Here is a 171,404-nt window from a genome sequence, read left to right on the forward strand (position 1 = left end):
CACTGTGGGTTTGCCGTGGTCCTCGGGTCTGCTCAGGGAAAGTTCCAGGTTCAGACCTTTCGGGGATGTGGTGGTGATCTCCATGACCATGGCATCATCGGGTTGGGAAGCAAATACTTTTTGGGTGTAATGATTGCCGTTACGGGTATAGAAGGTAGAGGCCAACGCTTGGTCAAGGTCGAGTTCCCTTCGGTAGTTGGTGATTTCCCCCGACTCTTTAAAATCAATGAAAAGGTCGCCCATGGTTTGATGGGAGCGGAGGATGGTCTTGTTGGAGAATTTTTCAACAATCAGGCTATCTACCTCCGTAGTTTTACCCTCACGCAGCAATCGTCGCAACTCTTCGAGGTCTTCCGGGTTTCCTTGTGCGTCTTCCCAATCCGGTCCTCCGGCCCACATGGAGTCTTCGTTCAGTTGAAGGTGTTCCTTGAATGGATTTCCAAAGACCATGGCCCCCAAACGACCGTTGCCAATGGGAAGGGCCTGCATCCATTCTTCGGCTGGGGCGGAATACCATAAAACTTTCTCGGAATCCTGTGCCTTCAAGCTGGAAAAGATAGTGGCCAAAACGAAGACCAGCACCCATGTCGATTTTGGCACAAGGTGGTTGGTTGAGAGTGAAACATTTAATTTGGCGATCATATCCTATAAAATTTTTCGGCGTTCAATCCCATGACCTGTTCTTGGATTTCCTTCGGATATTTGGTCAGATACTGGGTCAAAATATCTTTTACTTGTTTGTATTCGGCAGAGAGCAGACAAACGGGCCAATCCGAACCGAACATGATTCGCTCAGCACCAAAGGAATCGAACACTACATCCAGATAGGGGATGAAATCACTTTTGGACCATTTTCCCCAAGCAGCTTCTGTGACCATCCCAGAAGCCTTGCAATACACATTCTTCCGTTTGCCAAGTTCACCAAGGTAGTGTTCCCAGTTAGGATCTATTTTTCCATTGATATTGGGCTTGGCGATGTGGTCCAAGACAAAAGATTGGTCAGGGAACAGTTTTACCAGTTCCAATACAGGGGACAAATGCTTCGGGTAGATGAGAATGTCGTAAGTGAGGCCATATTTTTCCAACAGGGATAGCCCTCTTTTGAATTCGGGGCGGAGCATAAAATAGTCGTCCGGTTCATCTTGGACAACATGCCGCAACCCTTTCAACAATGGATTTTTTGCATACTCCTGTAGCTTTTTCCCGATATCCTCGGCACATAGGTCCAACCAGCCCACCACGCCTTTTATAAACGGGTGCTGCTTTGCAAGGTCCAGCAAAAACAAGGTTTCAGTCTCGGATTGCTGTGCCTGGATGGCGACACAGCCATCCATATCGTTTTGTTGGAGCAAGGGATATAGATCCGCAGGTAAAAAATCTTTTTTAATGACCTCCATGGGAGGACCGATCCATTCATGTGTGCTTGGATGGTATTTCCAAAAATGCTGGTGACTGTCGATTTTTACGTTGCTCATAAATTTTCTGTCTTCAAGGTTGACAGCAGTTCCGTTTGGTTGGTGTCGGTTGCACCAACTGATCAGGGCAATACCGTGAAATGGGTTCGGATCAGATCCATACTGTTTCCTCCGATCATCACTTCAAACTTGCCCGGTTCGACCACATATTCCATTTCCTTGTTCCAAACAGCAAGTTCTTCAGGTGTAAGGGTGAAGGTGACTTTTTGGGTCTCTCCCTTCTTGAGAAAGATCCGTCTAAAGCCCTTCAATGTTTTTTCGGGGGTGGTCACACTGCTATATACATCATTGATGTAAAGTTGTACCACCTCTTCTCCATCTAAATCCCCTATATTTTTTACGGATACGGAGACCGTGACATTTTCATCTTTTTGTATTTCTGGAGTTTCCACTTTGATATCGGAATATTCAAAAGTGGTATAGCTCAGACCATGTCCAAAGACATATAATGGGTTTTCGCTCTCGCTCACATATCTATGGATGGCAGAGGGTTTTTGGTTGTAATAGATGGGCAGTTGCCCCACAGATTTTGGGAAGGTGACAGGTAACTTCCCGCCAGGATTATAGTCCCCAAAAAGCACTTGTGCAACCGCTTTTCCCCCAAGCTCCCCGGGAAACCATGTTTCCACTATGGCCGGAACATTGTTCTGGACCCAGTTGATGGATAGGGGGCGTCCGTTGAGCAAGACGCATACAACCGGTTTTCCGGTCTGTTGTACCGCCTGTATGAGTTCGTTTTGCATGCCGTGGAGATCCAAAGTGGCAACATCCCTGTTTTCTTCCACTAATTCCTTGGATTCTCCCAAGACAACGATGGCCACATCGGACTTTTTTACCAGATCCAAGGCAGGTTGAAAATTGACCTTTTCCCTGTTCCAGCGCAAATGTGCCCTGGCTCCCCAGCCTCCTTCCCACATTTCAATGCGGACTTTATAGGTTTTGCCGGCCTCTATTTTTTGGGGTACTGTGACAATGTTTGTGCTTCCCTTCCTCCAATTGTCAATGACCAACTGGTCGTCCAGCCACATCCGGATGCCATCATCCGAGCTCAATCCCAGCCAGCCATCAAAAGCCTGGTCACTTTTTATATAACCCGTCCACCGAATGGAAAAGTTATCATCTTCCACACCAATACCGGGCGACCAGGGCCAATCAAATTCCAACTCCTTATCGATCCTCACCAAGGCTGGTTCGCCCTGCAAGTTTCTATTGTTGAAGTACTCGCCCTTCAGGCCGTTCTGTGAACCATCGGGCACGAACAAATATTCGGAGGGAATGGCCTGCCCTTTTACAATCAAGGGAACGCCCTCTTCATACTGCACTAGGGTATTGGGGCCAACGGTCTGTTTGATTCCTTCAAGAACGGTTGTTGCCACTTTGTTCCTCACGGCATACCCTCCCAATCTCGACTGGTCCGCATTGGGACCTATTACAGCTATTGATTTGATATTCTTGTCCAAAGGCAATAGGTTGTCTTGGTTTTTGAGCAACACAATCGACTTGAGGGCAGCTTCCAAGGCAATTTTTTGATGTTCTTCTGAGTGGAACCTTTCCTGGATCAATTTTTCACTGGTGTAGGGGTTTTCAAAAAGCCCCAGCATAAATTTGAGTCGCAGCACGCCCCCGACAGCCCTGTCAATCTCTTTCATGTTCAATTGGCCTTCGTTTACCAATTCGATCAATGTCTCTTGCCAAAACTCATTGCTGAAATCGTAAAATTGCATATCCACTCCTGCAGATACCGCTTGTCGAATGCTCTCTTTTGGGGAATCGGAAACGTTATGTGTGGTCTGGAGGTATTTGATGGCCCCTAGATCGGAAACCACGATGCCCTTAAAGCTATATTCATTTCTCAGGACCTCTGTCAACAACCAATGGTTCGAGGCGCAAGGAATGCCATCCAACTCGGAATAGGCACACATGGTACCCAACGCACCCCCTTTCATGAAGGCTTTCTGAAAGGATGGCAGGAAACTTTCCCGCGCCGTACGTTCGCCGACGAGGGCAGGAGAGGAGTTTCCACCAGCCTGCGGTATGCCGTGCACGGCAAAATGTTTTGGTTCGGCAATAATGGAGCGATCGGAGGCCAAACTTTCACCTTGAAGCCCTTGGACCATGGCGGTCCCCAATTCACCGGCTAAATAAACATCTTCCCCAAAGGTTTCGGCAATCCTTCCCCAGCGGGGTTCCAGACCAATATCCAAGTTCGGGCCAAGACCAAAGTGGACACCATGTGCCCTTGCTTCGGTGCCGATCACTTCCCCGACCTTCTTCAGGAGTTCCGTGTCCCATGTGGCCCCTAAGCCGATGTTCATGGGAAAGGCGGTACTTCCCTCCGCCATATAGCCATGGAGCATTTCTTCCATGATAAGGGCCGGTATGCCCCATCTGTTGCTTTCGATCACAAATTTTTGGAGGTCGTTGATCGTTTGTGCGGATTCTGGATAAAGGTCATGGATGGCACCCACGCCCAAACCGCCTATTTTACTTTTGGCCTTATCCACGGAAAAACTCTTACCGTCCACGAAAAATTCCCCCTTGTACATATCCATTTGGCGGACTTTTTCTTCAAGACTCATTTTGGACAACAGATCGGTTACGCGCTCTTCCACAGAAAGTTGGGGGTTTTTGTAGCTGTTCCCTTTCTGCCCGAACAGGTTTTGGGACAGAACAGAGGTCAATAAGCAAATGGCGACGATTGTTTTCCTAATGTTGGCCTTATCCATAATTGAATTGATCACTATTGATTTTTTATGGGACATTTTCAAAAGGTGTGTTGGATAACTCTTGAGATGTCCAAGTTCCTATTTTTTATATGCAATACAGGTTTGTTTTGATTTTCCCAGACCTTCAATCCCCAGTTCCATACAATCTCCCGGTTTGAGATATCGGGGTGGGTCAAAACCAAGACCAACACCAAAAGGCGTTCCAGTGGAAATAACATCCCCTGGCAATAGGGTCATATATTGGCTAATATAGGAAACCACTTCTTGAACATTGAAAACAAAATCTGATGTGGATGAATGTTGCAATCGCTCCCCATTGACGTCCAGCCACAGTTCCAAATTGTTCGGGTCCTTGATCTCATCGGCGGTGGCAATGTAGGGACCAAGTGGCGCGAACGTGTCACAGCCCTTTCCTTTGCACCATTGTCCCCCCTTCTCGATTTGGAAGGCTCTTTCACTGATATCGTTGTGAAGCACGTAACCTGCAATATGGTCAAAGGCTTCCGATTCTTCGATATAGGAAGCTTTTTTGCCCATTACGATGGCCAACTCCACTTCCCAATCGGTCTTTATACTGTTTTTGGGGATGATGACCTCGTCATAGGGACCGCATATGGCGGTGGTCGATTTAAAAAAAAGTACAGGTTCCTTCGGAACGGCCATCCCTGACTCTTCGGCATGTTTTGCATAGTTCAAGCCCACACATACCAGTTTCGAGGGTCTGGCCAATGGCGGTCCCAATCGGGTTTCCTTTGGGATTTCGCGACAATGGGCGGCATTTTTGCCGAGCCATTCCTTCAAATGGGCAATGCCGTCACTCCCAAAAAAAGCTTCATCATAATCTTGGACAAAGGCCGAGACATCCAGCCATTTCCCATCTTCGGTCTGTATTCCCGGTTTTTCTTTTCCTGTGTCTCCAAATCGTATCAGTTTCATATATCTTGTCTGGCTTTGATTACTATTTCCTTTTTTTGTCTAGTTCAACTTGATGGTAAATGCCACGGTTCCCTTCAGGCTGTTCTTAGCCGATGAAGGAATCGTGAAAACTGTGGTGTCGCCTTCTTTTTCCCATTTGACTTTCCCAGAGCTTCCCAAGAGGGTGGCCTTTCGGATATTGTCCTTGGGTAGGCCCACAAATTCAATGGTATCGGGAAGTGTCTCTTCTTTCTCATCCATCAAATAGATCAGATAAAGGGTACCGTCCGGTTTGGAAGTTAGGCATACCTTTTCATATTTATAGGGAGCAATGGCCTCGGTGCCGTAAATCGCCTCGCTATTGGTGCCCATCCAATCCCCAATGCCCTGAAGGAGGTTATAGGCCCCTTGGTCCCATTCACCTTCCGGACTGGGGGCAATGTTCAACAGCAGGTTGCCCCCTTTGGCCACAATATCGACCAAGGTGTGAACGGCCTTTTTGGTGCTCATATAATTGGCATTGAAGGCATACGACCAACCGCCACCGGCAATGATGCACGATTCCCAAGGGTAGGGAAGGGCCTTTTCGGGTACGCGGTTCTCTGGGGTCAGGTAGTTTTGGTTTTTTCCATGGACGGCCCTGTCCACTACAATCAGACCGGGCTGTTTTTCACGGGCCTTTTCCACCAACTCGTCCATACGGATGTCTTGGTTCACTATACGGTGTTTGAGATACCCATTGTCATTGTTTACAAGTTGTTGGTCGTACCAGCTGGTAATCTCGGATTTGGGTGTTTTGGCCACCCAACCCCCGTCGAGCCACAAAATGTCCACTTTACCGTAATCCGTGAGCAGTTCCAAAATCTGGTTGTGGGTAAATTCCACAAATTTGTTCCATTTTTCGGGATTGGCCTCGGGTTCGTAATTCACGTTCCGGTCCCTTGGCGGATAGTAGGGATCCCAATAATTGGGGTGGTGCCAATCAGGTTTTGAAAAATAGGCACCTGCCCAGAGCCCCTCTCCCCGAAAGGCATCAAAAACCTCCTTGGTGATGTTGGCCCTTGGATTTTTACCGAAAGGAGTTTTGGGGTCGGTGATTTTATAATCCGTGTACTTCGAATCGAACATGCTGAAGCCATCGTGGTGCTTGGTGGTAAAGACCACGTATTTCATGCCGGCGTTCTTGGCGGCCTTGGCCCATTTTTCGGGATTGAGCTTGATCGGGTTGAAAGTGGTCTGCAACCCTTCATACTCTTTTTTGTACGCAAAGTAATTGTCGGGATTGGAACCTTTTTTTCGTTCACACCAACCATATTCTTCTGGACAGATGGACCAAGATTCCACAATGCCCCACTGACTGTAAGGCCCCCAGTGCATGAGCAATCCAAATTTCAGGTCCTGCCATTCCTCCAGTTTTTTGAGGACCAAAGGATCCGTCTCGGGAACATAGCGTTCGTCCTCGTAAACGGCTTGGGCCGAAAGTTGCCCAAAAATCATCAAAAGAAGTAGGATCAAAGAGCTGTTGAGTTTGGTTCTGTTATGGGTCATATCGTACCTGTGTTATCCATTCAATTTGATGAACCCTCCGTCTATCGGAAAGTCGGTGCCTGTTATGAACGAAGCTTCGTCCGAACAAAGGTAAAGGGCCAGATTGGCCACTTCCTCTGGTTTCCCCATACGGCCAATGGGTTGGGTCTTGGAGAGTTTTTCAAACATCTCCTGTTCCTTGCCCGGATAGTTTTTGGAAATGAAACCATCCACAAAAGGGGTGTGCACCCGAGCAGGGGAAATGCTGTTGCAACGGATGCCATATCCCACATAGTCCTTGGCCACGGAATAGGTCATCGTCAAAACAGCACCCTTGGTCATGGAGTAGGCAAACCTATCTGCAATACCCACAGAGGAAGCAATCGATGCCATATTGAGGATCACGCCATAACCTTGTTCTTTCATTTTGCCAATAGCGGCATAGATACAATTATAGACCCCTTTGATGTTGACTTGGTACAATCGGTCGAGGTCAGATTCCGAGGTTTCTTCAATATTGCCCACATGGGCAATGCCTGCATTGTTGATGAGCACATCCAATGGATGGTCAGCCACAATGTCGTCGATAATCTTTTTGACCTGACCCTGATCGGAAACATCGCATAGGTGCGCTTGGGCCTTATGGCCCAAATTGGTGAGTTCTTCAACGACCTGTTGAGCTTTTTCCCATTGAAAGTCCAAAATATATACGTTGGCCCCATTGATGGCAAACTGTTTGGAGAGGGCTTCGCCTATTCCGCTGCCGCCCCCCGTGATCAATACATTTTTATTGTTATAGTTGAAGGTTGCCATTATTATTTCAAGGTGATTTCTATGATAGTGTCCAAGGGATCTAACTTGTCTTTTGGGATCTGGATCAGCAATCCAAATCCGTTCTTTTGATGTGTCAAACTACTTTTGTCCTTGAAGAGCTTGACACTTTTTATATTGAGATCGAAGTCTTTTACGAACACTTTGTCATTTTGATCAAGTATATGCAAGTATATGGTTTTCCCCTTTTGGGTGGATGCCATTCTTTCGGTGGGTGGAACGGGCCCCGCCGATGTGCCATAAATGGTCTCCCCGTTTTCACGCATCCATTGGCCCATTTGATGGAGGGATTCCTTGTGCTCTTGCTGGATTTCTCCATTGGGCATGGGCCCTACGTTGAGCAATAAATTGCTTCCATAGCCAGCGGCCTTCACCATATAGTGTACGAGTTCTTTTTCTGATTTATGGCTTCTGTCCTGAAGGTTGAACCCCCATGATCCATTGATGGTCTCGCAGACTTCCAAGGGCAATTGACCAATATCCGATGCGGATGTGCCCCAACCCGTAGTGTTCTTTCCGGGCAGATCTTTTTCGAACATCTGGAAATCCTCTCCTTCAATAGGGGCCAAGTGGTGGTTGTTTCCGATAAGGCATTGGGGCTGAAGGTCGTGGATCAATTTGTAGATTTCGTCATAATGCCAATCCACCTGGAGTTTTCCAAATCTTTTGCCGTCCCATTGTTTTTGATCCCAATGCCCATCGAACCAAATGCCTGCAATGTCCCCATAATTGGTCAAAAGTTCTGTGAGCTGGGCCTTCATAAAGCTGATGTATTTGTCCCAATCGCCCGTACCCCTGCCGGGAATATTGGTCCCTGTCCTTCCCCTTGGATAGTAATCATCTTCGTGCCAGTCCAGCAGGGAATAGTAAAAGAACAGTTTGATCCCCTCTTTATGGCAAGCATCGGCCAATTGCTTCAAAACATCCTTTCCATAAGGGGTGCTGTCCACAATATCGTAAGAACTGGCCTTGGTGTCGAACATGGAGAAGCCATCGTGGTGCCTACTGGTGATGGTAATGTATTTCATGCCAGCATCCTTGGCCATTTTTACCCATTCCTCAGCATTGAAGGCTATCGGATTGAAGAAGGTAGGCAGTTTTTCATAGGCATCGATGGGAATGTTCTGGTTGTTCATGACCCACTCGCCATCACCCAAAATACTGTACACGCCCCAGTGGACGAACAGCCCGAACCTGGCCTCTTGGAACCATTGTCTGGCTTCCCTATTTTCTGGTGAGGGTTGATAGTTTTCCTGTCCTTGGCCATGTGCCAGTGTACTGAGAAAAAGTAACAGGACTGCGGATTTTTTCATTAAATGCTTCATAAGGTTGCAGTTTGATGGGGGTTCCACACTTTTCCCTGGGGGAAGGTGTGGTCCTTCAAGGATTCTTGTTTCATTTGGATGCTATAACCTGGCATATTAGGAGGCATGTACGCACCATTCTTGATGGTCACAGGATCCAAAAAATGTTCGTGTAGGTGGTCCACATACTCGATGACACGGCCTTCCAGACTGCCACTGATGCAGATATAATCCACCATGGACAGGTGCTGGACGTATTCGCAGAGACCAACACCTCCGGCATGCGGACATACGGGGATATTGAACTTTGCGGCCATGAGCATAATGGCCAGGTTTTCGTTCACACCGCCCACCCTACAACTGTCTATCTGGCAGATTTCAAAGGATTTTGCCTGCATCAGTTGTTTGAAGATGACACGGTTTTGGCAATGCTCACCTGTGGCCACTTTAATCGGAGCGATGGCCTCGGCTATCCTGGCATGGCCCAGCACATCGTCCGGGCTTGTGGGTTCCTCGATCCACCAGGGATTGAATTTTTTCAATTGGGCAAGATTGTCAATGGCCTCCTGGACATCCCATTTTTGGTTGGCATCCATCATCAATTTGATGTCATTGCCAATTTCTTCGCGAATTAGGGCAGCCCGGCGCATATCGTCCTCAAGGTTGGAGCCCACTTTCATTTTAAGGTGTTTGAAGCCTTCTTCCTTGGCCTCTCGGCACAATCGCCTCACTTTCTCGTCCGAATACCCCAACCAGCCAGCAGAAGTGGTGTAGGCAGGATACCCGTGTGCCATGAGAAGGTCGATACGTTCCTGCTTGGTCACCTCAATTTTTTTGAGGAGCTCCAAAGCCTCATCGGGAGTGATGGCATCGGTGATGTAAGTGAAATCCACGCAGGAAACCAATTCTTCAGGTGTCATATCGGCCAAAAGTCTCCAAAGGGGTTTCCCTTCGATTTTGGCATAGAGGTCCCAAACGGCATTCACCACAGCCCCGGTCGCCAGATGGATGACCCCTTTTTCCGGTCCAAGCCATCTCAATTGGCTATCGCTGGTCATCATTTTCCAAAAGGCACCCATGTCCGAGGTGAAACTTTCGAGACTTTTTCCCACGACCAAATGTGACATCGCCTTGATGGCGGCCACACATACTTCATTGCCACGGCCTATGGTAAAGGTGAGTCCGTGACCTTCAATCTGTTGGGGATGGTCAGTTTGTAGGATAACGTAGGCGGCGGAATAATCCGGATCGGGGTTTGTCGCATCCGACCCATCCAGTGTCAGGCTAGTGGGAAAACGGATGTCTTTTACTTTAATGTCTGTAATTTTGGTCATAGTGTTGGTTTGGGAAAATTCCCGCATAAAATTAGAAGTGCATTCCATGATGGGCTACCAAAAAAAGCACCCAAAGCGGTACTTTTTTTGCCTTTTCATCATTTATTCTGATTTTTTGTAAGATTTAATATAGTCTTTTGGGGACATCTTCTTTATGGCCCTGAACTGTCGGTTGAAATTTGAAATATTGTTAAAGCCTGATTCATAAGCTGTTCCCGTAATATTGTTTTCGTTTTCCAGCAATAATTTGCAGGCATATCCTATCCTGACCTCATTAAGGTACCGGCTGAAGGTCTTTCGGTGGGTCCTTTTAAAAAAGCGGCTGAAAGCGGATGGGTTCATTCCCACAAGTTGGGCCACCTCACTTAAATTGACCTCATTTTTAAAATTATCAAATATATATCCATAGACCTTGCGGAGTTTTTTGTTTTCATTTTGTTCAAAATTGTCCATGTATCCTATACTGGACAGGAATTCATGGTCTTTATGCTTGGTCAATTTGTTCAATAGTTCGATCAAGGCAATGGTCTTTGAAAAGGAATCCATGGTAGGCATGTTTTCAAAGTATTTTTGGATATCCGTACCCGTTGACTGGAACTTTATGCCCCTTGTGGCCGTCTCCAGCATGAGGCCAATGTGGGAGAGTTCAGCAGACTTGAAAAAGGCATCCCCCAAAAAGTCTTCTGTAAAATGGATGGCCACGGCTTCGGCGGCAGTGGGGTCCTCGGCCTCAAAATAGTAGTCATCGTTCAGCCACATATGGGGCAGGTTCTTGCCCAAGAGCACCACTTCCCCTGGTTGGAACTTTTGGATACTGTCGCCAATGAACCTTGTTCCCGTACTCTTTTGGATAAAGACCAGTTCCAGTTCAGGATGGTAATGCCAAACCTTTAAAAAGTAGGGGTAACTATTTTGGGTAACGGAAAACGATGAACTGGCATCACTTTTACGGTTCAATAAATGAAGTTTCATACCACTCTGCCTTTAAGCCAATTTACAAACATATTCAATAGCTGCTTTTTCTGTTTCCATGCCCCTATGTAACCTTTTTAAAAACCAGGGACATGACATCGCATTTGGAGCCTTTTCCAAAGTCTTGATTCAAAACTTTTTAAGAGTCCCTTACATGCTGTATTTCCAAAAATAACGGCAATAGGACACAATGGGCAAAAAAAGTATCATTTTATGTCAAATAAGAGGTGGTGAATGTTTTTTTTTAACAATTCATTTGCATTAATCATCAGAAGAACATAAGAATTCTGATACGCTCAATCATCAAAATATACGATGAAATTTCACTAACAACTCAAAATTTTAACCAGTACACTAAACAACTCGCAATCTTATGAAAAAAAAGCTAATCTTGATTTTAATGCTTGCGCTAAGCTCAGGGTATGTGTTTGGCCAGAGCATTACGGTTACGGGATCGATAGTCGATGCCGAGACGAACGAACCCGTATTAGGGGTCACCGTTCTGGAATTAGGGACCACTAACGGAGTTTCTTCCGATTTTGATGGGAACTATTCCATAAAAGTACCTTCAAACGCCACGTTGAGGTTCACCGCCATTGGGTACGAACCCCAGGAAGTTTCGGTCAATGGAAGGACCACTATCAATGTGGTGATGGCCGTGGGTATGGAACAATTGGATGAAGTAGTGGTCGGTTTGGGCATTACCAGAGAGAAGAAATCACTGGGGTATGCAACGGCAACCGTAGAGGCTGAGGCCCTGACGGAAGTGGCCACTCCCAACATTGCCGCGGCGCTTTATGGTAGGGCCCCAGGGGTGCAGATCTCGGCAACGCCGGGTGGTGCCACCAGTGCCGTCAATATCACGATCCGCGGGGCACAATCCATTACAGGGACCAGTACTCCATTGATCATAAAGGATGGTATCCCGATCAGGAATGGTGACGTGAACAATGGTAACTATTGGGACGACCAACGGATACGTGGAAACGGACTGAACGACATCAACCCAGAGGACATTGAAAACATTTCCATTCTAAAAGGTGCTTCGGCAGCGGCACTTTACGGATCGGAAGCCACCAATGGGGTAGTGCTTATTACCACAAAGAAAGGAAGGGGAAGAGGTTGGAGTGCTGATTTCAACACGGCCTACAATTTTGACAGGGTGGCATATCTGCCAGAATTTCAAGATGAAAGAGGTCCGGGCTATCCCATAAGCATTTCAGATGCAGGCCAGGACGAGAACCTGTTCCTGTACTACGATCTGGACGGAGATGATGTGAACGAGACCAGGGGACTCATAGGTACTACGTTGAACTTTGGTCCTCGATTCGATGGACAACCCACTCTGGCATGGGATGGAAAAATACGTCCCTATTTGCCCCAGGACAGTTACTCTGGATTGTTCAATACGGCACACACCACAAGGTACAATACATCGGTATCGAACGTCACGGAAAATTCGAATACACGTTTTTCCTTCACACGCTCGGACAATGGTTCCATTGTTCCCAATTCAAGCAGCTACAAGAACATATTCAACTTGAACACCACGATCAATTGGACTGACAATTTTAGATCTACCTTGATTGTTGATTATATCAATGGTAGAGTGAACAACCGTCCCTACAAGATCGATCGGATCATGAACAATTTTGGTGGGATGATGAGCCGTTTTGACAGTGCCGAATGGTACAAGGACAGATACCAGACGAGTTTGGGATATCGTTGGGTCACAGGGGCCAACCAAAGTCTTACACCAGACGAAAACCTGATCTATGGAGGCTATAAGGAGCCTGTGCTGGAATACTTGTACAGAGCGAACAGGTTCCAATCCGAGGAAAGGAGCGATAGGGTGATCGGTAATTTGACCCTGGAATGGGACGTGGCCGAAAATCTTACCCTAAGGGGAAGGGTCTCCAATGATTTTACTACGGAATATATAGAGAACAGAAATCCAAACGAGCTACCCATCGCTTTTGGCAACTCGGGCTATTTTAGCATGTCCACCAGAACCAATTCCATCAAATATGGGGAACTTTTGTTGAGCTATACTGCCCAAATCAACGATGACTTTTCGCTTTTGGCACGCTTGGGCTATAATGCGACAGAACAAAAAATGAGATATACCAGCGCCTTCACGGATGGAGGGTTGAGTGTGGAAAATTGGTTCGATGTTGCTTCCAGTGTCAACCAAGCCAGACAGGACAATGACAGGGAAAACCTGATCAAGGATGCCATGATTGGTCTGCTCAATCTGGACTATAAAGGTATTTTTTATGTTGAAGGAACGATAAGACGGGACAGGACCTCCACCATGTCGCCCCAAAACAACAGCTTTATCTATCCGTCGGTGAACAGTAGTTTCATCCTTTCTGACGCCTTCGCAATGCCCAAAGCAATCAATCTGTTGAAAATACGCGGTTCTTGGGGTATTGTGGGTAACTACCCCAGTATTTATAGTGCCAATATTGCCTATAATCAAGATAACCTTGGCGTACAGGGAGGTGGTTCCTCCATACTCTATACCACTTTGCCCACCAATTTTGGGAATGATAACATAAAGCCCGAGGAAAAGCACGAATATGAGTTTGGAGTGGAAGCCAATTTGTTCGACAATAGGATCATTTTTGAAACAACCTATTACAATGCACAGATCCAAGACCAGATTTTGGGCCTCACCATTCCCATAACTTCCGGGGGGTCTTCAGTCCTATCAAATGTGGGAACCTTGCGAAACTCGGGTGTTGAAGTCGGATTGACCTATTTTCCCATACGCAGCCAAAACGTGAACTGGGAATTGGGGATCACAGGTTCCAGACAATGGAACAAAGTAGAAAAATTGGCACCCGGGCTCGAGGAGATCATCCATGCGGATTATGATGGAAATGCGGCCCAATTGGTTTCAAGGGTCGGGCAGCCCATGGGAGACCTGTTGGCCCACCCGGTAGCCACTGACGACCAAGGTAGAAAGATCGTTGACCCCAACGGGATGTATAGAGTAGATCCTGATACCCTTGTGACGGTTGGAAATGCCCAGCCCAAAGTAATCGGGGGTATCCGTTCTGGATTGACCATCAAGAATTTCAGCCTGAATATTTTGGCCGATTATAGGATCGGGGGCCATGTGATGCCCACGGCCCTGAATTGGATGACATCACGCGGTCTCACCGAAGAAAGTTTGAATTACAGTACATCCGAAAGAGGGGGGCTCAGCTATTATGAAACCAACGATGGCACCCGTGTCCAGATAGCGGCCAATTCCACTTCTGGGCCCAATGGGGAGCAGGTCTTCCATGATGGTATCCTTTTGGAAGGGGTACAGGCCGATGGCTCTGAGAACGATGTGATCGTTTCGAATCCGGAGTACTATTTTACAGTCTATAATTGGGGAGGACCACAGTATAGCCCCAATACGCGCTACGAACTGTACATACAAGAGAACAATTATCTGAAACTAAGGGAGATATCATTGGGGTATTCGCTGCCAAGGAAAGTGGTGGATAAAATAGGGTTGAAGTCCCTTGATCTTTCCCTATTTGGCAGAAACCTCTTTTACATCTACAGGAGTATAAAGAATATGGATGCCGAGCAGACCACCGCCGGTTCAAATTGGTTCCAGAACGTGAACAATGTGGGGAACGGTTTTTCCACCCGTTCATTTGGACTCCAGGTAAGGGCGAGATTATAATATAAAGTTGAACAACTGAATTATGAAAAATTTTATGAAACAGATATCAAAAACAATCGTTTCGATGGTGGTGTTGGTTGTGCTTGTCTCTTGTACCGAGGACAAATTTGCAAACTACTACCCAGATCCGTCAAAATTATCACAGGGAACTGTGGACAAGCAGTTCACAGGATTTCTTCAGACCAATAGGGAATATGTGTTGCCCGCTTATTGGAACTATTTTGTTGTGCTGCGCAATACCTTACAATACTACAACCAAGCCGTAGGGTGGATAAACGCCAATAACCAATATGTGCCCGGGGCCGCTTCGATCAGTGACCGATGGAGCAACTATTATCAATTGTTGTCCCAGTACAGGGAACTGGAGAAGATATACAACAATCTTTCGCCGGAAGAACAGGCGCTGAACGAAATCTATATGATTACGGCAACGATTTACCTGTATGACTTCACCCAAGTGACCATCGATCTCCATGGGGATATCCCTTTCACGGAAGCGGGCAAACTGAGCCAGAACGGTGGCGATTATATTGCCTCCTTGGCCCCTTACGATAGTGCGGAGGACCTTTATACCATGATGCTGGACGATTTGAGCGATTTTTCCCAAAAGTTGGGAACCATCAATGTCAACCCAGGCATCTCGGTGGGTTTCGGGGCGCAGGACTATATCAACAAAGGAGACATTGAAAAGTGGCAAAAATTCTGCAATTCGTTACGGTTGCGGATGTTGACAAGGGTCTCCGGAGCTGGGGAGTTTTCAAGCAGGGCGCAGGCAGAGATCAATGAGATCCTGAGCGACCCCACTACGTATCCAATCGTGGAGACGAATGATGAAAACATCCAGATCACCGTCTATGATCTAAGTACCCCATTGGATTCCGAAGGCTTCCAGACCGGTTTGGAGGATTGGAACGGAAACATTGCAGGAAAGGCAATGATTGACCATATGCTGGCCAATGACGATCCAAGGCTACGTGCCATGTTCGAGCCGGGCGAGAACAATGCCGATAAGGAATACATCGGATTGGACCCCTTGCTGAACCCTGGCACCCAGGAAACCTTGATCAACTCTGGTGAATTGACCATTTACAACAGGTCCACCCTCAGCAGGAACGATTATTTCCCTGGCCTGATCATCACGGCATGGGAAGTGAACTTCTTGAAGGCCGAAGCCTATGTGGGCGTGAACGATGCCATGGCCAAAGAGGCCTATGAAAGAGGCATCACGGAATCCATCAATTTTTATTATCAGGTAAGGGAGCTGAGCAATGATGCGACATCGCCAGAACTGGTGGCCTTGGGAGATACCGAAATATCGGATTACCTCGGGTCCGCAGCGGTCAGTTGGGACAATGCCACAAGTGAAGCGGAAAAAATGAGTCTTATCGCAACGCAAAAATGGCTCAGTTTCAATGTGATACAACCCTATGAAAACTGGGCAGAGCTTAGAAGGCTGAACGCCCCTGAACTCGATTTTTGGGAGGACCCGGCCAATGCCCAATCCCTTCCACCCAATCGTTGGATCTATCCGAACAGCGAATTGGTGTACAACACTGAAAATTACAATGCGGTCAAGAGCAACGATAACCTATCCACCAAAATATTTTGGGACATAGATTGATTAGTTTAGTTTTTTTGATTTAGTTTTTTTTAATTCATGCCCGGTGGTAAACCTCCCTTACTGCCGGGCATTTTTAATAAGCTGGCTACTATGGTCGGTACAGTCCAATCGATATTTGAAAATGCTGGGTTTTATGATTCGATATGGGGAGATGATTTTTGTGAAAATCCAGAAATGTAGCGCCTAAGTCAGATGAAGGTTGTAATATAGATGTAAATAAAGACCAAAGACCATCCAAATATGAAACGAAGAGACTTTGTAAAGAACAAGATGATTGCTTCCACAGCTTTGGGTCTGGGAGGAGTCGGCGTACTGTCCGCTTTTAAGGAGGGTCCCGAACAGGTGAAGACCGGGTTCAAGCTCAAGTATGCCCCGCACCTTGGCATGTTCAAGGAATCGGCAGGGGACGACCCTATTGACCAGTTGAATTTCATGGCCGATATGGGCTTTACCGCCTTTGAGGACAATGGCATGAAGGGCAGGTCCCAAGACCTGCAGGAAAAAATGGCCGCTACCATGGCCAAGCGGGGCATCTCAATGGGGGTGTTTGTGGCACATACAATTTCTTGGGACAAGCCCAATCTTGCCAATGGCGATGCTTCACTTCGTGAAAAGTTTCTTGCGGAAATAAAGGAATCCATTGAGGTTGCCAAAAGAGTGAATGCCACATGGATGACCGTGGTCCCAGGCCATGTGGACCTAAGGTTGAGAAAAGAGTTTCAAACTGCCCATGTGGTGGAATCCCTAAAACAGGCCAGTGCCCTTTTGGAACCCCATGGTTTGATAATGGTGCTGGAACCGTTGAATTTCCGTGACCATCCCGGCCTGTTTTTAACGGATAGTCCACAGGCATATGAAGTATGCAAAGCTGTGGACAGCCCTTCATGCAAGATCCTTTTCGATATTTATCATCAACAGATCCAAGAAGGAAACCTCATTCCCAATATCGATGCATGCTGGGACGAAATCGCCTACTTTCAGGTGGGGGACAATCCAGGAAGAAATGAGCCTACCACAGGGGAGATCAATTACAGGAATGTATTCAAACATATCCATTCCAAAGGGTTTGAGGGCATCGTGGGCATGGAGCATGGCAATTCCAGAAAAGGCAAGGAAGGGGAACAGGCCGTGATCGAGGCCTATAAAAGCAGTGATACATTTTGATTTGTTTTAGATGAAGCAATTGATCATTACACCCCTATTTTGGTTATTGTGCGCCATTGGGACCCTATATTCCCAGAGCGAATCAAATTATACCCAGAGCATTCCTGGTGTGGACATTGGTCTGGAAATGGTGGCCATACCATCGGGCACATTTGAAATGGGCAGTGCCTTGGATGAGGAGGGAAGAAAAAGTGATGAAGGCCCCGTCCGCGAAATTGAGATGAACGGTTTTTGGATTTCCCAATATGAAATCACATGGGAACAGTACAATCTTTTCATCGAACGGGCCATCGACCAACTCGAAAATGAACACAAAGCCTCGGATGTTGATCTGGACGTTGACGCAGTGTCTGGGGCTACCACACCCTATGTGGATATGAGCCTTGGTATGGGAAGGGAAGAAGGTTTTCCAGTGGTGAACATCACCCAAAAAGCAGCTTCTACCTTCTGTGAATGGCTTTCGGCCTTAACCGGCCATTTTTACCGTCTTCCCACGGAGGCGGAATGGGAATATGCCGCACGGGCAGGAAGTGAAGGACCGTACTATTTTGGGGAAGATCCTTCGAAATTGGAAGACCACGCCTGGTTTAAGGAGAACAGTGATGGAAAGTATCATCAGGTTGGCCTCAAAAAACCAAATCCATGGGGATTGTACGATATTTACGGAAACGTTGCGGAATGGACACTGGACCAATATAGTGAGGAAGGTTATGCGGAAGCTGGTTTACCCTTTGAACCGACAGTGAGCGAGTATCCTGTGGCTGTTAGGGGCGGTTCCTTCACAAGTACACCCGATGAATTGCGCAGTGCTTCCAGAATGGCATCGGATCCCGTATGGAAAGAGCGCGACCCACAATTCCCCCGTAGTAAATGGTGGTTTACCGATGCCGGATTTGTAGGGTTTAGGGTAGTAAGGCCAATGGAGACCCCTTCCCCTGACGAATATTCCCGTTATTGGGGAAAACAATAAATGAGTATCCTAATAAATAGACAGATGAAACCAAAAAAGCAATCCAAGACCAAAGCAAGACGAGAGTTCATAAAAAAAGCCTCATTGGCATCAGGAGCCATAGTTCTTCCCTCACTGGGCACAAGTGCCATGGCGAATGTGTTCAACGTAAAGAAATTGAAGATTGCCCTTGTGGGTTGTGGAGGCCGGGGCACCGGTGCGGCCAACCAGGCGTTGGAGGCCGATGACCATGTAGAACTGGTTGCCATGGCAGACCTGTTTGAAGACCAATTGAATTCCAGCTATGGACACCTTTATGAAAAATATAAGGACACTGGCAAGATGCAGGTAAAGCAGGAGCACAAATTTGTCGGTTTCGATGGTTTCAAGAAGGCCATAGATCTTGCAGATGTCGTCATCCTTACCACCCCACCTGGATTCAGGCCCTATCATTTTGCCTATGCCATTGAAAACGACAAGCACGTGTTCATGGAAAAACCAGTGGCGACGGATGTTCCTGGCATAAGAAAAGTGCTTGAGACCGCCAAATTGGCCGATCAAAAAAGGTTGAACGTAGTGGTCGGCCTTCAGCGCCATTACCAAGAAAATTACATAAAGACCCATGAACTCATCAAGAATGGAAGTTTGGGCAAAATAGTGGCGGGTCAGGTATATTGGAACAGTGAAGGGGTATGGGTACGTCCCAGAAAACCTGGACAATCGGAGCTGGAATACCAAATGAGGAACTGGTACTATTTTAACTGGATATGTGGAGACCATATTCTCGAGCAGCATATACACAATATTGATGTTGCCAATTGGTTTATCGGGGAATACCCGCTATCGGCACAGGGTATGGGAGGAAGAATGGTGAGGAAAGGACCGGACCATGGCGAAATCTTTGACCATCATTTTGTTGAATTCACCTATCCAAGTGGGGCGGTCATATCAAGTCAGTGCCGACACCAGCCCAATACCATGTACAAGGTCGGTGAAGCTTTTCAGTTGACCAATGGTACCGTGATCACCAGCGATGCCGGTGCGGCCAAGATATATGACCTATCTGGAAAGGAAATGGAATCCATCAGCAATTCGCAAGGACACAATCCATACCAAGAAGAGCACAACAGAATGTTTGCCTCCATTCGAGAGAAAGGTGTCATCAATGATGCGGAAAATGGGGCAAAAAGTACCATGAGTGCCATTTTGGGAAGAATGGCCACCTACAGCGGAAAAGTAATCGGTTGGGAGGAAGCCATGAACTCCAATCTTCAGCTTATGCCCGAGGAACTGACATGGGATTCTGCCACGCCAACTAAGCCGGATCATGAGGGGAGATATCCCATACCCATACCAGGCAAGGCCATTGTACTTTGAGAAAACCTGTCCTAAAGATTGTGGTATCTACAATTGAACAACCAAAAGTTGTGTTTTCAAAATAGGTATAAAGATGTTTATGGTGTTTAAATGAAACCAAATAAAATAAAAAAAAACCTGTAAATCAGTAATTTACAGGTTTAATGTGTTGTTTTGATGGTGTTTTGGTGGAGCCGGAGGGATTCGAACCCTCGTCCAAACAAGCAATAACGATGCTTTCTACATGCTTAGTCTTCGTTTGATTGTCGACGCACGACCGACCGAAAACCGCCTATCGTACGCTTAGCTTCTTTAATTTTACGATCTCATCGAAGCTATAAGATCGCTATGTTGACTTTTATGGTACCCCAATAAAGGTCGCCATCAACAAGGGCTACCAAGGGACATTCAGCTTTCCCGCCTTGCGGGACTAGGCCATGACTTACTGTGATTCAGTCAATTAGGCAGCCAAAGCGTAGTTAGACTCGCCATGTAAAAGGTTGGAACGGAGATTAACGAGCATCAATTCCATAGCTCGGCATGCTTACATGGCCATTGGTCTTGCTGTCAAAACCGGTCGGCCCCGTAATGAGATGTCATTCCTGCGAAGACAGGAATCTCCCACTTTTTTATCAAAGAACTTGGCCTGCACTTAACGCAGTCAAAGTGTGGGCGTTTCCCCCGAATGTTCGGGGGTCGGGCTATCGGCTTTATCTTTTTCTGCTTCTCGACTTCGCTCGGAATGACAGAAAAAGGATATCACCTCTATCCCTAACGCGGTCGGCAAAGGTAACTCATATCCATCAAACCATAAAAAGTTTGCTTACCCTGCCTTTTCCCCTTATTTTGGTCAACAATTATACCAGACCCATTTATGAAGTTCGGAATCATACGAGAGCGCAAAAATCCGCCAGACCGTAGGGTGGTGCTGTCCCCAGAAGCATGTCAAAATGTCCTTTCCCAGTTCCCAAAAGCCGAAATTTTGGTCGAATCATCGCCCATTCGCGTGTTCTCGGACCAAGAATATGTCGATAAAGGCCTACAAGTGGTTACCAATATGGACGAATGCGATGTCCTTCTCGGCGTAAAGGAAGTCCCCATCGATGCATTGATCCCCAACAAAAAGTATTTCTTTTTTTCCCATACTATTAAAAAGCAGCCCTACAACCGCGATTTACTACGGGCCGTTTTGGAAAAGGACATCGAACTGTATGATCATGAGGTCATTACCAATCCCAAAGGACAGCGATTGGTCGCTTTTGGCCGATATGCAGGCATTGTGGGGGCGTACAACGGAATCCGGACATTTGGATTGAAGTATGACCAGTTCCACCTGCCAAAGGCAGAAACGCTCAAGGACCAACAGGCATTGATCGCGGAACTCCAAAAAATCAACCTTCCCAACATCAAGATCCTGCTCACCGGAAGGGGTAGGGTAGGCAATGGGGCCAAGGAAATGCTCGATGCCATGGGCCTGAAGAAAGTGGGCGTGGAGGATTATCTGAAAAAAACGTTCCAAGAACCCGTTTACTGCCAAATAGATGCTTCGGAATACAACAAACGTAAGGACGGTGTTCGGGGTAACAAGATAGATTTCTTTAAAAATCCGCAGGAGTACAGATCCAGTTTCTTTCGTTTTGCCAAGGTCACCGATTTTTATATTGCCGGACATTTTTATGGGGACGGGGCCCCCTATCTCTATACTCGGGAGGATGCCAAACAACCTGACTTCAAGATAAAAGTCGTGGCCGATATCAGTTGTGATATTGATGGCCCGGTGGCCACGACCCTAAGGGCGTCCACCATTGCAGATCCCATATATGGATACAATCCCTGGACCGAAACCGAGACCGACTTCAAAAAAGAGGGCGCCATTGCGGTGATGGCCGTGGACAACCTTCCCTGCGAATTGCCCCGTGATGCCAGCAATGGCTTTGGCGAGGCATTTTCCAAATACGTCATCCCTGCTTTCTTCAATGGGGATGTGGACGGGATACTCCAAAGGGCACGGATGACACAAAATGGAAAGCTCACAGAACGGTATGCCTATTTGCAAGATTATGTGAATGAAAAAGAATGATCGACCATTGGTCGATTTCGGTTCTTTTTTGTTAATGATATGTTATTTATCTGTATCTTGTTTTCCCTATTGTTTGAAACAGTGAATTTCAACTGGTTATATTCAGGAAATGCCAATCCGGCCATGAAAAGGGCCTGCATCGATTTGGAATACAGCCTTAGGCCAAGGATCACCAAGTTTTTGCTTACCCGGGTCGATGGTGAATGTTGCGGCGACTTCTCCTGCTACCATTTTGATGTGGATGTAAAACGGAACTGGGTCTGGATCTCGGAAAAGACCCCTAAGGAATGCATCAAAAAAATACTGCCCGATTTTGATATCGAGATCAATGGGGCCAATGTTCCTTCCGTAGCCTGATCACTCCGCTACTTTGATTTCCCATTCAACAATGGGTTGCACCTTTGGTGCCACATAAGCGCCCAACGCCTTTAGTGTTAAGGTCAAGCCATCTTTTCTTTCCAAGGTTTTGATGTTGATGGTCTTTGTTTCGCCAGCAGGAACGGTAAACACAGGGGAGCTGGAATAAAAAGTAAAGGGCATCTGGTTCTCGAAAATGAGGTCACTACTGGAAACGTTCTTCATGGTCACTTCCAGAATAGAGGTCTTGTTGATGTATTGCGCCTTTTCAACTTGGATGCAAGCCTGTAACAGCGGAACCAAATTTTCCTTCTTTCCCACCAAAAGTGAATTGAAAACGGCCACCGTTCTCCCGGCAAACAATGCTTCTTTTAGGGATTCCTTTGTTTTTTCCTTGGCAAAGACCAAGGTGACCGGGCGGTCATGCCCTTTCTCCGCATAGTCCCAATCAATAAGACCATGGATGTCACTGTTGCCCATGATGGCCAGATTGTGCTCCAGGGCCAACGCCAACGATTCTTCTGCATAATCTCCCATATTGATGACCTCGATACCGTGCAGTTCGCCATTTTGGATACGTTCTTTTTGAAAATCACTCAAAATAGGGTTGCCCGTGGGAGATTGGGGGTGCCATGCTGGGTGGTTCCAAAACACAAAGGCATTTTGGCGTTTTGCTTCGGCAAAGGAGTCTTCGGCCTCGTCGTTCAACAATTTGTTCGCATCCTGTATAAAAATGGCATTACTGTGCCCCATCGGTGCCTGCCGCGTGATTTCCGAACCATGCACGACCAATAGGTCGTGGTCCTTGGCTTCTTGCAGGGCAATTTCATAGGACCTGTTCCGATCGGGGTGGGGAATATCTTCCTTGTGTGGCTGATATTCAATATGTTCCGTGAGTGAAATAACGTCCAGATTGTCCCGCAGCGCCTCCATGACCCGAATGGTGGGCCACACATTACCATCGGAAAAGACGGTATGCTGGTGCAGGTCGGTCTTTAAGGTTTTAAATCCCGGTACATCAGGAAAAGCAAGGGGTCTGGCACTTTGGTGGGTATGCTTTTGCGCAAATATCGGGGAAATGGTCAGTAAGCAGATCAATAGGGGTAGAGGTTGGAACTTCATGGCAGTGGTTTTGTTAAAATTAGTGAACTGCGGGCAATGTTTCAACTTCCTTTGGTGGATTTTACAAACTGATAACCTAAAAATAGGATACACTTAGTCTTCTGACCGTTCTTCCGTGTGCATCACAATTAATAAATATTTAAGGTTTTCAAAAGTGCAGATAAACAAATTCCTCACTAGGTTTGTCGGTTGAAAAAAACGGTATCTCGTGCACAAAGATTTGATCATAGCGGCACTTTGGAGCCTGTCCCCTTTTGGAGAGGCCAAAGTGGGCATACCCTACGGCATCTACCAGGGCGTGAACGAATATCTGGTGTTCATTGCCTGCTTTTTGGCCAATGTGCTCGTATTTCCGATCATGATGATCTTTTTGGAGCACATCAACAAGTATTTGGTCAAGTGGAGGTTCTATAAAAGATCGGCGGTCTATGTGGGGCAGCGGGCCAAAAAAGGCTCAGGCGGCAAGGTCCAGAAGTACGGATTTCTAGGTATAGTACTCTTCGTAATGGTCCCTTTGCCTGGAACGGGAGTGTATGCGGGAAGTATTGCTGCCTATCTTTTCAAGATGAAAAAAAGGCAGGCCTTCGCAGCCAATACAATCGGGATTTTCCTTTCTTCGGTAATTGTTTGGGTGACCACCTTGTTATCCATGGAAGGTGTCCAATAGCAAATCACCCGATTCATTTTTATTTTTTTTAATGCCTCGTTACACTTGGATTTGTTTATTTTGCTTTCGATCAATGAAAGTTTCTCAACGCTAAAACACACCTATGGCTTCTGGTTTTTTTGCAGTATTGGACGATATTTCTGCCCTAATGGACGATGTGGCGTCCATGAGCAAGATTGCAACCAAAAAAACAGCGGGAATATTGGGCGATGATTTGGCAGTGAATGCCGAGAAAGCGACCGGTTTTGTGTCCAACCGGGAAATACCTGTACTATGGGCCATTACCAAAGGTTCCTTTTTGAACAAATTGATCATTCTCCCCATTGCATTTTTATTGAGTGCCTATCTTCCTACCGCGATAACCATCATTCTTTTGTTGGGAGGGGTGTATCTTGCCTATGAAGGTGCAGAAAAGGTCTATGAGTTCTTTTTTCCCCATAAGGAAGAATATGCAGAGCAAACTGCTACTGTTCCTGAAGAAGATTTGCCCGCATTGGAGAAGACCAAGGTGAAGCAGGCCATTATCACGGATTTTATCCTTTCCATAGAAATTGTCATCATCGCATTGAGCACCGTGGTCAACGAACCTTTGGCTACACGCATAGTTGTGGTGTCGGTAGTGGCCCTCTTGGCCACTGTAGGCGTATATGGCATTGTGGCTTTGATCGTTCGGATGGACGATTATGGGTACAAACTGATCCGACTGAACGATAGGGACGATAGCTTCTCGGACAAGGTGGGCATGGTATTGGTCAATGCACTGCCCAAAATCATCAAGGCCCTCTCTATTGTGGGTACCTTGGCCCTTCTATTGGTATCTGGCGGCATATTCAACCATAACATTGAATACCTCCATCATTTATTTCCTCAATTTCCATCCATGCTGAAGGATTTTTTGGTAGGCTTGGTAGTGGGCCTTCTGGCCCTTTTGCTGATGAAGTTGGTGAAAAAGATTTTCAAGGGGAAATAAGTCAATTTTAAAGGCAACCTTTTTAGATAATGCACACTGCTCCGGAAAACCAGAGCAGTGTACGTTCCTTAATCTTCCAACTGTCCCGACCAATCAATTTTTCTCGAAGTGTACATGATGGTGGCCAGAATCACAAACAGTCCTATGCTGCCTACCAAAAGGGCGTAATCTTCCAGTTGTATGATCACAAAGATGAAGGAGTAGAGCCCCAACATGGACCCCAAAACCAGTAAAGTGAATTTCCGGTTCTTGAGAATGGACCTGGAATAAATGGTGATCAAAGACACAATGGCACCACCGGAAACTACATAGGCAAAAAGGTAGTTTTTGTGCTCTGAAATGGATATCAACAGGGTGTAAAAAAGGACCAAGGCCAAACCTATCATCAAATATTGAAAGGGATGAATGGAAATCTTGCTGCTAATTTGGATCAGAAGGAAAACCAATAGTGTGAGGCCAATGATCATAAACCCATATTTACTGGTGCGCGAGGTTTTCTGGTAATCGTCCACAGGAACCAAGAACTCGGTGCCAAAGGCAAACTCCGTTAAATCGGGAAGGTGGTCAAAAAAGGATTGTCCAAACCTTCTATTGGTTTCCAAAACCTTCCACCGGGCCTCAAATCCGTTCTTTGAAATTTTCTTTCCTTCCGTGTCAGGTAAAAAATTTCCATTAAAACTAGGGGAGTGCCAGTTGGACTTCATCGCCACTATGGTCTCCTTACCAATGGGGACATATTGCAAACGATTACTGCCATTTATGGTAATATTGGATTCAAAATCCAATGTGCTGTTTTGAATTTCTTCCAGATCGAGAATAAAATCGGATTCAAGTGTGTTCATGTAGGCATTATCGAACTTCGGTTTTAGATCGTACCGTTGATTGTTGAGGTTGATGGCCACCGTATTTCGGATGCCCTTCAAGTTGCTTACCTGATACACGATTGTCGCCTTGTCCCAAAGTATATCCTCTTCCCCAACCTCCATTTCTTTAAAACTGGGATTGGAGAAAGTTCCCTTTAGTTCCGAATTTGAAGTGTATACCACAGATTTGTATATGCCACGTTCCAAAGGTTGTGTGGTGACATTGGAATTTATATGTAGTTCATCAGGGAAGAAATACGCCTCATGCCTTACCGCTTTTTCTGTTTTGAGAAAGGTCTTGGTCTTTTCATCAAATACCTTTTCTTCTACATATTGATGATAGGGAACCTTCAAAATGGGGCCATTGATGATGACTTCCTCGCCCCATTTGCTGTTGATTTCCGAGATCACTTCCTGCTGCCGATGTCCGCGTTCGCGTATAAGGTCGTCCACAAAGCCCAAGGGGACCAATAAAATAAGGATCAGGAATCCTACCGTGATCATTTTTGCGGAGATGGAGTTTTTTAGCCAATTGCCGATGCGTTTTTGTAGTGTCATAAATATAAAATTAAAGTACTTTGAAAAACAAAGTGAATTGATAAAAAAATTATTTAGGGTTTCTGATCAGATCTTCCAAGGCATCAATATGTTTTTTAAAGGCTTGTTTGCCCAAAGGGGTAATGAAGTATTTGGTATTGGGTTTTTTGCCAATAAAAGCTTTTTCAACTTTGATGTATTCCGCATTTTCCAAGGTCTTGGTATGGCTTGCCAAATTACCGTCCGTAACATCCAAGAGTTCCTTGAGCCGATTGAAATCAACATCGTCATTGACCATCAAGATGGACATAATGCCCAACCGGATGCGGTGATCAAAAAGTTTGTTGATATTATCAATGAGCCCCATACTACTTCCTATCTTCCTTAAAATGCATTATTGTTCCATAAACAATGTGCAAGACACCAAATCCAAGTACCCAAAACCAAAATCCATAGCCGGGAAATGCTGCACATATCAGTCCTAAAACAATTTGGCTGTAGCCAAGGTACTGGACGGTGCCAATGGTGTATTTTGAAGCGTTGACGAGTGCCAGACCGTAGAAGATGAGCATCAGGGAGGCTGTGAGACCATAATGCCTGCTATGCAGTTTTATCAAGATATAGATGCCGCCCGTCACCATGGGTACAAAAAAGTTGATCAGCAGCCTTTTGGTGGTTTCATCCCAAATTTTCTCATTGTTCCGTTTGGCCTTTCTGGTGGTCAATAAATAGGCTGTCACAAAACTGAGCACCGCGACCAAGATCAAGATTCCGATGATTGATTTGAACTTTAGACTATCAACGGTCAGTACTTCATAGTCATTGGGCAAAAGAAACATGTAAGCTACCGTAGCCCCAGTAATGGCGTAGATTCCTGCCAGAATACCCGATAGCCCTGTGAGCGATATGAAACGAGACGAACGACTCATCATGTCTTTGATCTGGGAAATGTCGTCCAAGTATTTTTTTGAATCCATCGTAAAGTACTTTGAAATTCAAAGTTAAAATAAAAATTGAATAAAAATAATTTTTTTGGATAATGGGCTATTTTTATCCCATGAACCCGGCCGAAGAATATATCTTACATCAGAAAGAACCTTTTAGGAGCATTTTGATGCACTTAAAGGCTGTCATCGAAGCCGTTGTGCCCAAGGTGGATATGAAATACAAATGGGGTATCCCTTGCTTTTATGTGGACAAACAGCCCATTTGCTATTTGAATGTTTCCCAAAAGAAGAGATATGTGGATATCGCCTTTTGGAGTTCGGCCCACTTGACCCTTCATTTGGATAAGATGGCCACGGAGAACAGAAAAGTGGTCAAATCGCTACGTTACCTTACCTTGGAGGAAATCGACGATGCCGTTCTTGTTGATGTGTTGAAGGAAGCCTACTCACTTCGGGACAAAGGGTTTTATAAAAACTAACCTTTGCTCGGCACAAATTCACCCTTTTTGGGTTTCAACTTAAAAAAAGCGATCCAAAGAGTGGTCAGGCCAAGGAACAACCAGAGTAGGTCCACCAAGAGTATATGGTACTGATCGTTGGAAATGGAGGACCATATCCAATTCCCGGAAGCCACACCGTTGGCAATGGGTATCAAAAGCCCCAGCATACCACCTGTGATCAAAGTCCATTTGTTGGTAAAGGCGATGTTCTTTTTGAAGATAAAAAAGAGGGAGGCTACCAACCAGATAGGGAAATAGGTACGGTACATGAAGGCCATGTCCACATGACTGGCAAACTTCACAATGATAAATTCCAGGGCGGTCACGGGGTACATGGAAAGGCAGATCGCCATATAGATGTTGGCCACTTGATGGTTGAACTTTCGTCGTTTTTCAGGGATGTTCTTTTTGTCCCGTGCCACCAACCAGATCATGATCCCGGATAGGATCACAAAGCAGGAAACCAATCCAAGCACAAAGGATATGACCCGTAAACCATAGCCTCCATAATCGCCAAAGTGCAAACGGAACATCATGTTCTTGACGCCGTCCAGATAAGAATTGTTGGTCAGGGGCACCTTTTCTTCCACTATGGAACCATCTGCAACTTTGTATATCCGATGGCCCAGACCATTCAATTTGGTGCCACGGCCCAAATACCCACTGATGGCAGCATGCATGTTTTGGTCTCCATAGTTGAAGATGTGGGCTTCCGTGACCCTAAAATCGGGCCATTCCTCCTTAAGGTCCGCAACAAGGGGGTCTATGCTGATGGGGCCTTCAAGCCTTTCGTTGTAAAAAGCATATTCGGGATGGTTGTACTCCAAATCTTCATACAGTTTATTCTGGTCACCATCGTAGAATCCCATTACCACAGGAAGTATCAAGATGCCTTTCAATAGGAAGAAGGCCCCTGTTACGGCATACACAAACTGAAAAGGGAAGCCTATCACACCAAGTGCTGTGTGGGCATCTGTCCAAATTGTCTTGATCTTCGCCCATGGCCTAAAGGTGTAAAAATTGGAAATGATCTTGTCCCAATGCACCAAAATCCCCGTGATGATGGCGAAAAGGAAAAAGAAGGCCACAAAACCGGACAAGTATCTACCATAAGGGTAGGGAATTTGGTCCAGAAAGTGCAGGCGATAGAGAAATTCGCCCAAGTGGTACGAACCGCGGTAATCCCCGGTGCTCTTATCTTCCGTGTCCACGTAGAAGAACACACGTGCCTTGTCCTCCTCTTTGGCCAGGGAATCCTTTGAGGCGGTCAGGCTGACGGATATGTTCCGTTCGTTGAAATAGTGGTAGAGCTCCACATCCCTGCCATACAGGTTGTGGTCTTTGGAAAGGTCGTTCAAATAGCCATCAACACTACCGGGAATCTCATCGGCCAAGGAAACATTGTGCCCCCGTTGCCAGTTGGTGATCTCATCCCGGAAAAAGGAAAACGAGCCTGCAAAGAAAATCACATATAGGCCCACACTGATCACGATACCGCTGACCGTGTGCGTATGGAACAAAATATTATAGATTCGGTTTCCCATAAGGTCAGATGATTGGATTGGTTTGGTTGCCAATATAAAAAATGACCCCAAGCAACAGTGAGGTCAACAAATAAATGCCCCAGGTTTTCCAGCCGTTTTTGCCCAGAAATCCCACGACCATCAAAATGGCCCATAAGATAAAGGCAGAAAAGGTACTTGTAATGATCACGGTCACATGGTTGACCCAACTGGCCAAGGCCATGTGGAAGAGGACAGAGACCATTAATCCCCCGAAAATGGCAGCAGTGATCTTGGCAAACCGTTGCCAGGGCGATGGGGTCAGGTATTTTTTATTGGCAGGCATAGGTTAGAAGAGAGCAATTTCGCAGATGATGGATATAATCAGGGTCAAGGTCAAAAACCAAGGGTTCAGTATTCGCAAAGGGGCCAGTAGGATGACCAGACTGGCAATGGTCATCAGGATGACGAAATAAGTGAACGTTCCAGAAGCAGCACCCCAATAAATACAGCTCAGCCCCAATGAAACGATCAAAAGGGCCGAGCCGGAATATTTGGAAATCTTCGCATGTCCACCGATCCATTTTTCAAGACCAAGACTACCAGTCATGGCCATCTTTTGGGATGTACCGTACAAAAGGTAAAAACCGATAAAAATGAGCAAAGTGATTCCAGTGGACATATCGGGTATCCGTTTATTTTATGCAAAAGGTGGCACAGTGCCAGATAAATTGGTAATCTTCACCATTGTAGGTTCCGGGCACCTCTTCCTTGGTCGTGGTCTCCACAATGTATTTGGTCTCCCAAGGCAAGCCAAAAGTAACTTGGCCATTATCATCGGTGTAGAGGGTCTTTGACCAAAGATCGGCCACATAGACCTGAAGCTCATTTTTGGCCAAAGGTTGTCCTTTGTACAGGACTTGAAGTTTGATTTCTTTTCCGTCGTGGGCCAATTGTTTTACCACAATGCCATCTGGATTGGCTGCCTGGGTATCGGCATCGGTGTTTCCGACCTGTACCTTGGCCGTGGAGTGGTAATGTGTTTTGAAGATGCCAAAATCATATTGGGTATAATCGATCACATTGATCTCATTGTTGTTTAGGGCTGCGGTATAAACACCATCTTGGGAAGGCGTAAAATAGGCCACGTAATGGTCCTCTTTGGCTTCGGTGCTGAGTTCTGTTTTAGATCCATCAGGAGCAATGAGCCATAGCTTGAATTTGGAGACCAAGGGAAATGCTTCTCCCTGCACTTGTTCAATCACACCATAGGTGTATTCTCCGTAATGGACGCGGATTTCATGCTTTTCGCCCAGCTTGCCGCTGCCTTTGGTCTCCAACCAGAGGTAGTGTGCTTGTGCGGTCATGGCCCCAAAAAGGCCGATAAAAAGGAATAAAAGTTTGTTTTTCATGATGTTGATGTTTTAAGGCCCATGTCATCGCATGGGCCTTTGGTGAAATTGTCTAGGTTAAAAGGTATAGGCTACGGTGATTCTTCCGTTGATGCCCGGTTCCGACTGCCAGTACAGGTAAGACCCATAATTGGCCCCGGAGTACAGATATTCGTCCAAAATGTTGTTGATGTTGAATTGTACCCTGAAGTTGCTGTTCCTCCATGATAGTGCACCGTCCAACCTGAAATAATCAGGAAGATCGGATTGGTTGTCGGCAGCCCACGCCCAAGTGGAACGGTCTACTTGGTATTGGTAGCCCAATGAGGCCCCAAATCCTTTCAAAGCAGAGGTTTGTGCAAAATTATAGTTCAACCATCCGTTGGTCACATGCTTGGCGTGTCCGGCCACCCGTGTGCCTACCCTGTCAGGATTGGTGTCCTTTGTCACCTCGACCTTGGTGTTTGCATAGTTCAACACCACATTGAGTTCTGGTGTCACCTGTCCTTGAAGGTCAAACTCGATACCTTTTGACTGGACCTCGCCCAAATAGATGGAATAGTTGGGGTTTTCAGGGTCTCCGGTCAATATGTTCTCTTTGGTGATCTGGAAAGCACCTAAGGAAGTCCTTAGTCTACCATCAAAGAATGTCTTTTTGATACCTCCCTCGATGTCGTTGGCATCCACAGGATCGTTCAAAGGCTCCAAATCAGCACTGATACCTGCCTGTGGCAAGAAGGATTGGTCGTAAAGTCCATAAATGGCCAAGTCGGGCAATATGTCCACACTAAGGCCCACACGGGGTGTGACCACATTATCGTGCTCGGTTTTGCCTTGGGTATAAAGATTGGTGTAACGTCCGGCGAGGGTCAGACGGATCTTGTCTTCCAAGAAACCGATTTCATCTTGAAGGTAGTAGCCTCGAACGGTATTGGCACTATATGGACGTCCACCATTGCGATATTGTACGTTCACGGATCGGTCAAACTCCGGGATAGCTACCCCATAGACCGGATTGTAAATATTGAAGGGTGTAGCGGTATCCACGGGAAGGGTGACCGAGAAATCTGCCCAATAGGCCTTTTCACTGAAATCCAAACCACCTAGGATCTTGTGGGAAACATTCCCCGTTTGGAAGGCTCCATTGATATACAATTGTGCATATTTGCCCACCGACAATGCATCCCATTGTGATATTGTTCTTACTACATCTCCCGTATCACTATCCAGTCCTGCAATCCATGCAGAGTTTCCAACTTGATCATATCGCAGATAGGCCAATTGTCCCTCTACGCTCCAGTTATCCGAAAACTCGTGTTTGGCGTTCAGGAAGAAGGTAACTTCCTGGATATCGGTCTTGGGGTAGTTGGTGTCCACAAAATTGAAATCGCGGGGCAGGCTGCCATAACCATCTGCTACCGGGGCAAAAATGTAGGCCGATCCCAAAAAGGATTCCGCATCCTGAAGGTTCATTTCGGCGGTGATGGAGGTCTTGTCGCTAAATTTGTAGGTTAGGGCAGGGGCGAATCCAAATCGGTCCGTCTGCTCATTGCCACGGTGACTGTCAGTGGTTTGATACATGGCATTGAAGCGATAAAGTAGTTTTCCGTTACTTGATGCTTTTCCGCCCACATCCACCGTACCGCGGTAAAAGTCAAAACTTCCTGCTGAAAAGGAGGCGTTGGCAATAAACTGCTCTGTCGGTTTTTTGGTGACCACATTATAGAAACCACCAGGTTCCCCAGCAGACATCATAAAACCGGCAGGACCTTTCACGAACTCGATGCGCTCCACGGTGTTCATATCTTCGGCCAATGGTCCCCAGCTGTCCTGAACGTTCACTCCGTTCCGGAATGCCGGTAGGCGGAAACCACGCATGTTGATCCGGGCAAATTGACCCCAGTGCTCCAGCATGGTGACCCCACTGACGTTACGGGTAAGTCCATCCATAATGGTCGTGACCTGTTGGTCCTGCAGAAGTTCACTGCTGATCACCTGTATGTTTTGGGGAAGCTTTACCAGTTCCGTTTTTAGCCTTAAGGAGGTTGAAGGCTGTTTTTCGATATACTTGTTTTGATGCCCCTCAACAATCACTTCGTTGAGTTGTTCCTGTCTTTCGGCAAGTACGACCAAGGGAACATTTGTGTTGCTATTGGCCCTGGCCGTTACTGAAGCGGTCTGTGTAGTGTAACCGATCATGGAAAAAGTAAGGGTGTACGATCCTGGGGCAAGGTCTTCAATTTGGTAATTTCCTGAGTTGTCGGAGGTTGTTCCAAGACTGGTGTTGGAAAGGGCAATGTTCACATTGACCAAAGGATTGTTTCGTTGGTCGGTCACCTTGCCAGAAATACTGCCGGTTTGGGCAAGCGAAGTGTAGAATGTGACAAAGCTGAGGATGAGTAGTATATTCTTCATTTTATTATTTATAATAGGTCTAAATAAATTTTCGAATGCAAATGTAAATCCCAACACTTGTCTGTGCAAAAAATATTTAGACTAATTATAAATAAAACGTGAAAAATTATGTAAAACCCTGTTGATTAGGTTTTTGCAATATGGATTTTATTTAAAAATCACCGTTTATAGTGAGTTGATGGTAGTTCTGATCGCTGTCAGATCGGTCAGTAATTTTTCCAACAAACTTAAATCCAGCATATTGGCGCCATCACTTTTGGCATTGGCTGGATCAAAATGGGTTTCCATGAAGAGTCCGTCAACACCAGCAGCAATACCGGCCCTGGACATGGTGCCTATCAAAGCGGGTCTTCCACCCGTTACACCCGAGGATTGGTTGGGCTGTTGCAAAGAATGGGTCACATCCAGCACCACAGGGGCATATTGCTTCATGGTCGGGATACCCCGAAAATCCACGATCATGTCCTGATAACCGAACATGGTACCGCGATCGGTGATGATGGCTTGTTCGTTCCCGGTTTCGGTGACCTTGGTCACGGCATGTTTCATGCTTTCCGGGCTCATGAACTGTCCTTTTTTCAGGTTGACGACCTTGCCCGTTTCTGCTGCGGCCACCACCAAATCGGTCTGGCGCACCAAAAAAGCAGGAATTTGGAGTACGTCCACATATTCGGCGGCCATGGCCGCATCCGAAATTTCATGGATGTCCGTTACAGTAGGCACCCCAAAAGTATCGGAGACTTTTTTGAGGATTTTCAACGCCTTTTCATCCCCAATGCCCGTAAACGAATCGATACGGCTACGGTTCGCCTTTTTAAAACTTCCTTTGAACACATAGGGAATCTGCAACTTGTCTGTAATGGAGACCACGGTTTCGGCAATTCGCATCGCCATGTCTTCCCCTTCAATGGCGCAAGGTCCTGCCAAAAGGAAAAAATTGTTGCTGTCCGTATGTTTTATCTGGGGTATTTTGGTGATGTCCATTTCTTAAAGTTTGCACAAATATACTACATAAGCTTGGTAACCTTTTTAGATTTATTGCCAACAAAACCATCTACCATGTTTCGAAAACTACTCTTTTTTTCCATACTGATCTTAAGTTTTTTTGGAGCTTTTGCCCAGTTTCAAGAGCGGGGCAGAACCTTTGACCTCGTCAATTTGGAACGACATCAGGTTAGGTTCGATCTGCTCAGTCCGGGTTTCAGCTATGAATTGGGATTGTTCAGGAACCAAAGTATCTCAACAGGATTGGGTTTGGCGACCGCCACCTATGAGGAAGGCTATGCATTTGGGTTGACCATGAACAACCGATATCGCTATTACCATAATTTCCAAAGACGGATTGACATGGATAAGAACGTTTCGAGGAATTCGGGGAATTATATCGCTGCGGCGCAGGCCATTTTCTTTTCCCAACTGCGGGTGTCCACCAACATTGAGGGACCGAAGGATTTCAACCTTGGTTTTTATGGGATGGTCTATGGCATCCAACGGACGTATAAGAATGGCTTCAATTTCAATGCGGAACTGGGAGCTGGATTCTACAAAGGCGATGGCGTTCCCGATGGGTATGGCCCGTTGATCCATTTTACCTTCGGATGGGTCGCCACTAAACGAAAATCGCGGGAACCCGTATTCGATTAGCGGTTGATCCTGTCCAAGATATCTTTCACTTCAGATACTATTTTGAAAAAGTAGCTGTTATAAGATGACCAAATTGACCTACTATGCGCCGTTTGCTTTCTTTGGTGATGCTGTTCTCAGGAATGTTGGGCCATGCCCAATATGGCAAAAACTGTGAGATACGCCAGATAAAACTCAACATCTTCAACCCAGGCCTTGAATATGAAATGGGAGTGGGGGTGAATAGCACCTTGGACTTCAGGGTGGCATGGCAGGTGGCGTTGGAACCTGCACATACCGAACCCTTCGACCCTGAGAACCTGGATTTCTTCCCGGCCATTACGGCCCAATACCGCTATTACCACAATTTTGATGGACGCTACCACCGTAGAAGGTCCATTTATGGAAACTCTGGGAATTATATTGCTCCCACCGTGGCCCTTTTTTCACCGGGCGAACGTACAGTGGAAGGAAAACTGGTCGATGGAGTACACGGGTATGGGGGTCTAGTTTATGGCATCCAGCGTAGCTATAATTCTGGGCTAAGCTTTTCCATAGATGCAGGTGCGGGCTACTATACAGGGCCGTTCAAAGGCGGTATTTTCCCCGTCGTAAACCTCAGTATTGGTTTCATCATCAGCGAAAAGCGATGGTGCGTGGGACTTTAAAACCCAAACCCGCACAAAATCAATAAGATAAAAATAACATTTGGATATGCGGACAAGCCGAAAATAGCAGTATCTTTGCGCGCTTAAAAATCAGGTTATGTCCAAAATCAAGAATATTGCAATCATTGCCCACGTTGACCACGGTAAGACTACCTTGGTGGATAAAATCATGTACCATTGCCAATTGTTCCGAGACAACGAGAACAAGGGCGATCTGATATTGGACAACAACGACCTGGAACGGGAACGCGGGATCACCATTGTCTCCAAGAACGTTTCCGTGGTGTACAAGGATACCAAAATCAACATTATAGACACCCCTGGGCACGCCGATTTCGGTGGTGAAGTGGAGCGTGTACTCAATATGGCCGATGGGGTCCTGTTGTTGGTGGATGCCTTCGAAGGTCCCATGCCGCAGACCCGTTTCGTGCTACAAAAAGCCATCGACCTTGGTTTGAAGCCCTGTGTGGTCATCAACAAGGTGGACAAAGAAAACTGTACGCCCGAAGAGGTCCACGAAAAAGTGTTCGATCTCATGTTCGAGCTTGGCGCAGAGGAGTGGCAGTTGGATTTCCCAACCGTTTATGGTTCCGCCAAGAACAACTGGATGGGCGAGGATTGGAAAGTGCCGACCCAAAATATCGAACCTCTTTTGGACATGGTCATTGCGCATGTGCCCGAGTTCAAGCCAGAACAAGGTACCACACAAATGTTGATCACTTCTTTGGATTACTCTTCCTTTACGGGCCGTATCGCCATTGGAAGATTGCAAAGGGGCACACTTAAGGAAGGACAGAACATTTCCTTGGTAAAAAGGGATGGGAAAATCATCAAGACCAAAGTGAAGGAACTCTTCACATTTGAAGGTCTGGGACGCCAAAAAGTGCAAGAGGTGGTAGCAGGTGATATCTGTGCCATAGTGGGGATGGAAGGTTTTGAAATTGGTGATACCGTGGCCGATTTTGAAAACCCGGAGCAATTGAAGACCATCGCCATTGACGAGCCTACCATGAGTATGCTCTTTACCATCAACGACAGTCCATTTTTTGGAAAGGATGGAAAATTTGTGACCTCAAGGCACATCAAGGAGCGTTTGGAAAAAGAACTGGAAAAGAACTTGGCCCTCAGGGTACAGGAAACCGGTAGTGCCGATAAATTTATGGTTTTTGGCCGTGGAGTATTGCACCTTTCGGTATTGATAGAGACCATGAGAAGGGAAGGCTACGAGCTGCAAATCGGTCAGCCGCAGGTGATTATCAAAGAGATTGATGGTGTAAAATGTGAGCCGGTGGAGCATTTGACCATTGACCTGCCCGAAGAGGTGTCAGGAAAGGCCGTGGAAATGGTATCGATGCGAAAAGGAGAGATGACCAGCATGGAAGCCAAAGGTTCCCGAATGCTGTGTGAGTTCCTTATCCCGTCCCGAGGCATCATCGGTCTACGAAACCAACTGTTGACCGCCACGGCAGGTGAGGCCATCATGGCGCACCGCTTTTTGGAATACCAACCCTTGAAAGGGGACATTCCCCAGAGATTGAACGGTTCGTTGGTGTCCATGGAAAATGGTACCGCCATTCCTTACTCGATTGACAAGCTTCAAGAAAGGGGCAAGTTTTTCATTGATCCGGGAGAGGATATCTACGAAGGCCAGGTAATCGGGGAAAATTCCCGTGGTGATGATATGACGGTGAACGTGACCAAGACCAAAAAACTGTCCAACGTCCGTTCTTCAGGAGCGGATGAAAAGGCAAAGATTGTACCTGCCATCAAGTTTTCCTTGGAAGAGGCACTCGAATACATCCAGAAGGACGAATATGTCGAAGTGACCCCAAAACATCTTAGGATCCGAAAAATTTACCTAAAAGAGGTTGATAGAAAGCGAAACAAGGTAGTTTAACCCTTGGTCAGATGCCCGTGGTGCTGCTCCCTAAGGCAGGCCACGGCCGCACCTATGATTCCGGCGTGGTTCATCAGTTCCGCTTTTACCACCGGGGTCTCTATCTTGATGAGATGACTGAACTCGTCCCAGTTTTTTGAGGTACCGCCACCCACGATGATAAAGTCCGGGCATACGATCAGCTCGACGAAGTTCAAGAACTTGTTGAAGCGTTTGCCCCATTTTTCAAAGTTCAGGTCTTCCCTGTCCTTGGCCGAGGCTGCGGCCCAACTTTCAATTTTTTTGTGTTTTTTGTAAGGTATTTGTCCTAGTTCAAAATTCGGGATGAGCACCCCGTTGAAGAAGGCACCACTTCCAAGTCCAGTACCAATGGTGATCATGATCACCAATCCGTTTTTTCCTTTTCCCACGCCATAGTTCATGGAAGCGTAACCAGCGGCATCGGCATCGTTCAGCACTGTAAACTCCTGTCCAGTGGCTTCGGTGAAAAGCTCATCGATGTTCACCCCCACCCAACTTTTGTGAAGGTTTCCCGGGGACATGCATACCCCATTTTTTACGATGGAAGGAAAACCACACCCCACTGGACCATTATAGTTGAAATGTTCCACAATCTGGGCCACCACCTTGGCCATGGCCTGGGGCTTTTTGGATTTTGGTGTGGGGATACGGAACCGTTCGGTCAACATTTCTCCAGTTTCAGCATTGACAAGAGCACCTTTGATGCCGCTTCCTCCGATATCGATACCAAGAATTTCCATAAATGGAATTGTGTTTTGTTTGGACAAAGAAACAAAAACTTTTTGGGAACGGGGATTTAGTCGGTATCTATTCCTAAAATCAGGGTCATACTGCTTTTTGGACCACTTCAAAAACCTTGCTTCCGTCGCATTTCAAGGTTTTGTGTGGGTATTTTAGGATCAGCGCATAGTCGTGGGTGGCCATGATGATGGTGCGCCCATTTTGGTTGATGTCCTGGAGCACTTTCATGACCTCCACACTGGTCTGTGGGTCCAAATTTCCCGTAGGCTCGTCGGCAAGGATGAGTTCCGGGTCGTTCAATAGGGCACGGGCTATGGCAATCCGTTGCTGTTCCCCGCCCGAAAGTTCGTGAGGAAATTTAAAACCTTTGGTTTTCATGCCGACCTTGTTCAAAACCTCTTCAATTTTTTCGTCCATTTTGGAGGCATCCGTCCATCCGGTCGCTTTGAGTACAAAGCGGAGGTTGTTGTTCACGTTGCGGTCCGGCAGCAGTTTGAAATCCTGAAAAACAATGCCCAGTTTTCTCCGTAGGTAGGGAATGTCCTTTTCTTTAAGGGTTTTAAGGTCAAAGTCCACCACTTGTCCGACACCTTGCCTGAGGGGGAGGTCGGCATAGAGGGTCTTCATAAAACTACTTTTGCCGCTGCCGGTTTTTCCTATCACATATACAAACTCCCCTTTTTTGACTTCAAGGTCGATATGGTTCAGTACTAGGTTCTCATCTTGGAATACGGCAACATCCTCTAATTTTACGACGGTCTCGGGCATAATTTGAATTCAAAAGCAATACAAAAGTATTTGAAAATAAACGATCGGAACCAAAATTTAAGGAGAAAGGCCATTTTTTTCAAGAAATCGGGGAAATCACACTTTCCAGATTTTAGTGTCCAGATTCAGGTCTTCCACAATCCCGATGGCATTGGAAATGTTCTCAACAAACAGTTCAAACGCATTCGAGGTGATGAGGTTCTTGTGCTGTGGAAGACAGAAAAAACCATTGGGGTGTTGGATGGCCATGTACAGTTTGTTATTGTTGAACGATAGCATGATGGGTCTTTCCATTTTTCTTTTCAGGGCCACGATGCGTTCCATGAAAGCCGTTGAAAGAATGTATCGAGCCTCGACCTGATCGGTGCCATATACGACAAACTCTTTTTCGAACTCGGTATGTTCAAGGTTGATGAGCTGTTTTCGATGGAGTTTAAGGGATTGTATGATCTTTGCGAAATACCCTGCCCTTTTTTCGAGTTTGTCTGGCAAGACTATGGTGTTTCCCCTGATTTTTTTATTGAAATCAATGATGACGAACATGCCAAAAAAACTGTATCCCATGTGATCAACCGAGTGATCCTTGGAAAACCAGGGCCGAATGTAGTTATAGGCAAAATATAGATGGGTAAGGAATGGGATGTACATGAAATAGGACCCAAAAAAGCTTTGGTTGATGATTTTTACATCCCCCATGACGATGGAAGTATCACCAACCTTACCAGATGCAAAGCCTGAACCCATATTATATACTTTTTGTTGCTTGTCCTTATTGCCCGACACTTGGGAATAGCTGGGGATCAATAGGCTTTCAGTGATCTGTGCTGGTGTGATCTGTTTTATGGGACTGTACTTTAAGCCTGGTATCAATCGGTCCAACACAGGTTGTAGGATCTCACCTTCAACTTTCCTGTATTTGACTCCAATACGGTTCGCTTTGATCATAAAAACGAAATAGAGCACCCAATAGAAAACCAAAAGGATTTGGAAGATCACTCCTGAACTGTTCCGGGATACTTCGGTAATCCACTGATTGTTGAAATAGGTGATCATGGGCAGGAAAAAGATGCCCAACACGAATGTGAGTATGAACAAATTGCCGCCCGTTTTATAAAAACGATACTTCTTTCTCAATTTTTCTGCCTGATGCAGCAATGGAAGAAGTGCTTTCTTACTACTATTGCTATTTTCCATATCCTATTGTTGGAAATAGACTTCCGGAGCCTTTTTTTCTTCAGCCTCAATGGTGAACAACGTTTTCTGGGAATACCCCATCATTTTGCCCATGATATTGGAAGGGAACATTTCCAAGGCATTGTTGTGGGCATTCACGGCTGCATTGTATGCCCTTCGTGCAGCAGAAAGTTGTTCTTCCACCTCATTGAGACTGGCCTGTAGCATTAGGAAGTTTTCACTCGACTTGAGTTCAGGATAGGCTTCTGCCCTTATTTGTAGATTTCCAAGGAGCATACCCAACTGGCTTTCCCATTTGAATCGGTCATTGGTCCGCCCTTTTTCGGAAATGATCTTTTCCCGCAGTTGGGTGATTTCCGTCAGGGTTGCCCGTTCGTGCTCCATGTATCCTTTAACGGTGTTTACAAGACGGGGAATCAAGTCTGTCCTTTTTTTGAGCATCACATCAATACTGCTGTAGGCTTCGTGTACCTTGTTCTTTTTTGAGATAAGGTTGTTGAACAGAAAAATGGCAAAGAGCAACAGGGCTCCAAAAATGATGATGGCGTAGGTCATGGTTCCTTGTTTTAGGATTAAGATTCAGATGTAAAAAACGTATCGGTCAAAGGCTGAAGAGGTCGCTGCCCAAAATCGGTACGGTGAGGTCATGGAATTGTCGGGCCAAAAATAATGGTTGACCCCATAGGGGTTTCATGTCAACAACATTGCTATTTTTGATAACCAAAAGCTCTAGAGGTCATTGAGCTTTTCGGAATAAAAGTAATCATAATTGTAAATACTTGGAACCTTACCCATTGAAAATTGGACATATTGCACAGCAAACATACTTTGGCCTTAATTTTGACGTTATGACTAAAGTCAGTCGAGAACAGCGTAGAACACTATGAATCGAAAAAACCTCTTTGTGTTCCCCATTTTTTTGGGGACCTTTTTTGTGCTCACCGCACAGGAAACCGAAATCCATACCCACGACAACAAAGCTTATCAAGATGCTCTGGCCCTGTACAATAATCAACAGTATCAGGCCGCGCAGACCATTTTCCAGACGGTAAAGACCAGCACCAAGGATGGCGAGACAGAAGCCAACAGTGCCTACTATGCCGCCAATGCCGCCATACGGTTGAACCAACGCGGAGCGGACAAAATGATGGAGGACTTTGTGGAACGGTATCCCACGTCGACCAAGCGGAATTCCGCTTTTTTGGACGTGGCAGATTATTATTTTGAGACGGGAAAATACCCTTTTGCCCTCAAATGGTACAAAAAAGTGGATGAGTCTTCCATGTCCTATGCGGATAGGGAGCGGTTCAACTTCAATAATGGTTATGCCCTTTATGCCTCCAACAGGCCCGGTGAGGCAGAACGGTACCTGAGCAAGGTGACCACCTCACAAAAATATGGCTCGCAGGCCAAGTATTATCTGGGGTATATTGCCTATGAACAGGATGACTACAATGAGGCCAGTGCCCGTTTTGACCAGATCACGGACCCAGAGTTGCTCAATGAGAAGCTGTCCTATTACCAGGCCGATCTTAATTTTAAACTGGGCAAGTTCGAGGAGGCCATCGCCATGGCAGAAAAGCAGTTGCCCAAATCGGACCGGCAGGAAGTTTCCGAGCTCAACAAGATCATTGGTGAGAGCTACTTCAATTTGGAACAATATGGAAAGGCCATTCCCTATTTGGAAGGCTATAAGGGAAAAAGAGGCAAGTTCAACAACACCGATTACTATTTACTGGGGTACAGCCACTACAAGCAAGGGGACTACCAAAATGCCATCCAACAGTTCAACAAGATTATTGGGGGATCCAACAATGTGTCGCAGAACGCATACTATCACTTGGCGGAATGCTATTTGAAGCTGGACAAGAAATCCGAAGCGCTCAATGCTTTCCGAAATGCCTCACAGATGGATTTCAGTCCAGGGATACAGAAAGATGCGATGCTCAACTACGCCAGGCTGAGTTACGAAATAGGCAATGCGTACGAACCTGTCCCACAAGTCTTGACCAACTATCTGGAGAAATATCCAAAGGATGAAAACCAAATGGAGATCCAAGAACTTTTGGTGGATTCGTACATCACTTCCCGAAATTTTGAAGGCGCCATGCAACTTTTGGAGAAGAACAAGAACTACGCGAGTAAGGAAACCTATCAGAAAGTAGCCTACTATCGAGGGATTGAACTCTTTATTGATGGGGATTATGAAGCGGCCTTGGAAAGTTTTTCCAAATCGCTGAAAAGTGCCGAAAACGCAACTTTTGAGGCCAGGACTCTATATTGGAAAGCAGAATCAGCCTATCGTCTGAACCGTTTTGAGGAGGCCTTGGTCGATTTTGTGAAATTCCAGCAACTTCCCGCATCCAAAGCATTGCCCGAATATGAAGAGCTGGACTATAATCTGGGCTATTGTTACTTCAAGCTGAAGGATTACAACAATGCAATTGCCTATTTCAAGAACGTGGTCAATTCCAACGCCATTGATGAGGACCGAAAGAACGATGGGTACCTCCGTTTGGGGGACAGCTACTTCGTGACCAGCAAATATCAGTTGGCCATGAACGCTTACGACGCATCTTCCAAGTTGAACGGACCGGAAAGGGACTATGCTGCGTTTCAAAAAACATTGAGCAACGGATTTTTGGGCAACAACTCGGCCAAGATTGATGGACTGAACGAATTTTTGGAGCGTTATCCCAACTCTTCCCTGCGCGATGATGCCCTTTTTGAACTCGGCAATTCCTATATCAAAGACAATCAGGAGAATTTGGGACTACGGACCTATGACCGTCTTGTGGCCGAATATGCAAAGAGCAAGTTTGCCCCCCAAGGCATGTTGCGCCAAGGTTTGGTGCACTACAATGCCAGTAGAAATCAACAGGCTTTGGACAAGTTGAAGGAAGTGGTGCAGAAATATCCGAACACCCAAGAGGCCAAACAGGCGGTGGCCACGGCCAAATTGGTCTATGTGGACGAAGGCAGGGTAAGCGAATATGCCGCATGGGCCAGAAACCTGGATTTTGTGGAGGTGACCGACTCCGAACTGGACAATGCCAGTTTTGAATCGGCGGAAAGGAAACAGATAGAGGGCAAGACCGATGTGGCTATCAAGGGCTACGAGGACTATTTGAAACAGTTCCCGAATGGTCTCCATTCCGGAAGTGCCAATTTTGCACTGGCCCAACTCTATTTTGGTAAAGGGCAAAAAGACAAAGCCCTGCCAAGGTACAAAGTCGTGGCCGATGGCGGGAACGGCGAATATACCGAGCAGGCATTGACCCGTGTCTGTGAGATCTATGTGGAAAAACAGGATTATCAAAGTGCCATTCCCTATCTGAAACGATTGGAAAGCTCGGCCGATATTTCCGAGAACAGGACCTTTGCCCAATCCAATTTGATGAAGGGATATTATGGACAGAAGGATTATGGGCAAACCATAGCCTATGCCGAAAAGGTATTGAAGGCCCCCAAGATCGATGATAGGATCAAGAGTGATGCGCAGATCATGATTGCACGATCGGCCATCGCCACGGAAAATGAATCACTGGCCAAGACTGCCTATCAGGATGTGAAGAAAATCGCTACGGGGGAACTCGCTGCCGAAGCGTGGTACTACGATGCCTATTTCAAGAACAAGGAAGGTGATTTTGAAGCCTCCAACACATCGGTACAAAAACTGGCAAAAGATTATGCAGCCTACAAAATATGGGCCGGAAAGGGGTTGGTGATCATGGCCAAAAATTTCTACAAATTGGGTGATGCCTTCCAGGCCACGTACATTTTGGAAAGCGTGATTTCCAATTTTTCGGATTATGATGAGATTGTCACCGAGGCCAAGAGCGAACTGGCCATTATCAAGACTAAGGAAGCTGAGAGCAATTCATCCGTAGATCCCAACGAAAACTAAACGAGACACAGCATGCAAAAGAGAACCTATATATTTCCATTACTTTTTTTGAGCCTTTTTGGAACCCTTTTCGGTCAGGAGACCGATGACATCGGCACGGAGACGGTAACGGTGGTGAAACCGTATTCCCCGACCGTTTCAGATGCTTTCAAGATCAAATCGGCACCCAACCTGAACGATTCCATCGTACTTCAAAAAAAGAAGATAGATTACAGTATTTTTTCCGTTCCGGTGGCCTCCACCTTTACCCCGGCCAAGGGAAAGGCATCGGGAGTGAAGAAGACCCCGCCACCCACGCTGTACAATTCGTATGCTTCGGTAGGGCTGGGCAACTATAACAATGCCTTGGTGGATTTTTATACCAGCAGGGAGTTCAACAGGGGAGAGGATTTGTTGGATTTTGGCCTGACCCACAATTCATCAAGGGGTGATTTGGATTCCACTCCCTTGGACACGGATTTTTACGATACAAAACTTGATGCGTCCTATGCCAAAAGGGACAGATATATGGATTGGGGCGCCAGTGTGGGGCTCCAACACCAACTGTACAACTGGTACGGGATAGAGAACGACGTGTATAGCGATGATCTTGTTGCCTCCATGGACGAACAACAAAATTATTTCAATGCCGAGGCAAAGGCCCATTTGAACATGGAGGATTCCTTTTTCAAGCAAGGGAACATCCTCTTGAGGCGTTTTTGGGATGCCACGGAATCCGCGGAAAATCGCTTGGTACTTAACCCGACCTTGGAACTGCCCGTTACCGAGGAACTGATCACCATTTCCGCCAAGTTGGATTATGTGGGCGGAAATTTCAAAAACGCATCATTGAACAATACGACCAATACAGGGGAGATCAATTATAGCCATCTTCAGGCCGGGGTGACCCCAAGTCTACTCATCCTGCGTGATGATCTTACCCTCAATCTGGGAGCGAACATTGTGTATGGTCTTGACACCGAAAACAGTGACAGCAATTTTTATATCTATCCGGCCGTGACCGCTTCCTACCGTCTTTTGGATGAAAATGTGATTGCCTATGGGGGAATAGAGGGGGAATTGAAGCAAAACTCGTATCACGATTTTGTGGATGATAATCCTTACGTGTCACCGACCTTGGATATTCTCCCCACCGATCAGCAATATGAAGGCTATTTAGGTTTAAAAGGCCAGTTGATGTCCAATGTTGGGTACAATATCAAGGGCTCCTATACTGCAGAGAACAGAAGACCCTTGTTTTTGTTGAACCCGATCAATATCAGGGATGATGATAAAAGCTATTATTATGGCAATTCCTTTCAGGTGTTTTATGACGATATGAAGACCTTGGGTGTGTTCGGGGAAATCAATATCGATATCAACCGCAACTTTACCTTGGGAGTGAATGCGGAATTTTATGACTATGATACCGAAACGGACAATCCTGCGTGGAACCTACCTTCCATTAAAGGGTCATTGTTCATGGATTACCAGATTACCGATCAATGGTACATGGGGGCAAATCTGTTCTATGTGGGTGAAAGGGACGACTTGATATCACAGGCCATTGATGGTGCATCACCTTCTGAATTTCCATCGACCATCGTGACCTTGGACGGTTTTTTTGATGTCAACGCACATGTTGGGTATCGGTTGAACGAACAACTTTCCATTTTTGTGAAGGCTTCCAATATCGCCAATAACAATTACCAAAACTGGGCCAATTTCAGGGTGCAGGGCTTTCAGGCTTTGGCAGGGGTGTCCTATAAATTTGATTTTTAAGCTAATAATCTCCCCTTTGTGCCTAAAGACTTCTTTTGGTGCCGTCAATCGGATTGCAATGCAGAGGATTTTCATGTTGTGAATTAAAGATTTGAGCTAGCCTCCGGTTTTAGGCTTCAAATTCTGGTTTTCGATATAGCTTATCATTCAAAAACTGCCTGAATTGACAAATTTTAGACAAGAACTGCAACGGCTTATTCCACTGACAAAATAAAAAACCCGTGGGGAAGCCCACGGGTTTTTAAATTTATTTAAGGGGTTGGGATTACCAACCTGGGTTTTGTTGTTCTGCCAGAGTTGGATTGGCATTCACCTCCACTTGGGGTATTGGCCAAATAAACTTGAAATCAGCATAAGGAACAGCAGGTACACCGTAAGGACCATCGTATGCAGTTCCCAGCGTGTACAAGTCGGCTGCAGGTGTTCCATTGGCTACCTTTTGAGGTATTCCGGCAATAGGATGCATATCATCACCTTGAAGTCTATGGATGTCCGACCATCTTCTGCCTTCCATCACGAACTCGATCCTTCTTTCTTTCAAAATGGCACCTACCAATTCGGTGGCATTGGCAAAGTCGGCAAGGACATAGGATTGAGTGGCAGGATCTGCCAAAGCCCTATCCCTTACCTGGTTCAAAAGGCCCAATGAAGCAGGAAGGTCTGGAGCAGCCTTTCTGGCTTGCGCCTCGGCCATGTTCAACACTACTTCAGCATAACGGATTACAGGAGAAGCGTCGGTGTAGTTGACCCCGTCTTTGTATTTCAAGGTAAATTTGGCACCACCAGCGGTGAACACCATACCTGTGCCTACATCTGTTGGAGTTGAATTGTCCTCACGGCGCAAATCGTCTGCCAACCAGCTAGGATCTCTCCAGATGATGGGGCTAATGGCCACCAATCTTCTTCGGTTGTACTGCGAAGCCAAAGCGGCATTCACACCAGGGTTCAACGTAGCGGCCTGGGTCAATGAGAATATGGATTCAGAATTGTCATAGCTGTTGATGAAAGGACCATTTGGAGAATCCTCCATTTCATAGCTGCCATTGAGTTTGTTTCCTTCCGTGATTACATTGTCCCAATCGCGCATGTGTAGGTAAACCCTTGTTTTGAAAGCAATGGCTGCATTTGCGGAAGCTTTGGTCAAACTAGTGTTGGTAATCAAGCTTTCGGCATCGTCCAAATCCTGCAATACCTTTTCGTAAACTTCGGCAACGGTGTTTCTTCCCTTGACGATTTCAGAGTCGATTTCAGCCTGTGTATCGATTCCCACTTCCCTGTAGGGAATTCCAGGATGTGAAGCTCCAGCGGAAAAGTTATAAGGTCTTGCAAAGTGGACCAATAACTCGAAATGGGTAATGGCACGCAAAAACTTGGCCTGACCAATGTAATCATTGGCCACATCTTGGGTGATGATACCGGCTTCGGCAGCAGTGGTAACTCCTTCGATGACCAAGTTGGCCCTGTTGATCAAACGATAACCATCGATCCAATAGTAAACGTTGTTCGCTGTTGTTGGGTCGTATGTGGCCGTATAGGTCAATTGGTAGAAGGTGGCAGTGTTCACCACATCTTCTCCCCTGTTGTCACCTTGTTGTACGAAAGCAGCCCCCCAAATATATCCACGACCACCGTTGGGGTTGGTCGAGTTGTACTGGCCAATGGCCGCGGCATTGTACATCCCGTTCACTGAACTTTCGATCAAAGAGGGGGATGAGAAGGCATCGTTCAACGAGATGTTATTGATAGGACTCAGGTCCAGAACAGTTTCGTCAGAACATGAAATCACGCTAATCCCAAAAACGGAAAGGGTGATGTATTTGAATATCTTTTTCATTTTTTAGAATTATAGATTAACATTTAGACCTACGGAAAGTACTTTTGATCTTGGTGTACCGTTGATGTCTACACCACTGGATTCCATTTCAGGGTTTAGGCCCTTGTAGTCTGTAATGGTCAAAAGATTCTGTCCTTGGATGAAGAACCTCACCATGTTCAGTTTCAACTTTTCGGTCACATTTGTGGGCAGTTTATAACCCAAAGTGATGTTGTCCAAGCTGATGAAATCACCTTTTTCCAAGAACCTAGTGGTAGCATGTCCGGTTAGGTTGGTAAAGGTGTTGCTACTAGCATAGAGCATAGGTGTCATTCCATCTCCAGGCTCTGAAGGACTTTGCCATCTTCCCAAAATCTCTGTAGAGTTGTTGTTGAAGTTCTGGGTCACCAAATCCCTTCGGGTGGCATTGAACACATGGTTGCCACCACTGTAACGGAACATGAAACTAAAATCGAAGCCTTTATAGGTGAACCTGTTGATTACAGAACCATAGTAGGTAGGCAATGAGGTTCCAAGGATGAACTTATCATCGGCAGCACTCAAACTCGAAGCTTCTGATAGATCTTCAGGATTGTTGGGGTCGAACACAAAATAGGTCTGTGTAGGTATGTTACCTTGTACCAAAGAACCATCAGCTTTGTAGTAAACCGGGTTTCCATTGGCTGGGTTGACGCCCCAATACCTATGTCCGTAGATAGAGTTGATGGATTCCCCTTCCCTGATGATCAAGTTGGGAGCGATATTGGTGTTGGTAGAAGTACCTCCAATGATATCCTGTCCATCAGGAATACTGGTCACGGTATTTTTATCCAGAGTCAAGTTGGCTGAAACATTCCAGCTGAAGTTCTCCGTATTGAAGGGAGTATAGTTGACAGAGAATTCAAGACCTTCGTTCTTCATGGATCCAATGTTCTTCTTGATCCTGTTGTCAGGAACCCCAAGTGAGTGTGGTACTGGGACATCAAGGATCAGACCGTCAATATCGTTTTTGTAGTAATCGAAACTGAAGGTCAACTTGTCGTTAAAGAAGCCTAAGTCAGCACCAAAATCAGTCTTTTTACTGGTCTCCCACAACAATTGGTCGTTACCGAACTGTGTAAATGCGATACCGTTCAAAGTACCGTATTGGGAAGCCGAGGTCAATCCCAAGTAGGGATAGCTGCCGATGTCGGTGTTTCCTACTTCAGAGTAAGATCCCCTAAGTTTGAAAAGGGAAATGGTGGGGTTCAAGCCACTGAAAAATTCCTCGTTGGCAATGTTCCAACCAGCAGAATACCCGGTAAAGTTGTTCCAACGGGTGGCCTTGCTCAATTTGGAGATACCATCCCTACGTATAGATCCTTGCAAAAAATACCTTTCCTTGAAATTGTAGCTGATCCTACCTACATAGGAGCTGATACCGTTTTCGGTAACGCTACCACCTGATGTTTGGGTACCATAGGCCCCAGTTACCAAGTTTTTGTTGTAGAACTCATCCAACAAATCGGTACCGGTTCCAAAAAAGCTTTGTACCCTATCCTTTTGGAATTCCATGACCGCAGTCAAGGCAATGTTATGTGCATCGGCGATACTGGTATTGTAATTGATTATGTTTTGGGTGTTCCAGCGTAGAAAATCTGTATTGTTGTTCTGTAACCTACCATTGGATCCACGACCGTCGCCATGGATTGGGCTGTAGTACAAAAACCCTGAGGTAAGAGTATTATTGGCACTGGCCTGGAACCTATAGGTAAGGCCCTCCAGCAATTTTACATCTCCAAAGACGCTGACCAAGGTATTGTTCTCTTTGGATTGGAATTTATTGTTGGCCAATACATAGCCAATGTTGGAGATGTTATCTCCCACAGGATCGGTGTTGTCCCATTGGCCCACTACGCTTCCATCTGGAGAAAGGTTGAACCCGGTGGGGTTGTTCGGATCGTAGATGGGAATGTTCGGGAGCTGCCTTGTGGCATTGAAGATGTTACCTGAAAGTGAGTTTCCTCCTGTATTCAATCCGTTGAACTCATTTCTGGTGACCGCAACGTTTCCTCCAACAGTCAACCAATTGAAGACATCATGTTCGAGGTTGGTTCTGATACTGTGTCGCTTTAAATTGTTGGGCAGAGCCACACCGTCTTGGTCGGTAAAACCAAGGGACAAGAAATATTTGGTTTTGTCTGTTCCACCATTTACGGATAGGTTATGGTCCATTTGGAGCGCACTTGATCTGAGTACCGCTTTTTGCCAATCGGTATCATAGTCACTTCCAATGGCCCAAGGAGCTTGGCCCCTGTTGGTCCGCTTTTCGTTTGCTATTTCCAAGAACTGGGAAGTGTTCAACAGGTCAAAGGTTTTGATCGGAGATGCAAAACCGGTCACCACATTATAGCTAACTTGAGCAGTGCCTTTCTTCCCTTTTTTGGTGGTGATCAAGATGACCCCATTGGCAGCCCGCGAACCGTAGATGGCTGTTGCGGCACCGTCTTTCAAAATCTCAAAAGATTCAATGTCATTGGGGTTGATACTGCTTAGTGCGTTGGTTGAGGCATAACCACCCGTATCCCCAGTAATGACAGGAATACCGTCCACAACAACCAAAGGATATGTTCCTGAACCTATGGAGCCCAGACCCCTGATCCTGATTCTTGGGGCCTCCCCAATGATACCAGTGTTGGTGGTTATCTGGACACCAGCGGCCCTACCGGCCAACTGGCTTTCGAAACTGGGCGTCACCAAACCTTGGATATCGCCTCCAGAGACACTCGCAATGGCCCCTGTAATTTCCTTTCTTTTCTGTACACCATAACCAACCACAACGACTTCTTCCAAAGCTTGGGCATCTTCTTCCATCTGTACGTTTATGGTACTTTGGGCTCCTACAGTTATCCTGACCTCTTTTTGGCCCAAATAGGAGAAGACAAGTGTTTGTCCAACTTCTGCCTGCAAGGTGTAGTTACCATCAAAATCGGTTTGGGTACCACTGGTGGTCCCCCTTACTACTACGTTCACGCCTGGCAGTGGTGATCCGTTCTCATCTGTAACCGTACCGCGAATCGCTTTTTCCTGCGCGGACGATAGATGCACCACAAATGCCATCAAAAGTGCTAATAATACTTTTGTTTTTGTTCTCATTTAATTTGAGTGTTAGTTAATAGAATCATTTTGAATTAGTTTTTGATCAAGAAAAGCCGGCCAATTTTTTATAGGGTGACTAATCCAAAAAAACAAATGAGACTAAGCCCATAATGTTTTGAAAAATGACCGAGCTAATCTTAATCGGGCGTAAAATAATGGAGTGGTGATGGCAAGAGGTTTGTATCCGACCTAGATTTATGGTTTACCGACGGATATTAACATTTACTTAAATATAAAAAATTGAATATCAATAAATTATAGAAATTAAATGCTAAACTTTAACATTGGAAGACGGAGTGTTCATGGCGCGATATCACTCATTTAAACTCTTGATGTATTGTGCTGGAGTGACCTTTTTTCGCTTCTTGAAAGCCTTGTAGAAGGAGACCTTATTGTTGAAGCCAGACTCGTAGATGATGTCGGTAATGGATTCTGTTTGTGATGGGTTTTGATCAATATATGCAATGCATTCCTCAATGCGATAATCATTTATGAATTCATAGAAATTTTTATTGAACTCTTGGTTGATGACCTGGGATAGACTGTAACGGTCTGTATTGAGCTTTTTGGCCAAAGTTTCCAGGGATAGGGTATGGTCCAAAAAGAGTTTATCGTCCATGGCATCGATGAGCTGCCCTTTTAAGGTTTGGGCCATGGCAATGGTGAGTCCTGAGTTGTGGTATTTTTCCCTTATTTGGTTTTTATCAATGCGAACTGCCAGCGGCTCAGTAATAATTGTTGGTAAAAGGTATAACAGGAACGAAATCATGATGATGAACACTGAAAAGAAATAGGCAATAATGTAACGTGTGATGTGTTCGAATGAAAGTTCATGTTCGAACAAGGCCCTTGTAGCTGATATGATAAATATGGCGGAAAAAAATGAAATCAGCATTTTTGCCCAGTTCCGGTCCATTTTTTCAAGACGTTTTCTGTAATGTACATATTGTCTGATAATCAAGAACAGAAAAAAAGCAAAATATAGACTCTTGACATAGGCATTGTTAAGCAATTGTTCTCCCAGTTTTTTGAATCCATGACTTGGAGTAATGTCATTGGTGTTTGTCAAAATCAGCAATAACAGCATACTCATCAAGAAGGGGCCAAAGTAAAGTGCTGCTTTTCGGGCTTTGATTTTTTTGAGGGGATAAACTTTTCCTTCCATATATAAGAAAAGGGAAGGTCCCAATAAGAACAAAATACTGGAATAAAATGGAATTTTTGGGATATGCATTACCCCGTCCCACCACAACAGTGTAAGCTCAAGGAGAATCGCAGAGATGGCAATCATGAAAATGCCCATGTGTACATTATGTCCTTTCTTAAGAGCGATAAGGTAACTTCCTGTGCATGCCCCTAAAAGTGAAATACTGATAAATATATAGTGGAGTAGGTTCAGCTCGCTAGGAACAGCGGTCTGAAGTATGAACTCACCAATAGGCTCAACTCCTCCCAATAGGGAGAAATAGGAAGAAACTGACATGTTTGAATTAGCTATATAATATGTCCTGAAAAATAATAATAATAACGAAGTGAAATTCTTAAAAAAGCAAGAAATCGTATATTGTTCTGACATCTCTTGGACTTTCCAGGGAGAAATAGTGAATAGCCTAAAAATCCATCCTTTTCTTTTTTCATATTTTCTATTTTTGAAGAAACCATCAAGAATGAAAAAAATCCTTTCAATTATAGTACTCCCTCTTTTGCTGGCCTGCAATTCCAAGGAAGAAGTGGACATGATCGTTAACAATGCCAATATCCATACGGTGGATGAAGAATTCTCCACGGCAAGTGCCGTGGCCATCAAGGACGGGAAGTTTCTGGAAGTGGGAGAAAGCGAGGCCCTCCAGAAAAAATACCAGGCCAAGGAATTGCTGGATGCTCAAGGGAAGACAGTGGTACCGGGACTCATCGACGCCCATTGCCATTTTTATGGACTTGGACTGAACCAGCAAGTAGTGGATTTGGTGGGCACTTCAAGTTTTGATGAAATTCTGGACAAAGTGGACGCTTTCCAAAAAGAACGCCCCTCTAGTTACATCCGAGGTAGGGGCTGGGATCAAAATGATTGGGAAGAAAAGGAATTTCCGACCAAGGACAAACTTGATGAACTGTTTCCGGACATCCCCGTGGTTTTGGAACGAATTGATGGGCATGCCTATCTGGTGAACCAAAAGGCACTGGACCTGGCAGGGATAACCATGGAAACCCAAATGGATGGAGGCGAAATAGTGAAGAAGAATGGGGCGATCACTGGTGTTTTAGTGGACAATCCCATGGGACTCGTGGATGCCGTTATCCCGCAACCCACCAAGGAACAACAGATCCAAGCCCTGAAAGATGCGGAACAAATATGTTTGGATTATGGTCTCACCACGGTCAATGATGCAGGTTTGGGCAGGGGCACCATCGAACTGATCGATAGCTTACAGCAAGCCGGGGATTTGTCCATAAGGATATACGCTATGGTTTCCAACACTCCGGACAATCTGGACCATTTTTTGAAGAAAGGAATCATCAAAACGGATAAATTGAACGTCCGCTCCATAAAAGTATATGGGGATGGGGCCTTGGGATCTAGGGGAGCTGCATTAAAAGCTCCTTATACCGATCAAGATGGACATTATGGGGCCATGGTCACCCCTGTGGCAGAAATCGGTGCCTTGGCCGAACGTATTGCCGCCTCTGACTATCAAATGAACACCCATGCCATTGGCGATTCTGCCAACGTGGTCGTGCTCAGGGCCTATCAAAAGGCATTGCAGGGCAAGGAAGACCGTCGGTGGAAAGTGGAACATGCCCAAGTGGTGTCGCCACAGGATTTCGATTATTTTGAAGACGGGATCATTCCATCGGTGCAACCCACGCATGCTACCAGCGATATGTATTGGGCAGGGGACAGGTTGGGCCCCGATCGGGTCAAGGGCGCCTATGCCTACAAAACATTGTTGGAAAAAGCAGGGATCGTGGCCTTGGGAACCGATTTTCCCGTGGAACAGGTAAGTCCTTTCCTGACATTTTATGCCGCAGTGGCCAGACAGGACCAAGAACAGTATCCGGAAGGAGGATTCCAAATGAAGGATGCCCTCTCCAGGGAAGAGACCCTGAGGGGAATGACCCTTTGGGCGGCCTATTCCAACTTTGAGGAAAACGAGAAAGGAAGCATTGAGCCGGGCAAGCTTGCAGATTTTGTTATCCTGAGCGATGATATCATGACCGTTCCTATGGAAAATATCCCAAGTTTAAAGGCGGAGCAGGTTTTTTTGAATGGTATTAGGGTAAAATAAAAAAGCGGGGAATTCCCCGCTTTTTCATATCAAATAATCTTTATTAGAAGCTGATCGGAAGTGAAACCCGTGTAGTGCTCCATCCCATGACCATTTTTCCATCATCTTCAAAAGCAATGGAAAAAGCCTCAAGCTCCTCGTCATCAGTGCTGGCCGTAGCAGGAATCCTAGCTACGTCACCTTCACTGTCATAGGAGTAAGCTCCCCATTGGTTCAGGTTGCTGTTTAGGATCACGGTCCACTCGTTTTCCCCAGGAATGGTGAACAAAGCATAGGTGCCCGCTTTGATAGACTTTCCACCTACAGTGGCATCTTTGTAAAAAGTCACCTCAGTGGCCTCATTGGCACCGGTTCTCCAAACCTTACCCTCAGGGGCTAGGTCTTCCAGGCTACGGCCTTTCAATTGTGGGCGGCTGTAGATGACACGGACGGACTTATCGGCCTCCTTGTAACTGGCAGGATAAGAAGCGATGTCCATAGGGCTTTTGTCCAGACCGCTGAACTTCTGGGCAGTGGCTTCTGTGGAGCAAACCATCGCAAAGGCAAAGAATGTCAGTAAAAATAGATTTTTCATGATTGTGATTTTAGTTGTTTTCAAAACTAGAATTAATTCAATGTTGTTTGTATAAAAAGACGTTAAAATTGAAGAACCTTACAGAATGCTTCGGATTGATATGTTCTTTTACTTAAAAAGTATCAAAAGGATACGTTCTGCTATTTAAAATTATAAAAATGTAATTAAAATGAATTTTATGGTTTTATTTTAAAACTTGAATATTCATTTTTGTATCAAAATTGTTATAAACTATATTTTTATGTGTGGAATTGTTTGCGCATTTGATGTGAAGGAAAGCACGGAAGTGTTGAGGCCCCAATTATTGGAAATGTCCAAAAAAGTGAGGCATAGAGGGCCGGATTGGAGTGGGATCTATTCGGATGACAGGGCCATTTTGGCCCATGAAAGGTTGGCGATCGTGGATCCGGCCTCAGGGAAACAGCCTTTGTTGAGTGCCGATGGAAAACTTGTGTTGGCCGCCAATGGTGAAATCTATAACCATCAAGAACTCAGAAAGCAGTTCGAAGGGAAATACAGCTTCAAGACCCAATCCGACTGTGAGGTCATTTTGGCGCTCTACCAGGAAAAGGGGGTGGATTTCATTGATGAAATGAACGGCATTTTTGGTTTTGCCATATACGATAGTGAAAAAGACGAATATTTCATCGCCCGCGATCACATGGGGATCATTCCGTTGTATATCGGGTGGGACAAGAACGGTACTTTCTATGTGGCCTCCGAATTGAAGGCCTTGGAAGGTACCTGTTCCAAGATCCAACTTTTCCCTCCCGGACACTATTTGCACAGTTCGGATGGCGAGTTCAAGAGATGGTACCAAAGGGATTGGATGGAATACGATGCCGTCAAGGAAAACGAGACCAGCATTGAAGAGATCAAAGTGGCCTTGGAGGCCGCTGTGCACCGGCAGTTGATGTCCGATGTGCCTTATGGGGTGTTGCTTTCCGGGGGATTGGACTCTTCCGTGACCTCGGCCATCGCCAAAAGATATTCCCAAAAAAGGATTGAGTCCGGGGATACCACCGATGCCTGGTGGCCCCAATTGCATTCCTTTTCAGTGGGGTTGGAAGGTTCTCCTGATTTGGCCGCAGCCCAAAAAGTGGCCAAGCACATTGGGACCATACACCACGAGATAAAGTTCACCATTCAGGAAGGATTGGATGCCATCAAAGATGTCATCTACAACTTGGAGACCTACGATATCACCACCATCAGGGCGAGCACGCCGATGTATTTGATGGCAAGGGTCATCAAGTCGATGGGTATCAAAATGGTGCTTTCCGGCGAGGGCGCAGACGAGCTTTTTGGGGGCTACCTGTATTTCCACAAGGCTCCAAGTCCAAAGGATTTCCACGAAGAGACCGTACGCAAGTTGGACAAACTCCATATGTACGATTGCCTCAGGGCCAATAAATCGTTGGCAGCATGGGGAATAGAGGGCAGGGTCCCATTTTTGGACAAGGAGTTCATGGATGTGGCGATGCGGATCAACCCAAAGGACAAAATGATCAACGGGGAACGCATGGAAAAATGGGTCGTACGAAAAGCATTTGAATCCTATCTTCCTGAAAGTGTGGCCTGGAGACAAAAGGAGCAGTTTTCCGATGGAGTAGGGTACAGCTGGATAGATACCCTTAAATCCATGGTGCAGGAGGAAGTGACCGATGAGCAATTGCAGAACGCCCACTTCAAGTTCCCGATACAGACGCCTACGACCAAAGAAGAGTATTACTACCGTTCCATTTTTGAAAGCCATTTCCCTTCGGACGCAGCTGCGTTGAGCGTTCCACAAGAACCTTCAGTGGCCTGTAGCACAAGGATAGCACTGGAGTGGGACGAAGCCTTTAAAAACATGAACGACCCGTCGGGAAGGGCCGTTGCCAAAGTACATGCCGATGCTTACGTGAAATAAACCGACCGGTAATAACCAACCAACGATATGGAGCAGGAAATGTAGTTTTGTTTCATTTTCAATTAGTCAGAAAAGCCCCTTCGACGAGGGGCTTTTCGTTGGTGGTTGGGCCATGTTCCCCGTCATTGGGATTGGCCTCCGTTTTCCACAGATTTTGTTGATAACTTAGGGGGTTCGTTCTGCCCCAACCACCTAATTCCACTGGGTATTCCTTATATTTGTAGGATTTGAAAAATTCAAGGCAAATACTAAGAATATATGAGCGAAGAAGCGAACAAGAAACATTACTCGGCGGATAGTATCCAGGCCCTGGAGGGCATGGAACACGTGCGTATGAGACCTTCCATGTATATTGGCGATGTAGGGGTCAGGGGGTTGCACCATTTGGTATATGAAGTGGTGGACAACTCCATCGATGAGGCCATGGCCGGTTACTGTGACACCATTGAGGTCATCATCAACGAGGACAATTCCATCACCACAAAAGACAACGGACGGGGTATTCCTGTCGATCTGCACAAAAAGGAAGGTGTTTCTGCCCTTGAAGTGGTCATGACCAAGATCGGGGCCGGTGGAAAATTTGACAAAGATTCCTATAAGGTTTCAGGTGGACTCCACGGTGTGGGGGTTTCTGTGGTCAATGCTCTTTCAATACACCTAAAAGCAACGGTTTATAGGGACGGAAAAATCTGGGAACAGGAATATGAAAGGGGCAAGACCCTATATCCTGTAAAAAGTGTGGGGGATAGTAGCGAGACCGGTACCATTGTGACCTTCATACCGGATGATACCATCTTTACCCAGACCACAGAGTACAATTATGAGACTTTGGCGAACAGAATGCGGGAGTTGTCGTATTTGAACAAAGGGATAACTATCACACTTATCGATAAGCGGAACAAGGACGACAAAGGAGAGTTCATTTCCGAAACTTTCCATTCCGAAGAAGGATTGAAGGAATTCATCAAATTCTTGGATGGGAACAGGGAGCCCCTTACCCAAAGCGTCATCTCCATGGAAGGGGAGAAGAACGGAATTCCTGTGGAAGTGGCCATGGTGTACAACACAGGCTATACCGAGAACCTTCATTCCTATGTGAACAACATCAACACCCACGAAGGAGGGACTCACCTTTCAGGATTCAGGAGGGGATTGACCACCACCTTGAAAAAATATGCCGACAATTCCGGTATGTTGGACAAACTAAAGTTTGAAATTTCCGGGGATGACTTCCGTGAAGGACTTACCGCCATTGTTTCAGTTAAAGTGGCCGAACCACAGTTCGAAGGTCAGACCAAGACCAAGCTGGGCAACCGTGAAGTGACCAGTGCCGTAAGTCAGGCCGTGTCCGAAATGTTGACCGACTACTTGGAAGAGCACCCCGAAGATGCCAAGCTGATCGTGGAGAAGGTAAAATTGGCTGCTCAGGCCAGACATGCCGCCGCCAAGGCCCGTGAAATGGTACAGCGCAAAAACCCGATGAGCGTGGGCGGACTGCCCGGAAAACTTTCGGATTGTTCCGAACAGGACCCGACCAAATGCGAAGTGTTCCTAGTGGAGGGTGACTCTGCGGGCGGAACGGCCAAACAAGGTAGGGACCGAAATTTTCAGGCCATTTTGCCTTTGCGTGGTAAGATTTTGAACGTTGAAAAAGCCATGCAGCACAAGGTCTTTGAAAACGAAGAGATCAAGAACATTTACACAGCGTTGGGAGTTACCATTGGTACCGAAGAGGACAGCAAGGCACTGAATTTGGACAAGCTCCGTTACCACAAAGTGGTCATCATGTGTGATGCCGACGTGGATGGTAGCCACATTGAAACCTTGATCCTTACCTTCTTCTTCCGCTATATGCGGGAATTGATAGAGGCCGGACACGTCTACATTGCCACGCCACCCTTGTATCTGGTAAAGAAAGGAACCAAGAAACGCTATGCGTGGAATGATAAGGAACGCGATGAAATAGTGGCCTCTATGAACGGTGGGGCAGGTATCCAACGGTACAAAGGTCTTGGGGAAATGAACGCGGAACAATTGTGGGACACCACCATGAATCCAGAGTTCAGGACCCTTCGACAGGTCAGCATTGACAACGCTACCGAGTCGGACCGTATCTTCTCCATGCTGATGGGGGACGAGGTGCCGCCAAGGAGGGAATTCATTGAAAAAAATGCCGTCTATGCCAACATAGATGCATAGATAACGGTTATTTCACAACAAAAACTCGCCCCAACAAGGCGAGTTTTTTAGTTTTAAGGAAAAATTTTACAAAATGAAGAAAATCATACTGCTCACAGCTTTGTTGGGAGTAACTTTCGGCAAGGCCCAAGATTTGAATGACATTTTCGTTTCCGGGGTCAACGATGCGGAGCGTTATGCTAATGCCTATTTGGCTCCTGTTTCCGAAGCGGCCATCTACAGTATCTCCACAGGATGGTACAACAGTGCCGATTCCAAGCCCTTGGGCGGGTTTGAGATATCCATCGTGGGAAACATGACAGGATTCAAGAACAAGGATGACAAAAAAGCCTTTATGCTTGATCCGGCAGAATATGAAAATTTGGACTTTGTCCAAAATCCGGGGCAGGCACGTTTGGTTTCCACGGCTCTTGGCGATATTGAGGGGGTCGAGGTCTTTGTTGAGGACGAAACTACCCTCTTTAGCAGCACCTTTGAACTCCCTTCGGGATTGGCTTCCGAAAATCTCAATTTCGTACCCTCCGGATATCTCCAAGGAAGTGTGGGGCTTATCAAAGGGTTGGAAGTGAAGGCCCGTTTCTTGCCCAAGATGAAATTTGACGATGATAATGTCAAATTGGGATTGTTCGGTGCCGGTGTCCAATACGATTTTACCAAGTTGCTCCCGGCCGATAAACTATTGCCAGTTGCCATTTCGGCGGTCATTGGGTATACCAATCTCAATGGCGAGTATGATTTCACGGATTCTGACGTCATTGCGGGCAGCGACCAGCGTATCGATGCATCGTTCAAGACCTGGAACTTCAGTGCCGTGGTTTCCACCCGAAATATTCCCGTGATCAACTTTTATGGAGGTCTGGGCTATATCACGGGTAAATCTGATATCGATGTTTTGGGAACCTATCAGGCCAATGGCCCGTTCTTTTCCGAAACAGTCGTGGACCCTTTTTCCATTTCCAAAAAGGCCAGTGGTGTGAATGCCAATTTGGGTACCAAGCTGAAGCTGGGATTCTTCAGGATCAATGCGGAATATAACTTTGCCGAGTTCAGCACCTTTACCTTTGGTCTGAACTTTGGATTTAGATAGTATCACCAACCGAACAGCCAAAATAAAGTGGGCCCCGACATTTGTCGAGGCCCACTATTTTCATATATGTTGGTCTTCAGGTTCACTCCCTAGTGGCGAAGACCGCGCCGTTCCCTAGGGCTAAAATTTCAGGATTTTGGGCTTCCATCAGGTTGACCTTGACATCGGTCACCTGGGGATCCCCATATATAATGGTGTAGGTCCCATTTTCAACGGACCATTTAAAATCGGTATAAAAAACTAGTTTTGAATTGGAGTAGCTCTGGTATCTGCCCAGATAAACATCGTTGAAGATCCATTCTTCACGGATTGTTTCGGTACCCTTGTTTTCAATGGTGGAAGATTCAGTTTTTGCCCAGATGCCCAAAATGGGGTCATTGTTCTCTGGAACGCGGCTACAGTTGCTTACGGCAATTATGCCTATGATGGACAACAATGAAAAGAGCTTTTTCATAGGTCAGTAGGTTAAAATGATTTTGGGACTTAGAGAACGCTGTTTTGTAGGAAACTATTGCGTCCGTTATTTCAAAAAATGAAGAAAAAAGGATTTCTTCGATGAATGGTTCGTTTCCTTAACATTTATGGGGTCGAATATTCGGGGACATTTGCAAAATCGATACATTAAAACTGGTGTAAGTCAGCTTTTTTCTAAGTGAAATGCCTTATTTTTGAGCGTTAAAATTTAAACTTATACAAATGAAAGTTACCGTAGTTGGAGCAGGCGCAGTAGGAGCTAGCTGTGCAGAATACATAGCAATGAAAAATTTTGCCTCGGAAGTGGTTTTGTTGGATATCAAGGAAGGATATGCTGAAGGAAAGGCGATGGATCTGATGCAGACCGCGTCGCTTATGGGCTTTGATACCAAGATCACAGGAAGCACCAACGATTATGGTAAAACGGCCAACAGTGATGTGGCAGTGATTACCTCGGGGATTCCCCGCAAGCCGGGAATGACCCGTGAAGAACTTATCGGGATCAATGCAGGCATCGTAAAAACCGTGGCAACAAGCCTTTTGGAGCATTCGCCCAATGCCACCATCATCGTGGTGAGCAACCCTATGGACACCATGACCTATTTGGTGCACAAGGCCACTGGCCTGCCAAAGAACAAGATCATTGGTATGGGGGGTGCATTGGACAGTGCCCGTTTCAAATATAGATTGGCAGAGGCTCTTGGTGCCCCTATCTCAGATGTTGACGGTATGGTGATCGGTGGCCACAGTGATGTGGGCATGGTTCCCCTTATTGGTCATGCAACCAGGAACAGTGTAAAAGTTTCCGAGTTCCTTTCCGAAGAGAAAATGGAATGGGTAGTGGAAGAGACCAAGGTGGGCGGCGCCACGTTGACCAAGCTTTTGGGTACCAGTGCTTGGTATGCTCCCGGAGCAGCAGTTTCATCAATGGTACAGGCCATCGTCTGCGACCAAAAGAAAATGTTCCCATGTTCCACCATGCTGGACGGGGAATATGGTCTTTCCGATATCTGTATCGGTGTACCTGTGATCTTGGGCAAGGACGGTATCGAGCAGATTGTTGAGATCGAACTTTCCGATGCCGAAAAGGCCAAAATGCAGGAAAGTGCCGAAGGAGTTAAAAAGACCAACGGATTGCTCCAAGTATAATCCGATCAAATTGACCAAAAGATTGTCATTTCGGGTTTGAACGGCGGTAAATCCCAAAAGAATGTTGATGGGAACCGTATCGGATTCGGAATGACAATTTTGTTTTTACCAACCAATGCTGAGGCGTATTTGCAATTCAATCAATTTCTATTGTCAAATCTTATCGGAAATGATATATTTGCACGCTGTTTAAGAAAACATCTAAAAATTTAATAATCAATGCAAAATAAAGGACTTGTAAGGCTTTTCGCGATCCTTTTTGGCTTGGTGAGCATCTATCAGCTATCCTTTACCTTCATCACAAGTAAGTTGGAGAAGGATGCTGAGGCTTACGCAGTTAGCCAAATTTCGGAAGCTGAGGAAGATTATGTGGCAAAGCGTGAAGCTTTAGAGGCATCGTATCTGGACTCTATCAGTGACAACTCTGTTCTGGGTTTTACCAGCTATGAGGATGCCAAGAAAAAAGAGTTGAACAAAGGTCTTGACCTTAAGGGCGGTATCAACGTCACCTTGCAGATTTCCGTGAAGGATATTTTGAAAGGTTTGGCGAACAATACCAAGAACCCCGTTTTCAACAAGGCGTTGGCCGATGCCGATGTGGCATCGACCAATAGCGACCAAACCTATTTGGAACTATTTTTTGATGCATTTGACAAGATCAAGGGCGAAACCAAATTGGCTTCCCCGGATATCTTTGCCAACAAAGGGCTTAGCGATGATGTCAATTTCCAAATGAGTGATGAAGAGGTAAAGCCCATTATCCGAAGAAAGATAGACGAGTCCATCGTTTCTGCATTTGAAGTACTCCGTGAGCGTATCGATGGTTTCGGTGTGACCCAGCCCAATATCCAAAGGGAAGGGAACTCCGGACGTATCTTGGTGGAGCTGCCCGGTGCAAGGGATATTGCCCGTGCACAGGAATTGCTTTCCAGTACGGCCCAATTGGAGTTTTGGGAAACCTATCCCCAAAGCAATCCAAGTTTGGGAACCTTCTTGGTGTCCGCCAACGAGCGATTGAAAGAAATCCTGAAACCTGAGCAAACCAAAGAGGAGGTATCCAAGCCAGAATCTGAGATTGATTCCTTGCTTTCGGATGTTTCCCAAGATTCTTTGGAAACTGCCCCTCAGGCCAACCCGATTTTGGGCAAATTGATACCTGCCAATCCAGGTAGCCATGCCATTGCAAGGGCCATGGTATCGGATACGGCCGAGATCGGGAAGTACCTGAGAATGCCAGAGATCAAGAGATTGCTGCCCAACGATATCCAATTCACCAAATTCCTTTGGGAAAGACCTGCCCAAGATGTGGAAGTGGTGGATCTATACGCGCTTAAATCCAACAGGGACGGTGTGCCCAGGATCAGCGGTGATGTGGTTTCCGATGCACAGGATACCTTTGACCAGTTCAACAAGCCTGCGGTGAGCATGACCATGAACACCCGTGGCGCCAAGGAATGGGAAGCACTTACCGGAGATGCCTACAACAACCAGACCGGGATAGCTATTGTTTTGGACAATAAAGTATATACTGCCCCTGGCGTTTCTTCAGGGCCCATTTCAGGTGGCCGTTCCGAGATTACCGGAACTTTCACCGTAAATGAGACAAAGGATATTGCCAACGTGTTGCGTGCGGGTAAACTACCTGCTTCTGCGGACATTATCCAATCTGAAGTGGTAGGGCCATCTTTGGGCCAGGAAGCCATCGACAGTGGGTTCACATCCTTTATGATTGCCATGGCCTTTGTATTGCTGTGGATGATATTTTACTATGGCAAAGCAGGAGTTTTTGCTGATATTGCCCTTATTTTCAACATCCTGCTCATTTTTGGGGTGTTGACCAGCTTGGGAGCTGTTTTGACCCTTCCAGGTATCGCTGGTATCGTGTTGACCATCGGTATGTCGGTGGATGCCAACGTACTTATCTTTGAAAGGATCAAGGAAGAATTGGCAAAAGGAAAGGGTAAGGCACAGGCGATTGCGGACGGTTTCGGAAACGCACTGTCCTCAATCTTGGATGCCAACATCACTACGGGACTTACGGCGATCATCCTTTTCATTTTCGGTTCAGGACCCATTAAAGGATTTGCCACTACCTTGTTGATCGGTATCGTTACTTCTTTGTTCACCGCCATTTTCGTGACCCGATTGATGATCGACGCTTATTCTGCAAAAAAAGGCAGACGTTTGGATTTCAGCACGGGAATCACAAAGAACCTGTTCACCAACATGAACATCGATTTCTTGGCCAAGCGCAAGTTCGCTTATATCCTATCTGGAATCTTGGTGGTGGTTTCTGCATTTTCCCTTTTTACCACTGGCCTTCAGCAAGGGGTTGACTTTATCGGGGGACGTTCTTATCAGATACGTTTTGAGAAAGCGGTGAACCCTTCGGAAATCGCTTCCGAGCTCAATACGGTATTTGGTAGCGGTACCAACGTGAAAACGTTTGGGGACGCCAACCAGATCAAGGTGACCACTCCTTACAAAGTAGATGAGGAAGGTGTGGAAGTGGACACGGAAATCCAGACAAAATTATATACCACATTACAGAAATACCTTCCAGATGGCACTTCTTTTGAAGACTTTACCATTGGAGCTTCGGAAAAATCAATAGGTATCCTACAATCGGTAAAAGTGGGACCCACCATTGCCGACGACATTAAAAAGAATGCCTTCTTGGCCATTTTGGGCTCATTGGCGGTAGTGTTCCTCTACATCCTATTGCGATTCAGGAAATGGCAATTCTCCTTGGGCGCCGTTGTTGCGGTTTTCCACGATGTGATGATCGTATTGGGAATATTCTCCCTTACAGGAAAGCTCATGCCTTTCAATATGGAGATCGATCAAGCCTTTATTGCGGCCATTTTGACCGTAATTGGATACTCCCTGAACGATACCGTGGTCGTATTCGACCGTATCCGTGAGATAACTGGGATTAAGGGCTTCAAAGGCGGAGAGAATATCAACGATGCCTTGAACAGTACCTTGAGCCGTACTTTGAACACCTCATTGACCACATTGATCGTATTGTTGGCCATCTTCATTTTTGGTGGGGAGAGCTTGCGAGGATTTATGTTCGCAATGATCATTGGTGTGGTAGTGGGTACCTATTCTTCGGTGTTCATCGCAACTCCAATCATGTTCGATACCCTCAAGAAAAAAATTGCAGCCGCCACAGCTGCATAGTTTAAGTTTTTAGATGAATAATAAAAAGGGCCGCTCATAGAGCGGCCCTTTTTTTGTGCTTGTTTTTTTCTATGAAAGCCCAACGCTGCCTACTGAACCTGTTTCCCGAACATTCAAAATGTAATTGAATTGGGGATACAGACCGGGCTCTTTTCTATGGGATACAAAAACAATGGCCGTATCGCTTTCTGATGCAATTTTGTTCACCAAGTCAACGAACAGGGCTGCACCAGAATCGTCCAGACCGGCCGTGGGTTCGTCCAAAATGAGTAGGGGAGGATGTTTTATCATGGCCCTAGCCACCATGACCAATCTTTTATCGCCAGGGGATAGGTCTCGAAAATGATTCGCTCTTTTATCGTATAGTCCTAAAAGTTTCAACCATTCATGGGCCAAACGCTTTTCGGTATCCGTTGGGATGACATATAGGCCAATGGAATCGTGTAGACCGGAGATGACCATATGTTCCAGACTATGGTAGCCCCTGAACTTGTCCGTGACGGCAGGGGTAAAGTAACCTATTTTCTTCTTCAGGTCCCAAACACTTTCCCCGCTTCCTTTCTTCTGTCCAAATAGCGTCAGGTCCTGCCCGTAAGCTTTATGGCTGTCCCCGGTGATCATGGAGAGCAAGGTGCTCTTCCCACTTCCGTTGGGGCCTATCAATTGCCAGAATTCCCCTCGCCGTATCGTCCAATCGATTTGGTCCAATACCTGTCGCCCGTCAAAACGGACCGAGACCTTTTCAAATTTGACCAATTCCATATCGGGTATTTCCAGAGGCTGTAGCGCTGGGGGTATAGTGCCATTGAATGCAGAGCTCTTTTTTTCATTGGCCTCCCAAAATGCCTTTGCTGTTTCGTATGGATGCAATTCTTCTCCATCTAGTTTGTAAAAATCCGTGGTCACGGGCAAAATATCCTCCAACCGACTGACCAATTGCACCACGGTCTTGGTGGAGGCAATGGTACAAAGTTGTTCTTTTAGTTGTGCCTGGGCGGCCACGTCCAGATTGTCGAAAGGGTTGACCAGCACCAAAAAATCAGGTTCCTGCTGGAGCAGATACCGTAAGAGTGCCTTCTTCTGTTCCCCGCTGCTCATGGTCTTGAGGGATTGTTGGGTTTCCTTGGTCAAGATCTTGATATCGTGGCGCTCCTCTTCGTCCATATAACGATCGATCTCTGACCGTGAAAAAAGAAGCCCCTTCAGATCTTGTAGTTGGTGTACCCCTGAAATTGGCACATTGGTCAATAATCGGTCAATGATGCCGTGTGTTTGGGACGTGTTATTGGTAAGTATCGCGTAGCTTTTGGGTTGATGCATGTAATCTGGAAATAAATTCCTAAAATTACGATTATCCTTGGTTTACCCTAAAAATATGGACGGGATTGTCCTTGTAGGTCGTGGTTTTGTCCAAGAACATTCCATTTTTCAAGGCTACTTTTTGTGAGGGGACATTGTCCACATGGATGATGGAGATCAAAGAGTCCGAAAAACCCTCTTGGAAGGCATAGTGCTTGCTTTTTTGGGCTGCTTCCACCGCATAGCCCTGTAACCAGAACTTGGGCAATATGGAATATCCGATTTCCAGTTCTTCCACATCGTCCACAATTTGGACCAAAAGTCCGCAGATGCCCACCAATTGCCCTGAATTCTTTAAAGTAAGGGCATTCATGCCGCCCAAATCGTTTTCATAACGCTCAAATATTCGGTCAAATTGGACTTTGCAGGCTTCCTCTGGATGGGAGGGCAATCCTTCCCAATATTGCGTGGACCTTGGGTCGTGGTAGAACGGTAACCATTCATCAAAGTCTGAGGGTTGCAACTTTCTGAACAACAATCGCTCCGATGCCTCATTTTCTAAAAGATATTTGGACATTACTCTCGGGTAAAGGCAATACTGTCCCCTACTTGCAGTCCCAATTTATCGGACAGTCCCGCATTTATCTCAAGTACATATTTGGCGGGTACGTTGGAGGGCAGGCTGCTCTCATCGTAGGGTTTGGCATTTTTTTGATAACTAACGATTTTCATTGCTTCATCAATATAGATGATGTCCAAGGGAAACTCGGTGTTCTTCATGTAAAAGGAACGGGCGGAGGCATTGGGGAAGATGAACAACATGCCTTGGCTCTCTTCCATGGATTGACGGTACATGAGTCCTGTTTCAGTTTCGTAATCTGTTTCAGCGATCTCTATATCAAATTTTGCTTTCAGGGAATCCGTTCCGGTGGTCAGGATGGACAACTTGCCTTCCTTGGTGAAGGATACGGTCTCGGTTTTAAGGGCCTGCTTGGTCTCTGACTTGCAAGAGACCAACAAAAGGGTCAGAACGGATAATAGAATGCCAATATGCTTCATGTCCCTAATCCCTGTAGAAAATCGGTGATGGTCTGTACATAAAATAGAACCCAATGGCAATCATGGGGAGGCTCAGCCATTGTCCTGTGGAGAGAAGGCCCAGTGATTCTTCAAAACCGCCTTGGCTCTTTTTGAAGAACTCCACGAAAAATCGGACGGTGAACAAAAGCACCATGAACAATCCAAAAATGTAACCTTGCTTCTCTTTTTTATCCGTTTTCCAATAGATCATCTGTAGAAAGAGGAACACGAAAAAGTAGCAGATGGCCTCGTATAATTGCGCAGGATGGCGATAGGGTATGGTCTGCAGGATGCCTGCAAATTCAGGCTTGTGTTCTATGGCCTTGTATGCGGCATTTTCTGTGGCCTCTTTGGTGATCGCCATCGCTTTGTACGCTGGCATGTCATCAGAATCCCTGATAAAACGTGTGGCCAAGAAATAGGATTTATGGACCACTTTACCATTGATCTCCGAATTGAAAAAATTGCCCAGACGCACAAAGCACGCGCCAATGGCCGAAGGGATCACCAAACGGTCCAGCATCCAGAGCATTCGGATGTCATCCCATTTTCTGCAGAAGAGCCACACCCCGATGATGGCGGCGATGGTAGCCCCGTGACTGGCCAGCCCGGTAAACCCGGTGAACTCATAGCCGTTTATGATGCCGAACAGCGAGCTGTTCGCACTTTCCCTGATGGGCAAAAGAATTTCCACCAAATGGTCCTTGTAGTAGTCCCAGTCATAAAAAAAGACGTGCCCCAAGCGTGCGCCCAACATAATGGAAACCACGGTGTAGATGAACAGGGAATCCAGTTTTTCCATCGATTTCTTCTCGTTCTGGAATATTCTTTTCATGATGAACCAGCCCACCACAAAGGCTGCGATCCAAAGCAGGTTGTAGTATTTTATTTGAACGAAGCCCAGTTTAAAAAGGGTGCCTTCCGGGTTCCAATTGATTCCAAGGAAATACATCTAGTTAAATTTTGGACTAATATAACCACTTTGGGTGGTTGATGCCTATGTTTAAGCAATTTTTGGCTACAGTTAACCTTTTTGGAACGATTTGGATACCTTCTTTGGGTACATGTTAGGGAACCGGGTCGTATCCGCTCCCGCCCCATGGATTGCAGCTCGCTATGCGTTTCATGGATAGCCATCCACCTTTGAACAGACCATGTTTTTTCAATGCCTCCAAGGTGTATTGCGAGCATGTGGGGGAGTAGCGGCACGTGGCCGGAAACATGGGGGAAATGAAATTCTGGTAAAATTTTACCAGTAGAATGAACGGGGCGATGAGTATTTTTTTAAATGACATGGCCCCCTTTTTTTAATTTAAGGAAAAAGTCGTACCGTCCTTGCCATCCTTGAGTTGAATCCCCAAAGCGATGAGTTCGTCCCGTATCTTGTCCGAAGTGGCAAAATCCTTGTTGGCCCTGGCATCGTTCCTGATTTGGATCAATAATTCCATGACCCCGTTCAGCGCATTGGAATCATCTTTGGCCAAAGCTTGGTTTTCTATACCTAAAACATCATACACAAAAGTGTTCAGGGTCATCTCCAAAAGTTCTTTGTCCTCGCTGCTGATGGTTTCTTGGTCATCCTTGATAAGATTGATGTGCTTGACGGCATCGAACAGGTGTGCAATGAGGATAGGGGTGTTGAAGTCGTCGTTCATGGCATCATAGCATTTTTGCTTCCACGTAGCCACATCAAAATCCGATGTTGCACCCGTTTTAAGGTCCTTAAGGCTAGTCATGGCTTCCATTAGGCGATGATAGCCTTTTTCGGATGCCAAAAGGGCATCGTCGCTAAGGTCCAGAATGCTGGTATAGTGGGCCTGCATCATAAAAAAGCGTACAACGGCAGGGGAGTATACCTTGCTCAAAATATTGTTGTCCCCGCTGAAAATTTCTGAAGGGTAGATGTTGTTCCCGGTGGATTTGGACATTTTCTTCCCGTTGAGGGTCAGCATATTGGCGTGCATCCAATACTTTACCGGTGATTTTCCGGTGCTGGCCTCCGCTTGCGCGATCTCACACTCGTGATGGGGAAATTTCAGGTCCATTCCACCTCCATGGATATCAAAGGTCTCTCCCAAATATTTGGTGCTCATGGCCGTGCATTCCAAATGCCAGCCAGGGAAACCGTCTCCCCAAGGTGAAGGCCAACGCATGATGTGTTGGGGTTCTGCCTTTTTCCATAGGGCAAAATCCTGCGGATTTTTTTTCTCATCCTGTGCGGTCAGTTCGCGGGTATTGGCGATCATGTCCTCAAGTTTCCTCCCACTGAGCTTGCCATATTCGTGGTCCTCGTTGAACTTGACCACATCAAAATAAACGGAACCGTTCACTTCGTAGGCCAATCCTTTTTCCAGGATATCCTTGATGATCTCGATCTGTTCAATGATATGCCCCGTTGCCGTAGGCTCTATGCTTGGGGGCAACAGGTTGAATTTTTGTAGGGTATTATGGAAATCCACGGTGTAGCGTTGCACCACTTCCATGGGTTCTATCTGTTCCAATTTTGCCTTTTTGGCGATTTTGTCCTCACCTTCGTCAGCATCGTTTTCCAAATGCCCGGCATCGGTGATGTTACGGACATAGCGCACTTTATAGCCCAAATGCTTGAAATACCTAAAGATCATATCAAAGGACATGAAGGTGCGGCAGTTTCCAAGATGTACATTGCTATAGACCGTGGGGCCGCAGACATACATGCCTATATGGCCTTCATTTATCGGTTGAAAAAGCTCTTTTTTTCCTGAAAGTGAATTGTGTATTCGAAGGTTTTGGTCCTTGTAAAGCTGCATGGAAAAACGTAGGGTTAAAACTCGGTATCTAGGTTGATGTAATCCAAAAACTCCCTTCTTACGGCCTCATCCTTGAACTTGCCGCCATATTCTGCAGTGACCGTGCTGCTCTCGATATCGCGAATCCCCCTTGAGTTTACGCAAAGGTGTTTGGCATCAATGACGCAGGCCACATCCTCTGTGCCCAGGACCCTCTGCATTTCCTTCACGATCTGGATGTTCAATCGTTCTTGGACCTGTGGTCTTTTGGCATAATAGTCCACGATACGGTTCATTTTGGAGAGACCGACCACGGTGCCGTTGGAGATATAGGCAATGTGAGCGCGGCCCACAATGGGCAGCAAATGGTGCTCGCAAGTGGAATAGACTACAATGTTCTTTTCCACCAACATTTCACCATATTTATATTTGTTGTCAAAGGTAGAGGAAGTGGGTCTTCTGTCTGGGTGGAGCCCGCCAAAGATTTCTTTCACGTACATTTTGGCGACTCGTTTGGGCGTACCCTTTAAGCTGTCGTCTTCCAAGTCTAGGCCAAGGGTCAACATGATTTCCCTGACGTTTTTCTGGATGCGCTCTATTTTTTCCTCATCGCTCAGCACAAAGGCATCCTTTCGCATAGGGGTGTCCGAGGATGATCCAACGTGATCGTTGCCCCTTTCTTCATATTGTTCTTCCAAAGCCTGCTCTAGTTTCATCTGATCATCTTTAATAGAACAAACAGGTCAGGTCGCAGTGGCCGTAGGAAATTTCGGATGGTCTGTGCCAGCCTAGTGGCTGCGGCTTGTTTCCTTGCTGTTTCTTCAAGACAGCAAAGATAACATTAATGAATGATTTAACATCTGGTACCGATGGTTTGACAACATAAATTATTGTTAAGGCAACTGCCATACTACTTTTATAATATCCAAACCTACAGTCTTTTATGGTCAAACCCATCATAAGAACCTTTATTGTCCTCTTTTTTTGCCCATTGGTGCATTCCCAGGTTTCCCAAGAATGTGTCAGTGCAGTCCCCATTTGTAACAATACGCCGATCAATGGTGGTACGAATGGTTATGGAGTCGATGATTTCAGCGGTGCGACTACTAGTGGGTGTTTGGAGCGTACCACAACAGGGTCCATAGAATCCAATTCGGCGTGGTACCGATTCCGGACGGCCGCTTCGGGGCAATTGGGCTTCAATATTGGGCATGACAATGGCGAGGATTGGGATTTTGCACTCTATCAGGCAACGGATTGCTCCAATTTGGGAGAACCCGTGCGCTGCAATTTTTTCGATAACAGTGAGGGCACTAGTTTTATTGGAGTGGGGGAAGACCCAACAGGCATATCAGATTCGGTGCACTACGAGGAATGGCTCCAAGTGGAGGCAGGGGAGGATTATGTACTGTTCATCAATAATTTTAGCAATGTGAACTCTGGTTTTTCCATCCAGTTCACCGGGAGCATTTGGGAGACGAATCCCAATGATGCCCTGGACTGCTCCATTATCGACAATCTTTTGGGCCCTCCCATAGCGGCCTGTGAGAATGACAATGTGCTATTGGATGCCACAACGACTGGTGCGATGGCTTACGAATGGTATGTCGATACCGGAAGTGGGTACCAACTTATTTCGGGTGCGGCAATGCCCACCTACCAAGTGCTGGATTCAGGGCAGTATCGCGTTGTGGTCACCACGGCCAGCGGCAGCATTGTGAGCGATGTTCAGGTAGGTTTCAATGAGGTTCCGGTGACGCAGCCCTTGGCCGATGAGATTTTTTGTTGGTCCATGGGAATGGTGTACGATTTTTCGAATAAGGATGCGGAGGCCCTTGGTTCGGCAGCTCCCAACGAATTTATGGTGAGCTACCATAGTTCACAACTGGATGCCGATGTAGGGGCAAATCCATTGCAAAAACAATATGAAAAGGGTCCGGGACAGGAAACCATCTATGTCCGTACCACTTCTTTGGCCAATCCGAATTGCTATGATGCCTCCGAAAGTTTTGTTCTGGAGGCCGTGGAGACCCCAGAGCTCACTTTTCCAGAGGAAATGGTCATCTGTGAGGCTGTTGGGAGTGTCGAAATAGGGGAGACTACGGCCAATCCAAATTATACCTATCTTTGGAGTACTGGGGAACAGACCCCAAGCATCCTGGTTTCCCAAGCTGGGGAATACACGTTGACGGTCACCAATGTTTCCAACGGCACTTCCTGCGAAGCAAGCCGTAGCGTAGTGGTTTCCCTATCCACAATGCCCGTCATCTCCAGTGTCGAAAAAGAAGATATGAGCACCAACAATACGGTGACCATCCACACGGAAAACCAAGGGGAGTATGAATTCAGTATGGATGGTGGTGAATTTCAGTCCAGCAATGTCTTTCAAGGAGTAGCTCCGGGCGTACATACGGTGACCATGCGGGATCCCTATGGCTGTGGAGAGGTGCAGGAAGAAATTGTGGTGGTCGGCTTTTTGGCCATATTTTCACCCAACGGCGATGTGCTCAATGAAACCTGGCAGATAGAAGGGCTTTCCACGTTGAATTCGCCCATTGTCACCATTTATGACCGATACGGAAAGCTCATCAAGCAGATGAACGAGTTCGATCCGGGATGGGATGGCAGTTTTAATGGAAAACCGATGCCTTCCACGGATTATTGGTTCAAACTGTCCTACGTGGATAATGCAGGGAACCGCACCTATGCCAAGTATCTCCAGAGCCATTTTTCCTTGCGAAGATAACCGCTTGGTCGATTTCATCGATTAACGGCAGATTTTTTCGACGATCACATACTAAAAACGTGTTTTGGGGAGTTATAGTGGTGGAAATAGAATAACCAATAGCCCCACAATTCTATGAGAGCCCTATTTAGCGCTGCATGCTGTGTGTTCCTTTTCTCTATGACAGCCAGTGCGCAGAATTCACCTGATTGCAGAACGGCCATTCCTGTCTGTGCGGATGCCCCGATCACGGGGACCACGGACGGTAGTGGGGATATCGATGATTTTGACCCCGAGGTCATTACGCAAACAGGATGTCTGGAAAAGGGCAGTGTCAGCTCGGCCAATATTGAAAACAATACAGGTTGGTATGTGTTCAGGGCCGGTACCGATGGGCAAATAGGTTTTGATATTGAAGCACTTCCAGTGAACCCGGGAAGCCCGATTACAGCAGAATGGGATTTTGCCCTCTATGGTCCCTTTGATGAAACTTCAGGAGAGAATTACTGCACCATTGTGGGAAATGGTTCCGCCCAACCCATACGCTGTAATTACGAATACAACGATACCGGCTTTACCGGGATAGGGGTGAACCCTGTGGATGGAAGGGTAGGTGCACCTTTTGTGAAACAGAGCCAGAACACCTATGATGAATGGCTGAATGTGACCGCTGGGGAAATCTATTACCTCTACATCAACAACTACAACACCAATTTTGACGAAGATCCAGAATCTTTTATCCTGACCTTTACGGGCAGTTCCGTGGATGCAGATCAAGATTCCGCTTTGGACTGTACCCTACGGGATGAGTTTTTGGGCTTGGACATCGTGGCCTGCGAGGGCGACCCGGATATTGTGCTGAGTGCACTGAATTCTCCTGTGGGTCCCAGCATCTCCAATATTGTTTGGGAACTGGATGCCGATGATGATGGAACCTATGAAACTGTTTTGGCCACAGGTGCGGGCCAGACCGAATTGACCGTATCCAGTCCGAACTCCGGAAGATATAGAGTGACCATTCAGTCTACTTTTGGAACAACCATTACCGACGATATCCTGATTACTTTTTATGGAACACCAGTGGTGGATGAAGTGGTGATCATTGACGACTTGGTGCATAGCGACCAGACCGACCCCTACAATGTGGAAATTGTGCCCTTGGGTGACGGTAACTACGAATATTCCTTAAATGGTGGTGAATACCAGGACGATCCTGTTTTTTATGATGTCCCTCCTGGGGTGAACGAAGTGGTCATCAATGATAAAAATGGCTGTGGCACTTCAGATCCCTATCATTTTCTGGTGGTGGGCTATCCCAAGTTCTTTACGCCCAATGGCGATAATGTGCATGACAACTGGAATGTGTATGGGATTGAACAACTGAACAATCCTGTGGTCTATATCTTTGACCGTTATGGCAAGCTCTTGAAACAAATGGACCTCAATACAGGGTGGGACGGAACCTTCAATGGGAGGGAGCTGCCTTCTTCGGACTATTGGTTCCGGTTGGATTATGACCGTGACGATGAAGGGGTGTTGGTGGCACGTTCTGTACGTAGGCACTTTTCCTTGGTGCGATAAAAAAAGGCCGGACTGTGTCCGACCTTTTTTCTATTTCTTTAGAATTTCATGGTATAGCCCAATGAAATATTGGTGTTGATCCTGTTGACCAGGGCTGCATTGTCGATACCGCTGTCAAAAAGATAGGTGTTCACATCCTGTTCGGAACGGCTATAGGCCAGATCCAACCTGCTTCCTCCAAAATCGTAACCAATACCGGCCGAGAATCCATTGAGGTCGCCCACAAAGTCAGTGTTTTCATAGGGGCTTTCCTCAAATCGGTAACCGGCCCTCAAGCTCACGCGTTCAATTCGATATTCGCCACCCAGTTTGAAGGAATTAACGGCTCCCAATTCGGTGGAAATAAAATCGTTCTCTGCGGCAAAGTTGGGGTCCGAGGTGGGTCCGAGCTCTGCTTTGGACATATCCTGGTAGCCATAATCAAAACTGATGAGTCCATCTTGCCCAAACACTATGGCCAAACTACCTGTATATTTTTCAGGGGTCCTGATCTTGTATTCATCATAGAGGTTCACGATGCCAAAATTGATGAAATTGATATCCTCTACCGCCAATGTGGAATTGATTCGTTGTGAAGTGTCATCAGTAAGTCTGTACCATGTTGGGGATTGGTAGCTACCGCCCACACGCACGCTTTCGTTCAATTTGGCAATGGCTCCCAAGCTAAAGGAAAAACCATAGCCCTCGGTATGCAGGAAGTTGTCAAAAGAGGTGGACTGGACAGGGGAGGCTTGGTTATATCCAGTTTCATCAAAATAGGTGACCCTGTCATAGAGGACATTGTGGAAGTTCACCGTGGCCCCCAGATAGAGGTTCTCCTCATATTGTGTGGCAACGTTCAGCGTGAACTTGCTATTGTAGCCGGAAGTGGTCCTTAGATAACTTTGGTTCAAGCTGCTGTATTCTGCATTGGAAAAGTAACCTGTATTTGCATCATCATCCACATCGGGTTCGATGAGCCCTGCCTGAAACCCTAGGAAAGCCTGTTGTGCGGCATAGCCGAGGTTCGCACCAATGTCGAGATAGGCGTCCTCGATGTATTCGCCCTGCTGAACCCGTAGTGGGCCCAACGGCTGGCCTTGGGCAAAGTTCAGAAAGTAATTGTCGATGCCCGATGTGGAGCTTCCAGCGGCAAAAAATTCGTTGTCAAAATTCTGGACCATGTCATAATTGAAGGCCAATGATAACTTCTTCCATGGACTGTCCGTTGATTTGAACACAAAGACACCACCAATTTGGTTCAGCTCCAAAGCATTGTCCTTGGTGTTTCGTAGTGTGCCGCCGTAGAGGACATCATTGTTACTGTGGTAGTTGGACCCCGTGATCCCTACTTCGCTATAATTGAAGACGGCAGATCCCGCCGGGTTCACGTTTAGGGAGGAGAGGTCACCGCCCAAGGCACCAAAGGCCCCGCCCATGGCTTGGAACCGTGCGGTTCCCTGTATATTTTCGGTACTATAACGAACTACATCGTCTATGGTCTGCGCACTTGCGAAAGTGCATGCCAATACCATGATGAAAGTTGAGATTCTTTTCATTTCCCTTGATTTAGTTTAAATACTGTTTTGGAATTTATGATCTTCCACCTCTGCCACCGGAACGGGAAGATCCAGAGGACCTGCTCGCGCCGCCAGAGCTTCTTGAGGAACTGCCCCCGGAACTTCTGTAGCTTCCAGAGCTCCTTGAACTGCTACTGCCACTACTCCTGTAACTTCCTGAACTTCTGGAGGTTCCTGAAGATGATCTGTAATTGCTGCTTGGCGTCGACTGATAGTTTCTGCTGCTGCCAGAACTTCTGTTGTAGCTTGGAGAAGAGCTCCTAGTGGCCGAATTGCTTCGACTGTATGAACTATTGCTCCTAGTGGATGGGGAAGTCCCATACGAACGGTAGGTTCTGGAAGTCCCGCTATAACTTGGATTGGAACGTGTGCTCCTGCTGGTCCTGTAGTCTCTATTACGATTGATCGCATCTGCACTTACGGTTCTTCTGGCCATAGTGCCATTGCTATAACTCCTTGAGGTCCTACCCGCATTGGAGCGACCACTATACGTTCTGGTTCCACTGGTCCTTGAGGCAAGGTTGGACCTTCCTCGAAGGGTGGTGCCGGGAATATAACTGTTGCTATATCCTCTTCTGCCACTCATGTAGGCGTAGTTTCTGCGATAGTTGTTGTAGTAATAGGGTCTGTTCCAATGGCCATAATAGCCGCCCCAACCATAATAGCCGGCATATCCCCAGCCATTGTAGGGGTAGCCCCAGCCATAATAGCCGGCCCAGCCCCAATTGTTATATCTCCAAGGTCTGTTCCAACCCCATCCCCAACCGTAGTAGGGGGAGTTCCAACCATAGCCCCAGAAAGGATCGTTCCAGCCCCAGCCCCATCCGCCGTACATGCCTCCCCAGCCCCAGCTGTTGTCATATACGTTTATGGTAACGTTGGACGGATTGTCTCCCCAACCTGGATTTCCGTTATAGGTATTGTTATAGGCGAAGTAATCGGTTTGCTCTCCGTAAGGAACGGTGTCGTTTGCCATTTGGCTGGAGTAGCCATCGATATCGGTAAAAATCTCGCTGTCCAAAATTTCTTCGTACTCGCTTGCTTTTTGTCCAAAATAATCCCCGTAGACATTGCTTTCCTGCTGTTCCATTCGGACAGCATCGGCGTTTTTCTTCTCAACACGGACCACGCGGTCCCCGCTGGAATAGATGCCATCATCATAATAGGATGCTTGTTGGTAAGATCCACAGGAGGCCACCAAGAGGGCGCCCACTATGGGTATGGCGAAAATATGGATTTTGTTGTGGGGTAAAGACTTTAACATGACGCAATTTTTATTGTTGAACATACTAAAAATAACTAGTTTTACCGAATTATTTTATTAATAAAATCACAAGTTTTGTGCCAAACTACAATAGATGGGTAAAAATTTGACAAGCCGGGCCGAGGATTATTCCAAATGGTATAATGAACTTGTTGTAAAATCGGATTTGGCTGAGAATTCAGGAGTTAGGGGCTGTATGGTGATAAAGCCCTATGGCTATGCGATATGGGAGAAGATGCAGGCACAGTTGGACAAGATGTTCAAGGAAACGGGCCATGAAAATGCCTATTTTCCGTTGTTCATCCCAAAATCCTATTTGAGCAAGGAGGCTAGCCATGTGGAAGGTTTTGCCAAGGAATGTGCCGTAGTGACACACTACAGGTTGAAAAATGCAGAGGATGGCAGCGGGATTGTTGTGGATGAAGATGCCAAATTGGAAGAAGAACTCATCGTCCGCCCAACTTCAGAAACCATCATTTGGGATACATATCGGAAATGGATACAGTCCTACAGGGATTTGCCCATTTTGGTGAATCAATGGGCCAATGTGGTCCGTTGGGAAATGCGGACACGTTTGTTTTTGCGTACCGCGGAATTTTTATGGCAAGAAGGGCATACGGCCCACGCCACTAAAGAAGAAGCCTTGGAGGAAGCGGAGCAGATGATGCACGTGTATGCCGAGTTTGCCGAAAGCTATATGGGAGTGCCGGTGATCAAAGGGACCAAAACTGAGAGCGAACGCTTTGCCGGGGCGGAGGAAACCTATTGCATTGAAGCATTGATGCAGGATGGGAAGGCCCTTCAGGCAGGAACCTCACACTTTTTGGGACAGAACTTTGCCAAGGCCTTTGATGTGAAATTTGCCACGAAAGAAGGAAACCAGGAATATGTCTGGGCCACTTCTTGGGGCGTTTCCACCCGATTGATGGGTGCTTTGGTGATGACCCACAGTGATGACAACGGATTGGTGCTGCCCCCAAAATTGGCGCCCATCCAAGTGGTGATCGTGCCCATATACAAAGGATTGGACCAGTTGGACGCCATTTCGGAAAAAGTGGAACCCTTGGTCAAGGAACTGCGTTCCAAAGGAATTTCCGTAAAATACGATAAAAGGGATACCCACAAACCAGGCTTCAAATTCAATGAATATGAACTCAAGGGCGTCCCCGTGCGCTTGGCCGTTGGGCAGCGCGATCTGGAGAACGGAACCTATGAAGTGGCCCGAAGGGATACGCTGACCAAAGAATCCGTGAAGGCGGAAGAGATTGTGGAAAAGGTGAGCTCACTATTGGAAGATATCCAAGAGAATATATATAACAAAGCCCTCGCTTTTAGGAAAGAACACATCACCGAAGTGGATTCTTATGATGATTTCAAAAAGGTGATCGAGGAAAAAGGAGGGTTTGTATCGGCCCATTGGGACGGTGCACCGGAGACAGAGGACAAGATCAAGGAGGAAACCAAGGCCACCATCCGCTGCATTCCATTGGATGCCAAAAAGGAAGAGGGGAAATGTATGGTGACAGGGAAACCTTCCGCGCGACGGGTGTTGTTTGCAAAGGCTTATTAAACAGGAGGCAAAAAATAAAATTTACTGTTGCAAGACTTAAAAATAGTTGTATTTTTGCATCCGCAATTGTGTAACCATAATGGCCCGTTCGTCTAGGGGTTAGGACGCCAGGTTTTCATCCTGGTAACAGGGGTTCGATTCCCCTACGGGCTACGAAGTTCAATGAAATATTGGAATACAAAGGGTTTTTACCTTTGGTTCCATTTTAAAACGGCCCGTTCGTCTAGGGGTTAGGACGCCAGGTTTTCATCCTGGTAACAGGGGTTCGATTCCCCTACGGGCTACGAAGTTCAATGAAATATTGGAATACAAAGGGTTTTTACCTTTGGTTCCATTTTAAAACGGCCCGTTCGTCTAGGGGTTAGGACGCCAGGTTTTCATCCTGGTAACAGGGGTTCGATTCCCCTACGGGCTACAAAAAGAAATTTAGAAAGCAGAATATAAGATAATGGCAAACCATAAGTCAGCATTAAAGAGAATCAGAAGAAACGAAGCAGTACGCTTGCGTAACAGGTACCAGCACAAAACTGTGCGTAACGCAATCAAGAAATTGCGCAATGAAGAGGACAAGAAAGCTGCAGAGGCTTTGTTGCCCACTGTGGTCGGCATGATCGATAAGTTGGCCAAGCGCAACATTATCCATAACAACAAGGCTTCCAACCTGAAAAGCAAATTGATGAGCAAGGTTTCCGGTATGTAAGCTTGATTCAAATCAACATATATTAAAAAGCGTTCCAAAACAGGAGCGCTTTTTTTTGACCTTTATCGGAACGCTTTGCGCTGTGAGATGATGAAGCCCAGCATGAAGTTCGCGTACATGAACAGGATCAGCACTTTCAATACTTGGCGCAGTTGGTAATCTACCCATATTGTTGGTGCTTCATAGGCTACCAAAAACAGGAAGGGGGAAACGGAGTGGAAACCGACCAGTGCCAAACTGATCCAGAACATGAGGTTATACTTTAAGGAATGCAAATGAGGCCCCTCATCCATTTTCTCTTTGAAATACAGGGCTATGCTGGCCAAAAGTACCATGGATGCCATCAGATCTGCAAAGTAAAGGTTCATGTGCAACGGGTCTTGAAAGAAAAGGCTGATCGCATAGGCCAACATACTGATGCCAGCACCATATCTCACCCATTTTTTGTGCTTATCCACCTTCAGTACCCTCCAATAGATGTAATAAAAAAACAAAAATGCGAGGACCGAATAGATGTTGTAGATGATCACATTGTGCCATTTGTATCGCTCATCGGAGAAAAACTGAAAATCGTCATGATACCTGATGAAGTAGCCCAACAGCTCAGTCAGGAAAGTGTACATCAAATAAATGGGGAAGTATTTTAGGGGTGTGTCAAAATAGGATCTGTATCGAAAAACCGCCACCAGCCAAACAAGAAAGTAAAGGGGGATATAAAATTGGTTTGTAATGAATTTATAGAGCTCCTCTATCATCGGTTGTTCTGTTCCCTTTTTGTTGAGATATAAATGTAAACAATAAAAAATGCCCCCGGTGTTTGGGGGCGTACATGTTCTTCCTTGGTTGTGCCTTATCTGAAAGCTTTCCGTTTTCCAATCAACAGACCAATGATGAAACAGCTATATTGTAGCACAATGGATCCCAATAAGATTGGTCTGAGGTAGACATTGACCGTAATCCCCAAATTGAGCTTGTACATGGTCAAAATGACGGGGAAAAGGGTGTAGAAAGCAAATAGCCCCATACTTACCCAGAACAATAAGTTGTACCTCAGCGGTTGCTGGTTCTCTTCTGTGCGCTTCTCCTTAAAATAGAGCACAAGAACTGCAATCAGTATTAGGGAAACAACGATATGGGCATAGGTCAATTGGTCGTGTAGCGGATTGCAAAAAAAAGTATTTATGAGATAGATGAGCACACATGAAACACTCCCGTAGAAAATCCACTTTTTTACCAACGGTTTTTTGGTGGTCTTCCGATACACTTCAAAGAAGAAAAGAAAGAACACCAGTTGGTAGATGTTGTAGATGATTACGTTGTGCCATGCGAAACGGTCATCCGAAAAAAATTGAAACTCGTTCGAATACTTGATGAAATAACCCAACAGCTCTGTAAAAAAGGTATAGATGATAACCATGGGAAGGTATTTCAACGGAGTGTCGAAATACCTTCTGTACCTATACACCGCAATTATCCACGTAAGGAGATAGAGGGGGATATAGAAATGTGCTATCAAATGTTGGAAAAGCTCGTTGAGCATAGTGGTTTAATCAAAATCATCTGGATATGGGGGAGGTCCTGAGCTGCCGTGGTTCAAGTTCAGGCTCTGGTCAATGGATGTTGATGAGAGGCTGGGAACAAAACCGGCCTCAGATCTTTCCACTTGGTTGGATTTGTACCCGATGCCAGTTTCCCCAACGGCGTTTTTGATCAATTTGGCCTTTCCATCGGCGCCAATATAGAAGCCGTAATCCATGCTGTCCACTCTCATGGTGGGTACAATGAAGATGGAGTTTTGTCTAGGATGGACCACCTTGTCACCATCGGGAAAACGATCTTTGTCCGGATAGTTCGCAAAATAGATCCGAAGCGTGGAGATGTCCACCTTGGCTTCTTTGGCCTCCTGTTCAATAAATGCGATGTACTGTTTGATGGTGGCATAATCAAAATCACTGAACCGGGCCGGTACAAATTTTTCGTCCGGTTTTCGTTCCATTTCAAACAGTTGGATCATGTCCACCCGGTTTTTGGTGTAATTGTCATACAGGGATTTGGATTCTGCCAGCGTAATGATTCCACTTGGAGCGGATACCACCTCTTCTTGAGGTTCTCCGGGGGTTCTGGGATCGGTCGTGTCGTCTTTCTTTGGTCCTTGTTGGCAAGAGCTGGCCAAGAGCAGGATGGAACCCAAAAAAGCAATAGTGTTTTTTCTGTTGTTTTTCATTGAATAAGTGTTTAAAGTTCAGTTTTGAGGAAACCAATTTAAAGATATGCCTTTTCTTCAAATTGAGTCAATAAAAAACCCTCCAAGAAACTTTGAAGGGTTTTTATTTTATTGAAATTGAATCATTTATGTAATTCTATTCGTTCATTGTGAGTAAAAATTCCTCATTGTTCCGGGTCTGCTTGATGCGCTGCTCCATAAACTCCATCGCCTCCACAGGGTTCATGTCCGCAAGATACTTGCGCATGATCCACATACGTTGGATGGTGTTCTCGTCCAACAGCAGGTCGTCCCTTCGGGTTGAGGAAGAAATAAGGTCGATGGCAGGGAAAATCCTTCGGTTGGAGATCCTACGATCCAATTGAAGTTCCATGTTACCGGTACCCTTGAATTCCTCAAAGATAACCTCGTCCATCTTAGATCCGGTCTCGGTCAGGGCTGTTGCGATGATGGACAGTGATCCACCGTTTTCAATGTTCCTGGCAGCTCCGAAGAAACGTTTGGGTTTGTGCAATGCATTGGCATCCACACCACCACTCAATACTTTCCCTGATGCGGGCTGTACGGTGTTGTAGGCGCGTGCCAAACGGGTGATGGAATCCAAAAGGATCACCACGTCATGGCCGCATTCCACCAATCGCTTGGCTTTGTCCAATACGATGTTCGCTACTTTTACATGTTCGGAAGCTTCCTTGTCAAAAGTGGAGGCGACCACTTCGCCGCGAACATTACGCTGCATATCGGTAACCTCTTCCGGCCTTTCATCGATCAAAAGGATGATCTGGTAAACTTCCGGATGGTTGGCCGCAATGGCATTGGCTATGTCCTTCAGCAACATGGTCTTACCTGTTTTGGGCTGGGACACGATCATGCCCCTTTGTCCTTTTCCGATGGGGGAGAACAGGTCCATGATCCTAGTGGAAATGGTACTCTGCTTTTCAGCCAATTTAAATTTTTCCTTAGGGAACAATGGGGTCAAGTGTTCAAAGGAAACCCTGTCCCTCACCACTTGGGGGTCGAGGCCATTGATTTTGTTCACCTTGATCAAAGGGAAATATTTTTCACCTTCTTTTGGAGGCCTGATGTTCCCCAAAACAGTATCCCCGGATTTCAGTCCGAACAATCGGATCTGTGATTGGGAAACATAGATATCGTCAGGAGATGAAAGATAGTTGTAATCGGAAGACCTCAAGAATCCATATCCGTCCTGCATGATATCCAGAACACCTTCACTCTCAATGATGCTATCGAATTCAAATTCAGGCTCTTTGTACCTGTTCTTGAGATCCTTGTCAAAATTGCTGTTCTTTTTGTCGTGCTTTTCGTGGTGGGTGTTCTTTTGGTGTTGCTGCTGGTGTTGGTTTGCCCTTTTGGCATTCCCCTGGGTTTTTGGGGCATTGTTCTGTTTGTTCTCCTTTTTTTGCGGTTGTACCTTGGAGTCGTCCTTTTTATCCTTGGCTTCGGTTTCAGGAGCTTTTTCAGCTGTTTCTACCTTAGTTTCTTTTGGCTCGGCCATTTTCGGTCTGGGGGTCCTTTCACGTTTTGGCTTAGGGGCAGGCCTTTCTTGGGGGGGGGCAGTGTTCTCTGCCACTGCTTTAGGGTTGGATGCTTGGACATCAAGTATCTGATATACAAGGTCCAGTTTTTTTAGGGTTTTGAATTTAGGAACATTAAGATCCTTTGCAATTTCTTGCAGTTCAGGAAGCTTTTTAGCTTTTAGATCTGAAATCTCGAACATTAAGTAAAGAATAAGTTAAACGTGTCTAATCTGAATATATTGAAGTAAAAGTTATTTGGGTGCTACTGGTGGAAAGATTTCCTAGGTAAGTACTTCGCTAATAACGACACAATAATACAAATTATTTTTCAAGAATAAAGGCCCATTTGTCAAAAAGACAGTTATTTTTGCGTTTTGAAATCGATTTGTGCAATGATTCAACGGATTCAGACGTTTTATTTGGTGATAGTGGCCCTGATTACAGGCGTGCTTCCCTTTTTTCTGAACCTTTGGGTCGAAGTGGGCGGTAAAGCGGTATATGCCCAAAATGAAGTTTTGGTCAGTGTGGCCTTTTATGCTTCGGCAGTTTTGGCCGTTATTGCCATTTTGCTGTACAAAAAAAGACAAAATCAATTTGTGGTGAACAGATTGAACATCATATTGAACCTTTTTTTACTAGGATTTTTCGTTTATCGATCGCTAAGCTTATCCGGAGAAGCTGTTGTTTCTGAGAAGGGTATTGGGATGCTGATTCCTGTATTTTCTATCGTTTTTCTGGTCCTGGCCAACAGGGCTATCAAAAAGGATGAAGATCTTGTAAAATCTGTTGATCGCTTACGTTGAACCTAACATCTTAGTAGTATTAGTGCGAAAGAATCCCGGCCTCTTGGTCGGGATTTTTGTTTTTGATGCATATTGAATTCATGGTCTAAAGTGCAAATCCTTGATTGAATGTGGCAATGTTGAAGCCTTTGTCCAATACTATCTGTCGTTGGCCACTATTATTGATCAAAAGAGGATTGGTATGGTTGAAATGAATAAAATGGATTTTTGATCTTTCATCATCGGGCAAGGACTGGAATAGGCTTATGCTTTCCACAACAAAAGGGTGCGGAATTTCACTTATATTGCGGGTGTTGATCTCATCCCCATCAAAAAAGGTGGCATCTAAAAAAGCAAGGTCCACATTTTTGATTTCGGTAACAATATCCTTTTCCCATCGGGACCACTTATCAATATCAGGGATAAAAAGAACGGATTTATTGGGTCCCGCAATTTTGAATCCGACCGTTTCGGAGTATTCATCCCGATGCGGTACTATAAACGGCGTTACCACTATATTTTTGGAAAGTGCAATTGGCCTTTCGTTTTCTAATGGGCGGATTTCGATATTGTCCAAGGCAACCAACTGGTCCCAAGGTCCGTTGTTTTCTAAAAAGGCCTGCATTTTGGGCATGGCATATACGGGAACTCCTTTGGCTCCCAAGGCTTCCCTTCCCAAATACATGAGACCGGAATAATGTCCAATATGTGCATGGGTCATAAAAATACCGGAAGGCGTTTCATCGATGCTGCCAGAGAACTCTTTTAAAAGCTTCATTTGGGAGGTGATGTCCGGTGTGGCCTCAAACAGATAACTCTTGTTGCTTTCATGGTCCACAAGGCCCAAGGATACCACCTTGCGGTCACTGTCAGGATTGTTGAACAAGTCTGCGCAGCAAGATTTGTTGCAGCCAATATGCGGACTCCCTCCATCTTGTACGGTCCCCAAAATGTGAAGGGTAACAACACTTTGTGCTTCGAGGGGTGAATTTTGGTCCAACTTTCCTGCGGGTTTCTCCTTGCAAGAGGTTAAAATCAAGATCAATGCAAGTATATATGTTCTCATTTCCTATCTTTTTCCCAATTCAATGACTTCCAAATCCGAAATTTTATCCCCATCGATCACAAACCTAAGCATGGTGCGTACCTGATGGAACCCATGTTTGCCACAGGCGCCCGGGTTCATGTGCAGCAGACCCAGTTTTTTGTCGTACATCACCTTCAGGATGTGGGAATGCCCACAAATAAAGAGTTTTGGTGGATTCCGCCTGATTTCATCCCTTATCCTGACATTGTAGCTACCGGGATAACCGCCAATGTGGGTGATCCAAACATCCACCCCTTCGCACATGAACCTGTTGTTCTCTGGATATTCCTTTTGGATGATGTGGTCATCGATGTTCCCATGTACGGCGCGTAACGGCTTTACGGCCATCAAGGCATCCATCACCTCAAGGTTGCCAATGTCCCCGGCATGCCAGATTTCATCGGCCTGGGCAGCATATTTTAAGATGGACTTGTCCATGTGGCCATGGGTGTCGGAAAGCAATAAAATCTTGATCATAACGCTAAAAATATGCTAAAAAAAGAAGGCGGGATTTGTGTTGGAAAGGTTTGGACTATCTTTAACGACTTAAAAGTAAGGGATTCCATTGAGATATTTTATCCAATTTTCCTATTTCGGGAAAGCATACCACGGATGGCAGAACCAACCCAATGCCATCACCGTGCAAGAGGTATTGGAAAAAGCCCTGTCCACACTTCTACGACAACAAGTGGAGGTCGTAGGGGCGGGAAGGACTGATACCGGAGTGCACGCCAAGGAAATGTTTGCCCACTTTGATTTTGATCCAATCGAAGATACGGCGCAGTTGGTGTACCGTTTGAATGCTTTCCTTCCGGATGACATTGCGGTTCAGAGGCTCTTCCGGATGGTGCCCGGGGCCCATGCCCGGTTTGATGCCGTGGAACGCTCATATGAATATTGGTTGGTGCGGGAAAAGAACCCCTTCTACTTTGACCATGCCCATGTGGTTACATATCCTTTGGATACGGAAGCCATGAACCAAGCGGCATTGAAATTGTTGGAGCATACGGATTTTGAATGCTTTTCCAAATCCAATACCGATGTGAAAACGTTCCATTGCGATGTTCGCCATGCGGTTTGGGAGGTACGGGAGGACAAGTGGGTCTTTACCATCACGGCCGACCGATTTTTGAGGAATATGGTGCGGGCCATTGTAGGCACCCTATTGGATGTGGGTATGGGAAAAACGGCCCCAAGGGACATCGATGCCATATTGGCAAGCAAGGATAGGGGGGAGGCAGGTGTCTCCGTCCCTGCAAAAGGTTTATATTTGACCAAGGTTTTATATCCAAAAGAACTATTTGATGAGCAAAAAGGATGATGTAGGAAAAGCGTTTGATTTTCGACTGTTCAAGCGTGTTTTTTCACGAACCAGGCCCTATAGGGGCATCTTTTGGTTGGTGGCCATCGTGGCCATTCTTTCCGCTGCATTTGCCATTGTAACACCATTGCTGGTAAAAAATATCATCAACCAGTCCCTGGAAAACAAGGATGCAGGGCAATTGCTCTACAATGTGGTGTTGATGTTGGTCTTTTTGCTCGGACAGGTCACCACCCAATTGTTGTTCAACTATTATGCGAACCTCTTGGGGGAGTCGGTCATCCGGGACATCCGTATCGATCTTTTTGAAAAGATGACCAGTTTTAAGATGACCTTCTTTGACAATTCGTCCATTGGGGTTTTGGTCACCAGGGCCGTTGCGGATATGCAACGTATCGGTGAGATTTTCAGCCAAGGATTTTTCATGATCGTGGCCGATGCCTTGAAAATGTTGTCAGCGGCCATCATCATGGTGGTCATCAATTGGAAATTGGCATTGATCGTGTTTGCCATTATGCCGATCATCCTTATCGCCACACGACTGTTCCAGCAAGCCATGAAAGTGGCCTTTGTGGAAGTACGTGCGCAGGTGGCGAACCTCAATTCCTTTGTGCAGGAACGCATCGCGGGAATGAAGATTGTCCAATTGTTCAACCGAGAGGAAATCGAGAAGGAAAAATTCAGGGTGATCAACGAAAAACACCAAAATGCTTGGTTGAAGACGGTTTGGTACAACTCCATATTTTTCCCCATAGCGGAAATTGCGAACTCCATCGGCATCGGTATGGTAGTCTATTTTGGACTGATCCAGAACATCCAGAATGTTGGCTTGGACAATAAGGGGACCATTATAGCCTTCTTTTTCTTGATGGACCTTCTTTTCCGTCCCTTGCGTCAGATTGCGGATAAGTTCAACACCCTTCAAATGGGTATGGTGGCCGCGAACAGGGTGTTCAACGTTTTGGATACCAACAGCCACATCGCGGACGAGGGTACACAGGAAAGGGAACTTGTGATGGGAGATATTGAGTTCAAGGATGTCCGGTTCAGCTATGTCAAGGATGAAGAAGTGCTCCATGGGATTTCATTCCAGGTGAAGGCCGGCGAGACGGTTGCCATTGTTGGTGCCACGGGAGCAGGAAAATCCACTATCATCAACCTGCTCAACCGTTTTTATGAGATCGATTCTGGGGAAATATTGGTCGATGGCGTCAATGTAAGGGACTATACGCTGCGGTCCCTCAGGTCCCATATAGCCATTGTACTGCAGGATGTTTTCCTTTTTGCGGACACTATTGCCAACAATATCTCGCTTCGCGACAGCAACGTAACCACTGACAATATTGAGGCCGCTGCCAAGCAAATAGGTGTGCACGAGTTTATATCGAGCCTTCCCGGCGGATACCAGTACAACGTGAAGGAACGCGGAACCATGCTTTCCAGTGGACAGCGACAATTGATTGCCTTCCTGAGGGCCTATGTGAGCAATCCGAGTATCTTGATCTTGGATGAGGCCACATCTTCTGTGGACACCTATTCCGAACAATTGATCCAACAGGCCACGGACAAGATTACAGAGGGAAGGACCTCCATCATCATTGCGCACCGTTTGGCCACCATCAAAAAAGCGGACAAGATCATTGTGATGGATGGCGGTGAGATCATCGAAGTCGGAACCCACCAAGAACTCCTTAAAAATGGAGGGTATTACAACGACCTGTACACTGCACAATTCTTGGCAGAGGAGGTGGCTTGATCAGCTAGGGATTTGTCTAAAGTCTTCAATATCAAGATATCCTGTAGCAAACATGATCAGAGGGATTATCGTGAAAAATACTATGTAAAGAGCTAAAAGAATCACAAAGAACAGGAACAACCTGGCAATAAGTGCAATTCCCTTTTCCAATGAAATCCTTTTGATGACGTATGCAGAGTAAACAAACATACTTAGGATGCCCAAAAAGGAAAAGCCTGGATAATTTGATGGTATGAACAGAAGTACAATCAGCGAGGGAATAAAGATGAAAAGGCTAAAATGGGCAAGGGTGTACAAGAAAATGACGGTCCGTTCCGAAAAGTTATATTTTTTCTGCTCAAAACATAGCCAACTGGCCACAGACATCATCGGGATGTACAAAATGAAGATAAGAGCTTGATAATCCATTGTGAAATCCATGATTTTCTGTTGGGATGAACTTTTTGCACCTGTGTTGAGAAAATCAAAATCCATCACCGCTCCTGATTTGGTCATCAAAAAAACTATAAATCCAGAAAGGGTAATAGCAATCCCCAAATAACTGATCGGGTTCAGGTATTTCCTCCGTTGGCCCTGTAGGTAGCCTTCGATGACGTTTTCAGGCTTGGTGAAAAGATGCACAAAGGTTTTGATGAAGGTATTGTCCAGGTTGAAATACCTGTCCATGATATCCACCCAAAGGTTTTTGATGGTGATCCTGTTGCGGATCACTTTTCCACCACAATTCGGACAGTAGAGGTAGTCGGTCCTCAGGTTGTCGTCACAATTTTTACATTTCATGCTTAGTCCAGATCCTTTTTGATGAGTCTGATGAGCTCTTCCGCCCCTTTGAAGGGAACAAATTCACCATTTTTGATATAGGAGATAGATCCCGTTTCCTCACTGACCACCAAACAGACGGCATCCGTCTTCTCCGTGATCCCCACAGCGGCCCGGTGTCTCAGTCCAAAGCGGAGCGGAATGTTCCGGTCATTGGAAACGGGAAGGATCACCCTTGTGGCCGTTATAAAATTGTCCTGTACCACAATGGCCCCATCGTGCAAAGGACTGTTTTTGAAGAAAATGCTCTCCAAAATGGGCTGGGTGATCATTATGTTCATGGCATCTCCCGAGGATTTGACAAAGTCAAGAGAGTTGTTCCGTTCAATGACGATCAGGGCGCCCGTTTTGGTACTGCCCATACGTTCACAGGCCCCAATAATGGCCTCCACATTGGTGTTGGTGGATATCGTTTCCTGCTTGAGGAACTTGAAATATCTGAGAAAATTCCGTTTGGTCGCAAAGTTGGTGGAACCGACCATGAGCAAAAACTTGCGGATCTCTTGCTGGAACACAATGATGAGTGCGATCAATCCAATGTTCATAAAACCGCCCACCATGCTGCTGATCATCCGCATCTGGAGCAATTCGGTAAGTTTCCACAAGGCCCAAACAATCACAATACCGATAAAAATATTGATGGCCACGGTGCCCTTGACCAGCTTGTAGATGTAATAGAGCAATGCGGCCACAAGGACGATGTCGATAATATCCGTAATCTTGAAATCGAGAAAATTTAGAAAATCCAACCGCAGTGTTTTTGTAAAATTAGCAAAAATAGAAGAACCATAAATCAGAGTGCGTTCGCTTTTAATGCCTCCACAAGTTTAATACATTCCACCGCTTCTTTTACATCGTGAGCCCTAATAATATTGGTGCCTTTTAATAAGGTAATGGTATGCAGGGCCGTGGTGCCGTTAAGTGCCTCTTGGGGTGTGCTTCCCAAAACCTTGTAGATCATGGATTTTCGGCTCAGGCCGATCAGTATGGGCAGACCAAAGGTCTGGAACAGGTCCAGGTGGTTCAGAAGGGTGTAGTTCTGTCCCGCTGTCTTGGCGAAACCAAAGCCGGGATCCATGATGATGTCGTTGATTTTCATCGAGGTGGCCTGTTGCACCTTTTCGGAGAAATACAACCGAAGGTCATTGATGAGGTCATCGTAGGTGGCCTCCTTTTGCATGGACTGTGGTGTGCCCTTCATGTGCATCATGATGTAGGGCACCTGATGTTTGGCCACCGTTGCAAGCATTTCTGGGTCTAGGTTCCCCGCTGCGATGTCATTGATCATGGCGGCACCGTGCTGGATACTTTCCGACACGACCTTGCTCCTGAACGTGTCAATGGAAATCAACGTTTTGGGGAAATGTTCCAGGATCAGGTCCAGAATGGGGATGATCCGTTTCAGTTCCTCATCCTCCGGAACGTGGTCGGCACCCGGTCTGGAACTGTAGGCCCCGATGTCGATAAAATGGGCGCCATCGTTCAACATATTTTCGACCCGCTTCAGAATTGAAGTCTCGTCTTTGTACTTCCCCCCATCAAAAAAGGAATCAGGAGTAAGGTTGAGGATGCCCATCACTTTGGGGACGGTCAAATCTATCAGCTCGCCTTTACAGTTTATGGTCATAAAAAATACCTGCTTTGTTGGGTTTCATTATCTTTGGCAAAGTGCACCTTTGCACACACGGAATTGGACGAAATTTACGCAAATTAGCAACAATACATGCAGCAGACATCCCAACAATACGATGCAGTGATACATACCTGTAGAGAATTGTTCCTGAAAAAGGCCCAAGATTATGGCACCGCGTGGCGGATTTTGCGGCTCCCATCCCTTACCGATCAGATCTTTATAAAGGCACAGCGCATCCGAAGCCTTCAGCAGAACGCGGTGCGGAAGGTGGATGAGGATGAACGGTCAGAATTTATCGGGATCATCAATTATTCCCTTATGGCGCTGATACAACTAAAAAAAGGCATTGTGGAGCAGCCCGATTTGACGGCTGAAGAGGCCATTGCACTATACGATGGGCAAGTGGCCATCACCAAAAAACTGATGGAGGACAAAAACCACGACTACGGTGAGGCTTGGCGGGACATGCGCGTGAGTTCATTGACAGATCTGATTCTGCAGAAAGTGCTGCGTGTGAAGCAAATAGAGAACAATAAAGGCAGCACTTTGGTGAGCGAGGGAGTGGATGCCAACTATCAGGATATGGTCAACTACGCCGTGTTTGCATTGATTCATCTTGGTGAAGAGATAAAATCCAAAATCCAAAATCCAAAATCCAAATAAGAAATATTTTATGCTCTCCGATAAGAATTACGATTTGGAAGAAAGGACATTTAGATTTGCGAAGGAGTGAAGAAAGTATGTGAAATCGTTAAATGCTTCCATAGGTAATCTGGAAGATGGAAAGCAACTGATACGCTCATCGGGTTCTGTAGGAGCCAATTATATTGAGGCAAATGAGAAGTTGGGAGAAAAAGATTTTCAATTTAGACTGAGAATTGCCAGAAAAGAAGCAAAAGAACCTGGATATTGGCTACGATTGTTAAAGGAGATGAATCCCAAAAATGAACAGGTAGAGGATTTAATAAAAGAATCTTTCGAATTGAGAAAGATCTTATCATCAATTCTAAATAAGGTCAAGTGTTAAGAACTTGGAAATTTGGGATTTGGAATTTTTAATTTAAAGTATGAAATATTTAGTTTGGGTTTCAAGGGTCATCGTTGGGGTGCTTTTTATTATCAGTGGTTTGATCAAACTGAACGATCCTATGGGATTTTCGTTCAAATTGGAGGAATATTTTAGCACCGGCGTATTGAATTTGCCTTTCCTGATGCCGATGGCATTGGGCATTTCCATTTTTGTGGTCATCGTGGAAGTGATCTTGGGCGTGTTGTTGCTGATCGGTTTTAAACCCAAGTTTACCGTTTGGAGCCTTTTGTTGATGATCGTGTTCTTCACCTTCCTCACGTTCTATTCCGCATATTTCAATAAAGTGACCGATTGTGGTTGCTTCGGGGACGCCATAAAGTTGACCCCCTGGGAATCCTTCACCAAAGATGTGATCCTGTTGATGTTGATCTTGGTATTGTTCTTCGGAAGAAAATACATCACACCACTTTTCAATACCAAGACCAATTGGATCGTGGGTGGAGTGGCCCTAGTGGCCTGCATCCTCTTTGCCAACCATGTGCTCAACCACTTGCCTTCCGTGGACTTTCGGCCCTACAAGATAGGGGCGAACATTGAAGAAGGAATGACAGTTCCCGAAGGGGCCCCGGAGCCCATTTATGAATACGCATGGCGTTTCAAGGTAGGAGGAGAGGATAAGATCGTGGTGACCAATGGGGATTACCCCTCTATAGACGGGGAATTTGTCGATGTGGAAACGACCATGATCCAAAAAGGCTATGAACCGCCCGTGCACGACTTCACCATTGAAAAGGATGGGGAGGACTTTGCGGCCGAACTTTTGAATGAGGAAAAACTGGTCATGGTGGTTGCATACGACTTGGCCAAGAGCAACTATAATGCTTTTGCGGAAGTGGCAAAAGTGACAAAAAAGGCCAAGGAAAGTGGATATAGGGTGATTGGGATGTCGGCCTCCAGTGCAGATTTGGCGAACAGGATAAAGAGCCAGTACGGTCTGGAATTCGATTTTTACTTTACCGATGAAACGACCTTGAAGACCATTGTGCGTTCCAACCCGGCCCTATTGGTGCTCAAGAGAGGAACTATCCAACAAAAGGTACACTATAACGATATTGATGAACTTGAGTTTTAGGATTTATTGAAATCAAGGGGCAATTCGTATCAGGGAAATAACGAACATCAAGCACCAAGAACTTGAAACCATAAACATTGAACATAATAACACAACACATGAGAACAAAAATTGTGGCAGGCAACTGGAAAATGAACAATAACCTCAAAGAGACTGAAGCTTTGCTTACCGAGCTTTCGGCCAAATTGCCGGATACCAAAGCCGAAGTGATCGTGGCCCCTACATTTGTGAACCTAGCGGCGGCAAATGCTGCACTTCAATCATCTACCATAAAAGTGGCTGCGCAGAACATGCATTTTGCGGAAAGCGGTGCGTACACTGGTGAAATTTCTGCAGACATGCTCCTGGGCATCGATGTGGATATCGTCATTCTGGGCCATTCGGAAAGACGTGCCTATTTTGGTGAGGATGATGCGCTTTTGGCCAAAAAAGTGAAGACAGCCGTGGACAAAGGATTGAAGGTCATTTTCTGCTTTGGTGAAGAATTGGAGGACAGAAAAGCGGACAAGCATTTTGCCTTGGTGGAGAGCCAATTGAAAAATGCCCTGTTCAATTTGGATGCCAGTGCATGGAGGAACATTGTGCTGGCCTACGAACCCGTTTGGGCCATAGGAACAGGGGAAACGGCAAGTCCGGAACAGGCTCAGGAAATGCACGCCTTCATCAGGAAGACCATTTCAGATGCCTTTGGTTCGGCCGTGGCAGATGAGGTCTCCATCCTGTATGGAGGCAGTGTGAAACCGGGGAACGCCGCCGAGATTTTCTCCAAGCCCGATGTGGACGGTGGACTGATCGGGGGAGCATCTTTGGTGGCATCGGACTTTGTGGCCATCATCGAGGCCATCTAATATTTCTACATGGCATTGATCTATATTGAATACGATTTTAAGGTAAACCCAACTCAACCGGCAACCGATATCCTGATTGCCGAGTTGGGTGAAGTGGGTTTTGAAAGTTTTGTGGAAAACGAGACTGGACTGTTGGCCTATATCCTCAAATCGGAATGGAAAGAAGGCCTTTTGGACGATTTTTTCATATTGCAGCACCCCGATTTCGAGATTTCATGGACCAGCACGGAAATTGAACAGAAAAACTGGAACGCCGAATGGGAAAAGAATTTCCATCCCATCAAAGTGGGGGAGAGGTGTATGGTCCGGGCCCCTTTCCATGAGCCCGAGGCAGTGGAGTACGATATCGTTATCGAGCCCAAAATGAGTTTTGGCACTGGGCACCATCAGACCACCTACATGATGTTGCAACATATTCTGGACGCCGATTTTGAAGGAAAATCCGTTTTGGACATGGGCTGTGGTACCGGGGTGTTGGCCATTCTTGCCAAGAAACGCGGCGCAGGCCCCGTGGATGCCATCGATATTGATGAATGGTGCTTTTTGAACAGCAAGGAGAACGTGGAAAGGAACGATTGTGCAGATATTGCCGTTTTTCAAGGTGACAGTGCCCTGTTGGACGGAAGGAAATACGATGTCATCCTGGCCAACATCAACAGGAACATTCTGTTGGAAGACATCCCGATCTATGCGCAATGTCTCCAGAAAGGGGGGAACCTTTTTCTGAGTGGCTTCTATTTGGAGGATTTGGATGCCATTTCTTCAAAATGTAGGGCACATGGTTTGGAATTTGAAAAAAAACTGGAGAAGGACAACTGGATTTCAGCAAAATATGTAAATTAGAAAGGCATAAACTCCACAGAACATGGGCACAAGGGAAAAACAGCTTGAGGATGTCCTTCTAGAGGAAGAGACGGTAAACCAGAACGAGATTGTACTTTTCAATGACAATGTCAACACATTTGACCATGTCATTGAGACCTTGATCAATGTGTGCGAGCATACGCCAGAACAAGCCGAGCAATGCTCCCTGATCGTGCATTACAACGGAAAATGTACCGTAAAGACCGGGGAATATTCCTATCTGAAGCCCAAGTGTTCGAAGCTATTGGAAGCAGGGTTGAGTGCAGAGATCGTGTAGTCCTTTCGAGCCCTCCCCAAATCCTTTTTGAACTTACCCTTTTTTGTCACATGATGGTTGCAAGCGAACCCTTTTGATGACAGGAGATGAAATGTAAAAAAACATGGATTCTTCACAAAAATCAAAAACGAGAAGCGCTTGTATGTTGTAAATTTACCAACAACCAAAAAGTAAGAACCACTAATCTCCCTTCCAGAGAAATGAGCGAATTTTTTAAGGCAGAACTGAAGGACCGTTTTTTGGAATATGCCTTGGATCGTAGCGATTATTTCGAGATACAGACCCTTTACGATGAGTTTCTCCGACCAAACTACAGCTTGCAGTATGTGGAAAGGTTGGTGGGGGAAATACTGGAATATGACCCCAACCTTTTGGATGTGATGAGTGGCAACGGCATGGACATCTTTATGCTGGCCTCCACTACATCCACCGAGGATTTTTTGGAAGATGGCGGGTTCATGGACATGTATGTGAAGGAGGAGGAAAAGTGGGATGTGTTCCTAGATCAGTTGTCCAGCACCCGAAAGCCTTCCAACCAGCAAAGGAAACTGTTCAAGTCGCCAGGCTTGAAAAAGGAGAAAACCTTGCTCATGGTGCTTTTCTCTGCCATAGCCATGAGTTTCCTCTTCACGGTGATCAGTATTTTCAAGGAAGCCTTCTTGGAGCCCGAATATGTTCCCGTGGACGAGTTTGAACGAAAGATGGAACTGCTCCAAGAGCAATATTTCCAAGAAAAGAAGCGCCTTCAATCGGAATTGGAACAGGCTCTTTTTGTATTGGATTCCCTGAATAGGTAGGGGGTATCAGCCTAGATAATTGGATATGATCCGTTCCATTTTGTTGATACTTTCCCTGATCTGTTTTGGATTGACGCAGCAAAAGCCCATCACCAATCCGTTTTCCCCATTGCGGTGCACATAATATTTGCTGAGGGCATGCACTAGGATGTTGTGGTCCAAAAGGATTTTTTCCAATTGCACATCGCTCAGACCTTCCTTGGTGATATGGGCTATGAGGTGGAGTCCCGGATTTGAGGTGTCCAGATAAAAGTAACGCCCCAAAACTTTTTTGAAATGGTTCACAAATACCTCCTTTCTTTCGTTGGAGACGTCTATCACATTCCTTAAATGTTTGTTCAGGTGGTCTTTTTCAATAAAGGTGCTCATCGCCTTTTGGTTCTGTATGGAAACAAATCGGCTCGACTGCTGGTAAAGTGCGACCACGGCGTCGAACAGATAGTGGGGAACTATCATGTACCCAAGCCGCATGGAAGGGTGTATCAGTTTGTTGAAAGTGCCAAGGTAGATCACCCGCTCCTGCTGGTCCATCCCGAATAGGGAACCAATCGGTCTTTCCCAATTGCTGAACTCGTGGTTATAGTCATCCTCCACAATGAAAGTCTCTTTTTCCGAAGCCCATTTCAGAAGGTCCTTTCGCCGTTCCATGCTCATCTTTATGCCTGTGGGATATTGGCTGGAAGGAGTGGTGTAGACAAACTTTGGTGATTGGCAGGATATATTTTTGATGCAAAGGCCTTGGTCGTCCACATCGGTGGCACATATGTTGGCCCCCAGACTTTTAAAAAGAGCATGGGCCATGGGATAGGTCGGGTTTTCCACCACCACTTCGTCATGGGTTTCCAACAATACATTGGACACAAGGTACAGGGAGTGCAGCGACCCAGAGGTAACGATGATCTGGTCGGGATCACAATCGATGTCCCGATAGACCCTCAAATACTTGGCCAGGTTCTCCCGTAGGCATTGCAGGCCAATGGTATTGGAATAGGAAAGCTCGGATGGGGTGACACACCTCCAATAATCACTGATCAACCTTTTCCATAACTGTACAGGAAAGATGTCCAAAGGAGGAAGGCCGGGCCTAAAGGCGACACCTTTGTCAGCGCTTTCCCCGGACCAATCCATATGCTGTGAGAAGGCTTTTCCCTTATCGGAAAGCTGTGGATAGTTCCCTTTTTTGTCTGCCAGTGTAAAATTGAGCCTCAACTTTTTGTCCTTGGGAGACAGTACATAGTAACCAGATCCCTTGACCGAGTCAATGTAGCGTTCCACGAGCAGTAGGTCGATGGCCTTCAGGACCGTGCTTCGGGAAATGGCAAGATCCTTTGCCAAAATCCGAGAGGGAGGAAGCTTGGAACCCGGTTCCAAGGACCTCGTGAGGATGGCTTTCTTGAGCGCGTCGTATAGACTGATATAAATTTGAGGTTGGAGGTTGACATTCAAGCTTAAGCCATTTCGTATTAAAATGCCTTTAATATTGAAATGCATAATTGGTATGCCCTATCCGATAAGAATTGGTAGGTGGAAGGTAGAAGTTTATCCTTTAATTTTCTGGTTTTTAACAGAAAGTTCACAATGAAAGTCCCAAATCCTATCATGAGAACTTTGCCAATTTTCTTTTTTAGTGCAGGATTTCTGATCAGTTGTTCAAGTGTGCGGACAGTTGATTTTGAAACCCCGGTCGACACCTCCGACAAGCAGATCACATTTCAGGAAAGGCAAGTTTATTTTCAGGAAGACCTCGGTCTTGTTGTGGACAATACGTTTGACGGTGCCCGGCTGAACGGGATCGAAAAATTGAATGACAGTACCATCAAGGCCATCATCCGGCCAGAGAACGAACCCATCAACAGTAGCCCTTACTACGCTTTTAAAATAGCATCCAATACACCCAAAAAAGTATATGTCTCCCTGGAATATCCGAAGGGACATGCACACCGATACGTTCCAAAAGTGAAGAAACCGACTGAAGAATGGGAAGCCTTGGACCCTTCAAAGACTTTTATAATGGATTCCTTGGTCACGCTCGAACTTTTATTGGATAAAGAGCCAACTCTCATTGCTGCCCAAGAGCTGCAAACCTCGGAACAGGTAAAGGAGTGGTACCATGATTTGTCTTCGGATAAGGGATATGTGAGGGCATACATTTACGGAACCTCCAAAATGGGTAGGGAACTTCCTGTTTTGGACATTTATCACGGCGGGAAGGCGAACAAACCCATCATTGTGCTTCTAACGCGCCAACACCCCCCGGAAGTCACCGGATTTTTCGCATTCAAGGCCTTTTTGGAAACCGTACTGGACGATTCAGAATTGTCCAAAGCATTCTTGGATACCCATAGAATACTGGCTTTTCCCATGTTGAACCCCGATGGGGTAGACCTTGGTCATTGGCGACACAATGCAGGCGGTGTGGATACCAACAGGGATTGGTCCAAGTACCGTCAGCCTGAAATCCGTCAAACCGTGGAATTTATAGAAGAGCAATTGAAAAATGATGGGGCAAGACTGCTTTTGGGGCTGGATTTCCATTCTACTTATAAAGATGTTTTTTATACCAACACCTCCCAAGAAGGTAGCGCACTTCCGCATTTTGAAAAGGATTGGTTCTCCGCTTTGGGGGAAAACATACCGGATTATAAAGTCAATGAATCTTCGGGAAACAGTACAAAACCAGTTTCAAAAGGGTGGTTTTTAAAACGACATGGGGCTGTTGGGATCACCTACGAAATAGGGGATAACACCCCAAGAGATCGGATAAGGACCATAGGCAGGGTCTCTGCACAGGAAATGATGAAAATCTTACGCTCAAATACTAATTTAAACTAACTTGATTATGGCCAAAACCCAGATGATATGTTTATGCATCCTACTGTTTTTGGGAGGAATGGTACACGCGCAGAAGCAGATAAGCGGTACTGTCACAGATGCCAATGGACCACTCCCGGGGGCCAGTGTAGTCCTGAAAGGAACCACAGTGGGCACTACTACAGACTTTGATGGCAACTATACCATAACACTACAGGATGGACAGGATGTGCTCCAGTTCAGCTATGTGGGGTATCTCATCAAGGAAATACAAGTGGGGGCACAGACTGTTGTAAACGTCATATTGGAAGAAAATGCCGAAGCACTTCAAGAAGTGGTGGTCACCGCACAGGGGATAAAAAAGTCGAAAAAAGCGTTGGGGTATGCCATTGCCAACGTGCGACCCGATGAAGTCGAAAAAAGGCCTGAAGCCGACATGGCCAGGGCCCTGCAAGGAAAGGTGGCAGGTGTGAGCATTACTCCGGCCGATGGACAAACGGGTTCCTCCTCCGAAATCAGGATACGGGGAAATGTCTCTTTGACAGGAACAAACTCCCCATTGATTGTGGTGAACAATGTGCCCTTCAACGGATTGTTGCGTGATATTGACCCCAATGACATTGAAAGTATCAGTATTTTGAAAGGTTTCAATGCATCGGTACTCTATGGAAGCGAGGGGCGGAACGGGGTCATCCTGATCCAAACCAAGAGCGGGTCGGCCAAAACAGGGGAGGTACGCACAACTGCGTCCTACTCCACAACGGTTTACACCAATACAGTATCCCAACTCCCGGAATTCCAGAATACGTATTCCAATGGATTGGAAGGGGTTCAGTTTGATCCCACAATCGTTTCAAACTTCGGTCCTGCCTTCTCCACTTTGGGGGAAGTGGCCCATCCATATGCGGCCTTGGGAGACATCTTCCCGGAATTTCAAGATGCTACCATTCAAATAGCGGCCAAACCGGACAATGTGCGGAACATTTTCAGAATGGGCATTGGAACCACCCATTCCTTCACCTTTGCTGCGTCAAAAGAAAAAGTGGGCTTCAATTTATCCGCCGGTTATGCCGATGAACAGGGGATCATAGACCATAACGACCTCAAGCGCTTCAATCTGAGCGTCGGGGGAAAGGCCCAACTCACGGATAGGCTCAATGTGTCGGCCAATATCGGCTACTCCACCCGAAAGGTAAACCTCGTCAATGACGAGAGTATATTCAGTGTGGTCTATCATCTGCCCCGATGGATAGACCTTACCGAACTGCCCTACCAGAATCCGTTGACAGGGGAATCGGTCTATTATAGGAATGATACCAATCCCCTTTGGATACTCCATAACTCGGGCAATTATGATGATAAGGTAAGGATCTTTGGCAATGTTGCCGCAGACTATCAGATTGCAGATGGGCTGAACCTGACCTACCGCATTGGTTTTGACAGTGAGACGTATATGGGCTTTGATTATTCCAACAAAGGGGGTTACAGTGATGATAGCTATAGAGTAGGCTATTTGAACGTTGGGGACAGTAAGGAAGTCATCATCAACCAAACGGCCTTGCTCGGTTATAACAAGGATCTATTTAAAAATCTCAATCTAGAGGCCCAATTGGGTGTGAATTCCCAATTGACGCGTTTCACCAGCAATTCGACCAATTCGGACGGCCAGATCGTGTATGGATTCCTCAGACCGAGCAACTTTACAACCACAGAGGCCGGCTATACCCGCACGGATGAAAATTTGGCAGGGGCCTTCGCCCAACTCCAATTTGCCTATAAAAATTATTTGTATGCCACATTTTCAGGCAGGAACGATTGGGGGAGTACCGTGGAACTGGACAATCGGTCCTTGTTTTACCCCGGAGCGTCCTTCTCGTTCATTCCCACTTCGGCCTTCAACTTTGGAGGAAACGCGATCAATTATTTGAAATTCAGGTATGCATACGCTACTTCATCGGGCTATCCAGCTCCGTACAGGACCAGGAGCACCTTGATCATAGATCCGTTGCGCTTTGCAGCAGCCGATGGAACATATCCGGTCACCAATAGATATAGCACCCGATATGCCAACTTGAACCTCAGGCCGGAGCTGCACAAAGAAGTGGAGGTGGGAATGGAGGCCAAACTGCTCCATAATAGGGTCACTCTGGAAGCATCGGCCTATATACGGGTCTCCAAGGACCAGATTGTGGAATCCCCTTTGTCTCCCTCAACAGGCTATGATGACCAGTTTATCAATCTGGGGAGAATAGACAACGAAGGCGTGGAAGTGGATTTGGGTATCGATATTTTCAGGGGCGACAACTTTCGCTGGAACTTCAGGAATATATTTACCGCAGATGAGTCACTTGTGGTGGAGACCACACCCACTCGGGCAGATATCAATATCACCGAAGATCGGTTTGCAGTGGAGGGACAGCCCTTTGGGGTCATCAAAGGGGACTATGCCCTTCGGGATGAAAATGGCAACTTGCTGATCAGTGGCAATGGATCCGCAACCCGGGTCGGGGAAGTGATCACGAGCAGTGATATTGGCTTGGAGACAAAGGTGATCGGAGACCCTAATCCAGATTGGCGGTTGACGACCATCAACACTATAGGCATCAAGAAGTTTTCGATATCGGCACAAATGGAGTACACTCATGGCGGGGAAATCTATTCCAGTAGTGTGGCAAATATGTTGCAACGCGGGGTGGCCAAGGAGACCGAGGACAGGGAGGGCTCCTTCATCATTCCTGGTTATTTGGCCGATGATGATACAGGCGAAATTTTGCTGGATGCCAACGGCGACCAGATACCGAACACCATCCAAATCAACAGTGGGAGGGTTGGTTTTTCCAATTATTACAATGCCAACGATCTGGCCATGTGGGACACCTCCATATTTCGGTTGAGAGAAATTGCACTGGGATATACCCTCAGCCCTAAAAAGGGCGAACGGCTTCCTTTCCAGAGGATCGATTTTACCCTTTCCGGCAGAAACCTGTGGTACCGTGCCCCCAATTTTCCAAAGTATGTGAACTATGACCCAGAAAGTGATGGCCTGGAAGGGGACAGCACGGTACCCTCCACAAAGAGGTTTGCTTTTGGCGTATCGGTAACATTTTAACGAATCAAAAAGTATCAAAATGCAAAGAACAATAAAACGCTTTGGTGTAATGGTATCGGCCTCCATACTTTTTTTGGGCTGCGAAATTTCAAATTTTGACCTGCAGGAAAACCCCAATTTCCTTACCCCGGAAAGTGCCGACCCCGAATACCTGTTGAATGAGATCCAGTACCAGTTCCAGTACTTTATGGGTTTGATGATCCTGAACACGGACGATGTGATGCGCTACGAAGCCATGACGGATAACTACAGGGATGTGGTGTCCGTAGATGTTCTTGATGCGGAATGGGAGAGCTATTTTGAGGCCCTCAACAACTCCAGGACCATTGAGGCATTGGCTGCGGAAGATGAAAGTTTGCTGTTTCACAACGCCATAAGCAAGTTGCTGATGGGTTACCTTACCATCACCATGGTGGACTATGTGGGTAAGATGCCCTACACGGAAGCCGTCAACCCATCCGAATATCCCAATCCAAGGTTGGATGATGGGGACGACATCTACCGAAGTGTATTGGCGGACATTGATCAGGCCGTATTGGATATTGAAGCTTCCAATTTCAATTTTTCAACAGATCTTTTTTACAATAGCGACAAGGACAAATGGAAAGCGTTTGCCAACACCCTTAAGTTGCGAATATTGGTGCAGACGAAGTTGGCCAGCTCAAAATTGGGAATTGCCAATGCAGCAACAGAGATCAACAAGCTTATGGAAGGAGATTTGATCGATACCCCAACGGAAGATTTTCAATATATCTATTCGACTGTGATTGAACCGGAAAGCAGGCACCGTTATTTTCAAAGGGCCTATGTAAGTGATATAGGCCAGTATATGGGCAATTACTTTATGCATATGCTCAAGGACTCCAAAAGCATGGCAGATCCACGACTTCGCTACTACCTGTACCGTCAGGCCGATGAGGATCCGTTTAGCATCCCTCCCTATTCAACTTGCCAAAATGAATCGAATGTGGATTATTGTTACGTGGGGGACTACTACAGGGGATTGGACCATGGAGAGAACCGAACAGGTTTTGGGGATAACAGTAAAAGGGCAGTTTATGGTATTTATCCGGGTGGCGGAACGTTTGATGAGGACCAGTTCCTGAGGGCATCCACGACCTCTAGCCATTTGGAGGGAGCGGGTATCTTACCTCTACTCACATCATCCTTTGTGAAATTTCTGATGGCCGAGGCAGCTCTTACCCTTGAGACCAATGGGGACCCAGCAGTTTTGTTGGAAGAAGCCATCAGGGATTCCATGGAAAAAGTGCTTGGGTTTGGCAATGTCAGCTCTGATTTTGAGGCCACGGACAACGATGTGGATGACTATGTGGCAGAGGTCATGGCCAATTATGGCAATGCTGCCAGTGATGCGGAAAGGTTGGATATCATCATTACCGAATACTATTTGGCAGCTTATGGCAATTCCATTGAAGCCTATAACGCCTACCGAAGGACAGGATATCCATCCAACATTCAGGAACCCATCAATGGAGACACCAGTTTCCCTAGAAGTTTTCCATATTCCGCCAATGCTGTGGAAATCAATAGATCCATCAAACAGAAACAGAATTCCGAGCGGGTATTCTGGGACACTAATCCAGAAGGATTCATCAAATAATATAAAAGGACCGTCATGAGAAGAAATATAAAATTTTTAATCGGGCTGCTGTTAATGTTTGGCTGTGCCAACGAATTCAATACATTTCAGGATATCACCGACAGAGGGGGCTATATTGCTTTCACGGAAGAACCGAGACTGAGCTTCAATATTTTGAAATTGGACACCGAGGTCTTTAGTGCGACATTGTTCGATCCCAATGAAAATGCAACCGGCTATACCTTGACTGTGATCTATGACGATGTTATGGTAGAAAATGTGTTCCAAACGACCACTTTTCCCGCTACTTTGGAATTCACCATTGCGGAAATCCTGGAAATGTTCAATTTAACGGAGGATGATATTGGTCTTGCGGATAGGATCACTTTTGTGGCCAAGGTCACCACCCTGGATGGAGTCTTTGATGGCCGTTCCCCCGATTATGATTTTAATAACATCAACCAGGGCGGGGATACCACCGACCGATTGAAGTATCCCGGACAGCATAACGCAATGGAATTTTTCTTTAGTTTTTACCAACCCCCTGGCAGGAAAATAAGGGGTACCTCTTTTGAGGAAGTACCGGTTGGTCCCGATGATGCCGTTTATGATAGGAATGGAGCCAATGATGAGACGTTGGATCTTGTCAATGGGGTTGACCCACCTTATGTGGATTATGTGTCGAAAGGTACCGGAACGGATGATGAACTCGGGTTCGACTCCGAATACATCGCCATTACCAATATCAGTGAGAGCAGTCTGGGATTTTCGGAGGAACGGATAGGGGTCACTGCCTTGTTGGAAAGCTTTGAGGCCTATCCCGATGGCACCCAGGGATTTCATTCTGAGGATGCGGACGGGGCGATCAAAATCACCTTTGATACCGTTCAGGTTCCAGAGGGGCAGAACAACTCCGGTATTTCCTTTCAAGTCTTCTTTGGGGATACCAGTTGGGAAGAACTGGATGGGATCCATGCCTATGCCAATATTACCACTGATGAGGGTAACAATGTATTGGAATTGATCAGTGCCTATAACAATGATGTGGAAACCCTGGCAGGAAGGTGGCAAGAGGTCAACAGTGGTTTTCTCAAAGGGATACGATCCTACCAATTGGTCATCCAGATACAGTCTGGGGCCACTCCCGAATTTTTTGACTTGGACAATATCATCATTTACGAACCCGAAGAGGATTAAAAAGTCCCGTGACCGTCTTATAATGGAGTAGATTTATGAGTATCAAAAATTTACAAAAACCATGAAGCACAAGATCATCATTCTTTTGACCCTGCTACTGGGTTTGGGAGCCTGTAAGAAGAACAGGATGGAAGTGGATATCCTCATCGAGAACGGAACGGTTTACAATGGGGTCGATTCCATTCCCAACATGCTGACCATCGGGGTGGTTGGGGACAAGATTGCCTATGTTGGCAATGGGAAGGAGATGGATTTTTCCACACAAAAGATCATTGATGCCGAAGGTTTGATCGTATCGCCGGGATTTATCGATCCCCATACACATGCCGACAGAGATTTGAAAAGCCCCAAAGAATCCCACAACAAGCCCTTTTTGTTCCAAGGGGTAACCACAGTGGTCGTGGGCAACGACGGGAGTAGTGATTACCCCTTGGTGGAATATGAGCAGTTGTACCAAAAGCATGGCATCGGTACCAATGTGGCTTTTTTGGTGGGACAGGGTACCATAAGGGAAAAAGTGATGGGCAATAGTGACAGGGAAGCCACCGATGTCGAGATCCTGAAAATGATGGAACTGGTGCAACAGGAAATGGACGCGGGAGCCATTGGCATGTCCACAGGATTGTTCTACGCGCCAGGAAGTTATGCGAACACAGATGAAGTGATTGCTTTGGCAAAGGTAGTGAGACAGAACGGTGGAATTTATGACACACACTTACGGGATGAAGGAGCCTATTCCATTGGGTTGGTGGCCGCTGTGCAAGAAGCCATGGAAATTGGTGAAAAAGCAAATTTGCCCATTCACATATCGCACATCAAATGCTTGGGAAAACAGGTTTGGAAACAGAGCGATTCATTGATTACAATCATTGAAGAAGCCCAGAAAAGGGGAGTGGAGGTAACGGCCAATCAGTATCCTTACGAAGCATCGGCCACAGGTCTGAAAGCAGCCGTTGTACCACGCTGGGCGGAAAGTGGGGGCAAGGACTCCCTGTTCATTCGGTATAGGGACAAAAGTTTGAAACTCAGGATTCTCAGAGAAGTCGAAGATAACATTGAGCAACGGGGAGGTGCTGATAATTTGTTGATTGTCAATGCAGAACATAAGGGATTTGAAGGAAAAACACTTCAAGAAATAGCAAAAGACATGGGATTGGATGCCAACGAAGCTGTTTTTGAAATCCTTGCCAAAGGCCATGCGCGGGTGGCTTCTTTCAGCATGTCACCATATGACATTCAAAATTTCATGCAGCAGCGTTGGGTCGTGACCAGCTCTGATGGCAATACGGGCCATCCAAGAAAATATGGCACTTTTCCACGGAAGTACAGAGAGTATGTCAAAAAAGGGGTGATCCCATTGGCAGATTTCATCAACGGGAGCACCTCACGGACGGCCGACATTCTTGGAATCCCCCAAAGGGGTATAATGCAAGAAGGATACTATGCCGATATCATCATTTTTGATCCAGAGACCTTTGGAGACAAAGCAGATTACCAAGATCCTTTTCAACTTTCCGAAGGATTGCGGTACAGTATCATCAATGGAAAACTATCGGTGGAAAATGGAACATACAACGGACAATTGAATGGAAGAACATTAAAAAAAGAATAATATGAAAACCAAATCTTACAACATCTACCTACAAAGAACAGCGGCTGTTCTCGTGTTGGTCGCCGCGATAGCCTGTTCGTCAGGGAGCGAAGGAGAAGAAACACCTGTACCAGACGCCCAAGCACCGACCAAACCTACGGGATTGGTGGCCGAGGAGGTCACCCAGAATTCTTTGTACCTGTATTGGGAACCCGCTACCGACAATGTAAAGGTGAAGAACTACTCCCTCTACCTGAACAATCAATTTTTGGTAGGATCGGGCAAAACTTCCTATGCGCTGTCCGGTTTGGAACCTGGAAAAATGTACACATTCCAGATTCAGGCCAATGATGCGGCCGGCAACTCCTCTGAACTCAGTGAGCCCTTGATGGTATCGACCTTGGATAAACTTGAGGCAGAGCTCCAGTACGATTCCGGGAACATCGAAACCTATTTGAGAGGTTTTGTCGATAATGTACCGGGCTTTTTAGGAAGTAACTACAAAGTACCGACAGAAAATGACCTTAAACAATGGGAATTGATCATCGATGCTATCTTGGACGACAATATACAGGAAGCGGTGGAGCAAGCGGTCTATGCTAACTATCAGATAGTGGAATTCACGGATACGTTTTCCAGTCCCAATCAAGTTTTTTATGTCCTAAAGGAATTTTCCATAAGGACCAACTATTGGGGCACCTTCGTGTTCAGCAAGACCCCAAAACGCGAGAACCTTGTGCTTGCGGCCCCACATGTGCTCCATGACCAGAACACAGGCTACCAAGCGGCCTATATCTTCAGACAGAATGTGCCCAAAGCACTTTTTGTCAGTGGAGCGCATCGCTGTAACAGGGAAGAACCCGCTCCTTGTTCCGGGACCACAAGTGCCTGCAGTACCAATTCCCAGGCATATCGTATTTCCGATGTTCCCCATAGCGTAAATTCCATGTTCCAAAAGACCACCGAAATGATGTATGATGCGCTGCCCAATAGTGTCTTTGTACAATTGCACGGGTTTGATAAGGAGGCCTCCGATCCTTCTTTGATCATAAGCAATGGAACGAACAAGACCCCACAAATAGATTATGTGGCCATGTTGAGGGATGCCCTATTGCAGGAAGATAACAGCTTGACTTTCAAAATACCACATATCGATGTGAATTGGACCCGCTATGCGGCGTTTGACAATACCCAAGGCCGCTACATCAATGGTTCACCCAATGCTTGCAGTGTCGACGCTACCAATACCACTGGCAGGTTTGTCCATATTGAACAAGAAAGAGCCAAATTGCGAGCGAACGAAACAGGTTGGGCCAAGGTGAGCAACGCCCTTGAAAAGGTATTCTGACAGGTTCCATCATTTATGATGAAAAAAAGAATGTCCAAAAAGCTCATTATCTGTCAGTTCGAGTGCAGTCGAGAATATAAAGTGTGTTGATAATCAATGGGTTTCGACTGCGCTCAACCTGACAAATTCAAATTTTATTGCTTTTTGGACATCTTCTTTTTTGGGGAAGTAGGGTCATTTTGGATACTTTCTTCTGAGCAACTCTTTTTTGATCAGCTCCATTTCCCTTGATGACTGGGAACCGACGGAAGAATTTTCCTCCGCACGCCTGATCAGATACGGCATCACGTCCCGAACAGGGCCAAAGGGAACGTACTTGGTCACATTATAACCTTGTTCGGCCAGATTGTAGCTGATATTGTCGCTCATGCCGTAGAGTTGTCCGAACCAAATACGTGTATCGGAATTGGAAATGCCCCTCTCCTTAAGTTTTTTGACCAATTGAAGGCAGCTTAGTTCATTATGGGTTCCAAGGAACAGGTCGAACACATCTAGGTTTTCCAGGACATAACTCACTCCATTGTTGAAATTTTGGTCGGTGCTGGCCTTGTCCTCGCAAACCGGACTTTCATAGCCATATTCAAGGGCCCTGTCCCGTTCTTTTTCCATATAGGCGCCCCTTACCAACTTTACCCCTATCTTGATATGGTGTTGTTCGGCGAGACGTTTTAGCCACTTCAAATAATCGTATTTCTTGCTCAAATAGAGTTGTACGGTGGTGAATACGACCGTTCGTTGGGTATTGTATTTTACCATCATCTCTTCGGCAAGCCCGTCAATGGCCGCATGGCACCAAGATTCCTCGGCATCGACCATGATCTTCAAGTTATCTGTTTTGGCCACAGATTGACATATCTTTTCAAAACGGTTCCTCACCTTGTCCCATTTTTCCATTTCTTTTGTATCCAAAGGGTAGCCCTCGGATACCTTTTGGAAGAGTTCAAGATTTCCTAAACCAGAGGGTTTGAACACCAAAAAAGGAACCTGTTTCTGAAACTCCGAAAACTGGCAGATATTTAGCAAGGTTTCCAAGGTTTGGTCAAAGCTTTCTTCCGTTTCCGCACCTTCCACCGAGTAATCCAAAATCGACATGATTTCCCCACCATTGTAAAGCGCATCTATCCTAGCTTTACATTCCATGAGGTTCTCCCCACCACAGAACTGGGAAAAAATGGTCTTTTTGATGATGGGATCAATGGGCAACCTACTTTTGAAAGCGATGTTCAGCAGGGGTTTTGCCATGCGCGTGAGCCAGCCGTATTCCAGCATCCCAAAAAGAAATTTTGCCCGCAACAGCTCTTTTTTGGTCCTTGTGCCAAAAGCGATTTCCGTGTTATTGAAGTTTATAGTGTCCGACATGATGATTGCGCATTTACATACACCCCATTGATCTTGGATTTGGACCTATTGCGGATGCATAGGGACAGAACCTGACATGGGGGCTACTGATCTATAAAATTTTTAAGTTGACTTGCCTTGGTTTGGGCAATTCTGAATGAAGAAAGTATCGTGGCAACGGTATGGGTCGCCACGATACATAAAAGGGCACACTAACCTATTTCACTATAAAAACAACTCATGTTTCAGCAATCTATTTAGCCCTTTTTTCCTGGTTGTACAATTTTGTAATTGGTCTTTTCCTTTTCTTTTTCCACCATTTCCTTGACATCTTCCAAGAGCTGTTTGGCATCATAAATGATCCCATCCTTGATGGTGTATTTGACACCGCCCACCCTTTGGATGGTGTTGTCCTCCATCAATTTGATGGCCCCTGTTCCATAAAGTGTCTTCAAGTTGACCAGCGGATTTTCTTCAGTAATGACAAAATCGGCCAATTTTCCAGCAGCGATGGTCCCAATTTTATCATCCATTCCCAAAGATTCGGCACCGTTCAGGGTAGCAGCTTTGATGACTTCCAGAGGATGGAACCCGGCTTCTCTCAAAAGTTCCATTTCCCGTGGGTATGAAAAGCCATAGAGTTCATAGATAAACCCGGCATCTGTGCCAACGGTTACCCTGCCACCACGGTTTTTGTATTCATTGATGAAGGTCATCCATAACTCATAGTTCTTTTTCCAATCGATCTCGAGCTCAGTGCCCCAATAATGCCAATACGAACCGTGCGATTGCCGACTTGGGGAGTAGAACTCCCAAAGGGAGGGCAGGGTATATTCCTCGTGCCATTCGGCGCGTCTGGCGCGGGCGAGGTCCCTGTTTGCTTCGTAGATGACCATGGTAGGCGAAAGGGTGAAATCCAGTTCGAGCAGTTCGTTCATCACGGCATTCCATTTATCGGAATAAGGTTTTGCAGCTTGTTCCCACAATTGTCCCGCTTCACCAAAACGATCCTGCTCATTTTGATAATTGTAGTCCAAGGAATAGTTCTGGACCGTTCTGTCATCGAACAACGCTTCGGGTAGCCCATACCAGTGCTCCATGGAAGTTAGCCCGGCCCTGGCACTGTGGAGCACGTTCCATTGCCCCACATAGGTTTGGGAATGGTGCATTTTGGATCGTAGCCCCAGTTTCTTGTTTTCCTCCAATGCAGCTTGCATCACTTCTGGTGGAGACCCAAAGAATTTAATCCCGTCAGCACCGTTCTTCGCATTTTGTCTGACCCATTCCCTAGCTTGTTCTGGGGTGGTGATTGCATCTTTGGCATTCATGCCAAAGCGGGTATAGGCCAATATCCTAGGGGCAGTGATCTTGTTGTTGAGGCTTTTTGCCTTATGTTCCAATACCCAATCCAACCCATTGCCACAAGCAGGGTCTGCAATGGTGGTGACCCCATGTCCCATCCATAGTTTGAACACATATTCGGCCGGGGTTCCCTGCGCTGTTCCCCCAATATGGGCGTGGGTGTCCACAAACCCGGGCATAATGTACATTCCCTCGGCATTCAGTTCCTTGCCGCCTGGTTTTAGCACAGGCCTTCTGTTGGGATCGATGGGGACACCGGGATACCCCACCACCCTTACATCGGTTATGACGTTGTTCTCTACTACAATGTCCACAGGGCCTTGGGGCGGTGCCAAAGTACCGTTGATCATAGTGGCACCCCTAATGATGAGTTGGCTCCAAGGGCCTTCTCCTTCACTTCTTTCCGGTGATTTTTCAACACCCCCTGCGTAGTTTTTCTGGAATTTTTGTATAATGACACTTGGTGAAGGACCTCTATCTTCATTATTTTCATGTTGATTGTCTTGGGCATTTCCATGTAGTTGGAAGAAGCCCATGGCGAGTATCATTGTATAGCTTATAAATTTTCTCATTTTGATTTACTTTTCCATATTGATGGGTTACGAAACTGCCATCGGGTTATTGATTAGGATTAGTTGGTTCTTCTATACTGCGCTGGAACACCTTCGGCAGGCAGGGATTTGCTGATAAACTCCCTTAGGTCGTCATTGGCGGTTTTGAGATCTTCTTTTCTCAGGTACATCATATGTCCGCTTCTGTATCCTTTCCAATCCATGCGATCGCGTAATTTGCCACTGGGGTCCATTTGCCATAGGTTGTACTTGGAGTTGAAATAGTCCGTTCCTCCATCATAATATCCGGCCTGTACCAAAACGTTCAGGTAAGGGTTCTGTGCCATGGCCTGCCTCAGGTCATAACCCGTCGTGTTGTTGCTCCTGTCCCATGGACGGACCGGCCCGAACATATTGTATTTCAGGTCGGTTTCATATTTCAGATGGTTCTTGGCATAATAGTTCATGGCAGGGGTGAAGGAGTGCAACCAACTGGTAAGCTCTGCGGCGTAATCGGGTCGGCTTCCGGTAGCTTCCTTGTCGATTCCCAAATATCTGGAATCCAATCTACCTATATTGAAACCTTCATCCCTTAGCAACTCTTTCCAAAAGAAGGTTTTGGGAATGCGCAGGTTGTGTTCCAAGACGACCTTTTCCGATAGCCCGGTATATCTCGCAATTCGTGCGGCGACTTCTTTCCTCTCGGCTTCTGGAAGGAATCCTCCCTTGGAGATGGCAGGGGTGAGTTCGTCTATGGTATATTTCTCCACTTCGGGAAGCACATCGACCAAGTCTTTGGATTGTAGGTCGGAGGGCAGTTTTTTGTGGAACCAGGCTGCGGCGGTGTAATAGGGCAAAAAGTTTGCCGCTTCTGGCACAGTGCCCCTTTCTATGCCCAAGTCGGTAGGCGATACCAAAATGACCCCGTTGAGGTACATCCAATGGGAGTTTTGCAGTTCCAGGGAAAGTCCTGACACCCTTGGTGTACCATAACTTTCTCCTATGAGGAACTTGGGCGAGGTCCAACGGTCGTAGCGTGTCACAAAAGTGTTGATCCAAGTGGCCAAGTACTCAATGTCCTGTTTTACCCCAAAAAAGTTTTTCGCCTTGGTCTTGTCGTCCATCTCATCGATGGCCCTGGAATAGCCTGTGTTCACTGGGTTTACATAGACTATGTCGGCAACATCCAGGATGGAGTTAGGGTTGTCCTTGATACCGTAGGGCTGCACGGGATAGCCTTCGTCGTCAATTGCCAAGATCTTGGGACCTGTGTAGGCAATGTGCATCCAGACCGATGCGGAACCAGGCCCCCCATTGAAGGAAATGACCAATGGCCTTTTGGACCTATCGGCAATCCCGGTCCTTTCATAGTACGTAAAAAAGAGCCCAGCGATTATTTTTCCTTTTTCATCCCATACGGGCAATTTTCCCGTGGTGGCGGTATATTTTACCGGGACTCCTTTAATGGTCACCTGCCCTGGGGTAGTGACCGTGGAATCCATGTCAGTGTTCAATTGTTGTGCCTGTGTCGCATGGCTAAAAGCGATCCATACGATGGCAATTGCAAAAAATCTGTACAATTTCATAAGGTTGATCATTTGGTTTTTCGTAAATATTGTGCCGGTTGTCCATCTTTTGGGGTGGACAGCTTGATGAATTCACGGATATGCTCGTTGGAAGACTCCAAGTCCTCAGTTCGTAGGTACATCATATGTCCGCTACGGTATCCCTTCCAACTCATTCTGTCCTTCAACTTACCGCTCAGGTCCATTTGCCAGAGGTTGTACTTGGAATTGAAATAGTCCGTTGCCCCATCATAATAGCCTGACTGTACCATTACATGCAGATAAGGATTCTGTGACATGGCTTGGCGAAGATCGTCCCCAGTGGTGTTGCCACTCCTGTCCCATGGGCGGGTGTGCCCCCCGATGTAATAATCCAGATCGGTGTTATAGTTGAGGAAATTTTTGAAGTAATAATTAATGGCAGGGGTAAACGAGTGTTGCCAAGAACGGATTTCCGCTGCATAATCGGGCCGTTCACCGGAATCGTTTTTGTCGATGCCCAGATATCTGGAATCGAGCCTGCCAATGGTGAATCCTTCATCGCGAAGCAGTTCTTTCCAGAAGAATTGTTCGGGAATCCTCAGGTTGTGCTCCAAGACCACTTTTTCGGATAATCCTGAATACCGGGAAATATTTTTGGCAGCTTCTTTTCGTTCCGCATCTGAAATGGAACCTCCCTTGGCCATGATGGGGATAAGTTGGTTGAGGGTATATCGTTCCACTTCGGGCAATACGTCATCGAGGTCTTTGGATTGCAGATCCGATGGCAATTTTTTATGGAACCAGGCAGCAGCAGCATAGTAAGGTAAAAAGTTAGCAGCCTCCACAGCCGTGCCCCTTTCGATCCCAAGACCGGTCGGCGATACCAAGATGACCCCGTTGAGGTACATCCAATGGGAGTTTTGCAGTTCCAATGAAAGCCCAGAAACACGTGGAGTACCGTAACTTTCACCGATAAGGTATTTTGGGGATGCCCAACGGTTTTGACGGGTCACAAAGGTATTGATCCATGATGCCAGATATTCAATGTCCTGATTGACACCGAAAAATCTTTCCGCCACTTCTTTTTCATCCATAGTGCTGATGGGCCTGGAAAAACCTGTGTTTACAGGCTCTATGTACACGATATCGGCCACGTCCAGAATGGAATGGGGGTTTTCCTCAACGCCATAGGGCTGTACCGGGTAGCCTTCATCATCCACTTTCACGCGATATGGGCCGGTGTACCCCAAGTGCATCCAGACCGAAGCAGCCCCTGGGCCACCATTGAACGAAAAGAAGAGCGGTCTTTTGGATCTGTCCTTCACATCGGTTCTTTCGTAATAGGTAAAGTAAAGCCCGGCAATGATCTTGCCCTTGTCGTCCCACACGGGTTGCTTTCCGGCAATTGCCTTGTACTTCACTGGTTTTCCCTTGATGGTGACTTCCCCGAATGTGGCGACCGTTGAATCCATCGCCGTGTTCAGTTGTTGCGCGTTGGAAGTGATCGTGAACACAAGAAAAGCCAAGAAGATTGTGTAATTTTTTATGTTCATCTATGTTTTTTTAGTGCAGGTTGATGGTAAGTTGTGTTTATGTCAATAGATTTTAAATAATTGAAAATCAATTATTTGATTTTTGATTCATAATAAGAAAGGGCAGAGGTTGATTTTGAACGATCAAAGATAATTTAGAGAGAACACCTCCGCCCTTTTCCTAGCTAATCAATCAAACTAACGAACAAGGTCTTTGATGACCGGGACCCGAATGGATCCCGGTTTTCAATATTTGTTTTGAATGGCAACAATGGTTTAATTCACGTCCCAAAACAGTTTTGTGGTCATAAGGTCACCGCCTACGGAAGAAGCAGCACTTTCGTAGTTGGCTTGATTCAAAGTCTGTTCAGAAATTGGATAGGTCAACCGAACGGGTACTGTCGGGATAAAGGATAGTGGTGGAGCCTCAAGAACTGGGTAGTCCAATCTTCTATACTCTGTCCAGGCCTCCAATCCTTGGTTGAACAAGGCCACCCATTTTTGCATGCCTATTTTCTCTTCCCATGTTCCGGGGGCCGTGGCATAGTCCACATCGGGGTTGGCCAAGTACGCATCTGCACTATCCGCAAGACCATAATAGTCAAAAGAGGCACGAATGGCTTCAGTGTAGTGACCGGCGGCATCGGTAACCCCACCTATTCCCCTTTCTGCAGCTTCGGCCAAAAGGAATTCCACGGATGCATAATCCATAAAGATTACCGGTGTTGTGGGCTGATAGAACAATGTGCCGAAACGGGAATAATCAAAATAGGTCACGGCAAGGCCCGAAGGAGATCCCAAATAGACTCCATCCGTCCCATCCACTTCTTGAAAGAATACGGCCCTTCTTGGGTCTTCCAAAGTGTTCATGTAATCCACGAAAGGTTCGCATCCTACAAAGTCCCTACGGTTTCCAACGGCAAGGTCGGTCCATAGTTCTGCCGTGTTGGGCTGGGATTCCAAATGCTCCACTTCCGCCACATCGGCATTGGAAGAGAAGACATTGGGAAGGGCAGCTGTAATGGCTTGGGTTCCCAATGTAGCATCGGCATCAATGACCCTCATTCCCATTTGGAACAAAAGTGAGCTCCCAAACTTTTTCCAGCCGGTTACATCACCATTGTACAGAATGTCCTGGCTCCATGAAGCCTGGCCTTCATCCAAAGCGTTGATGGCAGCCGTCAAACGTGAAATAAGGTCTTCGTAGATCACTTCGTCTGCATCGTAAGCAGGTGAGATGTTATCATAGTCCAATGCTTGGGAGTAGGGGATGTCCCCAAAGGATTCAACAAGTTTGGCATAGGTGAAGACCGTCATGATCTCAATGATTGCCAACTGGTTGGCCGCCACTGCGGCATTGGTTGGGGGATTGGCCTCGATGACCTGGGCACTTTGGTCCAAGTTGATCAAGACCCCCATATAAACATTGTCCCACGTAAAATTGGAATAGTAGGTGGTCCCTTCGTTATAGGTGACCGATGATATCTGCTGAACCAGCAACCTTGTGGTGTTGAACGGGTTGCCGTTTGCACCATAGGTAATGCCGCTCAATAGGTCCGACATGTTTTTTACGGCATTGTTGAAGAAGTTTTCCGCAGGAGCTTCGGTGGCGTTCTTGACATCCACGTTCATATCCTCCAAATCTCCAGAGCACGAAAAAAACAGGGCTATTAGAAATATGACAATATAGTTTTTCATAATTTATTTTTTTCTGGTTTAGAATTGAACTTGAAGGTTAAAACCAAGATTTTTGACCGTCGGGAGCACACCATTCTGTGAACCTTGGAGGTTTCCTGAACTCAAGCCCGCTTCTGGATCGGCATAAGGAAGGTTCTTGTGTATGATCCATAGGTTGGAACCTACCAATCCCAACTTAAGCGATTGGATGCTGAGCTTTTCCATGAATGCCATTTTTGGGAAACTGTAGTTGAGTGCAACTTCCCTTAGCTTCACGTAAGAAGCATCGTAGATGAAATACGCTTGAGGGGCCCTTGTGCTACCGGTCGCATTTTGGTAGTGGTCCATTGCGGTCCTTACCGTGTTCGGAGAACCATCTGGGGCCACCCCAGGGAGAATGATACCTCCACCATTTGCCAACGAGTTCCTTATGGGGTTGCCCAAATCGTTGAGTCCAACGGACCATGCATATAGGCCTGACCTGTTTCCGGTGGAGATGTCATTTGAAAACACATCGCCTCCACTTTGGATATCGATCAAAAAGCTCAGATCAAAGCCTTTATATTTGAATGAGTTGGTGATACCTGCGGTCCAGTCAGGGGTGATATTACCGATGACGTTGTTCGAGGTAGAGGTACGCTCATAGGCACCGGTGGTCTGGTTGATCAGAGGTTTTCCATCCACATAGATGTAATCCGTTCCTTGGATGGTCCCATAAGGCTCGCCCACAGTGGCGTTTATGGACACACCGCTGACGCTGCCGAGCTGAAGATTGCTCCCGCCCTCAAAAAGGGAAAGTACCTCACTTTGGTTTTTGGCCCAGTTCACATTGGCCCTCCATTGAAAGTCACCGGTTGGGATGATGGATCCATCCAATGCAATTTCGATCCCTTTGTTCTCCACTTCACCCGCATTGACGAATTTTGAGGAATATCCCGTGGCTGTAGAAATGGCAACAGGGATGATCTGATCTTTGGAATTGGTCTTGTACAACGAAAGATCCATTCCAATACGGCTGTTCAAGAACCTCATTTCCAGACCAGCTTCCACACTGACCGTTGTTTCGGGCAGTAATGCCGAATTGTTCTTGGTGGCATTGGTACCGTACAAAGGCACTGCTCCAAAGGGAGTGGGCTTGTTGAGTACATCCACCAAACTGTTGGCAGGAGCGGAACTTCCGACTTCTGCATAGTTTAGGCGAAGTTTGCCAAAGCTCAACCAGCTTTTTTCAATCAAGTTGGAAAAAACAAAACTGGAAGAAATGGATGGGTAGAAATAGGTACTGTTCTCTGAGGGCAAAGTCGAAGAGTGGTCAAACCTTCCGGTCAGATCCATATAGATCAAGTTGTCATATCCGAAAGAAGCCAGACCATAAAAACCGTCCACGCCCACTTTTTCAACACTTTCCACTGGAGCAGGGGGAAGGTTCAATGAATTGGATAGGGAATAAAGTCCGGCCAATACCAATCCGCCGTTGGTCTCGGCATAGATGGAGCTTAAATCTGTTCTCCTGATGTTGGTACCAAGCACTCCGCTGATGTTCAACTTGTCGGTCACATATTTGTTGAAGTTCAACATCAGGTCATAGTTTTCCTCACTAAAGTTGACATTCCTTCGGGAATATCGTCCAACAGCTCCGGCCGTGCCTTTGTTGTTCCTTTCTTCCTGGATGAAGGAGTAGGTGTCCAAGGAAACCCTTCCCTCGATGTTCAGCCAATCGGTGAACTTATATTTTACGGAGACATTTCCAAAAACCCTGCTACGGGAATCGTTCTGGTAGTTTTCATATACGACCCAATAAGGGTTGTCTATGGTACCTCCCATAAAGGGATCTACGTTCAGGCCTGTATTGAAATAAGCATCCTTCAATTCGTCGATCCCTACGTTCATGGCCCAATATTTCCTCATGGAGGAGATTACGTTTTGCGCATTTGCACCTGTCTCGTTACCGGTACGGTTCCTTCCCAGTGCATCCGTCAAGATGTAATTGGCGCTACCGCTCACGGATAGTTTGTCGGTAACATCGAAAGAGGTATTGATGGAAATGTTGTCCCTGTTCAGGTTGCTGTTGGGCATGATGCCCTCTTGGCTGAAACGGGTATAGGCAATCCGATAGGTGGCTTTTTCGCCACCACCGGCAACTGCAATACTGTTTGTGGTGGTTATTGGGGTCTCAAAGAAATCGATCAACTTGCTATTGGGAGCTTCCCATGGAGTGGGCTGTAAATAATAGGGAGAACCTTCATAGAAGGAATCCCATTGATAGACCAACAAATTTGAATCGAAAGGGGCTCCATATGATCCATAGGCAGTTGCGGGAGTTACCAAATCAAGCTCGCCATCGCCGTTGGCATCTCTATCCACGAAATAGCTATCTCCTCCACTGCCATAAATGGCCCCGTAACCTGTACCGTATTCGTATTGGAAATCTGGCCAAGTAGATTTGTCTATCCAACCAGAAGTAATACTGGAGTTGATGGTGATCGTGGGCTTTTGTTTTGCGCCGGCACCAGATTTTGTGGTGATGATCACGGCTCCGTTTGTTGCTCTAGATCCATAAAGTGCTGTTGCGGCGGCGCCTTTCAGTACGTTGATGGATTTAATGTCGTTCGGGTTGATGTCAGAAGCCATGTTGCCATAGTCAAAACCTCCTGTACCACTTTGCTGGGCCGAAGTATTGAAGTTGGAATTGCTCACGGGCACACCATCGACCACGAAAAGCGCTTGGTTGTTCCCGGTCAAGGATGTACTGCCCCTGATGACCACGTTGGTAGAACCACCCATGTTGGTGTTCCTTTTGATCTGCACCCCTGCAATTTTACCCGAAAGTGAGTTGACCACGTTATCGGTCGGGGTTCTGTTCACCTCTTCGCCATCAAGTTCCTGGGTAGCGTATCCAAGGGACTTTTTTTCCCTGGAAATACCTAGGGCGGTGACCACTACTTCATCCAATTGGGAGGAGTTTTCTTCGAGTGTGATGGTCATTGGCGAGGTTCCGGTCACTTCAACTTCGGCCGTTTTAAAACCAATATAGGAAACAACGAGAATGGCACCTACTTCGGCCTCAACGGTAAAATTTCCGTCAAAATCAGTTTGTGTTCCTTCTGTGGTTCCTTTTACCATAATGTTCGCGCCCAAAAGAGGCATGCCGGCATTGTCCACGACACTGCCCGTCACCGTGCTCTGCAAAACTGGGGTCGTGAGTGGTTCCACAGCAGCTCCCTGATCAGGGCGGAAATTTGGGGATTTCATCAAAATGATCTGCCGCCCCCTGACTTTATAGACCACAGGCATGTTCTTGAACAAAAGGGTGAGTACCTCGTCAAGGTTTTGGTTGCTCGTCCGTAATGTGACCTTCTTTTGTAGGGGAATTTGGTTGTATTCGTACATGAATCGATACTCTGAGAGGGATTCAATTTCTCCCAGGGCCCTTTCAAGGGTAACTCCTTCCAGTTCAAGGGATAGCTTGTCCCCTTGGGAACCTGATCCTGCTTGAAGCTGGAAAATTGAAGCGATAATCAGAAAAATGGTCAGTTTGGTTGGTAAACCATTCTTCAAGAATCCCTTCAGAAAAAGAAATCTAGATGGTTTTTTTTTCATAATTTTGAGTGATTTAAATTAGTTTGAATCGTTATTTATTACACAGTTTGAGAGAGGGAATGGGCCAACATTCCCTTTTTTGTGTATTATTTTCAAATACTATGTCATAGGCAAGAGGTTTTTTCAGTATTCATATTTATTTAGGTTCAGTTGATTACAATCTCTTTGATTTGGTTGGTATTGTTGTTATTGATCTCATATTTAAAGGGGGCAATGATGTTCAGTGCTTCCAATACGTCCTCGATTTTTTCCACCTTTCTGTTGTAGCGCGCATTGAATGCCCTTCCTTCCAATCCAGTGTTATTGTTGATGATGCTCACGTTGTAGACCCGTTCCAGTTTTGTCAGAAGTTCTGAAAAAGGGGTGTCCCTGAACACGATCTCGCCATTGAGCCAGCTGGTATAGAGCAGGGTATCCACTTCTTCCACACTCATACTTGCCTGTGTCTTGCTCCAAGACCCTTTGTTGCCGGGCTGCAGCAATACTTTGTTTTCTGGGTTGGAAGTATGGGATAGGCTCACGGAACCTTCCACCAAAACAGTGTTGATGGTGCTCTGCTCTTCATAGGCGGTCACATTGAACTCTGTTCCCAATACTTGGACGGCCACTTCTTCGGAATTGACGATGAAGGGGTGTTCCTTGTCCTTGGATACCTTAAAATAGGCCTCGCCGTTCATGGTCACTTCCCGGTTGCCCTTACTAGGGAACTTAACGGGATATGTGATATGTGTGCCGGAATTCAATTGTATTTCCGTACCATCGGACAGTACAAGGGTGAACACTTTGCCATAGGGCACATGGAGTTCGTTGAACACGGGATTGTCTGTCTTGCCGGCTTCATAAGTAAGGGTGTTCCCTTCCTGAACGGCCACCACTTCGCCCGAGGCCAGTACAATGGACTGCTTTTTGCCCTCCATTATGGTTTTTACGGCATCTCCGGTATTGAGGGTGATGGTATTTTCAGGAACCGCTTGTTCATTGGGATGTAGGGTCAATTTGAGGGCGATTCCCAGGGAAACCACTCCTATAAATATGGCGGCATATTTAAGGATGGTGGTCATGGGCAGTTTTCTTACTTTTTTTCCGGGTAGTCGTTTCTGTAGATCGGCCCAGTCTTGCTCCACATCCAATATTTCCATGAACTCGAGGGCTTCATCGACCAGTCCTTCTTCCCGAATTTTATCCAACAGTTCTTTATCGGCTTCGGAAAGGCCGATATTGGGAACATTGCCAGAGTTTTCTGGCGTTTTCAGCTTTTGTAGGTACTTCTGCAGTTGCTCCTTCTTGGACATGGAAAAGGTTTTCTTTATTTATTAGTTGTCTTTTTTAATGAACAGGGTGACAGAAGAAACTTTTTTTTTAAAAACGTTAATTTTTGATCCTCAAAGTATTATTTGTCCAACATTAAATTTATATTTCCTTAACTTTAAGTCTCCTAATAACCCCCAAACCCAAAGCATATGACCAATAAGGTAGAGGAGTTATTTAAAAATAACTACGCTTTATTATGTCTGGTCTCTTTCTCCATTGTGAAGGATAGGGATGCTGCAAAGGATATTGTACAGGATTTTTTTGTTTCCTTATGGAACAAGAGGGATACCCTGAACATTACAACATCCTTTGAGGCCTATGCTAGACGATCTGTAAAAAACCTGAGCCTGCTGTATCTTGAAAAGGAAAAAAAAGTAAAAAAGATGGGGCATGAACTGGATCTGGGAAGGGAAGATATCCAGCCCCTATTGGACAAGCCCAAGAAAAACAGCAAGCTCTATGACCTGCTGAACCAAATGCCCGACAAGAGAAAGGAGATCTTTATCTCTTTTGTGGTACAGGGCAAGAGCTATTCCGAGATTGCCGAATCCAACGGAGTTTCCATCAACACGGTGAAGACCCAAATGAAAAGGGCCTATGCTTTTCTTCGGACTCACAAGAAACAGGATTTTATATCCGTGATCCTGATTTCCTGCTCGTTTTTTTGATTTCCCGTCTGTTAAAGGATTCTTATTTTGCTGACGACCCTCTCTTTGTTATATGGGGATTGATTAGTTTTGCCACAAAATAGAATGTATGCTGGTTTGGGCGCTTTTCATTGCTGCAATATTGGTTTTTTTGGCTTTGGACCTTGGGGTCTTTAATAAAAATGCGCATATCATAAGCGTCAAGGAGGCTTCCATGTGGACGGCCATTTGGATCACCATGTCCTTCATTTTTTCCGGAGTGGTGTATTGGCTATATTCCAGCGGAAGTATCGAAAATGCCGACCAACTCACGCCCACGGGGGCCAGCATGAAATTCATCACGGGTTACCTCATAGAACTGTCCCTGAGCATAGACAACATTTTTGTCATCGCCATCATCTTTACCTCGTTCAACATTCCGCAGCGCTACCAGCACAGGGTATTGTTCTGGGGAATCCTTGGGGCCATCGTGTTCAGGGCGCTGATGATCTTTTTTGGTATCGCCATCATCAAAAAGTTCAGTTTTGCCACCTATCTCTTCGGGGCCTTTTTATTGATCACGGCCTTTAGGATGCTTTTTTCCAAGGAAGAAGCGTTCAATCCCAAAAAGTCCTTTATCTATAGGAACCTCAGAAAAGTAATGCCGATAACCTCCCATATGCAGGGGCAAAAATTCTTTGTGAAACTCAAGCATATCACTGCGGCAACCCCCCTGTTCATGGCGTTGGTGGTGATTGAGTTCACCGATATCCTCTTTGCATTGGACAGTGTTCCGGCCATATTGGCCATTACCTCCGACCCATTTTTGGTGTTCAGTTCCAACATATTTGCCATCTTGGGGCTCCGGTCCATGTATTTCTTCTTGGCCCATATGATCAATAGGTTCAGTTACCTCAAATACAGTTTGGTGGCCATTCTTATCTTCGTTGGCATCAAGCTCATCTTGGCGCACCATTACACCTTCCCGGAATGGCTCTCCCTTGGGTTCATTGCCCTGGCTCTTATTTTGGGGGTGGTGGTCTCTTTGAGCAGGGATTCCTCCAAAGAGTGAGCCCCTTCTGGGAAGCCAACGGGCAGAAAAGCTCAGTTCGTATGTTCCTTTTGCCTAACTTTCAGCGACCGACCAACGCTTTTTTGGTAGATTAAATACAATATTGGTATGGAGTTGATGGACTTTCTTTCGGGGATAGGTGGTTTTTTGATCGCTGCGATCACCATCTACCTCACCGTTAGGCATTTTATGACCTCGAAGACAATTTCTTACATTGAACGGATGAACACGGGTGAAATGGCCCAGATCAGGGCCGAAATAGACCAATGGATGTCCTCGGACAAAACCGATGCGGAAAAATGTGAAATTGCCGAGAGGGACAAGGAACTTTCGGCCAAGCTGATGATGTGGATCAATATTTTCACCGAAATAGGGATTTCGTACAAGCAACGCATCATCCGCAGAAAACTGACCCGTGAACTTTTCTACCCCATGGTGCCCAATTACTGGCGTGATCTATTGTTTTATATTGACCACAAGCGCCAAAAAGGCCATGCCATTGGCTACTATTTTGAGTACTTGGCCAATGAGGTCCGAAAGATGGAGGGCAAGAACAGGTCCAACCTTCTTAAAAGGTATGCCTATATGAAAACGAAAGATGATCAATAGGGTATCCTGAACCACAATGTTAATATAATGTAACTTAATTGTGAATTTATTTGCTTGATAAAGCTATTTTTGCCGTAAAAGCTTGGAATTGGAAATTCACTGGAAATCTTTAGGAAAAAATCCCCTCCATCGGATAAACTTGGAATACGCATTGCAATTGCAGGTCAGGATGATCCTTATCAAAAAAGCCGAGCATTTGATGGACTATCTTTCCTTGGTCGTGGTTGAGGCAAATGCCGAGGAAGGAACTTTCTGCATTGGCAAGGATACTCCCGAACCCCTGTATTCCATCCTTGCAAGGAATTTTGACCCAACCGATTCTTTTGTAACAAGCCATATCCAAGAGGAAAATAGCACGCTTTTGGCTTACTTTCAAGCTTCAAACCCGCTTCCAGCATCTTTTTAAACTTTTTTGGCGTTCCTACGCAAACCTTATTTTTCCGAAAGCTCCTTTAATTTGTCCAGGGCCTTGGGCCAAGTGGTGTTGAAATAATCAAGGTATTCATCGGTTGTGTCACTTTCCGTGGTCACCGTGGTCACCCCGTTGTGCTCATGGAAGGAATAATTTTCCAGCCAGCCAGCCCATTTTTCCACTTCGGGACCCTCGGTTATCTCATTCTCACCGTCCAAAATCCCATAATGGCGAATGGAAACAAACTGAAATGGGACGTTGTCCGCAATCTCAGATACCATTCCGCCCCTTTTACCATTTTCATCCGTTCCCACAAAGTAGATCTTTGATCCCTTTTTCCAGCTCCCTTCATAGGTAGAGGTCGGGTTGAACTCGGCCGTCCATTGCTCGTAGGTTTCGATGTGGTCCAAACCGAGCATGGTGTTATACACCTTCTCGGCAGATGCGTTGATGTCTATTTGAAACTGTATTTTTTTCATGGGTTGTGGATGGGTTTAAAATGATGTTTTATGGGTAGAAGTTTATTCGATAGTTAGTGTGTAATTGATATTTTGCATACGGACTAATTTGTACCTTCTGTTTCTTGCCCATTTTGATTTGAATATTATACTTTCAACTAAACCGTATTCAGGATCGTCGTAGGCGTAAGTGTAAGTAAATTTGAATATGCTTTGAAGGGCTGTATTGACCAAATTTTCAGGATGTTTTTTTATCTTCAATTCAACCTGACCAATGATTTTTTTCTTGTTGTTTTTATAGTAATACAGATCGACAGTCTTATATAAACTATCAATCGAAATAGGTTTGATTTTTACGACTGCTTCAGGTTGATAGCCTATTTTTGCTTTGTATGTTATTGAATGTGAATAAATGAATTTTATGGTTTCTGATTTTTGGTCAATATCAAAAACGTGTTGAACTTTTCGTTTTGGATCATGGATATATCCGCGGCCATCATAACCGAATTTTAAAAAGTAAGTAGGGTCCGATTTGTTGGTGAAAATTATGGACTCCCCACTTCGATCTTCGTTTTTCATTTCATAGACGGTAAGCAGATCAAACTTGTAAGTTTGACAAAAGCAAAGTGAACTGACCGATAATAAAATAAAAGATAAACGACTACCCATTTTTATAAAATTTCTGCCAGCGGTTGATATATGAAGCGTTGTGGCCGAATGGAGACAATGGTTTCATATACTGTTTAAGGCCTTTCCTTATGTTTTTTCCTTTGTCTTTCCACCTTTGATTAAAAGCCATAGCGCAAATGACATTTCTCCCAGAATGCTTGGGATAGCAACCAAAATTAATAATACTGAGGCGAAGTCAGCATAATTGGAAAGTGAAAAATGGGCGACAGTATCGACAACGTACATAACTCCTGCAATAACAAGAAAAACTTTGATGAAGCGTGGGACAATGGCTATCTTGCTCAAGAGTATAAGATGTATTCCAAAGAAAAAAAGCCCAATCAACCAGATGTAATTGAACGTGTCAACTTGTACAAGTATATCGTCCGGTGTTGTTTTTTTGAGTGCAAGTGGCAGTGCAAAAATGGCAACTCCCATTATTGCAGCGTGCATCATTCTAAAATAGGTACTTAAAACAGTCAAAGAATGATTTTTGTATAGTTCCTTTAATGCCCATGCAACGACAACATCAAATACTACTGTAATGAGGAAAGCCAGTATCCCCATCCTTACCATTAAGCCATTATTCTCTACAGTTTCAATTGGGGTTTGAATAATGGATTCAAGTGCAAAGAAATTTGCGAAAATTGCTGCAAAAAATATGATCAAATAGCCTATACCAACAATTTTGGATAAAACTCTAGTGTTCATAATTATTTTTTCTTTTGATGAAGGCTAATGGTTTGGTCATGTGGAGTACGGGACTTTGAAATCTTTCACTGTCAGGCTGCCTCTGGGCCGATTCGTTTATTCATATTTTGGTTTTATGGCCAAATCATCAAAGACAAATTGGCGTTGTCGCCACGACGAACTGCGGTGATTTACCCACATAACACCGTAACTTCATAAAATAAGCAGGTTGCATATGGCTTTTGTTGTGACTAGTTTTTATTTCGAATTATTTTGGCAATTCTATTATTAATGATTTCAGATAAATTCCAATTGTACAGTTTAGGGTCGGTTGTGCTGTAGAATGCAACAACGACAGCATCAAGATCCTTATGATATTTTGCAAAACTCTGGTATCCCGGAACCCAACCTGCATGTTCATATTCATAAACGGAGGTATATATTTCCTGTTCTCCCGGTTCAAACACGGTTCCATCGTTCAGTGCCCTTAAAAATGTACCTACGTCTTCTGCTGTGGCCAGCATACCCTGTTCATCTGTCTTAAGATCATGGGGGTGTCCTACATGATAGCCACTCATCACGTCATCTATGTTCACTTCATTGAGTGAACCGAAGGTATGGTCTAGATGTAGCGGCGTTAGAATTTCTTCCTGGATGAACTGAAAGTTGTCATAACCTAGTACGTCATCCATTATCTTATTGAGCAACAGGTAATTTGTGTTGCAATATTCGTAGTCTTTTCCGGGTTCAAAATTGGCTGGCTTGTCCAAGATCAATGCAAGACTTTCTTCATAGGATTGGGTTGGAGCTGCCCAGAAGTTCGGGGAATCCGTAAAATTGGGAAGGCCGCTTCTATGTTGTATCATCAACCTCAGGGTGATTTTCTCGGCATTTTCAATTCTTCCCACAAGTTCAGGTAAATAATCAGCGATGGTTTTATCCAAAGAAAGGCGGCCGGCACTTACCAATTTGGTGACTGCCACGGCATCATATAGCTTACTGATACTGGCAATTTTAAACAAGGCCTGGGGTTGGGCAGGTACCTTGGATTCCCGATTGTGCCAACCGGAAGCATAATACTGGGGCGGTTTGCCCGTTTGGTCTATATAGACGATCATCCCGTCAAACCCATGACCTATTGCTTCATCCAACTGTTCCTGAACCGGGTCCGGAAGGGGTAGTATCCATGCCTTTACCAGAAGCCACGGTACAAAAAACAGCGATACTATTGTTCCAATCAACAATGCGACCCTAATTATTCGTTTTTTTTTCTTTTGTGTCATATTAGTTTGGTAAAAAAGTTTATAAAGTTGGCCACAACGGCCCGGCAATGCAAAGTTTGACGGTTAATTTAGCAAGTTCATGGCAAACTGAAAATCCCAATAAAAACAAGACTGACGAAGCAATTGGTCCTGACCAAATGTTGCACCTTCGTCTTTTGTCGTGCTTTTAAATCAACTTCCCAAGTTTCATTTCTCCAACAACGATCAGACTTGCAAAAGCGGTCCATACAATGACAGGAACTGTCAACAATGCGGCTGTCGTGTTTATCGGTAAAAGTTTATAAACGACCAGCGCGGCAAACAGAATCACCACGATATTTCCCCATAGCCCGAACCACAGTGCCGAAATATGGGTCACTTTGGCAAGGCCCAACGTATAGTAGGCGTATGTCGCGCAAAGAAACGCAAGCCCGAACAACCACCATTGATAACTGCCAAACCCGGTTTGGATGAGATGGTAACGCCCTATCCCAAGAAGCGTGAACAGTACAAACCAAACAATGGGTATCACAAACCCAGGTGGCGCATACCAGAGCTTGGGGGTTTCGGCATTTTCAAAGTTTAGCCCGATAAAGGGTGCCGGAATATTCACTACGATCAAAATAGCGTAGAAAATAAGAATACTAAGAACTAAGGACCATATCATGTTTTACGTTTTAGGTGAGGCAAGCAGTTACTTATAGCCATTGTCGTGGCGTCGTTTTATTCTGCTTTTTTTATAATAACGTTCTGGTAGTTATAAGGTATTTCTATTTTTTCTTCATCAAATCTTTCTTTGATTGATCGTAATAAATCGCAATACATAATAAATCCATTCGAGGAAGTATCGGAATAAGCCCAAGCCTTCAACGTTACAGAAGAGTTACCCAGTGCCACAACTCTGGAAACAACTTCAGGGACATTGTTCTGTTTGTCTTCCGCGGTTCTGTTATCTATATGAAGCGGGTGTTTCATGATTTCCTCTTCCATTATTTTGAGGGCTTTACCGATATCCGAATCATAGCCAATGCCAATTTCTATCATTTTGCAGACTTTGGTTTCGGTCAGATTTGCATTCACTACCACTTGTGTGCTTATGACGGAATTTGGCACAATGACGCGATTGTTTTCAAAGTCCCTAAGAACCACTTGCCTTAAATTGATCTCTTCCACGACGCCCGTGTAGGTTTGGTTAAAGGTAATTCTGTCATTGATTTTGAAGGGTTTGAACATTACGATTAAAAATCCACTCATAATGTTGCTCAGCGCTTGTTGGGAAGCCAATCCTGCCACAAGTGATAAAATACCTGCACCCGCCAATAACGAATGCCCCACAATTTTCATTTCAGGGATTTGCACAAGTGCGAAGGACATCCCGATTATATAAATAATCGCTGTAATGACTTTTTTGGCAAACACATAGCTAGTGGGGTCGATATGCTTGGTAAGAACAAGTTTCTTGATATATTTTTCGGTCAAGTACTTGAAAGAATAGGCACTCACAATGGTCGCTACAATGATCAATACTATAATGAGTAGCGTTCTAAAATCTGTAAAAATGGATGTCGTCATAATTTCTGTTCAAGCTTTTTTAAGATCTCCAATTGTGCTGCCTGGCTTTCAAATAAGGATTGTATTTGCTCCCCCAAGAGTAGGTCAATTTTTTGGTTCAATGCATTTATTTCCAGTTCAGCTTTTAGATTGATGAGATAATCATTCTCACCGCGTTTTCTGTCTTTCTCTTCTTGCCGATTTTGACTCATCATAATAATGGGTGCTTGCAATGCCGCAATACAGGACAGGATGAGGTTCATTAAGATAAAAGGATAGGGGTCAAAGTTGTCCTTTGTGGGTGTCAACGTATTAAAGAGTATCCAAGCAAACAGTATTATCAAAAACGAGATAATGAACGCCCAACTGCCCCCAAATTTGGCAACCTTATCGGATATACTCTGCCCTTTGGTGAGCAGTTCTTTTGGCGGGTTTAAAAGGTTGTCCGTTATCAAATTTTCATCTTCTATCGCTTTCTTAACGATTTCCTGAAGTTTCTTGATTTGGGCAGTTTTAGCGGTCAACAAATTGTCTATATCCTTATCCATATTTTGTTTGTTTTATTGGAGTGCTCGGTTTTTGTACACTATAGCGTTTAGTATATGGCGCATTTTAATGCACTATATACTGTTGGCATGTCGTTATTGTTTTGCGGATAAATTTTCTCTAATTAACACTTTACCTCTTAGCACTATATTTTCAATAGCGTTGTAGGCCTCTATTTCTTTAAGGGGATTCTTTGTCATCAATATCAAATTTGCTTTTTTTCCAACCTTTATGGAGCCCACATCGGAGAACAGTTTAAATGCCTTTGCGTTGTTGATTGTCGCTGACGCAAGAATTTGATCTAACGGAACTCCTGCTTCATCCATTAATTTTAATTCCCAAAATCCATTATGGCCAGGTTGGTTTCCATAGGTTGGTGCTGAAGGAGTGTCCGTGCCAAATAGAATTAACCCTCCATTGTCCGATAGGTATTTTAAAGCGAGTTTTGCATGGGCTTGAATCCTGCCATAAATGGCATGGATTTCCTCAGCCGGATAGTCTCCAAAAAGATCCTTGGCAAACCATTTTCCTTCCTCTGTCCTATACCACTCCAGCAATTTTTTTGGCACAATTTTGTTTAATTCAGGATTGCTCAGAAAACTATCGTCTGCCAAAGCTTCTTCACCGGCTATGACAGTCAGAGTGGGTGTATAACCAATCTGTTTTTGAATTTGCAAGTCCAGGACGTTCCTTATCTCCGTGGGCAATGAATCTTTTGGTACATCTTTATATTTCCCCCAGTTCCATAAACCATGGGCGATGACATCTACCCCAACATCGGCCAAGAATGAGTGGGCCTCCAGCGAATTACCATGAACAGTAAGAACAAGTCCATTTGAATGGGCTTCGCTTAACAAATCGTCCATAATACTTTTTGTGGGCACGGGCAATTTTGGCATATTTCTAAAGCCAGATTCATAATAGGATTTGACGGCAATGGCCCCTGAATTTTTTGTACGACTTACAACAGCTTTTGGGGTGTGGTCTGAGGGTTCAAATTTAGCTGGGATATTGTCGGCCTCACTTTCCAGATATACAAAATTTGGAGTTCCCTCGAACCGGAATTGTTCAGGGGCAAAATTCATGGGATAGCCATTAGCGACTGATGCTCCTGACCTGCCAGTATGAAATAAATCAGGTTTGATGGGTTGTGCATTAAAAGAAGTGAGCTGTTCCTCTGATATGCCTCCCAAGTTGATCAAAGTTGTAAAGCCATGGTACAGATAGCTTCGGGGCATCTGTTTGTTGAATTCTTCTGCTAATTCAGGATATTTTTCCATGTGATGGGGAAGCATTCCCTGTACTTCTGTGATATGGACATGGCTATCGATCAATCCCGGAATTACAAACTTTCCTGTTCCATCAATTTTTTCAAATTTCCCGCTAACACTTGGCTCGTTTTTATCAAGGTAAACGATTTTATCTTTTTCAATCACCAAATGACCTACGTATGGGCTGTAGGTCGCATCTTCAGAAGATATAATGGTGATGTTCGATATATGTACTCCTTGAGTAAGGGTCAATCGGCCCTGTGTGTCTTTACAAGAAAATAATGGTAAGATGACTATCAGTAAAATTATTTTTTTCATTATTAAAGTTTTAATGAATGCCAACTATTGGATGTGGAACTACTATAAAAATCAGAAAAAAATCCCAAATACCAACAGCACAAGGGATTAAAGCGATGGAAATAGTTGCAATCGCGAAAAGCAGCTAAAAAAGAAATAGCGGTTCAGAGCACTTCGGCCAAGACCTCCCACACATTTTCCGCCACCAATTGTTGCCCCTTTTGGGTAGGGTGGATGCCGTCCCCTTGGTTCAGTTCGGGGATGCCCGCAACACCTTCGAGCAGGAAAGGGATCAAGGCAAGATTCTCCTTTTCGGCCAGTTCGGGGAAAATGTCCCTGAACCCCGAAGTGTATTCAGGGCCCATATTGGGTGGGATCTGCATACCGGCCAATACAATGGTGGCCTGGGGCAGTTTCTCCTGTATCATGTCCACCATCGCCTGAAGATTTTTTCGGGTCTCTTCCAAAGGAATGCCGCGAAGCCCATCGTTGGCCCCCAGTTCAAGGACCACCACGGAAATATCATCCTCCAATACCCATTCCATACGGTTGAGGCCACTGGCGGTCGTCTCACCGCTCAGTCCGGCATTCACCACTTGGTAGTCCAGTCCCAGCGAATCCAACTTTTCTTGGATGAGGGCCGGGAAGGCATCGGCCACCTCCAAACCATATCCCGCAGTGAGGCTGTCCCCAAAAAAGAGGATCTTCTTTCCATTGGATTCCGCGGTGGCCTCCTCGGTTTCAACAGCATCGGCATTCTGTTCCTTTTCCTTCGTCTTGCCCCCACAGCCCATGAGCAATAGGCACAAAAAATAACAAAAGATTAACGGCATGGCGGAGTGCTGGCTTTGTACGGACATGGGCAATTTTCGTATTTTGAAGGTTTTTACCAAAAACAGGTTATGTCAAAGATATTAAAAGTTGAAAACCTAAATAAGACCTATCGGAGCGGCAACCACGACCTTACCGTGCTGAAGGAAGTCTCCTTTGAAATTGAAGAAGGGGAGACCTTTGCCATTGTGGGCCCATCGGGAAGTGGGAAGACCACCTTGCTGGGACTTTGCGCGGGTCTGGATGTGTCGCAGGCAGGGAACATTTGGCTGTGTGGCCAGAACCTCACCTCCATGAGCGAGGACGAGCGCGCCCTACTCCGAAACAGGCACGTAGGTTTTGTGTTCCAGGATTTTCAATTGTTGCCCACGCTCACCGCACTGGAAAACGTGGTGGTGCCGTTGGAACTGCAAGGGGTCGGCAAGGCAGCTATGAACCGGGGAAAGGAACTTCTGGAAAAAGTGGGGCTGGGGGACAGGTTCCACCACTATCCTTCTCAATTATCGGGAGGGGAGCAACAACGTGTGGCCTTGGCCCGTGCCTTTTCCAACAAACCGTCCATCCTTTTTGCCGATGAGCCCACGGGCAACCTTGATGGGGAGACAGGTGCCAAAATAGAACAGTTATTGTTCGAACTGAACAAGGAATTGGGCACGGCATTGGTGATTGTGACCCATGATCTGGAACTGGCCCAAAAGACCAACAGAAGCTTACGGCTAAGGTCGGGCAGCATGGAGCAGATGGCCGTATGAGCAGGGAACTAAAAAAAGCGGGCCTGTCTTGGTTGGTCACGATGGCTTGGCGCGATGGAAAATCGAGCTACGGCAAATTGGTGCTCTTCATCTTTTCGATCGCTTTGGGGGTGACTGCCGTGGTGAGTATCTACGCTTTTAGCGAAACCCTTCGGGACAGCATCGCACAGCAATCCAAATCCTTGGTCGGGGCAGATTATATCATCGAAAGCGATAAGCCGGCCAATGAAAAGGTACAGGGCATCATCGATTCGTTGGGTGGAGCCGGGGCCAGGGAAATCAGTTTTCTGTCCATGGCCGCCTTTCCGGGAAATATCGGGACAAAATTGGTGGAGGTCAGGGGACTCGAGGGCGATTTTCCATTCTATGGCGAATTGGAGACCGAACCCACATCCGCCGCAAAAAAATACAAGAGTGGGCAGGCACTAGTGGATGCCACCACCATGTTGCAACTGGACCTCAAACAAGGGGACAGCATAAAACTGGGAGGGGTCACCTTACCCATAGGTGGGATCTTGAATTCGGTTCCCGGGAACACCTCCGTCTTTGGAGCCATAGCCCCGCCCGTGATCATTCCTTTGGAATACATTGATGCGACCGGACTTGTCCAGACAGGGAGCAGGATAGATTACAAATACTACTTCGTGGCCGCCCAGGACCAGGATATGGCCCAGCTCGAAGGGACCCTCGAACCCGTTTTGGAGGCCGAGGATGCCGACTTGGATACCCATGCTTCAGAGGGGCGACGAATGGGACGACGGTATGACAACTTTGGAAAATTCTTGAACTTGGTCGGCTTCATAGCCCTGTTGTTGGGCTGTGTAGGCATTGCCAGTGGCATGAACATCTATATCAAGGAGAAGCTGAAGTCCATTGCCATTTTGAAATGCCTTGGGGCCACCAAACGGCAGACTTTTTTCATCTTTTTTATCCAAGTAGGGGCCATGGGGTTGATCGGAGGGGCCGTCGGAACGGTGTTGGCCTATTTCATACAGCAACTTTTTCCTATCGTGGCCGATGGCATGTTGCCTTTGGACATAGAAGTGGGCATGTCGCCCCAAAGTGTGCTTTTGGGACTTTCCTTGGGGCTCACCATGTCCATCCTCTTTGCACTTTACCCATTGATGCGCACACTCTATGTTTCCCCCTTGCAGACCCTTCGTGTGGTGGATGAAAGCGGGGCAAGGTCCAAAAGGGCCTCATGGGGCGTTGGTTTGGGCATCGTTCTTTTTGTGTTCTGTTTCTCTTGGTGGTTGCTGGGGGATATATTCCATTCCCTTTCCTTTGTAGGTGGCTTGGCCCTCGTTTTTTTGATTCTTACGGGAATGGCCTATGGGATGATGAAGCTTATCCGACGCTTTTTTCCGGTGGGATGGGGATTCTTGGCCCGTCAGAGCCTGCGTAATCTGTTGGGGCCCCAAAACCAGACCCAGACCTTGGTATTGACCATTGGGATAGGCACATTTTTGATGAGTACCCTCTATTTTACGAAAGATATGCTCTTGGCCAAAGCCTCCATTGAGGACAACGCCAATAGTGCCAACATGATCTTGATGGATGTGCAACGCGAACAGATGGATGCCGTATCGAGCACCATTCAGGAACAAAAATTGCCCGTGATCGACCGGATTCCCATTGTCACCATGCGGGTCGAGTCCCTAAAAGGGGTCAGTGTGGACGAGATCAGGAAAGATTCCACTTCCCAAGTGAGCGGGTGGATACTGAGCCATGAGTTCAGGGTCACCTACCGCGATTCCATCATCGGTTCTGAAAGTGTGGTGGAAGGCGAATGGTTTCCCACCGTTCCCGAAACCGGGGCCGTACCCATTTCCGTAAGCGCCGATTTTTCGGAAATGGCAGGGGTTGGCATTGGCGATGGCGTCACCTTCAACGTGCAGGGACGGATAATGGACACCCAGGTGAAGAGCATCCGAGAGGTGGATTGGACGCGGTTACAACCCAACTTTTCCATCGTTTTCCCAAAGGGTATATTGGAAAATGCCCCACAGTTTGGCGTCATCTCTACCAGGGTGCCCAATGAAATGGTCTCGGCCACCCTTCAACAGCAATTGGTACAAGAATTTCCGAATGTGTCCATATTGGACCTCAAACGTATCCTGACCCTCATTGAGGACATCCTGAACAAAATGGGATGGGTCATCAATTTCATGTCGTTCTTCAGCATTTTTGTGGGGATCATCGTGCTTTTGGGAGCCATTTATAACAGCAAGCACTTGCGGGTCAGGCAGAGTGCCCTGTTGAAGACCTTGGGCGCAAAAAGTGCGCAGATCTTGCGGATGTTCGCCTTCGAGTATGCCTTTTTGGGGATTTTGGGAGCTGCTTCGGGCGTGCTTTTGTCCCTGCTGGGCAGTCTTGCCCTGTCCTGGCTTTTGTTCAACACCTCTTTTGTGCCTTCTTGGGTTCCCTTTTTGATTATTATGCCCAGTATTGTGCTCTTGGTATTGGTGTTGGGCGTGAGCAATAGTTTTGGGGTAATCCGTAGTACACCGCTCGAAGTTTTGCGCAAGGGCGATAATGGATAATGCATTTGTAATGGATGGAACAGGTATTGTGATAGGTTGTTGGATCATTGTCGAGTACCTTTGCCCAAGTAAGGCCATCATACCAAAAACAATAGATTAACCCCATGAAAATATCCCCCTTTTTGTGCTTTTTTCTTGCGGTTCCATGGTTTTTTTTCGCCCAGGACCAAAAAAAGGACTCCATTACCCCACTGTCCGAAGTAGTCCTTATCGAGAACGGCATCGAGAAGAGAACCACGGGCATTACTCCATCCAGCACTTTGGTAACGGCACAGATGGAGCGAAACGGGCCATTGGACATTGCGGCCACCATCAACCAAATATCGGGGGTGTACCTACTGTCCGGCGCATTGAACACCAACCGCATCACCATTCGCGGGGTCGGTGCCCGAACGCTTTATGGTACCGATAAATTACGCTTGTACTTCAACAATATTCCCGTGACCAACGGTGCTGGGTTTTCGGTGATCGAGGCTTACGACCTGGAGAACATGGGAGCCATTGAAGTGGTCAAGGGCCCGAAGGGAACCGCTTTGGGTACCAATCTTGGCGGGGCCATCATCTTGAATACCAAGGCTCCCGAAGCGGGCAGTACCTTTTTGGCGAATTCTACCTCCATCGGTTCCTACCAAATGTTCAAGAACAACTTGGCCTTCCGGCATTCGGAAAACGATTTCAACATCAGTTTGGTGTACAACCATCTCGAGACCGAAGGCTATCGACAGAACAATGCCTTTGAAAGGGACGGTCTCTTGCTCACTTCTTCCGTTAAAATGGGCAGTAGGGGCAAACTGGACCTGATGTTCAACATGATCTATTATACGGCAGGGATTCCCAGTTCCCTGAACCAGACCAATTTTGAGCAAAACCCCACCATGGCAGATGCCAATTGGTTGGCGGCAAAGGGATATGAGGCAAACACTTACACATTGGCCGGAATTACCTATTCGTATCGGTTCAAAGGCTCATTGCGGAACAGTACCAGTGTGTTCCATACCTATCTGGACCACTACGAACCACGCCCCTTCAACATTCTGGACGAAATCACGAACGGGTTTGGGCTACGCTCCGTGTTCAAGGGAAATCTGCTTGGCGGAAACTTCACCTTGGGCGGGGAGCTGTACAAGGACGAGTATAGTTGGGGCACTTTTGAAAATTTGTATGAGGAAAACGAGGGGAACGGGAGCATTCAAGGCGATAGATTGAGCGATAACAAGGAGTTTAGGAGCCAGGTCAACCTTTTTGGCACCTTTGAACTGGGTTTGACCGAGGACTTTTCGGCCCAAGTAGGGATGAACCTCAACAAGACCACTTACGATTTTAGGGACATGTTCAATGCAGGGGAAGGGAACAGGTCGGCAAGGCGCAGTTTTAGCCCGATACTTTCCCCGAGCCTGAAGCTTCGCTACCAATTACAGGAAGGGCAATTGTTTGCCAGTGTGGCCCGTGGGTTCTCCAACCCCGGTTTGGAGGAGACTTTGACACCTGAGGGTGTCGTCAATCCCGATATTTCCCAAGAGAAGGGGGTAAGCTATGAACTGGAAGGGGAATTTTGGTTACTGGACCAGTCCTTGCAACTGAATGCCACCGTTTATCTGATGCGCATCAAGGACCTATTGGTGGCCCAGCGGGTGGGAGAGGATCAATATATTGGTCGGAATGCTGGAAAAACAAGACATCAAGGGTTGGAACTCGAAGCCAAATACTCCGTTCCGATTTCTACCATGTTCACCCTATCGCCATTTATGGCCTACACCTTGAACGACCATAGTTTTGTGGATTTTGTGGATGGGGATGACGATTACAGTGGCAACCCGTTGACCGGTGTGCCCAAGCAGCGGATAAGTTCAGGTTTTGATCTTGCGTACGGAAATGATGCAGTGTTGAGTCTTTCGCATCAATACGTCGATGATATTCCGTTGACGGATGCCAACAGCCTGAGCAGTGATGCCTACACGGTGATCAATATGTCGGCCAAGTATACCGTTCAGGTGACCGACCATTTCAAGCTCAGGTTGAATGCTGGTGTCAATAATGTTTTTGACACCAACTATGCGGGATCGGTATTGATCAATGCTGTGGGCTTTGGGGGAAGCCAGCCCCGTTATTTCTATCCGGCCAATGGAAGAAATTACTATGGAGGGCTTGGACTTGCCTATATGTTCTGATGCTGTGGACTGTCTAGGCCTTTTTGTCGTATAGGGAATACCTTCGTTGGAAAGAAGACCTTCTCCTTTGCACAAATCTGGTGACCTGCAATTTGGAATAATCATACAGTAAGACCGCTCCCAGAACCATGCCTATGACGATAAAGGTTGCATTTTCGATTTTATAGTAAAGCAATCCCGAAATGATCCCACCGGCCATATAGGAAAACATGATGCCCAAGAGCAGTTGCGCTTTTTGGATCAGTTTCTTGTCGTTCCTGAATTCTTTTTTGGTGAACATGGAGAACACCACCCCAAGGTCTGTGGTCAGCCCGGTAAGGTGGGTGGTCTTCACCTTGGAATTGGATATACTGGCGGTCAGCCCATTTTGAAGACCCATGGCAAAGAGCATCGCGGCGACCAAAAACTCGGTTTCCTTGAGACTCTCGGTATAGAAATATTGCAGGTAGATCCCAACGAACATCAAACAGGCCATTTCAAGGAACACAGGAATGGCATGGGCGATGTACCGTCCTGTGGGCGTATTGTTGTGTATGATGAGGCAGTTGGAGGTAAAGTTGCCCGCAAAGAACAGGAATATCCAGACCAGTACGACCGCCCCTTGGTACCAGTTACCTTTCGCAATTTCTTGGGCCAGTATGGCATAGTGTCCCGTTACATTACTGGTAAAGGCAAAGAAAACGATCACCGAGATAACGTTGACCATACCGGCCGAAAAAGCGGTGAGCGTACCTAGTTTTAGGTTATCTGAAAAGCTTCTGTAATTGCTATATTTTCTGAGCATATTGTTTTTTTGGGATTCTTTTGAAGGTCATTTTGACGATGCCCCGGACCTGTAGATCGGAATTGAACTGGACCACCAACTCATCCTTTGTGACCTGCACTACTTGATAGTCCTCGACAATATTGTTTTTGTGGTGTAGCTCCAAAATGTGGCCCCGCCCCTTGATGTTCCATTTCAGGTTTTCCTTGATTTCGTTCTCTTCCAAAAAAGAGAGGGTCCCATCAGGATTGAACCGCCATGTTTCCGCTTCGTGGATGATGATGTTCTTGATGATTTCCTGCTTCTGGAGCCTATCAATGTCAAAATCCATTACATCACCATGGTCGAGCTTTTCATATTTCCATGCAATTTCCTCCCAATCACCAAGTATGAGTGTTTCTGGACTTTCTTGGTCCAAAAGGAACCAGACGCTCAAAGCGAGCAATAGGGCGAAAAAAAGATATATGGGACCTAACCTCATGTGTGTTGTTATTTTAATCCAGAAAGAAATACATTGGCGAATTGTTTTTTGCCCACGGTCTCGCCCTCGGTCTGTTTTTCTTGGTCGAGATAGAAACAGGGCACGCCACATTTGGAAAGCAACGGTAGGGTGTCAAAGCCCTTGGCCCCTTTGAAGTTTAGAAGTCCATGCGGTGGCACAAAGATTTCGGAAATCTGTGTGGCATCTACAAAGTTCCTGAAGTAGGCAGAACTGCTGGATGTAATGACCTCCACGTACAGGGAATGGATTTTTGCCGGGTATTTGTTCTTCAGAACGGTACAGGCTTCCACAAATTCCTTGGATTGTAACTCCCTTACCAATCTTGTTTTGGAAAAGAACAGTAGGTCAGTAATCGAATTGGAAAGTATGGTGCCATGTAGGAGTACCACTTCCAAGGGTTGGTCACCTGTTTCAACAATGGCCTTTCGGACCAGTTCCAATGATTTTACCGAAAAATCGGTGGGGATGAGAATCTTTTTTGTCTCCATGATTAAAGTTTTTCCAAAGGTACCGGCAGTGCCATTAGACCCATTTTAGAACCAGATTAGAAAAACCTTAGAATTGTTGGGAGATATTAAAATGAGATTAGAGCGGGCCCTTCCAAATGGGAATGTTGATCTTAACAGAGGTCCCTTTGTTCTCCACGGAAGAGACTTGGATATCCCCGTTGTGCATCTTGATGATGTTTTTGCTCAGGGGAAGCCCAATGCCATATCCGGCATAGTTGGACGTATTGGACGCCCTGAAATAAGGATCGTAGATATAGGGCATTTCCTTTTGTGGGATGCCGATGCCGGAATCCCGTATGATGATGACCACATGGGTGTCCGATGCCCCAAGGGCAATAAATACGGTTTCCCCATTGGAGTACTTGCACCCGTTCACCACAATATTGGTCAGTGCCAAATGGAGCAGGTAAAAATTGCCCTTGACCTTGAGTTTTTCATGGTCTTCGGGCAGCAGACTGAAATCCAGACTTATTTTAAACTTGGAGTTCAGTTTTTGCACGGTTTCCTTGACATCAAGGATCAATTGGTCGGTCCGTAACCGTACCAATTTTTGGGATTTGCCATCGAACCCTGTCTGTGCCAACAACAGGAGCGCCTTGGTCTTGAGTTCCAGCTTTTCTGCTTCTGTAAGGATGTCGGCAAGGGATTTTTTATATTGTTCATGGTCCCTGTCCTTGGAAAGGGCATAATCCGCCTCCCCGATTATATTGGTCAAAGGGGTGTTGAGTTCGTGCGAAGCATTGCTGACAAAGTTTTTCTGGGTCTCAAAGGTAGTTTCCAGTCGGTTCAGCATATCGTTGAAGGTCAGGGCCAATTTTCGGATGGAATCCTTCGTCCTTGGGATGGCCAAGCGTAGGTGGAGATTTTCCGAACTGATCTTGTCCACCTCCTTGATGATCTGTTGCACGGGTCGGATCAGGGTCCTGGTAATCAACATGGAGACCAGCACGATCAGCAACAGGGCATAGAGCAGTGAGGTCACCAATAAATTCCGCAGGTAGACCATATGGTGCGAATAAAAATAATTGTCCGCAGAGACCACGACAATATATTCCCCGCCTTTTCGGGTCATGTAGCGTATGCCCGAATAAAAAATGTTCCTTTCCCTGTAACTTCCGGTGCCTTCGGTCAAAAGGGTTTGTACAAAGGAGTCCGGCAATCTTTTTTGGCCCTCTTCCACCACAATTTCCTTTCCTTGTATCGGGAATATGTATTCTGTCTGGTTGGGAAGTTTCTCCAAATATTCCTGCCTCATCTCCTTGATGATCATGGCACTGTTCGGGTTGTCCAGTTGGATTTTGGCCGTAGTGGCCGCCCTGATTTCCAGTCGCTTGTAGAAGTCTGCAAAGGAAAAATTGGAAATGGAGTAGTAGATGAAGCCACAGAAGAGCAGGGTATATAGAAAGAATACCGATATGAGCAGGTATATGATGCGGTAGTGTATCTTCATTTGTTTTCCTTTAAGGCATATCCCATTCCCACCACGGTTTGGATAACACGTTCTTGGCCGTTCTTTTCAAGTTTCTTCCGGATGTAGTTGACGTAGACATCCACCACGTTGGTCCCGATGTCAAAATTGATGCCCCAGACCTCGTCCAGCAGATCTGTACGGGAAAGCACTTTATATGGATTTTTCATGAACATCAACAGCAGACGGTATTCGGTTGAGGTAAAATTGATCACCTCTCCATTGCGGGTGACCATTTTTGTGTAATCGTCCAAATGGATGTTCCCGAAGGAGTAGTGGTTGCCATTCTTGAACCTGGCACTGTCCATTACATCGGCCCTGCGGAGCAAGGTACGCAGGCGGGCCTTGAGTTCTATGAGCTTGAACGGTTTTGTGAGGTAATCATCCGCGCCATTGTCCAGCCCCAAAACCACATTTTCCACGCTCCCAAGTGCGGTCAGCATCAAAATGGGAAGTTCGTCATACCCCAGGTCCCTTATTTTTTTACAGACGACCAATCCGTTGATGCCTGGCAAAAGAATATCCAAAATGACCAGACTGATGGGCATTTTTTCCAAGACCTCGATGCCACTGTCGCCGTCCTTTTTATGGACCAATGTATAACCATCCTCTTCTAGGCCTTTCTTGATGATATCGGCTACACTTTGTTCATCTTCAATCAATAAAATAGTGCTCATGGGTCAATTTGTAAAACCCACAAAGATAGGCTGTCCCTAAATGGGGGAGGTTAAAATCGTATTAAAATCGAAGGTGGGATAGCATAGGTCAAGGCTCAAGTCTTTTAGGAAAAAATCACGGTCTTGTTGTTATAGACCATGGTCTTTCTGGCCACATGGAGCTGCACGGCACGGGAAAGCACGATGCGTTCCAAATCCCTTCCCTTGGCAATGAAATCCTGTATGGAATGTGAGTGGGAGACCGTGGTGACATCCTGTTCGATGATGGGTCCGGCATCCAGATCGGCCGTCACATAATGGCTTGTGGCACCAATGATCTTGACCCCACGCTCAAAAGCGGCATGATAAGGTTTGGCCCCCACAAAAGCGGGTAGGAAAGAGTGGTGGATGTTGATGATCTTTTGGGGGTAAACATCGATCACCTTTGGTGATACGATCTGCATGTAACGCGCCAGGACGATAAAATCCACCCCATGCTCCCGCAACAGGGCCAATTGCCTGTCTTCTGCCTCAGCCTTATTATCCTTGCCCACGGGGACATGGAAAAATGGAATCTGGAACTGCCCGGCCACATATTCCAGATCTTTGTGGTTGCTCAGGATGAAAGGAATGTCCACCTTGAGTTCACCAGAATTGTACCGGCTCAACAGATCATAGAGGCAGTGGTTGTATTTGGAAACAAAAATGGCCATCTTGGGCTGGTAGTCGTCTGTATAGATGTCCCACTCCATCTGAAAGGCATCGGCCAGTTCGGTCTCAAACGTTGCCTTGAAACTTTCCAGGGATATTTCTCGGTCAAACTCGCTCTGCAAGCGCATAAAAAATACACCGGCCTGTTTGTCCACATGTTGGTCCAAATAAATGACATTTCCCTCTTGTTGATGGACGAAGGTGGTAACGGAACGAATGATTCCCGATTGATCGGGACAGTGTATCAATATGGTGAGCTTCATGGATTGCTTTTGAAGGCTCAAAATTATGGCATTCAAAAAAGGATGCCCAAACCCTTTGTCTTTTTTGTAAAATTCCAATCGAAATCAATTATTACTTGCATTTTCTGTAAATTGCATGGCAAATTCAGACCTGTTATTGCAGATGGAACAAAAGAAGCCTTATAACCCCAAGAACAAAATCAGGATCGTGACCGCAGCTTCCCTTTTTGATGGACACGATGCGGCCATCAATATCATGAGGCGTATTATCCAAGCCACTGGGGTTGAGGTGATTCATTTGGGGCACGACAGAAGTGTGGCCGAAGTGGTTGACTGTGCTATCCAAGAAGATGCCAATGCCATTGCCATGACCTCATACCAAGGGGGACACAACGAATATTTCAGGTATATGTTCGACCTATTGCAGGAAAGAGGTGCGGGCCATATCAAGATTTTTGGAGGTGGCGGTGGAGTGATTCTTCCAGAGGAGATCAAAGAGCTGATGGATTACGGCATTGAGCGCATCTATTCCCCCGATGATGGTCGTGAAATGGGGCTCCAAGGCATGATCAACGATTTGGTGGAACGTTGTGATGGTCCCACCCCAGCCCTCCCCAAAGGGGAGGATGTTTCGGAACGCCTCAAGAAAAGAAATGTCAATACTATTGCAAGGCTGATTTCCTTGGCCGAAAATCGGCATGAGGAATTCGAAAAGTTCCAGCCCATTGTGGAAAAGCAACAAGGCAATGTGCCCGTTTTGGGAATCACGGGGACAGGAGGGGCCGGGAAATCCAGTTTGGTGGATGAATTGGTCCGCCGATTTTTGATGGATTTTCCCGAAAAGCATATTGGGATCATTTCCGTAGACCCATCCAAACGAAAAACCGGAGGCGCCCTTTTGGGGGATCGGATTCGTATGAACGCGATCAATAACGATAGGGTCTATATGCGTTCCCTGGCCACTCGCCAATCCAATCTGGCCCTATCCAAACACGTTTCGGAGGCGATACAGGTGTTGAAGGCGGCCAAATATGATCTGATTATTTTGGAAACATCGGGGATAGGCCAATCCGACACCGAAATTTTGGAACACAGTGATGTATCGCTCTATGTGATGACGCCTGAATTTGGGGCGGCCACGCAATTGGAGAAGATAGACATGTTGGACTTTGCAGATATGGTGGCCATCAACAAGTTCGATAAAAGAGGGGCACTCGATGCCCTTCGGGATGTGAAGAAGCAATATGCACGCAACCATGGATTGTGGCATGCCAAAGAGGACGAATTGCCTGTTTTTGGGACGATTGCTTCGCAGTTCAATGACCCTGGGATGAACAACCTCTACAAAAAGGTGATGGACACTTTGGTGGAAAAGGCAGGTTCCACACTTGTTTCAAGCTTGGAAGTTACCCAAGAGATGGCAGAGAAGATCTATGTGATCCCACCATCGCGAACCCGATATCTGTCAGAAATTGCCGAAAACAATAGAAACTACGATGCCAAGGCCAAAGAAGAGGCCAAGGTGGCCCAGAAGCTCTATGGTATTTTCCTGACGTTGGCGGCTACGTTGGAAATGGAGGAGGAGAAAGCGGAGGAACTGTTTTTGGACAAATCGGGCTTGAACGAAGAAAAGATCAAGTCCCATATCAACAATGAGGTGTCCAAGGCTTTGGTGGACCTATTGGTGAAGGAGTTTGATCGGGTGAAAATGCACTTGAACCCCCATCATTGGGAAGCCATTCTAAAATGGAGGGAAAAGGTGGAACGATACCGATCTGAATTCTATTCCTTCAAGGTTAGGGACAAAGAAATCAAGATAAAGACCCATACGGAATCCCTTTCCCATAGTCAGATTCCCAAAGTGGCCCTGCCCAAGTACAAAGCATGGGGGGACATATTGCAATGGCTCCTACAAGAAAACGTGCCTGGGGAATTTCCATATACGGCAGGCCTGTACCCGTTCAAGAGGGAAGGGGAGGACCCCACCCGAATGTTCGCCGGGGAGGGCGGGCCGGAGCGCACCAACCGTCGCTTCCATTATGTGAGCATGGACATGCCCGCCAAGCGGTTGTCCACAGCCTTTGATTCGGTCACGTTGTACGGAAATGACCCCGACCACCGTCCTGATATTTATGGGAAAATAGGAAATGCGGGCGTATCCATCTGCTGTTTGGACGATGCCAAGAAATTATACTCCGGATTTGACCTGAGCAGCCCCATGACCTCGGTGAGCATGACCATCAACGGTCCAGCACCCATGCTCTTGGCCTTTTTCATGAATGCGGCCATCGACCAAAATTGCGAGAAATACATCAACGAAAATGGCTTGGAGAAGGAGGTCCGGGACAAGATCAAGACCATTTTCAAGGAAAAGGGCACGCAGCAGCCCGAGTATTACGGGGAACTTCCCAAAGGGAACGATGGTTTGGGGCTCCTACTCTTAGGGGTGACGGGCGACCAAGTGCTTCCAAAAGAAACTTACCAGAAAATCAAGGCAAAGACCTTGAACCAAGTCCGGGGGACGGTGCAGGCCGATATTTTGAAAGAGGACCAAGCGCAGAACACCTGTATTTTTTCCACGGAGTTCGCTCTCCGGTTGATGGGCGATGTGCAGCAGTATTTTATTGAGCAACAAGTCCGTAATTTTTATTCGGTTTCCATTTCGGGTTACCACATAGCCGAGGCAGGGGCCAACCCGATTTCCCAATTGGCGTTTACCTTGTCCAACGGGTTTACCTACGTGGAGTATTATTTGAGTAGGGGGATGGACATCAATAAATTTGGGCCCAATCTTTCGTTCTTCTTTTCCAATGGGGTGGATCCCGAATATGCTGTGATCGGGAGGGTGGCTAGAAGAATCTGGTCAAAGGCGTTGAGGGAGAAATATGGGGCCGACCCAAGGGCGCAGATGCTCAAATACCACATCCAGACCTCGGGAAGAAGCCTGCACGCACAGGAAATCGATTTTAATGACATTCGCACCACGCTTCAGGCGTTGTACGCCATTTATGACAATTGTAACTCACTGCATACCAATGCCTATGACGAGGCTATCACCACGCCGACCGAGGAATCCGTCCGGAGGGCCATGGCCATCCAGTTGATTATCAACAAAGAATTGGGGCTGGCCAAAAACGAAAACCCGATCCAAGGATCGTTCATTATCGAAGAGTTGACGGATTTGGTGGAAGAGGCCGTTCTGATGGAGTTTGACCGAATTACGGAACGAGGTGGTGTGTTGGGCGCCATGGAAACGATGTACCAACGTTCCAAGATCCAAGAAGAAAGTCTCCATTACGAAACCTTGAAGCATTCGGGTGAGTATCCCATCATCGGTGTCAATACTTTTTTGAGTTCCAAGGGCTCACCCACAATATTGCCCGCAGAGGTAATCCGTGCCACTGAGATCGAGAAGGAAAATCAAATCATGACGTTGAAAAATCTGCATCAACATAAGAAAGAGGAGGCGCAGAGGCAATTAAAAGAACTTCAACAGGTGGCCATCAGCAATGGGAACATTTTTGAAAAACTGATGGAAGTGACCAAGCATTGCTCGTTGGGGCAAATCACAAAAGCATTGTTCCAAGTGGGAGGGCAGTATAGAAGAAATATGTAGAAAGGGGTCAGTCGTTCCTATTGATCAACGACTTTCTCCATTTTTTGAAGGAAATCCGAAACGTCTTGATTTCCCTTCGGAGCAAGTTGAGGTATTCTTTTTCCTTCACACCGTCCCTTTCAAGACCATTGCAATAGGCCAGAATGTTTCGGGTCATGATGTTGACAAAGGTGAGGCTCTTCATTCGGACTGAGTGGGAATTGCTCAGGGCAGCCTGCTCCACTTCCTTGGTGATCAGGAGGGCATCCGTCATCAAGGATTGGGTGATGTCATCGCGGAAGCAGTCTATTTTTCGCAACGACAGGATTTCCCGGTTATAGGAAAAATAGGACGCTACGGCCTCGCTCATATCACGGAGGGCCAAAGATCGGCGATATACGGACAAAGAATCAAGGGAGTTTCTCTCCATTTTTCAAAAGCAATTTTCACCTATAAAATTACATACGGAATAAATATTCTTACTTTTGTTAGTAAAGTACAAATGTGATTTTGCTTTTGATTGTAAAATTTATTTGGTAAATTTCTTTCGTATGAAGATGGATGATCTTAATTGGCAAATCTTGGGCCATTTGCAGCGTAACGCGAGGGAATCCTTCGCCAATATTGGGCGCAAGGTGGGCCTCACACCTCCTGCAGTGGCCGAGCGGGTGAAAAAGATGGAGGACTTGGGAATCATAGAAGGATACAAGACCAATATCTCCTATGTCTTGGCGGGTCATCAGTTGACGGCCATCATCATGCTCCGGGCCTTTATGGGAAAGCTAAAACCTTTTTTGGAAAAGGTGAAATCCTTTCAGGAGGTGATCAACTGCTATCGGATCACTGGAAATGAGAACATCATTATGGAAGTGGTACTGCGCGATCAGTCCCATTTGGAAAAGTTCATAGACGAGCTCATTGTCTATGGGGAGTGCAGGACGCATATTGTGCTCTCCAATGTGGTTTCGGACGCTCCGATAAAAAATGCGAAAAGCATCAAATAAAATCCATTAATTTTAAGGTGCCCTCCCATTCATTTGGCTAGGTTTTTGTTAATACATGAATATGAAAAAAGCACTGCTTCTGGCCTTTCTTTCCACGTTTGCTGCCTCATCCGTCCTCTCACAGGAACAGATGGTGCTGAGAAAAGGAGAGATCATTGAGGCCATCCCCGTCCAGGATTCCGTCCAGAACACATTTTCACTCTATTTGCCCACTGGCTTCAACACGGATAAAAAATGGCCGTTGCTGATGATTTTTGAAATGGAGGGCAAGGAACGACAGGCCATGTCAATGTTCGTGCAGGCGGCAGAAAAACAGGGCTATGTGCTGGCAGCCCCCAAAATGAGGGACACCGTTAGCTTGACCAATAGCATGATCGCCGTGAGCAAGTCATTGGAAAGGATCATGGGCATGTTGCCGATAGACCTGGACCGGATCTATGCCGGGGGGGCGGCATCAGGAGGGCGATTTGCCAGTTTGACGCCCATTTTGCTCAATGGTATAAAAGGCGTGCTCTCTGTGGGTGCCTCAGTTGCCAATAGTGAACTGTTGAACCTGAAGCAACCATTTCATTTTGTGGGAATCGTGAGCAGGGAAAATTACAACTATACTCCCATGTTGAACGACACTGAGTTGTTGGACAGGCTCAAATTTCCCAATCAAGTGTTGCTATATGAGGGAAACAGTGATTGGCCGAGCATAGGCGACCTTGAAAAAGGGATGCAACTCTTTACATTGGCGGCCATGGGACGAAGACTTATTCCCAAGGATTCCCTGTATGTGGAAAAGGCTTACCAAGAAGATCTTGATAAGGTCAATCAGTTAAAAAGAACCGGGGACCTGATTTGGGCAGAGCACCATTTGACCGAGATGATGTCCATTTACGGAGCGCACAAAAATCTGGATTCCCTACGAACGGTGCAAAGGGACCTTCGCCGCGACAAACAGTTCAAGGCCATGAAGCGTAACGAAAATTCGGCATTCCTAAAGGAATCCCTGTTAAAGGAAGACTACGTTTATTATATGGAGGAGGACGTATATACCCACAATTTCAACAATTTGGGCTGGTGGAACCATCAAATGGGCGAGATAAAAAAGTTTATTTCGGGATCCAATCCCTATGAAAAGCAGATGGGCCATCGGTTATTGGGATTTGTGAACGCACTGGCTTTGGACAATATTGGGGTTATCCAATCGGATAGTGTGGTGGATGAAGATGCTTTGGCATTTCTCTATATGTTGAAAACCATTTTGGACCCCGATAACTTTGACTATTACTTGAAAACCATATCCCTCAGTGCAAAGAATGAGGATTTTGGTACGGCATTGTTCTATTTGGAAGAGGCATTGAAAAAGGGCTTCAAGGACAGGGAAAAACTCTACAGCATAGAAAATACCGCTTTGTTCCGAATCACACCGGAGTTTAATGAGATGGTGGCCAAGTACTTGAAAGATGCCCGGTACGAGATGGATGAAAACTGATTTTAATTCACATAAAATATTGTTCATGAGGTATTTGACTCTTTTTTTTCTTTTTGTATTGATAACGGCTTGTGGTCAGAAAAAAAAATACCACGATGGAAAGAAAGAAATATCCGAGTCACCTTTGGTGGCGGAGATTTTGGAATTCCAGGAAGAGTTGGATGAAAGTTTCAAAGATCCGGAAACCTCTCCTTTGGCAGATAAACATCGAAAGGATTTTGAGGGTCTCGATTTTTTTGAACCCGATACATCCTATATTGTAAAGGCCCTATTTGAACGCACCCCTGACGCCGTGCCTTTTTTTATGCCGACCACTACCGATAGGAAAACCGAGGAAGTGCTGTATGGTATTGCCCGATTTACCTTGAACGGGGCCGAGCACCGATTGGAGGTCTATCAAAGTTTGGAACTGCTGGACCAGGAAGAGTACGAAGATTATCTCTTTTTGCCCTTTATGGATGTAACCAACGGTGAGGAGACCTATGGCGGTGGCCGTTACATCGACCTTTCCATTCCTGAAGGGGATACGTTGGTCATTGATTTCAACAAGGCTTATAATCCCTATTGCGCTTACAATAAAAAGTACTCCTGCCCTCTAGTGCCAAGGCAAAATTATTTGAGAACTAAAGTGAGAGCAGGAGTGAAAAATTTTAAAAAGGACTAAAAAAGCCTTCATCCAAGAGGAAAAAGGCTTTTCTTTCTATTGGTATTTGGTTGGGTTGTTGCTTTTTAGAATGAATAGATGGCCGCAAAGAGCACTGAAGCCAAGCTTCCCGTAGCTGCTCTGTCATTGTCAATAAAGACATCCTCGGAAGCACTATCCAACCTAATTTCTGGCTTTAGGGTCAAGTCACCAATAGTGGCACTTCCTGTAAGGGTAATAGCAAGAACATTTGAATCCCCATCAGCATCAAATACATCTCCAATGGCACCAAATTGATCACCCTCCATAAAATACTCACCACGCAGGCCTAAGCTAAAAGTTTCAGAAAAGGCATACTGGGGATAAAGGGCCACACCTGTAAACGAACCTCCATCATCTTCCATGCTAAAGTGGGCTGCATTGATACCCAAATAAAATTCTTCGGACAGATCAAAACCACCGGTATAGTCAACCTCGAATCCACCCTGGCTGTACAAAAAGTTCAAGAACTGACCGGAATAGCCCAATTGGGCACCCACAGCATAATCCCCGGTGCCATTCAATTCAGTCAAATCTGTAGGGTTCATTACGGCAACCATGGCGGACCAATCGCTGCCCAAATCAAAATCAGCCTTCAGACCAGTATGGCTAAACGGGCCATAGGAAAACAGGTAGGAAGTACTGTAGTTGAAGTTTGCAGCTGGTGAAATAACCTCATATCCCAAAAAGGTATTGAAATTACCAAAGGTAAGGGTAACAGCATCGCTCACATTCCAGTACACATATAACTGATTAAGAATTTCTCCTGTACCACCTCCCGCTGAGTTAAGGTACTGTGGGGAATTGAATGTTGCATCAGAACCCCTGGGACCGAACACCAAATCGGCCACAAAACCCACTTTTTCCCCTTCATAAGCGGCAATGACATTGGCCATGCCCAAGGCAAAACCATCTAGATTGGCGAATGAAGATCCAGGTGCTATGGCCTCTTCACCGTTGGGGGCGGTAAGATTGCTCCTATAATAAGCATCTACAGTTCCACTGAAACTGAACTTGGGCTTGGTTTCCTCCTCTTCCTGCGCCACAGCAGTGGTCACGGTCACGGTCAATAGGGCAAGAATGAAAATTTTTCCGAAATTTGTATTTATAATCGTTTTCATATCATAATCGTTTTAGTTGTCCTTATTAGTAGAGGACAGTTAGTTGTTAAATTGTGAGTTTGATTGAAAAGGTTATCAACGGAGCGTTCTGCCAAACGCTCCGTTTCCTTTCTTGTCTGTGAGTTTAATTGTTTTGTGACGAAATGTGCTCGGGATAAGCCTCCACACCATGTTCGTGAAGATCCAATCCGTCAACTTCCTCCTCTTCGGATACACGCAATCCAATGGTTTTCTTCAAGATGAAAAGAACTATGAAAGATGCCAGTGCGGCCCAAAGGATGTAGGCCAAAGAACCATAGGTCTGTACCCATAGCAATTTTGCACTTCCGCCGTACAAAATTCCACCATCCAAAGCAAAGAAACCGATAAGGACAGTTCCCAAGAAGCCACATACTCCGTGAACGGAAATGGCACCAACTGGGTCGTCTATCTTCAATTTTTTATCGATGAACTCAATGGACAATACCACCACGATACCACAAATAAGACCGATGGCAAGGGCTCCCCATGCGTTCACTGCACCGCATCCGGCGGTAATACCTACCAATCCGGCCAATGCACCGTTCAAGGTCATGGAAATATCAGCTTTTTTATATCTGGCCCAAGTGAAGAACAAAGCTGCTATGGCGCCAATGGCAGCAGCAATGTTGGTGTTGATGATCACGCTTCCGGCCGCAATGGTGTCATCGCCACCCCATGCCAATTGGGAACCTCCGTTGAACCCGAACCATCCCAACCAAAGGATAAGGACACCAAGTGCCCCAAACGCCATGTTGTGGCCAGGTATGGCCTGTGCCTTTCCATCCACGTATTTGCCGATCCTTGGACCTACCAGAATAGCGGCCACCAAAGCAGCGGCACCACCAACGGCGTGTACCACCGATGAACCTGCAAAATCGATGAATCCAGCGGTGTTCAACCAGGCATCGTCATCGAAAGGCCAGTACCAGCTACCGGAAATAGGGTAGATCAATGTGGTAAGTACGGCCGAAAAGATAAGATAGGTAGAAAACTTGGTCCTTTCTGCAATGGCTCCGGAAACAATGGTTGCCGCAGTGGCGCAGAACACGGTCTGAAAGAACAGGTTGTACCAATCCGATGCGCTAAAAAAGAAATAGCCTTGATCGGAAGGGCTGGTCCTGAAAAAACCACCACCCACCAGGTCGCTTCCGTACATAATACCATAACCTAAGGCCCAGAACATGATGGAACCTATCGCAAGGTCCATGATGTTCTTCATGATGATGTTACCGGAGTTCTTGCTTCGCGTGAACCCGATTTCCAACAAGGTGAACCCTGCTTGCATAAAAAATACCAGAATGGCCGCAATGGTGATCCACAGCGCGCCCATATCGCCAGTGATGGCCTCGATGGCTTTATCTATCGCTTCTTGTTCTTGTACAATCATAATCTAAGTTTTTGTGTTAATTTGGTTGTGTTTTAATTGATCCCGGCGCTGCCACTTTCCTTGGTCCTGATCCTGTAGGCCTCGATCATATCCGAGACGAAGATTTTTCCATCACCGACGTTTCCTGTGCTGGCCGTGTCCAAAAGGACATTGATGGTCCGTTCCAGGAAATCATCGGACACAACGATAACCAAATACCTTCTCTGTATATCACTGGTACTATAGGAAATACCGCGATATACATGTCCTTGTTTTTCATTTCCAACCCCCGTTACATCCCAGTAACTAAAGAAGTTGACCTCAATTTGATGAAGTGCTTTCTTCACTTCGTCAAATTTGGATTTTCTAATAATTGCCTCGACTTTTTTCATAATGAAGTAGTTAATTGATTCGCCAAATATATGTTAATCAATACGAGACCATCAAAAATTATGGGTATAACTGAAAATTTTTATTGTTATAAAAAAAATACCCCTAAATTTTTAGGGGTATTCAATTATAGATTACATAAAATTATTTATTTGTTTGTTTTTTCTTAACAATTATCTTAAACAAATGAATTTTGTCAAGCATAAAGTTGGTTTATGATGACAATTGTTGAGTTTTTAACGTTTTTTAACTGAAAAAATGAAATTTGTAACTAGGAGATAAGCTTGGCCAGCCAAAGCCCTAAAACGACGGCCAGGATGCCCACGCCTACACTGGACAGCATATATAGGGCAAAGTTGAGGAGTTCACCATTGCGCAATAAATGATGCTTTTCAAAAGCGAAGGCCGAAAAGGTGGTAAAGCCTCCGCAGAAGCCGGTCGCCAAGAAGAGGGCGCCATTGGAAGAGAGAAGATTGCCTTTGGCGGTGATGCCAAGAACAAAACCAATCAGTAAGCAACCGATCATGTTGACCAAAAAGGTGCCCAGAAAAAAATTTTGAAAAAGCGGGTTGAGAGGTTTGGAGATGAGATAGCGAAGAACGCTTCCCAGTCCACCTCCTAAAAAAACAAGAAAAGCCTGTTTCATACCCCTAAAGGTATAAATTAAACAGCTTCTTTGTACTCGGTATCAGAAGAAGTATCGCCTCGGGGGAAGAGTTTGGTGATGTGGCCTTCTGAAAGTTTGAGGTTCGGTTTGTTTAGCCTTTTGCCAGATCCATTGACACTAAAAATCAACAGAATTGCATTAATAGCAAGCAAAACGAATAGGATACTGAGGAATGAGGTCATTTGTCGATGCTAAATTAATGTTAAACAAAAGTACGTGTTTTCCTATGAAATACGTTCCAAACCCTACTTTAAGTTGTGTAAGAGGGTATTTTTGTGGTGAAGGCAATTTTGATGTTAATTTTTGAGAAAGTGCTTGATCAAGAAGAGGATTATTATGAAGGTTATAAATGAAAGTAAGATTTGTACAACACCTTTATAGTTCTTTTTATGCAGTTTTTTGTCCTTTTTATAGGAGAGAATAATGATAATGACAAAAGCAATGAAGAAAAATGCGGCAAAAATGAGCTGTCCCGTGCTGAACATATTTTTATTTTTGTGCAAATCTAAACCAAATCAAGGGTAATGAAAAGTAAAATCAAGGCCGTGGAACTTTTCCACAATTCATTTGGATTGGGGGTTTCCCAAGAACCCAAGGCGAACTTGGGGGAAGAAAAAAATCTACTTAGGTTCAATCTCATGGACGAAGAGAACAAAGAATATTTGGAAGCGGCCAATGAGGGTGACCTAGTGGAGGTTGCCGATGCCTTGGGGGATATGCTGTACATTCTCTGCGGAACCATTTTGGAGCATGGCATGCAGTACAAAATCGAGGAAGTTTTTGAGGAAATCCAGAAAAGCAACATGAGCAAACTGGGAGCGGATGGCAAGCCAATCTACCGTGAAGATGGTAAAGTGCTAAAGGGCCCCAACTATTTCAAACCGGATATCAAGACCATAATGGACAAATAAAAAAGGCACCTTTTCGGTGCCTTTTTTGTTAGATGACCTCGTGGCGCCATCCAAATTTATCTTCGGCCCGATTGTATTGAATGTCGGTGATCCGTTTTTTGAGGCGAGAGGCGTAGCTGTCGGCCAGTTCAGGAAGGTCGTAGTCCACACCCTCATAGCCAAAGGCTGATATGGGGGATACCACGGCTGCGGTGCCCGCTCCGAACATTTCCTTGAGCGATCCATTTTTTGCTGCTTCCACCAATTCGTGGACAGAAACCTTTCGGACTTCGGTTTTGATGCCTTCGTCCTTCGCAATGTCCAATATACTTTTTCGGGTGATACCGTCCAAGATACGATCGTTGGTGGGTGCTGTGAGCAACGTATCATTGATCCGTACAAATACGTTCATGGCGCCAGCCTCCTCTATGAATTCATGGGTGTTGTCGTCTGTCCAGATGACCTGTTGGTACCCTTTCTCGGCGGCCAGTTGGGTCGGATAGAACTGCCCGGCATAGTTTCCACCGGCCTTGGCATAGCCCACACCACCATTGGCAGCGCGCGAATAGGTCTGCTCGATCAGCACCTTCACCTTGCCTGAAAAATAGGCTCCGGATGGGGCGCAGGCGATGATGAACTTATATTCGCCAGCGGGAGAGGCGTGGAAACCTTTGCCCGAGGCAAAAACAAAAGGCCTTATATATAAGGAACTGCCCGGATTTTTGGGAATCCAGTCACTTTCCAGATGGACAAGGGCCATCAACCCTTCCATGAAATGGGCTTCGGGAAGCTCGGGAATGGCCAATCGCTTTGCGGATTTGTTCAACCTTTTGAAATTTTCCAACGGACGGAAAAGCCATACTTTTTCATCTTCGTCCTTGTAAGCCTTCATGCCTTCAAAGATGGATTGCCCATAATGGAAAATCTTTGCGGAGGGGTCTAAAGTAATGGGTTGATAGGGTACTATTTTGGGGGCACTCCATTCCCCGTTCTTATAATCACACACCAACATGTGGTCGGTATATACGCTTCCAAACGAAAGATTGTCAAAATCGACATCCTTGATTTTGGAGGTCTTGGCCTTTTCTATAGCTATGTTATTAACCATTGTTTCCATGTCACTTACATTTTCAATGTTAAAATTAGCTATTTATTGTTAGTTTTGAATGTTTTACAAATCGATTTTTTATACTTGATCTACAAATTTTTAAACGTTATTGAAAATGAAGCTTTTTAACACTTTTGCTGCCGTATTGTTAGTGGTTTTGTGCCAAGTCTCTTGCAAGCAGGAAACCATAAAAGGGGATTATTTTGGTGAGGAATTCAAGGTTTCCAACAAAGTGGACAAAACATCGGCCCCTTATGAAGGACTTGTGGCCACCGATACTTTGCAGACCCAAATGATGGGGGAGGTCACCGAAGTTTGCCAAGCCAAGGGATGCTGGATGAAGGTGAAATTGGACTCCGAAGATGAAGTGTTCGTACGTTTCAAGGACTACGGTTTCTTTGTGCCGAAAGATGCGGCAGGTAAAAAAGTAGTGATGAACGGGGCGGCCTTTTTGGAAGAAATGTCCGTAGAGGACCAAAAACACTACGCGGAGGATGAAGGTGCCTCCGAAGATGAGTTGGCCCAGATCACCGCGCCCAAAAAGACCCTTCGTTTTGAGGCGGATGGGGTGCTCATAGGCAACTGATCTTGAAGCGAAAGATCATCCGCACCGCAGATGGTTCCAAGACCATCCAGATAGAGGATTGGGACGAGCAGTACCATTCCAAACACGGTGCGGTGCAGGAAGCCTACCACGTGTTCATAACCCACGGACTTCGGTTGTTAGCCAACCGGAACATCAACCTTTTGGAAATTGGTTTTGGTACAGGGCTCAATGCGCTAATTACCTTATTGGAGGCTCCCAAACTGAACTTGGGAATCGACTATGTGGGTATTGAGGCATTCCCTGTTTCTATGGATGAAGTGGCGGAATTGGGCTATTGTGCACAATTGGACTGTGCGGATAAACAAGCGGAGTTCCAAAAAATGCACGAAACCCCTTGGGAAGAACCATTTCCCATTACAGATGGCTTTGTTTTGACCAAGCAGAAAAAGGATTTTCTCAAAGTTGGCGACAAAAATCTGTTCAACCTCATTTATTTTGATGCATTTGGAGCCAGGGTGCAGCCGGAACTGTGGACCGAGGAAATTTTCTCCAAGATGTACGATGCGCTGCAACACCAGGGCATATTGGTCACCTATGCGGCCAAGGGCAGTGTCAGGCGGGCCATGCAGGCTGTCGGTTTTGCCGTGGAACGATTGCCCGGGCCACCTGGAAAAAGGGAGATGCTCCGAGCCATCAAAAACTGACATTTGCCAATCTTCTGTTAATAAGGAAGGTAGGGACTGTCATAAAATATTCTAAAGTTTGGGCATTTGTGTTAAACCTAAATTAACGTCTCAGAAACAGCCACTTAAACCATTAAATTTGTATGAAAATGATGGTATGAAGGTGTTGATAACAGGCGCTACGGGATTAGTGGGGCAGGCCATTGTCAAGGTGCTGCATTCTAAGGGAATCCCCGTAAATTATTTGACCACGAGTAGGGACAAGATTTCTTCCTCCGAAGATTTTCAGGGTTTTTATTGGAATCCCTCCAAAGGAGAAATAGACCTTGCCTGCTTTGATCAGGTCCAGGCCATTATAAACCTGGCAGGGACAAGCATTGCCAAACGATGGACCCCGAAACATAAGAAAAGAGTACTTTCCAGCAGAATGGACAGTCTAAGGACCTTGAGAAAGGGCTTGGAACAAGTAGGGGCCTCGGAGGTGGAATGCCTTGTGTCAGCCTCGGCCATAGGTATCTATCCGGATTCGCTTTCCAAGTTCTATGATGAGCACGAAACTGCATTGGCAAATGGCTTTCTGGGCAATGTCGTCCAGAAATGGGAAGCCGAAGCAGATACTTTCAAATCGTTGGGGGCTGTTGTGTCAAAAGTGAGGATAGGAGTGGTTCTTTCCACCGAAGGAGGCGCATTGCCCAAAATGGCGATTCCGGTCAAGAACTTTGTGGGCGCACCATTGGGCAGTGGCGACCAGTGGCAATCATGGGTCCATATCGAGGATCTGGCACAACTGTTCATTTTCATTGTGGAGAACAACCTGAAAGGGACATTCAACGCGGTTGCACCAAACCCGGTCACCAACATCAAAATGACCAAGGAACTGGCGAGGGTCTTGGATAGGCCATTATGGCTTCCCCATGTGCCCAAATTGGTGCTAAAAATGGCTTTGGGAAAAATGTCACAGCTCCTTTTGGACAGTCAACGTGTAAGCAGCAAAAAAATCGAGAAGGCAGGCTTCGCTTTCCAATATTGCAATATCTGTACAGCTTTGGAAAACCTGTATTCCACGGAAAAAGAAATTGCTGTTCCGGCTGCGGAAACCGCAGAAAAGGAAATCGTATAGCATAGTTGGCCCATCAGAAAGCAAAAAGGAATCCGCAAAGGCGGATTTTTTTGTGTTTTGTAGTGACATTTTGACATTTTTGGACAAATGGCAGTACTTTTGCCGTTTCAGAAAAGGAAATAAAACAAACACATATATGAGCAACAAGAGTAAGGTTGAGGAAATGGAGGAAGGACCAAAAAAGGAACAAACCTCTGAAAGTACTGAGCTGAACGGTGAAAATAGGGATGTGGAACAAGAGGAGAATATGGATGGGGAAATTTCCGTGGAGGACCAATTGCGGGAAGAATTGGCCAAGGAGAAGGACAAATTCCTGAGACTTTTTGCCGAGTTTGAGAATTTTAAGAAAAGGACCTCCAAGGAACGCATGGACCTGTTCAAGACGGCCGGACAAGAAGTCATAGTGTCCCTGTTGCCCATTTTGGACGATTTTGACCGTGCTTTGAAAGAACTCTCCAAATCTGAGGACAAGGAAATGTACAAGGGTGTGGAGCTCATCAACAATAAGTTCAATGAAACCTTGAAAAACAAGGGATTGGAACAAATAGAGGTCAAACAGGGGGATGCTTTTGATGCCGAAGTGCACGATGCCATCACCCAGATTCCGGCACCCGACAAAAAATTGAAGGGCAAGATTTTGGACGTGGTCGAAAAAGGATTCAAACTGGGAGACCGCATCATCAGGCACCCTAAAGTAGTGGTTGGAAACTAAAGTGGTATGAAGGAGGATTTTTATGAAATATTAGGGGTCTCCAAAGGAGCGTCCGCAGCGGAAATCAAAAAGGCCTATCGCAAAAAGGCAATTGAGTTCCACCCGGACAAGAACCCAGGGGATGCCAAGGCCGAGGAAATGTTCAAGAAAGCGGCCGAGGCCTACGAAGTGCTGAGCGACCCTGACAAACGTGCCAGATATGACCAATTTGGACACGCCGCGTTCGATGGAAGTTCCGGTTTTGGTGGCGGAGGCATGAACATGGATGATATCTTCAGCCAATTTGGCGATATTTTTGGAAGTGCCTTTGGGGGAGGATTCAGCGGTTTTGGAGGTTTCGGTGGCGGCGGACAGCGACGGATGAAGGGGAGCAACCTTCGCATCCGGGTAAAACTGACCTTGGAAGAAGTGGCCAATGGTGTGGAGAAGAAAATCAAGGTAAGGAGAAAAATACAGGCCGATGGCGTGACCTATAAGACTTGTCACACTTGTAACGGAACAGGACAGATCACCAAGATCACCAATACCATTTTGGGAAGGATGCAGACGGCCACCACGTGTAGTACCTGCGGGGGTTCTGGGCAGACCATAGATAAGCGGCCTGCCGGGGCAGATGCGCAAGGGCTGAAAGTGGAGGAAGAGACCGTTTCCATCAAAATACCACCAGGTGTGGAAGATGGCATGCAGTTGAAAGTGTCCGGCAAGGGCAATGACGCGCCCGGGAACGGAATCGCCGGGGACCTGTTGGTCGCCATCGAGACCGTTGAGCACGATACCCTCAAAAGAGAGGGCGACAACCTGCACTATGATCTCTACATCAGTATTCCAGAGGCCGTATTGGGAAGCTCCAAGGAAATTGATTCCGTGGGAGGAAAGGTCCGCATCAAATTGGAGCCGGGCATACAGTCTGGAAAGATATTGAGGCTCAGGGGCAAAGGGATTTCCAGTATCAACGGATATGGTAGCGGGGACCTGTTGGTGCACGTAAACGTCTGGACCCCAAAGGAGCTGAACAAGGAGCAAAAAGAGTTTTTTGAACGGATGCAGAACGATGAGAATTTTGCACCAAAACCCGAAAAAAGCGATAAATCTTTCTTTGAAAAGGTAAAAGATATGTTCTCTTAAGAAGAAAAATATTGCTGTTTAAATAAAAAACGTATATTTGGAACTGATGTTGGGTGACCAATATCTAATTTTCTTTTTCATAGCAATTTTTTTCCCATCCTTGAATTCATTTGAGGGTGGGTTTTGTTTTTTAGGGGCATGCCGTTATTGGGCAAATACATATCTTTGAAAAAATAGTTTACATGGATCACATCCTTGTTGCCAAAAACGTCTCCAAATCCTATGGAAACCACAAGGCGTTGAGCAACATTTCACTTGAAATTCCCGAGAACTGCATCTATGGACTTTTGGGTCCCAATGGAGCAGGGAAGACCTCATTCATACGCATCATCAACCAGATCACCCATCAGGATACGGGTGAAGTTTTCTTCAATGGCACACCTTTGGCACCCGAGCACATCGCCCTTATCGGCTATTTGCCCGAAGAGCGGGGACTGTACAAGAGCATGAAGGTGGGGGAACAGGCCCTGTATCTGGCGCAACTCAAGGGACTGTCCAAGAGCGAGGCCAAGAAACGGCTCAAGTATTGGTTCGATCGTTTGGACATAGGCGATTGGTGGAACAAAAAGATACAGGAACTCTCCAAGGGAATGGCCCAGAAAGTACAGTTCATTGTGACGGTACTTCACGAACCCAAGTTGCTCATTTTTGATGAGCCCTTCAGTGGTTTTGATCCCATCAATGCGAACATCATCAAAGATGAGATCATCGAACTGAAGAAAAAAGGGGCATCCATCATCTTCTCCACACACCGTATGGAATCCGTGGAGGAGCTCTGTGAGTACATTGCCCTGATCCATAAGTCGGAAAAGATCCTGGACGGTAAACTATCCGATATCAAGAAAGCTTATAAGAACAATATCTTCAACGTTGGGCTGCAGACACAACAGGACGGGGAGGCGCTGATCCGGACATTGGGCGAAAAGTTCAATATCGTCTCGTCCCACATCGACCCCAACGAAAAGCAATTGGATTTCAAGGTACAATTGCCCTCTGCACATACCTCGGAAATATTGGCGGAACTATCCAAAGTGGCGAACGTGAACCGGTTTGAAGAGACCATTCCATCGGCAAGCGACATATTTATACAAACCGTAAACAGCAAGGACAATGGGAAGTAAACTGGGGCTGATCATCAAACGGGAGTATCTGGCAAAGGTGAGGAATCGTTCCTTTATTGTAATGACCATTCTGAGTCCCCTGCTGATCGTGGGGATGATCGTGTTGATCGCCTATCTGGCCAAAATCAATGATGATGAGGTAAGGGTGGTGACGGTCCTGAACGAGAGCAGCTATTTTGATGAAGGGTTCATTTCGTCCAGGAATATTTCCTATGTATATCTGGACCAGATTTCTGTGGAGCAGGCAAAGGATTCCACGGCTTCCATGGGCTATTATGGATTGCTCCATATTCCCAAAGGGAACAGCATCGAGAATGTGGCCCGCCAAGCGCGTCTGTACACCAAGGATAACCCCAATACCAGCGTTACCCAACAACTGGAAGGCATTTTCCAGAAACAGTTGCGACAGGACCGTTTGGGGAAATTGGGGGTTTCTTCTGATCAGTTTTCTGAAGTGGAAAAACCCTTCGGGCTGAACCTCTCCACTTTTGAGGGCGAGAAGAGCCTAAAGGGCATCAACGAGATCAAGGCGTTCATAGGGGGAGGTTTTGGCTATGCCATCATGATGTTCATTATCATATACGGAGGGTTTGTGATGCGGAGCGTGATAGAGGAAAAAACGAGCAGGATCATCGAAGTGATCATATCTTCCGTGAAACCGTTCCAATTGATGTTGGGCAAGATCATCGGTACCTCATTGGCCGGGATCACCCAGTTTACCATTTGGATCATTTCAGCTTCGATACTGTTGATGCTTGCCGTGCTCTTGTTGGGACTGGATCTCGGTGCCATGACAGGCGATGCCCCACTGCCCTCGGAAACCATGGGCGGAATGTCCCAATTTGCCTCCATGGACAGCGAAATGATGATGTATGCCAAGGAAGTGTTCGACATTCCATGGGGATTGTTGATCGTATCCTTTTTTATTTATTTTGTATTGGGCTATCTGATCTACAGTTCCATTTATGCAGCGATCGGGGCTGCTGTGGACAATGAAACGGATACGCAACAGTTTATATTCCCGATCATAATGCCCTTGATGTTGGGTATTTATGTGGGCTTCTTTTCGGTGTTCAGCAACCCGAACGGCCCCATTGCAGTGGCCTTTTCCCTGTTTCCGCTCACATCGCCCATTGTGATGCTCATGCGGCTGCCGGGAGGGATTGGGCAAGGTGGTGTACCTTTGTGGCAATTATTGTTGTCCATTTCCCTATTGATCGTTACTTTTTTGGGTATCGTATCACTGGCGGCCAAGATTTATAGGGTCGGTATTTTGATGTACGGCAAAAAGCCCACCTACAAAGAGTTGATCAAGTGGTTGAGATATTAAGGTAATATGCAAGACGGCGCAGAAGAAATAAAGGAAATCCTCGAAGAGGATATTTGGGGGTCCATCAAGGAGTTCCTCAACCTGGGCATCCATATAGGTGAGGGTGAAAAATCCATCAACTTGACGATAGGGTTGCTATTGCTTTTGACCTTGGCCATTATCGTGGCCAAATTCATCATGAAATGGCTCCGGCACTTGATCACCCGAAAGATGGAGCAGGAGGACAAACAAAAGTTCACCAGCATCTTCAAGTTTATCAACTATTTGGTCTATTTGATCGCCGTGTTCGTTACACTCAGTGTGGCCGGGGTTGACATTACGTTGGTGATCACGGCATCGGCGGTACTCTTTGTGGGTCTGGGACTGGCACTGCAGGATTTGTTCAAGGATATTCTCGGAGGCGTTTTCATCATCATAGACAAGTCGTTGCAAGTAGGTGACATTGTGGAGGTGGATGGCAAGGTAGGAAAGGTGTTCGAGATCAAGTTGCGTACCACAAGGGCCATCACACGGGACGATAAGGTCCTCATTTTGCCCAACCACAAATTCATCAGCGACATTGTCTATAACTATACGCAGAACCACAGGACCACACGGGAAAAGGTGAGCGTGGGCGTTGCCTACGGAAGTGACGTGCAGTTGGTGACCAAGATTTTGGAGCAAGTGGCCATGGAGCAGAAACAGATCCTGAAAAACCCAAAGCCATTTGTATTGTTTGACGATTTTGGCGATTCCGCATTGCTGTTTTCCGTCCATTTTTTTACCAACGACAGTTTCAGGGACCCAAGGATCAAAAGCGAAATGCGCTATAAGATCAATGCCAGGTTTAAAGAGAACAACATAAGCATTCCATTCCCACAAAGGGATGTTCATATCATCCAATAAAAAGAAAGCGACATAAAAAATAAAAAACATCAAATTGCAAAAACAGGGCTGTTGGTCTTTTTTGCAATAGTTCTTGGACATCAGGCCAGGGCACAGAACACGGATATCTTCAGGTTGGAGTACCTCAATATTCCCGTAAACGATACAGGGGTAAAGACACAACGATACAAAGGCTTGATCAATTTCCCCATCAAACTGAACGAGAAAAAGGAGTACCTGGTCATTGGGGGCGAGTATAACCGTTTTGATATGGGATACTCGGCCGACCTTCCTTTTGATAAAAAAGAAATGATTCGCTTCCATATCATTGATTTTAATGTGGGCCTTGTCAAAAAATGGAACGAGAATTGGAACCTGGTCGGTATTTTGACCCCAAGAGTGGCATCCAATTTATTGGATGGGGTGGTCAGGGACGATCTTTTCATGAATGCCTCCGCAGCATTTTGGAAGGAGAAACCCAATGCGGATAAACCCTTTCGAATCGTATTGGGGCTTACCTATAACAGTACAACCGGTATACCTGTTCCCTTGCCATTGATCCATTATTATAGGAGGTTCCACCCCGATTGGTCCTATGTGATGGGCGTTCCTAAATCCAATATAAAATACCATGTGGATAAAAAACACAGTTTGGAATTGGCACTGTTCTTGGATGGCTATTTTATGAACCTACAGCGAAATATCGTTTTGGACAATGGACTGGTGGCATCGAGGATCTCTTTCAACTCTTTGGTGGGGACCCTTGGCTATCAGTACAATCTTACGGAGAACATTTCTTTTTTTGCCCTGGCAGGGAGTACCCTGTTTCAAGAAGGGAAGTTGAGGAACAGGGAACGTGGCGAGGTATTTTTGTTCAATGACGATTCAAATTTTTATATTAGAACAGGGGTAAAGATTGGAATTTTTTAAAAAGGAAAAATATGTCAAGGATTTTGGTGATAGAAGACGAGTCTGCAATCAGAAGGGTATTGGTCAAGATATTGGCCGAAGAGAACGATGACTATGAAGTCCAAGAGGCCGAAGATGGGCTGTCAGGGATAGAAATCATCAAAAAGGAAGACTTCGATTTGGTCCTCTGTGACATCAAAATGCCAAAAATGGACGGCGTGGAAGTCTTGGAGGCCGCCAAAAAAATAAAACCCGAAGTTCCCTTCATCATGATTTCTGGACACGGTGACCTCGATACAGCGGTCAATACCATGCGGATGGGCGCCTTCGACTATATCTCCAAACCACCGGACCTAAACCGTTTGCTTACCACCGTCCGCAATGCCCTGGACCGAAAGGAACTGGTGGTGGAAAACACGATCCTGAAAAAGAAAGTCTCCAAGAACTACGAAATGGTGGGTGAGAGCAAGGAAATCGGTACCATCAAGGATATGATAGAAAAAGTGGCCCCCACCGATGCCAGGGTTTTGATCACGGGGTCCAACGGTACAGGAAAAGAGCTGGTGGCACATTGGCTGCACCAAAAGAGCCAACGATCCTCCGCACCGTTCATAGAAGTCAACTGCGCTGCCATACCATCGGAATTGATTGAAAGTGAGCTTTTTGGTCATGTCAAAGGGGCGTTCACCTCTGCGGTCAAGGACAGGGCAGGCAAGTTTGAAACGGCCAACAAGGGCACCATTTTCTTGGATGAGATAGGGGATATGAGCCTGTCCGCGCAGGCCAAAGTATTGCGCGCACTGCAAGAGAACAAAATATCGAGGGTGGGCTCGGACAAGGACATCAAAGTGGATGTGCGTGTGCTTGCAGCTACCAACAAAGACCTGAAGAAGGAAATAGAGGAAGGCCGGTTCCGGGAAGATCTTTACCACCGATTGGCGGTCATATTGATCAAAGTTCCCTCCTTGAACGATAGAAGGGACGATATTCCACTATTGATCGACTATTTTGCAGAGAAAATAGCCTCAGAACAGGGAACAGCCCAAAAGAATTTTTCCAAAAAAGCCTTGGAACTGCTCAAAAGCTATGATTGGACAGGAAATGTCCGCGAGCTCCGCAATGTGGTGGAGCGGTTGATCATCCTCGGTGGAAAGGAAGTGTCCGAAGAGGACGTGAAACTCTTTGCCAGCAAATAACCACCTTATTTACAGTCGCCAATTTTTTGAAGAGCCGCTTGGGACAGTACTTTCACCCTTTGGTGGTACTGTTTCTTATATTCGGAAAGGCCTGTGTTGAGCAGGATCAATCGGGATTCTTCGTGGATGTTTGTCACAAACCTTTTTGCTTCGGCACAATCCACATCGCTGACCACTTTCCCCAAAGATGTTTCGAATTCAAGAAGACACTCGTGTACCTGCTCCTTTACGGTACCGCTATGGGGAGAGGCCAACCAGTTGGGTGCATCGAGGAATTCCTTGGTGTTCATGGAGAGAAAATCATTGCCATACGGACTGGACGATTCATGTTCAAAGGCCTTAAGGACCTTGAGGCCTATGATGGTGTTCTCCAATGCCTTGTGCAAGGCCTGTTTGGAATCCTCCAAAAGATCGGACCTCGTTGCGGCCTTGAGAAGGGATAGGGTTTTTTCCAAGCTTTCAATGGTGCCCTCACAACCACAGTCCACAAAGTTTGTCTTGGTTTTTTCTATACCGTTCAAGGCTTTATAGGCATGGTACTTCGCCATTTTTAAGTCATTGGCCGTCACGGCCGCCTGTATTTTACTCTTGATGTATTCCAAGTTCGAATTGGCATAGGCACAGGCATTAGGGGCAGCAAACGAAGACATTAGCCACAAGGTGATAAGGCCCAATGCAAAGGTAATCAGCAAGATAATCTTTTTGGTTTTCATAACGCGATAGATTTGGGACAGTGCGCTTTTGATGATCACTAAGTTAAGATAAGGGTGTTTTGGCGAAGAATAAGATCGATAAAAAGAGACCAAAAACTACCAATGGCAAAAACCATCGGTGAAAGACGCTTTTTGGAAGATCGAAGGAGTGGGGAAAAAAGATTATATTCATTCCTATGGAAAAAATCAGAACAGAAAAGTATCTCGTCAAATCACATCTCCAGCTTGATAAAGAGGACACTTACGAAGATTTTGGGGCATCGGAAAAGAAGCTCAAAAAGGAATTGGAAGATATCCGAAAGGACCTCGGAGAATTTCAGGACACGTTATATGCCCATGGTAAGTATGGGGTGTTGGTCTGCTTGCAGGGAATGGACACGGCGGGCAAGGATAGCCTGATCAGGGAGGTTTTCAAGGATTTCAATGTGAGGGGGGTGGTGGTCCATAGTTTTAAGGTACCCACTTCCCTCGAACTGAAACATGACTATCTCTGGCGGCACTATATCGCCCTTCCCGAGCGGGGAAAATTTGCCGTTTTCAATAGGACCCATTATGAGAACGTATTGGTCACCAAAGTACACCCAGAATATATTTTGGGCGAAAACCTGCCGGATATTGAATCTGTTGCGGACATTGATGAGGCCTTTTGGGAAAAAAGGTATCAAGAAATCAATGCCTTTGAAGAACATGTGGCCAAAAATGGGACCATTATTTTCAAGTTCTTCCTGCATCTTTCCAAGGAAGAGCAACGCCAGCGATTGTTGCGTAGGATCGAATTGAAACAAAAAAACTGGAAATTTTCCCCGGGAGACCTTAAGGAACGCAAGCTGTGGGATGCCTATCAACAATGCTATGAAGAAGCACTTTCCAAAACCTCTACGGATCATGCCCCTTGGTATATCATCCCTGCGGACAACAAAGAAACCGCACGGGTAATCGTGGCATCCATCATGCTGGAAGCGTTAAAAAAGTACAAAGATATAGAGGAACCCGAGCTCGACGACGAAATAAAGGCTAATTTAGAAACCTTTAAGCAAGAATTGGAAAAAGAAACCAAATGAGAACCATTCTACTTTTGGCCCTTTTGTTGGCAAGTACCCCCTTTTTTTCACAGACTGAAGACGAAAAGCAGATCAAGGCGATCTATGACAAGGCATTGACCGATGGAAAGGCCTATGATTGGCTCGACCATTTGTCCAATCAGATAGGAGGAAGGCTCTCAGGATCGGTCCAAGCACAACAGGCTGTGGAATATACCAAGGATCAACTGGACTTACTCGGTTTGGATCGTGTATGGCTCCAGCCTGTAATGGTGCCCAAATGGATGAGGGGGACCCCGGAATTTGCCTATTTTGAGACCAAACCCGGACTGACCACCAATGTACCCATATGTGCCCTGGGTGGATCTGTGGCCACCCCAGATGGTGGTCTAAAGGCAAGCGTCGTTGAGGTCAATGGCATTGAGGACCTGGAGAAACTGGGCAAGGAAAAGATAGAAGGCAAGATCGTTTTTTATAATCGTCCGATGGACCCTACCTTGATCAATACGTTCGCATCCTATTCCGGCTGTGTGGACCAACGCTATTCGGGTGCTGCCGAAGCGGCAAAATATGGCGCATTGGGTGTCATTGTCAGGTCCATGAACCTTCGGTTGGACGATTACCCACATACAGGTTCCATGGGGTATGGAGATATGCCCGTCAACAAAAGAATACCGGCCGCGGCCATCAGTACCAAAGGGGCAGAACTGTTGAGCGGCACGCTCAAGCTCAACCCGAACATCAAATTTTATTTCAGACAGAACTGCAAGCAATATGAAGATGTGCAGTCCTATAATGTGATCGGTGAGATCAAGGGAAGTACCTATCCCAATGAGATCATGGTCGTGGGAGGCCATTTGGACTCTTGGGACCTGGGGGACGGCTCACATGATGATGGTGCCGGCTGTGTGCAGAGCATGGATGTACTCCGGTTGTTGAAAGAAACAGGGTATAGACCCAAAAGAACTTTGCGAGTGGTGCTGTTCATGAATGAGGAAAATGGGTTGCGGGGTGGCAACAAATATGCGGAAGTGGCCAAGGACAAAGGTGAAAACCACGTATTTGCTTTGGAAAGCGATGCTGGAGGTTTCACGCCCAGGGGATTCACCATAGATGCTTCCGAGGAAAATCTGAAACAGATCCAAGGATGGAAAGAACTTTTTGAACCTTATTTGATCCACATATTCGATAAAGGAGGAGGGGGAGCGGATATTGGTCCCCTGAAAGACGATAACATGGTCTTGGTGGGTCTTAAACCGGACACCCAACGCTATTTTGACCACCACCATGCCGAGAACGACACTTTTGAGCACGTGAACAAGCGGGAACTGGAGCTAGGGGCGGCCACCATGGCCAGTCTGGTCTATCTTATTGACAAGTATGGAACCCTTCCCTCAAAAAAAGTAAAGGGATAAACCTAAAATCATTCCCTCTGCAACATCTTTTCTATTCTTTTGTCGGGAATGAGCCACATTAGGGCTACCAGCACATACATGAGCCCGGATGCCCAAGGGCTGACCCAGGCCAGACCTATTCCAATGATATATAGCACTGGAGATATTTTACCTTTGATGTCCTTTCCTACGGCATGTTTCAAGATGGAATCATGTCCCTGTGATTTTATGATGATGTTTTGGAGCATAAAATAGGAGATGGCCGCCATCAGCAAGATCAGCCCGTACAGTGCCATGGGTTCTTGGGCAAAATGGTTTTCCCCCATCCAACCGGTCACAAAGGGGATCAAGGAAAGCCAGAATAGGAGATGAAGGTTGGCCCAAAGCATTTTTCCGGAGATTTTTTTCACGGTATGCATCATATGGTGGTGGTTGTTCCAATAGATGCCCAGATAAATGAAACTGAGCACATAGCTCAAAAAAACGGGCAACAAGGGGACCAGGGCCTCAAAACCTTCCCCGTCATGGGGCACTTTGATTTCCAATACCATAATAGTGATGATGATGGCAAGGACACCATCGCTGAACGCTTCCATTCTTCCTTTGGTCATAACAATAAATTTTGGTTCGTGTTTTATAATTTGATATGGGTCAGCTCATGACCTGCACACTTCTTTTTGCTGTTTTTCTCATTCTTTTGGGACCGTGCCATAACCAGAAACCTGTGATGGTGAAAAGCAGCAACGAAATGCCCATCACGCTGGTATAGACCAGTTTTATGACCCCATCGGTCCCAAGATGTCGGTCCAGGATGGAGCCGTCGTGCACTTTTTCCAAAAAATCCGATCGTCTTTGTCCGATGGAAAGCACCTTTCCTGTGGCACCATCCAACTGTATTTCCGTATAGTGGTCCACAAAAACAAATTTGACGGAACCTTTTTCCTTTCGGATGTCGATTCGGTCCAGTTCTGGTGATAGGCCAGGGGATACGTTGTTGTGCAGCACGCCGATGGCGATGGTATGGAGGCTATCAACCGGAAGCCAGTCCTTTAGATTGGATGTCGTGCCTTGTTGCGTTTTGGGGAGCAATTTGCCATTGGAATTTTTCTTCCAGCCCAAAATGAGTCCAGAAACGGAAATGAAAAAGAAAAAGACAAACAACAATGCACCGGTGGTTCTGTGTACTTTTCTGAAGACCCGCAATGTCTTGGCCTGTGCTTTTCTTTTGTCCATCCGGTATATGGGGTTTATGCGAACAATCCGCTAAAGATCGACAAAATTTGTGAAAGGCTAAAGCAGCTGAACAACCATTGTAAGAGCCAACGCCAAAGGGATTTAGACGCTTCGAAGGATTTTTTCCATCTTGCGGCCTTTGGCCAATTCGTCCACCAGCTTGTCCAAATACCTTACTTGTTGGGTCAATGGGTTTTCGATTTCCTCTATCCGGTAGCCACAGATGGTTCCTGTGATGAGGTGGGCATTCGGGTTCAGCTTTGCTTCTTTGAAGAACGTTTCAAAGGTTGCTTTACGGGTAATGAGTTCTTGGAGTTTGTTGCCGTCAAAACCGGTCAACCATTCAATCACTTGGTGCAGTTCTTCCTTTGTTCGGTCCTTTTTCTCCACTTTGGTGACATAGTGCGGATATACAGCGGCAAATGTCATTTTTGCAATCCGTTGGTCATGTTCGGGTGTTGTTTTCATATCTTGGAATAGAGGTTAGGTCCCAATTATTTCAATCTTTCCAGTTGTCCTTTTCTTTTCACGATGTTCTTGTAGTCCCATTGGATCTCTTTTGATTTTTCCAACCAACGGGCAAGCTCTACGGTGTCGATCTGTTCCACTGAGGTATAAAAAATGGAGGCATCCTTGAATTTTTCGCCTCTAACGTCCAGTTTTTCTTCTTCAAAACTGGCACCGCTCCAGAACATCAGGCGTAGTCCCTTTTTTTGTTTGCTATAGCCCACTATGGGGTTTTCGTCCAAGAACCAGACGGGGTGTCCGTGCCATATTTTGCTTTCGGAATCTGGCAATCCGTTGTCGATGGTGATGGCAAGGACATTGCAGATTTCCTTGTCCATGGTTTCTTGCCCATCATTGTATGCTTGGATTTCCGGATTTGTCATAGGTGCAAAAGTTATCGGTTCAATGGGACACTACCTTCAGTCCCACTATTGATGCAATCAAGGTAGTCAAAAAAAAGAGCCTTAAAAAAGTGGTCGGTTCCTTGAACACCAAAATTCCCACGAGCACCGTGCCCACGGCCCCGATTCCTGTCCATACGGCATATGCTGTACCAATGGGAAGGGTCTGGGTCGCTTTGATCAGCAGTGCCATGCTGAGGCAGAGGGTCACTAGAAAGCCCGCATACCATAAGTACATTTCATTCCCCGTGTTTTCCTTTGCTTTGCCCAGACAGAAGGCAAAGGCAACCTCAAACAATCCAGCAATGGTCAATAGTATCCAGTTCATTTTTTACATCTTTTCTTTAGTGGTATAAGGACATTTATTATCCAATCTTATATAAATATAAGATATATGGCTATGGGCAGCTTCAAAATTTTGGTTGTAGATGAATTGCCTAATGTTCGGGGCTTTTTGCTTTATCGATTTACCTGCCCAGCATTCAATTTTTCGCAGGGTGCACCACCTGCCTGATCTCGCTTATCTGCACTACGGGCTGGATGTTGGTGTAATTTTTAAAGTCATTGATCACGGCATCCCGGTTCTCGGCGATGGCCTTGCCGTACTCCTCAATGTTGTTGATGTAGAAGTAACCCACGGCTGCATAGGGTGGCTTGTCATTGGGTGTTCTGCCGGAAATGCCCTTGTCGATTTCGTAGAATTTTAGGTTGTCGCCCAAAAAACCGGCCACCATGGGCATATGTTTCGTTTCATAATAGTCCATGTCAAAGGTTGAGCCTTCCCCATTTGGGTACAGTATGGTCACTTTGAACAGCCCCGTTTGGATAGATGGGCTTCCAAGTTGGGCCGTTTTGCAGCCGATTAGGGCCATTAGGCCAAGAATGGGCAGGAAAAATTTGATCTTGTTCGTCATTTTGAATTGATTGTAGTTGTTTTACGGGTTGTTTTTGATTGAGCTCAAAAGCCGATCATATTTTTATGATGCTTCCGTTGGACTTCATATGGCATGAAATTAGTCAAAAAGCACTCACTTTTTTCGATTTTGGTACATTTTTGCTCAGAAAAAAACAAAGTAACTTATGGATTGTCAGCCTGTTCGAGCTTTAATCCTTGGAAAATTCCAACAGGTCCCCGGGTTGGCAGTCCAAGACTTCACAGATGGCCTCGAGTGTACTGAACCTGATGGCCCTTACCTTGCCTGTTTTGAGCTTGGAAAGGTTGGCCAAGGTGATGTCCACGGCTTCGGAGAGTTCGTTGAGCGACATTTTACGTCTTGCCATCATTACGTCTAGGTTTACGATAATTGCCATGGTCTATACGGTTTCTTCCAGTTCCTCTTGATATTCCACTCCTTTTTCAAAAATGATGGCGATGATATAGATCACGGCGGCCATCAGGATGAATGCCTCACCATCGGGCCAAAATTGGTTCAACCTGTCCATGGCAAAACCATCATGTTCCAATTGTTTGGTAACCCCTTGTGCAATGAAACTCAACAGCCCGATGGAGAACGTGTAGTAACAGATCTTATAGATCTGTTTGGAAACAAAATGGTTGAACGGTTTTGCCAGATCAATTTTGGTGGCCAGCACAATCACAATGTAGAACATCACTGCCTTCAATATTGCGATGGTCAGGATGAACCCATACATCCCCACAAAAGTGAGTTTACTACTTTGGTATACGTCGCTCATGTCCAACTTTTGATAGAGATTTTGTACAGCTTCCGGTCTGAACAGGCTAAAGATGAAGTTCACCACCAAGGCCCCGGCTTCTATGGACAAGCCAATAAAGATGATCCAAGAAATGATTTTCATACCCTTGAACACCAAATTTTTTGTTTTCATATGTTGATGACACTAATTGTTTGAATGTTCAAATATAGATAAATATTTATTGATAAATGATAAATATTTTATTTTTAATGATTAAAATAGAATAGACCTGATCAGGAAAAACTTATGGTTGCCCTAATCAAAAGGCCTACTGGTAAACATGTTGTCTTCATTGTGGGTGTCCTTATTTAACTTTTTGATTTTGTATTGATTTTGATAGATTCCTGATGGATCATTGGTACAGCACATACCTTGGGGGTTGTAGTCCATTCAGGCGCAGATAGACAAGCATTTGCGCCCTATGATGGGTAATGTGGTCGGCGAGTAGAAGTAAAATTTGCCTTTTTGTCCGGTCCGCACCAAAATAATCCAATCGTTCATCCAGTCTTTTGATGTCAAAGCTGGAAATGAATTCCATGGTTTTGTTAAATGTCCGGTCGATGGTATCTATCATCTCTTTTTTGGACTTTTTGTCCACTTTTAGCTCTGTATCGGTATTCCAGTCCCTGGCCTCACGTCCGCCCATTAGGGACTGACTGTGCCAATCCATGGCCCAACCAATGTGCATCAAGTGTTCCGCAAAGCTCATGGATTCCGGTGTGGCCTTGAAACCGTACTTGTCTTCTGGCATCGTTTCCGCGACCAAGACCAGATACTTCCTTGAATTTTCCAACCGCTCCAAATATTCTTGTACAACGTCATTTTGCTGTGCGGAAACAACGGGGACAAATAAAAGGAACAGCAAGATTGGAACCAGTATATGCTTCATTTTCAAATCATTTGTGTGCTTACGGACCAATAGTTCCCTGCAAAGTCATAGAAGGAACCCCTTGTGTCTGGATCACCGGGCTTATTGCTGGGCTTTTCTATGATCTCAGCACCATTTTCAACAGCCCTGAGGAACGTTTTGAAAACATCGGACACATAGACATGCAACATTGAGGTGTTGGCACGATAGTTTTCAGTGCTGTCACTGATCATGAGTACGCTGTCGTCTATTTGCAATTCGATATGGGCAATTTTTCCGTTCCCATGATCAAAGCGCCTTAAAATTTTGGCGTCAAAAGTTACCGTCAGAAAGTCCACCAATTTTTGGGCATTGTCCACGATCAAATAAGGAGAAAGGGAATTGTAATGGTCAGGTTTATATGTTTTCATTTTTGTCTGGTTATGTTATTCGATTGTTGCACAACGCCATACGGATATGGCTCGATGCGTGATTTTCACCATAACCGAAAGAAGGCAAATTGCAATGATACGGGCACAAAGTGTGAAACAGGCGTAAGCAATTCAATCCCAACGTGCTATACACGGTGTAGTGCTTGGTAATGACAAAAGCCCTAATTTTTTTGCAATAATTGGAATATCTTTAATTATTACGAATCAAGTCTAAAATTTAATAAAATATCCGAACAAATGTGGAAATATATATTGGCATGGTTTCCGATGATCTTTATTGCAATTGCTAACGGACTATTTCGTGAGAAAATCTTAACGATTCGCTTAAATGAACTTCAAGCCCATCAGATGTCTACCGCTTCTATGATCGTACTGTTTGGTATTTATGTTTGGATATTGTTTAAACAGTGGATTCCTACATCAGCTGATCAGGCAATAATCATCGGTTTGTTGTGGCTCGTCCTTACAATCACTTTCGAGTTCTTATTTGGTCATTATATTGCTGGTCATTCTTGGGAAAAACTTTTGAATGATTACAATTTATTTCAAGGTCGAGTTTGGGTTTTAGTTTTAATCTGGATTACAATTTGTCCGTATATTATCTATCAAATTCAGAACTAGTTGAGTTTTTTAGCTATGAGGTACAACGGTGGGTATATTCATAGTGCAACCGAAAGGGAGCACTATAGTATAGCATCTATGAAAAAGCAGCTTGTCAAGTA

Annotated in this window: 153 protein-coding genes, 3 tRNA genes and 1 other RNA gene (1 of these 157 only partly in view); 69 read left to right on the top strand and 88 right to left on the bottom strand. The window is 45.9% G+C overall.

What is annotated here, in order from left to right:
- The 9 genes from FOT42_RS10260 to FOT42_RS10300 all read right to left on the bottom strand — a co-directional run.
- Positions 1 to 642: the 5' end (the start) of a glycoside hydrolase family 95 protein gene (locus tag FOT42_RS10260; protein ID WP_151890484.1), read on the bottom strand. 1,764 nt of this gene lie to the left of the window's left edge; only the first 642 of its 2,406 coding nucleotides appear in the window; it begins with the start codon at positions 640 to 642; the stop codon falls past the left edge of the window.
- Positions 639 to 1,475, bottom strand: a complete 837-nt coding sequence (locus FOT42_RS10265; RefSeq protein ID WP_151890485.1) for an amidohydrolase family protein — start codon at positions 1,473 to 1,475, stop codon at positions 639 to 641. The genes FOT42_RS10260 and FOT42_RS10265 overlap by 4 nt, the downstream gene beginning before the upstream one ends.
- A 62-nt stretch (positions 1,476 to 1,537) precedes the next feature.
- Complete coding sequence (locus FOT42_RS10270; protein ID WP_226789859.1) at positions 1,538 to 4,216, bottom strand: glycoside hydrolase family 3 protein; 2,679 nt, start codon at positions 4,214 to 4,216, stop codon at positions 1,538 to 1,540.
- A gap of 63 nt (positions 4,217 to 4,279) precedes the next feature.
- Positions 4,280 to 5,137: a fumarylacetoacetate hydrolase family protein gene (locus tag FOT42_RS10275; protein WP_151890486.1), complete on the bottom strand. Its 858-nt coding sequence runs from the start codon at positions 5,135 to 5,137 to the stop codon at positions 4,280 to 4,282.
- 39 nt (positions 5,138 to 5,176) lie between these two features.
- Positions 5,177 to 6,664, bottom strand: a complete 1,488-nt coding sequence (locus tag FOT42_RS10280) for an alpha-L-fucosidase (protein WP_151890487.1) — start codon at positions 6,662 to 6,664, stop codon at positions 5,177 to 5,179.
- A gap of 12 nt (positions 6,665 to 6,676) precedes the next feature.
- Positions 6,677 to 7,456 (bottom strand): SDR family NAD(P)-dependent oxidoreductase, encoded by a 780-nt coding sequence (locus FOT42_RS10285; protein WP_151890488.1) that lies wholly within the window; start codon positions 7,454 to 7,456, stop codon positions 6,677 to 6,679.
- 2 nt (positions 7,457 to 7,458) lie between these two features.
- Entirely contained in the window at positions 7,459 to 8,799 is a 1,341-nt protein-coding gene (locus FOT42_RS10290; RefSeq protein ID WP_151890489.1) for an alpha-L-fucosidase, read from the bottom strand.
- Positions 8,796 to 10,112, bottom strand: coding sequence for an L-fuconate dehydratase (locus tag FOT42_RS10295; RefSeq protein WP_151890490.1), 1,317 nt, complete (start codon positions 10,110 to 10,112; stop codon positions 8,796 to 8,798). Before FOT42_RS10295 ends, FOT42_RS10290 begins: the two co-directional genes overlap by 4 nt.
- A gap of 102 nt (positions 10,113 to 10,214) precedes the next feature.
- Entirely contained in the window at positions 10,215 to 11,084 is an 870-nt protein-coding gene (locus FOT42_RS10300; RefSeq protein WP_151890491.1) for an AraC family transcriptional regulator, read from the bottom strand.
- 373 nt (positions 11,085 to 11,457) lie between these two features.
- Here FOT42_RS10300 and FOT42_RS10305 point away from each other — a divergent pair, with 373 nt between their 5' ends.
- The 5 genes from FOT42_RS10305 (at position 11,458) to FOT42_RS10325 (ending at position 19,883) form a co-directional block, all read left to right on the top strand.
- Positions 11,458 to 14,772, top strand: a complete 3,315-nt coding sequence (locus tag FOT42_RS10305; RefSeq protein WP_151890492.1) for a SusC/RagA family TonB-linked outer membrane protein — start codon at positions 11,458 to 11,460, stop codon at positions 14,770 to 14,772.
- A gap of 34 nt (positions 14,773 to 14,806) precedes the next feature.
- On the top strand, positions 14,807 to 16,393 hold the full coding sequence (locus FOT42_RS10310) for a SusD/RagB family nutrient-binding outer membrane lipoprotein (RefSeq protein WP_226789860.1): 1,587 nt from the start codon (positions 14,807 to 14,809) through the stop codon (positions 16,391 to 16,393).
- Positions 16,394 to 16,633: 240 nt separating this feature from the next.
- The gene (locus FOT42_RS10315; RefSeq protein WP_151890494.1) at positions 16,634 to 17,557 is read left to right on the top strand and encodes a hydroxypyruvate isomerase family protein; all 924 of its coding nucleotides are present in this window, start codon (positions 16,634 to 16,636) and stop codon (positions 17,555 to 17,557) included.
- A gap of 10 nt (positions 17,558 to 17,567) precedes the next feature.
- A complete protein-coding gene (locus FOT42_RS10320) occupies positions 17,568 to 18,527 on the top strand; it encodes a formylglycine-generating enzyme family protein (protein ID WP_151890495.1) in 960 nt (319 codons plus the stop codon).
- A 24-nt stretch (positions 18,528 to 18,551) separates the two neighbouring features.
- Positions 18,552 to 19,883 carry a Gfo/Idh/MocA family protein gene (locus tag FOT42_RS10325; protein ID WP_151890496.1) on the top strand — a complete coding sequence of 444 codons (1,332 nt, stop codon included), beginning with the start codon at positions 18,552 to 18,554 and terminating at the stop codon, positions 19,881 to 19,883.
- 165 nt (positions 19,884 to 20,048) lie between these two features.
- On the opposite strand, the gene ssrA is transcribed toward FOT42_RS10325, so the two are convergent.
- Positions 20,049 to 20,447, bottom strand: a transfer-messenger RNA (tmRNA) gene (ssrA, locus tag FOT42_RS10330).
- A 289-nt stretch (positions 20,448 to 20,736) separates the two neighbouring features.
- Here ssrA and FOT42_RS10335 point away from each other — a divergent pair.
- The gene (locus tag FOT42_RS10335) at positions 20,737 to 21,942 is read left to right on the top strand and encodes an NAD(P)-dependent oxidoreductase (protein WP_151890497.1); all 1,206 of its coding nucleotides are present in this window, start codon (positions 20,737 to 20,739) and stop codon (positions 21,940 to 21,942) included.
- 57 nt (positions 21,943 to 21,999) lie between these two features.
- Positions 22,000 to 22,299 (top strand): hypothetical protein, encoded by a 300-nt coding sequence (locus FOT42_RS10340; RefSeq protein ID WP_151890498.1) that lies wholly within the window; start codon positions 22,000 to 22,002, stop codon positions 22,297 to 22,299.
- Here the strand turns inward: FOT42_RS10340 and FOT42_RS10345 are convergent, their stop codons facing one another.
- Positions 22,300 to 23,421 carry an Sb-PDE family phosphodiesterase gene (locus tag FOT42_RS10345; protein WP_151890499.1) on the bottom strand — a complete coding sequence of 374 codons (1,122 nt, stop codon included), beginning with the start codon at positions 23,419 to 23,421 and terminating at the stop codon, positions 22,300 to 22,302. It lies immediately after the preceding gene.
- Between the two features lie 208 nt (positions 23,422 to 23,629).
- Here FOT42_RS10345 and FOT42_RS10350 point away from each other — a divergent pair, with 208 nt between their 5' ends.
- Together FOT42_RS10350 and FOT42_RS10355 are read left to right on the top strand one after the other, a co-directional pair.
- Positions 23,630 to 24,088, top strand: coding sequence for a COG2426 family protein (locus FOT42_RS10350; RefSeq protein WP_151890500.1), 459 nt, complete (start codon positions 23,630 to 23,632; stop codon positions 24,086 to 24,088).
- A gap of 103 nt (positions 24,089 to 24,191) precedes the next feature.
- On the top strand, positions 24,192 to 25,058 hold the full coding sequence (locus FOT42_RS10355) for a DUF808 domain-containing protein (protein ID WP_151890501.1): 867 nt from the start codon (positions 24,192 to 24,194) through the stop codon (positions 25,056 to 25,058).
- Positions 25,059 to 25,126: 68 nt separating this feature from the next.
- Here the strand turns inward: FOT42_RS10355 and creD are convergent, their stop codons facing one another.
- Genes creD through FOT42_RS10370 form a run of 3 tightly spaced genes read right to left on the bottom strand, consistent with a single transcriptional unit; the run spans position 25,127 to position 27,435 of the window.
- Positions 25,127 to 26,479 (bottom strand): cell envelope integrity protein CreD, encoded by a 1,353-nt coding sequence (gene creD / locus FOT42_RS10360; protein ID WP_151890502.1) that lies wholly within the window; start codon positions 26,477 to 26,479, stop codon positions 25,127 to 25,129.
- A gap of 49 nt (positions 26,480 to 26,528) precedes the next feature.
- A complete protein-coding gene (locus FOT42_RS10365) occupies positions 26,529 to 26,825 on the bottom strand; it encodes a winged helix-turn-helix domain-containing protein (protein ID WP_151890503.1) in 297 nt (98 codons plus the stop codon).
- 1 nt (position 26,826) lies between these two features.
- The gene (locus FOT42_RS10370) at positions 26,827 to 27,435 is read right to left on the bottom strand and encodes a hypothetical protein (protein ID WP_151890504.1); all 609 of its coding nucleotides are present in this window, start codon (positions 27,433 to 27,435) and stop codon (positions 26,827 to 26,829) included.
- Positions 27,436 to 27,497: 62 nt separating this feature from the next.
- Between FOT42_RS10370 and FOT42_RS10375 the strand changes: the two genes are divergently transcribed.
- Entirely contained in the window at positions 27,498 to 27,884 is a 387-nt protein-coding gene (locus FOT42_RS10375) for a DUF1801 domain-containing protein (RefSeq protein ID WP_313788425.1), read from the top strand.
- Here FOT42_RS10375 and FOT42_RS10380 read toward each other — a convergent pair.
- The 6 genes from FOT42_RS10380 to kdsA form a co-directional block, all read right to left on the bottom strand.
- Positions 27,881 to 29,449 carry a PepSY-associated TM helix domain-containing protein gene (locus tag FOT42_RS10380; RefSeq protein ID WP_151890505.1) on the bottom strand — a complete coding sequence of 523 codons (1,569 nt, stop codon included), beginning with the start codon at positions 29,447 to 29,449 and terminating at the stop codon, positions 27,881 to 27,883. The genes FOT42_RS10375 and FOT42_RS10380 overlap by 4 nt on opposite strands.
- Positions 29,450 to 29,453: 4 nt before the next feature.
- On the bottom strand, positions 29,454 to 29,753 hold the full coding sequence (locus tag FOT42_RS10385; RefSeq protein WP_151890506.1) for a hypothetical protein: 300 nt from the start codon (positions 29,751 to 29,753) through the stop codon (positions 29,454 to 29,456).
- A gap of 3 nt (positions 29,754 to 29,756) precedes the next feature.
- The gene (locus FOT42_RS10390; protein WP_151890507.1) at positions 29,757 to 30,089 is read right to left on the bottom strand and encodes a hypothetical protein; all 333 of its coding nucleotides are present in this window, start codon (positions 30,087 to 30,089) and stop codon (positions 29,757 to 29,759) included.
- 13 nt (positions 30,090 to 30,102) lie between these two features.
- Positions 30,103 to 30,819, bottom strand: a complete 717-nt coding sequence (locus tag FOT42_RS10395) for a DUF4198 domain-containing protein (RefSeq protein WP_151890508.1) — start codon at positions 30,817 to 30,819, stop codon at positions 30,103 to 30,105.
- Positions 30,820 to 30,876: 57 nt separating this feature from the next.
- Complete coding sequence (locus FOT42_RS10400; RefSeq protein ID WP_151890509.1) at positions 30,877 to 33,213, bottom strand: TonB-dependent receptor; 2,337 nt, start codon at positions 33,211 to 33,213, stop codon at positions 30,877 to 30,879.
- A 165-nt stretch (positions 33,214 to 33,378) separates the two neighbouring features.
- Entirely contained in the window at positions 33,379 to 34,197 is an 819-nt protein-coding gene (kdsA, locus tag FOT42_RS10405; RefSeq protein ID WP_151890510.1) for a 3-deoxy-8-phosphooctulonate synthase, read from the bottom strand.
- Between the two features lie 75 nt (positions 34,198 to 34,272).
- Between kdsA and FOT42_RS10410 the strand changes: the two genes are divergently transcribed.
- The 3 genes from FOT42_RS10410 (at position 34,273) to typA (ending at position 37,401) form a co-directional block, all read left to right on the top strand.
- Positions 34,273 to 34,857: a hypothetical protein gene (locus FOT42_RS10410; RefSeq protein WP_151890511.1), complete on the top strand. Its 585-nt coding sequence runs from the start codon at positions 34,273 to 34,275 to the stop codon at positions 34,855 to 34,857.
- Between the two features lie 83 nt (positions 34,858 to 34,940).
- A complete protein-coding gene (locus tag FOT42_RS10415; RefSeq protein WP_151890512.1) occupies positions 34,941 to 35,504 on the top strand; it encodes a hypothetical protein in 564 nt (187 codons plus the stop codon).
- A 97-nt stretch (positions 35,505 to 35,601) separates the two neighbouring features.
- The gene (typA, locus tag FOT42_RS10420; RefSeq protein WP_151890513.1) at positions 35,602 to 37,401 is read left to right on the top strand and encodes a translational GTPase TypA; all 1,800 of its coding nucleotides are present in this window, start codon (positions 35,602 to 35,604) and stop codon (positions 37,399 to 37,401) included.
- On the opposite strand, the gene ppgK is transcribed toward typA, so the two are convergent.
- From ppgK to FOT42_RS10440, 4 genes are all read right to left on the bottom strand, one after another.
- The gene (gene ppgK / locus FOT42_RS10425; protein ID WP_151890514.1) at positions 37,398 to 38,162 is read right to left on the bottom strand and encodes a polyphosphate--glucose phosphotransferase; all 765 of its coding nucleotides are present in this window, start codon (positions 38,160 to 38,162) and stop codon (positions 37,398 to 37,400) included. The genes typA and ppgK overlap by 4 nt on opposite strands.
- An 85-nt stretch (positions 38,163 to 38,247) precedes the next feature.
- The gene (locus FOT42_RS10430) at positions 38,248 to 38,931 is read right to left on the bottom strand and encodes a cell division ATP-binding protein FtsE (RefSeq protein ID WP_151890515.1); all 684 of its coding nucleotides are present in this window, start codon (positions 38,929 to 38,931) and stop codon (positions 38,248 to 38,250) included.
- Positions 38,932 to 39,027: 96 nt separating this feature from the next.
- Complete coding sequence (locus FOT42_RS10435; RefSeq protein ID WP_151890516.1) at positions 39,028 to 40,125, bottom strand: DUF3137 domain-containing protein; 1,098 nt, start codon at positions 40,123 to 40,125, stop codon at positions 39,028 to 39,030.
- A 3-nt stretch (positions 40,126 to 40,128) separates the two neighbouring features.
- A complete protein-coding gene (locus tag FOT42_RS10440) occupies positions 40,129 to 40,680 on the bottom strand; it encodes a LemA family protein (protein WP_151890517.1) in 552 nt (183 codons plus the stop codon).
- 328 nt (positions 40,681 to 41,008) lie between these two features.
- On the opposite strand from FOT42_RS10440, the gene FOT42_RS10445 reads away from it, so the two are divergent.
- Positions 41,009 to 44,032, top strand: a complete 3,024-nt coding sequence (locus tag FOT42_RS10445) for a tetratricopeptide repeat protein (protein WP_151890518.1) — start codon at positions 41,009 to 41,011, stop codon at positions 44,030 to 44,032.
- A gap of 12 nt (positions 44,033 to 44,044) precedes the next feature.
- Positions 44,045 to 45,793, top strand: coding sequence for a TonB-dependent receptor (locus FOT42_RS10450; RefSeq protein WP_151890519.1), 1,749 nt, complete (start codon positions 44,045 to 44,047; stop codon positions 45,791 to 45,793).
- Positions 45,794 to 46,058: 265 nt separating this feature from the next.
- Here FOT42_RS10450 and FOT42_RS10455 read toward each other — a convergent pair whose 3' ends face one another.
- From FOT42_RS10455 to FOT42_RS10465, 3 genes are all read right to left on the bottom strand, one after another.
- Positions 46,059 to 47,627 (bottom strand): RagB/SusD family nutrient uptake outer membrane protein, encoded by a 1,569-nt coding sequence (locus FOT42_RS10455; RefSeq protein ID WP_151890520.1) that lies wholly within the window; start codon positions 47,625 to 47,627, stop codon positions 46,059 to 46,061.
- A 9-nt stretch (positions 47,628 to 47,636) separates the two neighbouring features.
- A complete protein-coding gene (locus FOT42_RS10460) occupies positions 47,637 to 50,741 on the bottom strand; it encodes a SusC/RagA family TonB-linked outer membrane protein (protein WP_151890521.1) in 3,105 nt (1,034 codons plus the stop codon).
- Between the two features lie 316 nt (positions 50,742 to 51,057).
- Positions 51,058 to 52,227: a helix-turn-helix domain-containing protein gene (locus tag FOT42_RS10465; RefSeq protein WP_192938371.1), complete on the bottom strand. Its 1,170-nt coding sequence runs from the start codon at positions 52,225 to 52,227 to the stop codon at positions 51,058 to 51,060.
- Positions 52,228 to 52,411: 184 nt separating this feature from the next.
- Between FOT42_RS10465 and FOT42_RS10470 the strand changes: the two genes are divergently transcribed.
- Positions 52,412 to 54,031, top strand: coding sequence for an amidohydrolase (locus tag FOT42_RS10470; RefSeq protein ID WP_151890523.1), 1,620 nt, complete (start codon positions 52,412 to 52,414; stop codon positions 54,029 to 54,031).
- Positions 54,032 to 54,074: 43 nt separating this feature from the next.
- Here the strand turns inward: FOT42_RS10470 and FOT42_RS10475 are convergent, their stop codons facing one another.
- On the bottom strand, positions 54,075 to 54,605 hold the full coding sequence (locus tag FOT42_RS10475; protein ID WP_151890524.1) for a DUF2911 domain-containing protein: 531 nt from the start codon (positions 54,603 to 54,605) through the stop codon (positions 54,075 to 54,077).
- Positions 54,606 to 54,846: 241 nt separating this feature from the next.
- On the opposite strand from FOT42_RS10475, the gene asnB reads away from it, so the two are divergent.
- From asnB to FOT42_RS10490, 3 genes are all read left to right on the top strand, one after another.
- A complete protein-coding gene (asnB, locus tag FOT42_RS10480; protein ID WP_151890525.1) occupies positions 54,847 to 56,517 on the top strand; it encodes an asparagine synthase B in 1,671 nt (556 codons plus the stop codon).
- Positions 56,518 to 56,775: 258 nt separating this feature from the next.
- Positions 56,776 to 58,716, top strand: coding sequence for a DNA topoisomerase (ATP-hydrolyzing) subunit B (gene gyrB, locus FOT42_RS10485; RefSeq protein WP_151890526.1), 1,941 nt, complete (start codon positions 56,776 to 56,778; stop codon positions 58,714 to 58,716).
- A gap of 73 nt (positions 58,717 to 58,789) precedes the next feature.
- On the top strand, positions 58,790 to 59,803 hold the full coding sequence (locus tag FOT42_RS10490; RefSeq protein ID WP_151890527.1) for a DUF6588 family protein: 1,014 nt from the start codon (positions 58,790 to 58,792) through the stop codon (positions 59,801 to 59,803).
- 82 nt (positions 59,804 to 59,885) lie between these two features.
- Here the strand turns inward: FOT42_RS10490 and FOT42_RS10495 are convergent, their stop codons facing one another.
- Positions 59,886 to 60,257 carry a hypothetical protein gene (locus FOT42_RS10495; RefSeq protein WP_226789861.1) on the bottom strand — a complete coding sequence of 124 codons (372 nt, stop codon included), beginning with the start codon at positions 60,255 to 60,257 and terminating at the stop codon, positions 59,886 to 59,888.
- Between the two features lie 242 nt (positions 60,258 to 60,499).
- On the opposite strand from FOT42_RS10495, the gene mdh reads away from it, so the two are divergent.
- Together mdh and secDF are read left to right on the top strand one after the other, a co-directional pair.
- Entirely contained in the window at positions 60,500 to 61,426 is a 927-nt protein-coding gene (mdh, locus tag FOT42_RS10500) for a malate dehydrogenase (protein ID WP_151890528.1), read from the top strand.
- 219 nt (positions 61,427 to 61,645) lie between these two features.
- Positions 61,646 to 64,612 (top strand): protein translocase subunit SecDF, encoded by a 2,967-nt coding sequence (secDF, locus tag FOT42_RS10505; protein WP_151890529.1) that lies wholly within the window; start codon positions 61,646 to 61,648, stop codon positions 64,610 to 64,612.
- Positions 64,613 to 64,681: 69 nt separating this feature from the next.
- Here secDF and FOT42_RS10510 read toward each other — a convergent pair whose 3' ends face one another.
- From FOT42_RS10510 to folE, 7 genes are all read right to left on the bottom strand, one after another.
- Positions 64,682 to 65,932 (bottom strand): ATP-binding cassette domain-containing protein, encoded by a 1,251-nt coding sequence (locus tag FOT42_RS10510; protein ID WP_151890530.1) that lies wholly within the window; start codon positions 65,930 to 65,932, stop codon positions 64,682 to 64,684.
- A 31-nt stretch (positions 65,933 to 65,963) separates the two neighbouring features.
- Entirely contained in the window at positions 65,964 to 66,488 is a 525-nt protein-coding gene (locus FOT42_RS10515) for a GNAT family N-acetyltransferase (protein ID WP_151890531.1), read from the bottom strand.
- Complete coding sequence (locus FOT42_RS10520; RefSeq protein ID WP_151890532.1) at positions 66,488 to 66,970, bottom strand: DUF192 domain-containing protein; 483 nt, start codon at positions 66,968 to 66,970, stop codon at positions 66,488 to 66,490. Before FOT42_RS10520 ends, FOT42_RS10515 begins: the two co-directional genes overlap by 1 nt.
- Before the next feature lie 4 nt (positions 66,971 to 66,974).
- Positions 66,975 to 67,943, bottom strand: a complete 969-nt coding sequence (lgt, locus tag FOT42_RS10525) for a prolipoprotein diacylglyceryl transferase (protein ID WP_151890533.1) — start codon at positions 67,941 to 67,943, stop codon at positions 66,975 to 66,977.
- A gap of 115 nt (positions 67,944 to 68,058) precedes the next feature.
- A complete protein-coding gene (yidD, locus tag FOT42_RS10530; RefSeq protein WP_151890534.1) occupies positions 68,059 to 68,286 on the bottom strand; it encodes a membrane protein insertion efficiency factor YidD in 228 nt (75 codons plus the stop codon).
- Between the two features lie 12 nt (positions 68,287 to 68,298).
- Positions 68,299 to 69,780, bottom strand: a complete 1,482-nt coding sequence (gene cysS, locus FOT42_RS10535; RefSeq protein WP_151890535.1) for a cysteine--tRNA ligase — start codon at positions 69,778 to 69,780, stop codon at positions 68,299 to 68,301.
- A gap of 14 nt (positions 69,781 to 69,794) precedes the next feature.
- Positions 69,795 to 70,475 carry a GTP cyclohydrolase I FolE gene (folE, locus tag FOT42_RS10540; RefSeq protein ID WP_151890536.1) on the bottom strand — a complete coding sequence of 227 codons (681 nt, stop codon included), beginning with the start codon at positions 70,473 to 70,475 and terminating at the stop codon, positions 69,795 to 69,797.
- Positions 70,476 to 70,702: 227 nt separating this feature from the next.
- Between folE and FOT42_RS10545 the strand changes: the two genes are divergently transcribed.
- Together FOT42_RS10545 and FOT42_RS10550 are read left to right on the top strand one after the other, a co-directional pair.
- Entirely contained in the window at positions 70,703 to 72,505 is a 1,803-nt protein-coding gene (locus FOT42_RS10545) for a T9SS type B sorting domain-containing protein (RefSeq protein ID WP_151890537.1), read from the top strand.
- A 114-nt stretch (positions 72,506 to 72,619) separates the two neighbouring features.
- On the top strand, positions 72,620 to 74,065 hold the full coding sequence (locus FOT42_RS10550; RefSeq protein WP_151890538.1) for a T9SS type B sorting domain-containing protein: 1,446 nt from the start codon (positions 72,620 to 72,622) through the stop codon (positions 74,063 to 74,065).
- A gap of 38 nt (positions 74,066 to 74,103) precedes the next feature.
- Here the strand turns inward: FOT42_RS10550 and FOT42_RS10555 are convergent, their stop codons facing one another.
- Together FOT42_RS10555 and FOT42_RS10560 are read right to left on the bottom strand one after the other, a co-directional pair.
- The gene (locus tag FOT42_RS10555) at positions 74,104 to 75,603 is read right to left on the bottom strand and encodes an OmpP1/FadL family transporter (protein ID WP_151890539.1); all 1,500 of its coding nucleotides are present in this window, start codon (positions 75,601 to 75,603) and stop codon (positions 74,104 to 74,106) included.
- Between the two features lie 34 nt (positions 75,604 to 75,637).
- A complete protein-coding gene (locus FOT42_RS10560) occupies positions 75,638 to 76,888 on the bottom strand; it encodes a hypothetical protein (RefSeq protein ID WP_151890540.1) in 1,251 nt (416 codons plus the stop codon).
- Between the two features lie 94 nt (positions 76,889 to 76,982).
- Between FOT42_RS10560 and proS the strand changes: the two genes are divergently transcribed.
- The 5 genes from proS to rpsT all read left to right on the top strand — a co-directional run bounded on the left by proS (position 76,983) and on the right by rpsT (position 79,158).
- Entirely contained in the window at positions 76,983 to 78,458 is a 1,476-nt protein-coding gene (gene proS / locus FOT42_RS10565; protein WP_151890541.1) for a proline--tRNA ligase, read from the top strand.
- 81 nt (positions 78,459 to 78,539) lie between these two features.
- A tRNA-Glu gene (locus FOT42_RS10570) sits at positions 78,540 to 78,611 on the top strand.
- A gap of 59 nt (positions 78,612 to 78,670) precedes the next feature.
- A tRNA-Glu gene (locus FOT42_RS10575) sits at positions 78,671 to 78,742 on the top strand.
- Positions 78,743 to 78,801: 59 nt separating this feature from the next.
- A tRNA-Glu gene (locus FOT42_RS10580) sits at positions 78,802 to 78,873 on the top strand.
- Positions 78,874 to 78,906: 33 nt separating this feature from the next.
- Complete coding sequence (rpsT, locus tag FOT42_RS10585; RefSeq protein ID WP_151890542.1) at positions 78,907 to 79,158, top strand: 30S ribosomal protein S20; 252 nt, start codon at positions 78,907 to 78,909, stop codon at positions 79,156 to 79,158.
- A gap of 62 nt (positions 79,159 to 79,220) precedes the next feature.
- Here rpsT and FOT42_RS10590 read toward each other — a convergent pair whose 3' ends face one another.
- The 4 genes from FOT42_RS10590 to rho all read right to left on the bottom strand — a co-directional run bounded on the left by FOT42_RS10590 (position 79,221) and on the right by rho (position 83,120).
- Positions 79,221 to 79,784, bottom strand: coding sequence for a hypothetical protein (locus FOT42_RS10590; protein ID WP_151890543.1), 564 nt, complete (start codon positions 79,782 to 79,784; stop codon positions 79,221 to 79,223).
- A 224-nt stretch (positions 79,785 to 80,008) separates the two neighbouring features.
- A complete protein-coding gene (locus FOT42_RS10595) occupies positions 80,009 to 80,698 on the bottom strand; it encodes a hypothetical protein (RefSeq protein ID WP_151890544.1) in 690 nt (229 codons plus the stop codon).
- 6 nt (positions 80,699 to 80,704) lie between these two features.
- Positions 80,705 to 81,382, bottom strand: coding sequence for a hypothetical protein (locus FOT42_RS10600; protein WP_151890545.1), 678 nt, complete (start codon positions 81,380 to 81,382; stop codon positions 80,705 to 80,707).
- Between the two features lie 136 nt (positions 81,383 to 81,518).
- Complete coding sequence (rho, locus tag FOT42_RS10605) at positions 81,519 to 83,120, bottom strand: transcription termination factor Rho (RefSeq protein ID WP_151890546.1); 1,602 nt, start codon at positions 83,118 to 83,120, stop codon at positions 81,519 to 81,521.
- A gap of 192 nt (positions 83,121 to 83,312) precedes the next feature.
- On the opposite strand from rho, the gene FOT42_RS10610 reads away from it, so the two are divergent.
- Entirely contained in the window at positions 83,313 to 83,723 is a 411-nt protein-coding gene (locus tag FOT42_RS10610) for a DUF4293 domain-containing protein (protein WP_151890547.1), read from the top strand.
- Positions 83,724 to 83,808: 85 nt separating this feature from the next.
- On the opposite strand, the gene FOT42_RS10615 is transcribed toward FOT42_RS10610, so the two are convergent.
- Together FOT42_RS10615 and FOT42_RS10620 are read right to left on the bottom strand one after the other, a co-directional pair.
- Positions 83,809 to 84,768, bottom strand: a complete 960-nt coding sequence (locus FOT42_RS10615) for an MBL fold metallo-hydrolase (RefSeq protein ID WP_151890548.1) — start codon at positions 84,766 to 84,768, stop codon at positions 83,809 to 83,811.
- Positions 84,769 to 84,771: 3 nt separating this feature from the next.
- Positions 84,772 to 85,266 carry a metallophosphoesterase family protein gene (locus FOT42_RS10620; RefSeq protein ID WP_151890549.1) on the bottom strand — a complete coding sequence of 165 codons (495 nt, stop codon included), beginning with the start codon at positions 85,264 to 85,266 and terminating at the stop codon, positions 84,772 to 84,774.
- A gap of 88 nt (positions 85,267 to 85,354) precedes the next feature.
- Here FOT42_RS10620 and truA point away from each other — a divergent pair, with 88 nt between their 5' ends.
- Both truA and FOT42_RS10630 read left to right on the top strand, forming a co-directional pair.
- On the top strand, positions 85,355 to 86,110 hold the full coding sequence (truA, locus tag FOT42_RS10625) for a tRNA pseudouridine(38-40) synthase TruA (RefSeq protein WP_151890550.1): 756 nt from the start codon (positions 85,355 to 85,357) through the stop codon (positions 86,108 to 86,110).
- Positions 86,094 to 87,866: an ABC transporter ATP-binding protein gene (locus FOT42_RS10630; RefSeq protein ID WP_151890551.1), complete on the top strand. Its 1,773-nt coding sequence runs from the start codon at positions 86,094 to 86,096 to the stop codon at positions 87,864 to 87,866. Before truA ends, FOT42_RS10630 begins: the two co-directional genes overlap by 17 nt.
- Here FOT42_RS10630 and FOT42_RS10635 read toward each other — a convergent pair whose 3' ends face one another.
- Genes FOT42_RS10635 through folP form a run of 3 tightly spaced genes read right to left on the bottom strand, consistent with a single transcriptional unit; the run spans position 87,867 to position 90,312 of the window.
- Positions 87,867 to 88,646 carry a DUF3667 domain-containing protein gene (locus FOT42_RS10635; protein WP_151890552.1) on the bottom strand — a complete coding sequence of 260 codons (780 nt, stop codon included), beginning with the start codon at positions 88,644 to 88,646 and terminating at the stop codon, positions 87,867 to 87,869.
- A gap of 2 nt (positions 88,647 to 88,648) precedes the next feature.
- Positions 88,649 to 89,434, bottom strand: coding sequence for a diadenylate cyclase CdaA (gene cdaA, locus FOT42_RS10640; RefSeq protein WP_151890553.1), 786 nt, complete (start codon positions 89,432 to 89,434; stop codon positions 88,649 to 88,651).
- A 44-nt stretch (positions 89,435 to 89,478) separates the two neighbouring features.
- Positions 89,479 to 90,312 carry a dihydropteroate synthase gene (folP, locus tag FOT42_RS10645; RefSeq protein WP_151890554.1) on the bottom strand — a complete coding sequence of 278 codons (834 nt, stop codon included), beginning with the start codon at positions 90,310 to 90,312 and terminating at the stop codon, positions 89,479 to 89,481.
- A 96-nt stretch (positions 90,313 to 90,408) separates the two neighbouring features.
- Here folP and FOT42_RS10650 point away from each other — a divergent pair, with 96 nt between their 5' ends.
- The 7 genes from FOT42_RS10650 to FOT42_RS10680 all read left to right on the top strand — a co-directional run bounded on the left by FOT42_RS10650 (position 90,409) and on the right by FOT42_RS10680 (position 95,266).
- Positions 90,409 to 90,981, top strand: coding sequence for a DUF1599 domain-containing protein (locus FOT42_RS10650; RefSeq protein ID WP_151890555.1), 573 nt, complete (start codon positions 90,409 to 90,411; stop codon positions 90,979 to 90,981).
- A 79-nt stretch (positions 90,982 to 91,060) separates the two neighbouring features.
- Positions 91,061 to 91,345, top strand: a complete 285-nt coding sequence (locus FOT42_RS10655) for a four helix bundle protein (RefSeq protein WP_226789862.1) — start codon at positions 91,061 to 91,063, stop codon at positions 91,343 to 91,345.
- A gap of 40 nt (positions 91,346 to 91,385) precedes the next feature.
- Positions 91,386 to 92,480 (top strand): BT_3928 family protein, encoded by a 1,095-nt coding sequence (locus FOT42_RS10660; protein ID WP_151890556.1) that lies wholly within the window; start codon positions 91,386 to 91,388, stop codon positions 92,478 to 92,480.
- A 98-nt stretch (positions 92,481 to 92,578) separates the two neighbouring features.
- A complete protein-coding gene (gene tpiA, locus FOT42_RS10665; protein ID WP_151890557.1) occupies positions 92,579 to 93,328 on the top strand; it encodes a triose-phosphate isomerase in 750 nt (249 codons plus the stop codon).
- Between the two features lie 9 nt (positions 93,329 to 93,337).
- On the top strand, positions 93,338 to 94,171 hold the full coding sequence (prmA, locus tag FOT42_RS10670; protein ID WP_151890558.1) for a 50S ribosomal protein L11 methyltransferase: 834 nt from the start codon (positions 93,338 to 93,340) through the stop codon (positions 94,169 to 94,171).
- 22 nt (positions 94,172 to 94,193) lie between these two features.
- A complete protein-coding gene (locus FOT42_RS10675) occupies positions 94,194 to 94,469 on the top strand; it encodes an ATP-dependent Clp protease adaptor ClpS (protein WP_151890559.1) in 276 nt (91 codons plus the stop codon).
- Positions 94,470 to 94,669: 200 nt separating this feature from the next.
- A complete protein-coding gene (locus tag FOT42_RS10680; RefSeq protein WP_151890560.1) occupies positions 94,670 to 95,266 on the top strand; it encodes a hypothetical protein in 597 nt (198 codons plus the stop codon).
- Positions 95,267 to 95,272: 6 nt separating this feature from the next.
- Here FOT42_RS10680 and pdxR read toward each other — a convergent pair whose 3' ends face one another.
- Positions 95,273 to 96,712 carry a MocR-like pyridoxine biosynthesis transcription factor PdxR gene (pdxR, locus tag FOT42_RS10685; protein ID WP_192938372.1) on the bottom strand — a complete coding sequence of 480 codons (1,440 nt, stop codon included), beginning with the start codon at positions 96,710 to 96,712 and terminating at the stop codon, positions 95,273 to 95,275.
- A gap of 153 nt (positions 96,713 to 96,865) precedes the next feature.
- On the opposite strand from pdxR, the gene FOT42_RS10690 reads away from it, so the two are divergent.
- The 6 genes from FOT42_RS10690 to FOT42_RS10715 all read left to right on the top strand — a co-directional run bounded on the left by FOT42_RS10690 (position 96,866) and on the right by FOT42_RS10715 (position 106,922).
- Positions 96,866 to 98,098 carry a M14 family metallopeptidase gene (locus tag FOT42_RS10690; protein ID WP_151890562.1) on the top strand — a complete coding sequence of 411 codons (1,233 nt, stop codon included), beginning with the start codon at positions 96,866 to 96,868 and terminating at the stop codon, positions 98,096 to 98,098.
- A 22-nt stretch (positions 98,099 to 98,120) separates the two neighbouring features.
- Complete coding sequence (locus tag FOT42_RS10695) at positions 98,121 to 101,186, top strand: SusC/RagA family TonB-linked outer membrane protein (RefSeq protein ID WP_192938373.1); 3,066 nt, start codon at positions 98,121 to 98,123, stop codon at positions 101,184 to 101,186.
- A 19-nt stretch (positions 101,187 to 101,205) separates the two neighbouring features.
- Positions 101,206 to 102,807: a SusD/RagB family nutrient-binding outer membrane lipoprotein gene (locus FOT42_RS10700; protein WP_151890564.1), complete on the top strand. Its 1,602-nt coding sequence runs from the start codon at positions 101,206 to 101,208 to the stop codon at positions 102,805 to 102,807.
- A gap of 15 nt (positions 102,808 to 102,822) precedes the next feature.
- A complete protein-coding gene (locus FOT42_RS10705; protein WP_151890565.1) occupies positions 102,823 to 103,983 on the top strand; it encodes a hypothetical protein in 1,161 nt (386 codons plus the stop codon).
- A gap of 61 nt (positions 103,984 to 104,044) precedes the next feature.
- A complete protein-coding gene (locus FOT42_RS10710) occupies positions 104,045 to 105,595 on the top strand; it encodes an N-acyl-D-amino-acid deacylase family protein (protein WP_151890566.1) in 1,551 nt (516 codons plus the stop codon).
- 1 nt (position 105,596) lies between these two features.
- Positions 105,597 to 106,922 (top strand): fibronectin type III domain-containing protein, encoded by a 1,326-nt coding sequence (locus FOT42_RS10715; RefSeq protein WP_151890567.1) that lies wholly within the window; start codon positions 105,597 to 105,599, stop codon positions 106,920 to 106,922.
- A 174-nt stretch (positions 106,923 to 107,096) separates the two neighbouring features.
- Here FOT42_RS10715 and FOT42_RS10720 read toward each other — a convergent pair whose 3' ends face one another.
- The 7 genes from FOT42_RS10720 to FOT42_RS10750 form a co-directional block, all read right to left on the bottom strand.
- Positions 107,097 to 108,281 (bottom strand): proline dehydrogenase family protein, encoded by a 1,185-nt coding sequence (locus FOT42_RS10720; protein WP_151890568.1) that lies wholly within the window; start codon positions 108,279 to 108,281, stop codon positions 107,097 to 107,099.
- Positions 108,282 to 108,517: 236 nt separating this feature from the next.
- Positions 108,518 to 110,194, bottom strand: coding sequence for an amidohydrolase family protein (locus tag FOT42_RS10725; protein ID WP_226789863.1), 1,677 nt, complete (start codon positions 110,192 to 110,194; stop codon positions 108,518 to 108,520).
- Between the two features lie 59 nt (positions 110,195 to 110,253).
- On the bottom strand, positions 110,254 to 111,759 hold the full coding sequence (locus FOT42_RS10730) for a S10 family peptidase (protein ID WP_151890569.1): 1,506 nt from the start codon (positions 111,757 to 111,759) through the stop codon (positions 110,254 to 110,256).
- An 8-nt stretch (positions 111,760 to 111,767) separates the two neighbouring features.
- Positions 111,768 to 113,273, bottom strand: coding sequence for a S10 family peptidase (locus FOT42_RS10735; protein WP_151890570.1), 1,506 nt, complete (start codon positions 113,271 to 113,273; stop codon positions 111,768 to 111,770).
- A gap of 255 nt (positions 113,274 to 113,528) precedes the next feature.
- Entirely contained in the window at positions 113,529 to 114,950 is a 1,422-nt protein-coding gene (locus tag FOT42_RS10740) for a SusD/RagB family nutrient-binding outer membrane lipoprotein (protein WP_151890571.1), read from the bottom strand.
- A gap of 18 nt (positions 114,951 to 114,968) precedes the next feature.
- Entirely contained in the window at positions 114,969 to 118,529 is a 3,561-nt protein-coding gene (locus FOT42_RS10745; protein ID WP_151890572.1) for a SusC/RagA family TonB-linked outer membrane protein, read from the bottom strand.
- Positions 118,530 to 118,675: 146 nt separating this feature from the next.
- Positions 118,676 to 119,821: a FecR family protein gene (locus tag FOT42_RS10750; RefSeq protein ID WP_151890573.1), complete on the bottom strand. Its 1,146-nt coding sequence runs from the start codon at positions 119,819 to 119,821 to the stop codon at positions 118,676 to 118,678.
- A 168-nt stretch (positions 119,822 to 119,989) separates the two neighbouring features.
- Between FOT42_RS10750 and FOT42_RS10755 the strand changes: the two genes are divergently transcribed.
- The 4 genes from FOT42_RS10755 to FOT42_RS10770 all read left to right on the top strand — a co-directional run bounded on the left by FOT42_RS10755 (position 119,990) and on the right by FOT42_RS10770 (position 122,553).
- On the top strand, positions 119,990 to 120,508 hold the full coding sequence (locus tag FOT42_RS10755; protein ID WP_151890574.1) for an RNA polymerase sigma-70 factor: 519 nt from the start codon (positions 119,990 to 119,992) through the stop codon (positions 120,506 to 120,508).
- An 88-nt stretch (positions 120,509 to 120,596) separates the two neighbouring features.
- Entirely contained in the window at positions 120,597 to 121,538 is a 942-nt protein-coding gene (locus FOT42_RS10760) for a TerC family protein (protein WP_151890575.1), read from the top strand.
- A 108-nt stretch (positions 121,539 to 121,646) separates the two neighbouring features.
- Complete coding sequence (locus tag FOT42_RS10765) at positions 121,647 to 122,147, top strand: DUF4760 domain-containing protein (RefSeq protein ID WP_151890576.1); 501 nt, start codon at positions 121,647 to 121,649, stop codon at positions 122,145 to 122,147.
- 139 nt (positions 122,148 to 122,286) lie between these two features.
- Positions 122,287 to 122,553 (top strand): hypothetical protein, encoded by a 267-nt coding sequence (locus FOT42_RS10770; RefSeq protein ID WP_151890577.1) that lies wholly within the window; start codon positions 122,287 to 122,289, stop codon positions 122,551 to 122,553.
- 26 nt (positions 122,554 to 122,579) lie between these two features.
- Here FOT42_RS10770 and FOT42_RS10775 read toward each other — a convergent pair whose 3' ends face one another.
- The 9 genes from FOT42_RS10775 to FOT42_RS10815 form a co-directional block, all read right to left on the bottom strand.
- Positions 122,580 to 123,038, bottom strand: a complete 459-nt coding sequence (locus tag FOT42_RS10775) for an SRPBCC domain-containing protein (protein ID WP_151890578.1) — start codon at positions 123,036 to 123,038, stop codon at positions 122,580 to 122,582.
- Positions 123,039 to 123,080: 42 nt separating this feature from the next.
- Positions 123,081 to 123,596: a hypothetical protein gene (locus tag FOT42_RS10780; protein WP_151890579.1), complete on the bottom strand. Its 516-nt coding sequence runs from the start codon at positions 123,594 to 123,596 to the stop codon at positions 123,081 to 123,083.
- A gap of 177 nt (positions 123,597 to 123,773) precedes the next feature.
- Positions 123,774 to 124,397 (bottom strand): DUF4386 domain-containing protein, encoded by a 624-nt coding sequence (locus tag FOT42_RS10785; RefSeq protein ID WP_151890580.1) that lies wholly within the window; start codon positions 124,395 to 124,397, stop codon positions 123,774 to 123,776.
- A 230-nt stretch (positions 124,398 to 124,627) separates the two neighbouring features.
- Positions 124,628 to 125,659 (bottom strand): serine hydrolase domain-containing protein, encoded by a 1,032-nt coding sequence (locus FOT42_RS10790; RefSeq protein ID WP_151890581.1) that lies wholly within the window; start codon positions 125,657 to 125,659, stop codon positions 124,628 to 124,630.
- 166 nt (positions 125,660 to 125,825) lie between these two features.
- Positions 125,826 to 126,305, bottom strand: coding sequence for a tryptophan-rich sensory protein (locus FOT42_RS10795; protein ID WP_151890582.1), 480 nt, complete (start codon positions 126,303 to 126,305; stop codon positions 125,826 to 125,828).
- A gap of 56 nt (positions 126,306 to 126,361) precedes the next feature.
- Positions 126,362 to 127,210: a mechanosensitive ion channel family protein gene (locus tag FOT42_RS10800; RefSeq protein WP_151890583.1), complete on the bottom strand. Its 849-nt coding sequence runs from the start codon at positions 127,208 to 127,210 to the stop codon at positions 126,362 to 126,364.
- Entirely contained in the window at positions 127,207 to 127,737 is a 531-nt protein-coding gene (locus FOT42_RS10805) for a DUF1003 domain-containing protein (RefSeq protein WP_151890584.1), read from the bottom strand. The genes FOT42_RS10800 and FOT42_RS10805 overlap by 4 nt, the downstream gene beginning before the upstream one ends.
- 93 nt (positions 127,738 to 127,830) lie before the next feature.
- Positions 127,831 to 129,324, bottom strand: coding sequence for an amidohydrolase family protein (locus FOT42_RS10810; RefSeq protein ID WP_151890585.1), 1,494 nt, complete (start codon positions 129,322 to 129,324; stop codon positions 127,831 to 127,833).
- Positions 129,325 to 129,467: 143 nt separating this feature from the next.
- The gene (locus FOT42_RS10815) at positions 129,468 to 130,163 is read right to left on the bottom strand and encodes an arylesterase (RefSeq protein WP_151890586.1); all 696 of its coding nucleotides are present in this window, start codon (positions 130,161 to 130,163) and stop codon (positions 129,468 to 129,470) included.
- A 42-nt stretch (positions 130,164 to 130,205) separates the two neighbouring features.
- Between FOT42_RS10815 and FOT42_RS10820 the strand changes: the two genes are divergently transcribed.
- The 3 genes from FOT42_RS10820 (at position 130,206) to FOT42_RS10830 (ending at position 135,597) form a co-directional block, all read left to right on the top strand.
- Positions 130,206 to 130,886: an ABC transporter ATP-binding protein gene (locus FOT42_RS10820; protein ID WP_151890587.1), complete on the top strand. Its 681-nt coding sequence runs from the start codon at positions 130,206 to 130,208 to the stop codon at positions 130,884 to 130,886.
- The gene (locus FOT42_RS10825) at positions 130,883 to 133,429 is read left to right on the top strand and encodes an ABC transporter permease (RefSeq protein ID WP_226789864.1); all 2,547 of its coding nucleotides are present in this window, start codon (positions 130,883 to 130,885) and stop codon (positions 133,427 to 133,429) included. The genes FOT42_RS10820 and FOT42_RS10825 overlap by 4 nt, the downstream gene beginning before the upstream one ends.
- 104 nt (positions 133,430 to 133,533) lie before the next feature.
- A complete protein-coding gene (locus FOT42_RS10830; RefSeq protein WP_151890588.1) occupies positions 133,534 to 135,597 on the top strand; it encodes a TonB-dependent receptor family protein in 2,064 nt (687 codons plus the stop codon).
- A gap of 13 nt (positions 135,598 to 135,610) precedes the next feature.
- Here the strand turns inward: FOT42_RS10830 and FOT42_RS10835 are convergent, their stop codons facing one another.
- The 6 genes from FOT42_RS10835 to purU all read right to left on the bottom strand — a co-directional run bounded on the left by FOT42_RS10835 (position 135,611) and on the right by purU (position 140,469).
- Positions 135,611 to 136,381 (bottom strand): YoaK family protein, encoded by a 771-nt coding sequence (locus FOT42_RS10835; RefSeq protein ID WP_151890589.1) that lies wholly within the window; start codon positions 136,379 to 136,381, stop codon positions 135,611 to 135,613.
- Positions 136,365 to 136,841: a hypothetical protein gene (locus tag FOT42_RS10840; RefSeq protein WP_151890590.1), complete on the bottom strand. Its 477-nt coding sequence runs from the start codon at positions 136,839 to 136,841 to the stop codon at positions 136,365 to 136,367. The genes FOT42_RS10835 and FOT42_RS10840 overlap by 17 nt, the downstream gene beginning before the upstream one ends.
- A gap of 8 nt (positions 136,842 to 136,849) precedes the next feature.
- Positions 136,850 to 137,350, bottom strand: a complete 501-nt coding sequence (locus FOT42_RS10845; protein ID WP_151890591.1) for a hypothetical protein — start codon at positions 137,348 to 137,350, stop codon at positions 136,850 to 136,852.
- A 97-nt stretch (positions 137,351 to 137,447) separates the two neighbouring features.
- On the bottom strand, positions 137,448 to 138,821 hold the full coding sequence (locus FOT42_RS10850; protein WP_151890592.1) for a sensor histidine kinase: 1,374 nt from the start codon (positions 138,819 to 138,821) through the stop codon (positions 137,448 to 137,450).
- Complete coding sequence (locus FOT42_RS10855; protein WP_151890593.1) at positions 138,818 to 139,516, bottom strand: response regulator transcription factor; 699 nt, start codon at positions 139,514 to 139,516, stop codon at positions 138,818 to 138,820. The genes FOT42_RS10850 and FOT42_RS10855 overlap by 4 nt, the downstream gene beginning before the upstream one ends.
- A 104-nt stretch (positions 139,517 to 139,620) precedes the next feature.
- Positions 139,621 to 140,469, bottom strand: coding sequence for a formyltetrahydrofolate deformylase (purU, locus tag FOT42_RS10860; RefSeq protein ID WP_151890594.1), 849 nt, complete (start codon positions 140,467 to 140,469; stop codon positions 139,621 to 139,623).
- A gap of 142 nt (positions 140,470 to 140,611) precedes the next feature.
- Here purU and FOT42_RS10865 point away from each other — a divergent pair, with 142 nt between their 5' ends.
- Complete coding sequence (locus FOT42_RS10865) at positions 140,612 to 144,064, top strand: methylmalonyl-CoA mutase family protein (protein ID WP_151890595.1); 3,453 nt, start codon at positions 140,612 to 140,614, stop codon at positions 144,062 to 144,064.
- Positions 144,065 to 144,071: 7 nt separating this feature from the next.
- On the opposite strand, the gene FOT42_RS10870 is transcribed toward FOT42_RS10865, so the two are convergent.
- On the bottom strand, positions 144,072 to 144,473 hold the full coding sequence (locus FOT42_RS10870) for a hypothetical protein (RefSeq protein ID WP_151890596.1): 402 nt from the start codon (positions 144,471 to 144,473) through the stop codon (positions 144,072 to 144,074).
- 121 nt (positions 144,474 to 144,594) lie between these two features.
- Between FOT42_RS10870 and FOT42_RS10875 the strand changes: the two genes are divergently transcribed.
- From FOT42_RS10875 to FOT42_RS10885, 3 genes are all read left to right on the top strand, one after another.
- The gene (locus tag FOT42_RS10875; protein ID WP_151890597.1) at positions 144,595 to 145,047 is read left to right on the top strand and encodes an Lrp/AsnC family transcriptional regulator; all 453 of its coding nucleotides are present in this window, start codon (positions 144,595 to 144,597) and stop codon (positions 145,045 to 145,047) included.
- A 61-nt stretch (positions 145,048 to 145,108) separates the two neighbouring features.
- Positions 145,109 to 146,527, top strand: coding sequence for an alpha/beta hydrolase (locus FOT42_RS10880; protein ID WP_151890598.1), 1,419 nt, complete (start codon positions 145,109 to 145,111; stop codon positions 146,525 to 146,527).
- A 25-nt stretch (positions 146,528 to 146,552) separates the two neighbouring features.
- Positions 146,553 to 147,191, top strand: coding sequence for a DUF1684 domain-containing protein (locus FOT42_RS10885; protein WP_151890599.1), 639 nt, complete (start codon positions 146,553 to 146,555; stop codon positions 147,189 to 147,191).
- A gap of 65 nt (positions 147,192 to 147,256) precedes the next feature.
- Here FOT42_RS10885 and FOT42_RS10890 read toward each other — a convergent pair whose 3' ends face one another.
- The 5 genes from FOT42_RS10890 to FOT42_RS18325 form a co-directional block, all read right to left on the bottom strand.
- Positions 147,257 to 148,330, bottom strand: a complete 1,074-nt coding sequence (locus FOT42_RS10890) for an outer membrane beta-barrel protein (protein WP_151890600.1) — start codon at positions 148,328 to 148,330, stop codon at positions 147,257 to 147,259.
- Positions 148,331 to 148,454: 124 nt separating this feature from the next.
- Entirely contained in the window at positions 148,455 to 149,738 is a 1,284-nt protein-coding gene (locus FOT42_RS10895; protein ID WP_151890601.1) for an ammonium transporter, read from the bottom strand.
- Positions 149,739 to 149,770: 32 nt separating this feature from the next.
- Entirely contained in the window at positions 149,771 to 150,109 is a 339-nt protein-coding gene (locus FOT42_RS10900) for a P-II family nitrogen regulator (protein WP_072877242.1), read from the bottom strand.
- A 269-nt stretch (positions 150,110 to 150,378) separates the two neighbouring features.
- A complete protein-coding gene (crcB, locus tag FOT42_RS10905) occupies positions 150,379 to 150,753 on the bottom strand; it encodes a fluoride efflux transporter CrcB (RefSeq protein WP_151890602.1) in 375 nt (124 codons plus the stop codon).
- 317 nt (positions 150,754 to 151,070) lie between these two features.
- Positions 151,071 to 151,259, bottom strand: a complete 189-nt coding sequence (locus tag FOT42_RS18325) for a hypothetical protein (protein WP_151890604.1) — start codon at positions 151,257 to 151,259, stop codon at positions 151,071 to 151,073.
- Between the two features lie 39 nt (positions 151,260 to 151,298).
- On the opposite strand from FOT42_RS18325, the gene FOT42_RS10920 reads away from it, so the two are divergent.
- Positions 151,299 to 151,685, top strand: a complete 387-nt coding sequence (locus tag FOT42_RS10920) for a pyrophosphohydrolase domain-containing protein (protein ID WP_151890605.1) — start codon at positions 151,299 to 151,301, stop codon at positions 151,683 to 151,685.
- A 28-nt stretch (positions 151,686 to 151,713) separates the two neighbouring features.
- Here the strand turns inward: FOT42_RS10920 and FOT42_RS10925 are convergent, their stop codons facing one another.
- Positions 151,714 to 152,781, bottom strand: coding sequence for a branched-chain amino acid aminotransferase (locus tag FOT42_RS10925; RefSeq protein WP_192938374.1), 1,068 nt, complete (start codon positions 152,779 to 152,781; stop codon positions 151,714 to 151,716).
- Between the two features lie 106 nt (positions 152,782 to 152,887).
- Here FOT42_RS10925 and FOT42_RS10930 point away from each other — a divergent pair, with 106 nt between their 5' ends.
- The 10 genes from FOT42_RS10930 (at position 152,888) to FOT42_RS10975 (ending at position 162,379) form a co-directional block, all read left to right on the top strand.
- Positions 152,888 to 153,358 (top strand): DUF4920 domain-containing protein, encoded by a 471-nt coding sequence (locus FOT42_RS10930; RefSeq protein WP_151890606.1) that lies wholly within the window; start codon positions 152,888 to 152,890, stop codon positions 153,356 to 153,358.
- Positions 153,359 to 153,360: 2 nt separating this feature from the next.
- Positions 153,361 to 154,023 (top strand): tRNA (5-methylaminomethyl-2-thiouridine)(34)-methyltransferase MnmC2, encoded by a 663-nt coding sequence (gene mnmC2 / locus FOT42_RS10935; protein ID WP_151890607.1) that lies wholly within the window; start codon positions 153,361 to 153,363, stop codon positions 154,021 to 154,023.
- 136 nt (positions 154,024 to 154,159) lie between these two features.
- Positions 154,160 to 155,122 carry a TIGR01777 family oxidoreductase gene (locus FOT42_RS10940; RefSeq protein WP_151890608.1) on the top strand — a complete coding sequence of 321 codons (963 nt, stop codon included), beginning with the start codon at positions 154,160 to 154,162 and terminating at the stop codon, positions 155,120 to 155,122.
- 136 nt (positions 155,123 to 155,258) lie between these two features.
- The gene (locus FOT42_RS10945; RefSeq protein WP_151890609.1) at positions 155,259 to 155,834 is read left to right on the top strand and encodes a nucleotide exchange factor GrpE; all 576 of its coding nucleotides are present in this window, start codon (positions 155,259 to 155,261) and stop codon (positions 155,832 to 155,834) included.
- 6 nt (positions 155,835 to 155,840) lie between these two features.
- A complete protein-coding gene (gene dnaJ / locus FOT42_RS10950; RefSeq protein WP_151890610.1) occupies positions 155,841 to 156,959 on the top strand; it encodes a molecular chaperone DnaJ in 1,119 nt (372 codons plus the stop codon).
- Positions 156,960 to 157,141: 182 nt separating this feature from the next.
- Positions 157,142 to 158,080, top strand: coding sequence for an ABC transporter ATP-binding protein (locus tag FOT42_RS10955; protein WP_151890611.1), 939 nt, complete (start codon positions 157,142 to 157,144; stop codon positions 158,078 to 158,080).
- Entirely contained in the window at positions 158,070 to 159,410 is a 1,341-nt protein-coding gene (locus FOT42_RS10960) for an ABC transporter permease (RefSeq protein WP_151890612.1), read from the top strand. The genes FOT42_RS10955 and FOT42_RS10960 overlap by 11 nt, the downstream gene beginning before the upstream one ends.
- Positions 159,411 to 159,416: 6 nt before the next feature.
- On the top strand, positions 159,417 to 160,295 hold the full coding sequence (locus FOT42_RS10965; RefSeq protein WP_151890613.1) for a mechanosensitive ion channel family protein: 879 nt from the start codon (positions 159,417 to 159,419) through the stop codon (positions 160,293 to 160,295).
- A gap of 51 nt (positions 160,296 to 160,346) precedes the next feature.
- A complete protein-coding gene (locus FOT42_RS10970; protein WP_226789865.1) occupies positions 160,347 to 161,204 on the top strand; it encodes a DUF6268 family outer membrane beta-barrel protein in 858 nt (285 codons plus the stop codon).
- A gap of 11 nt (positions 161,205 to 161,215) precedes the next feature.
- Positions 161,216 to 162,379 carry a sigma-54-dependent transcriptional regulator gene (locus FOT42_RS10975; RefSeq protein WP_151890615.1) on the top strand — a complete coding sequence of 388 codons (1,164 nt, stop codon included), beginning with the start codon at positions 161,216 to 161,218 and terminating at the stop codon, positions 162,377 to 162,379.
- Between the two features lie 5 nt (positions 162,380 to 162,384).
- Here the strand turns inward: FOT42_RS10975 and FOT42_RS10980 are convergent, their stop codons facing one another.
- Positions 162,385 to 163,092 carry a hypothetical protein gene (locus FOT42_RS10980; RefSeq protein ID WP_151890616.1) on the bottom strand — a complete coding sequence of 236 codons (708 nt, stop codon included), beginning with the start codon at positions 163,090 to 163,092 and terminating at the stop codon, positions 162,385 to 162,387.
- A gap of 176 nt (positions 163,093 to 163,268) precedes the next feature.
- On the opposite strand from FOT42_RS10980, the gene FOT42_RS10985 reads away from it, so the two are divergent.
- Both FOT42_RS10985 and FOT42_RS10990 read left to right on the top strand, forming a co-directional pair.
- Complete coding sequence (locus FOT42_RS10985) at positions 163,269 to 164,153, top strand: PPK2 family polyphosphate kinase (protein ID WP_151890617.1); 885 nt, start codon at positions 163,269 to 163,271, stop codon at positions 164,151 to 164,153.
- Positions 164,150 to 165,547, top strand: coding sequence for a M20/M25/M40 family metallo-hydrolase (locus FOT42_RS10990; protein WP_151890618.1), 1,398 nt, complete (start codon positions 164,150 to 164,152; stop codon positions 165,545 to 165,547). Before FOT42_RS10985 ends, FOT42_RS10990 begins: the two co-directional genes overlap by 4 nt.
- Positions 165,548 to 165,555: 8 nt before the next feature.
- Here FOT42_RS10990 and FOT42_RS10995 read toward each other — a convergent pair whose 3' ends face one another.
- From FOT42_RS10995 to FOT42_RS11040, 10 genes are all read right to left on the bottom strand, one after another.
- On the bottom strand, positions 165,556 to 166,137 hold the full coding sequence (locus FOT42_RS10995; RefSeq protein WP_151890619.1) for a TMEM175 family protein: 582 nt from the start codon (positions 166,135 to 166,137) through the stop codon (positions 165,556 to 165,558).
- Between the two features lie 40 nt (positions 166,138 to 166,177).
- Positions 166,178 to 166,768: a PepSY domain-containing protein gene (locus FOT42_RS11000; RefSeq protein WP_151890620.1), complete on the bottom strand. Its 591-nt coding sequence runs from the start codon at positions 166,766 to 166,768 to the stop codon at positions 166,178 to 166,180.
- A gap of 93 nt (positions 166,769 to 166,861) precedes the next feature.
- The gene (locus tag FOT42_RS11005) at positions 166,862 to 167,227 is read right to left on the bottom strand and encodes a DUF2200 domain-containing protein (protein WP_151890621.1); all 366 of its coding nucleotides are present in this window, start codon (positions 167,225 to 167,227) and stop codon (positions 166,862 to 166,864) included.
- Between the two features lie 26 nt (positions 167,228 to 167,253).
- Positions 167,254 to 167,649: a DUF1801 domain-containing protein gene (locus FOT42_RS11010; RefSeq protein WP_151890622.1), complete on the bottom strand. Its 396-nt coding sequence runs from the start codon at positions 167,647 to 167,649 to the stop codon at positions 167,254 to 167,256.
- Positions 167,650 to 167,668: 19 nt separating this feature from the next.
- The gene (locus FOT42_RS11015; protein ID WP_151890623.1) at positions 167,669 to 167,995 is read right to left on the bottom strand and encodes a DMT family transporter; all 327 of its coding nucleotides are present in this window, start codon (positions 167,993 to 167,995) and stop codon (positions 167,669 to 167,671) included.
- A gap of 154 nt (positions 167,996 to 168,149) precedes the next feature.
- Positions 168,150 to 168,581 (bottom strand): EthD family reductase, encoded by a 432-nt coding sequence (locus FOT42_RS11020; RefSeq protein ID WP_151890624.1) that lies wholly within the window; start codon positions 168,579 to 168,581, stop codon positions 168,150 to 168,152.
- Positions 168,582 to 168,771: 190 nt separating this feature from the next.
- On the bottom strand, positions 168,772 to 168,978 hold the full coding sequence (locus FOT42_RS11025; protein ID WP_151890625.1) for a helix-turn-helix domain-containing protein: 207 nt from the start codon (positions 168,976 to 168,978) through the stop codon (positions 168,772 to 168,774).
- A 3-nt stretch (positions 168,979 to 168,981) separates the two neighbouring features.
- A complete protein-coding gene (locus tag FOT42_RS11030) occupies positions 168,982 to 169,515 on the bottom strand; it encodes a DUF2975 domain-containing protein (RefSeq protein WP_151890626.1) in 534 nt (177 codons plus the stop codon).
- A 220-nt stretch (positions 169,516 to 169,735) separates the two neighbouring features.
- Complete coding sequence (locus FOT42_RS11035; protein WP_151890627.1) at positions 169,736 to 170,272, bottom strand: DinB family protein; 537 nt, start codon at positions 170,270 to 170,272, stop codon at positions 169,736 to 169,738.
- Positions 170,273 to 170,274: 2 nt separating this feature from the next.
- Positions 170,275 to 170,661, bottom strand: coding sequence for a VOC family protein (locus tag FOT42_RS11040; protein ID WP_151890628.1), 387 nt, complete (start codon positions 170,659 to 170,661; stop codon positions 170,275 to 170,277).
- 258 nt (positions 170,662 to 170,919) lie between these two features.
- Here FOT42_RS11040 and FOT42_RS11045 point away from each other — a divergent pair, with 258 nt between their 5' ends.
- Positions 170,920 to 171,303, top strand: coding sequence for a hypothetical protein (locus FOT42_RS11045; RefSeq protein WP_151890629.1), 384 nt, complete (start codon positions 170,920 to 170,922; stop codon positions 171,301 to 171,303).
- Positions 171,304 to 171,404: the final 101 nt, after the last annotated feature.

This window comes from Flagellimonas hadalis, assembly GCF_007785775.2.
GTDB classification, from domain to species: Bacteria; Bacteroidota; Bacteroidia; order Flavobacteriales; family Flavobacteriaceae; genus Flagellimonas; species Flagellimonas hadalis.

Bases quoted from the DNA above. Each gene is read 5' to 3' on its own strand.
- FOT42_RS10760 (WP_151890575.1), top strand. From the start codon at position 120,597: ATGCTGGTTTGGGCGCTTTTCATTGCTGCAATATTGGTTTTTTTGGCT.
- FOT42_RS10875 (WP_151890597.1), top strand. From the start codon at position 144,595: ATGAAGATGGATGATCTTAATTGGCAAATCTTGGGCCATTTGCAGCGT.
- FOT42_RS10395 (WP_151890508.1), bottom strand. From the start codon at position 30,819: ATGAAAAACAAACTTTTATTCCTTTTTATCGGCCTTTTTGGGGCCATG.
- FOT42_RS11005 (WP_151890621.1), bottom strand. From the start codon at position 167,227: ATGAAAACAACACCCGAACATGACCAACGGATTGCAAAAATGACATTT.
- FOT42_RS10730 (WP_151890569.1), bottom strand. From the start codon at position 111,759: ATGAAATTGTACAGATTTTTTGCAATTGCCATCGTATGGATCGCTTTT.
- gyrB (WP_151890526.1), top strand. From the start codon at position 56,776: ATGAGCGAAGAAGCGAACAAGAAACATTACTCGGCGGATAGTATCCAG.
- FOT42_RS10600 (WP_151890545.1), bottom strand. From the start codon at position 81,382: ATGAAAAACAACAGAAAAAACACTATTGCTTTTTTGGGTTCCATCCTG.
- FOT42_RS10380 (WP_151890505.1), bottom strand. From the start codon at position 29,449: ATGGGAAACCGAATCTATAATATTTTGTTCCATACGCACACGGTCAGC.
- FOT42_RS11010 (WP_151890622.1), bottom strand. From the start codon at position 167,649: ATGACAAATCCGGAAATCCAAGCATACAATGATGGGCAAGAAACCATG.
- FOT42_RS10885 (WP_151890599.1), top strand. From the start codon at position 146,553: ATGAGGTATTTGACTCTTTTTTTTCTTTTTGTATTGATAACGGCTTGT.
- FOT42_RS10550 (WP_151890538.1), top strand. From the start codon at position 72,620: ATGAGAGCCCTATTTAGCGCTGCATGCTGTGTGTTCCTTTTCTCTATG.
- FOT42_RS10660 (WP_151890556.1), top strand. From the start codon at position 91,386: ATGAAATATTTAGTTTGGGTTTCAAGGGTCATCGTTGGGGTGCTTTTT.
- FOT42_RS10285 (WP_151890488.1), bottom strand. From the start codon at position 7,456: ATGGCAACCTTCAACTATAACAATAAAAATGTATTGATCACGGGGGGC.
- FOT42_RS10980 (WP_151890616.1), bottom strand. From the start codon at position 163,092: ATGAAAACCAAAAAGATTATCTTGCTGATTACCTTTGCATTGGGCCTT.
- FOT42_RS11040 (WP_151890628.1), bottom strand. From the start codon at position 170,661: ATGAAAACATATAAACCTGACCATTACAATTCCCTTTCTCCTTATTTG.
- FOT42_RS10460 (WP_151890521.1), bottom strand. From the start codon at position 50,741: ATGAGAACAAAAACAAAAGTATTATTAGCACTTTTGATGGCATTTGTG.
- FOT42_RS10490 (WP_151890527.1), top strand. From the start codon at position 58,790: ATGAAGAAAATCATACTGCTCACAGCTTTGTTGGGAGTAACTTTCGGC.
- FOT42_RS10510 (WP_151890530.1), bottom strand. From the start codon at position 65,932: ATGCATCAACCCAAAAGCTACGCGATACTTACCAATAACACGTCCCAA.
- FOT42_RS10325 (WP_151890496.1), top strand. From the start codon at position 18,552: ATGAAACCAAAAAAGCAATCCAAGACCAAAGCAAGACGAGAGTTCATA.
- FOT42_RS10700 (WP_151890564.1), top strand. From the start codon at position 101,206: ATGCAAAGAACAATAAAACGCTTTGGTGTAATGGTATCGGCCTCCATA.
- cysS (WP_151890535.1), bottom strand. From the start codon at position 69,780: ATGCAGCTTTACAAGGACCAAAACCTTCGAATACACAATTCACTTTCA.
- FOT42_RS10810 (WP_151890585.1), bottom strand. From the start codon at position 129,324: ATGAAAAAAATAATTTTACTGATAGTCATCTTACCATTATTTTCTTGT.
- FOT42_RS10785 (WP_151890580.1), bottom strand. From the start codon at position 124,397: ATGAACACTAGAGTTTTATCCAAAATTGTTGGTATAGGCTATTTGATC.
- FOT42_RS10290 (WP_151890489.1), bottom strand. From the start codon at position 8,799: ATGAAGCATTTAATGAAAAAATCCGCAGTCCTGTTACTTTTTCTCAGT.
- FOT42_RS10735 (WP_151890570.1), bottom strand. From the start codon at position 113,273: ATGAACATAAAAAATTACACAATCTTCTTGGCTTTTCTTGTGTTCACG.
- FOT42_RS10825 (WP_226789864.1), top strand. From the start codon at position 130,883: ATGAGCAGGGAACTAAAAAAAGCGGGCCTGTCTTGGTTGGTCACGATG.
- FOT42_RS10400 (WP_151890509.1), bottom strand. From the start codon at position 33,213: ATGAAGAATATACTACTCATCCTCAGCTTTGTCACATTCTACACTTCG.
- secDF (WP_151890529.1), top strand. From the start codon at position 61,646: ATGCAAAATAAAGGACTTGTAAGGCTTTTCGCGATCCTTTTTGGCTTG.
- FOT42_RS10390 (WP_151890507.1), bottom strand. From the start codon at position 30,089: ATGTCCACTGGAATCACTTTGCTCATTTTTATCGGTTTTTACCTTTTG.
- FOT42_RS10295 (WP_151890490.1), bottom strand. From the start codon at position 10,112: ATGACCAAAATTACAGACATTAAAGTAAAAGACATCCGTTTTCCCACT.
- FOT42_RS10985 (WP_151890617.1), top strand. From the start codon at position 163,269: ATGGAAAAAATCAGAACAGAAAAGTATCTCGTCAAATCACATCTCCAG.
- FOT42_RS10830 (WP_151890588.1), top strand. From the start codon at position 133,534: ATGAAAATATCCCCCTTTTTGTGCTTTTTTCTTGCGGTTCCATGGTTT.
- rpsT (WP_151890542.1), top strand. From the start codon at position 78,907: ATGGCAAACCATAAGTCAGCATTAAAGAGAATCAGAAGAAACGAAGCA.
- FOT42_RS10445 (WP_151890518.1), top strand. From the start codon at position 41,009: ATGAATCGAAAAAACCTCTTTGTGTTCCCCATTTTTTTGGGGACCTTT.
- FOT42_RS10595 (WP_151890544.1), bottom strand. From the start codon at position 80,698: ATGCTCAACGAGCTTTTCCAACATTTGATAGCACATTTCTATATCCCC.
- FOT42_RS10975 (WP_151890615.1), top strand. From the start codon at position 161,216: ATGTCAAGGATTTTGGTGATAGAAGACGAGTCTGCAATCAGAAGGGTA.
- FOT42_RS10450 (WP_151890519.1), top strand. From the start codon at position 44,045: ATGCAAAAGAGAACCTATATATTTCCATTACTTTTTTTGAGCCTTTTT.
- FOT42_RS10475 (WP_151890524.1), bottom strand. From the start codon at position 54,605: ATGAAAAATCTATTTTTACTGACATTCTTTGCCTTTGCGATGGTTTGC.
- FOT42_RS10940 (WP_151890608.1), top strand. From the start codon at position 154,160: ATGAAGGTGTTGATAACAGGCGCTACGGGATTAGTGGGGCAGGCCATT.
- FOT42_RS10455 (WP_151890520.1), bottom strand. From the start codon at position 47,627: ATGAAAAAGATATTCAAATACATCACCCTTTCCGTTTTTGGGATTAGC.
- FOT42_RS10560 (WP_151890540.1), bottom strand. From the start codon at position 76,888: ATGTTAAAGTCTTTACCCCACAACAAAATCCATATTTTCGCCATACCC.
- FOT42_RS11015 (WP_151890623.1), bottom strand. From the start codon at position 167,995: ATGAACTGGATACTATTGACCATTGCTGGATTGTTTGAGGTTGCCTTT.
- crcB (WP_151890602.1), bottom strand. From the start codon at position 150,753: ATGAAACAGGCTTTTCTTGTTTTTTTAGGAGGTGGACTGGGAAGCGTT.
- FOT42_RS10375 (WP_313788425.1), top strand. From the start codon at position 27,498: ATGGGCTATTTTTATCCCATGAACCCGGCCGAAGAATATATCTTACAT.
- FOT42_RS10990 (WP_151890618.1), top strand. From the start codon at position 164,150: ATGAGAACCATTCTACTTTTGGCCCTTTTGTTGGCAAGTACCCCCTTT.
- rho (WP_151890546.1), bottom strand. From the start codon at position 83,120: ATGTTCGAGATTTCAGATCTAAAAGCTAAAAAGCTTCCTGAACTGCAA.
- FOT42_RS10615 (WP_151890548.1), bottom strand. From the start codon at position 84,768: ATGAGAACATATATACTTGCATTGATCTTGATTTTAACCTCTTGCAAG.
- FOT42_RS11035 (WP_151890627.1), bottom strand. From the start codon at position 170,272: ATGAAGCATATACTGGTTCCAATCTTGCTGTTCCTTTTATTTGTCCCC.
- FOT42_RS10840 (WP_151890590.1), bottom strand. From the start codon at position 136,841: ATGAGGTTAGGTCCCATATATCTTTTTTTCGCCCTATTGCTCGCTTTG.
- FOT42_RS10855 (WP_151890593.1), bottom strand. From the start codon at position 139,516: ATGAGCACTATTTTATTGATTGAAGATGAACAAAGTGTAGCCGATATC.
- FOT42_RS10835 (WP_151890589.1), bottom strand. From the start codon at position 136,381: ATGCTCAGAAAATATAGCAATTACAGAAGCTTTTCAGATAACCTAAAA.
- FOT42_RS10265 (WP_151890485.1), bottom strand. From the start codon at position 1,475: ATGAGCAACGTAAAAATCGACAGTCACCAGCATTTTTGGAAATACCAT.
- FOT42_RS11020 (WP_151890624.1), bottom strand. From the start codon at position 168,581: ATGACGAACAAGATCAAATTTTTCCTGCCCATTCTTGGCCTAATGGCC.
- FOT42_RS10545 (WP_151890537.1), top strand. From the start codon at position 70,703: ATGGTCAAACCCATCATAAGAACCTTTATTGTCCTCTTTTTTTGCCCA.
- FOT42_RS10715 (WP_151890567.1), top strand. From the start codon at position 105,597: ATGAAAACCAAATCTTACAACATCTACCTACAAAGAACAGCGGCTGTT.
- FOT42_RS10965 (WP_151890613.1), top strand. From the start codon at position 159,417: ATGCAAGACGGCGCAGAAGAAATAAAGGAAATCCTCGAAGAGGATATT.
- FOT42_RS10820 (WP_151890587.1), top strand. From the start codon at position 130,206: ATGTCAAAGATATTAAAAGTTGAAAACCTAAATAAGACCTATCGGAGC.
- FOT42_RS10720 (WP_151890568.1), bottom strand. From the start codon at position 108,281: ATGTCGGACACTATAAACTTCAATAACACGGAAATCGCTTTTGGCACA.
- FOT42_RS10880 (WP_151890598.1), top strand. From the start codon at position 145,109: ATGAAAAAAGCACTGCTTCTGGCCTTTCTTTCCACGTTTGCTGCCTCA.
- FOT42_RS10725 (WP_226789863.1), bottom strand. From the start codon at position 110,194: ATGAGAAAATTTATAAGCTATACAATGATACTCGCCATGGGCTTCTTC.
- FOT42_RS10610 (WP_151890547.1), top strand. From the start codon at position 83,313: ATGATTCAACGGATTCAGACGTTTTATTTGGTGATAGTGGCCCTGATT.
- FOT42_RS10305 (WP_151890492.1), top strand. From the start codon at position 11,458: ATGAAAAAAAAGCTAATCTTGATTTTAATGCTTGCGCTAAGCTCAGGG.
- FOT42_RS10370 (WP_151890504.1), bottom strand. From the start codon at position 27,435: ATGGATTCAAAAAAATACTTGGACGACATTTCCCAGATCAAAGACATG.
- FOT42_RS10430 (WP_151890515.1), bottom strand. From the start codon at position 38,931: ATGCCCGAGACCGTCGTAAAATTAGAGGATGTTGCCGTATTCCAAGAT.
- proS (WP_151890541.1), top strand. From the start codon at position 76,983: ATGGGTAAAAATTTGACAAGCCGGGCCGAGGATTATTCCAAATGGTAT.
- FOT42_RS10630 (WP_151890551.1), top strand. From the start codon at position 86,094: ATGAGCAAAAAGGATGATGTAGGAAAAGCGTTTGATTTTCGACTGTTC.
- mdh (WP_151890528.1), top strand. From the start codon at position 60,500: ATGAAAGTTACCGTAGTTGGAGCAGGCGCAGTAGGAGCTAGCTGTGCA.
- FOT42_RS10945 (WP_151890609.1), top strand. From the start codon at position 155,259: ATGAGCAACAAGAGTAAGGTTGAGGAAATGGAGGAAGGACCAAAAAAG.
- FOT42_RS10745 (WP_151890572.1), bottom strand. From the start codon at position 118,529: ATGAAAAAAAAACCATCTAGATTTCTTTTTCTGAAGGGATTCTTGAAG.
- FOT42_RS10335 (WP_151890497.1), top strand. From the start codon at position 20,737: ATGAAGTTCGGAATCATACGAGAGCGCAAAAATCCGCCAGACCGTAGG.
- FOT42_RS10775 (WP_151890578.1), bottom strand. From the start codon at position 123,038: ATGAAAAAAATACAGTTTCAAATAGACATCAACGCATCTGCCGAGAAG.
- prmA (WP_151890558.1), top strand. From the start codon at position 93,338: ATGGCATTGATCTATATTGAATACGATTTTAAGGTAAACCCAACTCAA.
- FOT42_RS10960 (WP_151890612.1), top strand. From the start codon at position 158,070: ATGGGAAGTAAACTGGGGCTGATCATCAAACGGGAGTATCTGGCAAAG.
- FOT42_RS10930 (WP_151890606.1), top strand. From the start codon at position 152,888: ATGAAGCTTTTTAACACTTTTGCTGCCGTATTGTTAGTGGTTTTGTGC.
- FOT42_RS10815 (WP_151890586.1), bottom strand. From the start codon at position 130,163: ATGTCCGTACAAAGCCAGCACTCCGCCATGCCGTTAATCTTTTGTTAT.
- FOT42_RS10870 (WP_151890596.1), bottom strand. From the start codon at position 144,473: ATGGAGAGAAACTCCCTTGATTCTTTGTCCGTATATCGCCGATCTTTG.
- folE (WP_151890536.1), bottom strand. From the start codon at position 70,475: ATGAAACTAGAGCAGGCTTTGGAAGAACAATATGAAGAAAGGGGCAAC.
- FOT42_RS10750 (WP_151890573.1), bottom strand. From the start codon at position 119,821: ATGTCCAAGAAGGAGCAACTGCAGAAGTACCTACAAAAGCTGAAAACG.
- FOT42_RS10435 (WP_151890516.1), bottom strand. From the start codon at position 40,125: ATGGAAAATAGCAATAGTAGTAAGAAAGCACTTCTTCCATTGCTGCAT.
- FOT42_RS10680 (WP_151890560.1), top strand. From the start codon at position 94,670: ATGAGCGAATTTTTTAAGGCAGAACTGAAGGACCGTTTTTTGGAATAT.
- ppgK (WP_151890514.1), bottom strand. From the start codon at position 38,162: ATGGAAATTCTTGGTATCGATATCGGAGGAAGCGGCATCAAAGGTGCT.
- FOT42_RS10635 (WP_151890552.1), bottom strand. From the start codon at position 88,646: ATGAAATGTAAAAATTGTGACGACAACCTGAGGACCGACTACCTCTAC.
- yidD (WP_151890534.1), bottom strand. From the start codon at position 68,286: ATGTCATTTAAAAAAATACTCATCGCCCCGTTCATTCTACTGGTAAAA.
- FOT42_RS10675 (WP_151890559.1), top strand. From the start codon at position 94,194: ATGGGCACAAGGGAAAAACAGCTTGAGGATGTCCTTCTAGAGGAAGAG.
- FOT42_RS10355 (WP_151890501.1), top strand. From the start codon at position 24,192: ATGGCTTCTGGTTTTTTTGCAGTATTGGACGATATTTCTGCCCTAATG.
- FOT42_RS10465 (WP_192938371.1), bottom strand. From the start codon at position 52,227: ATGTCAGTTTCTTCCTATTTCTCCCTATTGGGAGGAGTTGAGCCTATT.
- FOT42_RS10385 (WP_151890506.1), bottom strand. From the start codon at position 29,753: ATGCCTGCCAATAAAAAATACCTGACCCCATCGCCCTGGCAACGGTTT.
- lgt (WP_151890533.1), bottom strand. From the start codon at position 67,943: ATGTATTTCCTTGGAATCAATTGGAACCCGGAAGGCACCCTTTTTAAA.
- FOT42_RS10650 (WP_151890555.1), top strand. From the start codon at position 90,409: ATGCAGCAGACATCCCAACAATACGATGCAGTGATACATACCTGTAGA.
- tpiA (WP_151890557.1), top strand. From the start codon at position 92,579: ATGAGAACAAAAATTGTGGCAGGCAACTGGAAAATGAACAATAACCTC.
- FOT42_RS10955 (WP_151890611.1), top strand. From the start codon at position 157,142: ATGGATCACATCCTTGTTGCCAAAAACGTCTCCAAATCCTATGGAAAC.
- FOT42_RS10765 (WP_151890576.1), top strand. From the start codon at position 121,647: ATGGAGTTGATGGACTTTCTTTCGGGGATAGGTGGTTTTTTGATCGCT.
- FOT42_RS10780 (WP_151890579.1), bottom strand. From the start codon at position 123,596: ATGAAAAACGAAGATCGAAGTGGGGAGTCCATAATTTTCACCAACAAA.
- FOT42_RS10710 (WP_151890566.1), top strand. From the start codon at position 104,045: ATGAAGCACAAGATCATCATTCTTTTGACCCTGCTACTGGGTTTGGGA.
- FOT42_RS10310 (WP_226789860.1), top strand. From the start codon at position 14,807: ATGAAACAGATATCAAAAACAATCGTTTCGATGGTGGTGTTGGTTGTG.
- FOT42_RS10755 (WP_151890574.1), top strand. From the start codon at position 119,990: ATGACCAATAAGGTAGAGGAGTTATTTAAAAATAACTACGCTTTATTA.
- FOT42_RS10895 (WP_151890601.1), bottom strand. From the start codon at position 149,738: ATGATTGTACAAGAACAAGAAGCGATAGATAAAGCCATCGAGGCCATC.
- FOT42_RS10740 (WP_151890571.1), bottom strand. From the start codon at position 114,950: ATGAAAAACTATATTGTCATATTTCTAATAGCCCTGTTTTTTTCGTGC.
- FOT42_RS10315 (WP_151890494.1), top strand. From the start codon at position 16,634: ATGAAACGAAGAGACTTTGTAAAGAACAAGATGATTGCTTCCACAGCT.
- FOT42_RS10520 (WP_151890532.1), bottom strand. From the start codon at position 66,970: ATGAAGCATATTGGCATTCTATTATCCGTTCTGACCCTTTTGTTGGTC.
- dnaJ (WP_151890610.1), top strand. From the start codon at position 155,841: ATGAAGGAGGATTTTTATGAAATATTAGGGGTCTCCAAAGGAGCGTCC.
- creD (WP_151890502.1), bottom strand. From the start codon at position 26,479: ATGACACTACAAAAACGCATCGGCAATTGGCTAAAAAACTCCATCTCC.
- FOT42_RS10470 (WP_151890523.1), top strand. From the start codon at position 52,412: ATGAAAAAAATCCTTTCAATTATAGTACTCCCTCTTTTGCTGGCCTGC.
- FOT42_RS10805 (WP_151890584.1), bottom strand. From the start codon at position 127,737: ATGGATAAGGATATAGACAATTTGTTGACCGCTAAAACTGCCCAAATC.
- FOT42_RS10620 (WP_151890549.1), bottom strand. From the start codon at position 85,266: ATGATCAAGATTTTATTGCTTTCCGACACCCATGGCCACATGGACAAG.
- FOT42_RS11045 (WP_151890629.1), top strand. From the start codon at position 170,920: ATGTGGAAATATATATTGGCATGGTTTCCGATGATCTTTATTGCAATT.
- FOT42_RS10925 (WP_192938374.1), bottom strand. From the start codon at position 152,781: ATGGAAACAATGGTTAATAACATAGCTATAGAAAAGGCCAAGACCTCC.
- FOT42_RS18325 (WP_151890604.1), bottom strand. From the start codon at position 151,259: ATGTTCAGCACGGGACAGCTCATTTTTGCCGCATTTTTCTTCATTGCT.
- FOT42_RS10555 (WP_151890539.1), bottom strand. From the start codon at position 75,603: ATGAAAAGAATCTCAACTTTCATCATGGTATTGGCATGCACTTTCGCA.
- FOT42_RS10890 (WP_151890600.1), bottom strand. From the start codon at position 148,330: ATGAAAACGATTATAAATACAAATTTCGGAAAAATTTTCATTCTTGCC.
- FOT42_RS10515 (WP_151890531.1), bottom strand. From the start codon at position 66,488: ATGTCCAAATATCTTTTAGAAAATGAGGCATCGGAGCGATTGTTGTTC.
- FOT42_RS10300 (WP_151890491.1), bottom strand. From the start codon at position 11,084: ATGAAACTTCATTTATTGAACCGTAAAAGTGATGCCAGTTCATCGTTT.
- FOT42_RS10440 (WP_151890517.1), bottom strand. From the start codon at position 40,680: ATGACCTACGCCATCATCATTTTTGGAGCCCTGTTGCTCTTTGCCATT.
- FOT42_RS10790 (WP_151890581.1), bottom strand. From the start codon at position 125,659: ATGACACAAAAGAAAAAAAAACGAATAATTAGGGTCGCATTGTTGATT.
- FOT42_RS10365 (WP_151890503.1), bottom strand. From the start codon at position 26,825: ATGGGGCTCATTGATAATATCAACAAACTTTTTGATCACCGCATCCGG.
- FOT42_RS10695 (WP_192938373.1), top strand. From the start codon at position 98,121: ATGATATGTTTATGCATCCTACTGTTTTTGGGAGGAATGGTACACGCG.
- FOT42_RS10320 (WP_151890495.1), top strand. From the start codon at position 17,568: ATGAAGCAATTGATCATTACACCCCTATTTTGGTTATTGTGCGCCATT.
- kdsA (WP_151890510.1), bottom strand. From the start codon at position 34,197: ATGGACATCACCAAAATACCCCAGATAAAACATACGGACAGCAACAAT.
- FOT42_RS10275 (WP_151890486.1), bottom strand. From the start codon at position 5,137: ATGAAACTGATACGATTTGGAGACACAGGAAAAGAAAAACCGGGAATA.
- FOT42_RS10410 (WP_151890511.1), top strand. From the start codon at position 34,273: ATGTTTCGAAAACTACTCTTTTTTTCCATACTGATCTTAAGTTTTTTT.
- FOT42_RS10705 (WP_151890565.1), top strand. From the start codon at position 102,823: ATGAGAAGAAATATAAAATTTTTAATCGGGCTGCTGTTAATGTTTGGC.
- FOT42_RS10280 (WP_151890487.1), bottom strand. From the start codon at position 6,664: ATGACCCATAACAGAACCAAACTCAACAGCTCTTTGATCCTACTTCTT.
- FOT42_RS10800 (WP_151890583.1), bottom strand. From the start codon at position 127,210: ATGACGACATCCATTTTTACAGATTTTAGAACGCTACTCATTATAGTA.
- purU (WP_151890594.1), bottom strand. From the start codon at position 140,469: ATGAAGCTCACCATATTGATACACTGTCCCGATCAATCGGGAATCATT.
- FOT42_RS10920 (WP_151890605.1), top strand. From the start codon at position 151,299: ATGAAAAGTAAAATCAAGGCCGTGGAACTTTTCCACAATTCATTTGGA.
- FOT42_RS10995 (WP_151890619.1), bottom strand. From the start codon at position 166,137: ATGACCAAAGGAAGAATGGAAGCGTTCAGCGATGGTGTCCTTGCCATC.
- FOT42_RS10495 (WP_226789861.1), bottom strand. From the start codon at position 60,257: ATGAAAAAGCTCTTTTCATTGTTGTCCATCATAGGCATAATTGCCGTA.
- FOT42_RS10900 (WP_072877242.1), bottom strand. From the start codon at position 150,109: ATGAAAAAAGTCGAGGCAATTATTAGAAAATCCAAATTTGACGAAGTG.
- FOT42_RS10845 (WP_151890591.1), bottom strand. From the start codon at position 137,350: ATGGAGACAAAAAAGATTCTCATCCCCACCGATTTTTCGGTAAAATCA.
- typA (WP_151890513.1), top strand. From the start codon at position 35,602: ATGTCCAAAATCAAGAATATTGCAATCATTGCCCACGTTGACCACGGT.
- FOT42_RS10865 (WP_151890595.1), top strand. From the start codon at position 140,612: ATGGAACAAAAGAAGCCTTATAACCCCAAGAACAAAATCAGGATCGTG.
- folP (WP_151890554.1), bottom strand. From the start codon at position 90,312: ATGACCATAAACTGTAAAGGCGAGCTGATAGATTTGACCGTCCCCAAA.
- FOT42_RS10690 (WP_151890562.1), top strand. From the start codon at position 96,866: ATGAGAACTTTGCCAATTTTCTTTTTTAGTGCAGGATTTCTGATCAGT.
- asnB (WP_151890525.1), top strand. From the start codon at position 54,847: ATGTGTGGAATTGTTTGCGCATTTGATGTGAAGGAAAGCACGGAAGTG.
- FOT42_RS10850 (WP_151890592.1), bottom strand. From the start codon at position 138,821: ATGAAGATACACTACCGCATCATATACCTGCTCATATCGGTATTCTTT.
- FOT42_RS11030 (WP_151890626.1), bottom strand. From the start codon at position 169,515: ATGAAAACAAAAAATTTGGTGTTCAAGGGTATGAAAATCATTTCTTGG.
- FOT42_RS10795 (WP_151890582.1), bottom strand. From the start codon at position 126,305: ATGATATGGTCCTTAGTTCTTAGTATTCTTATTTTCTACGCTATTTTG.
- FOT42_RS11025 (WP_151890625.1), bottom strand. From the start codon at position 168,978: ATGGCAATTATCGTAAACCTAGACGTAATGATGGCAAGACGTAAAATG.
- FOT42_RS10345 (WP_151890499.1), bottom strand. From the start codon at position 23,421: ATGAAGTTCCAACCTCTACCCCTATTGATCTGCTTACTGACCATTTCC.
- FOT42_RS10415 (WP_151890512.1), top strand. From the start codon at position 34,941: ATGCGCCGTTTGCTTTCTTTGGTGATGCTGTTCTCAGGAATGTTGGGC.